We start from the raw sequence: 230686 nt of genomic DNA, 5'->3' as shown, positions 1-230686 counted from the left end.
CTCAATAGACGACAGAATGGCTGAAAAAGTCGGCATGTCAGCATTTGAATCTGAATCTCAAATGAATGACTACTTCAAAAATGATTATCCTGTTTATTACGTACGTCCAACCTCTTCTTTTGCCCAGGTGACGGTTTGGTATGACCCCACTTCTTATAATACAACGGGATACCTCATTTCAGATAGCAGCGTGTCCAAAATTGAAAATCCGGCACCGCGGCCGGCTGATGCGGTACCGCCAAATGTCACCCGCTTTTCCGAAACAAATGTTCAGGAAAAAAACGTCGATGAAGCCGATTTGATTAAAACGGACGGCTTTTACATCTATTATACGCCGCTTTTGATTTATCAGAAAAACATCACCTACGTTGAAGAATCCCGCTCTCGATATTATCAATATGAACCGTATCTTAAAACATTCAGCATCGATGCGATGCCGCCCGAATCTGCAAAAGTTCTTTCCGAGATTGACAAAGGCGGCGACATGTATTTGGTCAACGATACGCTGATTGCAATTACGGACAAAAGTATGGGGGCTTTTAATGTTTCAGACCCGGAAAATCCGGTTCAAATATGGAACCGGAATTTAGACGGAAATTATTCGGAATCACGTCTGGTTGACGGTAAATTATATTTAATTGTTCAAAAATTCAATATGAATGGTTCGGCGGATGTTAATACAACGGTAAATCCCAACGGTTCGATTTCTGCCAACAGTTCTAAAACATCAACTTCCAATCCGTTATCCAAAGACGTCAATGATTCAAAAGAGATTCCATGGTCGCCGCCGACTTATATGGGACAAAAAATAGATTATGCCAAATGTTACTATCCGGTTGAGCCTTCCGTAATGAACGCGTCCTCTAATCAGGTTTATTTCATTTCCGTCGTTAACATCGCCAACGGAAACTTCGACGATACTCTTGCTTTTGTCGGTTCAAACTCGACATTTTTGTATGCTTCCACGGATAACTTATATTTGACGAATTATTTCATTCCGGATTATTTTGCGGCAAGGGACCGATTCTTTTTGGAAAACGGTTCGGACTATTTTCCGGAACAGGTGATGAATAATTATAAAAAGGAATTAGGCGACGGGTCAACTGAAAAACATCGGGAGAGGGCGAACCGGGTTTGGGATGCTTACATCAATTCTTTAAATAAATCTCTCACCGAGTCGGAGCAAAAGGAATTATTTAAAAATTATGAAGCCGGTTTTTCTGCTTATATTGTGAATTTAATCATGACGACCGAATCGACTTCCGTTTCAAGGATCAGCTTGAAAGATTTCAGCGTCACAACCGGAACCGTTCCGGGAGCCGCCGCAAATAAGTTTTTCATGGATGAGCACGACGGAAATTTCAGGATCGCGACGACTTTGGGGACTTACTTGAGGTTGGAAGATAAAGTGAATACCGTTTACGTTTTGGATAAAAACATGAACGTTGCCGGATACACGTCTGATTTGGCACCGGGCGAAACCATCAAAAGTGCTGCTTACAAAGACGACCGCCTCTACCTGGTCACTTACAAAGAAAAAGATCCGTTCTTTGTCATCGATTTAAAAAATCCGAAAAGCCCGTCTGTTCTCGGAGAACTGAAACTTCCCGGTTTTTCCACTTATTTGTATCCGGTGGATGAAAAGTCGGTCATCGGCCTTGGGTATACGGATGACGGCAAAATGAAACTGACTCTTTTTGATGTGACGGATGTCAAAAACCCGAAGGAATCCGGAAGTTGCGTTTTTGAAACCGGAAAATCCGCGGCGCTTTCCGACTCTCATGCTTTTATGTGGGATTCGGACAGGCAATTGCTGGTGCTTCCGACTGAAAGTCATGCCTTGGTGATGGAAATTAAGAACGGAAAAATAATATTTGTGAAAGATGACATTCATGAAAACGCGACGGTCATTCGTTCGATTTACATTAACAATTACCTGTACACGTTTTCGGAAAAGGAAATTCATGTTTTGGACCAAAATCATTGGAATTTGATTCAAAAGATCGGAATCCCGCAACCAATGACGTTTACGGATCCGAAAGCATCCTGATCAATGATTGAAAATCAGATTTGCAGATTGGAAATACAGATTGAAAAGCAGACTGAAAATGAGAAAACAGATTTGCTGATTCGAACATCTTGTTCGGATCAGCGGTTTGCTTATCATTGGTTTTGATTTTTGTTTTGTCTGATTTATTCCGAAAAATTGAGTTTCTTACTCTTCCGGCGCATAATAGCATCTTTTCGGAGAGCAGACGAGTCCCTGCTTTTTCAGCGAGTCAATAATTTTACTGACTTCTTTGTTGTCTTTGCCGCTGATTTCCGCAAGTTCTCCGGGTTTGACAGGTTTTCCGATGTGTTTCATGTGGTTGAGAATAATTTCTTCGTCCGGTGTCATTTTTGAATCCTCGTTGAAATGGTTTTGTAATTACTAAAATCCATGTGGTGCTCATGTCTTATTTATATTTTATAATAAGCGATATAAAAAGTCACTCAACATTTATATATATTTTTATAAATGAATAAAACCCCGGTTTTGTTTATTTGTTTCTTCGTTTTGTTATTCGTTCTGTTCCGATTGGTTTTGAGCGGATTGGATTTCGTTTCTGTCCATTTGGTTGTGGATAATTGTGATGCATTGACTGGACAGCAGCGAAATCGGGCCGACTGATATGCTGACGGCGCCTGAATTTTTGATGAGATTTTCGTCGTCTTCAAAAACGCCTTGATTATCGCCTAAAATAAAAACGGGGTCTTCAAGTTTGAAACCGGTTTTAAAAATGTCTTCTCCGTCCTCTTTCAAATAAATCAGCATTCGGTTTTTATTTTTGAATTCCTCCAACAAGTTGGACAGGTTTCCCGTCCGAACAAAAACGCCGGGCGTTGATTGTGTCTCCGTTTCTTTCGCGTCGACAAGGAGCGCTTTTTGAATCATGGATCCGGAACTGCGTTCGTCCGGGTTTAAGGATTTCATGGTCGCGCCGCAAAAGCGGACAATTTTTTCGGGTCCGGGCTCGCCTTTGAGAATCAAATGGACATTCACATCGCGGCGCATGCCAAAGGAAATGAACAGAGATGCCGTAACGCAGCGGCACAAAACATCCATCCGGCCGGCTGAACCGGGCAAATCGTTTAAAGATATTTTTCCGCCGGTGACGGCTTTGTTTCCGATAATGACATAATCTTTCATGACCGATAAACAGCAAACAACAATATAAATCTCCTCCTTTTGATTTTAAAAGGAGGAAATCGGGAACCGCTTTTGAATATTTAACCAACACGTTGCTGTAACATGCGGCATCGCCGCTGCAATCAGCAAAAAGACAAAAAATGAAAACCTGGGCCAATATAAATATAAAAACAAAGTCAACACAAATGTTTTAAACTTTTGAGAAATTATGAATTATTCATTGACCATTTATTTTAATTTGTTTTATTTTGTTTTATTTTGTTTTATTTTTTCAAAAAAGTGAGGCTGAGAATGTTATTTGCGACAATTGATATCGGGTCCAATGCGGCCCGTTTGCTGCTGACCAATGTTGAAGTGGTGGATGAAAATGTTCTTTTTGAGCGGCTCACGCTTCTGCGCCTTCCCATTCGTTTGGGCGACGACGCGTTTATCCGCGGGAAAATCTCGGACGAGAAGGTGAAAACGCTTGTCAAAATCATGTGCGGATTTAAGGAAATCATCGACGGCTTTAATGTGATGGACACAATGGCGTGCGCGACATCCGCGCTTCGGGAAGCGAAAAACGGGGACGAGATTGTCAAAAAAATTAAAAAGGAGTCCGGTATTGATTTAAAAGTAATCGACGGTAAACGGGAAGCCAAATTGATTTACGCGAACCATATTGAGAAAAATTTTGACCCGGCCAAAAATTACCTGTATATCGATGTCGGCGGCGGCAGCACTGAAATTACGTTTGTCGGCGGCGGCGTCCGTAAATCCAAATCATTTAATGTCGGCGCGATCCGGCTCAAAGAGGGCTTGGTTCTGAAAGAAACGTGGGATGAAATGGACAAATGGCTCAACAAGAACATTCCGACGGAAAATATCATCGGAATTGGAAGCGGCGGGAATATCAGCAGTCTGTATCTGCTCGCCAAAAAAATCAACAACGATCCGCTTCAATACGATGAGCTCAAAGAACTGTGCCGGACCATCAGCCAGCACACATATGAAGAACGGATTACGGAACTTGGGCTCAAACCGGATCGTGCCGACGTGATTCTTCCGGCCTGCCGGATTTATTTGAGCATCATGAAAACCTGCAACATCCAAACCATGCATGCGCCGATCATCGGTTTGTCGGACGGAATGGTTCACGAGCTGTATCAAAAGCACAAAAAGAAATTCATGGAATAAGTTCTTCCGTTTGTTTTTTCTGTTCTTTTTTTCATCTTTTACGGCTGTTCTCACCTTTTATATATGTGTTTATCCATTTCATAATAATTTCATGATATTTTTGATGATGATTTTTAATGGAGAATAATTATGGTCGAGAAAAAAACATTGGGCGCTTTTTTAAAAGATTCTCTGTCTTCATTCGGCGGCAAACCCGGAAATACAAAAACGCAAGCCTCTAAGACGAAGACGGAAACAAAAAACGAAAATCCGCCAAAATCCGTCAAATCTGCAAAACAGACAGCTAAATCGGCAACGAAGCCGGTTTCAAAATCAGCAGCCGGTTCGGCGACCAAACCGGCAACCAAATCAACAACCAAATCAACAACCAAATCAACAACGAAATCGGCAACCAACTCAGCAACCAACTCCTCATCCAAATCAACAACGAAACCGGCGGCCAAAACATCTGCCAAACCAACCGCGAAATCTGTTTCAAAATCGTCCGCAAAACCAAAAGCAAGTTCTTCAAGTTCTGCGGCAAAACCGGCAAACTTGTCTTCTTCTAAATCGTCTGTACCGTCTAAATCCACAAAGACGAAAGTGTCTTCTCAAACAGTTTCGTCCAACTCAGCTGTCAAATCCGTTTCAAAAACCGCGTCCAAGCCGGCACCGAAATCTTCAAAGCCGGCGGCACTGCCGGCAAAAACAGCCGTTCCGGCAAAGTCCGGCGCTTCAAAACCGGCATCGACTCCTTCTTCACCTTCAGACAAAAAACCGGTCAAACTTTCAGGCAACATGTCCAAAGCCGATAACGTTCGTTTTTACATTTATCAGAATTACTTCAAGCCGGCAAAAATGAAAGGTCAAAATAAAATTTCCATTCGGGCCGGCGATATTCATTCCGAAATGGGACTCAAATCCGGCGTTCCGACGGTTTGCTCGGCCATGAAAACCCGGATCGATCAGCTTTATGATGTTGAAATTATGGATGTGAAGCCGGAATCCGGCAACTCCGTCGATTTGGTTGTCAAATATGATCTGAAAAATTTGTATATGGGCGAAACAACGGCCAAAAAAGAATCCGGCAAAAGCACTCCGGCGGCTTCCAAACAATCGGAAAGCCATTATTTGATTTTAAAGGACCTTGAGGAAAAGTTGAGACTTTTTGTTTCCGACCGCGTCGAAGCCCGGTTTGGAAAAGAGTGGTGGAAAGTCACCGACATGAGTTTTTTGGCGGACCGATGGAACGAGCGCCGGATTATGAACGACCGGACGTCCGTCGTTTCAAAAAGAAACATTCACGAACCGCTCATCAATTACGCCAGTTTCAGCGATTACCGCAGAATTATCAACAACCCGTTTGCTTGGGAAGCTTTTGAGGATTATTTCCCCGACCGCGGCTGGATTATCCAACGGCTCAAAGAACTCGACCCGATCCGAAACGCGATTATGCACCACACGGACCTTGAAGATGATGATTATGTCCGTCTCGGACTTTATTCCCGCGACATTTTGAAAGTGATCCAAAAACGGGACGTCGGCAAAACAAGCAAAAGTAAGTCTGAAAAGAAATAATTCATTGTTCAGCATCGAAATTATCAGAATTTATCAGAGGTTTTATTTTGAGTCAAATTACGGAAACTGACAAAGAAAATATCGGGCTTTTTCTCATCGCGGCCAAGGAAGCCGGCGCTTCCGACGCTTTGTTTATTGACGCGGAAGAAATCGTCGTTGATGACCGCGTCCGCCTCAAATGTTTTGTTCCGCTTTGCCGCCACTACGGCGATTTGGTGTGTCCGCCGAATGTTCCGACGCCGGACGAATTCCGTAAATATTTAAGTTGCTACCGGTTTGCCGTCATGTTGGCCACGCAGTACAATAATCCGCCAAAGCCGCCGTCTCTTGCGGAATCGGAAGATGTGTCCCGCGAAATCCGGAAGAAGTCAACGGAGTTGTCGGAAATTCTGCTCAAATTGGAAAGCTTATGCCTTCAAAAAGGATACCGTTTCGCTGCCGGGTTTACCGGCGGAAGCTGTCATTACTGCGACAAATGCGTCAAAACCGGACAGGAATGCAAGACGCCTTACAAAGCGCGGCCATCCATGGAAGCGGTCGGCGTTGATGTGGTCGGAACGCTTCAAAATGTCGGCGTGAATTTGGAGTTTCCGGTCAGCGACAAAATCAAATGGTGGGGACTTCTTTTAGTGGATTGACCAAAAAATTCACTCGCTGCGCTTTTAAATTTTCCAAGGGCGGCGAAAGCCGTCTATTTTAAAGACGGGTTTAGATTACGAATTTATTGATAAAATATTATCGGCAAGCTGTTTGGCGACGAATACAATAATGGAGGAAAATCATGTCTGATCAAGATTATGCAGGGGCATATATGGGATGGAGTGAGGAAATCGGGTTTACAATCTCTATTTTTAAGCCGGATGGAACGTCGGCTCATTTTGCCGATATGTGGCAGGAAAACTATTATTACATCACTCACGGCCGGTACAGCATAAAAGGAACAGAAATGACCACTTGGGTTTACCCGATATTTTCGCCCGGCACCGTTAATGAAGGCAAAGCATTCCTCTTCCTCGGCGAAAAAATCGTGCACGATCACAGCAAGTCTCGTCAGGAAGATTATGAGGAATACTACATCAGCGGTTATGATGTTTTTTGGGACTCTGTGGACTTTAATAATCCGGCGGTCAATGATGATGGTTCGGTTCCGCCCGGGCCGGCGTCCAAACTGAAAGAAATCGCTTTGCTGGGAAAGTCAAAAGTGGAAAGCGCCGCAAAGCCGTCAAAGAAAAATAATCCCAGGAAAACATCATCCGGGAATGAAAACGGGGAAAAGTTCGTTGATTCGCCGCCGTCTCCACCGCAGCCAAAGCCGGAACAGCCCTATATGCTGATTTGCAATCCGCCGTCGTTGCATATTTTTGTACAGCCGCCGCGCAGCGTCGAAGGTGAAAATCCTCCCGAGCCGGAAAAAAGACGTTGGCGCAGAGCACGCGAGCAGGGGGTCGTTCTTGAAGGTTTTATTGACGAGTCCAGAGATTGCGAAGAATTAACCGACCCCGCCGAATTGATTTCCGGCAAAAGTGGTACTTTAGACGATACCCGAAAACGTAATACAGTACACCTTCACTCAGTTTTCGTTTTTCAAAACCAGATGTGGGTGAACAGCTATTACGCAAACATTTATTCTTTTATCGGCATGACTCTAAAAGGCGAAGCGGTGACATTACCGGTCTTCATCAGCGCGAAACGCGGCCAAGATGTTCCGTGGCGGGATATGCTGTCCGTATTAAAATCTGTTGTTTTCGATATTGATTATTTTGTTTATAAGGACTATGACAATATTGTGGAAAAATGCTTGAAAGAAATTTACCCGAACACGGTTTACGTGTCGTCCATTTGGGATTTACCGACAGGCGCGCCGATCAAAAAGAGAGCTGAAGAACTCCACCGCATCTCGGAAAAAGAAGTCAAAGAGTTTTGGTACAGCCCGGGAAATATCGAAAATATCGGACAGCTTCAAGATATTGTTGAACTGTTTATCGAACGCTTAGACGCGTTTTTTGAAAATTATATTTATCAAAGTCCGCTTGACCAACCGGATGTGAATTCGGTTCAAAATGGCGATATAAATCGTGTTGTTGAAAAAATTCCTGCTTCCATATCGGAGCCGCCGGAAAATTCAGAAAAACCCGAAACGATAAAAGCAGAAGATACGGGATGCGCAGAAAACGCCGGTCGGGTCAATTATTGCTTTGTGTTTGAAAGGTCTTTTTGGTTGCCCGACGGTATGCGGTCGAGAGTTGCTGTTTTTAATCAGGTTTCAGAAGGGTGTGTGATCAAATCGGTGCTTGCCGCTCTGCCCGAAACGGCCGCCAATAGTGATTGGGAAGCCGCCATAAACAAAGCGGCGGTACAAATGGGAGACATAAAGTACCTTCTTTTTCAAGGATGTTCGATAAATCGTTTTTCTGTCAATATGCAAATTTTGCCGAATACCGTTTGGTGCAGCAATATTGGGGATTTTGATTACACGGAAAAGTCTCGTGAAAAAAACTGCCAAAAGCTCAATGAGCTTGACAATCATCTGTCTGCTTTTAGCCGGAGCTGCGAAAATGTACAACACTGTTTTGAAGTCTTGCGGGAACATTTAAAACTGATCGGCATTACAGAAATCGATGCGATTTAAGGAATTTCGGGGCTTGCTTTTTCAAAAAACGACCCTGTATTTTCTCTTGACTCAAAAAGAAAACGTGTCGCCATAACACGCGCGGTGCCGCTCGCCTCAAAAGATGAAAAAAGGAAGAAAGAAAAAAAGAAAAATTATTTGCCGTTTTCTTCTTTTTTATTTTTCGCCCGCTCGGCAAGTCCTAAGGCGCAGGCTTTTGCTTTTTCCATGACTTCCGTTTCGTTTATGGACAGAACCGCATAATCTTCCATCAAAACCTTTCCGTCCACAATCATTGTTTTCACATCACTGCCGGCGGCTGAATAAACAATATGGGAATACGCGTCAAAAATCGGCGTCGCGTTTGCTTTTTTGGTGTCGACGATGATGAGGTCGGCTTTGTTTCCGGGTTTTAAAACGCCTGTTTTTTTGTCGATGACTTGGGCGCCGTTTTTTGTCGCCATTTCCACAACCGATTTGGCACAAAGGGCGGTCGGATCTTTGGTGACAAGTTTTTGAAGGAGAGCCGCCGTTTTCATTTCTTCAAACATATTGAGATTGTTGTTTGACGCGCAGCCGTCCGTTCCAAGTGTTACATTGATGCCGGCGTCTAACATTTTTTGAACCGGGGCGGCGCCGGACGAAAGCTTCATGTTGCTGATTGGGTTGTGGGAAACCGTCACGCCTTTTTCGGCAAACAACTTAATGTCGCCGTCCGACATCCAAACGCAATGAGCGGCTAAAATATCCACGCCGGCGGTCAATTCATTTCCTTTTGTATTCCAAAAGTTGACGGAATCCAAATGATGAACCGAACAAACCCCATAGTTTTTCTTCATGGTATTGAGCTCGTCTTCCGTTTCCAAAACATGAATATGGACGCCGACACCATCGCGCTCAGCGGCCTTTTTGACTTTAGCGATAAATTCTTTGGAACATGTATTCGGCGCATGCGGACCGTACATGGTTGTAATCCGGCCGTTTGCTTTTCCTTGCCATTCGCGAACCAAACGCTCACCTTTTAAAAGTTCGCTGTTGCCGCGCTCTTCATCAAAGAGTTCAATCATGCCGTAAGAAAGGCAGCCTCGGATACCGGCTTTTTCAACAGCCTTTCCGGTTTCGTCCATAAAGAAATACATATCGCAAAAAGCAGTCGTTCCGGAGCGGATCATCTCCAAACAGCCCAACATTGATCCCCAATAGACGTCTTCAGCCGTCAATTCCGCTTCCGCCGGCCAAATTTCCTTTTGCAGCCAATCCGAAAGAATCATGTCGTCCGCATAACCGCGCAGAAGGGTCATTCCAAGATGCGTGTGCGTGTTCGAAAGGCCGGGCATGACAATGGACCCCTCAGCATCAATCGTTTTGTCAAAAAAGCCGGAGGGATTTCCGTCGCTGACCTTTGTAATCAAATTGTTTTCAATGACAACATATCCGTTTTGAATTTCCGGTCGAGTGTCATCCATTGTTAAAATATGCGCGTTTTTGATGAGAATCCGGGACATAAAATCATCTCCATTTTGACATTTTTGATAATTATTTCATTGTTAACGATTCGTTCTCATATAACGATTTGTTCTCAATAATTCGTATCCGATACAGCTTATATAAGTCCCATATTTTAATAATATTTCGAACGATAAAAAAGAAAACGATTTCAAAATTTTATTTGGATGTTGGAACTGGCATAAAAAAAGGCAATTTGAAAATTGCCTTTTTTCAATTCTAAATTATTTTATTTTTGCTTTGATTTTAATTTTGCTTTGATTTTAATTTTGCTTTGATTTTAATTTTAAATTCTGTCCAGTTCCAGAATTTGAAGTCCGGCAACGCCCGGAACCTTCTCATAAGCGGCTTCGACGTCTTCGGTTCCGCCTTCGCTGTCTTCAACGATGATGGTCACAATCAAAGCTTTCAAACCGAACGCAATCGGTTGCTCAATGATTTCTCCGTTAACTTTGGCTCCGGCCGGAGTGGCTTCTTTTATTTTTTGTTTCAACATGTTTAAGTCTGTTTCGACATCTTCCGGCATAATTTTAATTTTTGCTGCGACACCGCTCATATTTTTCACCTTCTTTAATTCTCTTTTGCATTTATTGCATTTTATTTTTCGATTCCGGATTTCCGGTTACGGGCCAACGAATCCGCATTTGCATTCGTACAAGTTGCCGAGAACACGGCAAGCTTGGCATCTTCCGATTTCTGCGCCGCATTTCGGGCAGGAGAAACGGACGCTTCCTTCTTCGACAAGACTGATTTGACAGGTGGTACAGTTATCGGTTTTTCTCATAAGTATTCCTCTTTTCCTTGATTTTATGATAAAAGTGAAAAACAAACATCGTTTGAATTTATATCCGTAGAATAGGACAAAATGAAATGTAGTCTGCTTACGGACAAACTCACATTTAACTTTTATGCATGAAATGACGGATTTATGAAGTCTTGAAGTGTCTTCAAAAGAATATAAATGTTTTTATCAGCACTTTCCGACAGTTTCGGGTATTTTACGAAATTCGTCATCTTCGATGAATTTGAACGTCAAATCTTGTTTTCGGCAAACCCTTCCACAATCACATTAATCTGGACCGGCGGCCGCTTCGGATCGGAAATCAGTTCTTTGATTTTGGTTTTGAATTCGACATCCTTTTCCTGAATTTGATTTTCTTTCATATATTTGAAAATATCATTTTTAGAATAGGTCTCTGCATAATAAATGGCGTCCTGCTTGACGGAAAATGTTTTTTCACCGTCGGTTGTATGGAATACGAAACTCTTTTCTTTATATCCGGACTCATCTTCTTTCGCCTGAACCTCAATCTGAATTTCCACCCGCTTCGCCAGCTTTCCGGCCAGGCAACCGACAGCGTTTCCGACGGCATAGTGTTCCGGCGCGATAATTTCGGCGTCGATACATTCGGAAAGCTCCCGGATAAAACAGCGGACAGGCGCCCCGATTAAAACAACCGGAATGTCAATTTTAAACCGCAGAAATTTTTTGCCGGAATCATTTGTATCCGTCTTTTCATATTGATTCTTTTGAGCGTCTTTGTCCAAAAAAGCGTCCAATTCTTCTCTGGAAAATGTGTCATCCATAAAGTATACGAGTTCTCTTGCCATCGTTCGGGCAAATTTCTTTTTGAGATTTTGGCACAAATCTTCTTTGGTGGTGTTCAGCAAATCCGCCATGATTTTGGCACCGAACACCGATGCTTCTTTGTCCCATTCGATATAGTCGCCCGTGACGTGAAGAATGTCGGTCGGCGTCAACCCGATCACTTGAACCAGCCGCTTGTTAACCAAATTTTCAATCATATCAAACGGAATATAATCCGATTCCCACGCCAAGTCTCCCAAAAAACGGGGCAAATCTCCGATTTTGTTATACGTTTTCATTTCCTCGGCGGACAAATTTACCGGCAAATATTTGCTTTTCATCACAAGCGTTGTCGGCTGAACAAATTCATTGAGCAATTGGTTATGGGAAACCCAGTGGTTTTTCATGGTGTCCGACAATCCCGGAAACATTTCCACGGCGCGGCAGAGTGGAATGACACGCCGTGGTCCGATTTTGATGTTTCCAAACCGTGCGTCTTGAACGGAATCAGCGCCGAACCAAATATGGCTGTCGCCGCCCATGGCGGTTGTTTCCATTTGAATGGCCCGGACTTTTGTCCGCCAGCCGCCAACCGTTGCGCCCAAATCTGAAATTTTCGGAATTTGATCCACAATCATTGACACATCCGTGCTGGTTCCGCCGACATCAATTGCGATGCAGGTGTCCTTGCCGGACAAAAAGGCGGCGCCAAGAACACTGGCTGCCGGCCCTGAAAAGATGGTTTCGACCGGTTTTTCCATGACTTCGGAAAATAAAGCGACGGCGCCGTTACACTTTAACATGGTGGTTTTGACGTCCATGCCGCGGTTTTTTGTCTCCGCCAGGATAGCGTCTAAGAAATTTTTAGCAATCGGAAGAAGTGACGCATTCAAATAAGCGGTGATGCCGCGCTCGTAAGCGCCAAGCGCATGCGCCAACTCGTGCCCGCACACGACCGGATAGCCGGTCAGTTCCATGATTTTTTTCTTCGCACGCAACTCATGTTCGGGATTTAAAATGCTGTAAAAAGCGGAAACGGCAAAAGCCGACACGCACTCTTTCATTTTAAGCACGTATTCTTCAATGGCGGCCATATCGAGTTCTTCATTTTCTTTGCCGCGGTAATTGTGTCCGCCGGTGACGACCACGCAGTTATCCTTTAAATGTTCCGGAATTTTCTGCGTTCCGATGAGAATGAGCGCAACGGTGGCCCCGTTTTTTTCAAGAATGGTATTCGTGGCAAATGTTGTTGAGACCGACAGCAGTTTGACTTGTTTTAAATGGTCCGGGTTTAATTTATCCAACACGGATGAAATGCCGCCGATCGGGTCCGGATATGTTGTGAGCGCTTTGTCGGATTCAAGAACATGTCGGCTGTCCAAATCAACGATCGCAGCATCCGTGTATGTCCCGCCGGCATCGATTCCCAAACTTAAACTTTTTTCCATTTGTATAAACCACCGATTTGTCAATCAGACCAAGTCTTTGCGGCGTGAATTCTAAAAAAGTATCGCCGCTCATCATAAAAATCACCCATACAACGTGTGGAAGGATAATAAAGTAAACTGATTGAAAAATAACAAAGAGGACTTGTTTTTTGTCCCGGCCCGAAATAAAAAAGGATTTTGTATCCGAATAAAATCAGGAAACAGGCAAAGTTGAACGGAATGGTCAACTTGTCAACGATAAAAATCGGCAATTGATGAAATAAAAACAAATTGATAAAAAATGAATAATAAAAATGATTAAAAAATAAAAAGAATTTATAAACATTGACACTGTTGTCTTAGGCATGAAAGCGTGCATTATGTGCGGCGGGACCGGAACGCGTCTTCGCCCGTTGACTTTTCGGCGCCCGAAGCCGTCCATTCCGATTTTGAACAAACCGTCTGTTCTTCATTTGATTGAACATTTGTCGAATGAAGGATTTAACGACATTATTTTAACGCTCGGTTATATGGGCGACGAAATTGAAAGAGAGTTGGGCGACGGCAGCGTTTACGGCGTTCACATTGATTATGTTTATGAAAAAACAAAACTCGGAACCGCCGGCAGCGTCAAAAACGCGCAGGAATTGATCGGCGACGAGCCATTTATCGTGCTTGGCGGCGATCACGTAATGACCCTCAACCTTCGGGAAATGTACCGCTTCCATCAACAAAACGATGCGCTTGTCACGATTGGTCTTTTGTCCATTGACGACCCGCGCGAATTCGGTATTGCCGATATGGCCATTGACAACCGGATTCTCCGTTTCTTTGAAAAACCAAAACCGGGAGAAATTTTCAGTAACCTGGCCAGCACCGGTATTTATGTATGCAGCCCGGAAATTTTTAATGAGATTCCGAAGGATCAGAAGTATGATTTCGCGAAAGATCTTTTCCCGAAACTCTTGTCAAGCAATCAGCGGATCAACGGTGTTTTGGTGCGCGGCAAATGGACGGACGTCGGAAGCGCCGTCGCCTACCGCGCCGCTCAAAAATGGATGCTGGACGACATGTCGGAAACGATTTTGGAAGGCGAATTTGAATCCAGCGGCAAAATTTTAGGACCGATCCGTGTCGGAGCGAATGTTTCCATCGGCAAGAATTCTTCCGTTGTCGGTCCGGTCATTATCGGCGAAAACACAAAGATCGGCGAACGTGTTCTTGTCGGCCCGTATTCCGTCATCGGCTCCGATTGTGTCATCGGAGACGATGTGAAGATTTTGGCGTCTTATGTTTTTGACGGAACAAGAATCGGCAGCAAAACAACGCTTTCGGGCGCGATTGTTGACAGTAACGCCGATATTGGTGCCGGCTGCAGCCTCGAAAACGGAACCATCATCGGTCCGGACGCGAAAGTCGAAGACGGCGCCACCATTCACTCCGGTGTTAAATTGTGGCCGGAAGTTGTCGTTTCAAAGGGAATGCATGTGACAGAAGATGTTTTGAATGAAAAATATGATTCGCAAGTGAACGGGTCATAAGCGTTTTATTTACTTGTTTATTTTTATTAATTCATCGTAAATTATATATTTATTAATATATTTATTAATTTATTCGTTAATTTATTTTTTAGGCTATTGGCGTTATCACCGGTGTGCTGATCTGTCGGCAAGAATATTTCCCAATCGTAATTAATCGGATTTGTCCGGTCTGCGAAAGATGACATATTTGAGTAATAATGACCTACAATTGAGTAATAATGACATATAATTGAGTAATAAAGTGTAAAGGAAGGGAATATAACGATGATTGACTATTCTGAAATTTTAAAAGCAAATTCCAGCGGCGTATTGGCAACGCAAAACGATGAAAAGGTGGACACGAGGGTTGTCCAATGCTTGTTTACCGAAGGCAGTAAGGCGTATTTTTGCACCAGCTGTGAAAAACCGATGTACGACCAACTTGTGAGAAATCCCAACGTTTCTTTTTGTGTTCATCCGCAGAATTATTCTCCCGTTTTGTCTGTCAGCGGGAAGGTGACATTTGTGGAAGACCAAGCGCTTAAAGCCCGCGTGTTGGCGGTAAGTCCGATGAGCAGAAACGTCTATAAAACGCCGGATAATCCGGTTTTCAAAGTGTTTTACATTGAAATTGAGGACGTGAAAACTTACAGTTTTGCGGACGGAACAAAACATTTCACAATATGAATGGAGGAAGCGTTATGCTGACCGTTGCACAAACGAAACAAACAAGTATCGAGTTAAAAGAGAATTACCGCATCTCTGAACTAACGCCCGAAGTTATTTGTGCGGATCTGCGTATCAATGACCGGGAACTTAACAAGGTGTTGGAAATGGTTAACCCGGACCCGACAACGGTTTGGCGGGTACGCGATTACATGGAAAGAAAAATAAAAGAACAGGGAAAAACGCCGGCGCCCTATTCCGCGCTGATTACGAATATATGGTATCGATATGACTGATTCGGCTGTTATGATCTAATGAGATTTTGTGATAAAGAAGTGAAAATATGAATACAGTTGTTATTACCGGCGCAAATTCGGGTTTGGGTTATGAATGCGCTAAAAATATTTTAATGTCCGGCGGCGAATACCATATTGTCATGGCCTGCCGCGATTCGGAAAAAGCCCGGGTTGCTCAAACCGCTTTGGTTAATGAAACGGGGGCTGACAGTAAAAACATCCATGTGATGGAACTTGATTTGTCTTCGTTGCAGTCTGTTCGGGATTTTTCAAAAGAATTCATGGCGCGTTCTTTGCCGCCCCTTTATGCGGTTGTGTGCAACGCGGGAATTGCCGGCACCCGTTCCGGAAAAACGGTGGACGGGTATGAGTTGGTTTTTGGAACAAATCACCTGGGGCATTTTTTGCTGACGAATTTATTGCTTCCGAGCTTTACGGAGAAGGGCCGCATTGCAGTTGTGAGCAGCGACATGCACAATCCGCCCGGCGGCATTTCTTATCCGGGCGCGAATGTGTTGGCAGACCCTGAAGCTGATATTGGAAACCGTTACCCGTTAAGCAAGTTGTGTAATCTTTATTTTACCTACGCGCTTTCAAGAAAGCTGGCAGATCTGAAAAAACCAATTACAGTAAACGCTTTAAATCCCGGTTTGATGCCGGAGACAAATTTAAGCGCCGGCTACAAAGGCCGGTTTACCAAGGAGTATCTTGAAAGTGTCAAGGATATGATGGGATCCCTCTCCGAGTCCTCAAAAGCGCTTGCCGCTATGGTAACTGAGCCGTACTTTGGAACGGTCACCGCAAAATATAATGATCGCGGAAGGGTGGTGCCGTCTTCCGAACTGTCTTACAATATTGAAAATCAAAATGATTTATGGGAAACCAGTGTGAGGTTGACGGGTCTCAAATCCCGGGAAACTTTCCCGGAACTTGTCAACGGAAAGTAAGTTGTTTCGGAACCGATTTTTTAGCGGGCAGCCTGCGCGCGCGTTACGACGATACATTTCCTTTTTGAGTTTAAGAAACGAAGTGGCAATTTCCGAATCAGTATAAAAAAATATAAAAAGAAAACGGATTTTCGTATTTTTATCAAATTAAATTCAGAATCCGTTATTGTTTTCGGTCGAAATAAATGCTTTTTCCGGAAACGCTGAGCGGAACCGCAAAAGCGTATTCGGCATCAATCATTTTTACGGAACAAGCCGCTGCACCCGCGGAATACATAATCCGGTTGTCAAGGCACATATCTTTTGCTTTTGAAACCGCGGAGCCGATTGCAATTCCGAGATCTACCGACTTGATGGCGCAAATCGGTCCCGAAAACGGCGGAACGGATTCCTTGTTTTTGGGCGCGCTTGTCAGTCCCGCGCATGTCCCAAAACCGCAGGCGCCGCAATTGAGTCCCGGCGGTTTCGTGTCTTTCAAACCGATAATCGTCACAAGATCCGAATTTCGGATGTTTCCGGCATCGCGCACGAAGAACATACCCAACTTTTCGGAAAGTTTTTCCATTTCATTCGCCAGCATTTCTTTTTCGGAATCATTCAAAATGTACGTGACAAGATTGTCAATTCCTTTTCCTTTCGGAGCGGTTCTTGCAGCCACCAAAATTTCCTTGGCCATTTGAAGAAGCGCGTCCTTTTCCGCGTCCACCATCATAAGAGAAAAAAAGCGGTTTTTGTATTAGATTTTTTGGGGTCAAATAAGCGGTATGGAGAAACGGTGAAGAAGATGGCAAAGAGAAAAGAAAAAGAGACCATTTGTCCCCCATTAAATGCCAATTCGAAAAATCAACTTTAATTATATTAAAATTTTTATCAAAAATACATATATAATTTAAATTATATTTTAATAATACCGGACCGAACAAATAACGATTTTATGTACGGGACAGTAATTGTGAAATTCAGATGTAAAAAGAGGAAAAATAATGCCGAAATACAACGATCCGAAAGTACCGTTCGTCCCAGACCGAACTGTATTACCGATTCACGAACCGACATACCCGCCCTGTAAAGATATGTTTGCAGATGACAACCCGACTCCGCCGCCGCCGAGATTTACCGTAAAAGCCCCGGAAAAAGCGCCAAACGTGTTGATTTTTCTAATTGATGACATGGGGTACGGCGCATCCAGTGCTTTTGGCGGTCCGATTCCGATGCCGACATCGGAACGCTTAGCTAAAACCGGACTCCGCTTTAACCGTTTCCACACAACTGCCGTTTGCGCGCCAACCCGCGCAGCTTTACTGTCCGGGTACAACCACCATTCTGTCAACATGGCCAACATTACCGAACTTGGAACCGCTTACCCCGGAAACTTATCCACCCGTCCGAAAACAGTGACACCGATGGCTCAAGTGTTACGCCTCAACGGCTATTCGACTGCGCAATTCGGAAAGTGTCATGAAACGCCGGCTTGGGAAACGACCGCTTCCGGTCCTTTTGACCACTGGCCGACATTTTCAGGGTTTGATAAATTCTACGGATTTTTGGCCGGTGAAACAAATCAATATCATCCGGCATTGAATGACGGTGTGACGTTGATTGAGCCGCCGAAGAAAGAAAACTATCACCTGACTGAGGATTTGGCCGATCAATGTATTTTGTGGATGAAAACACAAAAAGCGATGACACCGGATAAACCGTTTTTCGTTTATTTCGCGCCCGGGGCAACCCATGCGCCTCATCACGCGCCTGAAAAATACAGAGACATGTTTAAAGGACAATTTGATGACGGCTGGGATGCGATGCGCCAAAAAACTCTTGAAAAAATGATCAAAATGGGTGTCGTTCCCCCGAATACCAAACTGGCCGACAAACCGAAAGACATTGCCGACTGGGATACGCTGCCGGATGTGGAGAAAAAACTCTATGCCCGTCAAATGGAAATTTATGCCGGATTTGCCCGCCACACGGATGACCAAATCGGACGTGTTGTTGATACGGTCGAAGAGATGAAACTTTTGGAAAACACCATCATTCTTTACATCATGGGAGATAACGGCGCAAGCGGTGAAGGCCGCATGACCGGGGTGGTCAACGAAAACGCCGCCATCAACGACGCGCCGGAACCGCTTGAATTTATTCTTGAGAATCAACACCTCCTCGGTACGGATATGGCCTACAACCACTATGCGGCCGGATGGGCTGTTGCCCTTGACGCGCCGTACAAATGGGTTAAAACCGTTGCTTCTAACTTTGGCGGGAACCGAAACGCGATGATTTTCCATTATCCTGCCAAATATAAAGGAAAAGGCGAAGTGTTAAACCAATTCCATCACGTGATTGACGTGGCACCAACAATTTACGAACTTTGCGGAATTCCGATTCCGAAAATGGTCGATGGCGTCGAGCAACGGCCGATGGAAGGCGTCAGCATGAAATACGCGCTTGACAATCACAAAGCAAAAGGACAGCGTCAGACGCAATATTTCTGCATTTTCTCAAACTTCGGTGTTTATCACGACGGATGGTTTGCCGGCGTTGTCGATAAACTGTCATGGGAGGTGAAACCCTTGTACGAAAAAACCAAAGACGCTCCTTGGGAACTCTATAACCTGGAAGAGGATTTCAGCTGTGCCAATGATGTGGCCAAGAAATATCCGGAGAAACTTGAAGAATTGAAGAAAATCTTCTATGAGGAAGGATTAAAACACAATGTGTTCCCCATTGAGGGAAGAGGCGGCATTCTGTTAAACGCTGATGTTGCCGGCCGGCCAACCATTTTCGGAGACCGCCGTGAAGTAACGCTTTACGAGGGTGTCATCGGCATCAAAGAACATGCCTTTTTGGAAATGAAAAACCGTTCCTTCACCATTACGGCCGAAGTTGAAGTCGGACCCGGTCACACGGATGGCGTTATTTTCGCTCAAGGCGGGCGTTTCGCCGGATATTCATTATATATCAAAGACGGAATCCCCTGTTTCTGCTACAACTGGCTGGGCCGGGAACGTTACTACACGAAAGCGACCAAACCGTTGGTGGATGAACGCAACCAAATCCGGCTGGAATTTAAATATGACGGCGGCGGATTTGGAAAAGGCGGAAATACGACGCTGTACGTTAACAACAAAAAAGCGGCCGAAGGAAGAATTGACCGGACGGTCGGCAATCAGTTTTCGTTTGACGAATCCGCTGATGTCGGCATGCAGCGGGCAACTCCGGTCACTGAAGAATACACCGTTGAAAACAGCAAGTTCAAAGGACGTATTTATTCAGTAAACATTAAGACGGAGCCGCCAAACGTTAAGTGAAACGGAGCCAACGTTAAGTGAGAAATAATCAGCGTTAGGTGAAAAGTAATCAACGTTAGGTGAAAAGTAAACAACTTTAAGTGAAAAGTAAACAACTTTAAGTGAAAAGTAAACACCAATATAAGAAAAAGGGTACGTCATGTTGTGCCCTTTTCTTTCTTATTTCTTTCACATCATCTCATTTTTCCGTATTCGTTCTTTTTTCTTTGGTTCATTTTTAAATCGTCCTTTTGTTTCCGATAAAACGACTAGATTATATATTTCAACTCCGTTTCTCTTCCCAATGATTGACGATACCCTTAAAATTTTCAAAGAACTCACCAAAAAAGACTTTCGGATTCTCGCCGGAATCGAGCTTGGAATGCGTGATTTCGAATGGGTTCCGGTTTCCGAAATTCAGCGTTTTGCGTGTATGTCGCTTGACAAACTCAATTACCGGCTGGAATGGCTCCGCCGGAAAAAAATGGTGATCGGAACGTTGGATCCGTACGAAGGTTACAAGATTTACTTTGAAGCTTACGACGCGCTGGCGCTGCACACGTATGTTGCCCGGAAAACATTTTCCGCCATCGGCGTTGAAATCGGCGTCGGTAAAGAATCCGTTGTGATGGAAGTCTTAAAAGAGCCGGAAATGGCTGTTGCCGATCCTGAAGTTTTTATTTTGAAGCTGCACCGTGAAGGCCGGACCAGTTTTAAACAAGTCAAACGGACGCGGGAACATTTGGCCGGAAAGGAACATTTCTCCTGGATTTATGCCGCAAGGCTTGCCGCCAACCGTGAATTTAACATCATGCAAAAACTGTGGCCGGATGTTTCGATTCCAAAACCCATCGACCAAAACCGGCATACATTGGTGATGGAAGTCGCCCAAGGCAGCGAGCTTTTCAAAACAAAATTGTTGGATCCGGATTGGTTTTTGGATGAGATTCTCCGGCAAATCAAATTGGTTTACGGAAAAGGAATTATTCACAACGATTTAAGCGAATACAACATTTTCGTGTCCGAAGACGGCATCCAAATCATTGACTGGCCGCAGTATGTCACATTAGCGCACCCGCATGCGGACGAACTGCTCCGGCGCGACGTTGAAAACGTTCTCAATCACTTCTCCAAAAAATACAAAATCCGGCGCGATATCGACGAAATCATTCGGGAAATTAAAACGGAAAATTCAATTGATCTTGAAAAATTGAAAAAAGAGTTTCCGGATGATGAAGTTCGGTTGAACGCGGAAATGGACCGAGAAATTGAATCAGCCGTCAACGAACTTGAAGATTGCGGAATTGACTTTGAGAGAGAAAACTAAAAAAAAATTTAAAACTATTTTTCCTCTTCTTTTCCACACTTTTCACTTATTGTCTTCGCTTTTTCTTTTTTATTTTTTGTTTTTGTTCCTATTTTTTTGTTTCTTATCTTCAATCAAGAAGTGCATAATTTCATGACTTCGAAAGAAGTCATGAAATGCATGCATTTTCTTGGTCTATTGTTAATCCAATTTGCAACCTATTTAATTTGTTCTACCGTTACCTTTGAGAAATCAGTACTTTTCGGGAAAATCCGTCTGATAATCCCGATCGTATTTTCAACTGTTCCCTTTTCCCAACTATGGTATGGGTGGCAGAAATACGTATCAATATCCAGAATTTCTTTTAATTTCCGATGAGCTGCATTTTCAGTCCCATTATCGAAAGTGATTGTTCTTCTGAGCTCCGGCGGCAGGTCTTTCAAACATTGAATTGCTTTATCAACCATTTCCATTGCCGATTTATCCTTTAACAAATTAATCCATGTAAAGTGAGTCACCCGATCCACAATCACTTGCAAACATGCACTTGACCTTCTGGACCAAACTGTATCTATTTCTAAATCACCTGCTCTTGACCTTTCATTCACAACTTCCGGTCTTTCATCAATGGATATCCGATCAGGTATTTTCCCAACTCTGTTTTTTATTTTTAATCCTCTTTTCTTCCTCTTTCGATGCCGCTTTGGAAGATATTGGATCAAGTCAGTTCTTTCCTGATAAAGATGAAGATAAATTGTCTCATAATTGGTTTGCTTTCCGGGAAGGTCTATATTTATCCGACCGGCAATCTGTTCGGGTGACCAACCAAGTCTAATTTTATCATGGGCGTAATCCTTGATTACAGGATCCTTCAATCGTTCCTTTTTTGCAGCATTCAGTTTCCGCTGAGTACTCCGCTCGTGAGCTTTTTGGGCATTGTATTTTACTGTATTTTTGGGGGGTTGATTCCTTCTCAATTCACGCGAGACGGTAGATTGCGAGCGGCCGAGGGCCGCCGCAATCTCCGTCTGGGTTTTACCTGAGTGGGAATATATGGAAATTTGAATTCGTTCGGCCATTGTGAGATGGCAATATTTTTTATAGTTCCAAATTGTTTTTGGCATGGGTGCTTACACTTCCTTTTTGCGCAACATATAGGAAGATAAGCACCCTCATTATTTTTTCGGAAATTATGCACTTCTCCGTTGAATTCAGGTTTTTATTTTTTGTTTTTATTTTTTGTTTTTATTTTTTGTTTTTATTTTTTGTTTTTATTTTTTGTTTTTATTTTTTGTTTTTATTTTTTGTTTTTATTTTTTGTTTTTGTTTTTATTTTTATTTTTTATTTTTTGTTTTTTGTTTTTCATTCCTTTTTCACATCAATTCTCAAATTCATAAATCAATTTATATATTAATTAGAAAATATATCATTTGTGGTGAAACCATGTCCGTTCGAAATGTCAAGAAAATCATCCAAGGAAGAAATACAATTGATGGCGCCGGCGTCAAACTCGTTCGCGTCGTCGGATATCATGATGTCAAAGAGTTTGACCCGTTTCTTATGCTCGACGCGTTTGATTCGTCCGACCCGAAAGATTACGTCAAAGGATTTCCGCACCATCCGCACCGCGGCATTGAAACGGTCACGTATTTGATTTCCGGACGAATCGAACATGAGGACAGTTTGAAAAATAAAGGCGTCATCGGAAGCGGCGATTGCCAATGGATGACCGCCGGAAGCGGAATCATTCACCAAGAAATGCCAAAACCGGCCGGAAGAATGTTGGGCTGCCAGCTTTGGGTGAATTTGCCGGCCAAAGACAAAATGACAGATCCGAAATATCGGGATATTACTCAAAATATGATCCCGGAGGTTGTGGAAAACGGAACTGTCATCCGAATTTTAGCCGGAAACTATAACGGAAAAAGCGGAGCCATGCAAGCGGATTATGTGAAAATCAATTATTTAGACGTTACCATGAAACCGAACACGGCGTGGAGTTTTGAAACAAATCCGGAAAGCACTCTTTTCATTTACATTTTGGAGGGAAGTTCCAATTTTAACGGCAAAAATAAAAACCCTGTTTCCGTTTTTGAAAAGTCGGCGGTTTTGTTTGGCGGCGGGGAAATGTTTGAAACAACAGCAAGAACCGACGGCGTTCGGTTTTTACTGTTTGAAGGAAAGCCGTTGAATGAGCCGATTGTTTGGGGCGGACCGATTGTAATGAATACCGCGGAAGAACTTGAATTCGCGTTTTATGAACTCGAACACGGGACTTTTATCAAACACAAGTAAAAAGCAAGTAAAAAATAAAAAACAAAAAAACAATAAAAAACAAAATAAATAAAGCAAATAAAAAAACAAAATAAAAAACAAATAAATAAGACAAGCGCCTTGAATTACAAAAATAAAAACAAAAAACAAAAAAGGCTGCAAAATGTTTGACATCATCCAATCTATTGACCAATCCGCCATTCTGTGGATTTACAATTGGGGCGGCACTCAGTTCTTGGATTTCATTTTTGTGTTTTTATCGTATACCGGAACAATCCGCTTGGCAGCGATCATTCTTTCCATTTACTTTTTTTGGCGTCCGGAAACTCGGAAAATATCTTATGTGATTGTCGGCGCTCTTCTGCTGTCTAATTTCATCATTCTTATTTTGAAATTGGCGGTTGATCGCCCGCGTCCTTACATTTGGCTGGGCGTTTCGGATATAGAAATGCTGGTTGAAGCATCGCCGTACACGTCATTTCCATCCGGTCATTCCGCATCGGCGTTTTCAACGATGATCGTCGTGGCTTGGTATTTCCGAAAACTCATTGTTTTTGGAATGATTTTGGCAACCGTCGCCGCAGTCGCCCGCGTCTATTTACTGGTTCATTATCCGTCGGACGTGTTTGCGGGCGCAATTATCGGAATTGCTTTTTCGTTGGCGTTTATTTTGATTTTTGAACAGTTCCGGAAGGAAAGGCAGAGTAAAACGGATAAGGAAATTTGAATTTCAGACGGTTTGCATCTGCGGTTTCCAATTTACAGTTTGCATCTTCTGTTTCCATTTACAGTTTGCATTTTCTGTTTCCATTTACAGTTTGCACCTGCGTTTTCCAATTTACAGTTTGCATTTTCTGTTTCCATTTACAGTTTGCATCTTCTGTTTCCATTTACAGTTTGCATCTTCTGTTTCCAATTTACAGTTTGCATTTTCTGTTTCCATTTACAGTTTGCATCTGCGGTTTCGGTTCCCGATTTGCATCTGACGTTCATCACATCCGCAAAATACAGATGCTAACGCATCTGATTTTGCGGGGCGGTTTGCTTGGCTCGTAAAAATTTTGACCATATATTTTTAGCGACCGAAGGGAGCCGTTCGCGAAGCGAACTTTGGCAGTAAACGTTACACTGCCCGTTGAAAAATTCCGAAGCGAAGCGGAGGAATTTTTGCGTCGGAATTTGCGGGGCTGTTTTCTTAATTTTTAAAATAAAACGAACCTGTCTTTTCGTTCATTTTTTAAAAAATCGAACCTTATCTTTTACAAAAAAGAAAATGTGTCGCCGTAACGCGCGCGCATGCCGCCGGTCAAAAAAAGAAGAAAAACAGCAAAATAAAAATCCAAAAAAAAAGTTCAAGCAAAAAATTGCTTGAACTTAGATTTCTAGCTGAAAATATTACTCGAGCACTTCAAGAATGTGCGTTGTAATCACAGATTTTCCGCCGGTGCATTCGGAAAGGGTGCGGCCGCAGACAGTGCAGACGACCTTTCGGCTGGCGCTTCCGAAAATAATCTGTTCGTTTTCGCAGTCGTTGCATTTCACGCGCAAGAATCTGCTTTTCGGGCGGTTTGTATAATCCATATTTGTCACTCCTTACTCCACAAATTCGAATTTCTTGGCTCTGAAGCCCGGTCTCTGGTGCGCTTTCTTACAGACGGTGCATCTGTATTTCAAAGCGATCTTCTTGGTCGGCTTGTCGCCTCCGGGGACTTTTGAGAATTTTCCCGCGTTACCGATACCGGTTTGTCTTTTCTTTTGGCGGACGATCATGGTCAAGGAAGAAGCTTTTCCTTTCTTGACACGTTCAAGGGAATGCTCCGTATGCTTTTTGCAAAACGGGCAATAAGTGTTCATTTTCTTCGGCATTTTCATGTTATTTCACCTGCGATTCCTGACATTCACACGGGAGTAAGTTCCCATGGAAGCAATATTTGAAAGATCCGTTGCCGGAAGAGATACAATCAATCGAATCGTGAACCATTCAAAAGATGATTTTCATGAATCCACAAAGGAAAACATATCTCTGAGACGCACATCCGCAATCTAACATCAAAGTACCCGCGTAAAACGGGTCAACGATTAAACAATTAAGACTCCGGATTGCCTTCGGAACTGCCGGGAATACTGAGAGCGACACCGCGCTTAATCAGCAATTGCGCATTTGAATGCGGTAATGAAACAACATCATTCGCACGCAATTGATAAGTGCGTTTGTCTTCGCCCATGAATTCTGGTAAATCCTTCAATATTCGGACAGAAACGTATTTCTCATTTATAACATTTGCGGAAGATTCCGGTTTCGGGGACGATGCCGACGGATTCATCATTTTGGAGATGCTGCCCGAGCCGGACGCCGGCTTTTCCAAATTCGGCTTTCCGGGCTGCGCTTTTTTGTCAGCATCTTTCGCCGGACCGGCATTTCCCACGTGGGCGCCGCCGCCGTCATGATCGTCCACAATGGCTGAAATCTGTTTTTCGCGCGACTTTCCGATGGCCGATAAAACTTCCTCATAAAGAATTTTTTCATCGGCCAGCAACTTGTCATAATCCTTTTTCAAAAGGCCGGTCTTCGAATTCGTAAAAGCGGTGGATGTTGCACGCTCCACAATTTTTCCGACGCGTTTCATAAAAACGGTTTCAATATCAAAAACGATGCTGGACAATTCATCTTCAAGCATTTTGTATTCGACGGAACGGGGACGGCCGTTTTTGATCATCTCCGATTCCAATTCCCTGACAGCGGCGGCCGCGGTTTCATAGAAATCCGACGGAATCGGCTTTAAATCCCGCCCTTTTTCACGCCGCGCGATTTGTTTAATTTCTTCAATAACTTTATCAAGATCCATAATTTGCAACTCCGCGGCACATCAAATAAACGGCGGCGTATTCCGGAAGTTCCGCCGGCCCGACATCTACCGAAAACTCTTGCCCTTTGAGCTCAAACGAAAACGGACGCAAAATCCGAACTTTCGTCAATTTGTCGCCGAAAGCGAGCGCGTCCGTGAGCGGGTCGTAATCGGAAAGGTGCGACAGCGGAATTGTTTGAACTTCAAATCCGGAACTTCCGTGAAGCGACCCCGGAAAACGAATCAGACGCTTAATGTCTCCGGTCACCGGTTCGTCAACACTGGCGCCGGCGTCCACACCAAATTCGGCAACTGTCTGCTGAATAATATATTCGATAATCGTTTTAAAATCTTTCACCGGAAAATCCAACCGTCCCTTTTGCGTGATTTCATCCAGCATCGACTCATCCGACGCAACGGATGCCAACTTCTTCAACGTTGTATCACCGGCGATTTTATTCTCTCTCAAGTCTTTAAACATTTCCGTTTTGTCTTTTTTGGCTTCCGTTCGCAAGTAGTCCGCCACATGCTCAGCAATCCGCTTTCCCCATCCGGTTTCAAAACCTTCCAGAACCCATTTGGTCGGCAACTTTTTCGGGTTTCCCCGAAAATCGGACGCATTCGAACCGGCACCGGCATCGCCGGCCATGGCGATTTCCTTAAAGAAATATTTAAAATCCAAATCCCGACCGCTGATATAGTTCACAATTTCACGGCGTTCGGCGCTGTCAAGTTTTGAGATTTTGTCATCGTAAACGTGGAAGTGGTAACCGCGCCCGCCTGAAAAAACCAATTCGATTTTGTCGTCGGAGAAACCGAAATCGTCCATGAGAAACTCGGACAACTTTAAAGATTCGCGTTTGACATGGTTAAGCATATCCGAATAAGTGCGCTTTGCGCCCGGCAAATGGTCGGCGTCCAGGTCAAAAATCAAATCGGCGCCTTGCCAACATTTCTGGTCCATCCGGGGCGCTCCCGGCAATTCATAATAAGCCACTGAATAATAAACGTGAGCCGGCGCCATTCCAATCAGATATTCCGACACTTCGTTAAAAGAAGCAAATGATTTGTGGCGCTTCATGACAACTTCCGGCATCGGGTCAAAGGAAATAAATCCCCATTCACGGCTTGCGAAAGACGGCGGGAGTTTCAAATCCAAAGACTTGTAATGAGACTGAAACTTGACCTTCAGATAACGTTTGGTGAGTTCGTCCATATTGTTCTCCCGATAAAATGATTTGAATTAAATTTTCCAAAAATTTTCATGTGCCCATCTTTTTGGAAAGCCCATTTTTTTTGTATTTATTGAAGGATATTTTCTCAACAATTCTTGAAATTCTATTTTAAACTCATTTCCCTGATTGATTGAATTTAAAAGATACTGAATACAACAAATTGAAGCATATAGTTTTTTTGGATTTACAGCCGTATTTTTTATAAAAAGACGCGGGGAATTTTGCGGAAATTTAACGGCAATTGGCAGTTCTCGATCCCATAACCGCCCATAGTGAGCGCAAATATTCCGAATAATAGAGAGATTGTGAATCCATCCTTTGAGGATATCATCGTCTTTCGAATTAAAATCAAAATGAACCATAATTTTTTGCTTACTTTGATTCATGTGCAAATATTTGAATACCAAAGAAAGAGTTCCAAAACTAACAATTTCAAAACACGACCAACAAGGAGGCATATCCGGAAAATGGTATTTATTTTGATAATGAGAAATAAATTTTTCAGGGCTGCTGCAAATATCGTTTTTAAGCTGGGATAAAAACTTTGAATGAAACATCGGGTCAGAGAAATATTTTGATTCATAAAACCAATGACTATCACTATTGGTGACGGAATATTGATAAACGATCTGAGTTCGAAGAGCAATTTCTATCTTTTCAATCGCTTTAAAAATCAATAAACGCAATTCACGATCAAAATAATAAATCTCTAAAATATCTTCAAAATAAATCGGACAGATGAAAGGCTGATCCGGAAGATTATTCTCTTGAAACGGATAGGTATATCCTCTCAATCTGTAAAAATTATTGTTTAACAAAAACAATTCTGCAACGGTTTCATTTTTGAAAAGCAAATTTCTCTTTTTTAATATTCCAACCTGATCCTTGACAGATAAAGCCGGTTTATTATAGATCATATTTATACATCCATGCTGAATCATCTGATTGCGATAAATAAAGACCCGAACAACAGGATACCGGTTGGATTGAAACAATGCATATCGCTGATGGTACAACGAATTAGTTGCAAATGAACGATATTTTGACAAAAAAACGAAAATCCTGAACATGCACCAAAAAATGGTGCACGCAGGTTGGACTGATCTGCCGCACATCGTTGAGTGGTACGAACAAATACTGTTAATTCATAAGATATAATGAAACTATAAATATATTACGAAAATGTTTGCCGGAAATGAACACAATGAAAAACAGTAACTAAAAACCATCTTTTTTAAAAATCATTCTTTTAAAACCTCTAATATTTATAGATATTTTGTATTATAGCTGTCAATGAAACAAGAAATGACCAGTGCCGATGTATCCGCCATTGTCGCCGAGCTTTGCGCCGGCGAAAAATCTCTCATCGACGCTAAAATTGAAAAAATTTATCAAACCGGCGAAAATGAAATCCGGATTAATCTCTATATTCATAAAAGAGGACGGGACGATTTAATCATTGAGAGCGGAAAGCGTCTTCACCTCAGTAAATATCTTAAAGAATCCCCGAAAATTCCGCAAGGATTTCCGATGCTCCTTCGGAAATACATCATGGGCGGAAGAATTACATTTATCGAACAACATCAATTTGACCGGATTGTAAAAATCGGCGTCATCCGGGGCGGCGAGGAAACCATTTTGGTGGCCGAACTCTTTTCGCGCGGAAACATTATTCTCTTAGATAAAAATGAAAAAATTATTTTGCCGTTTAAACCCGTCACCTTCCGCGACCGGAGAATCCGCTCGGGCGAACCGTACGAACTGCCCGCTGAACAATTCAACCCGCTCAAAACCAGCGTGGAAGAAATCAAAACCGTCTGCCGAGATTCAGACAAAGACGCCATCCGAACGCTTGCCAACAACTTCAATTTAGGTGGTCTGTATTCGGAAGAAGTGTTTAAACGTTGTCCTGTGGATAAATCAAAGCCGGCAAAGGATTTGACAGACGCGGAAATCGAACAAATTTATGCGGCGGTTTTTGAAATGTTAGAACCGGTCAAAACCGGAAACTTCAAACCCGCTTTGATTTTAAAAGAATCGAAAAATGCGAAAAACGGAACGCGAACTTTGGCAAACATACCGCCGCAACAACCGGATTCTGAAGGACCGGCTTTCAAGAATCCGAAAGAAAACGCGGATTCGGAAAAGAAAGAGCAAAATATTGAACAAAAACCGGAATTTAAATTGCCGGACGGATTTGAAATCGCCGATGTCGTCGCTTTTGATTTGGTTCAATATCAAGATCAAAAAAAGATTTATTTCCCGTCCTTTTCGGAAGCGTTGGACGAAGCCTTCGGAAAAGCATCGTTGGACGCTGTTGTTGTCAAAAAAGAAGAAGTGAAACACGAAAAGAAATTGGGTATTTTTGAGCGTCGGCTGAAACAGCAAACCGAGACGATTGAAAAATTCAACCGTGAAATTGAGAAAAATACAAAAATCGCGGAGTCGATTTACGCCAATTACCAATTTGTCGAATCGCTCATTGCTGTTTTTTCATCCTCGCGGGAAAAAGGATATTCGTGGGATGAAATGATCAAAATCATCAATGCCGCGAAAAAAGAAAAGAAAAACGATGTGATCAACGCAATCATTTCCATTCAGCCGGCTGACGCGTCCGTAACGGTGGATTTAAAAGACTGTAAAGCCACCATCGATATCCGAAAAACAATTCCGCAAAACGCGAATGTCTATTACGACGCCGCGAAAAAATTCATGAAAAAGAAAGACGGCGCCGAAAAAGCCATTTTGGACACGCAGGCGGCGATTGAGAAAAAAGAGAAGGACAAAGATAAAAAACCGGCGTCTCAATATGTTCTCAAGCGGAAGAAACATTGGTACGACCGTTTCAAATGGTTCTACTCTTCCGACGGATTTTTGGTTATCGGCGGGCGCGATTCGGACACCAACGAGGAAATTTTCAAAAAATACACGGAAAAGCGGGATTTGGTTTTCCACACGCAATATCCGGGAGCGCCGCTGACGGTTATCAAAACGGAAGGAAAAGAAGTTCCGAAAAGCACGATTGAAGAGGCGGCGACTTTTGCGGTTTCCCATTCCAGCATTTGGAAATCGGGCGGCTCTTCCGGCGACTGCTATATGGTCAAAGGCGAGCAGGTGACAAAAACACCGGAAAGCGGCGAATATATCACAAAAGGATCGTTCGTTATCCGCGGCGAGCGTCAATATTTTAACAATGTGACTTTGGAACTGGCGGTCGGGATTGAACTCGGCGACGAAACGCGCGTCATCGGCGGCCCGATTCCGGCAGTTCGGGCGCGGGGAACACAGGTCATCGAAATCATCCCCGGCAAATTCAATCAAAACGATTTGTCCAAAAAGATTTACCGGCTTTACATGAATGAAATCAAAGACCAAAAATTCTTAAAGCAAATCGCGTCCCCGGACCAAATCGCCATGGTGATGCCGCCGGGAGAATCTGATATTCGAAGCGGGCCGGACGGAAAAAAGGCGACGGATGAAGCTGTCGAAGAATAAAATCAGCGGAGGGAACCCGGATGAAAGTCATGAAAAAGGAGTTGAAAGGCCGCAGCGGCGAAATCGCGCTGATGGCAGACACGCTTGAGGATTTGTGGCACCTCAAATACATTATCGACCCGAATGACGTTGTTTTTTCGCTCACCAAAAGAAAGCCGGAAGGCGCCGACGATAAGATCCGGCCGGAGAAGTTGGAAAAAGTGACCGTCCGCCTTGGAATCCGTGTGGAAAGTACAGAATTTCACAAATTCGCAAACCGCCTCCGCATCCATGGCGTCATCGTTTCCGGAATGGACATGGGTATGCATCACACCCTCAATATTGAAGAAGGAACCAGCCTGTCGATTGTTAAAGAGCAGTGGAAAAACGATCAATTGGAACGGATTGCTGAAGCCGAAGAAGCCGGAAAACGTCCGTCCGTTATCATTGTCGGAATTGAGGAAGGCGACGCCGACATCGGACTCGTCCGCCATTACGGTGTTGAACCTTATTCACATATTCGTCAATCGTCCGGAAAACGAGAAAATGGCCTTCGAGACGTTTTTTTCAAAGAAATCGCCGACCAATTGAATTTCGTCTACAAAGACGGCGCGGCGATTGTCCTTTGCGGTCCCGGTTTTACCAAAGACGATTTCCTCCTTTATTTTAAAAAAGCGTATCCGGAACTTGCTTCAAAAGCCGTGACGGAAGACAGCACCATGATCGGTATTTCCGGATTTTTGGAAGTTCTCAAAAAAGGGTCCATCGACAAAATCATGCACGAATCCCGCTTGGCCAGAGAAACAAATTATATGGACGATTTTTTAAAAGAAGTTGCCATCGATGGAAAAGCCGCTTACGGGCCGGCGGAAGTTCAAAATGCCATTAACTACGGCGCTGTTGAAACGCTTCTCGTCGCCGACGAAAAATTGCGGGAAGAGCGGGAAACCGCCGATGGGAAGACGGTGACGCCGATTGAAAATATGATGCAGGAAGCGGAACGGTCTCAAGGAAAAGTGATTATTCTCAGTACGGAATTTGAACCCGGACGAAAACTGGCGTCGTTCGGCGGCGTTGCCGCTATTTTACGGTACAAAATGGGGCAGTGACGGCGATCACAGCATAAATTACCCGTCCTGAAAGAAGCAGTCGCTGCGAAAATGAAAAACAGCTTCCTGAAAGCAAAGGGATTGTCGGAAAATGGAAAGTATCAAACAATCACGAAAGCCACCGGCACTAATCCGAATGCTGAATACAAAAGAAGATGAGTTGAACAATTCTCATTTTTATGATATTCAATATATAAAAGAAAATAATATCAGATCAGAATAAATTAAAAATTATTATAAAGATCTCGGGAATTGAGACTACAACAAAATAAAAGGAGATGTTGTATGACGATCAACGGAGATTTTTATCTGAAATTTCCACCCGTTTTAAAAAATGCGCTTCTTGAGAAGAAAGTTAAATTCGGCAACGTGAATGAAAAATATGAGCATTTTTTAGCATTCAGAGCCATAAAAAGAGAAAATGAAAGCAAGCCAATCCAACTTCAAGATTTTTGGTCCTACGCCGAAATCGGCTACAAAGGGAGGCATATCAACGAAAATGATATTTCATATTATGGATGTTCTTTGTTTACAAATAGGAGTGAATTAAAGAAAAAAATGAAAATCGATGTTGATTTACAGAATTCCTCAAATAAAATTATCCGAGGGCAGGTCAAAGATTCAAACGGACCTTGTACCGTCAACAAAAAAACCACTCATGTCGATTGGTGGTTGTTTGACGGGTGCGATCCATCATCCGATTTTGAGGTGATCTCGTGAACAAACTATATTTTATAATTCAAGAACAAAAACTCTTCTTAGAAAGAGTTCTTCTTCAAATAGATATCCCGCCGCGCCTGTTCGTCTGTAAAAATGAAGACAAGAAACTGTATTTATGCGTTTGCGTCTATTCATATCAACAGCCTTTTGAGCATTTAGTGGTTCCGACAACAACAGACATTTTATTGAGAATGTTAAGATGTGAGATCACGATGTATGAAGCATTCACAAAATCCGATATCGCTTACAAAATAAAAGAAGGGGAAGAACCAAAAAACGATACTGTGACGATGCTTCAGTCAAATGAGATCTCAGAGGACGATTTGCCGGTTAAAGACGCTTTCTTCAAATTGGATACCAAGGAGATCAAAGATTACATCCACCAGCTGGAGAAAAAACAGATTCAAAATGCCCGAATTACCGGAAATTCTCACATTTCGTACGGGATTAAACTTAAAAAACATAAAAATTTATGAATGGGCACCTCTCCTAAAAACGAATAAAATCCGCAAACAGATGCGATAACATCTGTTTAAGCGGAAGGACCGTCATGGTTTCTTTAAAAAATTCATCTTCATGAAAAAGAAACCTTCGGCACTACTTTTTCTTCTTCGCCGGCTTCAAAGAGTTCTTTCTTTTCAAAGCCGCCGATTTTAGCGACAATGTTGGTCGGAATCGTTTGAATGGTGTTGTTGTATTTGGTCACCGTGTCGTTATAGAATTGTCTCGTGTAAGCAATCTTGTTTTCGGTTTCCGTCAATTGGTTTTGAAGGTCGCGGAAATTTTCGTTCGCTTTCAGCTGCGGATAGTTTTCCGCAACGGCAAAGAGGCTTTTTAACGTGCCGGACAACATGTTGGACGCTTCCGCTTTTTCATGAGGTGTTGTCGCTTTCATGACGGCGGAGCGGGCGACGGTCACGTTTTCAAGAAGTTGCTTTTCGTGTCCGGCATAACCTTTCACGGTTTCAACGAGATTCGGAATCAAATCCGAACGCCGTTTGAGTTGAACATCGATTTGTGCCCACGCGTTTTCCACAAAGTTACGCGCTTTCACCAAATTGTTATACATCATCACAAACGCCACAATCAAGATGATGATGAGCAGCAAAAGAATGATTCCGATAATTATTCCGGCAGACATTTTTATCACTCCGATTTTATTTGTTGATTGACTGAAATTAAGAGGTTTATGAAAATTGATTTCAAATTTATCAATCTGATTAACGATTTAAGCTTTTTCATTTGATTTTAAAGATTTGGGTCCGGATTGTAATGTTAAGGTCAGCGGGCACCGCCGCCGCCACCGCCAAATCCGCCACCGATTCCACCGCCGCCAAATCCGCCCATTCCACCGCCGCCACCGCCGCTGCTTTGCGGCGTTGACGATGAGTAAGCGCGGTTCATGCCGGTATAGAATATCGGATAATAATAAATCATACCGAGACGGCTGTCCGACATCGATGCCGTCGGAACCGACAAATGCATATTTTTAAGCGCTTTGTCAGCGACGCCAAGCGCCATCGCATAGACCATGAATTGATCCCAAATGATCACGGAAGACGGCGGATACTCCTGTATTAAGGAATAATCGGTCAAATATTTCTCAAAATTTTTCCATTTCAAATAAAACATACGGCCGTCCTTGGTCCAGCGTCCCATCGACTGTTTCCAAATATGCGGATAAATGAGCAAAATAACCGCGATGATGCCGCTCACGAAACAAAGCGACGTCGTTTCAGCCGTTTGCGGATAAAGGTTTGCCGGCGCGATGATTTGGCTGATGAAAAACATCGCAATGGAGCAGACCAACAAAGCAACCCCGGCCGATCCGATAATTTTGTTTCCGGTCGAATCGAAAAGGGATGAAAAATCGGCCTTTTGAGTAATTTTTGAGTTCCAGCGGTTTAAGAAATTGTAAAACGAATCATTTGACCCGAGTTTCTTTTGAAGCTTCGTCCACTCCACTTCATCGCCGTCCATGCGGTCGCGCAAAAAGAGATAAACGTCTCGTTCAAAATCAGTCAAATAAAGGTCCGCTTGCTTTTCAATTTTCAGCAAAATTTCCTTGGTATCCGAATTTTTCCAATCTTTGCGGGTTGTTTCGTGAATGGAAAGGTAATCGTGATCAATCAAGTACATAATCGTCGACACAAAAGCGTCCATCGTCGGCTTTCCATGACCGACAACAATAGCGTTCACAACAGCCGGTTTGGTGTTCGTCGGCAAATCCCGCTCGTAAAGCGCATGATAATCTGTTTCCCGCTCCCGTCCGTATTTCAGATAAATGACAAAAGGCGCGACAATACCGGCCAAAATGACCAAAAGCTGAATCAGAATTAACAGATCGGCATAAAGGTTCTTCCGCTCATACTGTTTTTCTTCATTCAGGATTGTATTTAAACCGTCTTTGTTTTGAATCGTCACAAAATCCCCGTTCGGATTTTCCATTCTCGGATAAATGACGCGGAAATCGTACCAAGTGTATTCCGGAATACTGCTTGCGGAAACAGTGTATTGGTAGTCGGAATTCGAAATTTGGCGGCCCGACATATTCTGAGTGTAGTAGGACGGATGCGACCAATAAGAGTCTCCGCTGTAGCCGGGAATCGGAGACATCGTCGTGTTCTCAAACGTAATCATCGCGTTTAAACTCGGCAACGTTTTTTCCCAGTTGTCGCCCCAGAGCATATAGTTGAATTCGGTGACATCGTTGTAAACATTGATGCCGCCGTAATAGTCATAAGAAATGACAAAAACAACATTGGACGGATTCGGTTTCGGAAGTTTAACAATCAGTTCCTGTCCGTAAGAAACGTTGTCCACGCGAAAAGATGAATTCGGATAACCTTCGATGTATCCGGTTGCGTTTTTGATCGTAATGTTGGAATTGGTATACACCAGCCGGTAAACCTCGTTGTAATCTTCGTCCCAACTGTCAAATGTGTAATAAATGCGTTCGTTGACGTGAACAACGCCGGACTCATTGACGACAATGTTCACATCGGCACGGTCAACTGTATATGATTTGGCAGCTGCGCCCGACGCCAAAAGCATCAAACAAAGTCCGACCAACAAAGCAATTGATGCCCACCGGGCCGGATTTGAAGAAAATGTTAACTTGTTTTTTTGAAAAGTCATAATATCACAATCGAATTATCAAAAGCAGATTTTATTCGAATTTAGGTAGGAATGATTTTACTCATGCTTAATAAATCTTTTTTCGCTTAAATGACATATAATTACCTGATTAAATAACAACTCTTATTTATGAAAAGAATATATGTAAAAATATGACCAGAACGACTCAAAATAAGACTCAGGATAAAGAAAAGAAAGAAAAGAAAAAAACCGGCCGGAAATCGAAGACCGGCGAAAAAAAAGAGCCGGCGAAAACTCAAAAAATAATTCCGGCTGAATCCGACGACGATTTTTTGGAACATTTCGACCAAGAACGGCTCATGGAAAGCACGCAAATTTTTTCAGCGATTTCAAGTGATATGCGCCAACGCATGATTCAATTGATTTCGGAAGACAGCCGCCACATTTCATCCATTGCGCGCGAACTCAATATTTCAGTTCCCGTCGCGGCCAAGCACATCAAAATTTTGGAAGACGCCGGGCTTGTCGAACGAAAAATATTCGGAAAAACACACGTGCTGAGTTTGAAGAAAAACAGCTTCAATACCGCGTTTGATTCATTCGCGCCGGTCAAAAGACTGGAAGTGGAAAAAGGAACAACTTTGATGGAGGCGTTTAAAAGCGTTGCCATTGTCGAAGTCAAAAATATTGGCGGACGAAACTTTATCGTTGCGGCCGATGGCGAAGAAGGATACTTCCTGTACGAAGTCAACGGTAAATTAATTGATAAGCGGGCGGAAGAATTCGTTCTCGAAGAAGATTCCGTCATTTCCTGGAAAAGGCTTGAGCCGGTGACGAAAAAGAAATTGGTCGTTTCCGTGAAAAAAGAAGAAAAATAATCTAAAAAATAAAACAGAAGAACACAAAAAAGAAGAAAAGCAATATAAATAACAAAAAAGAAAAAAGTTGAATTGAATTCCATTTTCTTCTTCATTTTTCATAAACTTTTTTAATCATAAGAGCGGCAACCACAATTGCGGCGACGGCGCTGGCCAATATCAAAAATGTCATGCTGGAAAGTTCGGGAACGGTAAGTCCGGACCCGTTTCCGGTTGAATTATTTTCCGGCTTTGGGCCGTCCGGCAAAACCGGATCTGTCGAGTTGGTCACCTTCACGTACCAATCGTTTTTGGACTGATTGGAAACATACGGGTCATGATATTGATTCAAAGACGAAAACCCGGAGACAATTCCGGTGCTGTTGAAATAGGATTTGTCAAGCTGAAACGATAAGATCAAATAATATTCTCCATCCATCAGCCGGGAACAATAAAGATAATCTCCATCGTTCATGACAACGCTTGTGATGTATTTCGGCTCGTCGCTACCGGTATTGTGAAGTTCCACCAATATTTTGTCGCCGGAACCGGAACCGGTTAAATGAAGTTCATATCCTTCATCAAACTTTTCAATTTCGCCTTCGCGCAACAAAAAATAATTTTCCGATTGTAAGAGTTCAAGGTGCGTATATTCCCCGACATTATTTCGAACGGTGACGTTTTCTTCACCGATGCCGTCGGCTAAAACCGGCGTTGTTAAAAGAAAAAAGAAAAGTAAAAGAAAAAGAAAAAAAACCGGCATGGTCAAGAGCGGGAAACGCCGGCATGTATTATTTTGGATAGATTTGACGTGTTTGGACATAGAACTCAATTTATTTTTTAGAATAAATGCACCGCCCGGCAATGATTTCTTCGACATCGCCGTCTTCTTTCTTCAAAAGAAGAGCGCCGGATTTGGAAATTCCGACGACGCGTCCTTCGACAATCCGGTTCGGCATCGTGACTTTGACGTCTTTGCCGATGGTATCCGAAAGCGCGATGATGTCGTTTAAGATTTCACTGAACGGCTGCGTGTTAAACCGGATGTACTGCTGTTCCATCTCATGCAACAATTTTTGCAGGAAATCCACACGGTCGATACTTTTTCCGGTTTCGTCCCGAATGGTGGTGGAATTTTCCCGAAGGTCTTCCGGAATATCCCGGAGACTCATGTTGGCGTTAATTCCGACGCCGATGACAACGAACTCAATGGTGTCAATTTCGGCTTCGACTTCCGTTAAAATGCCGGAAACTTTCTTTCCGTTGATGAGAACGTCATTTGGCCACTTGATTTTGGCATCGATGCCGTAACCGCGAAGCGTATTGGTAACGCTGAGCCCGACGGTTAACGTGAGCCGGGAAGCGGCGCTGAGCGCGACTTTCGGTTTTAAGATGATGGAAAACCAAATCCCGCCTTTCGGAGACGCCCATTTTCGGCCGAGACGGCCGCGACCGCCGGTCTGCTGCTCAACCACAACAATGGTTCCTTCTTCGGCGGTCGACGCAATCTTTTTGGCGATGTCGTTGGACGACCCCGCTTCATCAAAATAATGAATATTTTTTCCAAAAAGCGTTGTGTTGAGGCCCGAAAGAATTTCTTCCGGATAAAGCAACTTCGGAACCGACTTGAGCGTATAACCTTTTTTGGGAGACGATTGAATCTCATAACCGTCTTCCCGAAGCCCTTTGATGTATTTGCAAACCATGGTTCTGGAAATACCGAGCTGGTCGCCGAGTTCTTCGCCCGAAATTGTTTTTCCCTCGGCTGCTTTAAACGCGTTAATGATTTCAGTTCTTTTGCTTTTCATCCGAAAATCCCCTGAACATTGAATTGAACAAATAAGACGGCCTGACTTTTGAATAAAATTAAATTTTCACTCAAAATGAATCTGTGTTTACATTTATATATTTATTTACCAAATAATTTCCAAAAATGATAAAAGTAAAACTGAAAAAATAAAATGAAATCTGAACCGGCCGGAAATATGAGATCAAATTTCAATATTTTTCCGAGTTTTGTGTGACGGGATTTTTGTTTTATTGTTACTTCTGATTCCTTTTCTTGGATTTTTTCATTCCGGAATCCAATTCGGCAATGTTGGAAATGTACGTGCTGACCGCCGCGGAAATGGCGGCAATGACCACTTCGTCGTTGTCAAGCGCTGATGCCAGCGTCGCCCCCTTGGCCGAATCACGAATGACAATATCGCGGACGGCTTCGACAATATTGTTGTTGTCGATGAATTTGGTGGATAAGTTTCCTTTGACAAACTCCGGGTTTTCCATGACGGCTTTGTGGAACGGAATGTTGGTTGTGACGCCGGTCACCACGTATTCGTAAAGCGCGCGTTTCATCCGGGCAATCGCTTCCTCACGGGTTTGCCCGTAAGCGCACAACTTCGAAATCATAGAATCGTAATAAGGCGAAATGGTGTAGCCGACGTGAACACCGCTGTCCACACGAATACCGGGACCGCCGGAAGAGCGGTAACGCCTGATTTTTCCGGGAGATGGGGCAAAATCATTCAGCGGGTCCTCGGCATTGAGACGGCACTCAATCGCATGACCGCGGATTTGAACGTCCTCCTGCTTGAAGTCCAAAGGTTTACCTTGCGCGATGAGAATCTGCTGTTTGACTAAATCAATGCCGGTGACAAGTTCCGTGATGCCGTGCTCCACTTGAAGGCGGGTGTTCACTTCCAGGAAATAGAAGTTGCCGTTGGAATAGATGAATTCAACCGTTCCGGCATTTTCATATCCGGCCGCTTTGGCCGCTGCAACCGCTGCTTCACCCATTCTTTTGCGCAGCTCCGGCGTCATAATCGGCGACGGCGCTTCTTCAATTAATTTTTGATGGCGGCGCTGAATGGAACACTCCCGGTCGCCCAGGTAGACGATGTGACCGTATTTGTCGGCCAAAATTTGAATTTCGATATGTCTCGGATTTAAAATATACTTCTCAATGAAAACGGCTGAGTCGCCAAATGCCGATCCGGCCAGTTTCATCGTTGTCTCAAGCGCGTCTTTGAATTCGCCTTCGTTGTTGACGACGCGCATTCCGATGCCGCCGCCGCCGGCGGAAGCTTTAATAAGAACCGGGTAACCGATTTCTTTGGCAATCGCAATGGCTTCTTTGACGTCGGTAACGGCGTCTTCCGTTCCGGGTACGGTCGGAATGCCGGCTTTTTTCGCAATCTTTCGGGATTCGATTTTACTGCCGAGTTTTTCAATCACTTTGGACGACGGGCCGATGAAAACAATGCCTTCCTCCTCGCAACGCTTCGCGAATTTGGCGTTTTCGGACAAAAATCCGTAACCGGGATGGATGGCATCGCAGCCGGTTTGCTTCGCGATTTGAATGATCTTTTCGGCGTTTAAATAACTCTGACCGGCCGGCGCCGGGCCGACCGGGCTTGCTTCGTCGGCGTACATCGCAAAAAGCGCTTTGTTGTCGGCTTCCGAATAAATGGCACCGGACTTAATGTCCAGTTCCCGGCACGCGCGCATCACACGAATTGCGATTTCCCCGCGGTTGGCCACCAATATTTTTTGGAACATTGATTTTCCCCCGGGATTATTCAATAATCATGAGCACATCGCCGTTTGCAACCGTGTCGCCTTCTGCAATGATGATTTCTTTGACGGTTCCGCTTTTCGGCGCGCCGACAGAGTTTTCCATTTTCATGGCTTCAATCACGCAAATCGAATCGCCTTCGGAAACCTTCTCGCCCACTTTTGTTTTGATGGACAAAATCATACCTTGCATGGAACTGCAAACCGCTCCCGGATGACCGGCTTTGGAACTTTTGTCGGCGGCCGGCTTTGCAGCGCCGTTTCCGTTGCCGTTCGATTTGGGAGCAGCACCCTTTTCAAATCCGACGGCTTCGACTTTGATGTCGTAGACCGTGCCGTCCACTTCGACGCGGTATTCGGTGGGAATGCCGGAATAATCATGGGAAACTGTTTCTTTGGAGCAGGGACACGCTAATTCTTCTTCGACCGCTTCTCCTTTGAGGAATTTCGGGGCGATGGCCGGATACAAGATATAAGTCAAAATATCTTCTTCGGATTTGGCGATGCCTTGAGCTTCCGCTTCTTTTTTCATCTTTTCGTATTCCGGTTTGAGCAAATCCGCCGGACGAACCGTAATCGGCCGTTCACCTTCGATAACTTTTGAGATCATTTCTTCCGAAATCGGCGCCGGGGTTTTGCCGTAATAGCCGCGCACATAATCTTTGACTTCTTTCGGAATCACTTTGTAGCGCTCGCCCATGATAACGTTTAAAACGGCTTGCGTGCCGACGATTTGGCTGGTCGGGGTCACGAGCGGCGGGTAACCGAGTTCCGCCCGGACGCGCGGCATTTCCGCAAGAACCGCGTCGTACTTGTCAAGCGCGTTTTGTTCTTTGAGCTGGGAAACCAAGTTGGAGAGCATGCCGCCCGGAATTTGGTAGAGAAGGACATTGGTGTCAATGGTTTCCGAAATCGGGTCGCAGATGGTGCTGTATTTGTCCTTGACATTTTTGAAGAATCGGGTGATTTCCTTGAACGATTCCAACTTAAAACCGGTATCGTAAGATGTTCCTTGAAGCGAGGCGACCATGGCTTCCGTCGGCGGTTGGGAACTTCCCCATCCGAACGGCGAAATCGCGGTGTCGATGATGTCAACGCCGGCTTCGATTGCCGCATAATAGGTAATCGGTGCCATTCCGGAGGTGCAGTGGGAATGCAGGCAAATCGGGATGGAAACTTCCTGCTTCATGCCGGAAACAATTGCGGACGCCGCCGCCGGAGATAAAAGTCCCGCCATGTCCTTGATACAAATGGAGTCGGACCCCATTTCTTCCAATTTTTTGGCCATTTTGATGAAGGTGTCTGTTGTGTGGACGGGGCTGATGGTGTAGCAAACCGTTCCCTGAACGTGTCCGCCCGCCTTTTTGGCGGCTTTGACAGATGATTGAATGTTTCTGAAATCGTTCACGGCATCAAAAATTCGGAAGATGTCAATGCCGTTTTCATAAGCTTTTCCGACGAAGCGCTCGACAACGTCGTCCGCATAGTGGCGGTAACCGACAAGGTTTTGCCCGCGAAGAAGCATTTGCGCCGGTGTTTTTTTCATGCGGGATTTTATTTCCCGCAGGCGTTCCCACGGGTCTTCGTTCAAGAACCGGATGCACGTATCGAATGTGGCGCCGCCCCACATCTCCAGAGAATAATAACCGACATTGTCAAGCAATTCGACGACGTCTAACATGTCGCGTGTTCTCATCCGGGTCGCGATAAGCGATTGGTGGGCGTCCCGGAGAACTGTTTCTGTAATTTTTACGGCCATAAGTTTGCCTCCTTCTTTTGATAATTGGTGAACAAGATCGTGATTAATGATAATAATGATAATAGGCTCGTTTGAAAATAATATCAAACATAATAAACGAATGAAATAATGGCGGATTTAGGGAAAAACCGCACAATCGGCCTTCATCGTTTTTAAATGATTTTAAATGAAATGAGAATAATAATCGGATATGGTTTATCAGTTTTTCCCTAATATTTGAAATTTTTTGAAAAATCCTCCAATCTTTGATCCTCCTTTCGATTCCGATTTATCTCGCCGTCGCTTCAAACGTATTTCATCATTTTTGTAGAAGATACTCTTGAAGGATAAATCTCAAAAAAAGGAAAAGACAGCATGAAAATTGAAACAAACAAAAGAATGTCAACTATAAATATATTTCCGTTAGGTTAACAATATGGGTTAATTTGAAGTGACCATCATTTCAAAAAACAAATCCGGGTTCTCAAAATTAATTTATTCGGGAAGGCATACAAATCAGTAATTATTGAACGATAATCAAAAAATTATATATATGAACAATTGGTTCTTTTTTAAAAATAAGAACCTTAAAACCAAAAGCAAGGAATGAGTTTATATGACAGATTACAAAGAAAACGCACCGGCTCAAAACAATTCCAAAAAAATTATATTTATCATATTGATTATTTTGGTTATTCTTTTAATCTTCTTTGCAATTTACTATTATTACATTCTCGGACAGCCAAATCTCACATGCATGTGCATCCAAACAAATGCAACGATTGCCGGTTAATCGTCAGATTAAGAACTTTTTTCTTTTTTATTTCTATTTTTTATTTCTATTTTTTATTTCTATTTTTTATTTCTATTTTTTATTTTTATGTTTTTTGGATTTGAAAATCTATTCAAAGTTGTATGATTCCTAATAAATCATTATCCATGAATTAGATATTTATATAATATGAATATTTCACTGTTATCGTATCATTTATATATTGGTTAAATAATAAAATCTGCCAGATAAATATATCTTAAAGATTTTCTTTTTTCGAATAACAAAATAAAAATGGGAAAATTATGGACTCAAAAACAGATATAAAATACAAACAAAAGAAATACATTCCCGTGGCAATTATTATTCTTTTACTATTGCTCGCCGTTTTTACATATGTTTACGTTCAGAACAACAAAGATGTTAACGTGATACTTCACTGCGAACACTCTAATGCGTCAACACCGATTGAATCCGGACAGGGGTCGTCCGGCCCTGTGAACTCGTCGTCGCCGGATCCTATCCATGTAACACCGGGTGGAAACGGAAGCGGAACGAATCCGCCAACTCCCGACAGACCGACAATCGCAGACATGTCACTTTTCGATTACAACCAAGATACTTCTAAAACGCTTCGTGTTGTTTTGACGATGAATAATCCGGGTATACCAATTACGAATTTATCCATTAATTATACAAATGTTAACAATGATTCAGATAATGGGACAATTGCTATTCCTTCTTTAAATATTGACAGCACGTACGGGCCTCAAGGAACTTATTTGGTTTCGATTCCGTCAACCGGATCCGGAAATCCGTTAAGCACTGTTGGTGCCCTAAATACTTATGAATATTACTTTTCAATAAACGATGATTCCGGGATTTCAAAAAGTTCTTATTACCCGTTCCAATCAGGAACCGGAAGTGTTGCAACGCCATTTATGATTCAAGGTATTGTGCAATTTGATGCTCTCCGATATTATACATCTGCAAACGGAAATAACGCCAGCGGAAAATATTTCGTTGTGATGGAAGATATTAGTTTTCCGGCCGAATGGAATAACAATACCGGAAACCTCTACAACCGTGCTTTATCCGATGGAACCGGATGGGTTCCGATTGGGGGAAATAAACTCGGAGTACCATCCGGAGCTTATTCGGACCAGTTCCGGGGAAATTTCAATGGAAATAACAAAACCTTTTCCAACTTCACAATAAGGTCGTCAAATTACAGTAATGGTTTATTTGGCCAAATTGGAGGAGTAAGCACAGATCAAAAAACCGACATTCGGAATTTGAAAATTGAGAAAATGAACGTTCAAACTTCCAATGTCACAAAGCCGTCTTACGTAGGCTCTTTGTCAGGATATGTGGAAAACTCAACCGTCACAAACGTTTCCACGGCAAATTTAACAATTGAAGGAGATTCGCGGATTGGCGGACTTATCGGGTACATAAATAACACGACGGTTAACAACTCCACCGTAAAAGGAACGATCACAACCACCAATTACAGCGTTGGCGGTGTTGTCGGAGCGGGCGTGTATTCTCTGATTACAAATTCAACTTCCGACACAAATTTGACAGCCGGACGAGTCTCTACCACAAATAACTCAAGTTGCGTCGGCGGTATTATCGGTCTGACAAACTATGTGGACATCAATAATTCAAGACATAACGGAACAATTCAAGGATATAACTATACGGGAGGCATTGTCGGTATTTGGCAAGGCGGAAACATTAAAATTGAAAATTCATCACACACCGGAGACATAAACGCCCGCGAAACCATCGGCGGCGTTGTCGGAATCGTTGCCGGAAGCGGTACGGATTATACAATTAAATCTTCAAACGCAACCGGAAACATTTCAGTCGGAGCCGCCTATAGCGAAGATGGGACCGGCGGAATTATCGGAAAAGTGAATAAAAACAACGGAACGATTGACAATTGCCATTACATCGGAACAATTACTTGTACGGAAAATAAAACATATTTCTACTACGGCATTGGCGGAATCATGGGATACAGCAAAAATGAAAATGCGACAATCTCAAATTCCAGCGCGAATGTTGAAATCAATGTATTAAAAGGAAACGGCATTGGTGGAATTGTCGGATACTCTGCATTTCGCGGACTGGAAGTTGTTAACTCGACCGCCCGCGGAAATATTACCTCCGAGGACATCGGAGCGGATGTCTCCGATTTAATCACCGCCGGCGGATTGGTTGGGATGATGAGAAACGATACGTTGATTATGAATTCATCAGCATCGGTCAATATCAAAGGTAAAACGACTTCAACAAATTCGGGTTATGGCGGTCTTGTCGGGGAATCCATCAACAGCCGGATCAGAAATTCATACGCGACCGGAAATGTTTCGGGTAATAAAGCCATTATTGGCGGTCTTGTCGGCAGTACTGCCGGCATACAAATTGACAACTGTTACGCCACCGGAAATATTACCGGCGGAACTCAAGTCGGCGGTCTTGTCGGAAATCTTGCTCCGATGGTGATCCGTGATTCTGTTGACCCGAACATCATTCTTGAAAATATTTCATCCTATTTGAATAACAGCTATGCGACCGGAAATGTCAGCGGATCAAATACAGTCGGCGGTCTTGTCGGCGGGTCCGGTTCTGCCTCGCGGATTAATAACTGTATCGCGTTAAATGCAGAGGTCAGCGGGTCCGGCGCCAGAAGAATTTACAGTTCAACCACCGGATTCCCGACAGCTATCGATATTGTTTTAACCAACAACTACGCCTACGACGGTATGACGACGAATGCCAATTTTAATGAGAAAAGTGCAACCGGGAGAGATGGCGCTGACGCCACGGCCGCTCAAGCAAAAACCCTGGCATTCTACACAGGAACATTGGACTGGAACGACGGCAGCATCGTTTGGAGAATGGGAAGCGCCGGGTACCCGATTCCGGTTTTAACCTGGCAAACGACGGAACCGACCAATCCGCCAAGTTGGGCAACAGCACCGTAAAAAATGAAAAGAAATAAAAACGAAAAGCAGTCCCGCGGTTTTTGATAAAACGCCAAAATCCCGACCGATTTTAAAATTGCAACGGCCGGCGCGCGTCAAAAACCATTCATTCTTTTAAAAACAAACAAAAAACGAAAGAGCAGAACTCAAAAAAAGAAAAAATAAAGGAAAGGTTCACTCCTTTCCTTTCGATAGTCAAACTTGATCCTTTTTTAAAGCATCATTCTCATGTCAATCGCGTAAATCGTCTTGCCGTCGTCCATGACTTTCATCGGGTTGATTTCAAACTCTTTGATTTCCGGGAAGTCGGTGACAAGTTGCGAAACACGGAGGACCGCGTCAATCAAAATGTTGATGTCAACGGGCTGCGCGCCGCGGGCGCCTTCGAAAATCTTAAACGTTTTAATCGAACGGATCAGCTTTTCGGCTTCGTCGCGGTTTAAGGGCGCGACACCAAAGGACACGTCTTTTAAGATTTCGACATAAATACCGCCGAGACCGAACATGACCAGCGGACCAAATGTCGGGTCGCGAATCATTCCGATGATGATTTCGTTGCCGCCAATCAGCATCTGCTGAATCTGAACGCCTTCAATTTTCGCATTCGGAACGTGCTTTTTCACATCAACCATCATTTTCGCGTACGCGTCTTTGACCTCGTCCTTATTCTTGAGGTTCAAACGGATTCCGCCGGCATCTGACTTGTGCGTAATGTCCGGGGACACGATTTTCATCACAACAGGGTAGCCCATTTTTTCGGCGGCTTTGACGGCGTCGTCAACCGTCGCGGCTTCTTCGTTGCCGACGAGCGGAAGACCGTAAGCTTCCAAAATATCGATGGATTCCAAACCCAAAACAAAGTCGTTGTTGTCGGTTTGTTTTTTCATCAAGGCTTTAACTTTTTCTTTGTCAACCTTAAAGGTTTCCGGCTTCTTGAACTCGGTCTTTAAAATGTCCGCATAGTCGCACAGCGCGCGCATGGTTTCAATGGCTGCTTCCGGATAGGTGTAGTTGGGAATTCCGGCCGCTTGAAGCATTTTTTCGCCGGGTTCCATCAGGGTGCCGCCAAAGAAAACACAAAGAATCGGTTTTTTGACCGACTTGAACCGGTCGATGATGAGTTGCGCCGTGTTTGTGACTTCGGTGACAGATTGCGGCGTCACAAGGAAAATGATACCGTCTACATTTTCATCTTCAAGAGCCGTGTCAAGCGCCAGAGCGTAGCGGTCGGGTTTCGCGTCGCCGAGAACATCGATCGGGTTTTTGGCGCTTGCCGCTTCCGGCAACGCGGATTTCAATTTTTGGTAATTGGCATCCTTCAACTTGGCCATTTTCATATTGTTGTTGATGACCGCGTCCGTTGCCATAATTCCGGGACCGCCGGCGTTGGTAATAATGGCGATGTTGCGTCCTTTCGGAAGCGGGCAGGCTGAAAACGCCATGCTGTAATTCATCATCTCATCTAAGGCTTTGGCCCGGATAATTCCGGATTGCTTAAAGGCGGATGTGTACGCTTGGTCGGCACCGGCAATGGATCCTGTGTGGGAAGAGACGGCGGCAGATCCGGCGTCCGTTGTTCCGGATTTGATCAAAACAATGGGTTTTTTCTTGCAGGCAACTTTGGCGGCTTCCATAAAGGCCGGGCCGTCAACAATTTCTTCCAGATAAGCCGCAATGACTTTGGTGTTCGGGTCTTCGGCGAAGTCTTCCAAACAATCTTTTTCATTAACGCCGGCTTTGTTTCCGAGGCTGACAACACGGGAGAATCCGACATTTCGGGCGTCGGCCCAGTCGAGCATAGCGGTCATGATCGCACCGGATTGGGACATGAACGCAATATCGCCGGTAATCGCCATCATTTTAGCAAACGAGCCGTTTAATTTGGCGTGGGTGTCGATAATTCCGAGACAGTTCGGGCCGACAAGTTCCATTTTATATTTCTTGCAGGCGGCAGCGATTTGCTTTTCCATTTCAGCACCGGCCGGATTGACTTCTTTGAATCCGGCGGAAATGACAACGACGCTTTTCACGCCTGATTTTCCGCAGTCTTCGATCGCTTCAAGAACAAATTTGGACGGGATACAAAAAATCGCCAAATCCACTTTGTCGGGACAAGCCGACACGGTCGGGTAGGCTTTGAGTCCCATGACTTCGGTTGCGTTCGTGTTGATTGGAACAATTTTTCCCGGGAAGAGGCCGGTTAAATTTTTTAAAACGTCGTGTCCAATCTTTCCTTTGGTATCCGATGCCCCAATAACGGCAACGGTTTTCGGTTTAAACATATTGAGCATTGATGAGTCTCCTTTTTGATAATCTGCCCGGCAATAAAAATAAAAGCGTGTTAAACGTTTTTATTTCCGTTACCATAGACGCGGAAAAAAACGAACCGCGAACCCCGATGCGGGTTAATTTATTTCTCTGATTCCGGTTTTGCTCAAAAATTTGGATTAATTATTGTAAACGGTTCATTTGAAGAAAACGGCAATGCCGTTGGTTTCGTTTTTGGTTTGATTCGTTTTTGAGTCTATCGTTTTTATTTTAGCTTCGTTTTTGGTAAAATGGTTTTATTTTCATTGACATTGAAAAACTCAATCAAATGTAATGATCGTATATGTGAATTGATCCTTTCTATATAAACATGTTTGTAGAAACCGAATTGTAAACCCGGAAAACAGGCCTAAAAATTAAAGAGACTCAATGCGATAATTTAAAAAAGATGGATTTTTTTCGGCAAAATAATAGAGTTGTAAACCGTGTGTCAAAATTATATAAATTTACAAATATTAATATAGTTAAACAGATTATGACGTTTGCTTTAAATGGGTTTTAAATATATTCAAATTCTCATCATTATGAATTAGAAGGTGAAAAAAATGACAAGTAATGTTATTGAAGCGACATCCAAGACTTGGGAGACGTCCATTACGTCCGATAAGCCCGTCATCAGCATGTTTTACATGATGAACTGTACGCACTGCCAAAGAATGAAACCGGTCTTTGAAGAGCTTGCGGACAAATACAAAAACAAAGTCACTTTTGTCCGGGTCGAAGCGATGGAAAACATCGATGTCACCAAAAAGTACGGCATCAAAGCCGCGCCGACTTTTAAATATTTCAAAGAGGGAAAACTTCTCAATGAAGCCGACCAAGCATTATCAGCGGATGAACTGAAACAAGTCGTCGCCGATTTGGCGGCCGGAAAATTGTAAGTTTTTTTACTTATTCATTTTCAGTTTTTCTTTTTTTGCAGCGGGTGGCGCCGCGCGCGTTATGGCGACACATTTTTGAAAACTTTTAAACAAAATCATTCCCTGTTTTTGGAAACTTTCGAACAAAATCAATCCTCGCTTTTGAAAATTTTTGAACAAAATCAATCCTCATCTTTGGAAACTTTCAAGCAAAATCAATCCTCATCTTTGGAAACCTTCAGGCAAACCTTCCCGATTCAATCAGACGCGTTTCGCGTCTGATTGAATTGGATTTCATGAAATGGATTGGCAAAGTAGCAACTAGATGCAAACTGTAAAAATAGCAACCCGTAGGTGCAAACTGTAAAATAGCAACCCGTAGGTGTAAACTGCAAATCTGAATATATCTGAAAATAGTATCCCGAGAAATTCAGACGCGACACGCGTCTGAATTTTCGGGGCGGTTTGCTCGAATCGGCAGTCAGCCGAACAAGCTCTTTCATTAAAAAAAACGTTATTTTTTTATTCAATGTAAATTGCCGGACGCATCGGCTCCGCGAATCTGGATTTATTTTCCGGGTCGTAGGCTGTTTTCGCGTCAATTTCTTTGGCGCTGAAAACTTGAACGTCGCATCCGGTTTCTTTTTCGATGAATGCTTTCGCTTCTTCCAAAATCTGTTTCTCATCAAGGTTCGCATTCAGATAATTGACGGCAATGTCCACGGACGAGCCTCGCACTTCACCGGCAGCTTTTTGAATATACTTTTGCGCGTCTTTGCCGCGGGTTCGAATGTCTTGGTCTTCCATACACAATTTGATGAGTTTTCCGACGTCAACGCCGCCGGCGTTCTCCATCTCAGCTGCCTTTTTGAGGACATTTGTCCGCCAGTCCGGCGTTGTGTACAAATAAATCTTCTTGGGTTCGATTTTGGCGACCCGGATGATTTCTTCAATATCAGCCAACGTCTTGACAACAATGTCTTCGGCAACTTCCGTCGCTTCGTCAATCCATTCTTCTTTTTCAACCGGATACGGCTCAAAAGCGATTGAATCGGTATGGCCGAGGCGGCTCCAAATCTCTTCGCAAATATGCGGCGTAAACGGCGCCATTAATTTGGTCCATGTCTCGACAACTTCCGTCAAACAACGTTCGCCACCGCGTTTGTGATACCATTTGATGTCGTTGTAAATCAAAAAGAAGGCGTTTTGAATCGCGTCTCTGGTGTGGATTTCTTTAAAAGCGTTATTGACATCGCGGATGTATTTTTGAATCCGGCTTTCAATCCATTTGTCGATGTGGTTTAATTCCTCATTTTCGGGAATCCGACATCCGCTTTCGATGATTTGGTTTGAAAAGGTGTAGAACCGCCCGACTTGTGTTTTCGCGGATTCAATGCCTTCTCGTTTCCAGTCGGCGTCCTGCGTTTGTTCGGCGGCGGACAAAATGTACATGCGCGTCACGTCAGCACCGTATTCATCGACAGCTTCCTTAAGCGTCAGAAGCGGTCCTTTGGATTTGCTCATCTTTTGTCCTTCTAGGGATACGAATCCGTTCACAGCAATTGCTTTCGGCCATTTGGATTCGTCAAACAGAGCGACGTGGTGGAACAAAAAGAAAAGCAAGTGGTTCGGCACCAAGTCCTTTCCGGAAGAACGGAGGTCCACCGGATACCAATAGTTGAATTCGTCCCGGATTTGGTCAACCAGCTCGGCAGAAAGATTTTCTGAGGCAACGTCTTCCGATTTTCCGATGTCGAAGAATATGTAATTGAAAAAGTCCGGCGTCAACGCATCCAACGGGAGCGTTCCATCGTTAATATATTTGGAAATCGTATAGTACGCCATATAAATCGTTGAGTCACCCAACGATTCAATCAACCACTGCGGGTCGCACGGAAGTTTTGTTCCAAGACCTTTCGTCCGAGCGCAGGCTTTGTCTTTTAACCAATCGATTTTATTTTCAAATTCGGTGCGCAACTCCGGCGGGATAATTTCCATTTGGGAGAGGCATTTGTAAACGAGGTCTTTCCATTCGGGTTTGGAGTAGTTGAGGAACCATTGTCCTTTGACCATGTTGACGACGCACATCGTACCGCACCGGCATTGCACCGGCTCGCTGAACTCGTAAAAAAGATCTCCGATGCCTTGCGCGATAAAATCTTGCGTCAGACGGTCTTTGATTTTTGAAACCGGCATCCCTTTGTATTTTCCGGTGATGTCTTTGAGCGTTCCGCCATGGAACTCGCGCCGGTAAATAATTTTGGTCGCTTCTTCAGCTTTCGGGTCTTTTTGATCGACGACGCCAAGTTCGGCAATGGCGTCGGCGGCCGGAAATTCGCCATATTCAGGAACATCAATGACTGCAATCGGGCGTATATCCCGGATGTTTTTGGTGATTTTATATTCCGATAACTCTTTGTCATACAAATCGCGAAGAGCCAACATATCGTAGGGTGCATGCGCGGGGACGCTCATCACAACGCCGCTTCCGTTGTTTCCGCGGACGAACGATGCCGGAAGAATTATAATTGTTTTGTCGGTTGACGGATTTTTAAGTTCCAGGCCGATCAAGTCTTTTGCATTGCATTTTTCAATAAATTCGACGGTCCAATCTGTGTATTTGAGTTTGTTGTAGGCTTCTTTGCTGACAACCCAAAGCTCTTCAAGTTCATTTTTTTCCACTTTGATTTTGACGTATTCAATGTCGGGATTCAGCCACAAGTTCGTAACGCCGTAAACGGTTTCGGGACGCAGGGTCGCACACGGGAAAATCAGATCTTTGTGACGGAATTTAATGAGCGTGTATTCGACAATGGTGGCTTCTTCCCCGCGCAAGATGTCATGGTCTTCTACCGGATTGTTGTCGTGCGGGCACCATTTGACGGGGTGAGAACCTTTGCTGATAAGCCCCTTTTCGTAAAGCGCTGTGTATTGCCATTCGATAAACTTTTGAAAAGCCGGGTCCATGGTGGTAAATTTGCGGCGCCAGTCGATGGAATAACCGATGATTTTCATGGCGTTTTCAGCTTCGACTTTGAAATAATCAACAATTTTTTCCGATTCATCTAGCGTCGGAAGGATTTCTTTTGGGATTTGGTGAAATTTGGTGTAGACTTCCATGGTTTGCGGGTCACGCTCGCGAACCAAATCGGCGAGGCCGACAATCGGCGTTCCGGTGACGTGAAATCCCATCGGGTAGAGGACATGGCATCCTTGCATCCGTTTGTAGCGGGCGACCACGTCGCCAATGGTAAAGGTTCGGGTGTGTCCGGCATGCAAGTTTCCGTTTAAATAAGGGAATGGGATGGTGATAAAATATTTTTCTTTACCCGGCAGCGGATCCGCTTCAAAAGTTTTATTCTTTTGCCATGTTTCCTGCCACTTCTTTTCCGTTCCCAAAATATCGTAATCGTCTTGCATGTTTTCCCTTCCTGCGTTTTCTGGTGTTGCCGTTATGTTGTGTTTTTACTTTATGAGAAAATGGCTTTTCTCAAGGCTTCTATGGTTGGTTCGACAACGACTGGCTCGATGCAAACGCTGATGACTTCTTCCGGGTCTTTAAGCAGGTGTCCGGTCGTCACACAGACGACGGTTTCGTCTTTTGAAATGACGCCCAAGTCCACTAATTTCTTAAGGCCGGCAACGGATGTTGCGCTGGCGGGCTCCACACCGATTCCTTCAAGCTGCGCCAAATCCTTTTGCGCTTGAATCAGTTCATCGTCCGTCACCGATTCAGCGGTTCCGCCGGATTCGCGAATGGCGGCTAAGGCTTTTCGGGCGTTGACCGGGTCGCCGATTCGAATGGCGGTTGCGATGGTTTCCGGGTTCTTTTCCGGGGTAATGTCGTCGGCGCCGCTTTTGATGGCTTTCACAATCGGGCTTGCGCCTTCTGTTTGAATGCCTGTCATTTTCGGGCGGCGGTTGGTGATTCCCAATGTCATGAATTCTTTGAATCCCTTGTTAATCGCGGTGATGTTTCCGGCGTTTCCGACCGGCAAGACGACGCGGTCCGGCACTTTAAATCCGAGTTGGTCAACAATTTCAAAGGCAATTGTTTTTTGTCCTTCCAACCGGTACGGGTTGATGGAGTTGAGGAGATAAATGGGCTCTTGGTCGCAAAGTTCACGGACAAGAAGGAGTGCGTCATCGAAATTTCCTTTAATCATGATGACTTTGGCGCCGTGCATAAGCGCTTGTCCGATTTTTCCGAGCGCGACTTTTCCGGCCGGGAGAAGAACAACGGACGGGATGCCGGCTTTGGCGCCGTAAATCGCAAGGGCGGCTGACGTGTTTCCGGTGGACGCGCAGGCAACTGTTTTCATGCCGAGTTCAATGGCTTTTGAGACCCCGACGGTCATGCCGCGGTCTTTAAAGGATCCGGTCGGGTTCATCCCTTCGTGTTTCACATAAAGTTCCCGAATGCCGATTTTTTTGGCGAGCCTGTCGCATTTGTAAAGCGGCGTTCCGCCTTCGCGAATGCTGACGGGTTCAATGCCGACCGGCAACAAATCTTTGTATTTCCAAACGGAGGGGGCCTCGGTTTTTAATTTGTTCATGTCCATATTCTTTTTAATTTCATTATAATCGTAGATGACATCCAAAAGTCCGTTGCATTTTTGGCAGGTGTAGATGATTTCCTTTTTGTCAAATTCGGCACCGCATTCGATGCATTTGAGGTAATATTCCATGGTTGTTGACTCCGGTTGGTTTTGTATGTAGGTTAAAATTAAATGATGATAATGAGTGTTGATTTATTATTCTATCTATATGAACAACGGGGGGTTAAAATTATTTAATGGATTATTAAGGTTGTGTCTACTATTTTGTAAAAATTTCATTTTTTGTTTTTTAGGTTTTTTGTTTTAATATTATGCGGTGTGATGCCGCGCGCGTTAAGGCGACGTATTTTTTGAATTGAGTCAAAAACGGGTCGCTTGTCGAATAATTCAGGCCATGTGTTCGTTGTTTCTTTTAAAAATCGGGCAAACCCTCCCGAATAAACAGATGCGTGTCGCATCTGTTTATTCGGATTCCTACAAATCGGATTGGTACAGTAGTGGCAGATACAATCCGAACTGTAAATGGTAGATGCAATCTGAACTGAAAACGGTAGGTGCAATCTGAACTGAAAATAGTAGGTGCAATCTGAACTGTAAACGGTAGGTGCAATCTGAACTGAAAACAGTAGGTGCAATTGGTAATCAAAAAAATCTACCGGTTTAAATAAAAAGCAGCATTGAAGATAACAATTTTTGGTTTTGTTAAATAATTTTATGCCACACCTTTCCATTTTTATAAAAATCAGAAGTCAAAACCTTTAAATATTAAGCTTAACTCTTTAGGGTCCCTTCAATTCGTTAGAATTGTGAGGCAAAAATGAATCAAATTGGATTGATTCATGATGTTTCAGGAGTTCGGTGAAAATCTTTATATATCACAAAGCTCTTTGAAGTAACTCTTGTGTTGCGCGTTAAAATCGCAATCATGAGTGTTAAAAATAAAATTACAATTATTCAATTATTAATGAGGTCCGGAGTTTTTTCCTGACTGATATGTGACCTGATGTTTCGGTAAACTCTGACGGTGTTTTTTACAATCTTAACCAAGTTTAAGGTAAACCAAAAAAACACTTTTGAAAGAGTGTATTGAAACATTAAAACCAAATGTGATGCAAGCGAATGCAATATTAGAGATTGGTAGTTTTTCCAAGTTTTTGAATTTTAGAGATAAATATTCAAAGATTTGTGTAAGCGCTTTATTCTTTGATTGTAATTCCTTGGCCATATAGATTTGAGTTTTAACTTTCCAAAATTAAAAAAAGATAAAAGTTGTGCATGCAACAGTAAAATGTTGCGCATGTAATTCCGGTTGATTCTGCCGGAGGTTACTGCTATCGGTGTTTGCCTAAGCCATGCGAGTCAAATGTTCTTCGTGAACATGGCGTAATGCTCAGTAACACGTGGATAACCTGCCCTCAGATCCGGCATAACCTCGGGAAACTGAGGATAATTCCGGATAATTCTCTTCTGCTGGAATTGCTTAGAGAGTGAAAGAATTTCGTCTGAGGATGGGTCTGCGGCCTATCAGGTTGTAGCGGGTGTAAGGTACCCGCTAGCCGACAACGGGTACGGGTTGTGAGAGCAAGAGCCCGGAGATGGATTCTGAGACATGAATCCAGGCCCTACGGGGCGCAGCAGGCGCGAAAACTTTACAATGCAGGAAACTGTGATAAGGAGACACCGAGTGCTCGCATCAAATGCGGGCTGTCCGCTTACTTAAGTCGTAAGCGTTAGCAAGGGCCGGGCAAGACCGGTGCCAGCCGCCGCGGTAATACCGGTGGCCCGAGTGGTAGCCGCTTTTATTGGGTCTAAAGGGTCCGTAGCCGGACCGGGAAGTCCGTTGGGAAATCCGGATGCTCAACATCCGGGCTGTCAGCGGATACTTCCGGTCTTGGGATCGGGGGAGGTAAGGGGTACTACAGGGGTAGGAGTGAAATCTTGTAATCCTTGTGGGACCACCTGTGGCGAAGGCGCCTTACCAAAACGAGTCCGACGGTGAGGGACGAAAGCTGGGGGCACGAACCGGATTAGATACCCGGGTAGTCCCAGCCGTAAACGATGCTCGCTAGGTGTCAGGCATGGCGTGACTATGTCTGGTGCCGAAGGGAAGCCGTGAAGCGAGCCACCTGGGAAGTACGGCCGCAAGGCTGAAACTTAAAGAAATTGGCGGGGGAGCACAACAACGGGTGGAGCCTGCGGTTTAATTGGACTCAACGCCGGAAAACTCACCAGGGGAGACAGCAATATGTAGGTCAAGCTGAAGACTTTACCTGAATCGCTGAGAGGAGGTGCATGGTCGTCGCCAGTTCGTACTGTGAAGCATCCTGTTAAGTCAGGCAACGAGCGAGACCCGTGCCCACAGTTACCAGCAATATCTTCGGATAGTTGGGGACTCTGTGGGGACCGCCGGTGCTAAACCGGAGGAAGGTGCGGGCTACGGTAGATCAGTATGCCCCGAATCCCTTGGGCTACACGCGGGCTACAATGGACGGGACAATGGGTCACTACCCCGAAAGGGGATGTTAATCTCATAAACCCGTTCTAAGTTCGGATCGAGGGTTGAAACCCACCCTCGTGAAGCTGGAATCCGTAGTAATCGCGTTTCAACATAGCGCGGTGAATACGTCCCTGCTCCTTGCACACACCGCCCGTCAAACCACCCGAGTGAGGTATGGGTGAGGGTATGGACAAAGTGCCGTATTCGAACCTGAATTTTGCAAGGGGGGTTAAGTCGTAACAAGGTAGCCGTAGGGGAATCTGCGGCTGGATCACCTCCTAAGAAAAAATCACCGTCAGATGCCGAAAAAACATCAGGTCACAAATAAAATACAAAAACAAAAACAGCAGATAACAAAAAATCTGCCAAAAAGCAGCGGGCGCAAACCCCCAAAACGGGAATAAACCCGTTTTCAACAACAGGGGCTTGTAGATCAGCTGGAAGATTGCGCCCTTCGCATGGGCGAGGCCCGGGGTTCAAATCCCCGCAAGTCCACTAACCTTGAATCAAAATCAAGGTAATTAAAATAGAAAATAAAAGTAAATTCGGTAAAAACCGTTTGATTTTCAGTTTTTCTGAAAAACGGTTAGAGGTTCGATTCCTCAAAGGATATTTCAATGCACTCCGTGAATTTTCGCGGGGGAAGGACGGATTAAACCTGAACAGCCATTCGGGTTTGTGTGAAGTCATGTAGAGGATTGAGACAAAAAACAAATTCGACGACAGTGCGGAAATTTGGATATGCTGCCAAAGCCGCATGAATTTGTTTAAACGTTTTCATAACCAACCAGAGAATATGAAAACAACTTTTGGTTATATCAGACGCTAACTGAAGAAACGGTTTGTGCTGGTATAACGCCAACAGGTGGATGGCTCGGCTCAAGGGCTGATGAAGGACGTGCCAAGCTGCGAAAAGCTCAGGGTAGGCGCAAGGAGCCGATGAACCTGAGATCTCCGAATGGGAATCTTGACGCGAAAGCGTCGATCAGTCATGATCAGGAACGCCCCGAATTGAAACATCTTAGTAGGGGCAGGAAGAGAAATCAAATGAGATGCCGTTAGTAAAGGCGATTGAACACGGCAGAGTTCAAACTGAATCCGCTTTAGGAATAAGGCGGAGATGTGGTTTATGGACGGCTATATTTTTCCGGCATTATCAAACCAAACTTGCCTGAAACGGCAGACCATAGAGTGTGATAGTCACGTCGGTGAACATAAAAGGAAAAAAGCCTGATCCGGAGTAGCGTGGGTCGGAAATCTCGCGCGAATAAGGGGAACACCAATCTCCAAAACTAAATACCTCTTGAGTCCGATAGCGAATTAGTAGGGTGACCGAACGCTGAAAAGTACCCCGAGAAGGGAGGTAAAAAGTGCCTGAAACCTGTTGGTTATGGAACGATACGGCGCGAAAGGATCTTTTTCGCGAAGGAAAAAGCCGCGAGGCTTGTGTACGAGCGAAACTGCCGGCGTCGTATCCTACGTTTTGAAGAACGGGCCAGGGAGTTTATCTTGGTGGCGAAGGCTAATTAATCGTTTAAGAAGCCAAAGCGAAAGCAACAAGTGCGCAACCGCAAGGTGAGGCACGGCGTATACAAGTGCGCGGAGTCACCGGGATAAGACCCGAAGCCGGGCGATCTAGGCGTGGACAGGTTGAAGCGTAGCGAAAGCCGCGTGGAGGACCGCAAGTGGTATTGATCTGCAAATCATTCACGTGATCCACGTCTCGGAGTGAAATGCTAATCTAGCCCGGCATCCGCTGGTTCCCTCCGAAACATGTCGCAGCATGACCTGGCTTGAGGTCGTTGGTGGAGTAGAGCACTGATTGGGGAATCCGGGGAAGAAATTCTTCGCTCCCCTGTCAAACTCCAAACCCACCCACACCAAAGACGGCCGGAGTCCGCACTGCTGGGGTAAGCTTGTAGTGCGTAAGGGAGACAACCCTGCCCATGGTTAAGGTCCCCAAGTGTCGGCTCAGTGTAAACACTAAAGGGCGTCCCAAGCCCAAAACAGCTGGAAGGTTAGCTTAGAAGCAGCTACCCTTTAAAGAGTTCGTAACAGATCACCAGTCGAGGTTTGGGGCCCCGAAAATTGACGGGGCTTAAGCCGACCACCGATACCATGGAGTACCGTATAAGGTAATCTTGTAGGAGGGCGTTGCGTTCGGGCAGAAGCAGGGCCGTGAGGTCCTGTGGACCGTGCGCAAACGAAAATCCTGGTAATAGTAGCAGCATAGTCAAGTGAAAATCTTGACCGCCGAAGGGGCCAGGTTTCCTCGGCAATGATCATCAGCCGAGGGTTAGTCGGTCCTAAGGTGCACCGTAACACGAGTGCATCGAATTGGGAAACAGGTTAATATTCCTGTACCGTTGACAAAAAATCCTGACGCTTAAGGGAAGACCGGGCGGCGCTGTCGCGCCGTTTAAGCATTGAAACGAATGGAGAGCCGTCATGGCGAGAAGTTCGAGAAGGTGTGATGACGAAAGCCGGTTGCACCCATGAGCCCGTGAAAAGGGTGTCAAACGTCCGTACCAAGATCCGACACAGGTGCCCCTAGCTGAAAAGGCTAAGGCGTGACGGAGTAATTCAGTTTAGGGAATTCGGCAAATTAGCTCCGTAACTTCGGGAGAAGGAGTGCCTGCTGTGAAGACAGCAGGTCGCAGTGACCAGGGAGCTCCAACTGTCTAATATCAACATAGGAGATCGCAAATCCGTAAGGATGAGTACGATCTCTGAATCCTGCTCAGTGCAGGTACCTCAACCTCCGGTTCAACGGAACGAAGGGCCTGTAAACAGCGGGGGTAACTATGACCCTCTTAAGGTAGCGTAGTACCTTGTCGCTTAATTGGCGACTTGCATGAATGGATCAATGAGAGCTCTACTGTCCCAAACTGGAATCCGGTGAAGCTTACTTTCATGTGCACAGTCATGAGACTTCCGGGGGGAAGTGAAGACCCCATGGAGCTTTACTGCAGCCTGTCGCTGAATTGTGATTTCGAATGTACAGTGTAGGTAGGAGGCGTCGAAGCGGGTGCGCCAGCATCCGTGGAGCCGAAAGTGGGACACTACCCTTTTGGAATTACGATTCTAACTCTCAACCGAGAGGACCCCGATAGGTGGGCAGTTTGCCTGGGGCGGGACGCCCTTGAAAAGATATCAAGGGTGCGCAATGGTTGACTCAAGTGGGTCGGAAACTCACTGAAGAGTGCAAGAGCATAAGTCAGCCTGACGTTATTCCGCACAACAAGGGATGACGAGACGAAAGTCGGTTCTAGCGAACTTTTGAGCCCGCTTGGTGCGGGCCAAAAACTACAGAAAAGTTACCCTGGGGATAATTGTGTCGTTGCCGGCAAGAGTACATATCGACCCGGCAGCTTGCTACTTCGATGTCGGTTCTTTCCATCCTGGCCGTGCAGCAGCGGCCAAGGGTGAGGTTGTTCGCCTATTAAAGGAGATCGTGAGCTGGGTTTAGACCGTCGTGAGACAGGTTGGTTACTATCTACCGGAAGTGCCCGATGTCTGAGGGTAAGTTGCTTTTAGTACGAGAGGAACAGAGCAACGGCGCCTCTGGTCTACCTGTTGTCTGACAAGGCAACGCAGGGCAGCTACGCGCAAATGAATAAGAGCTGAACGCATCTAAGCTCGAAATCAAACTCAAAAAGAGACATCAATAAGGACACTCATAAAAGATGAGGTCAATAGAAACGGGATGTAAGCATCAAGGCAACGAGGTGTTAAGTCCGCGTTCACTAATTGTCCGTTCCACCACAAACCCGTTTCTTCGGGCGATATCTGAATATAACCAAAAGAAAAAATATAAGCGAAATATAAAATATTTCCCTTAGTAAAATCTCAATCCATCCTACATGCCAAAACAAATTTAAACAAAAAATCCGTTCCTACATCCAACTTAAAGCAAAGGTCTTTGGCGGCCATAGCGGCGGGGAAACTCCTGTACCCATACCGAACACAGAAGATAAGCCAGCCGGCGTTCTTTACGGTACTGAAGTGTGCGAGCCTTCGGGAAATACTGATCGCTGCCAAAGGCCTTTCTTTATATATTCACAAACATCCAACATTTTTTATGAATTATATATCCGCTATTACTTTTTTCTGTTATTCCATTTCTTTTTGAATCTAAAAGTTCATTTTCCGTCGGACCGTGTTCCGTCTGAACCTGCGGCTTCATTTTTCTGCCTGACTGTGTTCCGTCTGAACCTGTGGCTTCATTTTTCTGTCCGACTGTACATGCGAGAGACTGCGCAGCTTCTATTTTTTAGAGCCGGTAGGCGCGCGAACGAGGGTCAGGGGCGTTTCTATCTGGCAGTTTCATGCAAGGTTGCGGGGCGGTTTCTATCTGACAGTTTCGTGCAAGAGTGTGGGGCGGTTTCTATCTGGCAGTTACATGCAAGAGTGTGGGGGGCGGTTTAAAATGAGATTTGAAAAATAAGTGAGAAATGGATTTGACTCTAACACATGTGTAACCGGTACGCAAAATCAGACGCAAAGCGTCTGATTTTGCGGAAATCACAAGTATACAGTTGGACTGGCAGCAAGCTGATGGAAAATTGGACTGGCAGCAAGCTGATGGAAAATTGGACTGGCAGCAAGCTGATGGAAGATTGGACTGGCAGCAAGCTGATGGAAGATTGGAATAGCAGCAAGCTGATGGAAGATTGGAATGGCACCAAGCTTGATAGAAAATTAGATGGCACCAAGCTTGATAGAAAATTGGAATTGAATGCTGAGAATACAACAAATTTGAATGCAGGAGCTTGCTTCTGTTAGAAAAATAGAATTTAAATTAATTTTGGCCCGCAGCTTCCGATTTTGCATTCATAAACCGTTCCGAATCTTTGAAGTGATTTTAAAATATGCTCTTCCGCTTCTCTTTCAAGCCTTTTGTTTTCACATTTTTTTGTCATCGCAAAAACAGTATTTCCAAGCATGGCTTGAGCAGCTGTCCCAAAATTTTCATCCACGGATTCGATTGCTTTTTTTGCGCCGTCGCTCAAAAGGCCGACTTTTTTTGTAAATGCCGATGATTCTTCCATAAAAGATTCAATCGTTTTTGTTTTTTGAAATCTTTCCATCGCTTCTTTTCCGGCAGCGTTGATCGCTTTAATGTGTTCCGGATTTGAAATCACTTCTTTCGTTGACAATTCGCCCAAAACCAAACAAAAAACCTTTTTTTCAGGTGCCGCGATTTTGTGAAATTTTCCAAACCGTGTTCCTCCGGGCTTTTCACGAAGAACAAGACCACCCAAAGATTCGCCGGCAACATCTCCAAGACCGCTTCCGGCCTTGACTTCGGCGACATGAGCCATTTCCACCAACTCTTCTCTCGGGAGTCCCAGGTTCAAGGATTCATTGATGGCAAAAGCCGTTCCGAGAGCGCCGGCAGCCGAAATTCCAAAGCCACTTCCCGGCGGAAAATCACTGATACCGGACATGTTAAAATGAAAAGAATGATTGTATCTTTTTTGAGCGATTATTTCCATTTCAGAAACAACCTCTCGGATCGTTTCCCCGTATTCCTTTTTTTCATTCAGGAAAACTTCCGTTTTATCGAAAACCGAAACCGTTGTCAAAAGCCCTTTATCAAGAGCAATTCCGCATCCGACAGATCCCTTTTGGTGCGGATCATCATGGTTGCAAATTTGAAAAAAACCGGTGATGTGCCCCGGACAAAAAAACGTTTTTTGTTTGAACTCTTTTCCTTCATTCATCATATTCATCGTGTTTATTGCCGTACCCATTATTTTTGTACTCATCCGCATTGTTTTTATCTTTTAAAAACGCGTCCTTTCATTTGGACCGGCTTTTTGTAACGCCCGGATTTTTGATGTGATTCTTTTTGATCTTTCATCAGTTTGTTTTCATCATCGGCATCACCGATCTCATTCGCTTTTTCACTCAATTTGTCACCCAACATCATTGAATTCATTGAGCTTGCTGCCGTAAATTTATTTGTGAAATTATCGCTTTCTGTTGTCCCTTTGCTTTCGTTATTTTGAGCAATAAATTTTAAAATTTCATCCGCAATCATTTCTTTTCGCCCCGAAATCGGAATCCATTTGATCATTAAATCTTTAAAAACCAAATAAACATCGTTGTCATCTGTCCCCATTCCTTTTTCTCTAACGTTGTTGGCGACGACAATATCCGCAATCCCCTCATTTATTTTTTGGGCGGCCGAGTCCATAAGTTCTTCAAAAGACATGGCAGTTTCCGCTTTAAAGGCAACGACCAATAAATCCGGGTCCGCCTTTTTAGCTTCTTCGATGAGCTTTTTGGTCGGATGAAGCGATAAGATCAATTCGCTTTTTCCGGATTTTATCTTTTCCTCTTTTTTATCGGTCGTGTAGTCCGAAATTGCTGCCGCGCTGATCAAAATATTTTTGTGTTTGGCTCCGGTTGATTTTTCGTCCTTGATTTTCTGAATAACCGATTTTGTCATGTCGTCGGCACTTTCAACATAAATCTCATTCAGATGCGGAAGGTCGAAATCAAGTTTGTTTCTGTGGAACAAAAAGACTTCCGCTCCTTTTTCATAAGCAGAAAGCGCCAAGGCTGTTCCCGTTTTTCCGGACGCGCGGTTTGTCAAAATCCGAATCGAATCAATGCTTTCGGCTGTCGCTCCGGATGTGATGAATATATTTGTTCCGGAAAAACCGGTCGTTGACGGTGAATTTTCTTCCAACGCCCGCTTTATGCGCCAAACAATCTCGTCATTGTTTGCAATTTTTGCAATTCCTTCTTCCATTCTCGGGCCGACAATTTCAATTCCCCACGACTTTAACGTTTTTAAATTTTCAATCACTTTCGGATGCCGGTACATAGATTCGTGCATTGCCGGAACGATCATCACTTTTTTCCCTTCACCGATCGCGGTTGTCGCAAACGTCGTGACCGGTGTGTCATCGATGCCCATCGCTATTTTGGAAATAGTATTCGCGGTCGCCGGCGCAATCAGCAAAAGGTCGCCCCGTCCTTTTGATCCGAAAAATTCGACATGTTCCACCCGCCCGGAAAGTTCTGTAATTACCGGATTTCCGGTCGCGTAATGCAACGCATTCGGATGAATAATTTGACAGGCGGCGTCTGTCGTGACCGAGAATACATCTGCTCCATATCGAATCAATTCCCGAGCAAGCGTGACGATTGAAACCGCGGCAATGCTTCCCGTAACACCAATGACAATGGTTTTTCCGGAGAGTGAGTTTCCTTTGGACTCTGAAATCCAACGAGTCGGATGCTGATTTGCCTTTGAATCCGGGTTGGTGAAATTCGGATTTGAATTTGAGTTTGAGTTTGAGCTTGCCTTTAAATCCGGAGATTGATCTTGATTTTTGTTGAAATGATTCATTTCCGTCACATTTTTTGTTCAATGCTTGATTGATATTTATGAAATTATTTGAATTTTTTTCAATAAATAACATTAATCATAAATACATTTAACCCATTCAAACCGAAAATCAATAGAATTGAACGGAATTGAAAAGATAAATCGAAATGTTCAACAAACAATCGAAATGATTCAACATATTTATCGAAAAAGACTCAAAGAATCATTTTAAATCTAAAATTCATTATCAGATCAGGAAATTTTTATGGCACGCAATCAAAAGGATTTTTATTATCACCAAGCTCAAAAAGAGGGCTACCGCTCCCGGGCTTCTTACAAATTGAAACAAATCAATGACCGGATGAATATTATCAAAAGAGGTGACACGATTGTCGATTTGGGTGCGGCGCCCGGCGGCTGGCTTCAAGTCGCCAAAGAATTATCCGGCGGACGCATTCTGGGAGTTGACCTTCAGTTCATCAAAGAAATCGATGGCGTCACCACCATTAAAGGCGATATCACCTCGGATGAAACGATTGAAAAGATTCTGGAATTTGCCGGAAAAGGGGGCGTTGATATTGTTTTGTGTGACGCCGCCCCTAACCTTTCCGGAAATTGGGCGCTGGACCACGCTCGCGGAATTATGCTGAATGACGCGGCATTTGAGTGCGCCAAAAAAATTTTAAAACCGAAAGGCACTTTTGTCGTCAAGGTTTTTCAAGGCGATTTGTTCAAAGACTTTTTCGATCGCGTGAGCGCCGAATTCGTTTATGTCAAATCCTATTCTCCGCAAGCTTCCCGTTCCACCAGCGCCGAAATCTATGTGATCGCCAAGCGGTTTTTAACGGCGCCGGTTCGAAAGAATCACTTGTGCGCCGTTGAAATTACGGGAATGGGAGAATCCGGCGACGGAATCGCCTACCTGGACGATTTTGTCATTTTTGTCAAAGACGCCGTTTTAGGTGAGATCGTCAAAGTCAAAATCGAAGACGTCAAGCCGAATTTTGCGTTTGCGAAAGTCCTCGAAAAATTGGACAAACTTCCGGAAAACCAATATCTGACGCCGAAATATGTTCCAAAAACAGATGGCAGTTTCGCCAACTTTGAATCCGAGTCGTCGGAACAACCCAAAAAACAAAAAATCCTGCGAGTCCGAGACCGAAGTTTGGACATTGACAATTATGTGCCGCCGGCAGATGAAAAGGACGTTGAGTTTGATTAATATTTAATTGAAATCACGATTTACTTTTTCTTTAATATTCATGCCAACTGTCCTGTAAAATCAGATGCAATTGCATCTGTATCTTACAGATAACCATGCAATGCAGTCTGATCGCTGATGGACTTGCTGTTCTCTATTATTACATCTTGCATCTGCTGCTTACTATTTTACGGTTTGCATCTGCTGTTTCTATTTTCAATTTGCATCTGCTGTTTCTATTTTCAATTTGCATCTGCTGTTTCTATTTTACAGTTTGCATCTGCTGTTTCTATTTTGCAGTTTGCACCTGCTGTTTCTATTTTACAGTTTGCATCTGTTTGCTACTTCACCAATCTGTCGAATTGAAATCCGAATAAACAGATGCGATACGCATCTGTTTATTCGGGATGGTTTGCTTGAATTTTAAGAAAAGTGTATGGGCGGCTTCCTTAACGTTTTCAAAAATGACTCCGTCTTTTTATTGGCTCAAAAAGAAAATGTGTCGCCATAACGCGCGCGGCGTCGCCCTCTATATAAAAACCGTAACAAGTGAACAAAAAAACAAACAAAAAAGAATGAATTGAAGTAAAATCAAATCACTTCAATTCCCTGTTTTTTACAAATCTCAAGACTCATTTCCCGAAGTTTATATTTCTGAATCTTTCCGCTTCCGGTCATCGGAAACGCGTCCAAGAAGAACACATACTTGGGAATTTTGTAACGCGCGATTTGGCCGCGGCAGAAATCTCGAACGTCTTCCGCCGTCATTTTGGCGCCGTCCTGCAAAATAATAAACGCGCCGACTTCTTCGCCGTATTTTTCGGACGGGACGCCCGCCACTTGAATATCTTGAAGGCCGGGCATCTTGTAGAGGAATTCCTCAATTTCGCGCGGATAAATATTTTCGCCGCCGCGGATAATCATATCTTTGATCCGGCCGGTGATTTTGAAATTGCCGTATTCGTCCATCACGCCCAAATCTCCGGAATGAAGGAACCCGTTTTCGTCAATCGCTTCTCGTGTGGCTTCTTCGTTTTTGTAGTAACCTTTCATCACCAAATAGCCGCGGCAACACATTTCTCCCTGAACGCCCGGCGGGCATTCGGTGTTTGTTTGCGGGTCCAAAACTTTGACTTCCGTATATTCAAACGGCCGGCCGACTGTTGTGTAGCGCACCTCCGCCGAATCGTCGATTCGGGTGTGCGTCATTCCGGGAGAAGATTCCGTAAGACCGTAAACGCTCGTGATTTGCAAATACATTTTCTCGCTCACCTGACGCATCAGCTCAATCGGACAGAGCGACCCCGCCATGATTCCGGTTCGAAGGCTCGTCAAGTCAAACATGCTAAACATCGGGTGATTCAGCTCGGCAATAAACATCGTCGGAACCCCGTAAACGGCCGTACACCGTTCTTTGTGAATCGAGGCCAACGTCAGCAACGGATCGAATTTTTCAATCATCACCTGCGTACAGCCATGCGTGAGACAATTCATGGTGGCGAGAACAACGCCGAAACAGTGGAAAAGCGGAACGCAGACGCACAATTTGTCGTCCTGCGTAAACTTCATGTGTTCACCCGTCAGGTAACCGTTGTTGGCAATATTGTGATGCGACAGCATGACGCCTTTGGGGAATCCTGTCGTCCCCGATGTGTATTGCATGTTGACGACATCATGACAGCTCACTTCCGATTTGGCTTTTTCCAACACGTCGTCCTTGATATTGCTTCCCAGCAGCAAAACTTCCGCCGTGTTGTACATGCCGCGGTGTTTCTCCTGTCCGATATAAATCACATTTTTCATGTGCGGAAACCGTTCGCTTTTGAGGTGTCCGCGCTGGCAGTTTTTCAGTTCCGGCAGCATATTGTAGGTCATTTGAACGTAGTCGCCGTCAAATGTTCCGTCAATAATGCACAGCGTGTGCATGTCGGAATTTCCAACCAGATATTCCAGTTCGTGCTGCTTGTAACTGGTATTGACGGTTACGCAAACCGCGCCGATTTTGGCGCAAGCGTACAAAAACGTCAGCCAATCCGGGACGTTGGTCGCCCAAAGTCCCACATGATATCCTTTTTTAATGCCGATCGCCAGAAGCCCTTTCGCCATGTTGTCGACGCGCTTGTTAAAATCTTTCCAGGTAAATCTCAAATCCCGGTCGGAATAGACGATATATTCCCGGTCCGGCGTTTCTTTCGCCCAATATTCAAGCCATTCGCCGAGCGTCCGGTCGGAAAGCTGAAGATGTGAACTGTTTTCCATCGGTTCTGCCAATTTTATTTCCTCCGCATTTATTGTCCGATTGTTCATTTTTTATTTTTGGTTACATCGGCGCGTACACAACGGCCAAAATTTTAGCGCCGTTTTCGTCAGCGGCACACACCAAGTGATCGACAATGGAATCATAGTAAATGCTGTCGCCTTCTTCCAGAATGTATGTTGTCTGGCCGTAAACGATTTTGACGATCCCGCCCAGCACATAAATGAACTCTTCCCCTTCGTGCGCGGACACCATCAATTCGGATTCATTAGCCGGATTGATTTCCACAATGAACGGTTCCATCGTCCGTCCGGTCTTTTGCGGGGCAAGCGCAAAGAAATTGTTATGAGATTTGGCGTGTTTTTCCGTGCTGGTGTCGGAAGTGTGAATGGTTTCATTGGCTTTGTTTTTCCGGGTGACTGCCGGTCCCAAATCGTCCGAATCATCCAAAAACGTTCCCAAACGGACGCCAAGAACGCGCGCAATTTTAATAAGCGGTGCAAGCGATGGTATATTTGTGTTTTCTTCAATCGCCGTTATTTGCATCAAATCCAAATTGCTTCGGTCAGCCAGTTCTTCCCGCGTCATTTTTTTAGATTCGCGAATTGATTTAATTTTTGTTCCGATATTTTTGTTCGCCATAATGATCATTCATTCATTTTTATCATTTCAATCAATTTAAAACGCTGCTGTTTTTATTTTCGAATTCATTCCATTAAATAATTATTCTCAGGTTCCGGCTTCCCAATCGTCTGTGTAGCACCGCTGTTTGTCGGTAAGCCGGTCGATTTCAATACTCATCGATTTTAATTTTAATGACGCGACCCATTCATCGATTTCCGCCGGAACTTTATGAACGCCGTGCGAAAGTTTGTTTTGCGCAATATATTTGACGCTAAGCGCCTGGTTCGCAAAACTCATATCCATCACTTCCGCCGGATGACCGTCGCCGGCGGCCAGATTAACCAGCCGCCCGTCCGCAAGAACATTAATTTTAATTTCATGTTTGTTGCCGCTTTTATTGCTGTTTTGTTCCCGACTTTCGGTTTGGTTTTTGTTAATCGTGTATTCCTTAATATTTTTCCGAACTGTTTTGATATCTGTTGACATCTTTTTGAGTCCTTCTAAATCAATTTCCACATTGAAGTGGCCGGCATTTGCTAAGATCGCACCGGATTTCATCTTCAAAAAATGTTCCGTTGAAATCACATCGCAGTTGCCGGTTGTCGTCACAAAAATGTCGCCGATCGCCGCCGCGTTTGCCATCGGCATCACACGGTAGCCGTCCATCCGGGCTTCCAGCGCCCGCACCGGATTAATTTCAGTTACCACCACTTCGGCGCCAAGACCCGCTGCCCGCATGGCAATTCCCCGTCCGCACCAGCCGTAGCCGCCGATAACAACGGTTTTTCCGGCGACAAGCAGATTGGTTGTCCGCATAATCCCGTCCCAGGCGGATTGTCCGGTCCCGTATCGGTTGTCGAACATGAATTTGGTTTGTGCGTCATTGACCGCCAGCACCGCCATTTCGAGTGCCCCTTCTTTTTGCATCGCCATCAGCCGGTGGATGCCGGTTGTGGTTTCCTCGCAGCCGCCAATGATTTTCGGGAGAAGATCGCGCCGCTCTTTGTGAAGTTTAAAAATCAAATCGGCGCCGTCGTCAATGGTAATGTCCGGCTCCATGTCCAGAACTTTGTCAATCGCTTCGTAATATTCGGCGTTGGTGCAATCATATTTGGCGCAGCAGGAAATATTCTCTTTACAATCCAGCGCATACGCCACATCATCTTGCGTGCTGAGCGGGTTGCAGCCCGTAATCGCCACATTTGCGCCGCCGGCTGCCAATGTTTCAACCAAAACTGCCGTTTTGGCTTCGACGTGAAGCGCCATTGCGATTCGTCGTCCTTTAAGCGGCTTTTCCGCTTCGAATTCTTTTCGGATTTGTTCCAGAACCGGCATGTGATTTTTTGCCCATTCGATTTTCAGGTTTCCGGAATCTGCAAGTTCCTTTTTTGACGCGTCCATTTTTTTTCCTCAAATAATCCGTTCTCAATAAATGTAAAGTAAGATGAATGAAAAATATTCAAATGTTTCATCATATGTATTGTGAATGGGTTTGAGATGGCATCCATAAAATATAAAATAGTCGTATGGACTCGGGGAATTACTTTCAAAAACCGGCTATACAAAATTGATTAAAACATAGAAGATATATTCATTTCAAAAAAATATAAAAATTTATAAATAGACTGCCCATCATTTTGAGATTCATTCACAAAATATTGTTTTTCAGGAGTGGGAGATCTTATGACAAATTCAAACCAAATTAATTATGACATCAAAGACGTTGCCGATTGGTTTTTGAGCAAAGAGCCGATGACGCACAAAAAACTTCAAAAGCTTTGCTATTATGCCGTTGCTTGGTATTATGCGCTTTCGGATGATTATCTCTGTTCAAATTGTACCTTTCAATCTTGGGTTCATGGTCCGGTCAACCCGATAATTTATGAGATTTATCGGGATTACGAGTGGTGTGAAATCACTTCTTCAAAATTGAAACCGGATTTTGGAAAAGTTGAAGAGTTTTTGGAGATGATCTGGGATACTTATGGTCATTTTACGGGAACGCAACTTGAAATTTTAACGCATGAGGAAGATCCTTGGAAAAATGCGCGTGGAAATCTCGGGACATTTGATCATTCCGAAGCGGTGATCTCTTTTGAAGATATGAGGTGTTATTACAAAAAAGTGTACCATCGAGGACAAAATGACTGAAAAAAGAATGAAATCTGTTCAAATTCCTCCGGCTTATATTGATCAGAGAAACGGGATCAGTCTATCGGCATTTCGGGATGTTTCGGAAAAAGTAATCTTTCAATTTAAAGATATGAATGGTTGCGGGAAGAGATCTCATAGATGTTTTTGCCGGATGGAACATCATGATTTGGAGATTTACGATTCATTCATTGAAAAGTCGTTTGGATGCGACGTTTCCAACTTTTTGAAACATTAGCAAGCAAAAGAAAGCCGGATGAAACATTTGAAACATCCCGAACTCCGAATCATTCATGTTCGCGCTAATAATAAAGCGCGCGTCCACGGATACTTTTTTGAAAATAAGTTTAATGTCGTCGCTTTTGATCCGAATCATAAGGACAATTAATCCATAAAATAGGATTTTATAAAATTCAATAGAATTACTCAATATCAATGCAGGCATCGAACATTGAGTTTTATGCCCGGAGCGGGAAAAGTACCAACTGTTCAATGCCTGTTTAAATCTTTGTTATATTATTTTTCATTTTTTACACTTGACTTGAATTATTAAAAATAAAATTAAGATAATTTGTTTGTTTTTCAAACTCATTTTTTACGTAATCATTAAATGTCCGGTTTTTTTCTTCCCAAATATAACAGCTATTATGCCAATAGAGATATCCTATATCGAGATATTTCCAACCCCGGTTGATACATTGTTGCAAAACATAATGCGGGAAAAAACATATCGTTTCTTCATCTTCTTCCATTAAAACGAACGCATAAAGACCAAGCCGACCAGTCTGGGCAATGAATGAGTATAGTTGACTTGTTGATTGACGTGTTCCATTCTTGTTTTTGCGGGATATGCTGTCAAGATCTAAATACCAATAACCGTCTATTGTTCTATATTTTACTTCAATGCCCATGTAACATAAATCGGCACAGTCAAATAAAACATCAATTACTTGATAATTGTCTACTGATACAGGAAACTTGTAAGCACGACCGGTCATATTATTTTCTTTGAGCCATTTCGTTAAAATGTCTACAATTCGTTGTTCACCGGGACTTGAATAAATGGACAAGTCCTCGGTCATTTTTTAACCACGTCCGAATTAAGAAATTCTTTTTTCCATTCGTTTAGTTCTTCTCTTATTATTTTTCTCAATTCTGCGTTTGTTTTTGGGAAATCAGAATTATTTAAACTAATGATTGGCATTGATAGGTTTTCGTATCTATTAATGAAATAAATAATTGCTTTTTGAACAATAATTGATTGGTTATTATTTGTGATTTTTGAAATATTTTTTATTTCAGATAATACAAAAACATTGAAGGTTACAGATATTGAATTTTTTGAGATTTCATCATCTTCTATCGAAGATAAAAAATCAGTATGATTAAAATTGGGATTGTTTTCACAAAATGAAATTATTCCCAAGAATTCACAAACAGAAACATATACAACATCAGAAACTGAAGCAAATTGTCCACTTTTGATTAATTTGTCTATTTTTTTAACAAGATGTTCACTAACCGATATTGATATTGAAAATTTTTTCCGGTTAGCTTGTTGGTTCATAAGGTATTATTATTTTTATTTCGTTATTATGGTTCTTGTTTATTTTGTACGCTTTTGTCTCTAATTTATGCATTTTGTACGTTATATTGAATTAATTTTAAATACTATTAGTTACTTTGTACGCTTTAAGGTGTAATAAATGACAAAACGAATTCAATTGTTACTTCCGGATAAATCGAGTGATGGAGTTGATTCACTTGTTTCTGAAGGTTATTTTAGGAATAGGCAGGATGCAATTTGTTACTTCGTAAAAATTGGTTTGGATAATTTTGGTTCCGATGAAAAACCAATAGAGGTCCTCGAATGATTTCCGAAGACGACGTCAGAGAATGTCAAACTCTCTGCGAAACCTATCAGGATGCGCTTGATTCCAATGACTTTTTGTGTTCAAGCATGGGAAACACGGCAATTAAATTCATTCAACGTGTCGCTTCCGGCGTTTATTCACAAAACGTGGGCGTTTCGAATACGCCAAGCGACGACCACAAACTCCATTTAAAAAACGCAGCCCTGAAAAATAAGACCTCGAAAAACAGTGAATTGGGTACGGTGTAAAAATGGATGTTGACTCAAATCTTCACATTATCAACAGCTTGTTTGGCGAACCTGGGAAAGTGCCGGTTCGTGATCCAAGATGTTTTGATAACATCCCTCCGTGGTTTTGGGTCAACATTCAGAAAAACGTCGAACGCTATGAAATTGAAAAATTCATACCGGGTTTGTTCAATCGTTTTTATGAAATTGTTTGTTTCAATTTCGATATGTGTAAAGAGGATATCATAAGCCTCTTTTTACAACCGCCGAAACTTACGGTTACATCAAAAATCGGAAAAATTAAGGTTTACAGTTACCGAAAATGCCTTTATTTTGCCGAAGCGCTTGTTTTGGTCAAATATGACAGCCGGTTACCTGAAACCAAAGAAGTCGCGCATTTAAAATCATGGTCATTCAACATCATGAGAATGATTGAGACACAGGATTTTAATGATCAATTTGTTCGTTTTGTTGATTCGTTTTTTTCAATCATTAAAGCCCACCCGATTTATTTCACGGATGTATACAAATGGATGACAAAAGTTTTGACTGATTTTCTGATTTCAAGAAAATATGAACGTACTGTGAAAGCGACGGAGAAAAAAGAAAGAGACCTTTTTTCGAACTACAAACGACAGGTTGTGCGGGATGAATATCTGAAATACGATTCCCGAATTTCGGTTGAATTTTTTAATGAAAATCCTGCCGAAATTGAGCCTCCGAAATTGATGCTTGATCGTGTGATGGTCTCGGTTCATTCCAAAAAGTTCATGAGTTACAGCCGTGATGTGAAAACCGTAATTGAGACAAGCACAATGGAATCCGACATTTTAACTGAAAAAATGATGCTCATGAAGCAAAAAATGATTGAGGATAATTATTCTTCAATCGAAGTTCAAAATGCTATGCCGGATGATTTGGATTCAAAATTTTCATTTATGGAAAATCGTTCAATTTTAGCCGGTTTCCCTTTGAGCGGCGTTCCGGTAAAACGCAAAGATGGAGATGGTTATGCTTATTGGTGGAAAACGGACGGTGTAACGTATCGACTAAGGTATGATCCGCCGGCCGGGGCTCCGATTTCATTGTTTATGATTGTGAACGTTCAAAGAATCGCACATAAAATGCTTGCTCAAATTTGTCCGGAATATGAAATTGCATACAAGGAAGAATTCTTAGAGGAATCAAATTTCATACCGACCACTTATGTTGATTAGTATCAACAGTTTGAAACTCAAATTCTTGATGATTTGAAAATGAAAGCGGTTGAGGTTTATGAAGACAGTTTAATTAAACGTCTTCAATTTGAGGCATCCGAGGTAATGGATGCGGACAAAACCGTTTCAATTAACCAAATTGAAATGTGTTGGAATCAGGAATTACCATATGACACAGTCCATTATCTGTCGGATAAGTTTGATTTTTTTGTTGAAAACGGGCTTGAAACAGTAACATTGCATTCTGAAACGCCATTGCTGGTTACGAAATACCATTCGGATATTGACCCGACCGAAGACAGAATGGCCCACAAAATTTACAAAAAATCAAAAAAGATATTGAGAAACGAAATTGTATTGGGTAACGAGTTAAAAACAGATTCTCCGATTTCGAATCAAACCTTATCCGATTTTTTTTTTACGGATTCGCAGACTGCAAAAAAATTTGTTTATTTCAAATTTATTTTGCAATATTTGCGAAACACCGTCGGCATTAAGGAAGAAAAATATTGGCATGGCTACAAGCGTTTTATTTCCGAGAGGCGCGGCGACGAAGAATGGAAAACGAGTTACTTACAAGCCGTTCTTGGAAAGTCCGGCATCAACAAAGCGTTTCAAGATGTTGAATTCTTTGATGTTTTCGTTGATCACCTTGAAGCTCATGGTTGTGTTCAACGCCGATTTTTCAAAGGATGGACTGACAAAAAGTATCGGGTGAATGTTGTTGAATCAAGAGAATTTGAACGCAAAGGGCGTGGAAAATACCGCCCCCAAGAAATTTCCCATCTGTTTAAAATCGTTTGCGAATACCGCAAACACCGCGAATATTTAAGAAAGGCATACCCGGACAATATTGACGCCTTAGCGGAAATCTATCATCCCTTTGATACCGGAATACAATCCGGCTTATCACAAAACAAATAAAAAATCAATAAACCAACATGAAAAGAGTGAATAAAAATGTCAGAAACAACAGAAGCATACAGCGCAAGAAAAAACAAAAAGAATGAAGAAACAAAAGAAATTGAAACACAAATTGAAGAAACACAGCCAGAAATCCCTGTCATCCAATCTGAAATTGCAATGAGTGGTTTTCCGGCCGGCACGGATGCCCGGACGCCGACAGTCAATTATGATGAGATGTTGGCGTTCAACAAAGGTGTCATGTCAAGCAAGGCGAAAGAATTGCTTGAAGCGATTAAGCCGGTTTATGGCCGGGAAAAACCGAGTAATGACACAGCTGTGTTTGAGCGGTTCGGCACGATTCAAATCGGTATTATGCCGGGATCCTTCCCAACTGGACAACTTGACAGCAAGAAAAAGGCGATTTATGAATCATCCTACATGATTCCCGGAACGTTCATGCTCAAACAGGCAACCCCTCAAGAGATTGTTACTGTTCGGCTTGGCTTTGTCGATTTGCTCCGATTGAGACATGAAATTGACGTCTTGATTGAAAAACGCAAGGCGTACATTCAATATTCGGCTGAAATTGAAAAGAACATCAACGATGCGAAAAACGCAGCGTTCGATTTGATTTAACCGAACCTGTCAGTATCCATGTGAAAACCTCCGAAAAAAAGGTGAATCTGAAAGCGCCAACTTTCAGATTCTGCACCTTTCGGAAATACCCCAGCCAAGAGGTACCAACATGAAAAAAGTGCATTTGCTCTTTATTGCATTAATTTTATTAATGCTTGTTTGTCCGGCGATTGCCGAGGAGACCGACACAACACCGCCGGTTTTGACCGTGAACATCGTTCCGGAAAACGGAACGGTCCGTATTTACGGAACGGCGACAGACGCCTCCGGAATTGACCGGGTTGAAATAAAGCTTGATGAGAACAGTTGGCGAACAGCCGACCTTTCCGGAAATAATTACACATTAACGGAAAATATAACAACAACAGGCTACCACATCTCTCAAGTCCGGGCATTTGACCGCGCCGGCAATCCGTCCACAGTGGACACAAAGACTTTTTACGCAGAAAAAAAGACAACGGCAACGTCGAATGATATTTCTTTTTATGTCCGTCTTTCATCCCTGAAACTGACAACCTTCAATATTTCCCACAATATTCGGGAAATGACATATCCGCAGGATTTCAACATTGCCTTTGATATTGTGAATGACGATTCGGTACCGCACAAAGTGCGATACACAATCGACATCAACGGCGAAGAATTTACCGAGGACGTCACGGTTTCGGCTGGACGTTCAAAGGACGTCTCCGAATGGTATCCGTCAACGGTTTTGTCGGAAGGACAAAATCGGATCCGAATTTCTGTTATGGATTGGGATTCAAAAGAAAAAATCGCCGATAAAACTTTGACATTAAATCTTTTATCGACAGCAAAGCCGGCAACGACGGCGAACAACACAACCCAAACCGAAATTCCGGATTGGTTTCGAGAAGTTGCCCAAGCAAACGGAATGATAATTCCGGAAAACACAAATCAAAGCGTTGAAGTTCAACAATTTAAAAGTCGGATTACTCAGCTTGAAGCAGAAATCCAAACTCTGAAAAATGATCAAACACCGCAACCGGAGACCGAAGTCAAAAATGAATTCCTTCAAAAATACGGGCTTTACATCCTTATTGGCGTTGTTGTCATCCTTCTTTACCTTCATCAAACCGGCAAATTTGACGGTATTTTGAAAAAGAAGGAAGATGAACCGGAAAAGCCGGCAGAGAAGCAACCGCTTGAACCGGAATAAGGTGATTTTATGAAGACGGTTTCGCTCTTCGGAAAAGAGTATCCGGTTTCACAAGTGATTGCCGGCGCAATTCTGATCTACTTTTGGGGACTCAAAGGATTACTCAAACTTCCGCTTCCGGACATTATTCCGGATTCAATGGTTTCATGGGTCACATGGGCAGCTCTCGGCTTTTTTGTCAGTTTTTCTTTTCTTCCGGACAACTCTGCAGAACTCCTGTACTTGACAGCAAAATTACGTTCCAAGAAGATCATTTGCAATTACGGTGTTTTTTCATGGGATGGGTCATCTTACCAGGTTACGGCCGGCGGGATGGAATATTCCGTTTTTTATGAAGGTGTGAATGCTTTTGGAATTGTTGAACGAGGAAACAAGGTTTTCATTTGTCCGACTGATTTGATTTCATTTGCCGGCTACAACCGCTTGATTAAAGCGGATTTGAAAGAAACCGTCTCTGTTCCGGTCGGGCTTGAAAGATTCCTTTCCGGAATTGATTATTGTTTATACGGAGTCTTGCCGAATACTGAATTTGGATATGTGTCCGCCAAAGCGGAACATATGGAAGACCTTCTTAAAACATTGTATGAGCGAAACCAAGCATTAACAGAAGCCAATGCCGGTTACATGAAAATGTTGATGGATGCCGGAACCATCAACAAAATGAACGGTTCAGAATTGGATTTTTTATTTGAAAAGGAATTGGGCGGTGATTCGTAATGTACTACCCGATTCCTCCGGGGTCGATGTCGGAAGCATCGGCAATCGAATTTTTGAAAAATCATACCAATGACGTTCTTTTATTTTGCCGGAAGCGTGCGCCTCCCGGTGTTCATGACGTCATGCTTTTGGTAAAGGATTTTTTAAAATTCGCAAAGGAAAAACCGGTTGATGCGTTTGAAATCATTTATGATTTCATTGTCCCCAATGAAATCAAAATCGGATGGATTAAAAAATATCTTTTTGCAAAACCCAGAGTAATCAACATTATCGGCGAACGTGATTCCGGTAAAAATGCCATCGTTTACTAGTTGTTTGAGTGGGGTCTTGAGAAAGGTTTGCGCCCTACGATTGTAGGAGTCAAACAGGCAGCTCATGAATGTGTAAATTTTGTTGCTGATTTGTTTGATGTTCCGCCGAAATCGTTTGTAAGTCTTGATGAATTGATGCTTTTTTACAACGCAAGAAACAGCCGGGGACAATCTACGATTGAAGATACGTCCAGCTTGGCGGTTGCCCGCCACCATGAGCGATGGGTTTGCACATCGGTTCAGGTTTCAAGCACGGGTGATTTGAATTTCATCAAAATGTGCGATTTATTGATCGTTAAAATGTTGAGTTTATTTTCACGTTCAGTTGAACGTGACTCCGTAACGGAAATGGTTCCGGAATATTTTGTCCCAAAGGACAAAAAGACGTCTTTTTTTATGTGTTCCGAATTTCGGTGCACGGTGCAACTGTGTTTATCGAAATTATGGAGTGAAAAATATTCAACGCCGTTTAAGATTTTAGATAAAAATACGAAGGAAGAGGCGATTTTGAAAATGTTTGAGGACGGGTCAAGTCCGAGTTGGATTTCAGATACAATTGTTGCGCAGTCGGTCCGATGCACCGAAGCGGAAGTTTACGAAATTTTGGAAAGAAATGGAAAAATTGAGAAAAAGAAGATGAGGCGATAAAATGTCAGAAGAAATTGTAAATTTATGTGTTCGATGTGAAAAGAAAGAAGCAGAATGGGTTTGCTTAGAATGTATGGAAGAAAAGCAATATTGTGAAGATTGTGCTGCTGTTGTCGGGTATCAATGTTCTGAATGTGAAGAAGCGTTGGAGAATTGGTAAGGTGAAAGCATGGACCGTGAACCAAAATGCAAATTTTGTAAAAATTCATGCCGGACATCTTGTCAAGGTACTCGGAATGTGCTGTTGGCGTGCGTAGCCAAAAGCAGAACGAGGGGGGAAATTGTTTACTGTGATGAATGGAAAAATCAGTCAATTAAATGTGAATTGTATAAAGAACGTCCGGAAAATAAGAGAATTAAATATTTGTCACACAAGCAGATTTTCGAAAGACTGGAAACAAAACTCACAGACATTTTCTCGGACATGTTTGACAAAAAGCCGTGGTGGGAATCATGAGTTTTGGGTTATTTTTTTGTATAAGGTGATTTGAAATGCCGAAAATTGCTTACATTGAAAAAAGGTTCAAACCGGATTCATTGGATTTGATTGAAAAAGTCAATTCAATTGTTGATGATTATGAACGTCAAGGTTATTCGCTTACTCTTCGTCAGGTGTATTATCAGCTGGTTTCAAGAGATGTAATTCCGAATAACGAACGGTCGTATAAGAATTTGGGAAATCTCATTAATGACGGACGTCTGGCCGGAATGATTGATTGGTATTCCATTGAAGACCGGACTCGGTTCCTTCGGGGAATTGTCCACGACGACGATCCGGAAGAACTCTTGCGGAGTGCTTCTTCCGGTTTCAGTCTTGACAAATGGGAAAACATGGATACCTATGTTGAATTTTGGGTTGAAAAGGATGCTTTGGTGGATATTGTCGGGAAAGCTTGCCATTCGTGGGAAGTTGATTACTTTTCATGTAGGGGCTACGTTTCACAATCTGAAATGTGGTCGGCAGCTCGTCGGTTCATTCGAAGGAATAATTCCGGAAAGAATGTTGTCATCTTTCACTTGGGCGACCATGACCCTTCCGGCATAGACATGAGCCGTGACATCGAAGACCGGTTACGTTTATTCGGCGCCGATATCACTTTTGAAAGGATTGCTTTGAATTATGGCCAAATTGAAACTTACAATCCGCCGCCGAATCCTACAAAGTTGTCCGATAGTCGGTCTACTGATTATGTTAAAAAATACGGCTATGAATGTTGGGAGCTTGACGCTTTGGAGCCGTCGGTTCTTTCGGAATTGATTTCAAACCATGTTAAAAACGTTATTGACCTTGATGCTTTTAATAATATTTCTGAAAGAGAAGGTGAAATACGAAAGCAAATGGATAGGTTTGTGGATACGTATTCTGATTTTGTGTTAAATGAAGAAGATACAGAGGAGATGAAAGTATGAAGGAATCTTGTCCAAGATGTGGATTTCTCAAAGTGTTGAATGAAATCTCTGTTTTCATGAATTGTCGGATTTGTAAAGATTGCCGGGAAGATGAGGAAGTATTACATTTCCTCGGAAATCATGCGATATTGGAGGAATGAAAAATGTCAAATGAAATTGTTTCTCCGAAAAAAACGGTTCAGTTAAATGTCCGGATTAATGAAAAGACAAATTATCGTTTAAAACAAATTGCAGAGTGCCGGGGCTGCGATGCGACCAATGCTGTTGAATATGCCATTTTTGAAACATATAGGGCATTAGTTGATGATAATTTGATTAAAGCGCCCTTTGATAATGAAATTGATGAGGATTTGGCAGTTCGTGGGACAAAGGCCTTAGTTTCGATGGTTAAGGGAAGGGGAGTCAATGGCACTTAATGCGTTTGATGGGTCTGTATAAAAATAGGAGCTCGATGAGTCCACTTACCAAACTATAATATATTATGGACTAATTGAACACTATTTATGAGTGCAATTCAAGGAAAAATAGAAAGTATCAAGAAAGACATTGAATATATAAGACTTGATGGTTCAGACAGGATGTCTAGAACATATCAGGTTGCTATCGCATATAAAGATGAATGTCCCGCAGCGTATAACGCAAATTGGGATACTGATACTATAATAAAAGCACTTGAAGTTCATATTGCTAATCTTCAAGTGAAAGAAGAAGAACAAAAGATAAGAAAAAAGGAAATGAAATTAGAAAAGGCTAAAATCAAACTCCAAATTAATACACACATCCAATCATCATCAAATTCGGAAGCTTATGTTTTTGATATGTCCAATAAATCATTTCAAAGTACGGTGAAAATAATTAATGAAATCCAAGAATGTGATTTAAGTTCAGATAATAAAAAGGAATTATTAAAATTGCTTGAAGAGATAAAAGACTCAAAAGAAAAAAATTTGAAAACGGCAGAATTGTTAGATTTTTTGTCGGGTATGTCAGCTAATGTTGTAAAGGCCGTTCTTCCATTTATTTTGGGGGTAATCTTTCCGGGAATTTTTTGAAAACGGCAAAAAATTAAAGCAGCTTTTCGGCTGCTTGTTCAAATAATGATTGGAATTGGTTTCTGTTCCGGTTACAAAAATCATATCCAATAACTATTTTTTTGAAATCTGTTTTCTCAATGCTTGAGTAATTTTCAATCATTTCAATGAAAATATCCATTTCAACAATGTGAATGTCATTGTTTTTTTGAACGACTAAAATCATATCGTTGAATTCTTTTTCTTCAATAAATCTTTCAACCCATGTCTTGAATTTCATATTTTCTACTCCTGCCTCAGCCTAAGCGACTGACTGCACCCTCAACGGGTCAGTCGCCACAAAAAAAGAGTGGAGCGAACGATTTTTGGTATTTGATTTTTTTGATGCAAATCAAAGAAACAAAATACCAAAAAAACGAATTTTTCGTTAGTAAGTGTAACGGTGTTAACATTTTTTGTAAAGCACCTGCTTTACATGAATATATATTCTTTTCAAATGTTCTTCTCTTTAAGACCTTAAAAATCGAAGAGGGTCAAAGCAAAGGAGAGAAAAGGAAAAATGGCAAATAATTCTACTTTTATGGGTTTTAAAACCACACACATTCTTATTGTTGCTGCTCTTGTTCTTGCTTGCGTTTTATTGTATTCCGGGGGCTACCTCGACAGCTTAAAAACGCAATCAATCGCGGACAATACGACACACAACGGACTCGTATTAACAACTCGTTTCGATGAAATGCTCGTTGGCAATGTACGTGTAGCCAATGCGGATTATAATTATAATGCGGAATCCGGCGTTATCGCCATTCAGGTTGACGCTGAAAAATCATCGAATGCTACACATACAAATTTCATAATTAAGTCACCGTGTGTCGAACCGGTTTACGGGTCAGAAGTTCGAAATGAAACACAGGTCGGGGTTTTGTCAGTTCCGACCGAGGATGTTCTTGTACCGGTTAGTGTTAGGTTTACTTTGTTGAATACTTACTCTGGATTTTCAAGTACGAGCGATGTTTTGTCATCCACTGTGAACGCATCATCAACTTCTTTGAAGGACGCAAATGGTGTAAAGTTCTATCCGGTTGCGATTGGTGAAAAGTCGAATTCCCCGGCAGTCTATGTAAATGACGGTCTGTATGCAAAAAACATTGTATGGACAATGGACAAAGATGAAAATGCGGTTGTGGTGTCGTTTGATCTTAATTGGACAGGCATTGACAAGATGACATCTGTCAGTGATGAGGTGACGATTCCGATTAAAATCAGCAATTCCGACAGCGACTTAACTGTGAGAATTATCAAAAACTCCGTTCTCTGATTTTTCAGAGAGCTTTTCTTTTTTTGAAAACGGGAGGAAAGGAAAATGAGGAAATTGATAATTCCGGTTTTGATAATTGCATTTTTTATTTTTTTGGCGGTTGCACCAGCAAGCGCAGCGGTACAGACACATAACGTGTCAACAACATCGCAATTGTATAACGTCAGCAAGTTGACGTTGACAACTTCCGGGTTGGACCTTGTCATTAATGTCAATGGGAATTTAACGGCGGATATCACAACACCAATTGAATTTAGGAACTGTACAGCGGTAATTAATGGAAATGGGAATCAGCTGAAGCTGAATCCCGACGGGATGCCCATGGGGGATAATGCGTCGTTGAAGATCAATAATTCAACAGTTACGTTTAATCGACTGAATTTTAACAACACGATGTCTTCCCGGAATGAATCGGGGTCATCAGAATGTGTTATATTTATGAAAAACGAACCAAACGTTACGTTTGATTCGTGTATTTTTAATAACAATACACTGAAAAATAGCAATGCTTCTGGGTATAGTCGCGGATTTATCTATTTTACACATGAAGTTCACGAAACCGGTGGTTATGTTTTGGACGATATTTTGCCGGTTGGTGAATGGAATCTGACGTTTAGGAATTGCACTATATCTAACCATACGGGTCGCTTCTTAGAAGTGAATGTTGATGATTCCGTGGATACGATAGATGATAGACATGCGAAGGTTAGTATTATTGATTCGAAGTTTCAATATTGTTTAATGTCATCGGTTGATAGGAATGGCGGACCATTCGTGGCTGTTTTTGCCGATGAACTGATTATTGAAAACATAACGGTATCGGATTGCATGTTCTCAGTAGAGGATAATGGTCCTTCAATCCGATTTTTGGATGTTTATATGGATAATCTCGGTGGCCGGGCAACAATTACGAATTGTACATTAGAAAATAATGTTTTTTCAACTGGCACGTATATGATGGTCCTAAGCCAAGGAATTACTCTTAAAAATTGCTATTTTGGAAATATTAGTGTCGTTGATGTTCTTTTTCAGACGTATCCGAATTATTACGCTTCATGGAATTTGGAAGATGAATGTTTTATTATTCAAAATACGTTTGAGAATATTTCCGGTGTACGCATATTTAAGCCGCGGACAGGAGACATCACTCATACAGTGTATCACTATTATTTTAACACGTTCGTAAATTCAAATTTTTCGAACAATCCGCAGTGGTATAATAATTCGACACAGGCAGAATTTTTGGGAAATCTGTATGTCGGTTGCTCCAATGCAGCTGATTCCGGCGGCGTGTTCACAACTTATCCGCTGGCGTTTGGTACAAATGTGTCTAAACTGAATGGCGGTAAAACGAAAACGATTGAGCTTAGAAAGGCCGATGACAATCCTGCAATGGAGAAAATATCATCTTCAAAATATATCGAATTACTAAAAACGAATCCTTCAAACGACAAAGACGCTAATTCCGCGAAGAGACTTCAAGGAAAAGCCGTTGAAGCCGGTTCTGTTGAGTCGTCTCACACGTTCATTGATGTGATAAAAGACATTATTGGTGGTGGTGGCAATAATTCAATTAACAATTCCACTGATAACAATTCAACAAGTGGTAATAATATTGGAAACTCAAGACCGTCTACTGTTCTGTATAATTTTGTTTTTGGGGACGGGTCTATTGTCAAGCGGACATCAAGCCTTCTGTATTATATTATGAATAATTGGGTAAAGGTAAATATTGTCGGCATCAGTCAATTGAGTCAGATCGGGATTAATTTGTTGAGGTTGACACCATGAGCCGGAAACGTCAAACTTCGTCAAATCCGATTACGGATTTTTTGATCGCTCGGAATGTTCCGGAGAAGCAAGCAAAAATTATTTTTTGGACAATTATCCTGTTTAGCTTGTATTTGTTTATCGGGCTTTTCTTGGGTGATTTTGTATGACCGGCGGAGAAACATCTTGGTTCAAAACAGGATTGGTTCAGTACTTTACAGCCTTTTTGTCGTCGGCCAAAAATTTTGGTCAGACGTCAGTATTTGGATTTGCGGTATTGATTCAATTGTTCTTGTTTTTGTCAGCACGTTACATATGGAACGCCGGCGTTGAACAGATGTTTCTTTATTATATGGTCATGCTTGCATTTTCGTATGCTTTGCTTGGAACCGAAAATCCGCTTAAAAAGGTAAGCACCGGAAACGGTATAATTCAATATCTGGTGGCGTTCATAGCCGGTTTGTTTGTTTTTTCGTATATTGGAAGTGGAATTGGTTCATCTGATTTTGGTGGTTTTGGCTCTCTGTCGGCGCTGATCATCTGTCAATCTTTGATGGTGGGAATGTCCGAAGAGATGTTGTTTCGGGGTGCCATTCCTCGTGCGCTTCAAGCCTCAAAGATGTCTTATTTATCATCTCGCCTGATCTCGGTCGTTTCTTTTGCCCTTTTCCACGCTTGGGCATATAACTGGAATTGGACTTCAATGATTGCATCCGCTTGTTTTGGTGCGCTAATGCAATATGTGTGGGATGCAGGTCGGATCACCAAACCAGCTGATGGAGAACAACGTGCAGGTTACCCATTGATGGCGATCGGATTTCACGCAGCTTGGAACGTTGCAGTCATTTCACCATTTATGATTCTCTTTGGGATGGTGTAAAAATGCAAAAAATAAAGCCTGAATTGAAAATTTTACTCTTCCTTGTGGCAACATTGCTTATTCTTATCGTTTTTCACGGCCAATCAATGACCGTCTTTAACTGGAGCGGCGTGAGCGGTCAGGACTACATCAACGCTTCCGTGAATGAAAACATAACGTTTAATTACAATATTATTGCCGGCAAAAACCGATCTGAAAATTATGCCAAATGGGATTATCAAGTCGGAATCTGCACAAACGGAGATTTCACGAACGACAGCGCCGTTAAATGGAACTCATACGCCGGTGTTTCAAACGGGTCATCTGTTTCCGGCTCTTTGGGTCCGGTGAAATATTCCTCTTCCGGAAAGTACAATGTTACAATTGTCCAAAAATGCAAGAACTCATCCGGATCCGATTGGAGATATTCTTACCTTCATGTTGCTGTTACGGTTGGCGGTACCGGAACCGGAAACAACACGGGAAATAACAGTTCAACCGGGAACAACTCTTCCGGCAACAACACAACGGGGAATAATTCATCCGGGAACAACAATTCAACCGGCAATAATTCCGGCCAAGGAAACGACAGCTTGAGTGGTTGGAGTTTCAGCGGTGCGATTAGTGAATTAGGCAAAGCGATGGAAGAAGTCGAAGGTTCGGTTAAATCTCTGTTCGCCGGCGAAATTTCTCTTGAAAATTTCCTGCAAAATCTTTGGGATTTAGTCAAAAAAATTCTTTCCGGAGAATTTGACTTAAAGGACCTTCTAAAACTGATTTTGATTATAGTTTTGATACTGATAGCGATTGCTGTCGTTTATTTAGTTATCAAATTATTTTTAATTCGAAAACTTTTGAGGTAACAATGTCAACAGAATTGAGTTTTAAATCTTCAAATCAAAAAAGCACGGCAATTTTATTGCTTGCGATTTTGGTTCTTGCGTTTGCTTTTGGGACAAGTATGGATTTTCTTCAAAATGACCATACGGTTTACGCAAAACCAGGTGAAACGATTTCAATCAAATGGGAAACGGTGATGGATGAAGGATATTTTGTACAGTATCAGCCAACGCCATATGAAATACGGGCACGGTATAGCTGGATTTCGGATGATGAAACGATTTCATCAAAAACTCTTGCATCGAATGAACATCTTTCCGGGACGCTGAAGGTAAAAATGCCGACAACGCCCGGAACATATACTGTCCGGATTAGCGAACATTTGCGTGTTCCGCCAAATAATACCAATTATTGGACCGGTTCCGGAAAATTCACTGTAAATGTCATTGTAACGGATGATATTCCGGCCGGCAACAACAATTCAACCGGCAACAACACAGATAACGAAATTCCGATCACGATTGAAAAAACACTTCTTAAACTCGTGGTTTGTGCTGTTGTGATTGGTTGTCTTGGAATTTTGTATTTTTATGTAAAAAGAAAGGAGAGATTGAAAAATGAGTGAGGGCGAATCACCGAAATTTGGAATTGATATTAACAGAGAATTAAAAAACGGTTTGTGCATGTTCGGGGCGGTCATGACCACCATCGGCATTTTGACTTATGTTCCGGACAAGTTGCCGGCTCCGTTTGCAATTGCCTTGGGCGTGATTATTCTTGCGCTTGCGTATCGTCTCTAACGGAGTGAATGGAAATGGCAAAGTCGATTAACTTTGATTCAAAAGAAATGTTGGTTGCTGCATACTATCTTGTTTCGATTTTGTTCATTCTCTATCAGATTTTTTATTCCAAGTGAGTTGATAACGTGATTGGTTGGCGAAAAATCATTTATTTTTTGTGGATAGCAGCTGCTTTGGTGATTTATTACAATCCGTTTCCGGAATTGACTAAATCCCTTGAATCTGAGATTTTCACATTTGGGACCTACACAATCACATCTTTTGTTTTATTTACGTCCTTAACGGTTGTGCTTTTTGCAAGCGCAATTTCATCAAGGATTGTTTCATGGGCGGACGTTTGTTCAAGATCATCATATCTGACATTTTTAACCGCCGTCATCATGGTCCTCGGCGTTTTGACTGCAATTGATATTGTCGTTGCAGTCGTCGCCAGTCGGGAACCATTCATTATCGCTTATTTCTTCAACCTGGCAAAAGTGACCTCTTCAGGTTGAGGAGATAATACCTGTCAAAAATAAAATCAAAAGGAGAAAATAAAAAATGGCATCAAAGAAATTCATGCACGACATGATTATTGCAATGAAAGCTGGAGCACCAAAAGACAAAGCGTATCAAGTTGCAAAAGATGAAGCAACTTCCCGGCGAAATTGGGCAATCAAAAACAAAAATTCAAAAAAATGAATTGAAGGGATTTATTCCCTTCTTATTTATTATTCAATATTACTTTAATAGCCAACCATTCTTAAGGTAATTATTCCAATTATTATATTTTTCTAAAATAGTTTTAATTTTTAATGATAATCTTTCAGGGTGACTTTCATATACACTTATACAATTTTTCCAGTAATAATGTTTTGTTGCCATTGCTTTTATATGGCCAACAAGATCGGAAGGGTTATTGGTTTCAAGTTCAAATGAAGATAAAAGAATTAAATTTTCTAAATTGCATTCTTCTTCGTTTTGTGCTCTCTGAATTCTTTTTTCTTTTATATTAGTTACATTGTCCATATCATAAGTCCAACATACTTTATTATTTAATTCCTCAGACATTAAGGTAATTTCTTCACTTCCAATTGTGAAATGGAATTCCTGACGTTTGATTAAACCATTCTGATTCTGAATTGGTATATTACCGTATTCTATTTTAAAATCAGTTATTGGTTGTATCTTGGAATCTATTTTAACGCATATTTTTGGATATTCTCCAAACTATTCCTAAAAAGAAGTAAATCTCTGAATAATATGTTTCCAGCGGTCGCTTTTAAAATTATTATTTAGTTCCACATAATCACTGCCTTTAATTTTCAATTAACATTATATTAAGAAATATTAATAGTTAATGATATCGTGTTCTATGGGTATACTTTGGCGATAATATTTTCTGTTTCGGTTTCCGAGCCGTCGTTGCCCAACAGAGCCCTCAGGACGACTGTCCTGAGGGGTCCCGCAAGGCGCCGTAATTGACCCCGGATGGTTGCATTTTCTGTTTCGTACTTCCTCGCCGCGCGCCCAAGCCCCACTTTATGTGGGGCGCGCGGTTTAAAAGTTGCGTGAAACGTGGTCTGACCCCATATACTTTTCGTTGCTTGCGACGAAAAGTATATGCGGTCAGACGGCTCTGCCGAACGTTTCATGCGACCCGGCCAAAGGCCGTTAATCGGGTATTGCCGGTTTGAGTCAGCGCGCCGGCGGGCAGTGCGGCAGCTGCCCGCCGGCGCCAGGACGAAGTCTCACTAAATAAATGCACATAAACTATATGCATTATATCCTAAGGATAAGATTCGCTTTCGCCCTTTTTTTGCCATTTAGGGCGAAATAGTTCATACCGCTATCGAATATTTTAGTCAATATATTTTAGAAGTTGACCATTTTCATGAATTTTTTTCATAATGTTTAGTTGTTAGATTTCTTTAAAAATATCCGATAATTCAGGGTATTTTTTCAAAAGGTATACCATTTTGTCAATGGCAAGAGTTTCGAGCTCTTGGAGCCTCTGGGAAGCCTCCAAAGTTAAAACCATTCCACATGCCGGGCAGAATTCTGAAATATCCGGAATTGTTTGTTTGCATCGAGGACATGAAAGAATATTCAATTTGATTTTTTCGGATTCGGTTTTTTTAAGGCCGTAAATGTTCAAAATTGCGTTATCAACATCTTCACCGGATAGGTGAATGTAGATTTTTGGCATTTTTGAATCACTTGTCCAGCCAAAATAAGGTTTCATTTGGGATTCGGAAAGAGTATTTGCAACATGAGTACATCGTGAATGCCGAAAAAGATGGTTATGGACACGTTTTTGAATGCCGGCCTTTTTTGCCGTTCTTTTAATCATCCGGCAAATGGCATCGTATTTTAAATGTTCAATCGGCTTTTGTAACGTTACCCATAGCGGTGCTTCCGGGTCGCCTTTCATCGGATGGATGTTAATCCATGCAATCAGGTATTGAACGGACCAAACGATTCTGATTCGTCTCATACCCGTTTTTCCGTTTTCAATTATGGATGCTCCATATTTATCAAAAACGGCATGTTTAATTTGAGGATTTCCATGTTCGCTGATTCTTGAACCGGTTTCATAAAGAACGGCAATAAATGCTCTATCTCTTGGATTTTCAGCATGGATTATCATATTTTTGATGTCTGTTTCTGTGAACATCTCTTCCGGTAATTTTGTCTTTGTGACATTCGGGTTGATTTTCACTTTTGAAATATGATCTTCTTTCTTTTGCCATGCCAAAAGCTTTCTGAGAGTGTATTTGTACGAATTTTTCGTATTTCCATTCTTTTTGTTTCTTTCGATCCAGCCAATGATTTGAATCAGATTTGTTTCGCTAAGGTTTCTGTAATCAATATTTGGGAATTGCGTAGCGATTACATTAGCCATAGTCATGTATTTCAGAATTCGGGCAACAGATAGCCCTTCTGAAAACAAATAGTCTTCAAATTCAAGTAGTGATGCTTTTAAATCATTGCTGTATTGTGCTTCTCTTATTCGATTTTCGGCTAAAATGAGGTCTCTATCGAGACGGTATATTGAGAGTGACATTGCGAACTCCTTTTATTTTTGTTGGCAATGTGAACATAAGCACGGTGTTGCTTGATTTCGTTTTTTACGTGACCTGAATAAGGTGTAGGATGCCCGGAGCGTGACTCGAACACGCGACCTCCAGATGTCTCAGGAACTGATTAAGCTCCGAAAAGACGCCATTTATTTCCCTATGAGTCTGGCGCCCCAACCGACTAGGCTATCCGGGCATTGAGGGATTATAGAAAGTCAATTGTCCTATTAAAAAGTATTGATTGAAAAAAAGGGTCATGAACTCCCTTGAACTCAAAACGGATTTTCTTTACACTTTCACCATTCGCTTTTTTCATAATTATAAAAATGTATAAATAAAGTTGCGACATGAAAGACAGAGATTGATTTTTTAAATTCATTTTATCTTTTTGAGGTGGAAAATTTGAAAATGACGGGATTTTGCGGCAGTCCGCGCCGGAAAGGAAATACAGACATACTCATGCAAACGGTTTTGGATGAAGCGTCCGAAAAAGGATTTGACACTGAAATGGTTTATTTGTCGGATGCTCACGTCGGATTTTGTAAAGCATGCGACGCTTGCCACTTGCCAAACGGAAAATGCATCATCGACGACGACATGGAGTCTTTGGTTCAAAATATGAAAGAATCGGATGTTTGGGTTTTCGGAACACCGGTTTATTGGTGGGGACCGACCGCGCAAATGAAAGTTTTCGTTGACCGCTGGTACGGATTTTATTCGGACAACCTTTTCAAGAACAAAAAAGCGATCCTCGTCGTTCCGATGGAAGACACGGACGAAAAAACAGCGTCTCACGTTGTCGGAATGTTCCAAGACTCTTTTGATTATGTCGGCGTTGAACTCTCGGACGTGATTGTCGCCGATGGCGTTCGAAACCGCGGCGACGTCAAAGAGCGGCCGGAGCTGATTCAAAAAGCAAAAGACTCCGTATCGAAAGTCGTTGTTTCAAAGAAGGCAAAAACGGCGAAAAAGTGAGTGAAAACCAAGAAATGAATTTAAATGAATGAAATTATTCTATCAGGAGGTAAGCCAATGTCGGAAATTAATCAAAGTTGTATGGACGTTATTTTCAACGAGGCGCGTACACACAAATATTTTGAAAAGGAATCGATTCCGGACGAACTTTTTGTCCGGTTGTACGATATTTTGAAGTTGGCGCCGACATTTGCCAACTGCCAATCCGGACGTTTTGTTTTCGTCAAAAGCCCGGAAGCGAAAGCCCGCTTGATTCCGCATTTAGATGAAAGCAACGTTCGAAAAGTTCAGGAAGCGGCGGCAACCGTCATCATTGCCGGCGATGTTGAGTTTTACAAAAATATGCCGAAACTTTATCCGCACGGCGATTACAAATCATTCTTTGAGAAAAGTCCGGAATTTGCGCAGCGGACAATGTATCAAAATTCCTGCTTCCAAGGCGCTTATTTGATTATTGCGGCGCGAGCGCTCGGACTGGACTGCGGGCCGATGGGCGGATTTAACAACGTGGGTGTCGATCAGGAATTTTTCCCGGACGGCAAGTGGAAATCCAATTTCCTTTGCAATTTAGGAGCCGGAATACCGAGTAAATTGCATCCGAGAGACCCGAGATTGAATTTTGACGAAGCCTGCAGAGTTATTTGAGGCCGGTATTGGCGGCGGCAACGGTACAGCTGAAACCGTGAAAATAATTGTGCGGCGCCGTCGCACGCGTTATAGCGATGAGTTTTGACGAGTTGAAAAAAAACGTCCTTTGGCTTAATAACAAAAAAGTAAAAAAATGCAAATAAAAAAATGCAACTCAGATGTATTTTTCAATTTCCTTTTTTATTTTTTCCGCCTCTTCTTTCGGATTTTTGGCGCCGTAAATGCTGCGTCCGACAATCACCCAATCAGCGCCGGCTTTAATCGTATCTGCCGCACTGCCGCCTTGGGCGCCGACACCCGGCGAAATGATTTTCATCGAATTGCCGATGACACCGCGCAATTCTTTCACACGCTCCGGACGGGTCGCCGGCGCGACGATTCCAAAGGCACCCGATTTTTTTGCCATCGCCGCGATTTCTTTGGACACGCCGTCTGTAAAGAAATGGTCGCCGCCGGGGTGGCTCATTTCGGCGACGACGAAGACCTTTTTTTTGTAGTCGTCGGCGGTTTTCACGCATTCAAAAAGGCTGTCGGGTCCCGTAAATCCCTGGACGATGACGGCGTCGCATCCGGCTTCAAAAACGTGTTCACAAATGAGACGGTCGGTGTTCGGAATGTCCGCCACTTTAAAATCGGCGATGACCGGCGCGATCCGGGACAGTTTTTCGGCGATAGAGAGTCCGGTTCCGAGAACCAGCGGATAGCCGATTTTTATGGCGTCGATGAAATCGGCAACATCTCTTGAAATTGTCAGCGCGCTTTTTTCATCGGTCACGTCAAGCGCCAGAATGACGCCGTTTTTTCGAGAAATCGATTTCGACATTGACATGTCATCACTCCACCGGGATTTGCTTTTTCGGTGTTTGTTTCGAAAGGCGCGCGCGCGTTGCGCCGACCATCAACGGAAGCGTAATTGTCGCGTCCGAATAAACTGTAACCAACCGGGATTTAGATCCGACTTTTCCCCAGGAAATGGCTTCCTCCAAAGTTGCGCCGGAAAGGCCGCCCGTTTGCGGTGTGTCCATGGTCAGCTGAATGGCGTAGTCAAAATCCCGCGGTGTTACCAGCATCGATTGGAAAATGAAATTTTTGGGAACGCCGCCGCCGATGAAAACAGCGCCGGCTTTTTCGGCTTCCCAGCAAATGTCCATAAATGCATGCATGTCGGCAATCGCGTCAATGACGAGCGGATTTGTTTCTTTGTAAAGCCACGCTTGAAGACCGATAACAGAATCCGGAAACGCCGGACAATAAATCGGAACATTCATGTCGTACGCCGCCCGAAGAATCGAATCCGGGTTCTCGATATTTTTCCCGAGATTTTTCATGAATTCGGCAATCGAAACCGGGCGGTCGGACGGCAAATCGGCAATCACGTCTTGCAGAAATCCTTCCAGTTCCTCAAAGTGTTGGTCCGGCAAAAAAACGTCGTAGATGCGGTCGATTCGTTCTTCGTGCAGCATCACGTCATTTGACCCTTCGTCACCTTTGTAATGCGGCATGTAAAGGCCTTCAAGCGCGTCATGAACCATGTTGGCGCCGGTGGTCACCAGCACATTGATGTGTCCGTCGCGGATGAGGTCGGCAATGATTTTTCGCATGCCGGCCGGGACCATGGCGCCGGCGAGCCCTAAAAATTTCACCGTCTTTTTGTCGGACAACATTTCCGTATAAATGTCCACCGCTTCCGCAATCCGGCGGGCGCCGAATGCACAGCCGGAAAGAGCGGTGACAAATTCGTCCAAGTCCATGCCGGCTTGAATGTCGGCCGGAACAACCGGCTTTGTTAATCTTTGGCAGCCTTCCGTTACATGTACCATTTTATTTCCTCTGAATTTGATTTGAAAGTAAAAGAAGTTGATATAAAAATTGAAACATTAAATTGAAATATTAAAAATTGAAGTAATGCGACGTGAAATAGACGACCTTTCTATTTACATTTATTGTCATTTGATTTTTTTGATTATACGGGTATTTATCCGGTATACATTATTTATTCATGATCCGTTGCATCTTCTGTTTACAGTGTAGTCTGCGTGACTGTTGCCGGTTCAGATCATTTATGCCAACGGATCCCAACATTTTTCAATGAAATCCATTCGATCAGATGCGAAATGCATCTGGTTGAATCGGGAAGGCTGTTTGAAAGTTTCCAAAAACGAAGATTGATTTTGTCTGAAAGTTTTCAAAAAGGGGGATTGATTTTGTTCGAATGTTTTCAAAAATATGTCGCTATAACGCGCGCGCCGTCGCCTGTCCGGAAAACCAAAAGTGGCTCAAATATTGGATACCCTTATATCTTTTTGCATCGATTCAATCTTACTTGGTGCTTTTCATGGTTCGACAAATTCTCAAAGATTATCACGTCAAAGGCGGCCGCATGGACCAACATTTTTTGGTAGATGCGCATGCATTGGACTCCATTGCTGACGCGGCCGAGCTTGAACCATCGGACGTTGTTCTTGAAATCGGCGGTGGCATCGGAAACTTAAGCGAGCGGATTGCGCCAAAAGTTTCAAAACTCATCATTATCGAACTGGACCCGAAAATGGTTGACATTCTAAAAGACCGTTTGTCCGTCTTTTCAAATGTCGAAATCATTCACCAAAACGTTATGGAAACCGATTTTGAGACACTTCTTTTTAACAAAATCGTTGCGAATCTGCCTTACTCCATCTCATCCGACATCACGCTTAAAATTCTGCAATCGGACTTTGACGCCGCTGTTCTCATGTACCAATACGAATTTGCAAAACGGCTGGTGGCGCCGGCCGGCGGAAAAGACTACGGAAGACTTTCCGTTCATACGCAATACAAATCAGACGCCTCGTTCTTGTTTAAAGTTCCCAAAGGCGCCTTTGAACCGGCACCGAAAGTTGACTCGGCGGTCATAAGATTGGTGAAAAAAGATCTCTCGAATCCCTCGGAAAATAATTCCCCGTCCTCATTTTCCGTTCAAAACGAAGACTTTTTCTTTGACGTCACGAAAGTTTTGTTTGCCCAGCGGCGGAAAAAAATTAAAAACACACTGCTTGCCGGCGCCTCTCAACTCAATTTTTCGAATTTAAAAGACGCTTTAGACAGGCTGGGGCAGCAGAGTTTTACGCCGTCCGGCCCGTCAAAACTGAGCGGGAAAAAAGTCGCCGACATTTTGGACAGGCGCGCCGAAGAACTGACGCCGGCGGAAATCGCGTCTCTGTCGGATTTGCTGTATTCAAAAAAAACAGACTTATCCGGAGCTGAAAATTTAAAAGATAAAAAAATAAAGCCGGAGCAGACGTTACGTCCGGCGCCGGAAATTTTTTCCGTGACGGTTTTTGGAGACGTTTACGAACCGGCGGAAGACACCTACTTGATGGCGCGCGCCGCTGCCGAATTCATTGCCGACGCCCGGCAAAATGAAGGCGGGAGTAATCCGTTCAACGTTTTGGAAATCGGTTGCGGAAGCGGATTCGTATCCGCGTATTTGTTGTCGGAATTTGAATCCGACCCAAATTTTCAATTGCGGGCCGTTGACATCAATCCGAATGCTGTCGAATGTGCCAAAGAGAACGGCGTTTCAGCATTTTTATCGGATTTATTTGAAATTTTTGAGGACCTGTCGGAATTGTTTGACTTGATTGTGTTCAACCCGCCGTATCTGCCGACATCGCCGGATGAAAAAGTTTCGGGATGGCTGAATTACGCTTTTGACGGCGGTTTGTCCGGACGGGAAACCATCAACCGGTTTTTAAAAGACGTGAAAAAATATTTGACGCCGGAGGGTTCATTTTTATTGTTGATTTCATCAATAACGGGATTTGAAGACGTCACAAAAGAAATGGAAAAATACGGATTTTCGGGGAAAATTATCGCCGCTGAAAAATGTTCTTTTGAGGAATTGATGATTATTTTAGGAAAAAACATTGAAAATGACTTAATCGGAAATAAAAGGGACGACTCAAAATAAAATGAGGAGCAGGAAGAGGTGGAAAAGTATGAGTGAAAAAAGAGGGAAAAGGGAATCAGAGCCTTCAAAAGTTTATTTTATGAACTTTCGGGCGCATAAGACATCACAAAGTAAAGTCCGGAAAGTGGAACAAATTTTCAAAAAAGCCGGCTTTGAATCCATATTCCAAAATCGGGATTTGACGGCTGTCAAACTGCATTTTGGCGAGCGCGGCAATGACGCGTATATCAATCCCGTTTTTGTGCGCGCGGTGATGGACTGCATTAAAGAAACAGGTGCGCTTCCATTTGCCACCGATACCAACACGCTTTACGAAGGTTACCGTAAAAACGCGGTCGAACATATCGAAACTGCCATTCTTCACGGTTTTAACTATTCCGTTCTCCAAACGCCGGTCATTATCGCAGATGGTCTTAAGGGTGACAATGAAATTGAAGTTGAGGTGAACCTGAAAAACTTCAAAACCGTCAAGATTGCCAAAGACATTGAAGATGCCGACGCCATGATCGTTTTGACGCACTTCAAAGGCCATTTAATGTCGGGATTCGGCGGCGCGATTAAAAATTTGGCGATGGGATGCGCGTCTGTTTCCGGGAAATGGGCGCAACATTCCTCGTCTCAGCCGGCTGTTGACAAAGAGCGATGTACCAAGTGCGGCGCTTGCATTCGGACCTGCCCCGCCCAATCCATTGTGATGGAGGCGGACGGTGCGCAAATTATCAAAACCACTTGCTTGAGCTGCGGCCACTGCATGATTTGTCCGCGCGACGCCGTTTACTTTGACTGGGCGGAAATGCCCGGATTTACGGACCGGATGGTGGAATACGCTTACGGCGCCGTCAAAAGTAAAAAAGGAAAAATCGGCTACATCACTTTCGTCATGAACGTAACGCCGGACTGCGATTGTACGCCCTGGAGCGACGCTGCGATTGTTCCCGACATCGGCATTTTAGCGTCCACCGATCCGATTGCACTCGATCAAGCCTGTTTTGATTTGGTCAATAAAAGCATCGGTCTTTCCGACAGCGAACTCAAATGCAATCACAAAAAGGGGGAGGACAAATTCAAAGGTGTTTGGGAAAATACAAATGGAGAACGCCAATTAGAATATGGGGAAGAACTTGGGATGGGCAGCCGGAAATATATTTTGATTGAAGAGTGAATGAAAAGATTCATACGCTCTTATTTTTTATTTTTATTTTTGAATATTCAAAAACAATCAAACGATTGCTAAATCAATATCCGGAATATTTAAACGATTCATATCGCTTATATTTACCGTTTTTTGCATTTTTTCATTTCGGAATAAAGTGGTCAACTGAATGAAAATGCTGATCTGCTCTTTTGATATTTTTAATTGAACAGACATATTTTTTAAAGATTTTTCAGATAAACTATTTTTTTGGCATTTGAAAATAACCGACGCATCAACTATTTCCAGACTGAGGGGGATGATATTTCCGTCAATTAAATCTTTTCCAAAGTCTAAGACGACATCTCCGACTTCCATTGAAAACTCATATTTTCCATCCATAATGCGAACAGACATACAATCGCATTCAATATCATATTTTATTGAATCCGGAGATAATTCAATATTTTTCATAGAAATCAAAACACCTCCCATATTTTTATACTCAAGGCAACATAACTTCAAATATTGAGGGTGTTTAAATTTTTTTCGATTTTGTTCAAATCAAAAAGGATATATTAAATCAATCAAGTTTATGATGGCTATGAATTTTCAGATACTTGACGCGGACTATAAATTAATCGGCGAAGACGAGCCGGTGATTCGCCTTTTCGGGCGAGATGAAGACGGGAAAAGTGTTTGCTGCCTGATTCCCGGGTTCGAACCGTTTTTCTACATCAAAAGCAGCGCCGCCGACCAAAATGAAACCATAAAGCTTCTTCTGGAAACTTTTTCACAAATCGTCCGGGTGGAGCCGGTCGAAAAATACGGGCCGGTCGGGTATCAAACTCAAAAATCACCCTATCTGAAAATTATCGTGAAAGCCCCGAAAAACGTCCCCGAAATCCGTGACGACGTTTTGAAATTGCCGAACGTGGTGTCGCTTTATGAAAGCGATATTCTTTTCCGCAACCGCTTTTTGGTTGACCTTGACCTGGGCGGTTTTCAATGGGTTTTTGCCGAAGAAGACACGTCGCTTGACCGCGAACATTTGACAACGGAGATTCCGGTTAAAGCCGACACGATTATTTGTACCAAAAAAGTCACGCTGCTTGACCGTATTTCAAACGCGTCTTTACGCTATCTTTCTTTTGACATTGAATGTTTACCGGACCACGGTTCTATGCCGACGCCCGACAAATCGCCGGTGATTTTGGCCAGTTTCGCGTTTGAGCCGGCATGGAACGGCAAAAAGACGCTTGTTTTGGCCGGAAAGCCCAAACCGTCGTCCGCCACCTGGCTCCCCGAGTGGGACGAGGCGCCGGAATCCGAACATGAAATTGTTTGGCTCAAAGACGAAAACGAACTTTTTGAAAAAATATTTTCAACCATTAACGATTATGACCCGGATTTCATCACCGGATACAACATTTCCGATTTCGATATTCCGTATCTTCTCCAGCGCGCCGACGTTCTCAAAAAGAAAAACGCACGCATTCGAACGGGAATTGCCCGGGACGGAAGTTCAATTTATTCCCGAAAATTCGGCCTGACCGTCAAAACAGAAGTGACCGGACGAATTGTTGCCGACGCGCTTCCGCTGGTCCGCCGGAATTTCAGTTTAAAACAGTATACGCTCAGAAACGCCGCCAAAGAACTCTTGGGACGGGAAAAATTGGATGTGGCGCCGTCGGAAATGGAAGAGCACTGGTACGATAACGGGCAAAAACTTCACAAATTTATCGATTATTCACGCCGCGACTCGGAGCTGGCGCTTGAACTGCTGCTTGACTTGAAAATTTTGGACAAATACGTAGCGCTTGCCCGAATTACCAATTCCGTCATTCAGGAAATATTAGACGGCGGGCAAACGTCGATGGTTGAGCAAGTGATGCTGAAAGAGTACGGAAAACGCGACCGTGTCATGCCGATTAAGCCGGACGATGAAGTTTATGAAGAACGGGATTCCGAAGATGAAGGACTCAAAGGCGGCGCCGTTTTGGATCCGGTCCGCGGCCTTCATGAAAATGTGATTATCCTGGACTATAAATCGCTGTACCCGACGATTATGATGGCGCATAATCTTTGTTATACGACCGTCGTTGACGAAGGCACTGACTTGAAATCGTTGGGATTGACGGATGACGATTTAGACCGGACGCCTTCCGGCGGCATTTTTGTCAAAAGCCGTGTTTTAAAAGGTGTCGTCCCATCCATTTTGGAGGATTTGCTCAACCGCCGCGTGGAAACAAAGCGGAAAATGAAGCAAACCAAAGATGAGCATGAGATTTTGGCGCTTGACGCCACGCAAATGGCGCTTAAGATTTTGCTCAACAGTTATTACGGTTACTCAGGTTACTCCCGGGCGCGCCTTTACAGCATGTCGCTTGCGAATTCTGTGACCAGCATCGGCCGGGAAAATATTCTCAATACGGAAAAAATCATTACGGAAGACATCGGAAAAATCTACCTTTTCGAAAACAAAGCTTGGCTTTTTAATGAGATTCAAACAGAGTTTAAATCCCGCGGACTTTCGACTGAATCCGATTTTGAAACCGGAACACTCTCCGATTTGGATAAATCCGTGATTTCCGGAAGCGTTCTCATTGTGATTTTATCGGTTGTCTACGGGGATACGGACAGCGTTTTCATGCACTGTGCCCCCGAATCGGGCGGGGAGTTTTCGGATGAAATCTTTTCCTTAGATGACGCCGCGCTTGTCGGTTCAAAAGCCGCGTCGATTGTAACCGCTTCGCTTCCGGCACCGATGGAACTGGAATTTGAAGCTGTCGCCCGCCGCGCCGTTTTGATTGCCAAGAAACGGTATGCACAATGGCTGTTTGAAAGATCCGGCACCGGCTGGACCGACAAAATTAAAGTGAAAGGGATGGAAACGGTGCGTCGCGACTGGTGCGAACTGACGTCCGACACCATGAACCGTGTGCTGGAACTTGTGCTTATGGAAGGTAATGTGGACGAAGCCATCAAATACGTCCGGTCGGTGACAAGCGGTCTTCGGTCCATCAATCTGAAGGAGAATCCGGATTTCATCAACAAATTGATTCTGACGAAAAATTATTCCAAAAAAACGGACAATTACAAAAACAAGCAGCCGCATCTGACGGTTGTTGAAAAAATTAAAAAGCGGACCGGTGTGTCAACGCCCATCGGCACGCGTGTTCCGTTCGTGATTACCTCCGGAAAAGGTTTGTTTGTCGAGCGGGCGGAAGATCCGGAGTACGTGCTTAAAAATAACGTGCCGTTAGATGTCGATTATTATATTAAAAAACAAATTTTACCACCGGTTGAACGCATTTTGGAAGTTTTCGGCGTGGACGCCGGATCGCTGGACAAATACATGCAAAAGGGGCTCTTTGATTTCGGCGCCCCGGACGAGCCTGAAGTCAAAGCCAAGAAAGATCCGATTGTGTCGACGCAATCGAAATCATCGGACTTCACCATTGAAGGATTTAAAGCGTCACCGTCCAAACCAAAGTCCGGGTTTTCAGACCTGTACATGAATATGGACGCCGGTCCTGAAAAATCGCCGATGGTCAAAGAAGAAGCGGCAGATGATTTTGTGCCGTTTGACAGCGGCGTTTTTGAGGAAAAACCAAAAGACAATTCGAAAATTGAACCGGATTTCCAAAATGAAACAGATTCACACATTGAATTGGAAACCGAACCTGAGCCTGAAAATAATAAAATTGACAATACAGAAATACCGATTGCGGACGAAGTTTTCCCAAAACCCATTGAACAAACCTTGCCGAAAAATGAAGAAGGAAATGAAAAGAAGACAGAAACGAGAACGACAAAAAAACCGCAAAAATCATTGTTTGATTTTTAACGTTTTGGGCGATTTCTCATCTTTTATTTTTTACATTTTTTATTTTTTACATTTATTCTGTTTTTAAGTATCTTTTTCGGTTTCAGTTCCGGTTTCTTTTTTTGTTACGTCGTTGCACGCGCGTCAAAGCGACACATTTTTGCAGACTTTTTTTAAAACGGTACCGGTTTATTTTTCAACTCGTTTTTCTGAAAGCTTGTCCGTTGGTTTTTCTCCATAATTATTCGTCCCGTTCGATCCATTTTTGAGCAACAAAACAAGTTCGAAAATCAGAGGAATAAGGGCAAAAAGAATGTGAACCGTTGAGATCAACCATAAAAATCTGAAAATCACCCAGCCACCAAATTGGTTGAAATCATGAAGGCGGCGGACAGATTGGCAGAAGAAATAAATCGTAATTGAAACCCAAAAGGCAATGTAAATCACCAAAACGATGAAAAATAAAATTCCGGCGGCATCTAACGTCAATTCGTTTCGAGGAATGAAATTCCATAATTCATCGCCGTGTTCTAAGAAAAAACGGATGAATAAGGAATTCAAAATTAGCAGCAGGACATAACCGACCCATACAAAAAAATATGGTTTTTGATTCATTCGCCCTTGAAATGTAAAATTACGGTTAAACCATGAACGCTGTTCAAACGGTATATTTTCATGCGTTTGATTTTTCGAGTTATTACTCAATAAAACGAAGACGGCAAAAATTCCAATGAAAAGGACACCGGCGCAAAAAACGTAAACAAGAAACGTTTCCATTGCAGCCACACCTGTAACAAATTGAGTTTCACCGGCATATTTCGCATTCAGGTTGTCTGTGATGTCATTTCCATTTTCGTCATACAAATAAACCATCGGAAAATTTGCGACATTGTCATCATAAATGTCTATAAAATCCGGGTCTACTATTGTTTTTTCATTAAGGGGTAAATCCTCGTCCGTTTGTTGCGGTTGTTTATATGTGTAAGAATAAATGAGCGGGTCGCAATTGATGCCGTAAACGACGATATAATCATTTCTTCCAATGTGCATCATTTCGGCATAAACCGGCATATATGATCTGTAAGTCGCTTGGCGAAATCGGAGTTTTCCGTTAAGCCCTTCCTCGTAAGCAGCCACGCCGGAAATAGTTGTGTCCTCATCCGTGAATAATATAAAGACCGCTGAATCCACACTTTCCATTTTTAAAGGACGGATATTTCCTTCTTGGAAATGTTCACCTAAATCACTTTCTAAACTGTCAAAGTCATTTGGAATTGAAAAATCAGCCGAATAAATCATAAAAGACAGGAGAAGCGCCGTCTCTAAAATCAAAGCGACAAGAATCATATTTTTATCTTTTTTTGGTATCTTTCTTTGATCGTTGCTCATTTCCTATTCCTTTTTAAGATTTATTTTTATACAAATGATATTTTTGAATATATATGAATATACCCTTCATTCTAAAAAATATAATCAATATTATAAAAAAATAAATGATACTTGTCGGAAACAAAGTGAAATTATATGATTTGAACGATATGTTGACTTTTTCAAACAGAGAAGATGCCGAATTGAGACAATGTCATTTGCTTCTTTTTTTCCAATTTATTTTCGATTCCGCATTTATCCTGCACTATTTTCAATCCGTCTGTCACCGGTTTTATGTAGTCGCCGGACAACTCATATTTTTCCGACAAAAAATTGATTTTTTCATAAATTCCGGCCTTATGCTCTTTATTCAAGTGACCGGTCTTGTATAAAATCCGCGTTTGATCGTAAAGGTGCGGAAAATCGGCCTTGATAAATTCAAAATAAGATTTCCGGGTTTGTCCGCGCAAAAAAAGCGCGGCTGCGATAATATAATCGGCGCCGATCTTTTTTGTTTCGGAAAAAATCGGCTCCAAATTTTCAATTCCGTCCGTCAGAAGCGGCATCACCGGCATCACATGGACACCAACGGTCGCCTCTGTTTTTTTGAAACGTTTTAAAAAACCAAATCGTTCCGCTGAGGTTGAACAATTCGGTTCGATGATTTTTTGAAGAGATTCGTTCGTGGTCGTAATGGTTGCGGCGATATTGACAAAGGCAACTTTTGAAAGTTCGTCAAATAAATCAAAATCCCGTAAAATAAGCGCGGACTTCGTGGAAATGTTCACCGGATTTTTGTATTTGATCATCAGCTTTAAAATGTCCGGCATGAGCGCGTATTCCTCTTCCGCTTGCTGGTAACTGTCGGAGACGCCGCCCAAATTAATGAATTCCCGCCGGCGGCCGGGACGGCTCAATTCCTTTTCAAGGCTCTCAACGATGTTGGTTTTGGCATAAATATGATTGTAATAGTTGCCGGACACAGACCTTTCATTTTTGGAATCAGAAGCATTGGAAAACTCCTCATTTTCCTGCCTTAAATATTTGTGCGAATAAAGCGCGTAACAATATTTACAGCCGTGTTCGCACCCGCGGTACACATTTAAGTCCCAATAATGCGGAAAAAGACCGCGGACCGGATGAAGGGCGGACTTGCAAGTGATCGGTTGATATTGAACAGGCGACTTGTCCATAAGTATGAATTTGTCTCTCTATTTTAAAGGATTGAGAATGCGAAGTGAAAGTGTGCAGCAAACAAGAATTACAACTTCTGCATTTTTTGCGGAGAATTATTTATATATTCTCCGCATAATATGCGGTAAATAGGGTATTTATCGGGTATTGTTCAAGAAATCAGATATATACATAGAAGCAGATTGACGGTACAATTACCGCATATTTTGCGGTGAATAAATAAAATATTCACCGCAAAAGAGGATGACGAATGACGAATTATATATATCAGCAAGAAGATTGGCCAAACTTTACGTGGGATGATAAAAATCTCATTTTTTCTTTGGGCCGGGTCCGCAATTTGCAGGGAAAACTTATCGGAAAAATGACATCATTCGGGGTTTTACAGGAAAATGAGGCGATACTTAAAACGATGACATTGGACATCATCAAGTCGTCCGAAATTGAAGGTGAAAAACTCAATCTTGAACAAGTCCGTTCATCAGTCGCCCGGCATTTGAAAATCAATATTTCGGGTATGGTTCCTTCCGGCCGGGACGTGGACGGAATGGTGGAAATGATAACGGATGCCACGCAAAATTATCAAAAACCACTGACAAAAGAACGATTATTTTCGTGGCATACCGCCCTTTTTCCGGACGGACAAAGCGGCATTCATCCAATCGCAATCGGTGATTGGAGAAAAGATGAAAACGGTCCAATGCTTGTTGTTTCCGGTCATGCCGGAAAAGAAAAAATACACTACCAAGCTCCGGAAGCATCTGCTATTCCCGCTGAAATGCACCAATTCCTTTCGTGGGTCAACCAAGAGGAAAATGGACGTGATGAAAGCCGGACAGATCCGGTCATCAAAGCCGGAGTTGCCCATTTATGGTTTGTGACGATTCACCCGTTTGACGACGGGAACGGACGAATTGCCCGGGCCATTTCGGATTTACTTCTCGCCCGCGCTGACGGATCAGCACAACGTTTTTACAGCCTGTCCGCACAAATTCAAAAAGAACGGAAAAATTACTACGCAATGCTTGAAAAAACACAGAAAGGAACAACGGACATAACCGAATGGCTTTCCTGGTTTTTGAATTGTCTGGAACGCGCTTTGATTGAAGCTGACAACATTTTGAAGAAAATCCTTCAAAAAGCCGATTTTTGGAAAACGCATGCACAAACGCCTCTGAATGAACGGCAACGGTTGATGATCAATAAACTTTTGGACGGATTTGACGGAAAACTTCAAACGTCCAAATGGGCAAAAATCACAAAGTGTTCAACGGATACAGCTCTTCGTGATATCAAAGATTTGATCGGAAAAGATATTTTAAAACAAGATCCGAAAGGCGGAAGAAGTACAAGTTATATATTGGTTGAATTTGAAAAACCTTGACCTAAAAATAAAACTCAAAGCTGAATAAAAGTTGAAAAGAAATAAAAAATGAAAAGGAAAATTGAAAAGAAATAAAAAATGAAAAGGAAAATTGAAAAGAAATAAAGAAGGAAATTGGAAAAGGATGAAAAACCTTTTTTTTCACTTTTTATTTCAAATTCCGGAAATTTGATTGACGTTATTTTCCTTTGCTCATATCCATGATTTCATATGGAATGTCTTCGGATTCCAACCGCGACATCAAATACGGCACTTCGTCTTCGACAATAACCAACGCTGACGGAAGGCCATGGTAAGCGGCCTGAATGACAGATTCGGGCGCGCCGAACATGACATGAGGTTCAATATTGAGGCGTTTTAACGCCATTAAAGCTTCCGTTCCGACGGCGGCGATATATGGTTTTGATTCGACGATCGGTTTTAACCGGTCCAGATTCGTATGGGACGATCCGCCGCGTTTGATTCTGGGGATTTTACAAATCGTGATGGATTGCGTTTCCGTGTGCATATATCCTTGAAGATCCGTGACACCGACATCGTATCCTTTTTCGCCGGCCAGAATAGCCGTTCCGAAAATACCGGTATCCCGGGTTTTGTTGGCATAAAGGAGGCCGTCACGCATTTCAATATAGACTTTATCGTCTTTTTTGATATTTTCATCGCAGATGGCAGTCCATGTGGACACGTGGCTGATGATGTCTTCCATCACCAATTGGGAATAACGGCGCAGTTCCGCCGCGTTTTCCAAAACCCATTCAACACCGTCTTTTGTGATTTTGTAACGGACACGTCCGTCCGAATGAATCAATCCGTCCGCAGTCAATTCTTTAATATATTCCGAAACCGCCTGCGGCGTGATTCCGATTTTGATCGCCACTTCTTTTTGGCGGACAGTCGGCTGACGGGCCGCAATTTCCGTCAAAACTTGAAATTTGGTCATTTCACTTTTGCTTTGAAGGATTTTCGAGCTCACGGTCAGATCTCCTCGTCTTTTTCAATCAATTTAAGCCGCTGTCCCATCACGGAGAGGCGGTCGGAACGCCGCGCGGTCGCGCAAATCAAACAAGTATTCATGTTCAGTTCCCGCGTTAATTTGCTCATGGATGTATTGCCTTCGGCGACAAGCTCCTCCAAACTCTCGATGGTGTCTTTGACTTCCTCATACGGTTTAAAAGCCAACATAATGATGTCGCTTAAATCTTCAAACGAACTCTGGAAATTGACCTGAACGTTGGTATAAGAAGTATGATATTCCTTAGACGGCGCGCTTCCGGGCTCGGGGACACGCCATTTGCTTTCAAGCAATCCGGCTTTCTTTAAATTAATTAAACTGCTGAGCGAATCGGCTTCGATCGCTTCGTCAAGTTCTTCTTTGGTCATCCATTCCGTTAAAAGTAAATCAAAAACCTTTTTATGCGTGCGTGACCCGAAAGTTCTGAGTAACGGGACCAAATAAGAAGGGTCGTTAATAATGCGCGTTCTTTCTCCCATTGCAAGACCTCATATGTGTGGTTTAAAATTGCCGATAAATTATCATCTGTTTTTGTAAAAGCGATTGTTGTAAAAACATATCAAAAACAAGTGCATAAGGTTTGTATCCAAACATGATAAAAGTTATATGCATTCATTCTGTATATTCTCATGTTTTTACCTTGAAGTCAGAAAAAATGTTTTCTTTTTCAAGCCTGACGAAATCATTAAAATTTGATTTGTAAAAGACAGAGACATAAAGTAAGGTTTGCAAAGTATTTTAAAGTTTTTAAAAAAAGAGCAAACAAAAACCTAAAAATAAAAAAGTTCAAAAATGACATGAAAAAATCAAATTTTCTTTCTCTCAAAAACCGGACAACTCCAAAAATCAATGACATCCATCATTCATATATTTTTAGAACTCAACAACAAATACAGTCAAGTCTGCGGAACAATAATTTTTTCAAAAAGCGAAAATCATGACTCAAAACCGGTGCCTCTTATGCAAGAACATGTAAATTTATCCGTTGAAATTGATGACCTTTTAAAAGACGGAAGACAGCTGTCAATCAGTGGAATTACCCGGGAATTGAAAAAAAGAGGGATTAATGAACACCGTTTGATTGTCACCGGCTACCTACGGGCAATGAACGATTTAAACCGTTTGAATGAATTTGACTTATCGCCGTCTAAGATTTATACATTGATTCCGGGAGAATACAAAAAATCTTTAGTGCCGGAAACGCCTGCTGAAGACCTGCAGGAAATCGCTTTTGAAACCGAAACGGTTGAAGACGACAACTCTTTTGACAAGACGGATTTTGGCGCTGAGAAAGAGAGGGAAACGGAGAAGATAAAATCCGAAACGGAATCCGATATTTACCGGATGGTCGGCGCCAAAATATCCCATCTGGCTTCTTTTGCCGTCCGTTTTGAAACGGCGGTTTATTTGTACACCACTCTTTTTGAAAGACCGTGTTTTGAATCGGAACTGGTGGCCACCGGACTTGATGCCCATCAAATTGCGCGTTATTTTGGCGGAAAAGAGTTGTTGGTCGTCAAAGTGAAAAACGATAAGAAATACGCCGACGAGTTTTCGGAAATCGCCAACGGAACGTCGGCTTACGAGTTGCCGGCCGAAAAAATTGATGCCGGTATTTTAATCCGTACGGTCAAAATCTTAAACGCGATTTTAAAAGATGAAGTGGATGTGTCGAAATTGGCAGCGAAAACATCGACGAAGAGTCTTCTTGATTTTTGAGTTTGTTTTTTTAATTTTTTTGCCGTTGAGTTAATATAGAAACAAACAATAAAGGGCGTGCTCGTTTAACAGCTATTCATATTAAAATATAATTATAGTTATATGAAATAGGCAATCCAAAAACATTGTATTCAAATACAGTTACCCCGCAGCAAATATTCAATAATATGAACAAAAAGGGACAAATATGAAAAACATAAAACAAGTCTTTTTACTCACTGCCATTTTGGCGGTTTTTTTCGTTCTGGCGGCAGCGCCGGCATTGGCAAATACGGCAACCGTTACAAGCATAACGGATGCCAATTCAAACTTGACAGCTTGGATAACCGGGACAGAGCCCCACATTTTGATGCTGGACGCTGACAATTGGACCGGTACCGGAACGATTACAATTCCATCGGAAATCAACAATTTAAAAATTCAAAGCAATAATGAAAGCAAGGAATTAAACGTCAGCATTGTTGCAGCTTCCCGCACAACGGTTTTGAATTTGACAATCAAAGATTTAAACCTAAATGTAACAGCTGCATCCGATCAACACGGCATTGACATCGATGGCGTTACCGGAACAACTCTTTTCCTTGAAGACAACAACACAATCCGGGGAAATTTAACCGGCGTTCACGTCGGTTACGGCAATTTTTTGACAATCACTGCAATTGAATCCGTCAAGGACACGAATCATCTGAAAATTTACGGCGGAGAGAGTAGCGCCGGGATTGGCGGAAGTTACCAAGAAGCAAGCGGAGAAGTTGTCATCAACGGTTTTGTCGTGATTGACGAGGCAATGGGCGGCAACGCTGTAATCGGTGGCGGCGGCGCAGCAATCGGTGGCGGCGGCAGCGAAAGCGGGACCGTGACGATATCAGGCCCTGTCAGAATTAAAATGGCAACGGGAGGAAATAGCGGCGGAAATGGCGGTGGTGCAGCAATCGGTGGCGGTGGCGGTGACGGAGCCGGAACCGTGACGGTATCAAACGCGGCAATAATTGAATCAGCAATAGGGGGCTGTGGTGAATATGGCGGCGGCGCAGCAATCGGTGGTGGTGGCGGTGGCGCCAACATCGCTGGCGGAGCCGGAACCGTGACGATATCAAACGCGGCAATAATTGAAGCAGCAATGGGGGGCACCGGTGACGACGGCGGTGGCGCAGCAATCGGCAGCGGTGGCTGTGGCGTCAACAGAGATGGCAAAGACGGGATCGTGACGGTATCAGACGCGACAATAATTAAAGCAACAGGTGGACCCGGTGGTGACGGGTGCGGTGCAGCAATCGGTAGCGGTGGCGGTGGCTACAGTGGCGTCAGTGGAGCCGGAATCGTGACGTTATCAAACGCAACAATAATTGAAGCAACGGGAGGTCGCGGCGGCGTTGACAGCGGTGGCGGCGCAGCAATCGGTGGCGGTGGCGGCGGCTACAATGGCGTCAGTGGAGCCGGAATCGTGATGATATCAAACGCAACAAAAATTTATACGGTAACGGGTGGAAGCGGTAACAGGAACAGTGGCGGTGGCGCAGCAATCGGCGGCGGTTCCGGCAAAGTCGGTGGAGTCGGAACCGTGACGATATCAGACGCAACAATAATTGAAACAGCAGTGGGTGGAAGCAAAGGCAGTAGCAGCAGTGGCGGCGCAGCAATCGGCGGCGGTGGCGGGGGTTATAACGATGTCGGCGGAGACGGAAATGTTACAATAAACGGTGGTACGATCGTCGTCACGCCAACTGGCAGTCATTACGCAATCGGCGGCGGACAAGGAAGGACAAACGGCAATTCAACAATTACCATTGACGGCGGAAGCATTCGAACAACTACGGGAACACTTCTCGGAGGAGCGCCAAAAAACAGCGCCGGAAATAGTGTTGAACCTTATACCATAGACTTTGGACCTCAAAACGCAAAAAAGCGCTATAACATGACAAACGCAGAAGTCACTCCACCATGCGCCTTTTCCTCGTACACGGATGAAAATGGAAGATTGTATTTGTACAAAACGCCATCCGGGTCGCCGATATTAACGGGAATAACAACACAACCGAAAAACACGGCGGCTTTTGTCGACGGATCCGCAAGCTTTACGGTAACAGCCGTCGGGAATTATCAATGGCAAAAGAATATTTCCGGAACTTGGACGAATATTACCAGCGGCGGAATTTTATCGACATACATAATCAATCCGGTGGCAATCGGAAATGCCGGCTCTTACAGAGTCGTTGTGACAGATTCAGCATCGAATACATTTAATTCAAATGAAGTCACGTTGGTGGTTTTGTCAACGCAACCGGCAAACACAGCCGCTTTTGAAGGAAAACCGGCTTCGGTTTCAGTGACGACAACACATGAAACACTTCCGGCCGGACTTTCTTACCAATGGTATTTCGAATCAACGCCGGTTGGCGTAAACTCGGCAACCTACACCATCGGTTCCATGAATAGTGGGTATTACGGAAATTATACGCTGACCGTAAGAAACTCAACCGATAATGTTTCCGTATCAGATCAGGCGCATATTAAAGTTGTGGGAAATCCGGAAAGTACGGCGGCTTTTGAAGGAAATACCGCGTCGTTTGAAACGACATTGACCGGAACGCTCCCAACCGGATTTTCCTACCAGTGGCAGAAAAATAATTCCGGATTTGCTGACATAACCGGCGAAACCGGAACCGAATTGTCATTCTCCGCCGCCGACAAAACAAATGACGCCGGAGAATATCAATTGTTAATCAAAAACGGCACAACGGTTGTTTCAACATCCGACGCCGTTTGGCTGACAGTCGTCACCCATCCGTCCGACATCACAGAATTTGAAAACCGCGACATCACATTTGCTGTCACTCAAACCCCGGAAGCGTCTGTTTCCGGAGTGACGCTGACTTACGAATGGTACAAATCTCCGGACACAACAAACCCGATTACCGGCGCGACAACTCATGAGTTGGCGATGACAAATATTTCTCCGGCGGACAGCGGTTCGTATTCTGCGAAAATCGACGGAATAACCGACCTATCCGATCCGGCGGACTTGACTCTTCTCGCTCACCCCGTCAACCAAACCATTCAGGAACACCACCTGACAACGTTTGTGGTGACGGATATTTCAGGTCTGTCTTATCAATGGCTTGTTGACAAAAACGACACGAACGGCTTTGTCGAGTTGGCCGGCGAAACCAATGCGTCCCTGAGTATCAATGCGCTTTTGAACATGAACGACTGGAAATACAAAGTCCAAGTCACCGGATCCGGAATTGATGGAACGATTGAATCGGATGTTGTTGTCCTGACGGTGACAAAGACGCCGTCAAGCGGCGGTTACGGTGACGAAAACGTGAAAGTTGTGGATGGAAACGGATTCGGACAGCAACAACCACAACAAAACGGAACGGCAACGAACGGAACAAACGGGACCGAACAACAAAATGGAACGAATGTTTCTCAAAACCAAAGCAATCCGGAACAAGAGACAGGAGGAGGTAATAATAATGGCCTTCCGTCTTGGATTTGGATTGTCGTCGTGATTATTGTTATCATAATCGGCGGCGTTGCGTATTGGTATTTCTACAAAAGAAATAAAGAGAAGGAAACATCTGACAAAAATTAAAAAAAATCTAAAAACTGTTGCCGGCAAAGGAAAGCTTTGCCGGCTTTTTTGATAATTTATGAAGAGACAAAACTTATTATGAAGAGACAAAACTTATTTTGACCGGCTTTTGTAAACCTCTTCTTATTTTTTGCAAAAAAATAACCAAAGTCCGGCAAAACGGAAGGCTAACTTTAAATAATGAAATATGTTATGCATTTTATTGTTTTTTTCAGTGTCCGAAAAAATTAAAACCGTATAAAACCAAATAAATTTAAAAATAAAAATTAAAAATATTAAAAAATGTTTTTTTGTCAATTTCATTTATTTTTTTTGCTTTTTGAAATGAAATAAGAGGTTTAAACTGTAGATGGACCAAAATGCTACGCCCATAATTGATGCGCTCAAAAAATTCCGAGATAAAGGAATTACCTCGTATGACGTTCCCGGTCACAAAAGAGGGCGCAGAGTTTGCGATTTTCAAAAACTTGTCGGAAAAGAAGTTTATTTAATGGATGTCAATTCGCCGGTCGGCCTTGACACGTTCGCTCATCCGGTCGGCGTGATTAAAGAATCATTGGAACTGGCGGCCGAGGCTTACAAATCCGATAACGCTTTTTATATTGTGAACGGAAGCAGCAGCGGCGTTCATATCATGATTATGACGGTGTGTTATGACGGCGAAAAAATTCTCATTCCGAGAAACGCCCACAAATCCGTCACCAACGCGCTCATTTTATCAGGCGCCGTTCCGGTCTTCATGGAACCTGAAATTAACCAGGGATTCGGAATCGCAAGCGGTATTACGCTTGAGACCATCAAAAGCTATGTCGAAGACAACCCGGACGCTAAAGCCTTATTTTTGGTTTATCCGACTTATTACGGGGCGTGCAGCGACTTGGAAGCAATCATTCAATTCGCGCATTCCAAAGGCATCGTCGTGATGGTGGACCAAGCGCACGGCGCACACTTCTCTTTTTCAACGTCCCTCCCCAAATCCGCCGCCGAGCTCGGCGCCGATTTGGTGGTCGCCAGCACCCATAAAACCGGCGGCTCGCTCACGCAAAGCGCCATGCTTCTTCACAATGAAGGACTTGTAAAATACCATTCCGTCAAAAAACGCGTTCTGATGTTTCACACGACCAGCCCGAGTTATTTGCTGATGGCATCCTTAGAATCCGCCCGAAAAATGCTGGCGATCGAAGGCGAGTCAATTTTTTCAGAATTGGTGGCCGAATGCAAAAAACTGAAAAAAGAATTGAACAACCTGCCGGGGCTGATGGTGCTGGATGATAGTTCCGGCGTAAAAACAATGACGTACGACCCGACAAAAATCGTCATCAATATCACAAAGTTGGGGTTGGACGGTTTTGACGTCTATGACATTATGTTTGAAAAATACGGCATTCAATTGGAGCTGGCCGAACCGACGATTGTTCTTGCGGTCATCGGCGTCGGCGACGACAAAGAAACCGTTTGGAAGCTTTATGACGCCTTTGCGGACTTGGCGGCAACCTATTACGGCAAATACGAAATGCTTGATATACCGGAAGAAACCGTACACGTCCCGCCTCAAATCATGTCCCCCAGGCAAGCTTTTTATGCCGATAAAAAATCAATGAAATTGGAAGAAGCCATCGGCGAAGTCGCGGCCGAAGCCGTTATGATTTATCCGCCCGGCATTCCGATTTGCATTCCGGGAGAATTGATCACGCCGGAGACGGTGGAGGAAATCATCTATTGCCGCGAAAACAGCGATTGCGTCCAAAAAGACAGCCGCGAAGGAGACCGCATTTTGGTGGTCGTGCGGGAAGAGTCAGAAGAGTGATTTTTTTAAAATCATAAAAACAGTTACGTGATGCTGCCCGCCCCGTCTCAAAAAAATGAAAAGGCAAAAAGAAAAGGCAAAATGAAAAGACAAAATGAAAATAATTCAGTTTATTCCCTTTTCATTTTCGGCGGCGCCGCAAAGACATAATACTTCTGCCCGCCCTTCATTTCTTCAATAATCCGGTCGATGATATGCTTTTCCGGATCTCGAAGCGGCGGAACTCTTTTTTTCAGGTCTTCGAAATTGTCAAACGGTTTTTTCTTGGTTTCGGCCAAAATATCCAGCATCAATTTTTTACCGATGCCGGGAAGTAATTCCAAACTGTTTTGGCGCATGGAAACCGGTTGAGCGTCGTTATAGAATTTGATGAAACGCGCCTCTTGCGCTTTGACAGCGTCGGCCAAAACAAGCGGAAGTTCCAATTTAGCGCCGCGGGAAAGCTCGTCATACATAATCCGGGCTTTGACGCGATCAACGTATTCCTTTTCACCGGGGCCGATATGTGTTTTGATATGAACGGGCGGAACTTTTCCTTCCACCGGAATCAATTCAAGCAAGACGAACTTATTGTCTCCCAAAGACTGAATCAGCGGCTTTTTTTGGTAAACCGGGCGCAGATCATCTTCTTTTCCGTAAGGAAGATAATCCAAAATCCAAACCCATTCTTCACGCTCACCGCTCTCTTGCTTCGGGCGGACATGCTTCTTGTGTTCAAATGAGGACGCGGATGACGCATTCTTTCGGTCGCGGGGTAATTCGTCTGTCATGATATACACTTCCTTAAGATTCCGGTTTTGCCGGATGATGATGGATTTGTTTTTCTATTTTCAATGTCGTGGGATTCAATTTATTTTTAGCTGACTCGTTTTTAACTTGATTTTAAATTAATGTTTGCAATTATTGTTTTACCGCCGCTGTACGCATACAGAACATGCCGTCGCAAACTCATGACGATTTAAAAGATGATGAATTGGTTTATTTCTCTTATATTGCAATTGTTTGTTCGACGAAAAGCTCAATCTAAATTATAAAAATACTTTATTGTAATCATAATCCACTGGATTTAGGATGACAACATTTATTATCGGCTTCATGGAATCACAACTTTTGCAATTATTACCAAATCAGATATATTTACCATATAATTCATTCAGATATAAATAAGAGACTCATAAAGTATCAAATGGGCATTCGGTTATTTTTCCGATTCAAAGCAAATAAATAAAATAATTGAATCAAAAACAAATCAAAAATAAAATAAATCAAACAAAACAAAATAAAATAAAATAAAAATAAATCAAACAAAATAAAATAAAAATAAATCAAACAAAATAAAATAAAAATAAATCAAACAAAATAAAACAAAATAAAATCAAATAAAATAAAACCGAATAAAAATAAACAAAAACCGATCAAAAACAAAAGAAAACGCCAAATCAAAGCAAAATTAAAATATCAATCAATGAGTATTAAAAGGGAATCATGACGCGAAAAATTAAACTTTCGGATTTGGAAAAAATATTGAAAAATCTTCAATCATCCGACGCAAAGAGTATTGACGCCGACACTTTGCTGTCCGAAATGGAATCGGGTAAAATCGGAACTGGTAAGAGTGACGAAGCTCTTCTGGCCGCTCAATTGTCCAAGGCTTCAAAATCACTCGGATGTGCGATGGATGATGAACTTGAGATTTTGGCACAAAGTTCTCTTCCGATGTCACGGTTTGACGTCAAACCGTTTGATTTATTTTCCCGGCCGATTCAAGAAGTGGTTTTGGGCGCGTCTCAAAAGGAAGGCGGCAGCCGTCAAAAAACCATTACGATTGGCGGTGAGCGAACGATGCCTTACTTTTTTGACGGCAAAATGCCGCATCCCAACTGTGTGACCATGGATGTTTTTGACATGCCGGTCAGCCTGGCCAAATCCGTTCGCGAAAATTACGACGACGTCATCAACGACCCGGCCGAATGGGCGAAAAAAGTTGTCCGGGATTTTGGCGCGGACATGGTGACCATTCACTTGATTTCAACCGACCCGAACATTAAAGATACGTCCGCTAAAGACGCGGCCAAAACGGTCGAAGACGTTTTGCAGGCTGTCGATGTCCCGATTGTGATCGGCGGCAGCGGCAACCCGAAAAAGGACCCGGAAGTTTTGGAAAAAGCAGCGGAAGCAGCGGAGGGAGAACGGGTGCTGATCGCGTCCGCCAACTTAAATATGGACTACCAACGCATCGGAAACGCTGCCAAAAAGTACGGGCATGTGATTTTATCTTGGACGCAGATGGACATCAACGCGCAAAAAGAACTGAACCGGAAACTGATGCGCCAATGCGGTATTTCTCCGGACAGTTTGGTCATGGATCCGACAACCGCCGCGCTTGGTTACGGTTTGGATTACGCTTATTCCAACATGGAGCGCATTCGAATGGCGGGGCTTTCGGGAGATAAAGAACTGGCGCAGCCGCTCTCGTCCGGAACCACAAACGCCTGGGGCGCGCGCGAGGCTTGGATGATTTCATCGCCGATGCCGGACGATTCAGACTGGGGAGACCGCAAATACAGGGGGCCGATTTGGGAAATAATCACCGGGCTTTCACTGGCGTTGGCCGGAAATGATTTGTTTATGATGATGCATCCCAAAGCTGTTTCCACACTCAAGCAGATGTTGAATCTGCTGTCAAACGCTCAAAATTCGGAAAGCGTAACTAAGTATGATGATGAAAGTTATGACGCGTGGATGACGGAGGTGTATGACGTATGAGAAAAGCAAAGAGCCCGCTTGATGTTTATATGTACCTTCCGCCGGATTCCGAAAAATTATTCGGAAAATCCAAGATGGCGATGGCATCCGATTTGGTCAGCCGGAAAGTCCGGCTGCCGGAAATAAAAGAAGCGTTTTTATCTCAAAATACCCCTGAGTCTGAACGGGATTTCAAAACGTTGGAAGCGCTTTTACGGCCGACGATCTCCGAAATTCAAATCGGCGCCGGCGAGCGGACCGTCACCATCGGCGGCGACGACGTGATGTTTCGGCATACGCTTTCGTTTTACAACAAAACGCCGATTGCGGTTGATGTTTGGGACACGATGACGGACGCCGCTCTTTTGGAACGTGTTGAAAAAATCCAATCCTTTCGGAAATTTTATGTCGGGCGGTTTTTGCATCCGGATATGATTGCAGTGCGCAGCGTTTCAAATGACCCGGAAACGTTTGGAAACTGCGTCCGAACAATTCTTAAAAAATGCGATCTGCCGCTGATCTTGTGTACCAAAAATCCAACCGTGATGCGTGCCGGCCTTCTGGCGGCCGCCGGTCAACATCCGCTCATATACGCCTGCGATGTGAGAAATCGAACGGAAATGGCAGAATTAGCCCTGGAATTTGATGCGCCGCTCGTGGTTTGTTCAAACGGGAATTTGGATGAATTAAAATCACTCAGCGCCGCCCTTCAAGAAGACGGTGTGACCAAATTGGTTTTGAATCCGGGCGCCGGATGCGGCGACGATGAAATCGGGCAAACGTTTTTGAATTTTATCCGAATCCGAAAAGCGGCGTTGGATGGTGATCAAGATTTAGCTTATCCGCTGATTGCGCTTCCGATTGCGTCTTGGGAGCGAATGAAAAGCAAATGTAATTCTGCAATCCATGCCGGCCAAAACGTTGTCAGCAAAACCGATTCCGTTCCGATAGAAGATACTTTTGCGGAAGCGGCTTATTTTGAAACGATGACGGCGGCTTCTCTTGTTGTCCGATACGCCGACATTCTGATTATTCACGGTCTTTTGCCGTACGAAATGCTGCCGCTTTTGCATGTAACGGAAATGATTTATACAGACCCGAGAACACCGGCGTCGGTCGAGCCGAAGATGTACAAAATCGGAAACCCGACAGCGGAATCTCCGGTTCTTTTTACGACCAACTTTGCGCTGACGTTTTATACGGTGGAAAGCGATTTATCGTCGTCAAACGTGGATTGCTACCTGCTTTCGGCCAACACGGGCGGCTTGGGCGTGGAGGCGGCGGTTGCCGGCGGGCAATTGACGGCCGGCGTCATCAAAGCCGGATTTGACCACGCGGAATTTGATTGGGACGCAACCGCCTGCAAAACACTGATTCTGCCGGGCCTTGCGGCGCGCCTTCAAAACGACATCGAAAAAGAGATGGACATATCGACGCTTGTCGGCCCGATGGATTCCGGAAGGTTGTCCAAATGGCTGGAAGAAAATTGGCCGCCGAAAAAGTAAAACTTAAATAGATTCATTTAAGTTCAAGAATTATAATTGATTAAGAATAAAAATATGCAAACCCGCAGAAAGATCTTTTTGAACAAAAAGACGCGCAAGAGGCCGTCCCATGAATTCCGATAAAAATACCAACAAATCCGGTCCAAAAAAAGCAGTTGAAAAAAAGCGGCCGGTTCCTCAAAATTTAATCTGCCCCGAATGCGGCAAAGAAACGGACGGGCTTGTCAAGAACGTCTGTCGAGATTGTTTCTCTCAAAAGTTTAATTTATTTGAACTTCCGCTCGTGCTTCACGCGCGCGTTTGTCCGCAATGCGGCGCTCACTACTACAAAAGCAAATGGTGCGATTTTGAAAATATTGAAGAAATCATCACGTTAACCGCACAGGAAAATATGCTTTTTCATGAAGATGCTCAAAATGTTTCGATTGGCATGCATCCGCACCCGCGTTCGCCTTACATTTACGATGTGCTCGTGGACATGGAAGCGGACGTGGAAGGCATTAAACTGTATAAAGACGCCAAAACGGAAATCCGAATTAAACGGGAAGCGTGCGACATGTGCAGCCGCCGCGCCGGCGGTTATTTTGAAGGTATAATTCAAGTCCGTGCCGGAAACCGGACGCCGACCAAAGAAGAAGTCCATCAATGCCTTCAAATCATCAATGACACCATGATTCACCAATTGAAAAAAGGTGATAAGCTTGCGTTTGTCACGGATTCGATGACATTTAAAGACGGCGCCGACATTTTCATCGGATCGACCAATGCGGGGCGTCATGTTTGCAAGCGCATCATTGAACTCATGGGCGGATCTGTTTCCGAATCTTATACGCTTGCGGGTGTTAAAGACGGAAAAGAAATTTTCCGGACGACATTTGCGATGCGTCTTCCCGAATTTAAGAAAGGCGACGTGATTTATATGGACGGCAAAGTCGTTGAAGTACGCAATTGCGCCAAAAGATTGACCGGCATTAATTTGTTGGATTCAGCCACTTATTTTACGGAGAGTGAAAATTTAAAAGACGCCAAATATTTGGGAAATGTGGCCGACGCGCAAAGCGCCGTTTTGGTGGATGTTGAAGAAAACGCGATTCTGGTTCTTGACCCGGTGACATATGAAACGGTGACGATTAAGAAGCCGATTTCATTTAATGCGCTTGCCGGCGCTGAAATTATGGTATTTCGAACGCCTTACGGCATTTTTGCGCTGTGAGATTTTCATTCCATCTCTAACTATAAATATTTGAAAAACAGTTAAGGAACCTGAATTCGGATTTATGAAATTTATTTTTACTGAAAAAAATGAATATATTGCAAGTATTGTAAGATGATTGAAATCATAAGAGGCTGTGATTGATTTGATTGATTTGGATGATCCTTTAATTAACGGTTATTTGAGACGTTTGATCGGCGAGGACGGGATTACGCTCATTCGGAATATGCCGGAAGGCGAAGTGACGGACGAGGAAATTTGTAATGTTTTAAACCCGCTTAAAACGCAATCGAAAGAAGCGGACGACAAAGTCAAAAAGTTAAAAGCGGAAATTAAAGCGGCCGGTGAAAACCAGACGGATGTCAAAAAGCTTGAAAAAGAGCTGAAAAAGGCTGAAAAAGAAGCCGAAAAGGCAAAAGCTGCCGCCGCGGATGAATATGAGATTACATTAAATAATGTTCGTAAGATTTTGTTCATTTTGTATGAAAACAAATTCACGGTTTGCCGGCGTGAGCGCGACGCAAACAGCGGATGGCTGACGTTCCGGTGGCAAATCAATATGGACGGCATTGATTACCAGATTGAGCGGGAGAAGAAAAAATTATACCGCAATTTGATCAAAAGAAAAGAATATGAGGATTCCAACGTCTTTTACGTTTGCCCGCAAAATTGTCTCCGCCTTGTCTTTGACGAAGCGACGGAAACGGATTTCATTTGCCCGATTTGCGGTGAGGACTTAATTTTTGAGGACAACGAATTGTTTAAGCAGTTGCTTGACAACCGCATTGCGGAATTCGGCGAGATGCCGAAGTAATTCCGCTTTATTTTAATTTTTGACTTTTCAATTTCTGATTCTTTCTCATTTTTTCCATCATTTTTATTCCGTAAAAGTCAACAGGTGGTCAAATGATCGGGCGCAACGAAGCGATTCAAATTTTAAGAGACGAAGGCTGCGATGAGAAAGTCATTCTGCACTGCGTGACTGTTTCTGACGAAGCGGTGCGTATTGCCCAAGAAAATGTTGCCGTCGGCCGGGATGTGGACATCTGCCTGGTTGAAATCGGCGCTCTGTTGCATGATTTGGGGCGGTCAAAATCGCATGATATCGACCATGCCGTGTTGGGCGTCGAGCTTGCCAAAAAACATAATTTGGACGAAGCGGTGATCAATATTATTAAAAAGCACATCGGTGCCGGATTGACTTGCGAAGAAGCGCACAATTTAGGATTGCCCGATGATGATTATATGCCAAAGACAATTGAGGAAAAAATTGTCGCGCACGCCGACAATATTGTCAAAGGCGACAAAGTCATCACGCTGAAAAAGCGTCTCAAGATTATGAAAGAAAGAGGTTTGGATAAGGAAGCGCGAAAACGCGTCAAGGAATTGGCGTACGAAGTGGATTTTAAGTACTCGGATGATTGAGGCAAGCGGTGCGCGCGTTATCGCATTCATTTTTTGAATTATGTCTGAAAAAAAATTCCTCGCTGCGCTCGGAATTTTTCAAAGGGCGGGGGGGAGTCTGTTTCCAAAAAGTTCGCTTCGCGAACGGCTCCCTTCGGTCGCAATTTTGGTTTGCCGTGTTCTGTTTTTTGGGCGAGCGGCATGCGCGCGCGTTATCGCACCCATTTTTAAATGATATCTAAAAAAATAGACCGTATTGATTTTATTTTTAAGATTTTCAAAGGGCAGTGTAACGTTTACTGCCAAAGTTCGCTTCGCGAACGGCTCCCTTCGGTCGCTGAAAACTTTGAGAACTGTCAATTTAGAGCCAAGCAAACCGCCCCGCAAAATCAAACGCTTTGCGTTTGTATTTTGCGGATTTACACAGACAGAAACATTCCGATTGCATCTGCGATTTCCAGTTCCGATTGCATCTGCTGTTTTCAGTTCCGATTGCACCTGCGATTTCCGGTTCTGATTGCATCTGCTGTTTTCAGTCCAGATTGCACCTGCTGTTTCAGGTTCCGATTGCACCTGCTGCTTACTATTTTCGATTTGCATTTGCTACTACTGTACCCAATTCATTTCATCGGAATCCGAATAAACAGATGCGATACGCATCTGTTTATTCGGGGTGGTTTGCTTGAATTTTAAGAAAAGTGTATGGGTGATTTTTTGTTCTTCTCTATAAAACTACCCGATTATTTTTTTGGCTCAAAAAGAAAATGTGTCGCCATAACGCGCGCGGCGCCCGCCACACAAACGAAACAAAAAATGAAAAAAGGAAAGCCTCATTAAATTGAAGCTTTCAATTGGTACGGATTTTCCCGCTGCGGAGAAAGAAGTCGGTCGTAGATGAATGCCGCATTTTCCGTATTTGACGTGTTGCCGGACGCTTCCGATGAGAACAAAATGGATGACAGCGAAAGCGAATCCATGTAGTAAAGAGAAGCGTTACTCACGCCGGCCAACTCTTCAGCTTTGTCAACAGCGTTGTAGAAGTTGCCAAGGTCATCGACAAGGCCGAGTTCCATTGCGGTTTGACCGGTATACGGGCGCCCGTCCGACAAATTCTTGACGTCGGAAACGGACATATTTCTTCCGTCGGCGATGTCATTGACGAAAACCTCGTATTGCTCATCAATAATGCCTTGCATGTATACTTTTTCCTGGCTTGTGTACGGACGCCAGCTGGCGCCGATGTCTTTCATTTCGCCGCTTTTGATCACTTCCACATTGATGCCTTCTTTTTCATAAGCTTCGGAATAATCGACGTGCGTGTTGATGACGCCGATGGATCCGGTCGTGGTTCCCGAGTCGGCGTAGATGTAATCCGCCTGAGCGGAAACATAATAAGCGGCGCTGGCGGCAACGTCGCCCATGGAAACAACAACCGGCTTTCCCATCTCTTGGGCGCGGTTGATTTCTTCCACAATTTCCTGGGCGCAAGCCGGACTTCCGCCGGGGCTGTTGACCCGGAGAACAATGGCTTTGACACTTTTATCATTGGCCGCCTGCCGGATGTAGCCGCAAACCGTGTCGGAGCCGGCATAACCGGAACCGTACGGCAGCTCGCCGGTCGCCATCGTTCCATGGATATTGATGACCGCGATTTTGTTTCCGGAAAATCCGGCGGTCGACGCTGTTCCTGCATAAATAACAGCCAAGAATCCGACAACAACAACCAATACGAGAATGATCAAAATCGGATTTTTCCGCCACCAGCTTTGCTTTTCAGGCGGTTTGGACACGGGCGCCGGCGGAACAGGCGCCGGCGGAACAGGCGCCGCTTTTTTGACGGCAACCGGCGTTGACACATGCGTCTGCGGGGGGTGAGATCTTGACAGGTCTGAAGATGAATCTTCCGCGTTTTTTATTTCCGACCCGTAACTGTAATACGGACGGTAGCCGGACCCGGACGGGTACGGCTTAGGTTTTTGAGTATCTTGATTCAAAAAACTCCTCCGGGAAATATTTCCGAAAAAATAATAGAACATAAATTACAACTATTTATTTAAATATTTTTATAAAAACATTTATTCTTACTAAACGTATTCTCCAAATAACCCTTCTTAAATTGAAATCTTTTGTTATAAATTTATGCCGCTCTTTCTGTCCTTTTTCATTGAGTTTCATATTCTTCCTGAAATTTCGTTTTTTGCTTCGCCACACAAAATTTTATTATTTAAGAAAAACATCATTTGTCATCTCACTATTAGACATTCAGGATGATTTCATGACACAAAACAAACCCATGATTGTGACGTGCGGCCTCCCGTACGCGAACGGAATGGCACACATCGGTCACTTGCGCACTTATATTCCGGCGGACATTTACGTCCGCTCCCAACGCAAACGAGGACGAGACGTCGTCTTTATTTGCGGCTCCGACACGCACGGAACGCCGGTGGTCGTCAACGCCGAGCAGGAAAAAATGACGCCCAAAGAACTTGTGACCATTTATCACGACCATTTTTTGAATATCTTTACGAAAATGGGCGTTCATTTCGACGCGTTCGGGACGACCGACGATGTTGAAAACCACAACCGGACAAAAGACATCGTTCAAAAATTAATGGACAACGGCTACGTTTATCCGAAAACCATTGAAATCGCTTACTGCCCATCTTGCGACCGCTTCTTACCGGACCGGTACGTTGAGGGAACTTGCCCGCACTGTTCCGCGATTGCCCGCGGCGACGAATGCGACCAAGGATGCGGAAAACCATTGGAACCGGGTGAACTCATTGCGCCCCGCTGCACAGTCTGTAAAAATCCGGCGGAATACAAAAAGCAAGAGCATTATTTTTTCAAGCTGACGGAATTTGATTCCTTCCTCAAAGAATATTTGGAAACACTTCGAGGAACCGACAACGCTGTCAATTACGCTAAAGGGTGGGTCACGCAAGGGCTGGAAGACTGGTGCATCACCCGAAATTTGGATTGGGGTGTATCTTTCCCCGGAAAAGAAGATTTGGTCGTCTACGTTTGGGTAGACGCGCCGATCGGTTACATCGCCTTTACCGAAGAGTGGGCCAAAAAAACCGGACAGCCGGATGCCTGGAAAAAATTCTGGCAAAACGCGTCCGCCAAATCCGGCGCCGTTTCCAATACGGACTCCGACATCGTTCACTTCATCGGCGGAGATATTGTCTACCACCACTGTATTTTTTGGCCGGCCATGCTCAAAGGTTCCGGCTATTCGCTTCCGACCGACGTTGTCGCGTCCGGCATGGTTAAAATCGAAGACCGTAAATTTTCAAAAAGCCGGGGTTATGTGGTTTGGGTCGGCGACGATTACTTAAAGCACGGATTTCACCCGGACCTTCTCCGCTACTACTTGTCCAGCTACACGTCCCACACCAAAGAGCTCAACTATTCCTGGAAAATGCTGCAGGAAAAAATCAATGCGGAGCTTGTCGCCGTTCTCGGGAATTTATTCTACCGGACGCTTCTTTTCGCGTATAAAAACTTCGGTGAGGTTCCGGACGGAACGGTCAACCTGGAAATTTTGGACAAAATTAGAGATATAACCACCGCTTCCGTTGCCGCTTTGGAGGAGTACGAATTCAAAAAATACACGGACACGGTGATGGAACTTGCTTCTTACGCCAACACGTACTTCCAGTCCAACGAACCGTGGGCACTCATCAAAACCGACAAAGAAAAATGCGGCAACGTCGTCTACAACTGTTTGCAGTTGGTCAAAGCGGTTGCCGTTTTGTTTGAGCCGGTCGCGCCCGCTAAAATGCAGGAAGCATGGACACAACTCGGATTTTCAGGCGAAATCTCGGAAACAGGGTATGATGAAGCGCTTGTTCCGTTGGTTCCCCGAACAAAACTGACGCAACCGGCCATTTTGTTTGAAAAATTGGAAGATGACAAAATTGCCGAAATGGAACAAATCGCCAATGACCGTGTGACGGCCGCGCTTGAAAAGGCCGGTCTTAAGCGGGAAGAAAAAACAACCGTCAAAGACGAAAAGAAAAAAGACAATAAAGCTGACAGCAAAAAAGACAATAAAACGGATGCCAAAACCGACAAAGAAAACAAAAAGGACGGGAACAAAAAAATGGACACCCATGATGCAGGAACAGAAGCCATTGTCGAAATCTCCATTGACGATTTCTTCAAAACACAAATCAAAGTCGGAAAGATTCTTTCCGCCGAAACGATTGAAAAATCAACCAAATTGTACAAAATCATGGTGGACGTCGGGGAAGAATCGCCGCGCCAAATCGTTTCCGGAATCCGCGCTTATTATGAAATCGATCAGTTGGTCGGCAAAAAAGTATGTGTTGTCATGAACTTAAAACCGGCAAAACTTTGCGGTGTTCAGTCGCAGGGAATGATTCTCGCGGCGGACGATGGCGACGGAAAAGTATCTCTGTTGACGCCGGACCAGGATTTAAAACCGGGATCTGATGTGTGCTAAATTGAAAAAAGGAACTTTGAGATTATTCAATCTTATTTCAACCGTGGAACGCGTTATCCCTCGGTTAATACAATAAATTTTTTGTTGATTAATTTTCAGAGTTTATTCCTTTTTCTGATTCAACTTTTTTGTTTTTATTTCCGGCAGATAATTTTTTTCTGATACAACCTTTTCACCGGTTTCTTTTTCAAGAGCTTCTCGGGCATTGCCGGCAATTTTTCCGCCTTGTTTTGCCGACTCTTTATTCGCTTTGAATCCGTTCGGATTTTTTGTTTTGATAATAGCTGTCGTCGAAGCTTCTCCAAGCATTGAAAAGACAAGCTCCAAATCGGTCATGTGGTCTCTTAAGTTTTGATTTTTCAGGCCCTTAATTTCCTTATGTTCTGACGGTGTCAGATCAAAGGTGGCTTTTGAAATCTCGGCTGTTAAAATCGCATAATTTCTCTTTTCTTGAACACCGTGTTTTTCCCATTCATCTGTGAGTTCTTCTCGAATCGCGATGCTTCGCATACGCTTTTCAATCCAATCTTCTGGATACCCTTTTAATTGATACAACGTACGCGCTCTTTCTACGGCCAGTTCAGGATTTTCAATTTCTTCCAGCCGTTCGGAACCGACTCGAGCCAACCAAAGCTTAAATGGTTCTGCTTTGGGGGAGGGGATGGATTGAATAATGCGCAAAAGTCCCTGGGTATCCGCGGCTTGTATTTTTCGAATTTTGCCATCGGATGCCCTCATTTCAATCAGGGTACAAATTGTACCCCAGTTGATTTTAAGTTGTTCATTTCGGCTCAGCATGCGTTTAATGTATTGTTTGACATCTGTACTCTCTGTCAATAATTCGACAACGTCTTGGACAGAGAAATACCACTTTTCTTCAATGTCATTCCAAACAACTCTCACTTGCTTATTCTCAAAAAGTTTAATGCTGCTCATGCCTTTTGCTTTGATTATATTCTTAATAAATCTTTTTAAATTGCTTTGAATAATATTGAATCTGATTAAATACTTAATAACGAATAAATATTATTGAGTAAAAAAATTCGATTCGATAATTATTTGTTTTTCAAAAACTCATCGATTTCTTTGGCCGCCTTTTTCCCGGCCCCCATCGCCGAAATGACGGTTGCCGCGCCGGTCACGACGTCGCCGCCTGCAAACACATTCGGTTTGGTGGTTTGCAGTTGATCGTTGACGACAACCGTTCCGTATTTTGTTTGGTCGACACCGCTTGCGCCCCGGTAAATCAAGGGATTCGGCGATGTTCCAATCGCGATAATCACCACGTCCGCATCAATCAAGAACTCGGAACCTTTGACCGGAACCGGACTTCTCCGCCCGGACGCGTCAGGTTCGCCCAGTTCCATTTTTATACATTCAACCGCTTTGACGTCAAACTTGCGGTTTTGCGGGGTTCCGTCACCGTAATCGCCGATAATTTTGGTCGGATTGGACAGGAAACAAAAGTCGATGCCTTCGTGTTTGGCGTGTTCGATTTCTTCCCGGCGCGCCGGAAGTTCGGTGTCGCTTCTTCGGTAAACGATGGTCACTTTGTCGGCGCCCAAGCGCAAAGCCGAACGCGCGGCGTCCATCGCGACATTGCCGCCGCCCACCACAACCACGCGCTTTCCTTTCTTAATCATCGTGTTTGAGCCTTCCTGATACGCTTTCATCAGGTTGACGCGCGTTAAAAATTCGTTCGCGGAATAAACACCGTTTAAATTTTCGCCTTCAATGCCCATGAAGTTCGGAAGGCCGGCGCCGGTTCCCAAAAAGACGGCGTCGTATTCGTCGGCGATCTCATCCAACGTTTTAATCCGGCCGACCACATAATCTGTTTTTAAAGTAACGCCCAAATCTAAAACATCGTTGATTTCATTCGCCACGATGTCTTTCGGAAGACGGAAACTTGGGATGCCGTAGGTTAAAACACCGCCCGGCAGGTGAAGCGATTCCATCATCGTTACATCGTACCCCATTTTCGCCAAATCGGCTGCCGCCGTCAGTCCGGCCGGCCCGGAACCGATAACCGCCACTTTCTTTTTGGTCGGCGCTGCTTTGCAGCCGGAAGATTTATCGGATCCGTCTCCGATTTTGCAGCTTTTGCCGGATTTTCGGACATCGTCAGCTGCATAGCGTTCCAATCGGCCGATCGCAATCGGCTCTCCCTTCTTCCCGAGAACGCATAGTTCTTCACATTGTGTTTCCTGGGGACACACCCGCCCGCAAATCGCGGGAAGCAAATTCGTCTCAAAAATCTTTTCCGCCGCCTCTTCCGTCTTGCCTTCGGCAATGAATTTGATAAACGCCGGAATATTGATGTTGACCGGACAGCCTTCCACACAACGCGGAACCCGGCATTGAATGCAGCGGGACGCCTCCGCCATCGCTTGTTCTTTGGAATAGCCGAGCGCCACCTCGTCAAAATTGTTTTTCCGAACCGTTGCCGGCTGCTCGGGCATTCCCATGCGGCCGGCTTTGTTCGGTTTTTTCGCTTCCACCATAAATTTCATCCTGTTTTAATCGTCAAACTGAAAGTAAAATAATATTGAAAGTAAATTGTAAATGTAAAAATCAATCTCAAATTTCCAATCTTTTAAAGTTTAGAACAAATGCCGCCTTCGCATTCTTCATCATATTTTTTAGAGGCTTCCGTTTCTTCTTTTTTGTAAATCATCAGCCGGTTCATCACGGTGTCAAAATCGACCAGCCGTCCGTCAAATTCGGGACCGTCAACGCACGCGAATTTCGGAACGCTGCCCACCATCACACGGCAGCCGCCGCACATGCCGGTGCCGTCCACCATCATGGAGTTGATGCTGACAATAATTTCCACATCCGGATATGCCGCCATCATGTTGGTCGCGACTTTCATCAGAATCGGCGGACCGATGACAACCACCCGTCCGATTTTGGGACCGTTGTATTCGCCGGCGCGTTCTTTGTCCAAAAGTTGCTTGACAACGTCGGTCACAAAACCGTGGTGACCTTTGGAACCATCATCAGTCGTCACATAAAATTCGTCGCTTTCTTCTTCAAATTCCTTTTCCATCATCAGAAGCCCTTTATTTCGGGCGCCGATGATTGAAATCACTCGGTTTCCGGCTTCCTTATAAGCTCGGATTTGCGGATAAATCGGCGCGATACCGACGCCGCCGCCGACTAAAATGACCGTTCCGATTTTTTTAACGTCCGCCGGCGTTCCGAGCGGACCCGTAAAATCAGCGATATTGTCGCCGGGTATCAGTTTCGTTAACTGTTTGGTTCCCTTCCCAAGCGCCTGAACCGCCATGGTGATTGTCCCGGTTTTTGAATCAAAGTCCGCGATGGTGAGCGGAATTCTTTCGCTGTCCGCAAAAGTCCGGACCATCACAAACTGGCCGGCTTTGGCAGCTTTTGCGACGTCCGGCGCGTCAATGACCATTTTAAAGACGCCGGTCGCCAACTCTTCTTTTTCTAAAATTTTAAAAGGCATTTTTCATCACGACTGAATATATAAATCCGATAAATTATAAATCCGATAAATCTGACAAATTTAAAATTATGATTTCTACTCTGTTAATTTGGTTTTTGATTTTGTTGAAATGATGGATAAAAACGTGTCTAAACTTAAGTCATGCGTTAAATAAGTTACCGATTTTTTGGTTTTTTTCGAATTTGTTTGTCGTTCTATATATATCTCATCTGTCAAAAATCGACGAAACCCTGTCCAAGCCAAAACGTATAAATACGACAAATATGTTTGTAGGTTCTACTTCAGAACAGATACAATCACCATTCGGGGCCCATAGCTCAGCCAGGAAGAGCGACTGGCTTTTAACCAGTCGGCCTAGGGTTCAAATCCCTATGGGCCCGCCATTTTTTTGACATGTTTGACACGCAAGATGGAATCCTCGCGAATTTTTTAAAAATTGATAAAAGATTTGATACAAAAATTACGCATTCGTCTTTAAAACATGTACAATAAACCATTTTTCCGGGAGGAGAACGATTTGACAAAGTTTAAACTGCTTGATCATGAATCGGTCCCGCATCATGAGATCATTGACGACGACGAGGTGGCCGAATTGCTTTTGAAATATTCCATTGAAAAAGAGCAGTTGCCCAAAATCCGTGTGGATGACCCGATCGTCAACGAAATCGGGGCTAAGTTAGGCGACGTCGTCAAAATTACCAGAAAAAGCCAAACGGCGACGGAGGCTCTGTACTACCGCCTTGTCATCGATGTCATCGAATAAACAATCACAACCAAAGCTGTCAATCAAATCCGCTCACACACCAAAAATCGCGTTTGCTTCCCTTTTTGAAACGTTCTGAAGATGTTTTTAAAAAGCAACACGTTTTTGACGCGTTTTGCGTTTTGAAAGACCGGTTTTGACTCGTTTTTGTTAAGCGATTCCATTTGATATTTTCAAAATTTTGAACTCATTCGGACACAAAATGATTGCCTTTCATAAGACAACGCCTCAGATCTACGAATCGGCAGCCGATTACGGTGCCGCGTTACAGAGAGTTGAAAAAGTTCATCAATCTTTTTTATCGAAATGCATCTTGCTCCGAAAAACAAAAAACGAACCGATTTTTACGGCATTCAAAACGCAATCTTTCAAAAAAACGCCGTCCAAATATTATTCGACACCAGGTCCGATTCGGACATCCGGGCAACTCGCGGCAAAACACACACGCACATCTGCCCCAGAACTCAGGTTATCATGATTGTAAATCCTGAACAAAATTTTCAATCAACACGATCACGTTTATCAAATCAATTGATAAAAATTAATTCAAAAAACATTTGTATCGACATTGAACAATCGTCCGAAGCTTTGAAAAAAGGCTTGGGAAGACTATCTAAAAATCAAAGAAGGTGCTAACTATTACATTAGATACGCGTACCTTGGCGAAATATTATTTCACCCAGGAGAAAATCGTCCAGCATCATATCGATTCTTTTAACAAGTTCTTAGACACGGGACTTCAAAAGATCATCGATGAGCAGAAAATTATTGAAACCGATATTGAAGGAACCTACCTCAAGCTCGGCAAAATCCGTGTGGAAACACCGGTCGTCAAAGAAGCCGACGGCGCGATTGAGCCGCTTTATCCGAATGAAGCGCGTCTGCGCAACTTGTCTTATTCCGCGCCTCTTTACCTGCAAATGACCGTGATTAAAGACGGCATTGAAAACTACGATGAGCCGACCGAGGCAAACATCGGACAACTGCCGATCATGCTCAAGTCCAAAGTTTGCAACTTAATCGGGATGAGCGACGAAGAAAAAATCAAACACGGCGAAGACCCGTTGGACTGCGGCGGATACTTTATCGTCGGCGGTACCGAGCGCGTCGTGATGACGCTTGAAGACTTGGCGCCGAACAAAATTTTGACCGAATATGGCGAGCGCTACGGCGACAAAATCGAAGTGGCAAAAGTCTTCTCCCAAAAGAAAGGATACCGCGCTTTGGTCGTTGTCGAACGCGGCCGCAAGTCTCTTTTGGAAGTGTCTTTCCCGTCCATCACCGGACGCCTCAATTTTATCACATTGATTCGCGCTCTCGGCATTGTCACCGACCAAGATATCGTGACCGCCGTTTCAAACGACCCTGAAATCGTGAAATTCATGCTTGAAAACTTGGACGAAGCGGAAGTGGACACGATGCAAGCCGCGATTGAAAAAATCGGTATCCGTGTCGCTGCCGGACAAGCCCGGGAATATCAAATCAAGCGCGCGAATTACGTTTTGGACCGCTACCTCCTTCCGCACCTGGGAGACCGGCCCGAGGACCGTATTTCAAAGGCCAACTTCTTGGCCCGAATGGCCGAATCCTGTTTTGAACTGGCGTTGGGCAAAAGAAACGAAGACGACAAAGACCACTACTCAAACAAACGGTTGAAACTGGCCGGCGACTTGATGGAAGACCTTTTCCGTGTCTCTTTTAACCGCCTGTCCCGCGACATTAAATATCAGCTGGAACGTGCCAACATGCGTAACCGCGAATTAAACGTGGCAACGATTGTCCGCGCTGACGTTCTGACTGACCGGCTCCAGCACCCGCTGGCCACCGGAAACTGGGTCGGCGGACGGACAGGAGTTTCCCAGCTGCTGGACCGCAACGACCACATTTCCACTCTATCCCACTTACGCCGTGTGATTTCTCCGCTTTCCCGCGCTCAGCCTCACTTCGAGGCCCGTGACTTGCATCCGACCCAGTGGGGACGGCTGTGCCCGTCGGAAACGCCGGAAGGACCCAACTGCGGTCTCGTGAAAAACTTTGCCGAAATGGTGGAGCTGTCAACCGGAACCGACGACGTTGAACCCATCAAGCAGATGCTTTACAGTTTGGGCGTTGAGAAATTCCAATTCATCCAGCCGGAAATTGTAGCGGTCAAATACGATGACCGTGAAAAGGAAGAATTTGAAAGCGAATTTGAAGAAAAAGCCGGCGCTAAAAAACCGGAAGACTTTACCGATGATGACCATGGTTCCGGCGGATCCCGTCCGGCCGACGACGTCGATGACTTCTTGGGCGGCATGGATTACGATGGGGGAATGGACGAATGATGAAAGCAAAGATATTTTTAGACGGCGAATTGATCGGAACGCATGAAGATCCCGAAGCGCTCGTGTCCAACATTCGAGACGCCCGGCGCGAAGGACGTTGTTCCAAACAAGTCAACGTCGCCTATTTGGAACACACCAAAGAAGTGATTATTTCAACCGACATCGGACGTGCCCGAAGACCGCTCCTGGTAATCGAAAACGGAAAGCCGCTTGTCACCAACGAACACGTGGAAAAATTAAGAAACGGCGAGTTGACCTTTGATGATTTAATCGACATGGGATTTGTCGAATACTTGGACGCCGAGGAAGAAGAAAACACCTACATCGCCCTTCGGGAACGGGATTTAACGCCCAAACATTCCCACATGGAACTGTCGCCCGACTTGATTTTGGGTATTTGTACCGGCATGATTCCGTATCCGGAACACAACGCCGCTCCGAGATGTACAATGGGCGCCGCGATGATTAAACAGTGTATCGGTGTTTCTTCCGCCAACCACAAACTTCGTCCCGACACCCGCGCCAACATTCTCCACTATCCGCAAAAAGCGATGACCTACACGCAAACGTGCGAATCCATCGGATTTGACGAACGGCCGGCCGGCCAAAACTTCGTGGTCGCTATTTTGTCTTACGAAGGCTACAACATTGAAGACGCGCTTGTGTTCAACAGAGGGTCCATTGAGCGCGGTCTCGGGCGCAGCCACTTCCTCCGAACGTTTGAAGGCGAAGAACGCCGTTATCCGGGCGGACAGGAAGACAAGTTTGAAATTCCGGACTCGGAATACCGCGGCGCCCGAAGCGCTGAAGCATATGCGGAACTCGATGAAGACGGTCTTGTGAACCCGGAAACTTACGCCGCGCCAAACGCCGTTTTAATCGGAAAAACAAGCCCGCCGAGATTTTTGGAAGAAAACGCGGGTCTTGACGCCGGATTCGGACATCAGCGCCGTGAAAGTTCGGTGACGATGCGTTCCAATGAAAAAGGTGTCGTTGACACCGTTATTCTGACAGAATCCATCAACGGAACCCGGCTTGCGAAAGTGAAAGTGCGTGACGAAAGAATCCCCGACATCGGCGACAAATTCGCGTCCCGTCACGGTCAGAAAGGGGTGATCGGCCTGAAAGTCAACATTGCCGACATGCCGTTTACGGAATCGGGCCTCACACCCGATTTGATGATTAATCCTCACGCTATCCCGTCCCGTATGACGGTCGGACACGTTCTGGAAATGATTGGCGGAAAAGTCGGTTCAATTGAAGGACGCCGGATTGACGCCACCGCTTTTGCGGCGGCCGAGGGCGGCGACAATGAGGATAAACTCCGAAAATCGTTGGCAGCTCATGGATTCGCTCACACCGGGAAAGAAATCTTTTACGACGGCGTGACCGGAAAAATGATTCCGGCCGATGTGTTCGTCGGCGTTATTTTGTACCAGAAGCTGCACCACATGGTCACTTCCAAAATGCACGCCCGGTCCCGCGGTCCGGTTCAAGTGCTCACCCGCCAGCCGACGGAAGGACGCGCCCGTGAAGGCGGTCTGCGTTTCGGAGAAATGGAGCGCGACGTTTTGGTCGGCCACGGTGCCGCCATGTGTTTGAAGGAGCGCTTATTGGAAGAGTCCGACAAGGATGAAGAATTCGTGTGCAGCAACTGCGGTATGATTGCGACGTTTGACAAACAAAGAAATCTCGCGGTCTGTCCGAACTGCGGTGCGGACACCGATATTTACCTGGTCGAAATGAGTTACTCGTTTAAGCTGTTGCTCGACGAAATTAAATCTCTCGGCGTTGCCCCGAGATTACAACTTGAGGATGCGGTATAATGATTCCGACGAAAAGAGTTTTACAGATTCCGAAAAGAATCTCCGCGATTAAATTCGGTTTGCTTTCTCCCAAAGAAATCCGGGCGATGAGCGCAACCAACGTGATTACCGCCGACACGTATGATGAGGACGGTTTTCCGATTGAGATGGGATTGATGGACACCCGCCTTGGTGTGATTGACCCGGGACTCAAATGCAAAACCTGCCACTCAAAGGCAGGCGAATGTCCGGGACACTTCGGCCACATTGAATTGGTCGTTCCGGTGATTCACGTCGGTTTTAACAAGACGATTCGAAAACTTCTCCGGTCCGTCTGCTGCAAATGCAGCCGTCTCCTCCTGGAAGAAAATAAAAAGGACGATTATTTGGCGTACCTGAAATCCTTGCAGGAAATCGGACACATGCCGGATGACTTGATCAATGAGGTTTACAAAGAAGCCAGCAAAGTCAAAGAATGTCCGTACTGCGGCGCCGAGCAAAGCGAAATCAAATTCGAAAAGCCGACCGAGTACATCGAAAACGGCGAGCGTTTGACGCCGACCGAAATCCGCGACCGCTTCGAAAACATTCCGGACGAAGACATTCGTGTGATCGGCATGGATCCTGAAAACGCCCGGCCGGAATGGATGATTCTGACTGTTCTTCCGGTTCCGCCGGTAACGGTCCGTCCGTCGATTACACTGGAGTCCGGACAGCGCAGTGAAGACGACTTGACGCACAAGTTGGTTGACATCATCCGAATCAATCAGCGATTCCAGGAAAACAGAGACGCCGGAGCTCCGCAGTTGATTATTGAGGACTTATGGGAACTGCTCCAGTACCACGTGACCACGTTCTTTGACAATTCGGTTTCCGGAATTCCGCCGGCCCGCCACAGATCCGGTCGGCCTTTAAAGACGCTTTCCCAGCGTTTGAAAGGAAAAGAAGGCCGTTTCAGAGGCAGTTTGTCCGGTAAGCGTGTCAACTTCTCCGCCCGTACGGTTATTTCGCCGGACCCGGATTTGAGCATTAACGAAGTGGGTGTTCCGCTGGCGATTGCCTTGATTTTGACCATTCCGGAACACGTAACGGAAAGAAACATTGAGTTCTTAAAAGAACACATCCGCCGCGGGCAGGACAACTATCCGGGCGCGAATTACGTGATTCGTTCCGACGGCGGCCGTATTAAGATTACGGACATCAACGCCGAAGATTTGTGCGAGAAGCTGGAGTTCGGATGGATTGTCGAACGCCATCTGCGCGACAACGACGTCGTCCTCTTTAACCGTCAGCCGTCTCTTCACAAAATGAGTATTATGGCGCACAGCGTGAAAGTTTTGGACGGAAAAACATTCCGTATGAACCCGGCGGTTTGCCCGCCGTATAACGCCGACTTTGACGGCGACGAAATGAACATGCACGTTCTTCAAACCGAAGAAGCGCGCGCCGAAGCGAAAATTTTGCTTCAGGTTCAGGAAAACATTTTGTCCCCGCGTTTCGGCGGCCCGATTGTCGGCGGTATCCACGACCACATTTCGGGAATGTTCCTCTTGACCCGAAAAGACAATCCGGTGACAAGCCGCATCAACAAAGACGATGCGCTTGACTTGCTCCGAAAAACGGATATTCGCGAACTTCCGGCGCCGGCCGGCGCGGATGAAGCCGGAAATCCGTACTGGACCGGAAAACAGATTTTCAGCCAGATTTTGCCGGACGGGCTCAATGTGTCCTTCTCCTCGGAAGTCGGAACGAAAGACGTTGAGGAAGACAAGAAAAATGACGCCTATGTCGTTATTGAAGACGGCGAACTTCTCACGGGAACCATTGACGAAATGGCGATGGGTGCCTTTAAAGGAAAGATTCTGGACACGATTATTAAAGAATACGGAACCACCCGCGGCGCTCAGTTCGTTGACGACGTGACCAAATTGGCGATTCGCGCGGTCATGAGAACAGGTCTCAGTTTCGGTATTGCCGATGAAGATATTCCGACGGAAGCCAAAGCTCAAATCACCATGGCGTTGTCAACGGCCGAGCAGTCCGTTCAGGATTTGATCCGGGCGTATGAGGCCGAAGAACTTGAACCGCTTCCGGGAAGAACATTGGATGAAACGATTGAAATGAGAATCATGCAAGAGCTTGGTAAAGCCCGTGACAAGTCCGGAAAGATTGCGGACGCGCACATGGGTCTTGAAAATCCGGCGGCGATGATGGCGCGCTCAGGCGCTCGTGGTTCTATTTTGAACATTACGCAGATGGCGGCTTGTGTCGGCCAGCAGGCGGTTCGTGGCGCCAGAATCAACAGAGGTTACCGTGAACGGACGCTTCCGCACTTTGAACGCAAAGACTTGGGTGCCCCTGCACACGGGTTCGTGAAATCCAGTTATAAGAGCGGTCTTAACCCGACTGAATATTTCTTCCACGCCATCGGCGGTCGTGAAGGATTGGTCGACACGGCCGTCCGTACGTCTCAGTCCGGTTATCTCCAGCGGCGGCTTGTGAACGCGCTTCAGGACCTTGAGGTTCAGCACGACTGGACCGTCCGGGACACGCGCGGCGTGATTGTTCAGTTTGTGTACGGTGAAGACGGTATTGACCCGACGAAAAGCGACTTCTCAAAACCGGAAGCCGTTCACCGTATCTTCCGCACGGTCACCAAAAAGGAGGTCTGAGCATGGCAAAATTATCCGCAGACAAAATGAACGGTATGGTTTGTAACCTTCCGCTTCCGAAGAATATCATTGATACGATTTTGGAGGACGCGACGGCGACGGACCCGACGGAAAAGCAGCTCTTGGACGTTATTGACCGTGTGATGAAAGGCTATCAGTTGTCCAAAATTGAGCCGTGTGACGCGGCCGGCGTCGTTGCGGCGCAGTCGATTGGAGAACCGGGTACGCAGATGACGATGAGAACGTTCCACTACGCCGGTGTGGCTGAAATTAACGTTACGCTTGGTTTGCCGCGTTTGATTGAAATCGTGGACGCCCGCAAGATTCCGAGTACGCCGACGATGACGATTTATTTGAGCAACAACCGGGATTTGGCAAACGGCGAAGTTGATTTCGCGTTTGACCGGGACAAAGCTCAAAAGGTGGCATGGAGCATTGAGGCGACTAAAATCGATCAAATCGCGTCGGTGACGACTGATTTGGCTCAAATGAAAATTGTCATCAATGTGAACGAAAAGAACATGTTGAAGCGTGAAATCAATTTCGACGACGTTGTCGCGCATTTCAGGGACAAAATTTCCGACGCGGACATTGATGAGAATGAAAATACGCTTCAGATTGACTTAACGCCCAAGGACCAGCGCTACCGCGACTTGCTTCAGTTGGCCAAGAAGATTCACGATGTCACCCTCAAGGGAATTGACGACATCAAACGTGTCGTGATTCGAAAGAGCAACGACAGCGATGAATATGTTCTTTACACCGAAGGTTCAGCTCTGAGCGACATTATCGAAATCGAAGGCGTTGATATGCGCCGGACGACGACGAACAACATCAGCGAAATTTACACGGTTTTCGGAATCGAGGCCGCAAGAAACGCGATTATTACGGAAGCGACGAACACGCTGCGTGAGCAGGGTTTGAACGTTGATATTCGTCACATTATGCTTGTCGCTGATTTGATGACGAGCGACGGTGAAGTGAAGCAAATCGGCCGTCACGGTATTTCCGGTGAGAAGGCCAGTGTTTTCGCGAGAGCCGCTTTTGAAGTGACGGTGAATCATTTGCTTGACGCCGGTATGCGCGGCAACGTCGATGATTTGGCCGGCGTGACGGAAAACGTCATCGTCGGACAGCCGATTAAGATGGGAACGGGCGACATTCGCTTGGTTTCCCGAAAACTCAGCGACGCGTCGGGTCCGCAGAAAGGAAAATCCAAGGCCGGAAAGAAGGATGAAAAAGCTGAAAAGAAGGTTGAAGTATCCAAATCCAAAAAGAAGGCTGAGGAAGAATTGATTGAAGAAATCGAGGAAGCCGCGGAGATTATCGAAGAAGAAATTGAGCTTTTGGAAGAGATTGAAGAAGAGCTTGAGGAATTCGAAGAAGAAGCCGAGGCTGAGGAACCCAAAAAGAAACGCGGGCGCCCGAAGAAAAGTTAAACCATTGTTTTGAGCCGAAGAAATAGAATTTCTTCGGTTTTTTTTGGTTTTTTTTTGGTTTTTTTTTGGTTTGGCGCAGCGGCATTCGCGCGCGTTATGGCATCCATTTTAAAATGATGTCTGGAAAATGCAGTTTTTGTCTTTTTTATTTTTTCAATGATCGCTCATCGATTTCTATTTTTGAGGCAAGCAACCCCTCCCGCAAAACCGGACGCGTTGCGTCCGTGTTTTGCGGATGTGATGAAAGTTAGATGCAACTAGAACAGCAAACAGCAGGTGCAAGCTGCAAAATAGAAACAGCAGGTGCAACCTGAAAGTGGAAACAGCAGATGCAAGCTGCAAAATAGAAACAGCAGGTGCAAGCTGCAAAATAGAAACAGCAGGTGCAAGCTGCAAAATAGAAACAGCAGGTGCAAGCTGCAAAATAGAAACAGCAGGTGCAACCTGAAAGTGGAAACAGCAGATGCAAGCTGCAAAATAGAAACAGCAGGTGCAAGCTGCAAAATAGAAACAGCAGGTGCAAGCTGCAAAATAGAAACAGCAGGTGCAAGCTGCAAAATAGAAACAGCAGATGCAATCTGAAAGTGGAAACAGCAGGTGCAGACTGAAAATAGAAAACAGCAGATGCAATCAGAAACGGACCTTCTCTCGAATATCTTTTAAAATCGCACCCTGATTTTTTAAAAATCAAAATGAAAATGTGTCGCCATAGCGCGCGCGGCCACCCGCCCGAAAACAATAATGTCAACCCTTTTTAAACTCAAATTTTCCCAAAATCGCTTTGATAAACGTCCAAACACGCGCCGACGAATCCAAATCAAGTGTCTCGTCCGGTGAATGCGCGTCGATTATATCGGGGCCGATCGAAATCATTTGCATGCCCGGATAAATCCGAACAAAGGCGCCGCATTCAAGACCGGCATGAATCGCTGAAACAATCGGTTCTTTTTGAAAAGTTTCTTGGTAGACATTTCGACACATTTTCAAAAGGGGCGCGTTTAAATCCGGCTCCCATGGCTTATAACTGCTGAAAACAGACGCATGAAAATCATATTTCTTTCCGATATTCATCAAGTCTTTCGTTTTTTCTTTGAGTTTCACTTCATTTCCGGAACGTAAATTATAAATGATTTTTATTTTTCCTTTGACGTTTCCATCTTCTTCATCGTCCGCTGCCGAAAATTCAGACCGGACAACCGCGAAATTTCCGGACAACAAGACAAGGCCGGGAATTTTATCGGACATTTCAAAAACGCCATGCGGAATACTTAAAAGAAGAGAAATAATCCGGCTCGAATTTTTGGTCGTTAAAACCGGAACATGAGACTTTTTTTCCGGTATTTCATATTTCCGAACCATCTCCGGAAAATCACATTTGACGAGGCAGATTTGTAAATCCGGCTCGTCAAAAGAACAATCATTCACAACAGCCGTTTGGAAATCGAAAACACACCGCTCGATCGTTTCAAACGGAATATCTGTCATAAAAGCGCACGACGCTTCCCGAGCGATGGCGTTGTGAACGCTTCCGCCCGTCATTTCAATCAACCGGAATTCCAGCTCGGAGCTTTCCATTTTGCCGGCAACGGATGCCAAAATTTTTGCCAAAATCACATTGGCGCTTGCACGCGGTTTATTGATATCGGTTCCGGAGTGCCCGCCCGCAAGTCCCGAAATTTGAATCGTATAAAATGAAAACTGTGCGGCGTGTTTCTCATCCATGAAATAAGGGTCAAACGACTTCTTTAAGGAGACGGAAACGCCGCCCGCGCAGCCGGCAATAATTGTCCCCTCCGTTTCGGAATCCAAATTCAGCAAATACCGCCCGGATACAAAATCCGGACTCAAATTTTGAGCACCGGTCAGACCTTCTTCTTCATCCGTCGTGAGAAGCAACTCCAGAGGCGGACGGCAGACACCGTCGCATGCGGCCGCAAGCGCGTACGCGACGCCGATTCCATTGTCAGCGCCCAACGTTGTTCCGTCAGCGGAGACAAAACGGACACCATTGACTGTTTTATAGACCAATCGGATCGGATCTCTTAAGAAATCATGCGGATGACCCGCGTTTTTTTCGCAGACCATATCCGTATGCGCTTGAAGAACAACCGTCTCCAAGTGTTCATATCCCGGAGACGCCGGAACGCTGATTATAACATTGTTGTTTTTATCCCGTTTTGTCACCAATCCCTAATTTGCGCCTGTTTTTTCCAAATAATCGGCGACCTTTTCCTCGTGTCGGGAGCATCTCGGAATTTTTGAAATTTCTTCAAAAAAAGAGATGACATTTTTAAAATCGGTGTCAAACCTCAACATGAAGTCTTGCATTTGGATTCCTTTTCCTTGAATGATTTTTATTGACCTTTCATAAAATATATCAGAAATCATAAATATTTATGCACATTCAATGATTTTTTGTATTTATGTCACTCATGTCTTTCTTTATCCTGATACTAAACATCTATTTCATAATACGTCATTCCGATTTTAATTTCCGGACAATACAACATTTGAAAAGCCAAAGTATCGACGGCCGATAATTTGGGGACAGATTCTCCGATTTGATTAATGACACTTGTATTGAGAGCAGAATGACCATAAAATCCAATCATATGAAAAATCTCATGTAAGACAACACTATTTTTAGTCTTTTGATCAACATCTGATTCAATGATGATAATGGCTCTTTTTATTTCTCCGTCTTCTGAAAAGCGTTGACAAACGCCTTTGTCAATAGTCAAATTTGTGAGATGATATTTTTGCTGAATTTCGGGCAAATCTTCTTGGGGTGCATAAATTAAAAGAACATTTTCATCTTTATTGACAATTTTTATTCCGGGGAATCCGTCAATTTTATTGAAATCTTTGATCACTTTATTTAAGACGGCAATGTCTTCTTTTGTCGGATTCCCTTCATATTTTATCCGGATCGGTACCATCCATTTTTCAACGGTTTGAACTCTGGATAATTGTACCTCATAAATAAAATTCAAACCATCTTTAAAATCGACTGAATGACCGCTGTCATTTAAATAATAAAAATCATGACCCCGCGAAAAATCCATAACATCTGTTTGTAAACAAATAACGGATATCAGTCCAATGATCACAATAATAAACCCTAAAAGGAGAAGGATTTTGTTGAAGTTTATCTTTTTTTGAAATGGCATAACTTTCATGTTCTCGTATGATTATGAATTGAAACAATGATCAAATATTCATAAAAATGGTGTTGTCAGAAAAACATATCAAAATGGACTATTTTATACAATTGAATGAGATGACATATAAAACTTTCACATTTTGTTCTTTACATAGGTGCTCCTGCTAAAAAAACGTAAAAAACTAAAATAAACATTGGTAAAAATAAAGCCCATGCGAGTCTTCGAAGACTAAGTCTGACTTTTTCAGAGGTAAAGCAGGCAAAGAAATACAATCCAAAAAGTAATAAAAAAACACCAGTCAGAGGAAGACGACCTTTAAGTATTTCTGCAATAAATAGAATTAAGAAAGAAAGAGTTGTCATCGCCATCAAGCATAAGGTAGCCTTACTGATCTTTTTCTCACCGGTTTGGAGTAGAGTTGCATATGAGTAGTACAATAAAACAAAGGAAAGCGCATAGAAAATATACCATGGAAGTAATTTCTCGCCTCCTCCATATGAACTGAACTGTCTCTGAATCTGAAACATAATTTGAACACAGCACGTTGTAAATCCTATCCCATAAAAGAAAACATACGGTTTGAAATGATATTTTTTCTTAAAAAAATAATAAAAAACAAAATTAAAAAACAAAAGTAAAAGAACACATATGACATATGGTATATTCCAATGATACGAAAATTTATGGACCAAGTCAAATACAAAAAGGCGTAAAGTGATGATCTACACAAATGATAATATACAACACTCAACAACAGAAACGATGTTTTGTTTATTCAATCCTATTGGATAAGATGGCATACAAAACTCCATGCTCTTATTTTACATAAAAGGTGTTGTTAAAAAACCATACAAATTTACAATAAACATTGGCACAAATAAAACCCACGCAAATCCCCGGACACTGAGTCTGATTTTTTCAAAAAGCAAACAAAAGAAAAGATATAAACCTAAAAGGAGCAACAAGATGCCTGCAACAGGAGGGCGAAAGTAAGCAATTTCTACAACTGATAAAATCAAAGAATAAATAAAAACAAAAATTGACAAGCGTAAAACAAACTTATGATCCTTTTTTTCATTTTGGCACAAAATTGCATAGGAATAATACACCAACACAAATGAAAGCATGTATAAAATAGACCACAAAAGCACATCAATACCTTTCCCATATGGATTGTCAAGGAGTGCCTGAATAAAAATGATGGAAATGACACAACATGAAGTAAACCCTATTCCATAAAAGAAAACATTGGCCTCAAAATTGTATTTTTTCTTTAATACATAATAAAATAAGTAGTTGAATATAATAATAAGAATGATGCATAAGATAAAAGGTATGTCACTTATTATCAATGTTGTTCGCCAAGAAGCGGGGTCCCCCCTTGATAACCTGACCAATTCCGATATAAGCATAGATATAAATGAAAATGAAATCAACATATAAGGAAATGAGAATATACAACATTCAATGATAGAAACGATGTTTCGTTTATTCAATGTTTGAGTTATATTTTGGTTTATATGAATCATCTCCTCGCTTTTTCAAAAACAACTTCGTTTTCTCCTTGAAAGTTGTTCTTATCGTAACCCTTGTTTTATTTTAGCACAAAGCGCTTTTTTCAAAATTTCGGCATCCTTCGGATTTCCTTTTTCTGTTAATTGTTCGATATAAATTGTTTTAAAATCGGCAGCGTCAGTTGAATTCTTTTGTTTGAACAGCAAAATATTTCCGATTTCCCGGCCTTCACCGATTCCGGTCACCGTTTTTAGAATCAGTTCACCGGACAAACTGTTTGGAACAATGAGAAAATTCGCTTCTTTGACCGCTTCTTCAATCAAAATCGTATAATTTTTGGAGGCAATTACTTCAAGGTCCAGCCGCTTTTGAAGGTTTTTGGCGTCGGTGAGCGTTTTATCTACCCGCGGGTCCCGTCCGAAGTCGCCTTCACGCCCGCCGGAAATAATTCCGATTTTCGGCTCAATTCGAAGCTCTTCCATTACCGAAATTCCGGCTTTGGCGCAAAACAATAAATCGTCTTCCGTTTCGTTTTCATCCGGACCGGCCGGCGCTAAAAAAAGGAGTTTTTCTCTTTCCGTCAAAAAAACGGAAAGTCTGAAAAGTTTTTCTGCTTCTGCTGTTTGTTTCATTTGCTGGTACAATTCGTTTTGACTTTTAAAATCATCAGCCGGTTTTGACAAAAGAACGACGGAACAATCCTTTGCCGGCGTATTTTTATCATTCAACGTTGGAAAAAAAGACTCAAGTTGATTCATTTTTTTAATCCTGCTTTTTCATCTATTGCGGTAAACATATTGTTTTCGTTTTTAAATACTTTCACCCTCAATGCAAAGTATTTATTAAAAGAACCGTTATATGTAAACCACTCATTATTCTGTAGATCCCACATTTTATTCAAAATCGTATATTTATATTTTTGAAACTTTCGTCAGGAGTTTTTTATGGATAAATCAGTCGAAACACCGATTGCACAAGAGTTGGCCAAACGTCAAAAATCCATCAGCGTCGCGGAGTTTTTTGAGAAAAACAGGCATATTTTGGGTTTTGATTCCGCTCCACGGGCATTGATTACAACCGTTAAAGAAGCGGTGGACAACTCGCTTGACGCCTGCGAAGAAGCCGGAATTCTTCCGGACATTTTGGTTCAAATCGAACGAGGAGAAGGCGATTATTTAATTATCATTATCGAAGACAACGGTCCCGGAATTGTCAAAGAACAAATTCCGAAGGTTTTCGCGAAATTGCTTTACGGCTCGCGTTTCCATGCGCTTAAACAAAGCCGCGGCCAGCAAGGTATCGGCATTTCAGCGGCGGTTTTGTATTCCCAAATTACGGCCGGCAAATATACCAAAATTATTTCCCGTGTGGACCATAAGTCGCCGGCGCACTATTTTGAACTGATGATCAATACCAGCACGAACGAACCCGACATTCTAAAAGACGAAGTGGTCGAATGGGTTCGTCCGCACGGCACCCGCATTGAAATTGAAATGGGCGCCTCTTATGTCAAAGGACGGAAGCAATCCGTCTACGAATATTTAAAATCAACCGCCATCATCAACCCGCACGCACGCATCCAGCTGGTTGAACCCGACGGCAATGAAATCCTTTTTGAGCGGGCAACCGATGAAATTCCGAAGCAAGCGGAGGAAGTTCTTCCGCACCCGCACGGTATTGAGCTGGGAACGCTCATCAAAATGCTTCAACACACGGAACGCCAAAAATTGGCGCCGTTTTTACGCTACTCTTTTTCTAAAATCGGCCTTCAAACGGCGGAAGAAATTTGCGACGCGGCCGGCCTTGACCGGGAAGGCGACCCGCACGAACTGACCCGAAACGACGCGATTAAGCTTTTGGATGCCTTTAAAAAAGTCAAAATCATGGCGCCGTCAACAAACAGCCTGTCACCGATCACGGAAGACTTGATTTACCGAGGGATGAAAAAAGAATACAGCGTAGACTTTATCGCCACAGCCGCCCGAAAACCGGCGATTCATTCCGGAAATCCGTTTGTGATCGAAGTCGGAATCGCTTACGGCGGAAATTTGCCCAAAGAAGATAAAATCAACTTGATGCGGTTTGCGAACCGGGTGCCGCTTCTTTACCAGCAAGGCGCTTGCGCGCTCACCCACGCCGTTGAAAACATCAAATGGAAACAGTACGGAATCGGACAGCCCGGCGGTGGACTGCCTATCGGTCCCTTTATTTTGCTGATTCACATTGCGTCGGTCAATGTGCCGTTTACGTCGGAATCCAAAGACGCTGTGGCCGACATTGAAATCATAGAAGAGGAAACCGAGCTTGCGGTCAAAGAAGTCGCCCGAAAATTAAAAACATATTTGGGAAAACAAGGCGACCTTCAAAAGCGCCGGGAAAAAGAAGTCATCATCACGAAAATTTTACCGCTTTTGGCCAAAAAAGTGTCGGCAATCGTTGAAAAAGATACGCCCGACATTCAACCGGTGGTGGCAAACATCATGGGCAACCTTTTGGTTCATAGAGTTGTTGAAAAAGGAACGGAAAGCCAGTCCGGCGTTTATTTCGTGTCCATTGCGATTCGCAATTACGGAACGACGCAAAAGAAATTTAAGCTTCATCAAATTTTGCCGGGCGAAATCAAATCGCCAAGCCCGCCGCCGACCAATATCGTCAGCCTGGGGAATAATTACGATTACATATGGGATGTGACCGTATCGCCCGCCGGATCCAAAGTTTTCCGGTTTATGCTCGACGGCGCCGACGAAAGCGATGTCCGGTACATGGAAGAAGTGATCGTCGAAGGACTTGAAGAAGATGATGTTACCGGCGCAAAAGCGGTCGGAGAATTTTAATTTCGGAGGGGAAGGCCATGGCAAATAAAAAAGAGAGCAACGCGAAAAACACAAAAAATGAAGAACCCGCTTCTGATTATGAATCCGATATCGGCGATTACGAATCCGAATTTGAATACGGGTTTGACGAGGAATACGGCGGTCAAGAAGAACGCAACGATGGTGAATCCGACAGCGAATATTTTGACGAGGACGCCGAATCGGCGGACGAAGAAATCGTGCTTTCGGAGGATGAAACTGAATTTGTGACGACAGAGAAAAAGAAGGCCGGCTCCAAAAAGCCGGCCGCAAAATCGCCGAATAATGATTCCGAACCGATGAAATCCTCTCCCAAATCAAAACCGTCTTCCAAGAAATCCAAACAAGAGGAGTCGGATGACGAAATCCGGCCGAAGTCCGCTGTCGAATCCGAACTGGAATCCAAATTGGAATCAGAATTTAATAAGATGAGAGCAGACTCAACGCCACCGACCATGGTTTTTGACAATATCGATACAAACAGCGACGCGTACAAGCAAAAAATCCGGGAGAAAAAAGTCATCAACGACACGTGGACGAAAGGAAAACTGGTTCAATTGGCGGGCGCTTTTTATGACCAATTTACGTCCGGCGTGATTCCGCACGTGCTCATGCCGTCGCGGACGAAACGGAATTTGGAATACAGCGATTCCAGCGAGGTGTGGGTCTACGGCGATATTGAAAGCGAACGTTCCGCCAAAACCGTCAAGGGCGCGCACCAGCTTTTAAAAACCGTTTACGTATCGGACTTCGTCGTGTCCGAACATCTGAAAAACAACCGCGGATCCACATTAAGAGAATTGTATTACATCTCGGAAGGCTGGGGCCCGGCCAAGTTCGGCGCTCAGACGGAAAGCGACAGGCTCATCGAAGATCTTGAAATCATCACCGGCGCCCAGCGTGAATTTTTCCACATCCGGCCGGAAGAAGACGGGGCGACGATGTACGGTCCGATTCAAATTCGAGAAGAAACAAAGCGCGGCTCGCGCGACATTCACTGCCAGCAGGACATCGGCGAAGGCGGCTACCAGATTCCGTTTAACGTGGAAAATATCGAGTTCATCCGGCATGACGCCAGCATGGTCATCGCCGTTGAAACAGGCGGTATGTACGCACGTTTGATCGAAAACGGTTTTGATGAAAAATACAACGCGATTTTGGTTCATTTGAAAGGTCAGCCGGCCCGGTCCACCCGCCGGATTATCCGCCGCATGAATATGGAACTCGGACTCCCGGTCGCCGTTTTCACGGACGGCGACCCGTGGTCGTACCGGATTTTTTCATCGATTGCGTACGGCGCAATCAAAAGCGCGCACCTGTCGGAATTCATGGCGACGCCCGACGCTAAATTTTTAGGCGTTCAGCCGTCCGATATTGTGGAATATGAACTGGCCACCGACAAATTGACGGAACAGGACATTGCGGCGCTTCGAAGCGAGCTGACCGACCCGCGTTTTGAATCCAAATATTGGAAAGAGCAGATTAATTTGCAACTTGAAATCAACAAAAAGGCCGAACAGCAGGCGTTTGCCGGAAAAGGCCTGGATTTCGTAACGGAAACGTATTTGCCGGACCGGCTCCGAGATATGGGAATTTTGTAAGAAAGATTGAACAAAATCTTTCTTCTTTTTTTTGTTTTTCGTTTTCAGCGGCGGCCTGCGTGTGTTACAGCGATGGATTCTCCTTCGATTCCAAAAAACAAGGGCCTTTTTTAAAAGATATTCGTCGTGAATATTTTAAGCACTGTTTTCATACATGCAAAATGTAAAAATGAGAATATATAAACACTCCAATGTTTTATATAATAATTTATTTATATTTATAAGACTAATGAGATATATTATAACGGCATGATTGAACCGTTGTGCCAAACCAATCAATCCGAGTGATACCATGGAAGACAAAAATATGAACAACAAGAAAACGGATCAAAAAATGGGTGACAAAATGAGCGGTTGCACCGACGAGTCGATGAAAAAGCCGAGACTGACAACAGCCGCCGGTGCGCCGGTTGTTGACAACCAGAACATTATGACGGCCGGACCGCGCGGACCGGTGCTGATTCAAGATATTTGGTTCCTTGAAAAAATGGCGAACTTTGACCGCGAAGTCATTCCGGAACGCCGCATGCACGCCAAAGGGTCCGGCGCTTTTGGTACATTTACGGTGACAAAAGACATCACAAAGTACACGCGCGCCAAAATCTTTTCCGAAATCGGCAAGAAGACGGAAATGGTCGTCCGGTTTTCAACCGTTGCGGGCGAGCGCGGCGCCGCCGACGCCGAGCGTGATATCCGTGGATTTGCCATGAAATTCTATACCGAAGAAGGCAATTGGGATTTGGTCGGCAACAACACGCCTGTTTTCTTCTTGCGCGACCCGCTAAAATTCCCGGACCTCAACCATGCCGTCAAACGCGATCCGAGAACCGGCATGAGAAGCGCCAACAACAATTGGGACTTTTGGACGCTGCTTCCGGAAGCGCTTCACCAAGTCACCATCACCATGAGCGACCGTGGAATTCCGAAATCGTTCCGCCATATGCACGGATTTGGCAGTCACGCGTACAGTATGATTAACGCCAAAAACGAGCGTGTTTGGGTGAAATTCCACTTTGTGACGCAGCAAGGCATTCAAAATTTGACCGACCAAGAGGCGGAAGCGCTTGTCGGAAAAGACCGGGAAAGCCATCAGCGCGATTTGTTTGAAAGCATTGAACGCGGCGACTTCCCGCGCTGGAAAATGTATATTCAAGTCATGACGGAAGAACAAGCCCGCAACATGCCGTACAATCCGTTTGACCTCACGAAAGTTTGGTACAAAGGCGAGTTCCCGCTGATTGAAGTCGGCGAATTTGAACTGAACAGAAATCCCGAAAACTTCTTTGCCGATATCGAACAAGCCGCTTTCAATCCGGCCAACGTTGCCCCGGGAATCGGATTTTCGCCGGACAAAATGCTTCAGGGAAGATTGTTCTCCTACGGCGACGCTCAACGTTACCGCCTCGGCGTGAATCACATGCAAATTCCGGTGAATGCCCCGAAATGCCCGGTCAACAGCTACCACCGCGACGGATATACCCGTGTGGACGGCAACTACGGACGCCGGCTGCATTATGAGCCGAACAGTTATGACGAATGGCAGGAGCAGCCGGAATTTAAAGAACCTGTTCTTTCCATTTACGGCGACGCTGACCACTGGAATTTCCGGGAAGATGACGACGATTATTACACGCAACCTGGAAAATTGTTCAATTTGATGAGTCCCGCGCAAAAACAAGTGCTTTTTGACAACACCGCCCGCGCCATTTGCGGCGCCGAAGACAAAATAAAGATTCGGCATGCTGTCAACTGCGCCCGCGCCGATATCGAATACGGAAAAGGCGTTGCGAAAGCCATGGGAATTTCTTGGGCCGATGTGGAAAAATTGATTTAAAATGACGGTGAGAAACTGAAACAATTTAAAAAATAAACAGGTGCCGGATATTCATCCGGCGTTTCTTTTTTGAATCAATTTAATAAAAGAAATAGTAAATCAGGAATGCGGACAAAATAATGAGGCAAACCAATAAAATCGCGACATAATGCATTAATTTAAATTCCATCTGATCATCCTTTTTCAATTCTAAAATTTTCTTCAATTTTAATAAACCGTTTTTAGGCTCTAATGGAATTAAATAAATATAAAAGTAATGTATAATATAAATAAAATTTATTTGTAATGGATTTTACCGTGGGATTTCTTTTGATTTTTTTCTTTTTTGCCGGCACGTTATAGCGCTGCATTTTCTGGAATTATAAATGAACGGCAAATTTAAACGAACCAAGCGAACCGTCCCGATTCAATCAGACGCGTTTCGCGTCTGATTGAATCGGATTTCATGAAATGGATTGGATATAGCGGTGGCAGATGCAATCGGAAACTGGAAACAGCAGATGCAATCGGAAACTGAAAACAGTAGGTGCAATCGGAAACTGAAAACAGCAGATGCAATCCGAATCTGAAAACAGTAGGTGCAATCCGAAACTGGAAACAGAAGATGCAATCGGAAACTGAAAACAGTAGGCGCAATCGGAAACTGAAAACAGAAGGTGCAATCCGAAACTGAAAACAGAAGGTGCAATCCGAAACTGGAAACAGAAGGTGCAATCCGAAACTGGAGACCGAAGATGCAATCGGAAACTGGAAACAGAAGGTGCAATCCGAAACTGAAAACAGCAGATGCAATCCGAAACTGGAAACAGAAGGTGCAATCTATAATAGAAAACAATAAACGCAGCCTGAAATGGATAAATCTTTTTTATAATACTCGTAAGATATTAGGTAGGTTTTTAATACAATCGGTTTGTTTGTCATTAAACAAATCAAACGAAGGAAGACAAAAATGACGGACAATAAAAATTTAAACGAAATTCCGGACGAAGACGACGCCATGTTTTCTTGCCCGAATGAAGAAAAGGAAATGACGGCAAAGGATTGGAACCGGATTGGAAAAGATTTACTTTCGGCCGGCGCTTTTGAAGAAGCGCTCATCGCTTTGGATGACGGATTGTTGCTGGATTCCGGCAATTATGATTTGCTCAAAAACAAAGCCGACGCGCTCAGCGGTCTTGGAGAAAAAGAGGAAGCGTTTTTGGTTTACGAACATGCCGCAACCTTGTATCCGGAAGACGCTAAGATGCTCAGCTTCGCCGGCTTTGCGGCACTTGAACTCGGTGATTTTGAAAAGGCAGCGTCTTATTTTGACCGCAGCATTCTTGAGGATTCCGAATTTGAAATGCCGTGGCTTGGAAAAGCGGTTGTGTTCGGCAGCGTTTTGGATTTTGAGGAGGCGGTGAAATGTTATGACGCAGCGCTTGAATTTTCCCCGGACTTTAAAGAAGCGATTTTCGGAAAAGCCGTTGCGGTTTCGGCACTCGGTCGGTATGAAGAAGCGATCGCTTTGTATGACAAAGTTCTTGAAATGAACCCGGAAGATGCTGATGTTTGGTATTATAAAGCGCTTGCTTACGACGCACTGGGCGACGGCGTGAACGCGATTCTCGGCTACGACAAAGTTTTGGAGATGCATCCCGATTTTGATGACGCTTGGAACAACAAAGGTATTTTACAAAACGCGATGGGGCAATTTGAAGACGCGCTTTATTCGTTTAACAAAGCGATTGAAATCGACGGCAATCAAGCCGATGTTTGGTTCAACCAAGGGTATACGTACGCGATGCTTGAAGATTTCAACCGCGCCGCGGAATCGTATGCAAAAGCAATAGAGATCGCGCCGGATTTTGAAAACGCGTATCTTGAAGCGGCATTTGCATACGTCCAAGCCGGCGCCATCTTTAAAGCGCTTAATGTGTACAACCAAGTTCTGGATCTTAACCCGTCGGCAGAAGCGTGGTTCGGAAAAGGCATTTGCCATATGGCGGCCGGCGACCATGAAAAGGCGGATGAGGCTTTTAAGCAGGCGATTTCCATGGATTCGCGGTATAAGGAATTGGTGGACGCGCAAAAAAATAAACAAGTTGGCGTTTGAATTCAATTGAATAAAACCAATCGTTTTCTTTTTTCGGGCGGCGGCCGCGCGCCAAAACCCGAATTCCGGTTTTATGAAAATAAAACAAGAAAAAATCAATCTGTTCAGAATTGATTAAAAATCAAAAAAAAAGAAATTCAGGCAACAATGCCTGAACTCATTCTCATAAACAGCATACGTCCCCATTCGCCGACCCAAGCCAAAAATTCAACGTAAACCGGATAGTGGTCGGACACCGCTGTTGTTTGCGATGGATTGAGACCGTAAGCGGCGCTGTAATTATAAACGCCGACATTTCCGGTCACGTACGGTTCTAAGGATTTCGTAATCACGATTCTGTCGTAGGTGTTGTTGGTTTTGGTGGTCGTGACCATGTCATTTGTAATCAGCCACACGTATTTGTCGGATTTCAAATCCGAACTGCCGCTTTCATTGAAATAGGAGCCGTCGGCGTTAAAGTCACCCATGATGACATAATTTTCCTGGCCGACGTAAATGGTTTTCGCGTATTCGACGACGCGGTCGAGTTCAGCGATTTCATTTTTGGCGTCGTCGGGTTTTGTGTGAATCAAAATAAAAAGCGCGTCAAAGTTGCCGATGTTGGACCGGAACGTCACCATATATGGTTCCCGTTCAAACGGGTCGGTGCCGTCGGGTTCGGGGTAAGTTATCGGTTCGCTGGCAACATACACTTTGTCTTTGTTGTAAATGTAGGCATATTGTTCTTTGCTGGTGGAACGTCCGAGCCGGTCGCTGACCACATAATCGTAATTGTAAGGCGTCCCGTTTTCATCCGTTCCGTTGTTGATTAAATCAACCAATTTCGGGAGAGAATCGCCGGAGGCGTCCCGGATTTCCTGAACGCCGACAATGTCGTAGTTGCGAATCGTTTTGGCGAGAACATCCATGACTTCGGGGTTAGAGGACTTTGACGCGCCGAAAATTTGAATGTTAAACGCCGCCACGTTGACGCGCGTTTTCGGGCGCAAGTCTTCGCCGCAAATGCCGCACGTCTTTGTTTCGTTCTCAAGTCCGGCAGAGGTGTTGCCGGAACCATTGCCGGAACCATTGCCGGAATTGTTGTCCGGTGTTGTGTTTGAAGCATTTTGGGAAGAGTTTGAAGAATCGTTCACATCGGTACCGTTATCAGCTAAGCTGATACATCCTGAGAACAGGGTTGTCAGGAGTAAAAAAACAAAAAGAAGCGGGAGCAAATTTTTAAGCTTCATAAACTTGAATAGTTACATGAATATATTTAATATTATTCTATAAACGAAAGATATAGAACCGATTTTTATAATATTGAGAAAAGAAACGGCAAGTGGGAAAAGACGGGCAAATGCGGCGGCAGTAAGTTTAATATGAGCCATTTTTTAAAAAATAGAGTGAAATCAATTATTTTTGTTTTTTCATGGAAATTAAACCGGAAAGTCCTGCAAAAATCAAAATGGAAATAAAAACTCCAAATTCGGGAATGGGCTTAGGTGGTTCCGGATCAGGTTCCGGATAAGTGCCCATATCAGAACATTTAAACACAATCGGGAGGTTAGAAACTCCCCGTTCTGTCGCATATTTTTCAAAGACACTTCTCATTTCATCTAAATCTTGAGATGTTACATTATTCCGGTCTTTATCATAAACAGAAACAAGGATATAACCGCCTTCAAAAGGTCCATAGCCGATAATTGCGCCTCTGTTTGGGTATAAATAATCATCAAGTCCTCCATCTCGGGAGATTGAGTCGACGATATCGCATCGCAAAATCCACCAATCATAAGCGTCCACCCCTTTTGATTTATAGGGGATTATTCCATAGACAGCAAGAACGTCGGGATCTTTTCTGAACTCGTCCATTAATTCCGGTTTTGTTGGAGGTGTATTATCAACAGTGGATTTTACCTGATTTTCCGCTAAGGTATTCGGAGATTTCAGAACATCGTCTGTTCTAAAAAGGGAGGAATCAGATTCAATTGCAAACACCGGGGTTGTAAAATTGAAAATGAAAAAAATGACAATCAAAAAAAATGCTTTTGATATGATTTTTAACATATTCTCTCCCTCAGTAATATAAAAAATATGAAATCAGAAATAAATCCAAAATCAATCGTTTTCTTCCCGCAACTGTTTTTCAAACAACTCCATAAATTCCAATCTTTCCTTTGCGATCCGCTTTGCCGTTTCCGTATTCAAACGATTCGGGATTTCCTGCGGCTTGTAACTCATATACGCGTAAAATCCTTCCACCGGATCTTTCGTGTAAACCGTTTTTTTAGATTGGCCTTTGTCGATTCCGGTCAAACTTTTGAGCATCCGAAGCGATCCCATCGAATAAATTGATCGGAAAATACCGACAGCGCCAAGCGCGTCCAACCGGTCAGCGTCCTGCAAAATCTGAGCTTCAATCTTTTCCGGTTTTTTGCCGGAACTGAACCGGTGGGACAAAATCATATCGCAAACCGCTGAAATTTCAGCGTCAGAGATGGAATCCGGATATTTTTGCTGTTCACTTTTTAGAAAGTCAAACGCCATTTCCGACCCGTAAACGGCGTGGTCGCCGCCCCGTTCGTTTTCTTTTTGCGTTCCGATGTCATGCAAAAGCGCGGCAAGCCGGATCAAAAAAATGTTTCCGCCTTCGTTCTTTTGAAGAAAAATCACGTTTTTTTCCACACGAAAAACATGGCCGATATCATGAGATGTCGATTCTTTGTCCAAGATTTGAATCATAAAATCACGCGCATGTTCAATGATTTGAAATTGCGCCGCGGACAAATCGTTCATGTTCTCACCGGTGATTAATTCCTTAATTTTTAGAATTTGGGTCAATTTAGATATATATTTGGATTTGATTTTTTGAATTATTCCATCATCAAATCGGCGCCGCGCATCATCAAATTCTTGCGCTTCTCCGCCCGTTTTTCCATTTCCTCAATTTCTTCCGGCGTCGGTTCCTTTGGCGATTCAATTCCCATGAGTTCATTTTGTTTTTCGGTCAAATGCTCTTTCATTTCTTCCAGGGCGTCCGCCAAAATCATTTTGTTGTCGTACTGCTCGACAAAATCCCAAAGTTCGCTTTCACTCAAAAGCACCAAATCCGGAACCAAATCAATCATATTTTGGATGGCGCGCGTCAAGTTATCGACGATGCTTACATGGGCCGTTTGCGCGGTTCTTGAGAGCGGATTTAAATCCACCGTCACCACCAATTTTTCCATTTCCGCGAGCGCTTTGCAGCGGTCGCCATCTTCCAGAGGGACAAAAACAACATCCGCCGAAAAAATTCCGTTCCGCTCCACTTTTGCCCGTTCATGGTCAAGATTCAAAAGCGGTTCAGCGTTTTCGCCCAAAACGCAGCTTGCGCCGTATTTTTTGAGTTCGGCGACAATCTTTGAAACACGTTCGGGCGTCCGGTGGAAAAGGTTGACTTCTAAAACGGATCCGGTCAGCTCGGCCAGTTTGACCAATTCTTTCGGAACCAGCGCCGCAGCATTCCCATTGACGGAAATCACCGGCTTTTCCGCCAAAAGCAGAAGGCAGACGGCGACCGTTTCCGCGTGATACGCGCTGGGAATTGTTTTTTCACCAAGGAGATAATCAAAAGCTTCGCCGCGTCCTTGGGCTGTCAAGCCTTGCCGGCTCGTCAGACCGCGTTCAACGCCGGAAACAATTTTTTCGCGCGCCATCAAAGATTCGTAACGGGGATGATTTTTCGGAATGTCTGTCATAAAATTTACCTTTTTTTGAGGATTATATTTTTGATGAGAAGAAATAGAATTTGTTTTTTTATTTTTTGGTAGAAAATAGATGTACGCATTAATTACTGTTTTGATGAAATGTAAAATGATCAAAAAATAGTTTTGGTCTGCACCTTCTGTTTACAGTTCCAATTGCATCTACCGTTTTCAGTTTCCGATTGCATCTACTGTTTTCAGTTTCCGATTGCATCTACTGTTTTCAGTTTCCGATTGCATCTACTGTTTTCAGTTTCCAATTGCATCTACTGTTTTCAGTTTCCAATTGCATCTGCCACCGCTATATCCAATCCATTTCATGAAATCCGATTAATCAGACGCGAAACGCGTCTGATTGAATCGGGAGGGCTTTCTTGAATTGAACAATAAGCGACTAATATTTAGTGATTCTTTTAAAAAACCGCCCCTGTTTTCTCAAGTCTAAAAGAAAATGTGTCGCCATAACGCGCGCGCATGCCGCCCATTCAAAAAAAAACAACTTTTGAATTTCATAACCATAAATTTTAATAGGTTTGATCGGAAAGATAGCTTATGGAAAATTTAATCGAAGTCCGCGACAAATTATCATCTTTATCCGTCCTTCAAGAGAAAATGGGGGAAATCGATAATCTTATTGAGGAAGATGAAAAAGAAGTGCATCGGCTTCTTCTGAAATATGAAAAAGAGAAACGCGACGTCGCTCATATTCAAAAAAAATCGCTGTCTTCTTTTGCGCGGAAAATGGCCAAAAAGTATGACGCGCATGCAGAAAAACAAATTCAAGACGAAGTCAGCGCCAAACTGAATTATGACAAAGCCGCTGCGGACTTGGAAAGTTTAAAAGCCGAGAAAAAAGACTTGATCGACCGAATTTTAGAATTGCTTCAAATATCGCAGCACTATGAAGCCGCTCTTGAAAAACGCCGGAAGTATCTCGACGGCAACCTTTCCGAACCGGACGGATTGAAATATTTGAAATTGGAATCGGACCGGGACCTGTTCGCCCGACAAAAAACAGAAATTGCGGAGGCTGTTTATGCAGCTTCTGTCGCCCGGGAAGCGGCCGAAGATGTCAAAAGGTCGCTTCAAAAAGCCGGCGATTGGGCGTTTGCCGATATGTGGATGGGGTCCGGCATCATTTCTTACATTTTTAAATATTCGCATATCAACGCCGCTGAAGATAAATTAAGCAAGCTCAACGCCAAACTGAAATTTTTGGAATTGGAACTTAAAGACGTCAACCAATTTTGCACGTTTAATTTAACAAAAATAACCGCATTTGAGCACGTCATTGATTTGTGGTTTGACAACTTTTTCACGGATTATTTTATCCGAAAACACATTCATGAAAATATCGACGAAATAAACCGATTGATTTCGTATTTGTTGAAAATAAAGGAGTTGTTAAAAAACAAAATGACGGAATTGGACGCGAGATTGGATGAAAATAAAAAAGCACAGGAGGATTTCTTGGTTTCCGTCCACATAAAATGAAATCGACTCAAAAGGACCAAATCAAATTAAAACCAACCATCACATATTAACGCAAGATAAAAAGTGTCGCTGTAATGCGCGCGGCGCCGCCCATCAAAAAATAAACAAAAAGAAAAAAACAAAAAGAAAATCAGTAGCCGAACGGATTCGGCTCTTCAAACTCTTTTTCCGGAAGCGGAATCATCTCCACTAATCTTTTGACCAAATCATCAATTCCATCACCTGTTTTTGTAGAAATGAAACCATCGACGCCGTCAACCTTTCTAAATTCGTCACGATCGGATTTGTTGCCGATGATAATTGACGGTAATGTAAATTGCGCTTGAATTTCCTTGGCGAGCTTGATCTGATCTTTGATTTCATAACCGCAGCTTTCGCTCGGGTCAATTAAAATCACAACAATGGCATCAAGCCGGCGAAGCGCCGTAATCGCCTGAAGCTCAATATCGTTTCTTTCCGACATCGGACGGTCTAAAAGCCCGGGCGTGTCGATCACTTGATACCGGATGTTATTCACAACCATGTGACCAATCAGGATTCCTTTGGTGGTGAACGGGTAGGGCGCAATTTCAGGCGTTGCGTTCGTCACATAAGAGACAAAACTGGACTTTCCGACGTTCGGGTATCCGGCAACGATAATGGTTGGCTCGTCACGGATGTCGGGCAAATCCCGAAGGATGTTGCGGGCGTCGCCGAGAAGTTTTAAATCCGGCTCAATCGAATTGATAATTGAACTGATGCGCCCGAACGCTTCCTTTCGGGTATCGCCGGGCGTCGGGTTTCCGCGGATTTTGCCGACATATTCGCGCGCCATCGTATGAATTTTGGAAGACGCCCAGTCAATCCGGGAAAGCGATTTTTTGATTTCGTCAACGCCAATTAAAATGTTTGCCAAATCATAGTAAAACGGGGACAGAGACTCAAAATTCGGAAACATCCGGGTGATGTTCGCCAAATTGTCGGTTAAAATGTTCGCGGCGGTGAGAAGCATCGCTTCGTTTGCCTCGCAGCGGGAAGTCGGCCCGTCAATTTTTTTGCCGGCCATGGTACGCGTCGAGCGCCGGAAAGCTTTGTCCAAAAGCTCTTCAGACGTCGGAATTGTTTTTATTTTTTCAAAAATCATAAATAAAACCCAGATATGAATCATTATCTAAAAATCAATAAATTTAGGAATGAATGACGTTCGAAAATTCAGGATTGATATAAAAATGGATTATAATTGAACCGATACACGGACAAATGAGATATAAGCCTTTCTTAAATCATTCGTTTTTTCAATCAACTCCTCATTTCAGCCAATCTTTTCCATGTCATTTAATCAACCTTTTCCAATTGTCATTTCAATCAATCTTTTTTAATTGTCATTTCAATCAATCTTTTTTAATTGTCATTTCAATCAATGTTTCAATGAGTTACTTCATTATTTTCCAATCAATCTGAATCAATTTTTTCAACATTTCCTCCATTTCAGCGCCCTATTTTCATCACTCATTTAATTTCCGCAAAGCACATGCCTCTTTAAGTCGTTCCGGAGTCTTCATAAAATCCGTTTCAAAGCATATCTATATAAATAATTGTGACAATTAAAGCAATTGTTAATCATTAATTTAATAAACAAAAATGTCACTTGTTCAAACTTCTTCTTTATTTTTATTCTTCAATCGGTGATAAAATGGACTTAACAACAATCCAAAAAGATATCATAGCGGCATTGATTAACATTCAACGGCAAAAAGAATCTGCGGTGAAAGGCGAGGAAATCGCAGAACTCATTCACAGAAACCCCGGCACCATTCGGAATCAAATGCAGCTTTTAAAAGCGCTCGGCCTGGTCGAAGGTGTCCCGGGTCCGAAAGGCGGTTACCGACCGACCGGCGAAGCTTACCAAGTTCTCAACATTGAAGTTATGGAAGAAGAAACAAACGTCCCCGTCTACCGAAACAACGTCATCGTCAACAATGCGACAACCGCTGAAATTTCTTTTACAACCGTCCGAAACCCGGACATTTGCAAAGGCATTATCAAAATTATCGGAAATGTCAAAAGCTTTAACGCGGGCGACAAAATCCAAGTCGGACCGACGCCTGTCAACCGTCTCACCGTCTGCGGCGAAGTTTACGGCCGCGACGACAGCAACAATCTCATTTTAATCGACATCACAGAATTAGTTTCTCTGCCGCAAAAACACGTGAAACACTACATGAAACCGCTGACGGCGGCTATCAGTTTAAATGCGGACCTTCAGGAAGCGTCCAAACATTTCATTAACAAAAACCTTCACGGCGCCGCCGTCGAAGATAAAGGAAAAATCGTCGGCGTGATCACCACCACCGATGTGACGCGCGCGGTGGCATCGTCCAAAATGGATGCCAAAGTGAAAGACGTCATGACCAAAGAACTCATTACGGTGGACGGCGAAACTCAGCTTTACGACGTCGTTAAACTGTTTTACAAATATAACATTGGACAGCTGGTTGTGACCGTGGATGGAGCTCCGAAAGGCATTTTGTCCAAAACCGATGTTTTGAATGAGTTGGCTGTTTATTAAAATTGATTGAAGTCGAAATTTGTCGTTAATTCGACAAATTTCAACTGCTGACAATTTGTCAGCAGTTGAACTGCACCTTCATTGTTCAAACGCTCTTTTAATTTTGCCCAATAATTACTTGCACTGCGTTGTGTCAGCTGATCTGTTAAAACACCGACCACATCAACGATGGAAAACAACCATTCTTCGTTTTCTTCATCCCATGCCGTTCGAATGCGCTTATCTTCAAACAATTGAATTTTATTCTCTTCCATGTCTTCACACCCACATTCGTGTAAGAATAAACTTTTCCTCTTGTTCTTCAAGGGATGTAGTTATAGTTACTTTAATTCCATTAATGAAATTTTTAACTGTAACATTACATCTCCTGAATAAATAATTACACCATTGCCTTTAAAATGGAGGTAACGCAATAAAACAAAAACAAACTGCAGCATGTCAGTCTACATTTGTGGCAATAAAAATATTACGTATGCGGGAGACGGGATTCGAACCCGCGAACCTCTACAGGACAGGGTCCTAAGCCCTGCGCCTTTGACCGGCTTGGCAACCCCCGCAAATGAAAATTAAAACAAAATAAAACATAACAAAAAAATAAAATGAGAAAGAAGAACAAACCGTTCTTTCTTTTCGATTTTTCTAAAAAACGGACACCATTTTTTATTTTCCGGTGCCCGGCGCGCGCCAAGGACGGACAGCCATTTTTCAAATTTTGATGAAATCGCCTTACTTTTTGAGCGCTTCCGGAATTTCCGTGATTTCTTTTTCCGTCAAATAGCAGGCCGGATCATCGCCCCAGACGTTGCCGGAAACCGCTTCCGCACGCACTCTGAAGTTGCCGTTGCACACGTCAACCCATTGACAGCGGGCACACTTGGGCGCGTTTTGCATCAGCAATTCCTTTCTGTTTTTGAGGCCTTTCATCAGCGGATCCGACGTATCAGTCCAAATTTCGGAAAACTTGCGTTCCCGAATGTTGCCAAACGTATGGTGGCGCCAGAATTGGTCCGCATGGACGCTGCCGTCCCAAGAAACGCAGCCGATCCCAATGCCGGTGGAATTTCCCTGATTCATTTTCAGCAGTTCGTAAACTTCAGCGGCACGCTTCGGGTTTTCTTCCAAAAGCCGGAGATAAATGTACGGCGCATCGCAGTGGTTGTCCACCGTCAGCACTTCCGCCAAATAGCCGCGGGCATGAAGCTCGGCGGTTTTTTCCATAATCAAATCAACGGCGGCGCGCGACTCTTCCGGCGTTAAATCTTCATCAACCATGTCGCTGCCGCGCCCGGAATAAACCAAATGGTAGAAACAAATCCGCGGAACGTTTTCCCGCTCCAAAAGATCGAAAACCGCCGGAATTTCGGATACATTGTTCTTGTTGATGGTAAACCGAAGCCCGACTTTAATGCCTTCTTCCCGGCAATTTTTAAGTCCTTCCATCGCTTCCAAAAAAGCGCCTTTATGACCGCGGAAAGAGTCGTTGACCTTTTCCATGCCATCTAAAGAAATACCGACGTAAGAAAGTCCGACTTCTTTAAGCTGCTTCGCTTTTTCTTTCGTAATCAGCGTTCCGTTTGTGGAAATGACAGCGCGCATTCCTTTTTCCTTGGCGTATTTGGCCAACTCCACCAAATCATCCCGAAGAAGCGGCTCGCCGCCCGAAAACAAAATCACGGGACTGCCGAAAGCCGCCAAATCGTCAATGAGCGCTTTTCCTTCTGCCGTTGTCAATTCATCAGGAGTGGCAACGGACGGGTCAATAGCATGCGCATAGCAGTGCACGCATTTTAAATTACACCGTTTTGTCATATTCCAAACGACGACCGGTTTTTTGTCGGCCGAAAACTGAAGCAAATGAGACGGGAGACGTTTTGAATCGCGGTTGTACCGAAGAGCATCAGACGGCTCCACCGTTCCGCAATATAATTTAGAAATACCAATCATAGCCGTAACCTTATAACCATTATCAATAAAAGCTTTTCCAATAAAAATAGGAAACATTCTGAATAATAAAAAATAAAAAATTTAAAGAAGAGGGCCGAAACTTTTGATCAATTTGAAATGATGATTTGAAATTAAAATCCTTTCCACTTTTCGGTTTCAAAGACATTCAAATCTTGTGAAATCGGAATCTTTCGCTCCGAGAAGGCGGTCGTGATGTATTTGTCCACCCAGCTGTGCCGTTGTTCCCGGTTCAACAACAGGTAACTCCCGCAATCATCTTTTTCAAACACTTGAACCGGACAATTGGATGAGTTGTCGTAAACCAAAGCCGCGTCGGAGATTTGAATAACTTCCGGCATCAACTTCATGGTTTTTTCATAACGGGATAAAACCTTATCTTCAGGAACGTCATGGCCGCCCATTTTGACACGCTCAGCAATGCGTTTGAGATTAATTTGGGGATCCGATGTCGTAATGTAAACAGTGGTGATGCAATAGCCGAGATCTTTGGCAGCTGAAAGGAAATTGACTTTATCTTGTGTTGAAAGAACGGTTTCAAAAGTAAAGGAAGCCTTAGCATTCAGCAATTCCAAGCGAACGGCTTCAGCTTCTTTCATCGCCTGAATATAAGCGGCAACATCTTCACGTTTATCTTTTGAGATAAAATTATCCGGACAAATGTATTTATCCGGACACATTCCCTGATTTAAAAACTGTTTGACAACGGTTGATTTTCCGGAACCGTTCGGCCCGGCAAAAACAAACATTTTAGGTTCGCCATCTGTCATATTTATAGGGCGAATTACCTTTTGTTCAAAAAAGCAATAGTGTCTTTCGTGGCCTGATCCAATGTTTCAGCAACTTCAGGATATGGAATTACTTTAAAATTTCTCATAACCATATCGATTTGTCTCAATTCTTCCGAATAGTTACAATGAGTCATTTGATTCACATCCTTTACACTTTTAAAAAACCTATCTTAAAGAACGATTGATGGTATTTAAACCTTTGGACATATATAACAAATGTTCATGAATTTGAAGAAACGGAATGAAAAAACACCATTGATCTCACTTTTAGATTTATTCATCCATCTTCTTTTTAATCGCCGAAACGAGCGCTTCAAACGTAAATTCTTCCGGAACGACATCCACAACAATGCCGTATTCTTCCAAGGTTTCAGCCGTCGGAAAACCAATCGCGCCGACCCAAGCGTCATTGACCCTATCGATCAGCTTTTCTTTTTCGCCGGCTTGCTCACCCAAATCAATGAAATTTCGAACCATCATGGAGCTGGTAAACGCAAACGCGTCTACCTCTCCGGCCAGCGCCGCTTCCACCAATTCGTCCTGCTCTTCGCCGTCGGGGGCGTTGAGTGTATAAACGTGCGTTTCATAAACATCGGCGCCGGCACCGCGCAAACCGTCGGTCAGCACGTCCGACCCGTAAAAACTTCGCGGAATATCAATCGTTTTTCCGCAAACAGAATCTCCCAATTCCTTTACCAAACCTTTTGAACTGTATTCGCCGGGAACCAACGAACTTGAAAGGCCAACCGATTCCAATTTTTTCTTGGTCGTCGGGCCAATGGCGACGATATTCGTCTTTTTTAAAGCGTCGATGAACTTTTTTTCCGATTCTTTTCCGACGTTTTTTAAAGTATATTCGATACCGTTCGCGCTTGTAAAAATGACATAGTCGGACTTGTTGGATAAAACACGGCTGACAAAACCGTCAAAAACCTCGTCTTTCATACCACAAAGCGTGACGACCGGAACGAAAAGCGGTTTAAAACCGACGGATTTCGCGGCCGCGACGGATGATTCACGGTACGTTTCGGGACGCATTATGGCAAGAACCGGATGCTCACTCATGGATTTCACCTTTTTTTAAAAATTAGACCTTTTTACCATTTAACAATTTGCTCGCCCAAAATATCGTGCAAGTTGACAACTTTCCCGATAACGGTCAACGCCGGCGCTTTCACATGACGCTCTTCGGCCAATTTGGAGATGGTGTCCAGCGTTCCGATCGTCACGCGCTGATCCGGACGGGTTCCCCGCTCAATCAAGGCGACTGGCATCTTCGGGTCCATACCGTACTTCAAAAGTTCGCCGCAGTTACGGGCAAGCATTTTTACGCCCATGAAAATGACAAGCGTTCCGTTAAATTTGGCCAACAGTTCCCAATCAAGCCCGGATTCGTCTTTGGTCGGGTCCTCGTGTCCCGTGATGAATGTTACCATGGAATTGCTGTCGCGGTGCGTAATCGGGATTCCGGCATAGGCCGGCGCGGCAACGGCGGACGTAATTCCCGGAACCACTTCAAAAGGAATGCCGGCTTTCACCAATTCTTCCGCTTCTTCGCCGCCCCGCCCGAAAACATACGGGTCGCCGCCTTTGAGACGGAGAACCGTTTTTCCTTCTTTCGCTTTTAAAACGATGACGGCGTTGATTTCATCTTGCGCAAGCGTATGGTTTCCGGCATATTTTCCGGCGTCGATTTTTTCAGTTTTTGCGGGAATCAAATCCAAAATCGCTTTTCCCGGAAGCTGGTCATAAACCACGACATCGGCTTCGTCGATTAAACGGCGCGCTTTGACGGTTAAAAGATCAGGGTCCCCCGGGCCCGAACCCGCCAGATAAACTTTTCCTGTTTTCGTCATTTTTGATAAATCCTTAAATTTTAAAATAAAATGATAGATGAAAATGATAAATGAATGAATAAAAAGTTAAGATAAAAAATTGTTGCTTTCATTTTATCTTTTTGATTATTTTTTCGGCTTGTGCCCAAGCAACCTCAAAACGGCGGACTTCTTTTCGTTTTCATCCCGGTCCCAATCAAATCCGGACACTTTTTTTGCCAAATCCGCTTCGTTTGCGTAAATATGCGCGGACGACGAGGTAAGAATGATTTCTACCAAAACGCAGCCGGCCGGTTTAATCACCAGTTCGTCAAAAGCTTTTGCAACGCCGCACAAATTTGCCCAAACGGCATCGCCGTAATCGTTGGACCGGAAAAGCAGCCGCAAAGACACCTGATTATCGTCAAGCATTCGCACCTGGTACCAGTTAAAACAAGGCGGATTGTGCGAATTCCAGTACATCGGATGGTAAATCACGCCGACATTTTGGTTGGACTGAATTTTTGTTTTTAAATTTTCCGCCAATTTGTCTTTGGAAATCACCATCTGGTCGATGTCGCCTTCCATTGTTTTAAATTTGCGCATCAGTTCAATGTACGTATATTCAAAATCGGTATCGTCAAACTTTTTGATGCCGACTTCTTCCAACGAGATCAGAAAACTGTCTTGATAGTCCGTGATTTTGTCGCCCGACCACCGGAAGTTTTCGGGTGTTTTCCCGGCCAAAATTTCCGGAATCGCCTTACCGTAAAGCTGGATCGTCGCGTAGATTTCACGCGCGCGTTTGGGTTCTGCCGCCGACCCGAACGTTATATCTTTTCCGTCTAAAACAATGTCTTCGGTAATCTTTTTGTACAAAAAATCAATGTCTTCGCCGGAATAAGTTTTCACAAAGGTCAACGATTTCGGAATCATAGCATCACTCTGAATTATTTGCCGAAACGCGGACCAAGAAAGCCGCAAAAAGGCAAAGTAAAGTTTAATTATGAAATTATCAATTAAAATCCTAAAGTGTAAACCGAAATTATGTTTTGAAATTATTTAAACTCATTGAAATTAAAGAAATCCGTGATTTTATGAAAAAAATTTATTCGGAAGGAAATTCGGAAGGAAAGACCGTTTTTTCTGAAAACAAAATATCGATATCCGGTGCAGGAAATCCTCCTCATCCAACGGCACCGCCCGGCCAAAAAGACGTGCGTCTTTATTTGTATTACGCCAACCAATGCGATCCGAAAAAATGCAGCGGCAAAAAGCTGGCGAAATTCGATTTGGTCCGCCTCTATGAAAATATCGGGCAAACGCCCAAAGGCGCGATTCTCATGGACCCGCGCGCCGAAAAAGCGATTTCCAGAGAGGATAACTTCAAAAAAGGAATCGTTGTTCTTGATTGCTCTTGGGAACATGCCGAAGAGACGTTTCCGGTTTTGGACCAAATGAATCTTCAACAGCGGGCGTTGCCCTACCTCTTGGCCGCCAATCCCATCAATTTCGGGCGCCCCTTCCGACTGAATTCCGCCGAAGCGTTTGCCGCCGCGCTTTATATTTTGGGACGAAAAGAGCAGGCTGAAAAGGTTTTGTCAAAATTCAACTGGGGACATTCCTTTTTGGAACTGAATGAAGAGCCGCTCAACGATTACGCCGCAGCGAAAAACAGCACGGAAGTTGTGGAAGCGCAAAAGCAGTATATTGATTTTGACACGGACGAATAAGTTTGATTCTTTTTGTTCGCGATGGGGCAGCGTGCGCGTTAAAGCGACACATTTCCTTTTGGATTTTAAAAAGAGAGAGGCATTTTTTTGAAAAAGGCAAGAAAACCATCCTGCAAAATCTAACGCAAAAATTCCTTCGCTCCGCTTCGGAATTTTTTCAGCAATGGAATTGAAAAGGCAATTTAAACGAACCAAGCAAACCATCCCGCAAATTCTAACGCAAAAATTCCTCCGCTTCGCTTCGGAATTTTTCAACGGGCAGTGTAACGTTTACTGCCAAAGTTCGCTTCGCGAACGGCTCCCTTCGGTCGCTGAAAACTTTGAGAACTGTCAATTTAGAGCCAAGCAAACCGCCCCGCAAAATCAAACGCTTTGCGTTTGTATTTTGCGGATTTCATGGGCAATAAGATGAGATGGGAACAGCAGATGCAAACTGAAAATAGAAACTGCAGATGCAATCAGAACCGTAACGTATCCCGTATTTATCTTTTAAAACCGCATCCTGATCTTTTAAAAATCAAAAGGAAAATGTGTCGCCATAACGCGCGCGCACGCCGCCGCAAAACAAAGAGAAAAAGAAGAGAAAAAGGAAAAGAAAAATGATTCAAACAGAATCATCTTTCTGCTGCTGAATTTGGGTAATTTATTTGAATTTGATGTCGCCTTTCTCAATCAAAGCGCCCAAGTCTTCCAGGCTTAAGCGACCGTTTTGTTTGAGTTTTTCTTTGGCGGAATCGTGGATTTTGTCGACGCGCTTTTCATCTTTTTCGGCTTGGAAGTCTTTCGCGCGCTCCAAATAAATGTCCAGCTCGCGGCGGGTGATCGCAATCGATTTCTTGAGCGGGTCGATTTTTGCGGAAATCGGTTTAATCATCGTGTAGCGTTCGGTCAAACGTTTGTGGTAACCGTCGGCCTCTTTTCGAAGCTCGTCCACTTTGCGGAACATCTCAATCATTTCCAAGTGGTATTTTTGAGATTCTTCGGAAAGCTGTTTGATTTCAGTGGAAAGCTCGTCACTTTTTTGGTACATGCCTTTGTTCGATTGATAAAAGTCCTGCATGCGGCGGTGAAGCTCGTTCGCTTCTTTGGCGGCCGCGAGGCGCGTTGAAAGATTTTGAAGCTTTTCAAAGACGTTTCTCTCATGTTCCAAATTAATGTCATTTTCCAAAAACGTTTTAAGTTCCGCGCGGTAGGCTTTGGAAAGCGTTTCAAATGTACTTTGAGAGATTTTGTTGCATTCGTCGCGGCGGGCTTTTAATTGATTAATTTCTTCGGATTTGGCCTTTGAATCCGACATTTCGGTTGTTCGGACGCCTTTGAGTTCGGAAATCTTCCGGTTGACCTCGTCTCTTTTGGTGCGGCTTTCCTGCGCGACTTTGGAAAGTTCTCGAACTTTGGCATTGAGTTCGTCACGCTTTTTCTTCAAATCGTCGCCGTCCGTCCGATGGAGTTTGAGTTCCCGGAAAATGGTTTTTAACGCTTTTTCGTCCCGGTCCAAAACATTTCGAAGCTGGTTGGATTTGTTTTTCACTTCATTTTCCGTCATTGTCGAAACCGCAACTTTCAGTTCGTTGAGGCGCATCTCCACAAGTTCTTTGTCTTCTTTTAAGACGGCCGCTTCTTGGGCTTCTTGAACCGCCATCGCGTCTTTTTCTGTAAATCCAACCGTTTCAACTTCTTCGATTGCGATTTCTTCGGAAACGGATGCTTCAGATTCGTGATTCTGTTGATAATTTTCCATGTTGACCACCGCTCTTATTTCATTCCTTTCCAATAGGCTAAAGCTTCTTGATGGCTTTCAACTCTTCTTTTCAGCCAGTCGACTCGTTTGTTTTCGCCGGCTTCCTTTTCTTTTTGGACCAACACTGATTTTTGAATCGTTAAACTTTCGGCCGCTTCTCTTCCGTCCAAATACGCTTTAAACGACACGTCGATTTTTGCCAAAAGACCGGAGACATCGCCGTCCAAGCTTTTAATGTCGCTGCAAAGTGCATCGTAAACCGCTTTTCGCTCTTCCGCCGTGTCTGACGTTTTTGAAGAAACAAGTTCTTTGATACCGTTTTCAATTTTTTCAACATCCACCGGCTTTAAATTCATTTTCTTCAGTTCTTCGTCGGCTTCGTGTCCGGCGTGATGTTTCTTTTCGTCATAAACGCCGACTTTTTCTTCGGCATTTTCAATGCTTCTTTTCAAGTCTTCAATTTCCCGGTTTAAAGAAGAGGCACCGGAGGTGAGCGCATCATATTCGCCTTGATATTCGGCAATAAAGCGCTCATGCTTTTCAACAGCTGCGGAGATGAGTTCATCTCGATTCAAAATTTTTATTTCGTCGACTTCCACAATAATCACCTATTCAGGTAATTGAATTTTTCAATATTGAGACGGAAAATTTCAAAAATTTCAAAAAAGAAAATCGAAAGCAGATAATTGTATTTTGTTATATCTTGTATTATTGAAATTTCATCGTTTGTTATCTCAAAAATGAAGTTCAAGTGAATTTATTTTTATAAACGGTTCGCTAAATGAGAACGTAATAGTTAATAAACTATTTGATAAATAAATGATAAATAAATGATAAATAAAATTACATAATGCTGTTTTTATATTGTAATTTTTATATTGAAATGTAAAGAGCGTGCGGAATATCGTCAAAGTAAATCAACGAATCCTCATCAACGAGCCCGCAATCAATGGCGCAAGCCACCGCCTTTTTTCCAATCAAATTCGCCGTTGTTGCCGACAGAAGCAAAGGAATCACTGTTTCTTCATCTGCCTCCGATCCTTGATAGAACGAAGCGTTGACATTGATTTCACAGCTTTCGTTTTTGAGCTTTTGACCGACCAACTCGCGGTCACAAACGGCAACCATGAAGTGTTTTTCGGTTTTGTAAGTTTTGACGTACATTTTATCGGCCCAGAATGATTTGGTTATTTATGGCAATTATGATGGAACCTATGATGGAACCTATGATGGAACTTGTAATTGAACTTGTAATTGAACTTGTAATTGAACTTGTAATTGAACCTGCGATGGACCCTGTGGTTGAATGATTAATGAATCAACTTCAAATGATCGACATCCGGCTCCAGTATTTCTCCCTTTTGACGCATTTTATTGAGATACACATCCAGCTCATCTTTGGAAATGTTTGATTTTTCAGCTTCGGCAAACACTTCCTTTCGCGAAGCTTTGCCGCCGGGCGTCCGGTCGGAAATGGTTCGGATAATATCCCGAATGATTCCGATTTTGTCCCGCTGGGATTTGCTGATGCCGGATGCGATAATATCGGCGTCCAACTGTCCCGTGCTCGGGTCGATGCCGACGTTTTTAAGACATTCCATTGTGATGTCGGTTGTTCGGACAGCGTCCTCCATCGTTACCCGGTTGCTGAGACGGACGCGGGCGCTGGCTTCCGCCAAGCGGACCAACGCTTCAAGCTGGCGGGCCGTTACCGGAACCGGCGTATTTTTGCCTTCGCCCTGTTTTCGAAGGCTGGTATAAAAGTCAATGAGATGCGTCCGAGCGTCGGGGTCCATCACCGGAAACACATTCCGACGCGCGTAAGCCACATATTTTCGGAGCAAATCCGGTTCGATATCGGGATTGATGGTGATCAACTGCGAATCAATCATTTCTTGCGTGATGTGAGACGCCGATATGTTGTTTTTCTGCTGAATCAATTCTCCCGCATAGTGTGTTTGAAGAATATGCCCGGCGATTTTTGAATCAAGGCGGCTTTCCGGAATATCTAAAAGAACGAAAATCAAATCGAAACGGGACAGCAAAGCGGGCGGCATATCGATTTGATCGGCCAGGCTTTCAAAACGGTTGAACCGGCCGTAGACGGGGTTTGCCGCGCCTAAAAGCGAGCATCGGGATTTGAGCGTTGCGATAATACCGGCCTTGGCGATGCTGACGGTTTGCTGTTCCATCGCTTCGTGAAGCGCGCTTTTGTCTTCATCGCGCATTTTATCCATTTCGTCAACAGCCGCAATTCCCATGTCGGCCATCACAAGCGCGCCGCCTTCAATTGTCCAACGGCCGTCGCCGAGTTCATCCCGAACCGCCGCCGCGGTAAGACCGCTTGCGGAAGCGCTCTTTCCGGATGTGAAAACGCCTCGGGGAGAGAGACGGATGATGTATCGGAGAAGCTGACTTTTCGCGACGCCGGGGTCGCCGACCAGAATGATGTGAATGTCGCCGCGAACGCGCGACCCGTCCGGAAACATTTTGACGACGCCTGAGAAAAGTTGGTACATGAGCGCTCTTTTGACGTGATCGTTTCCGTAAATGGTGGGCGCAATCGAGCTCACGATTCTTTCGTAAACTTGCGGATCTTTGCTGAGTTTGATAATTTGGTCTTCTTCTTCGGCGCTGATGTCGAGTTCGTCAAATTCTTTGTCGAGGCGCTCGATGGAGTTCGCTTCCAAAACTAAATCGTAATAGGTAGACTTACCTTCCCGAAGCGGGCGCTGGACAGACCGGAGGATTCCGTTGATAATCACACGGTCGCCCGGCGACACGAGACCGGTCATATCGTCGGTAAAATTGATTTCAATGCTTTCGGGGTTGGATCCGCCTTTGAGGCTTTCCGGGGATTCCTGAATTTGTCCTTTTTGAGAGTCGATGAATTCGGATTGTTCCGTAACCAGTTTAAACGGTCCGCGCTTCCCGCAATTCTCATTTTCGCAACCGGAATAGGGCTCGTCAAGCTTCGTTCCCGGCTGTTCGACGTAAGTTACCGTATCGCAGCGCATGCATTTGAACGCCGCTTTCGTAATCCGAGGGCGCACTTCCGTCGCGCGGCGGACCATGCCTTCGACAGCGACGAGTTTGGAGAGGTGTTTGCTTCGAAGTTCCCGGATCGGGACGCGATTTGGAATGTTAACGACGCGGACATGAACATTATCAAAACCCTTGGCCAGCGGCAAGTCAGTATCTTTAAGCGCCATTTCAAGCGCCAAAAGAACGGTTTCCGGGTCTTCGATTAAATCGGAGGCAATCGCCCGGTCATAAATTTCAAGATTATCGTAATTCACAACCAGGCTGCGCTTATCGGGATAATTGTTGGCCAATTCCAAAACTTCGTCTTGGTAATACCGCTTTAAAAAATCTTTGAGTTTTTTATGCCACTTTTCATCCGCAACAGCCATCATTTCACCAAAAATAAGAATTTTTCAAAAAATCCAAGTGAATATTAAAAATGTAAAAGAAGAAAGTTCAAACCCTTTGATAAAGCTTTTTAATTAATTTTTCAACGGATATTATTTCAAAAATACAAATGGTAATATAATAAATATAAATAATGAGGGTGTGATAAAATCCAATATTTTGAAGATTTTTGGAAGAGGAAGTTAAAAGTATTTATATGAAAAACGGCATTTCAACGGACAAGTTGAATGTTAAATTCAACACTCATTGATTTCATTTAAATTTGACATCGTTTAAATTCAATTTTTCATCGTGCCCGGTTAGTCTAGTGGTAAGGCGGTGGTCTCGAAAACCACTTCTTCATCGAAGAGCGCAAGTTCAAATCCTGCATCGGGCGCCACACTTTTTTGAACAACCCCTGCCGAAGAGTCGGAGATTTTTTGGGGCGCCGCGATTGCGCGCGCTATGGCGACACATTTTCCTTTTGATTTTTAAAAGATCAGGATGCGGTTTTAAAAGATAAATACGGGATACGTTACAGTTCTGATTGCATCTGCTGTTTCTATTTTCAGTTTGCATCTGCTGTTTCTATTTTCCGATTGCATCTATTGTTTCTATTTTGCAGTTTGCATCTATTGTTTTTATTTTGCAGTTTGTATCTGCTGTTCCCATCCCATCTTATTGCCCATGGAATCCGCAAAATACAAACGCAAAGCGTTTGATTTTGCGGGGCGGTTTGCTTGGCTCTAAATTGACAGTTCTCAAAGTTTTCAGCGACCGAAGGGAGCCGTTCGCGCAGCGAACTTTTTGGAAACAGACTCCCCCCGCCCTTTGAAAAATTCCGAAGCGAAGCGGAGGAATTTTTGCGGTAGAATTTGCGGGACGGTTTGCTTGGCTCTAAATTGGCAGCTCCCAAAGTTTTCAGCGACCGAAGGGAGCCGTTCGCGCAGCGAACTTTTTGGAAACAGACTCCCCCCGCCCTTTGAAAAATTCCGAAGCGAAGCGGAGGAATTTTTGCGGTAGAATTTGCGGGGCAGTTTGCTTGAATTGAAAAAAAGTTTGAGGTGGTTTGCTTAAAATCTTTAAAAAGGAATTATTTTTTCATTTTTTCTTATTTTTCCATTTGCCCTTGTCTGATTTTTGTTTTCCTTTCATGATTTTTTTGCACTTGGATTTCATTTTGGAAACGGACGGGAAGCTTACATTCTTTTTGTCAGAGGCTTTTTTGTTGCTGCCGTTTCTGCCGTTGGTGTTGAGACTGCTACTGTCATTGCTGCTGCTGCTGCCGTTCCCATTTTCGGTGCCGGAACTTTTGCCGTTGCCATTGTTTTTAAACTCAACATCGCCGCAAACACAAATGTTTCCGGCGTCCGACTCTTTTAACGGTGACGGCCGAAGTAAAACTTTGACCGGTTTGTTTTCCCAAACGTAATCGTTCTTCTTTTTGTCCTTTCTGTAAAAAAAGAATTCCGCCGCATCCGAATCGGCAATACAAACCGCCGCTTTGACATCCGGGCTGCTGTACGGAAGCGAGGAATAAAGCGACACAAGCGTTTTGTCAAACCAAAATTTAACACCGGTCTCCAGCGTAATATGTCCTCGAATAATGAGTTGAAGCCCGTTTTTTTTCAAAAAAGATTTGACGACATCCGGGCCGAACCGCTTGACCCGACTCCCGCGCGGGGACGGCGTAAAACCTTTCGAATCAAACGGGTCGTTCCACAAATAGGCAAACGAATCGGTTTTGGAAATCGCGCTCAGAGATTCGTTTTCGGAAAGCCCGCCGTGAACGCAAAAGATTTTTCCGAACAAAACAACCGCCACCGGCATATTTTCAAAAGCGGTGTTCGTTGCGATAAAAAGATCCGGCTCGCTTGAAACCGATGTTTTAAATTCCCCGTACGTGTTCACGTCTGTTGTTTCATGATTTCCGCGAAGCAAAACAACATTCAATGGGTTTGACAATTTCAGTTCAAAAAGCCGGTTTAAGACGCCGATTGAATCGGGACCTTTGTCGATGTAGTCGCCGAGAAACACCCACGAGTCAACGTCCTTTTCCTGTCCGAATTTCAAAAAGAAATCCAAAATATCCGAATTTCCGTGAATGTCGGTCGCGATCAACGTTTTTTTCGGGTTGAGAGACAAGACCGCCCCTTCCTGTTCCAAAACCGGCGTAACCGCCGCCAGATTTGCCCGCAGTTGATCTTTTTCTTTGTCGTTTGCCAAAGGAAACACCTATTTTCGTTTTTTGGATTTGAGTTTAAAAAATTAAAATGAATAAAGGCGCATGAAAATGAGAAAATAAAGTTAAAATGACATACGCTCTATTTCGTTATTTTATATAAGATTTCAGATGAAAATGTAAGAATTTACTCAACTGAAGTAAATTGAAATAAGAAATACGTTTTTGAAAAAAATAAAAGAGAAAGAATAATTCTTTCTCAAATTTTTGTTTTTAGAGGTAGGCTGCCGGAACAGATCGTCCGGCATGCGTGTAGACGTAATAACCGAATTCTTTTCTGAGTTTTGAGAGGTTTGGGTCCGTAATTCCGGCCGGATAAAGCTGCCATTTGGCAGTACCTGCGACAACTGCATTCGTCGTGTATGTCTCAATTGCTGAAGTTAGCGGATATATTTTTTCACTGTCAACTTTTACTTGTACCGTGGCATATGTCCGTTGATCAATATTATCAATAAAGAGTTGGAATCTTTTTTGCTCCGAGATTGAAGACCCGTAATAGTATTCCTGATAAGCAACAGAGATATTTTTACTGACGCTTTTACCGTTATTTGTCATCATCAAAGTACCGACATTGACGGCATCCATATCAGCATACATATCTTCTTGAGAGAAGACACCAAAATTTCTCTTCCCAATTCCATCTTGTACACCGGCTGCTGTTGTTGAATAGTAGCTTTGCAAATCTCCGGCCCATCCCAAAAGATCGTCTTGTTCATGAGTTGAGTAAACCGAAACATTAAAAATCCAAACAAGTTTTGAAGGAACTTTTTGGGAAACAATAGAATTCAACGGGGCAACAAAATGTATGAAATCAATAATGCTGTCTTTTGTGTATGTATCGGTGACATAGATATCAACGCCGCTTTTGAATACCGTATGAATCTTCTGAACTTCCGGCAATTGACTATTATTCATCCAATTTGTAAAGGAAGCATCGGGCTTTTCAATCATAACATCCCAGTTTCCGCCGTTATAACGAATATGGCGCATGTACCCAAGAGTGTTCATTGCTACCGTATTATTATTGCTGCTTGCGTTAAACGCCCTCGCCTGCGTTTCAATCTCCGCAATCACATTCGCCATTTTATCCGGCGAAAACACCCACACGCTGTTCACTTTACAGTAGTCCAAAGACGCAGTTTGCGGCGTTGTCGTAAAGGCGTTTCCGTAATAATTGTTGGCAAGACCGACATAAGACAACGTCAAATCTTTGAACGTTCCGCCGGTGGTCGGACCGAACAAACTCTGACATTTGACAATGTTGTTGTCGTCCGCATCTGCGATTGAAACAAGCTCGCTGATTGTGGAGTTGTTTCCGTCAAAAGTTCCGGCAAACACTTGATTTTCAGCGCCGACCGGTATCCAATTGGCGGCATCTGTGAAAGTAATATTGTTTTGCATCTTGTAATAAAGCGCGTTGTTGCCTTCTTCCATGTCTTCGCTGATTCGGGCAATGTCCGCTTGCGTTTTAATCAGAAGCGGAGAGCCGGAGTTAAGTCCGGTGTTAATCTATTGAACTTGATATGTCTCAACGGTCACGCGTCCGGCATTATCTTTGACGTAGAAACTGTAAACACCGTTTCTGTAAAACGTCAACGTTGTCGATGTCAAAGTTTCGGCGTCGCTGCCGGCATCTTCAAAGTCTTCTTGCGTGCAAGTTCCTTTGACCCACAGAGAAGCGGAAGAATTAATGCCGCTTTCCGAATCCGAAATTGTAAGCGTTAACGTTTCGGAATATCCGGGCACCGTCGTGTTTGAAAAACCGATTGTCGGATTGACGGCATCAATTTTCGCCACTTCGACAACATGCACGGCTTTGTTTCCGGTTGCGTCCTGTGCGTAAATCGTATAATTTCCGTTTTCAGTGACGTCAAACGAATATTCATCTCCGCTGTCCGCGATTAATGTCGTCGCATTCGGGAAATCAAATGTATTTTTGTCAAAATCGCCTTTGACATATTGGACAACAGCAATTTCATCATCGTCTGTCGCGTTAAATGTCACCGTTTTTTCAATTTCCCAGACGCTTGCGTTGGAAACAGAAACATCGGAAATTACCGGCGGCTCCGTATCAATATTCAAAATGTTGATTCTTTTGATTCTCTCATTTCCGATATTGTCAATCGTGTAAACGGTGTAAATATTTGTTCCGGATTCAACGTCAAAGGAATAATTACCATCGGACTCGGTCAAAACAGTTCCGCCGGTTCCGGCAAAATCATCAACGACATGATTTCCGGCCAAATATTTGACGGCCAAAATGCCGCTTTGACTGTCCATCGCTTTAAATAAAACCTTGTTCGGCGTGCTTTCTATATCTTCAAAGATTCCGGAAACCGCCGGCGCCGTTGTATCCACATTTGTCACGGAAACAATTTTGACGGCCTTGTTGCCCACACTGTCTTCCATATAAATTGTGTACTTTCCGTTTTCAGACGCCATGAATTCCTTGTCGGCTGTAATGTCGGTTGCCCCGTTCGGGAAAGTCAAAACGTCATACCTTCCTTTTTCATATTTAACAAGAGCAACACCGCTCTGTGTGTCTGAAACAGATACCGAAACGTTAACGGTTTGGTTCCAAGTTCCTGTGGCCGGATCCAATGAAACAGAGTCGAATTTTGGAGGTTTCACATCAATCTTTAAAACTTGAACCACTTTCACCGCTTTGTTGCCGGCGCCGTCTTCCGCGTAAATTGTATATCGGCCGTTTGCGAAAACGGTGAACTCCGACGTTGTGGTAATGTCGGTTGCTGTGGATACGGGGAAATCGGAAACGCTGAATTTTCCTTTCGCATACATGATTGCGGAAACGTCGCTTTGGTCATCCGTCACGGAAACGGAAATGTCAATCGTTTGATTCCAATCAGAGGCCGGATTCAATGCCACCGATTCAAACACCGGTTTTTTCTTATCCACATTGGACACTTGAACAACCGTCACTGCTTTGTTGCCGGCGCCGTCTTCCGCGTAAATTGTATACCGGCCGTTTGCGGAAACGGTGAAGTTCGCGTTATTTCCGTCAAGGGTAATTGTGTTCGGCGTACTGTCCGCCGTGAAATTGTCGGCTGTAAATCTGCCTTTTGCGTATTGAACGATGGAAACGCCGCTTTCGCTGTCCGACACCGTTACCGAAATATTCACCATCGGATTCCAATTGGTTGCCGGATCCAGCACCGCTGAGCCAAATACCGGTGCCGTTGTATCCACGTGGGCAATATTTTGAACAAAAACAACTGCGTTGCCGGCATTGTCAACGGCGCAAATCGTGTAATTTTCATTTTCGGTCACGGAAAAGTTTCCGTTTCCATCTGCATCAATAATGATTTCGGTTTCAGTCCCGTCGCTCGGAAAATCGCCTGTGGTAAATTCTCCTTTCGCGTATTTGACAGACGCAACACCGCTCTGTGAATCGGTGACTGTCATTGAAATTTCAACCGATTGCCCCCGTATGTCGGCTGCCGGATTTAAGGAAACCGAATCAATGACAGGGGTTGTATTGTCTATATTTTCAATCGTTAGAACAGATGTGTTTTTGCTTCCGCGTTCGTCTTCAACGTAGAACGTTATTTTTCCGTCGTCGCTGACATTAAACGGTACTGTGTAATCGGAATAAAGAGAAGAGTCCGTCGGAAAAGTTTCGTTGGTAAATTCGCCCATTGCCCAGCGCGTATATTGAATCGGGATTTTTGTGGTCTTTGTGACAACGGTCACTGTCTTTTCGGAGGACCAATCCGCCGGAGCGTAACTGCCTGAAACAGAAATCATGGCGGCAACCGTTCCGGAACCGCCCGGTCCCGCAATAATTGTTCCCGGTCCGGAGTTTCCGGGTTCAAATCCTTCGCCGGAAGAATTAGGCGAGGAATTCGATGGTGAACCTGACGGAGAACTTGGCGTGGAGCCGCCCGGCGGCTGAACGGAACCGTTTCCGGCCGGTTCAACCGGAGATTTATTGAAATAATCATTTCCAACCGTATAAACCGAGAGGGAAAGAATGAGTAATGCCAAAACGGCAAGACCAACCCAAAGAATGTTTTTTGTATTTTTTTGCATCATGTCAACCCATTACAGATAGAGTATAAACTATCAAATCAGTGATATAAAAATAGATTATAAATATAATATCATTTTTTAAGAATAATTTGACAATTTAACTATAAAAACCTATTGGAATGATATTTAGATAAAAAGAATACGATAGATTGCGAAAAATTTATAATAAAATCTTTGGTAAGGACTTATTATAAATTCTTAAATAGAATGAGATAAAGATAGATAAAGACTTTACAACTGTTTTAAAAAATATAAAAAATCAAGGCGCTGTAAAACTTTAAAGAGTGAAATAAAAAAATAAAATAAAATAAAATTTACGGCAGTTTTATCCCAGTTTCTGCCGCACCGCATCGTAAAAGCTGGCTTCCGAAAACTTCACGAACCGCCCCGGATATCGGGCACGTTTGATCGTGATTGTATCGTGTTCGGTCACTTTCAAATGGTGTTCATCTTCATGAACGCCGCTTCTTTCACCGGCCTCCGCTGCCCGTTCAATTTTTTCATAAATTTCATCCGACTTTTCGACCACTTTTCCGTCTGTCACGATCACGATTTCTTTCGGAACTTTTAAGCGGAGCGTGATTTCGCTGTCAAACGGAATAATCCACGGGCGGGACGATAATTTAAACGGCGCGATCGGGACGATCAAAATCGCATCGACATCCGGCGAAACAATCGGTCCGCCGGCGCTCATCGCATAGGCGGTCGATCCGGTCGGCGTCGCAAAAACAATTCCATCGGCACGGATTTCGTTTAAAAATTTTCCGTTGACCAAAACTTCATAAGTCATCATTTTAGCGGGATAAGCGGATGTTGCCACCACTTCGTTAATGGCCGTTCCCAAAAATTTGCCGTTGAGGGAAATTTCAAGGCGGGGACGCTCGTCATACATAAACCCGGAAATGGCGCGCTCAATGGCGGTAATCGCGTCTTCCGGCTCAACGTCCGCCAAAAATCCGAGATTGCCCATGTTGATGCCAAGCATCGGAATCGGATCCTTCATTTTGGACATGTTCCGAAGGATGGTTCCGTCGCCGCCGATCGAAATCACAAAATCGACGCCAAGCTCTTCCATTTGAGCAACCGTCACGCCGCGTTCTTCCATTCCGAGAAGCCGGGCCGGCGATGATGACAAGTAAACGTCCACCTGATCCGAAAATGTGCCGATGATATGATGCACCATTTCAAGCGCCGCCGAACTGTCGCAACGGGAAACGATCGCGATTTTTTTCACGTCGCCCTTGTAATAATAACGGTCGCCGCGGCACGAAATTTCCGGATAGGTGATCAGGTTGAGAATTTCCTGATGAATGATGCCGTTTGAGGCCACCAGATTCAGCGGTTTGATGTGGTTGTCGGGAATTGAAAGCGGTTTTCCGATGCCGTCGGTCACAATCCCGCCCGCTTCCCGGACAATCAGCTGTCCGGCGGCGATGTCCACCAGCCGAAGCGCCATTCGGACGTCAATGAACGCGTCAATTTTCCCGGCGGCGACGTAACACAGCTCAAGCGCCACACTTCCGAGTACCCGAAGTTTTTGAACGCGCGAACAGATTTTAGATGTGCGGTCGGTGTTTTGACGGTATCCGTAAGCGCTGATGGTCAGTTCCCGGATGGAGGACGCCGTTGACGATACAATTTTTTGGTTGTTCATAAAGGCGCCTTTTCCGGTTTCGGCGTAAAATTCGTCGCCGTTCGCCAAATTCGCGACGTAACCGAAAAAAATGTCTTTGAGATTCGGACTTGAAAACGCGATTGAAAGGCTGTAAAAGGGAATGTTTTGGATGGCGTTTGTGGTTCCGTCAAGCGGATCGACGATGACCGCAAATTCAGGGCTGTTTCCAATCACGATTCGCCCGCACTCCTCGCTGATAATGATCATGGATTTGCCGTATGATTTCAAACGCTCAACGACCGTGTCTTCCGCGACCAAGTCAATCCGTTTGGTATCTGTTCCGTCATCGCCGACAAACATGAAATCTCCGGCATCGATTGTTCCTCGAAGAGACGAAATCGCAACAACAACGTCTTTGTAAATCGTGCGGCAAAGCGAAAGAAGCTCAGAGCTCGGCACGGAACAAGAATAGGCAGCGGATTTTTTTTCACTCATAAAATGACCCGGAATAACTTTTGAAGGAGGAATTATTTTAAAATATTTGTTTATGATTTATGAATTGGATGGTTTTGATGATTATAATTGTTTTGTAAATATAAATGTGTCAGATTCGGGAAAATCCGATTATTCGGAATTGTAACCGGCCGCGGAGTAAGTCCGAGAAATGAATGCAAGAGCGACATTTTTGCAAGCGGAGCGCGCAAAAATGGCGGACTTGCGGCTTTTCCGATAATTTCAGATTTTGGTAAATCAGTCCGGAATTGAAATTGGAAACAGAAGACGCAAACTGAAAACCACAGATAGAAGATGCATTTAACAGCTGATTGCATCTGCCGTTAACTGTTTCAATTGCATCTGCTGTTAACTGTTCCGATTGCATCTGCTGTTAACTGTTCCGGTTGCATCTGCTGTTAACTGTTCCGGTTGCATCTGCTGTTAACTGTTCCGGTTGCATCTGCTGTTAACTGTTCCGATTGCATCTGCTGTTAACTGTTCCGATTGCATCTGCTGTTAACTGTTCCGGTTGCATGCGCCGCTGTATCTCACTCCATTTCATCGAAATCCGTTTAAACAGACGCGGTACGCGTCTGTTTAAACGGGATGGTTTTCTTGGTTCAAAAACAAAACTTGCCGAATGAATTTTGGGACTCAAATAAAAATACCGAACGGTTTTTGAACTCAAATGAAAACGTGCCGCTATAACGCGCGCGGCGCCGCTCACCGCAAAAATCAAAAAAGAAAAAAAATCAAAAATCAAACAAACTCTTCTGGTTCTTTGGCGGTTCGCTTTTTTCCGTCCGGTCCGCTTTTTCTTTTTTTGCCTTCTCGTCCGCTTCGGCTTTTTGCTTTTCCGCTTCCTGCTGTTTTTTCTTTTCAGCCGCGGCGGCGATTTCTTCAATCGTCATCTGACTTTTATCTTCTTTTTCTTTCTCTTTTCGCGGCCTTTTCTCTTTGAAAAATTCCGGCTCGGCACTGTGATGTTTGGCGGCAATCACACGAGATTTGTCATAAATGTTTTGAACGGTTTTCGTCGCCGATTTCGCTTGAAGCAAATAAATCAATTCATCTAAATCAAAATCAGATTCCCCGGAAAGGTTGACGGCATACTCTTCGTTTTCCATGAGGCGCATGTAATACGGGATTAATTCGTTTCGGGAAACCCGCATCGAATCCTTGTGCCGGACAGACATTTTGACAGCGATGTTGTCCCGCATCGCCCGCATCGATTTTGCTTGCCCCATCCGCTTCCATCCGGACGGCGATGAATATTTGATAAACCCGGAATATTCTCCGGAACGGACCGACATCGGGCCAACCGTCATCATGAAATTGGCATAGCGCCACAGGCGGTAATTTTGACGCAGCCGCACGCGCCCCAAATAAAGGTCGGCGCGCGACAAAACAGCGTAGCCGTTTGAAATGTCGGGATTTACTTTTTCAAAGACAGGACCTTTTTTTTCATCCGGAAACTGAAGCGGCAGGTTTTCATCAATCCACATGATCAAATCCTCCGGCGTCTCATCCAGCGTTCCGACGGCGTCTAAAGCCTCTCTTCTGTTTTTTCCTTTGAAAACCTTCACCAAAGCTTTAAAAATCGTTTCTTTGACATCGCGGCCGGAAATGACAATGTCTTCCGCCTTTAATTCGGATTTCCCTGACGCGCAAGCCTGCAAATCGTTCATGGCGCTTCGAAGGTCCCCGCCCGCGTTTTCCGCAAGTTTCAAAAGAGCGTCTTCGCCGCAAGCAATTCCCTCCGTGTCGCACGCACGTTTCAGCGCCGGAACGATGGAACGGCTTTGAATACTTGAAAAAGAGATTTCAAGACACTGGGAACGAATCGTTTGCGTTATCCCGTAAACGTCGTTCGCAATCAAAATAATCGGATGCGTCGTTTTGGCAATGACGTCGGAAATCGCTTTGCTGCCGCCTTTGTCATATGTCCCGTGAAGATTGTCCGCTTCGTCAAGAACAATGAGACGTTTGCTCGACCCTTTGTCGTCGCTCTCCTTTTTTTCGTGCGAAAAAAGCGTTTTCATCCGGGAGGCGGAACCGGCCACCTTGTCAATCACTTCCGCCGTCCGCTGATCTCCGGCGTTGAGTTCAATCATTTCCCAACCCATTTCACGCGCCAGCGCATGAGCGGATGTTGTCTTCCCGACGCCGGCAGGTCCGTATAAGATAACAGCGCGTTTTTCCGGCATTTTTGCGGCCCACTCGTCCGCCCACAAGCGAAGCTCGTGAAGGGCTTTTTTGTTGCCGATGATTTCTTTAAACGTTTTTGGGCGGTATTTTTCCGCCCAATCGGAAAATTGGTCCGGCTGATCCATGATTATCAAAGATATAGAAAAATGAAATCAAACAATTTATAAACCGATTCCCATCGCTTTGTTTGTCTTTTCGATGGATTTCAAATTATCCATTTCCAGCTTCATCATAGAGCGAATCGCGTCGACATTTTCAGGAACCACGTCCGATTCCTGGTGAATCGCCTGGAAGAAATAAAGTTCGCCATCGTCGATTGAAACCGAATCCTTAAAGACGCAGCTTTCCCACATGTCATTTCGGCTTCGTCCCAAATCGCGACCAAATTCAATGATTTCGGCTGTTGAGGAGATGCCGCCGTCAATCAATTTTATCCTCGGACGGGATTGGAACAACTTTTTAACATCGTCCGCCGTGCAGTCTTTTTTAAGTTTGATGTTGAGAACGTGCAAATGCATAAAAGTCGTCGGCGCTTTAATAGCGGCAGACGTGATGTTAATATGCGGCATAATGGTTTTCACATCCGGGCCGTGGTGGGACGGCAATTTGACCGGATCCAAAACCAAGGCGTCGATCGGACCGGTTTTGATGTCTCCCGGGTCTCCCGCGCGCCGGACAATCGTGACGCGGACTTTTTCGACGCCGTATTTTTGATCAAGCGGAAAAATCGCACGGCAAAGACCGGTTGTGTTACAAGAAACGACGCGAACAAAATCAGCGCCGTAGGCTTGGTCATAGTTGGCTTCCGCGTTAAAAGAAATCGGACAAACGTCTTTACTTTCGCCGCCTTGCCAGATGGCTTTGACGCCCGCTTTTTCGTAAAGCGCCTTATTGGTGACGCCGATTTTTCCGGGCGTACAATCCACAACAATATCCGCTTTTTCAATCATTTCCTCAATGGTTCCGGCCACTTTAAGACCCGCTTTTGCGAAAGCTTCCTTGCTTGTTTCCGGAACATAAATGTCATATCCTTTTAAAGCAGCCACCTGCGCTTCAAAATTCGGTTTGGTTTTGGAAATGCCGATGACTTCCATATCGTCTTGTAAAGCGACGGCGTCTGCGACGCGTTTTCCGATGGTTCCGTATCCGTTGACTGCGACTTTAACTTTTGCCATTTCATTTCCTCTCGAACTTGATTATTCCGCTATAAAACTAAAAATGATTAAAATGAGTATAAATCAGAAAGATTATAAATTGTCTGTCAGAAAACGAGAAAATTATTTGAAATTTCCCCCTGTTTCTGCTTTCTATTGAAAGTATTTTAAATATTATGATGATTTAATGTCTGAATTTATCCCGTTGACCATTTTTGCAACCGACATGCCCATCGCAAGTCCCAGAGATTCCGCAACCGCTTCACATTTCGTTCGAAGTAAAAAGGCAATCGGACCCAAATTCTCATCGGATAAACTTTCATAATTGGCCATCCCCTTACTGATTATCAACGATGCTTCTTTCATGGCGGCAACCGTATTTTTCGGTGCTTCCCGGATGGAAATCCCGACCGTATCTGTTCCGGTCGTCATGATTTCATCGGCAAAGTCTTCCAACTCCAATTCTTCCGCTTCTTTAAGCGTAACGTCCGTCAAAATCGGTTTTCCACGGACCACAAGAATCAACTTTGTTTTTTGGCCGGCAGCATTCATATTTTTTTGGATTTTTTGAATGATTCTCAAGACTTCACGGTCAAAAACAATCTCTCCGCAATTATCAATCAAATAAACCACATTGGGAAGCCGTTTCAACATATCCTCCGTATCGTCAGTCGCCAGGCCTTTCTTGAAATGGTTTTCAAATTCTTTTTTGAAATCGTCATCTGAAGCGTCATGTCCCATCACGCCGAAATCAAAATAATTGCCGATTACCGCCGCCAAAACGGCATTTTTAAAAATGGTTTCAAGCGGGTACGGACTATTTTCAAGAGTGTAAGCTTCTCCGGAAGGAGCGGTTCCGTAAATCAATTTCAAAACCGACGGCAAAATTTCAAGTGCTGTTTCGTTGTTGATTTTTTTGATGTTCCGGTACGGGTCGCTGTCGTTCAGAACTTCGTAGCATTTCCGGTGAACAGCGGTTGCCACATCTGTTGATGTTCGTCCGCCCCGATATTCCCGGCTCATGACACTCAAGCATTCTTTCATGACCTTTTCGACCAGACCAGGATCATCGGTTGACAGATTGCATTGGTAATGAACGCGGGATAAAAGACAGTACGGGCAACGCGGACTTATTTTCATGAAATTCCTCAAGTGACATAAAAAGAAACGATAAAAAATCTAAAATCAAAAGTGAATGAAATGAAAAAGAGAAGGGATTATTAAATGATTTCTGTTCATATGATTATGTATTGTCGGAATAATATAATTTGGAAAACTATAGGATTCAAAACAATATAAAAAGTGATAAATACTTTTGGAATCAGGCATGTATTACTTCATTGGATGAGTTTTTTTAAAGAAAAATAATATGAAAAGAGGTCAATATGAGTGAAAATATACAATTGGCGAGTGGAAAGATGCCATCGGAGAGCGGAAATTTTCAATTTGATATTTTGGATGTTGCGGATTGGTTTTTAAACAAATGTCCGATACAGCACAAAAGACTTCAAAAATTATGTTATTACGCAGTGGCTTGGCATTATGCTTTATTGGACACACCCTTGTGCAAAAGGGATGAATTTCAAGCTTGGGTCCACGGACCGGTCAACCCGATTATATATGCGAAATATAAAAATTACGTTTGGACGCCGATTCCTCAACTTTTTGAAAAGAAAAACTTCCAAGAATCCGAAGAGGTTTTTGAACGGGTATAGGATACTTATAAAGAGCTTTCCGGATATGATTTAGAATTTCTAACACATGAAGAAGATCCTTGGATCAACGCGCGCAAAGGCCTTGAAGAATATGAGTTGTCTGAAAACGTCATTTCAACGGATGACATGAAATCATATTATAGAAAAGTGTATGAAGAGGCTCAAAATGACTAAAAGCAAAAAGATTAAAATATTCAACCCAACCGTTCCATCAAAAGCGATGAATGGTATTTTTGAAATAAAAATTCTTTTAAAAATTATTCACTAACGGATCTTTCCATTGAATTATTTATGAACTTCAACTTTGAGCACCTCGGAAATTGTACGAACAAAAAAGCGCATCATTGTTTTTGTGAAATGGATATTCAATCTCTTAAAATTGAGCCATTTTTTACATCGTGCGCATCATTGCCGACGAGACGAATTTCTGACCCGTTTTGAAAATCAAAACAGTAACCTGAAGTTTCGCAAAGACCCGTCCGTTCAAATCAAACACGTTTATGTTGACAAAAGATTTCGACTTCATGGTTTTAAAGAAAATAACACATTCAATGGGATTGCCCTTGACCCCACGCATGAAGACGGAAAAGATTAATATAATATCTTTTCCTATTCCAAAAACCATTTTGGGCCTATAGGGTAGCGGATATCCTGACGGACTTCGAAACAAAAAATTGTGAAGACATCCGTCGACTTGCGTTCGAATCGCAATAGGCCCGCTTCATTCACTGCTTTTAAGTCAATTTCGTTTTATTTTTTTGTTTTTTGTTTTATTTTTTTGTTTTGTTATTTGTTTTGTTATTTTGTTTGTTATTTGTTTTGTTATTTTGTTTTGTTATTTGTTTTGTTATTTTGTTTTGTTATTTTGTTTTGTTATTTTGTTTTGTTATTTTGTTTTGTTATTTTCATCGAATACGTTCCGGTTTTTGTTTGTCGTTCTCAATACTTTTTGTTCTTCATATAATATATTAATTTTAAAATTTATATATTATGAACCGATATATAAAATGAAAAACGATTTGTTCGGGATATTTCAAGTCATCCGAATAAATAAACTTGTTACAGATTCGAGAGCTGACGATATGAAATCCATAAACATATTTATTTGCGGCTTGATTCTGGCAGCCGGCCTTCTCGGGAGCGGCTGCCTCTCAAGTACACCGCAATCCAATGAAACGATGATGATGTTGCCGTTTGGTTCGGAACAGGAAATGCAAGCCTATTTTGAAACCGTCTATCAGCCGGATTATTCAAGCCGTGCCGGAATATCGCTCGCGGGCGATTCCATATCGCCGCCAATGCCGCCGGCAGACAACACATCTCCAACACCATCTCCAATGCCGGCTCCGGATCCTTCCGAATCTTCAACAACACCCCAATCGCCTTCAACGCCGGACCGGGTCTCGGAAACGAATGTTCAGGTCGCCGGCGTCGATGAAGCTGATCTTGTTAAAACGGATGGCAACACAATTTATTACACGCCTCAAAACTATTATGTTTACAACCTGACTTCCGTCAATAATTCATACGGCGGCATGTATTACACGTATGATACGCATCCGTCCACCTTTGCGATTGACGCTTTGCCGCCGGAAACATCGGCTCTTCTTTCCAACATCGGAAGAACCGGTGAACTTTATCTGACCAACAACAACACAACATTGGTGGCGGTTGACTTTACGGATATTTCCGCTTACAACGTTTCGGACCCGGCCAACCCGCAATTGATTTGGTATAAAGATTTGGAAGGCAATTACGTGGATTCCCGCATGGTTGACGGAAAACTTTACCTTGTCGCCCAAAATTACAGCACGGTCTATCCGGTTGCCTACATGGGAACTGAGCTTTCGTACCGGGATTACTACCGTCCGGTCGGACCGGCCATTTCCCGTCCGGTAACCGATACAACATTTTTCGTTTCGGAAATTAATGTGAGCAGCGGGAACTTCGACAAGACAATGGCTTTGGTCGGCTCACAATATTCCACGGTTGTTTATGCCTCTTTGGACAACATGTATTTGACCAACTACTATTATCCGGATGAGACGGCCATTTCCATGAAATTCATTGAAGAGCATGGTTCCGAATATTTCCCGAAAAACGTGATGGATAAAATTAACCGTATTATCACAAACTCGGATTTGAGCGAGAATATCAAATATCAGGCCGTCACGGAAACGATTTATGATTACATGAACACGTTGTCGTCCGAAGACCGGAATAATCTTTACAACAGCTACGACAAAGCCTATTCGGCTTACTTGGCCGACGCCATCAAAAACAGTGAAACAACTTTGATTTCAAAAATCAATTTGACGAACTTTGACGTGACGACCGGCACCGTTCCGGGTCTGATTAACGATCCGTTTTCGATGGACGAATTTGAAGGCAACCTTCGGGTGGCGACAACCGTCGGTAACTACTGGCGGCTTTCGGATGACCGTTCCAGCGGTGTTTATGTTTTAAATGATAAAATGAACACAATCGGAAACCTCAGCGGTTTGGCCCCGGGAGAGCGGATTTACAGCGCCCGGTTTGTGGACGACCGTCTTTACATGGTCACCTACAAGCAAGTCGATCCGTTCTTTGTGGTGGATGTGAGTAACCCGACAAAGCCGGCTGTTCTCGGTGAACTCAAGCTTCCGGGATATTCGACTTATCTTCAGCCGCTGAACGATACGTTGATTTTGGGACTCGGCTACACGGATAACGGTCAGATGAAACTGTCTCTCTTTGATGTCACAAATGTGAGCGCTCCGATGGAACTTTCCGGTTATGTATTTACGAATACGTACGGGTCAGCCGCCCTTTACGACCACCACGCGTTCTTGTGGGATCCTGATTACAGTGTGATGGTGCTTCCGACGTATGAGCATGCTTACATCATGGAAATTAAGAACAACACCATTTCCATGAAAAAAGACGATGTCCATAAAGAAGCCACGGTCGTCCGGTCCATTTACATCAACAACTACCTGTATACGTTCTCAAACAAGGAAGTGCACATTTTGGATCAGAACACGTGGGACCTTTTGAAAGTGATTTCAATCCCGCAGCCGACCTACCCGTCCGGCGGACCTTATCCGCCATATCCGACACCGTATCCGATTCCGGTTGATTGAGCAACTCGCCAAAAACTCACTCGGAATTGAACACCGCCGAGTCAGGCGGTGTTTTTATTTTTAATTTAAGTTTTTAAAGGGTAATCGCTTGCGATTTGTGCAATACATATTCTAATTTTTATTATTGTATAATTTTATTTTTATTAAACGTATTAATCATATATTTTTATGTTTTCATTCTCAAAATATACTTCCCAATTACGAATATTATTATATACGTCTTTGCTGCTTGAACAACCCAATAGAGAATCAAAGATATTTTAAAATCCTCTATTTTTTTAAAAATTGTGATTTTTTTAAGTGGATTTTTTGATTCGTCCTTGATTTTTTTAAAATTCAAAGAGGAAGGTTTCATCATGGGTTATAAAAATAGTATGAAAAGAATCAGTATCAGTCTTCTTATTGTTATGATTTTAATGGCAACTTTCATTATGCCGGCTGCGGCAGATGATGCTGCAATCGACGGCTCATGGAAAGACCCGGTTCAGGTGACTACAACAGATCGGGTTATTTTATTGAACACATCAAGTAAAATTACTTTTGACGTCAATATTCCATCCGGATTTACAGGAACCAATGTTTTGAACATTTCTTTAAAAAATAATAATACATCCGAACCCGACTCCGGATTCAGTTTTTCGGATTATACAGCAAAAAACGGTATTCCATCTGTTTTGTCCGGAACAATTACAAATGTTGATTCGAGTTCAGATTACATTGAATATACGTTTCAAAATGTGGAAGGGATATCATTTGATGTAAGTGTCTTTGCAGGTTCGACGGCTTACTCGGGTGAAAAAGCAGATATTATGGCGACATTGTACCAAGACAGCACAGAAGTTTCAAATTTAATGGCCGCTGTGGTTTGTCAATATCCTCAGTTGACCACGACTGGTACAATTAATCTGATTAATCCCATTCTTTTACCATCCGGAAAAAACGGCGATACGTCGGTTCGCGCACAATATGTTTATTCAGGTTTAACGGGGGCAGCCTATAATTCCACAACCGGATTTAAACTTAATTTTTCAACAGTAAATATTACCGTAGATGGGGTCACAAAAACCTATGAAAACTGGATGTTAGATCCTACAACTTCTCCTGTGATTTTTTATCTGGATGAAACAAATATGACAAGTGTCACCCCGCTGACAGAAATAAATTTAACCGCTCCTCAAACTCAATCCTTCATCATTTGGATCTCTGAGGATTTTCAAAAAAACGGTTCCAATGTTCCGGAAATTGACTTTACATCTCTTTCTGTTACCTCTTCCGTTCAAATGAACGGCCGCGGCTCATGGATGGACCTAAACACCAGTTCAATCGGTTACACCGACGGTTCATATGTCTCACATACAATTGATTCCAAATTCACAGCTGTGGATGGGCAATTCACAAGAGCAACTTTTTATAAGGCGGTTTCCACGGGCGATTATCTCCTCAACAATTCCAAACAATACAGCAGCTCCAGCAACTCTCTTCACCCTCTTTATTATCAAGAACTATTCCGAATCGGATTTGAAGGCAGTGTCCTGTCCGGCGAAGATATCACAATGGAAATTGAGGTCCCGGACAATGTGACAATTACACATATCCGGCTTCCGAAAAACGGTGATGATACACAATATTCAAGCATTAAGATAACAGATCCTGTCGGAAATGAGTACCTCTTTGATCAACCGAGTTTATCATCGGATCAAATCAATTTATCTTCAGAAGGGTTGATTTTTGGACCGGGGGACGATGTCACATTGGAAATTATCGGTTTGCTTAAAATGAGACCTGTTTCGAGTGGTCATCAGTCCTATTCCTTTGACCATTTGATTCACTTTGTCGGTATTACGGATTCCATTTCCGGAAATCAGAAATTTAGTTATTCAATGAGAGGAGATAACACAGGCACTCTTTCCGATATTGCGGGCATCACTCTCCAAGCCGTTGATGGATACAATGTGACTCCTTACATACATGATTTCAGCGTAAGCGGGACTCTTGAACCCGGTAAATCATTAAAACTTACAAGTAAGTTTGACGCTTCTTCCTATCCTTATTATTCTGCGTTACGCACGAACCCACTGAATCCGGTCGCTACCAGCGTATATCCAAATCCGGTTGCTTATTTCAGCATTCCTCCGGGATTGGCGGTGAAAAATGTATCTCTTTATTCCGGAAATACTCTCGGCTCGTCTGTATTTGATAAAGATGGAAATCAGATCACCTTTGAAACAAAAACATATCCGAATGCCGGAGTTTATAAAAACGACACAGACCCGTCAAAAGGTGGTCAGCTGGTTGAAGTAAAATTGAAGAAGACCGTCGACGAATCGGAAAGATTCTGGTTGCAATTTAATCCTTCTCATTACACCGTCCAGTTTGATTTGGAAGTGCCGGATGATTATGATGAGATGTCAATTACCTTTAAAGATACCAGTGTCTTGTGGACAACATGGGACCCCGATGCAACAGAATCAGGAACCGGTGGCTCAGGTGGCCGGAACTCAAAATTGGAAGATTGCCATATCAGCGGAACATCAGCGACGGTTTCACAAGGGTCTCATTTCAGTTACTCTCGAACATTGAGTACAACATTGCCAAATGTCCTTGTAACCGGTGTCAGTACAAATACTTCCGGCGGATATGTCTCTTACCGTCCGGGTGTTTCGGACTCTTATCCAAGGCTTATGCCCGGCAACAATTCGGATTTCAAACTGTATGCCATTAATTACGGTACCACTTCTTATTCTGACTCCAAAGTTTATTTCATCTTGCCGAAAAGCAATGGGTGGAAGCCGGTTATCAATGGCCCGTTAACCGTTGTTCCTTCTTCCGGATTGAATGATGACGATTATTCGGTCTTCTATACAACAGATAAAGTCACAGACAGTGCTTTAAATGACAATGGAGACTTCACGGCTGATTATACTTGGACGGAAATTACATTTGATATAGATAAAAAATCAGAAACGGATCTGTCTGACCTTAACAAAATGACAGCGGTCAAAGTTGTATTTAATACAATGGACAACCGAGACAGTTTGAGGCTTTATTTGCCGTTTGAGGTTCCAAATGTCCCCGAAATCAATGCCAGTAATAATTTGGCAATCGGTCAAACCCTCTACCGGTTCAATCAGACTTTCAAAAGCAACAGCGGTTTCACCGGCGCTGTTCAGCTCATGGGTTCAGATGGTCCGATTATTCTGGGACACAACACGTCCGCAGATTCCCCAACAGCACTTGGAACATCAACAACGGTAAAGACCGGCGATCCGATTCCGGACTGGTGGACAATTTACACCTACGATGACTTTACGAAAGGAATCAATCTTTCGAAAGTGGACATCATTTTTACACCGGATTCGGGACCCGCCTCAAAAACAAGCATCACCGAATTTACAAATGAAGAGTATATCAAAAAGATCTCAGGCGCAGATGACCCGAACTTTGCTCCCGGAAATAAAGTGACGATTCCGGAGGCCAGCCGCATTCCCGTCAATTCAGGAACTCAGGGAACCTACCTCATCACTTACTACACCAAACCGGATGAAGACGGTCAAGTCGGAATCGCAACCCGGACAATTATTATTCGGGAAAGCAATCCCGCCATTGAATTTGATGAGATTTCAGAGACAGTGCTTTGGAATACCAATGTTCCTTCCGGCTCTTCATGGGATGAATACTTCCACCGGAATGTGACCGGGGAGGGTGGAGTTTCTCTTGACCAGAACAACTTTACGTACGAATCTTGCAGCGGAAAGAGTACAACTTTTGATATCAACACTCCGGGATCTTATATTCTGACTTACCGCTACACGGATGGTACAAATACCGCTTATGTTGACGTCAACGTTGTTGTCAAATATAACGGAACCTTATCCGGAAACGTGACGGCAAACGGCAAAAATGTTTCAGGACAGGAAGTGACCATAAACGATGACGGTCCAAGCAGCGGCGGTTCTAATACAACAACCTTAACCGGAGCTTATTCCTATCCGTTAGAGGCTTTTGTCAATCCGGAAGAAGTCAGTTATACCGTTTCAGTCGGTACTCCTCCGGCCGGCTTAAAAGTTCCGACGCTTCTGATTTCTCCTCAAAGCGGAATTGCCAAAGCTCCAAAAGCAAGCTATACGGCGGACTTTGACTTGGAGCCGGTGGGTTTCAATGTGTCGTTTGTCGACGCATCCGGCTGGGTCGAGTCGGTGACACTTTACAATTCCGCCGGACAAAAACAGATGACAATCAACACAAGTGATAACAGCGGCAAAAACGATTATTTGTTTGAAAAAGCGTCCGGAGACGGTTGGTTTGAGGGCGATGACTATTACTTTGTTCTCAAAGTCCAGCCGGGATTCAAGCCGGATGGCAGTGCATTCAACCAAAAAGAAGGTCCATCGTTGGAATGGAAGACCGGCAACTACACTCTTGGAAATGAAGATATTTCCGTGAGCGGTGGAACTGGTATCGGCGCATCATACGCCAGCGGTGTTATTTGGAATGACAAAAACAAAGACAGTATCTTTGACCGTGAAAATGAATCTTTGGTTTCCAATGTGACGGTGAGTTTGCTGGACAACGATAATGTTTCCGTTTCCGAGACAAAAACAGATGCCAATGGATATTACTACCTCCATATCAGCGATGTCGGCAATTATTATGTTCAAGTGAAACCACCGGCCGGTTTGAACCGCGCCTCGGCTTTCCATGACGACCAAAAAATCAACGGTAGCGACAATTACAAATCGTATTTGTTGGAAGTTACGGCAGTCAGCGGAACAAGCGCGGATCAGTTTAGTGGTGTTCTTGGAGGATTCTACTATGAACATACTTCCGGCGGACGTGTCGGAACAGCAACCATCACCGGTCTGTTGGACGCGGTGAGAGGCAACGATAGCGGCAACAATGGAAATGATTCAGAAGGAGAAGGTCTTTCCTTGGATACCGGCAACCAAACCGGTGATTCGGAAAATAACGGTAATACGACTGACCCGGGAACCAAAAGAGGCTGGGGCGGAGATGATTATTCCTTTATCGGATTACTCATCATGCTGTCTGCCATCATTTTGGGATTGAGGCAGTTGTTTACGATTTACGGCATCAGGTCCGGTAAAGTGGCTGACCCGAAGAAGCTCATGAAGTTCCACATTTTGGCAGTCATCATGGCGATTTTTGTTGTCATTGCTTTCTTCTACTTCTACAACTGGCATTTCGGAAAAATCATTTACAGATCGCCCGATATTATTTTGGCGGCATTCTTCATCATTGAAATTCTTTTGACTGCCAAAGCCTACAGAAAAAATGAGCAAAAACAAAGACAAAGAGAATAATAAAAAATTCAATAAAAAATAACAGCGGATTTGCTGTTATTTTTATTTTTTATTTTTTGCATGCCATAGCGCATGTTATTGCAACACATTTTTTGGAATTTGTAAACAAATGTTTTTATTTTTATTGAAATGAATAAACAAATGTTTTTATTTTTATTGAAATGAATAAACAAATGTTTTTATCTTTCTTAAAAATCGCAGGCAAAATACTTTTGTCATTATAAAAAGAAAAAAAGTTGAAAACGATGGAAGTCCCTCCTTTTCAACCGAGTTTTTTAATTTAAATTTTATGATTCATATTCAAAGTGCATCTTTGACTTTTCCGAAAAAACCTTTGTCTTTTTTACTTTTTCCTTTAACACCAACGGACGGCAGTCCCGACACTTTGGCGTATTGTTCCAAAAGGTCCCGCTGTTCTTTGGTCAGCTTTTTGGGGATTTCCAAATTAACGGTCACAAATTGGTCGCCGGTCGTTTTGCTGTTGATATGCGGAAAACCTTTGCCTTTCAGGCGGAAAGTGCTTCCGGTTTGCGTTCCTTCCGGAACCGTCATCGTCACATCGCCGCCCATTGTCTTCACCGTGATTTCGGCGCCGAGAGACGCTTGAACAAAACTGATGTTCACGTTTGTATAAACATCATCGCCTTCACGCTTGAAATACGGGTCCGGGTCCACGCGGACGACGACATACAAATCGCCCGGCGGCGCGCCCACATCACCCGCGTTTCCTTCTCCCGAATAGCGGATACGCATTCCTGTGTCGGCGCCCGGCGGAATTGTGACGGAAAGCTTCTTGACAGTCTTGACTTTTCCCTTGCCGGCGCATTTCGGACAAGGAGATTCGATTTTTTGTCCCGTGCCGCCGCAAGTCGGACAAGCCGATTGAGTCAGCATATTTCCAAAAGGCGTGCGCATTGTTTTGGAAACAACGCCTGAACCGCGGCATTCCGGACAGGTTTTCGGGACGGTTCCCGGTTTTGCGCCGGAGCCGGAACAGGTGTCACAAGTGGCTGTTTTCGGAATGTCGATTGAAATCGTTTTTCCGGCGTAAGCTTCGGCAAACGACATCCGGATATCGTATTGCAAATCACCGCCCCGTTGAGGACCGCGGCGTTTGGAACCGCCGAATCCGGCACCGAAAATGTTTCCGAAAATGTCGCCGAAGATGTCACCGAAATCGCTGAAATCGGCGCCTCTGAAAATGTCTTCCGTTGAATACCGGCTGTCAAATCCGGAATGGCCAAACTTGTCATAGGTCGCGCGTTTCTCCGAGTCGGACAAAACGGCATAAGCTTCCGAGATTTCTTTGAATTTTTCTTCCGCTTCGGGTGAATCGTTCCGGTCCGGATGGAATTCCATCGCCAGTTTCCGGTATTTCTTTTTAATTTCATCTTCGGACGCGTCCTTAGATACGCCGAGGATTTCATAATAATCTTTTTTCGTTGCCATAATGATCAGAGTGAAAAATGAATCGGAATATAGAATGTCAGAATTAGAATGTCGGAATGTGGAATATTATAAAAATCTAAATGGTCGATGCGGGATGATGATAAGAATAAAGGAGAATATAAAACATCTGATAAAACATTTTTGATAAAAAAAGGAACATACATTTCAGCTCAAGCCGTCTTTAAGCATAGCTGTCATGGATGTTCCTTCTTTTGAGTTTTTTTATGGATTTTTAAGATTCGGTATGATTTTTTTTGTTTATTTGTTATGTTTGTTGAATTGGGTTTTGGGTCTGTTATGTGACGTGAAGTGATTAAATTATGTGAAAATTATGTGAAAATTATGTGAAAATTATGTGAAAATTATGTGAAATCCGTTTTTCCGTTTTTGTGTGGTTTATTTGCTTTGGGGTTTTAGTGTTTACAGGGGTCTTCAGGCTTGAAGTGCCGGAAAGAAAACGGATGAGGAAATTGAGAAACTTCCATCCGTTCAATCCGTATCATTGAAATGCTTTTCTTGCGGTTGCTTTGTCTTGCCGTTACTTTTTATCTTCGTATTCAGCATCCATAACATGGTCATCCGATTTGTCGGCATTTTGCTGTTGTTGAGCGTTTTCGGAAGCTTTTCTGTAAATCGCTTCGGAAATCGGGTAAACAGCGTTTTCGAGAGCTTCTGTTTTGCTCTTGATCATATCCATATCGGTTCCGCTCAGAGCAGACCTAAGCGCGGCGACAGCCGACTCAACGGCTTTCTTTTGGTCGTCCGTTACTTCAACAACATCGGAGGCTTGTGAAACGGCCTTTTCGGCGGCGTTGATCAAAGATTCAGCGTTGTTGCGGGTCTCGATTTCTTCTCTCTTTTTGCGGTCTTCGTCGGCGTGAAGCTCGGCGTCTTTGACCATGCGGTTGATTTCGTCTTCGGAAAGTCCTCCCGGTTTTTGGATGGTGATGGACTGTTTCTTTCCGGTTCCGAGATCCTTGGCGCCGACATGGAGAATTCCGTTGGCGTCAATGTCAAATGTCACTTCAATCTGGGGGATGCCGCGGGGTGCCGGCGGAATACCGTCCAGGATGAATCGTCCAAGCGTTTTGTTGCCGGAAGCCACACTGCGTTCTCCTTGGAGGACATGGATTTCAACGGACGTCTGGTTATCGCCGGCCGTTGAGAAGACTTGGCTCTTTTTGGTCGGAATGGTTGTGTTTCTCTCAATGAGCGGTGTGGATACGCCGCCGAGGGTTTCGATACCGAGGGTAAGCGGAATCACGTCAAGGAGCAAGACGTCTTTGATTTCCCCGGACAAGACACCGGCTTGAATGGCGGCGCCGATGGCGACGGCTTCGTCAGGGTTAATGTTCTTGTACGGTTTTTTGCCGGTGAATTTATCCACCAAGTCAACGACGGCCGGCATTCTTGTGGAACCGCCGACGAGGATCACTTTGTCGATTTTATCCATGGATAATTTGGAATCGTTTAAGGCTTGCTTCATGGAAACGAGTGTTTTTTCAAGCAAGTCGGCCGTCATTTTCTCAAACTGGGCGCGTGTCAAGTCAATATCCATGTGGAGCTGGTCGCCGTCGGGCCCGAGCGCGATGAACGGTAAGTTGATGTTGGTGCTGGTCACGCCGGAAAGTTCGATTTTCGCTTTTTCGGCGGCATCTTTCAAGCGCTGAAGAGCGGCCAAGTCTTTGGATAAGTCGATGCCGTTGGATTTTTTAAATTCGGCAGCGAGGTGGTCGACGATTCTGTTGTCAAAGTCGTCGCCGCCAAGACGGGTGTCGCCGCTTGTCGCTAAAACTTCAAAAACGCCGTCGCCAAGTTCAAGAATTGAAACGTCGAAGGTTCCGCCGCCCAAGTCGTAAACGAAGATTTTCTGGTCTTTGGATCCTTCTTCTTTGTCCAATCCGTAGGCCAAAGCGGCAGCCGTCGGTTCGTTGATGATACGAAGGACTTCAAGTCCGGCGATGGTTCCGGCGTCTTTAGTGGCTTGGCGTTGTGCATCATTAAAGTAAGCCGGAACGGTGATGACGGCTTGGGTGATTTTTTCACCGAGGTAGGCTTCAGCATCGTTTTTCAATTTTTGAAGAATCATAGAGGAAATCTCTTGCGGCGTGTAGGGTTTACCGCCGAGAGTCACTCTGTAATTCGCGTCGCCCATGTGTCTTTTGATGGATTGGACGGTGTTTTGGGAATTGGAAACCGCCTGACGCTTTGCGATTTGCCCGACAAGCCTTTCGCCTTTTTTGGAAAAGCCGACGACGGAGGGGGTTGTTCTGCCGCCTTCAGCGTTTGGAAGAACTGTGGGTTCGCCCCCTTCCATAATCGCCATACAAGAGTTGGTTGTACCAAGGTCAATACCTAATATTTTTGCCATATTTATTTCACCTGTGTTTGATTTTAATTTGTATGTGGTTTATTTGGTTTATAATGTAATTTATTTGGTTTATAATGTAATTTATTTGGTTTATAATGTAATTTATTTGGTTTATAATGTAATTTATTTGGTTTAATTTGTTGATGTGATTTGTTTAGTTTTAATTTTTTAATGCGGTTTATTTAGAGTTTTATTTAGATTTAATTTGTATTTATGGAATAATAAATCGTTTTTTAATGATTTTTTAATTATTGAAATAAACAAATTGAGTAAATGAGTAAACAATAAATTGAAATGTGAAGTTTATGAATTATGAGTTTATGAGTTCGCCACTTTTTATTTTTAAATCGTTCGAGGACATTTTTGGCAATTGGGGCTCATATTTCGGCGGTTTTCGGGGTTTAATTTGAGGTTCATATTTTGGAGATTGAACCGTTTGCCGGGCGGTGGACTGAGTGTTTTGTCGAAATGTCAAATTTTGGGTTGGGGGTTGGATGCTATTCATTTTTAGATCGAGTTTGTTTGTTTTTTATTTTTGTTTATTTTTGTTGTTTTTTTGCTTTAAATTTAAATGTTATTGGCAACCGACACCGATGCCGGTCGGATTACCTTTGAGTGAAGAGTGTATCCGGGGGTAAAGACATTGACAATTGTTCCGTCCGGGAAATCGTTTGTATCGACTTGGATGACGGAATCATGCAAATGCGGGTCGAACTCGGTACCCGGTTCGGCCGGTATTTTAGCAACGCCGTAAGATTCTAAGATGGACATGAATTGCCGGTGCGTATTTTTCAAACCTTCCAGCAGGGACGCATCATGAATTTTACCGGTTTTTTCGGTGGACAAGATCCCTCTTTCAAAGTTATCGGCCACTTCAATTAAATCTTTGACAATCGGTTCAAGCGCAAACTTTCGGGATTCTTCCATTTGCTTCGCGCTTCTTTTTCGATAATTTTCAAAGTCTGCCGCCATCATGAGGTACTTATTTGTTAAATCATCCACTCTTTGTTTTAAAGCGGCATTTTCTTCCGAAAGCATTGATTTCGCATCATTCTGTCCGCTCTTTTTGTCGGTCTTGCGGCCTTTTGCGTGATGATCTGCCTTTCCGGTGCCGCCGCATTCGCAGCATGCCTCAAGATCATCATCCGCTTCCGTCTCAAATTCTTCTTCCGACGGAACTTCAGAATAACACGTTTTGTCTTCTTTTTTGTATGCCATGTTTTTACAGCCTCTCCAATTCTTAGAGTTAAACAAAATTCCAATGGAATTCTTCATATTTAAACATTTCTCTTATTTTTAGTTTTTTTAAAATATAAAATAATCAATTGAACTATTCACCATAAGTTAGTATCTATTCTTCAACAAAACTCATCGAAAATCCGGAACTCATGAATCCTAAATAAACACTAATAAATATAAATTCATAAATAAAAATCTATTTGATAAATTTGTCGGTTAACTCAAAAATGAATGAAAAAAGGGTCAAGCCTGAAGAAAATAAAAGAAATGAAGATGCAAGTAAACGAAAAAAATAAAAAAGGAATGTTGGTTTCGTTCCAATTTGGGTCAAAACGCAACCATTCAGTAATTTTCAGCGTATTTAAGTAATAAAACCGAAATGATTAAACAAACGGCAAATACAATAATGAATTTCTCCCAGCCGATTCCGGTGACATCGCCATGGTAAGCCATCAAACAGAAATTGATGAGCGCCGTCAAAACGATTGTCAAGAACAATGAAAAAATGAAGCCGATACCGAGCGCCGATTTTTTATTGGCGAGCCTTGAGTCGAAGAATTCATAACCGATCACGAAAAGGACAGCGAAAATAAGCAAAATGACAGCAATCGGAATCGGGATATTGCGCGTCACGAGCATCCCGTAAAGTCCATACAGTGTAAAAACCATGAAAAAGGCCATGACCAAAGATAAAGCGAAAGTTTTCACGTAATTGTTTTTGAGAGACGATAAATTAAAATAACTTTTTTGACGGGAATGATTGGAATATCTCTTAGCTGCGATAGATGACACCACCTTTGAATTGGAAATTGGAACCGAAAATAAAACTGTGAGAATTGAAAAGGTCAACTTATAAATTAAACTCAAATTTACTTGTGGCAAAGCAAACCGTATACGAAGTTTACATATATAAATAATAAATACCCTGACGAGTAACTATATTTTCCATATATAAGTATTTCACGGATATAAAGATTACAGGCCACTGAGAATTTCAAAAAGATCAGTCGTCAGGAATTGAATAATAGATTTGAATTAAATTTTCAAGTGAACCATTTTTCTATAATTCAGTTTGTATCTGCCGTTTTCTATTTTCTGATTGCATCTGCTGTTTCTATTTTGCAACTTGCACCTGGTGTTTTCTATTTTCCGACTGCATCTGCAACCACTATACCCAATTCATTCCATGGAAGTCCGTTTAATCAGACGCTATTGCGTCTGATTAAACGGGATGGTTTGCTTGAAATCAAAAAGAGCAACGAATTTAAAATCGAAATTGAAATCAAAAAGAGCAACGAATTTAAAATCGAAATTGAAATCAAAAAGAGCAACGAATTTAAAATCGAAATTGAAATCAAAAAGAGCAACGAATTTAAAATCGAAATTGAAAACAAAAACTGAGGCATCTGATTTTAAAAATAAAATCAAAAAGAACCCCAGTTTTTTTCGACACTTAGAAAAATGTGTCGCCATAACGCACGGCTGCCCGCCCTTCTAATCAACCTTCAAAAACCGTTTCCATGAATATATAAACGTTGGATTCATTTATGTCTAAAACAGTTCAGTTTTTCAGGTGATTTTTTGATACAAATTCCATCCCTTTCGTTTGATTCCGTGGCAAACGCCGTTTTTTTAATTCTTCAGGAGGCGGAGACAATTCTTCCCGACGACGTCATTCTTTCAATTCGAAACGCTGCCGAAAACGAATCAAATCCGGTTGCGAAAACGCAACTGAATTCCATTCTGAAAAACATTGATCTCGCCGCCAAAAAAGGCATCCCGATTTGCCAGGATACCGGTATTTTTATCTTTTTTGTCGAAATCGGACGCGGCCTTTGCCTTGACTTTGACATTGAAGGCGCGATTCGAAACGGCTGCGTTCGGGCAACCCGCGAAATTCCGCTCCGGCCAAATGTTGTTGACCCGCTGACCCGCCACAACACCGGAAATAATATCGGAAACGGGCTTCCGGAAATCAATTATTCATTTGTTCCCGGAAAAACGCTCACAATTACCGTTGCACCAAAAGGCGCCGGTTCCGAAAACATGAGCGCAATCCGCATGTTTAACCCGACGGAAGTCGGAAAAATCAAAGAATTCGTCGCCAAAACCGTTCTGGACGCCGGCGGAAAACCATGCCCGCCTGTTGTAATTGGCGTTGGCATCGGCGGATCTTTTAATCAGGCGGCAAAACTCGCTAAAGAAGCCTTGCTTTTGCCGATGGATTGTGGAGAAATCTGCACGGAAACCCGCGAACCGGCCGAAATGGAAGCCGACATCTTGCAGGCCGTCAATTCTCTCGGCATCGGCTGCATGGGACTTGGCGGCGATACGACCGCTCTTTCCGTTCACATCAAAAAAGCGTCCTGCCACACCGCCTCCCTTCCGGTCGCCGTCAACATCCAGTGTTGGGCGAACCGTCACGCGACAGCGGTCTACGACGGAGGGAAATAAATGCCGGACCGCCACGTTCAGACGCATTATCTCAAAACACCGCTGTCAGCGGAAGATATCCTGAAAATAAAAGCCGGCGACACAGTTTATTTGACCGGGACGATTCTGACCGCCCGCGACGAAGCCCATGCCCGAATGATTGAATTCGACGAAAAAAACCATCCGCTCCCGTTTGATTTAGAAGGCGCCGTCATTTACCATTGCGGGCCGGTGATGGAAAAAAAAGAGAACGACATTTGGAAAGTCGTGGCGGCCGGACCGACGACAAGCGATCGGATGACGAAAATGACGCCCAAAGTTTTATCGGCGCACAACGTCTGCGCCCTCATCGGAAAAGGCGGCATGGAGAACATTGCCAAAACACTGGACGGAAAGTGCGTTTATTTGTCGTACACCGGCGGTTGTGCGGCTTTGGCGGTTGATATGATTGAAAAAGTCGAAACGGTTTATTGGGACGATTTGGGAATGCCGGAGGCCGTTTGGGTTTTGTCGGTGACAGAATTCGGACCGTTGATTGCCGGTGTTGATGCGTATGGGAATGATTTGTTTAGAGATGTGAAGGAAAAGGCGAAGAAAGAGTTTTTGGAGATTTCAAAATCGGTTTGAAACAAAAACATTATAATAAAACCCTATGATTAAATATAGAGTAAAAGTGAGTGAAATTTTTCAAAAATGAATTTAAAAAACAACAAATAAAAAAATGAACCGTTATGTCCGAAAATAACATTGTGATGCACATCGATATGGACAGTTTCTACGCGTCTGTTGAAATCCGTGACCGTCCCGACTTAAAAGAGAAACCCGTTGCGGTTTGCTCAAAAACGTATTCCTTGGAAAAAGACGCGCCGCGCGGCGTCATCAGTGCAGCGTCGTATCCGGCGCGCAAATTCGGACTTCATTCGGCCATGTCGCTCTCCGAAGCCATGAAATTGTGTCCGGACGTCATTCTTTTGCCTATGAACCGCGACCTTTACAAACAAGTGTCGGACAACATCATTAAAATCATCGGCAAATACATGAAAACGGTTCAGCAAGTCAGCATCGACGAAGCTTACGCTCTTTTTCCCGACTCGGTCAAAACATATGACGATGCCAAGAGGCTGGCCGAAACCGTCAAAAATGAAATTTTTGCGGCCGAACGCATTACCTGTTCCGTCGGCATCGCGCCGAACAAATCAACCGCTAAAATCGCGTCCGGATTCCAAAAACCAAACGGCATGACCGTCGTTTTGCCGGAAAATCAACTTTCATTTTTGTCACCGCTTTCAATCACGAAAATTCCGGGCGTCGGCCAAAAAACAAACGAATTCTTCGACCTTTACAACATCAAAACCATCGGCGATTTGGCCAAAACCGACAAACGCCTTTTGTTTGAAAAACTTGGAAAAACCGGTCTGTTTTTCTCCGACATCGCAAACGGCGTTGACAATGCGCCGGTGATTGAAACGGCCGACGTCAAATCCATCAGCCGGTTTTATTCCTTAAGCCCATTTACAGCCGATTCAAAAGCTCTTTCGCTTGGCTGCGACGCTGTCTGCGAAGAAGTGCACAAACTTCTCACCGACAAAAAAATGTTTTACAAAACCGTCACCGTCAGCTTGCGTTTTTACGATTTTTCAACGGCGTCCAAATCCAAAAGTCACAGCGTTCATGTGTCGGATATCAACATACTCAAACGCTACGCGCAGGAAATGCTTTTGGAACTGATCGACGCTAATGCACAGCACAAAAAATCCCGCCAAATCAGCGTCGGGGTGTCCAAATTAAAAAAGACCGACGCGAATCAAATGCAGTTGTCGGATTTCTTTTGAAATTGGGATTTAATTGGTAAAATGAGGATGAGATGAGATGAATGAAGATGTTCGGCAAATGATTCAATCTTTTATTTCAGAAGGGGATGAGATTGTTGCCCAACGAACCAAAAGGAGACAAGATGGGACATATTACATATCCGGCGGAAGTTATCGAATCTGGCTTGAAAAAACATCCCGTTTCCTGCATGTTTATTTTCCGGACGACAAAATTACGAAAGAATTTATTGAACTCAGAAACGGTCCCAAATACCAAGATAAAACAACATATGAAAAGCTGAAAGGAAAACTTTTAGCGTTAATGGATTTTCCATCACCGGTTCAAAAAAATAATTTTGAAATCACAAAAACCCTTCAAAATTTTGATAAATTCGCAACTCAGATGAGTGGTTACAGGAAACAAAAATATGAATTTAATGACGAATACGACACTCAAAATGCAATCCACGCCATTTTAAAACTGTTTTACAAAGACATTCGGGCGGAAGATTATGTTCCCGAATGTGCCGGCGGAAAATCCAGAGTTGATTTTTACATTCCGGAAATTGAAACGCTCCTTGAAGTGAAATTCATTCGTCCGAATTTAAGAGATTATGACGTCGGTGGCCAGTTGCTGACAGATATCGGTCGTTATGAAAAGCATAATGGTTGCCGGAATCTGATTCTATTCATCTTTGATCCCTCTCGATTATTGAAAAATCCTCACGGATTGGCGAAAGATTTGGAAGAAAAATCAAAAGATGGCATGAATCTGAAAGTGATTATTTCTCCGATTGAATGAATTATGAAAAAATGAAATAAAAAATCATTTTTTCGATTTCTTTGCGATCGGTTTTGTTTCGGAAACTTTTCCTTCATTTTCTTCCGATTCTTTTGCTTTTTTCTTCTCTTTCGCTTCCGCTTTTTTTTTCTCTTTCTGCTCCGCCACCCATTTTTCCTTCTCGTCCGCCCGTGTATCTTCTCCGCGCATTTTCCGTTCCAAATCGCGAATCGTATCCCGGAGCTGAATCGCGCGCTCAAAGTCCAGCATTTCGGCGGCCAAATTCATTTCCGCTTCATATTCGATGATCAAATTCGGAATTTCAGCTTTCGGAATGTGTTTCACATCGCTGATGTCGGCCACTTTTTCTCGAATCGGTTTTTTAATGGTTTGCGGCACAATGCCGTGTTCTTGGTTAAACGCCAATTGAATATTCCGGCGGCGCTCGGTCTCTTCCATGGCTCTTTTAATGGAGCCGGTCACGTTGTCGGCGTAAAGAACGACTTTGGAATTGGAATTGCGGGCGGCACGGCCGATGATTTGGATTAAACTTCGGGCGTCGCGCAAAAATCCTTCTTTGTCGGCGTCCAAAATTCCAATAAAACCGACTTCGGGAATATCCAGTCCTTCCCGGAGAAGGTTGATGCCGACGAGAACGTCAAAGTTGCCGAGCCGCAAGTTTCGGATAATTTCGGTCCGCTCAATCGTTTTGATGTCGGAGTGCAAATACCGGGTTTTGATGCCGGCTTGCGCCAAATATTCGGTGAGTTCTTCCGCCAAACGTTTGGTGAGCGTTGTCACGAGCGCGCGGTCGCCGTTGGCAATCACCCGTTGAATTTCCCGAATGATGTCGTCCACTTGTCCTTTGATCGGGCGGACTTCGACAACCGGATCGACGAGGCCGGTCGGGCGGATCACCTGTTCAACCACTTGCGCCGACTGTTCAAGTTCATAATCGCCGGGCGTTGCCGAAACGAAAATCGTATTTTTCATATATTTTTCAAATTCCTCAAACCGGAGCGGGCGGTTGTCGTAAGCGCTTGGGAGGCGGAATCCGTAATCAATTAAAGATTTTTTCCGGGCATGGTCGCCGTTGTACATGCCATGGATTTGCGGCAGCGTCTGATGGCTTTCGTCAATCACCATTAAAAAGTCGTCCGGGAAATAATCAATCAAACAATATGGCGGCTGCCCCGGTTTTCGGTTGTCAAAGTGCATGGAATAATTTTCAATTCCTTTACAGCTGCCGGTTTCCCGAATCATTTCCATGTCAAAAAGCGTTTTTTGTTTGAGGCGGTGCGCTTCCAGCATATCGAGTTCCGGAAGGCGGTCTTCGAGTTCCTCCAAAATCGCTTCAATGGCGCGTTCCTGTTCGGATTCCGGAATCACATAGTGCCGGGCCGGATAAATGGTAAAAGAATCCATGTCGAACTTTTTGACATTGTTCAGCATATCAATTTCCGAAATCCGGTCAATTTCATTTCCGAACAACTCAATCCGAATAACATCTTTGTAGTAACCGGGGATGACGTCGATTGTGTCTCCTTTAACACGGAAGCGTCCGGGTGCCAGATCAAGGTCGTTTCGTTCAAACTGAATGTCCACCAATTTTGAAATGATTTCAGCCCGGTTTACTTTGTCACCGACCGCCACTTCAAATCCCATATTTTCAAAGTTTTCCGGGTTTCCGAGACCGTAAATGCAGGAGACGGAAGCGACGACAATGACATCGCGGCGGGAGACGAGAGAAGCCGTTGTTTCAAGGCGCATCTGCTCGATTTGAGGATTGATTTGAGCGTCTTTTTCAATGTATTGGTCTTTGGCCGGGATATATGATTCCGGCTGATAATAATCATAATAAGAAACGAAGTATTCGACGCGGTTGTTTGGAAAAAACTCTTTGAATTCGTTGTAAAGCTGCGCCGCCAATGTTTTGTTGTGCGCGATGACAAGGGTCGGGCGGTTGATATTTTTAATAACATTTGCGACCGTAAATGTTTTTCCGGAACCGGTCACGCCGAGAAGCGTTTGGAACTGTTTGCTGTCGTTAATCCCTGCGGTGAGTTTGGCAATCGCATCCGGCTGCGAACCTTTCGGCGTCATGTCGCCGGCCAATTCAAACGGCGGAGAATCGCGACGGCGGGTTTTAATTTTAAGATCTCGTTTGTCATCCGGTGATGTCATAAAATGTCTTCCGATTCGTTTTTATTTTTAAATTATTTTTTATTTTAACTGATTTGGGAATGTTTCATTACTTGAGCTTATATTTGAATGTGCTTATTTATTATATTTTTAGGTATCCGGTAATTCAATTTAAGTTATCATCTTCACTGTTAAACATATTATTCATTTTATTTTATTAATGTGATATTAGAATAAGCATAAATAGGGGAAACACTTTTTGTAAACCACTTTTTATTCGGAGGTAAATCATGGAACAATACACTCAAAAAAATCAAAATATTTCCGGTTTTTCCGTTGATTTTGGAAACAAATTCTTATCTAAAGTTTATATGTGGATGATTTTGGCGCTCTTTTTGACGGCGATTGCATCCTACGCTATTCTCAGCACACCGTCCCTTCAATTGTTTTTCTTGGGAAATGTCTGGCTTGTCTGGCTTTTGATGATTGTTCAATTGGTGTTCGTCGTCATTTTAAGCAGTAAAATCGAGTCCATGTCCACATCAACTGCTGCCGTTGTTTTTATTATATATTCCGTCCTTGTCGGCATTACGATTACGCCGGTTTTATTTTACTATTCGCAATCGACCATCTTCATGGCGTTTGGCGTTTCCGCCGGCATGTTTGCCGCGATGAGTGCCGTCGGTTACTTCATCAAAAAGGATCTCAGCGCAATGGGCAGATTCTTGTTTATGGCGCTTGTCGGTCTCTTGATCGCGATGATTGTGAATATGTTCATTTCCATTTGGTGGCCGGGAACGGCTTGGGGCATTAGTTTTGCGCTCAGCTGCCTTGCTGTCCTCATCTTTGCCGGCCTGACCGCTTACGATACGCAGAAAATTAAGAAAATCGGGGAGGCAATCGCTCATGAACCGTCCCGCGGGCAAAATATCGCCATCATCTGCGCGCTGACGCTTTACCTGGATTTCATTAACTTGTTCCTCAATATGCTCAGAATCATGGGCCGGAACAGCTGAATTGAAACGATAAACGGGAATGCCCGGTTCCGGCGGACTTTTCCTTTTCTATCCTTTTTCTTTTTTCTCTTTTCTTTTTTTAAGCGGCGATTGTTTAAAGCAAAGAACCTTGGAGGGACAGCTTATTGGTGTTTTAAAAACATTTGCGGGTATGGCAAACTTTAAGAATAATCCGACACTTTAGGTTTCATTCAGTTGTTTCTTTGTTCATTCCGCGGAGGTAGCCGAGTGGCCAAAGGCGATAGGTTCAGGGCCTATTCGTGCAGACGTTCGTGGGTTCAAATCCCATCCTCCGCACTTTGTTTCTTTTTTATTTTGAACGGGTTTGAGGATTGTTTTTGATGAAACAAAAAATCAGAAACGAACTGCGTCTCAAAAGAGAAAAAATGAGCCGAGCCGATGTTTTGGCGAAAAGCAAACACATCACAGAGACTCTCTTTCATTCCGATTTGTTTCACAAAGCGGATGCTGTCTTCGCTTACGCCGATGTTCAAAATGAGGTTCATATGATGCCGTTTCTTCAAGATTGTTTAGAGCGGGGAAAATCGGTCGCGCTTCCAAAAACGGTCGGCAGTGAAATGATTTTTTATAAAATATCCGATTTAAACAGTCTCCGGAAAGGAAATTTCGGAATTATGGAACCGGACGCAACAACAACCAATTCGATTTTTCCGAATGAAAAATCTCTGATCATCGTTCCCGGAATTGGATTTGACCGCCTCGGCAATCGGCTGGGATACGGCGCAGGGTTTTATGACAAATATTTGTCCAAAAATCTGTATATGCACGCGGTCGGTATTTGTTTTGAAGATCAGTTGGTTGATAAAATTCCAGCGGAAAATCTGGATATTTCCATGGATTCTGTTTTGACGGAAAAAGAATGGATTTTTTTTAAAAAATAATTTCTAATCTTTTTTAATTATTTTTATTTTTTTATTTTAATTATTTTTTATTTTTTATCTTAATTATTTTTATTTTACTTTTCATTTGTTTTTATAGAATATATGAGAATTCTAAAAAGTATATAGGGAATTAAAAAAATATAGACTAATTTTGGAAAAATAGTTTTTTTAAATAAATATAATATATTGTCCTGAAATCTGATTTTTATTTCTTTTTTTATATTCTTGATTCTTTTTTCTCTTTCTTTTTTCTTCATTTTCTTTCTTTTTTATGTCAGGGCACAAATGATAAGTTTTCTCTCTTTTTTTGATGGATTCAATACTTCATAGATTACCCGTATATTCTTATTTCTTTAAGTGTTTCACTGGCAAAATTAGGTTTGAATCCGGATTTGATAGACGCTGTTTTTCAAAATCTATCGGATTGTTTCTACTGGACATTTTTAAATAAAATATTTGTATTTTTAGAAGAAGATATAATTATATTATTAATTTTATTTTATTAAATCTTGATCTTGAAACTGTCTGATTGTCACTTATTTGTCCAAAATATATATATACTATAATTTGTTTATATACATCCTACATAATGGTAAATGATTAGCAAATCTTATTTCATCTAACCTTTGATAAAATAAGACGCTTGAATTTGCTTGACCCAACGCATGACTAATTTCAAATAATCCCAAATAATTTTGGTCATACTAAAAACGCCACACAATAACACTTACGCCACCCTATCAAATGTTATCACTGGCTGATTTCATGGTACTCGCCATTGATTTAGCATTTAAAAACGACTTTGATATCTATTGTTTTTAACCAACGTTCACACAAACTTTCACCCAATTCAAAGAGGTTAAACATGCAGTCTATCGTTCAACAAGCATTAAAATACGCAGAGCAAGAGAAAGAATCCATGGTCAGTTCCGATGGCGACGACTTTGAAGAATTCGGACAACCCCGGATTGTCATCGTCGGATGCGGCGGTGCCGGCAACAACACCATCAAGCGTCTTTACAACATGGGCGTCGAAAACGCCGAAACCATTTGTATCAACACTGACAAACAAGACTTGGACAGAACCCGCGCCGACAAAAAGATTTTGATCGGAAAGACATTAACCCGCGGCCTTGGTGCCGGCGGATATCCGGAAATCGGCCGCAAAGCCGCCGAACTTGCTCGCGGAACCCTTGAATCTGTTTTAAAAGACGCTGACCTCGTTTTCGTGACAGCCGGTATGGGCGGCGGAACCGGTACCGGTGTGGCTCCGGTCGTTGCCGAAGTGGCCAAAGAACAGGGTGCTATCGTTATCGGAATGGTTTCCAGTCCCTTTAAAGTGGAAGGATCCCGCTCCCAAAAAGCCCAAGAAGGTATCGAAGCTTTGAGAAAAGCCGCCGACACCGTCGTTATTTTGGACAACCAAAGACTTCTCGCTCACGTCCCGAACTTGCCGATTGACCAGGCTTTGTCCGTGATGGACCAATTGATTGCCGAAACCGTGAAAGGCATTACCGAAACCATCACCGAATACTCTTTGATCAACCTTGACTATGCCGACATTCGCGCAACAATGGGCTGCGGCGGCATTGCTGTTATGCTCGTCGGCGAATCCAAGAACCAAAACAAGAGTCAGGAAGTCGTCAAAGCCGCTTTGAACCACCCGCTCCTTGACGTGGACTACCGCGGCGCAACCGGATGTTTAATCCACATCACCGGCGGTCCGGACTTAAGCCTCCAAGAAGCCATGGACATCGGCGAACAATTGACGTATGAAATCTCAGGTGAAGCCAAAGTCACCATCGGCGCCCGCATTAAAGATGAATATGAAGGACGGGTCCGTGTGATGGCCATCATGACCGGCGTTCAGCAAAAAATCGGCGGAAAGTCTATGGACAACATGACCGCGAACACTTCCTATACCGCCAAAAGAGAAGCCAACGCATCAACATCAACTTCCAAAAACAACATCATTGATTTCATTTAATCGGGTTGTTGTTTTTCATTTCACTTCCTGTTCAAGAGAAGCTTGAATGCTTCTCTTTTTTATAATTTCTGATTTTTTTTGTCGGACATTTCTTCTGTTCTCCTTTTCTTTTTATTTTCACAGCGGTCTTACGCGCGCGTTATCGCACTCACTTTTTATAAACTCGTCAAAACATCCGCTTTTCCTTCGGAATCAATTTTTATATTCGTTTTTCTTATATGAAGAAAAAAAGAAAGAGGCAATTTATGAAAATACTCATCGTCACCGGGCAATTGGCTTTTGAAAACGTTCAAAAAGCCGCGACCGGGTTTGACGCGGATGTTTTAAGAATTGAAACCCCGGTCGCGTCTTTGATAACCCCTCAAAAACTTATTGCCGGGTTTTTGTCCTCTTCGTTTGCTTCCAAAAAGTATGATGCGGCTCTCATTTCAGGTTTTTCAAAATTTGATTTTAAAAGGGCCGAATCAGAGTTGAAAATTCCGATTTATTTGGGACCGAAACACGCGGCGGATTTGGAATCTGTTCTCAAAAGTGCTGAAAACGCGGGATTTTCATTTTCAAAAACCGTGCCGGCTTGTGAGTTTATTCAATCACAAAAACAAGCGAAAACCGAAAAATTGTTGCTTGAATATGAACAAAAATCAATGCCGGCTCTTCGAATCGGATCTTTGGCAATCGGCGGCTGTTCCAAAATGAAAGTGCTCGGCGAAATCGCAAATGTTGAAGACCTTTCCCGGCCGCAGCTGAAAGAAACGATTTTGAGTTATATTTCAAATGGCGCCGATATTGTCGATCTCGGGTTTTCGCCGGAAGCGGCAGAAGATACCGTTCAGCAACTCGTCTCATTCTCAAAGACCGTGTCTGCTGTTCCGGTCAGTGTTGATTCCGGCCAGTTCTCTCAAATAATTGCCGGAATTTCCGCCGGAGCCGATATGGTTTTAAGTTTAAATTCAGAAATGATCCATCGATTGAATCTGTTCTTTCAATCCGGTCCCAATGAAAACAGGCGGATTGATTTCGAATCGTTTTGTCAAAAGATCAAAAAGACAACTTTTGTCGTGATTCCGGATTTTGTTTTTGATGAAACCAATTTTGACAGCGAACCGGATTTTCCATCGGAAATGAAGGGGTCTTTCTCGAAATTGAATGCACGAAAAATTCAAAGCCTTGAAGAAAACATTCGAAAAGCAAAAGCGATCGGGCTTGAAAAATTAATTGCCGACTTGATTCTCTCTCCGCCCAATCATCATTTACTCGAATCGGCGGCGTCTTATTTCGAATTTCACCGCAAAAATCCGCACATTCCGATTCTTTTCGGCGTTGGTAACGTCACCGAGTTAATTGATGCCGATTCTCCGGGCGCAAACGCGCTTTTATCGGTGATTGCTTCCGAATGCGGTGCTTCCATCTTGTTTACACCGGAAGCCAGCGCCAAAACAAAAGGGTCCGTTTCCGAATTAAAAAAAGCGGCTGATATGGTTCTGGCTTCAAAAATCCGCTCGTCCGCTCCCAAAGACTTGGGAATTGATTTGCTGTATCTGAAAGAAAAAAGACGGCGTCCCGGTATGGATTTGGATTTCATCTCCGCTCATCCGGATTTAACCGGCTCCGGGTTTTCAAAATCGAATCTGAATGCGTCAAGTTTTGTTTTAACCGGAACTCTCCATCCCGATTTTATTCCGGGGACAAAATGGGGGTGGAAAAATGATCCGGCCGGCAACTTTTTCATCGGGCTTGTCAAAGTTTCCGAATTATCAGCCTTTGTCCGCAGCATAAATGTCGGTTCGGAATCGGAAAGACAAGCCGGAACGCAAATTGAAACCCAAATTGAAATCCAATTTGAAAAACTCAAGAACATTCAAACGCCCAACCGCGAAGTGATCGTTGCCGTTCACCCGAAAAAGATTATTATCGGTACCGATTCCGCGTTTATGATGGAAAAAATCATTCAGGAGAACTTAATCACGGAACTCAGCCATGCCGCTTATTTGGGACGTGAACTTCAAAAAGCGGAAATTGCGATGAACCTCGGCCGGAGCTATGCGCAGGATGACGCTTGGTGACGAAAACACACGCTTGGAAGACCGTTGCCAAGAGTCAGACAGCTTTTTTATGATATTAATTTCAACTGTCCGGTTTGGGGAAAGTCTATTAATATTTTGTCGGATGTTTTAATTTAAATCTCATTTTTATCCGGTGATTTTCATGAAACTCAATCAGCAAGACAAAATTAAAATCTTCGCCGTTTTGGCGGAGAAGTATTTCAACGAAAACGGTTGGAAATACTATAAAGTGGCGGACAATGTTGAAAAAATTCAAAAAATCTGCGACGACATCAACCGCCAGCATGCGGCGTATCCGAGCATTACCCGCGACTGGTATGTTCAAAACGGTGGTGCCAAAGGCATTCACTTATGCGATACGTGGGATGAACTCAAAACCGTTTGCGACTTTTTGAAAATCGGCGCTGTTTGGTTTGATTTTTTCGTTGACACCGGCGAAATCAAAGCCTTTTGCATTTTAAGCGCGACCAAAGAACTGGCGCCCGAACGCATCGACATCATTTTAAAAGCGCAGGCCGCCGGCATCCGAACATTGGTCTTCCTCGCGGACGTGCCAAACGAAATCGACGCCAATGTTCTTCAAATTAAGAAAAGCGAATGTTAAGACATTTTCCTTTTCTTTTTATACTTTTTTCTTTTGATATGATTCTCTTTATTGTTGTTTTCACATTGTTTCCGGATGTTGTTTTTTGGGGTCTTATTTTATCTTTTCCGTCACTTTAATTTCATTATAATAATTCTTTTGACATCATCTCTTTTTTTCTGTTCAAATCTGTTATTTTTATCTCAATTTTCTCCAATTTGTTATTTACTATTCAGTCAAATTATTTTATTCTTTAAATATAATTTGTTATAACGATTTAATTTATATATTTGTTCTATACTCATATACCTTTAAATTAATTATAATCTATTGTATAATATTATCTGCTGTCTAAACTTCGTTACAGATGAGTTATTTGGCAGATTCATGATTCCTCAAACAATAAGGGGAGAATGATTTGAAAACACAAAAAAATATAATCAGAATGATCGGGTTAATAACGATTTTAACACTTATGCTTGCCTTGGCCGCTCCGGCCGCGGCGGCATACAACAGCACCGTTACCCAAAAATGGGATTCGGGCACAACAGGCATTCAAACAATTTCACCGAACACCGGAAACGTCGTTTCTTTTAAAGTGAACGTTTCGGATGCGGATGGCGCCGGCAATTATATTTTGAACATCACGCTCAAAAATAACAACACGTCGGATCCGACGACCGGTTTTAAGTTTTCCGATTATACCGGAAAATCCAGGATCCCGACGGGAATGGAAGATATTATTACAAGCGTTACCATGAGTGGTAATACGATTACTTACACGCTGACAAATCCGACCGTCGTCACGTTGGATGTTCTGGTTTGGGCCGACGTCATGAAAGTTTACAACAACGAAGAAGTCGTCGTGGACGCGACGTTGTACAAAAAAGGCGTGTCTCCGGCACCAAATGTTCAGGTGGCCGACACCGTCACCGCAAAGGCGATTTGCAAGTATCCGGTTATGCACTGTAATGGTGATTTCGAATTGACGAATCCGACAATTATGCCGTCCAACGCAAGTACAATCGATCTCAACTACTTGTTTTATACGGAGTCAGACTGGACAACTTTCAGAGCTCAAGGGTTGTTGGTCAACAATTTGGGTTACACCTTGAACTTTTCAAATGTCACCATTACGGCGGACGGTGTTACAAAAACATATTCTCAGTGGCTTTCAGGCGGCAGTTCTCCGGTGGTATTCCGATACAAAAACGGAACTTCGGCCAATGATATGAGTTTGACTTTCGCGGCGTCTGATCTTTCGATTTTGACTTGGCAATCCCGGATGCCGTTTCAAATTGTGACTACAGATGATTTCAAATACAACGGAACAACATCTCCTTCCATCAATTTTGCAAATTTGACCGTGGATGCCAAAGTTAAAATAAACGGACGTGGCCCGCAAGAGGATCTTTATTTCCATCCGGCGGACGTATCTAACAAAACGGGAAGTTTGTTTAATTACAGCGGTACAACGACAAGCGCAACGTCAACCGCTGAAAAAGATTCCGTGACAAGAATTCGATTTATAGGCCCCATCTCCCAAATATCGTCCTCTGTGATTGCGAATTCCGAACAATATACATCCGGTACCCGTGCTCATCTTTATTATCAGGAATTGTTCAGAATCGGATTTACGGGAAGCATCCGCGACGGAGAAGATGTTAATGTTACTGTTGCGATTCCGAACGGGGTGACTGTCACTCATTTACGATTGCCGTCCAGCGACAACCGGGAAACGCAATATACAAGCATTACCGTTTCAGACCCGTACAGCCATTCAATAACATATGATAATTCCTCAAGAACAGTGAATCTTTCGGCGGACGGGCTTGAATTCCATCCGGGAGACGATGTCAATTTGACAATTACCGGTCTCTTGAAAATGAAACCGGCGCCGGGAGCATCCTATTCCTATACGTCTGAATGTTTGATTCATTTCGTCGGAACGACCAATTCATCCGTCGCCGACAACACAAACTTGCCGTTTTCCGGAACTGTCAAGAGATTATCGAATGCAATAACTGTTCCGGCTGTTAATTTTAGTGAAGTGGCGAAGGACAAATATTACGTGACGCCGTATATTACGTCAACGAGCACAATGTTGTACAACAGCATTACTGCCGTTAACGTCGGCGATTCATTTTATTTATTTGAAACTTTCAGACCGTCGCCTTATCCGTATTATTCCGCCCACCGAACGTCGGTGTCAGATCCGGATGGTACGTCGGTATATTCCAATCCGGTGTTTTACTTCAGCGTCCCGCCTCAATTTACCATTAAAAGCGCTGCATTTACTTACGCCAACGGAACAGCCGCCAAAGATTCAAACGGCAACGCCCTGAGCGTCAACCAGACAATATACGACAATGCCGGTTTGTACAAAGATATGACTTATAACGAGCAGCATGGAAAAGTTGTCGAAGTTAAAATAAAGTCGGCCGGAACGGCGCCGGACGAAAACTTCTGGTTGAATTATGCCAACTACTTGGTTAAGTTGGAATTGGAAGTTCCGGCGGACTATGATGGCGCCGGCAAAGTGACGTTTGCACCCCAGACGGTCTTGGTCACAACATGGGACAGCCAAGCGGTTGATTCGGCAACGGGCGGTTCCGGCGGTAGCAATAAAGATTTAGCGGCTGCCAATATCACCGGTATTCCGGGACTTCATGCGGTAAACGGAGCTTACAGCGGTTACTTGACGAACCGCGACCTCAGCATTTTGATTCCGAATACCGTTTCCGTTTACGTCAGCACAAATACACCCGGCGGTTATTTGTCCTACAACCCGTCTAATCCGCAGTCCTTCCCGGAACTTAAAGCCGGAAGTTCAAACGAAGACTTTAAGTTGTATATCAACAACCGCGGCGGAGAAAACTTCTCCGACGTCAAAGCCTATTACATCTTGCCGAAGAATACCGGTTGGAAATCCACTCTAAACCAGCCGCCTCAACTTGATTTGGTCAAGACAAACGCCGCAACGTACAAAGTTTATTACACAACGGACGCCGTCGAGTCTGAAACAATCCAAAACAACGGAAACTTGGCGGGAACTTATAACTGGACCCTTATCACCTTTGATTCGACTCCCGGAACCGGAACCGGAAAAGCAACAAATATTGATGACGCGAACTTGACCAACATCACCGCGATTAAATGTGAGTTTTCCGCATTGAAGAACGGAGAACATTTGACCCTTCACTTGCCGTTTAAGCTTCCGAAAGTCGGCGGCGCCGTTGCCTATGATCAAACAGCCATCGGTCAGACGTTATATTATTTCAACGCCAGCTTTAAAAGCAGCAACGCCTTTACGGGCGCCGTTAAATTGGTCAAGTCCGACTTTCCGGCTTTGATGGGGAACAGTTCCGGAACGCCAATCGCGCTTGAAATTTCAAACAGCACCGCTTATCAAACCGGAACAATTCCGAACTGGTGGGATGTTTACACGTACGACGACTTCACGGAAAACATCAGTTTGACGAAAGTCTCCGTTAAGTTCGTTCCGACCGTCGGAAATCCGATCACACACCCTCCGATCACAACAGGTTTTACAAATACCTCTTACACGCCGACAGGTCCGGACCACGTCGATGGTTATTTGACAACGGTTTCTGCCCTTGACAGAAGCATCGTCAACACATCGACGCCGGGAACGTACACCATTACGTACACGTCCTCCGAAGATGACGACAGCCAAGCCAAAGTTGCGAACCGGACCATCGTGATTACAAAAGACATCGGCACGCTGACGTTAACCGGCGGCTCAACGGACATCTTCTGGAAATCCGATATTCCAAGCGGCTCTCCAACGTGGAACGATTACTTTAAGACATTTGTCAGCGGAACCGATTTCGGAAATCCGATCAGTCAAACAGATATAATGTTTAAAGAATATACGGGCGCAGCTTTTAACATCAGCGAACCCGGGAATTATGTTCTGGTGTACAGGTACACGGACAGCGCGCTCAACGAAATCAACGCGTCGGTGAACGTCGCCGTCAAATACAGAGGAAACATTTCGGGAACCGTCACCGGGAACGGCCAAAATGTGACAAGCTGGCCGGTTGCTGTTAACAGCGGTTCTGCCACCACCAACAGCTCCGGAAAGTATACCTATTTGCTGGAAGCAAACACCACGAATCCGCTCAATGTTCCTTATTCCGTCAATTTGACGACGGCGCCGGCCGGTTTAAAAGCGCCGACCGCTGTGACCGGAACTGCCAGCATCACCAACGAAAATCCGGTGGTTAACTTTACGCTCACTCCGGTGACGATTAACGCGACTTTTACAGACCCATCGACGTGGATTGACTCGGTTTCGCTTTACTCTTCCGACGGAACGCTTGTTCAGAAAATGAATACGTCCGAAAACGGCGGCCATGATTACTTCTTGTTTGAGAAGGCATCCGGGCAGGGCTGGTTTGAAGCCGGCGATTACTACTTGGAAGTCGCGGTGAAACCCGGATACAAGACGGATATCGGAAACGATTTTAACGTCTTCGCAAGTTCAGTCTTGAAATGGCAGACCACCAATTTCACTCTCGGAAACGACGACATCGTCAAAGCCGGCGGTAACGCCGTCGATGCGCCGGTTATTTCCGGAACTGTTTGGAACGACGCGAACCAGGACAGCGTCAAAGACGTCGATGAAGCCGGCATTTCCGGCGCCGCTGTGAATTTGCTGGACAGTTCGAGCACCGTTCTTGAAACCGCAACGACCGATACGGACGGCTACTACTACTTTGTGGAATCTCCGGTTTCGACCATGAGCGGTTCTTACCATGTTCAAGTGAACTTGCCGAGCGAATTTAATACAGCGTCCGCTTTTCAGTTTGACCAAAAAATCAACGCAAGCAACAATTATTCGTCTGATTTGATTGACATTCAGACGTCCGATTTCCAATTCACGGATATTCACGCCGGCTTCTATCATAAGTCCGGCGGAAACAATTCCGGCGGAATCGGAAACGCAACCATTGTGCCGATGACCGAGCCGATGAAAGGGGAAAACAAGACGGAAGAGCCGAGAAACGAATCTCCGGGCTTTGAAGAACAACCGACTCCGGAACCGACGAACGGAAAAGTCTTCTCTCTCTTCGGATTGATTTTGATGGTTCTGTCAGTCCTTTTGGCTTTGCCGCAACTGTATGATATTTACAGAATCAAAGGCAAAGGTGAAGAAAGCAAAGACGGAAATGAAACGCCGAAAAGCGCCACCTTCCAAATCCTGGCCGTCGTCTTGGCGGTCATGGCGGTGATTGTGTTCTTCCTTCTCTACCGCATCAGCGGCGAGATGGTTTACTACGGCACGGCTGATTTGGTCTTGACGGTTATCTTCCTGGCGGAATTGGCCGTGACAGTGAAAGCCTACGGAAAGAAAATTTTCAAATCAAACACGTAAAGACATAAGTTTGAGACGATTAAACAACCGCCTCTTTGGCAGCGATTCTTTCGCTGCCTTTTTATTTTTATAATATCTGTTTTAAATATTTTTTGAATCAACTAAATATAGAACCTTTTACATCACTTATACTCTTATGAGTCAGAATATTTCTTCAAACTCTTCCCGGTCCCCGGACTCAAACCCGCCGGCTCCGTTTTCTTCCTCCAAGGAGATTACCGGGAGTGTTTCTTTTATTTCGGCCGCAAAGGACAGCGGTGTCCGTTATGTCTTTGGCGTTCCGGGATTTCCGATTACGGATTTGATGAACGCGATTTTTGACGACCCGGATTTTTCGGACAAGTCGGGATGGTTCGCCAATGAAAAAATCGCTTTTGAATGGGCTCTCGGCGCGTCTTTTACCGGCCACCGATCTCTTGTGATTGTGAAACATGTCGGTTTGAATATTTTATTGGACCCGCTCATGACGGCGATGACGCATACCATCGGCGCGGGACTTGTTATTGTGGTCGGTGATGACCCGGGCGTTTCCGGCTCTCAAAACGGCCAGGATTCCCGGTATTTCGGAGGTCTTACGGGGACAGCGGTGTATGACTGCGGCAACCCGAAAGACATTTATGAGCAAATTTGCCGGGGATTTGGGCTGTCGGAAAAAATCAAGGCGCCGGTGATTGTCCGGGTGACCGCCGACGCGCTCAACCAAAAGATGATGGAAACACTGGCGTACAGGCATAAAGGAGATTGTGTTTGTCCCATCAGTTCAGACGGCGTTCCTCAATCATACTTGTCGCCGCTTTATGACCGATCGGTTTGGAACTTGAAAATGAAGGGAAAACACCAGCGTTTCCACCTGTTCAACGATCCGGTTCTGATGGGCGAAGCGGAGCGGTATTGCGTCAGTGATTCGGTTCTTGACAATGCCGCAGGCCGCAGAAAGATGCTCCGGCCGGGGTATGAAAATAAATTTTTGGAGGGAAAATCCTCCGCGCGTGTTTCTCCCGCCGCCGGTCAAATCGGCGTCATCGCTTCAGGATGGTGTTTCTCTTCCGCGTTTTTGACGTTTGAGCTTCGCAAAGATATTGTTCTCATGAAAGTGGGATATGTTTCTCCGCTTCCGATTCAAAAGATCAAGAATTTCCTGAAAGAATTTTCACGGGTTTTGGTGATTGAAGAGTCGGAACCGGTTATTGAAGATCAAATCCGCATTTTTGGAAACGTTTACGGGAAGCGCACCGGTCACTTGCCGTTTGGAAAAATAGAGCGGGAAGACATGCTCTTTGCGGTTGAAAATATTCATCAAGATACGGTCTCAAAAGATGTTGTTTTAGCCGCCCGTCCGCAAGCCGGCGGGTCCGGTAAAAAAGAGTTTTGCCGGGAAAGCATTTATCCCGGCTTTTTTGAAATGCTTGCCGAAATCCGGGAAAAAACAAATTTGCCGGTCACCGGCGATATCGGCTGTTCCATGTACGGCGCCGCTCCGCCTCATTCCGTTATTGACGTCGCCGTTTCGCTCGGTTCGTCCATCGGGATCGCCTCCGGAATCACGGCGGCCGTTCAAAAGAAAACGATCGTGGTCGTTGGTGATTTTGCCTTGTCGCATTCCGGAATATTGAGCCTGTACGAGGCGTTGAACCGGGATGTTCCGCTTTTGGTTTATGTCATGAAAAACAACGTGGCGGCGATGACCGGCGGACAGGCTGCGCCGGACTCGGAAGGCTGCGTCCGTTTACTGGCGGGAAAATCCGAGAAATCAAAGGTTCATTTTTTTGTTTGGGAAAATGGAAAAGATCCCAAGTTCTTTGAAGAATTGAAGAAAATAAGTCTGGAAGAACTGAAAAGAGACGGGCTTTCCGTCATCATCATTGACATAAAGGATTAATTTTTTTAGAAGAAGCCGTGATCAAAAAGAAAAGAAAACAGGAAATTATTCCTGTTTACGGTTTTGTTTTAAAAAATGTCGCCGGGTTCAAAGTAGTTGGCTTCGTGTCCGCAGGACGGGCAGTTGGCCGGCGGTTGCTTTCCGTAGTGGACGTAGCCGCATTTTAAACATTTCCAGGTAATCGGCTCATCCCGGCTGTAAAGCGTTCCGGCGTTTAACCGGTCCAAAAGGATTTGGTAACGTTCGCGGTGATGTTCTTCGACTTTGGCGATTTGGCGGAAAAGCCGGGCAACGTCTTTGAATCCTTCTTCATCGGCGGCTTTGGCAAAGTCCGGGTACATGGTGCATGTTTCGTATTGTTCACCGTCAATGGCCGCTTTTAAGTTTTCTTTGGTCGTTCCGATTCCGTTTAATTTTTTGAATTCATCTTTTGCGTGCTGCATTTCGTTTAAAGCCGTTTCTTCAAAGATCTTCGCCACATAATGGTAACCTTCTTCTCGGGCGACTTTCGCGAAATAGTCGTATTTGTTCCGGGCTTGGCTTTCGCCGGCAAACGCCGCTTTTAAGTTTTCTTCTGTTCTTGACATAATTTTTTCCCTCTCTTTTATTTTTTTTGTTTTTTAATGAGCACTATCCGTTTGATAGCTTAAAAGATTGTATGGATGAATGCGCACTTTGCATAAATTAAATGCATTGGCAGCGTCATTGCAATATTTTTCCTCTCTTCAACTTAAGAAACGTTGGGATTTAAAATCAATAATCGGATTGATTTTGAGAAGTGAAACTGGAGTGAATGTTTGCGTTTTTCCCGCCGGATGAGTCAGTTTTTGTTTCTTAAGTTGACCGATCGGATTCTTGTGAATCAGTTGGCTTCGTCGACGCTTGCGACCGTATAAGCCATGTCGTCAACTCCGATTTTTTGAATGCAGTGCGTGCATCGGCCCTGGAAAATTAAGTTCGCCGATTCAATTTCAAAATTCGGGACAATAGCGTTTTCGGTAATGTAGTTGGAAAATATCCGTATCGAATATATCAAACACGGTTTTACAAAACCGGCAGTATGCGTGGTGGTGAAAACTCGTGTCAGCGTCATAGTGCGCTTCGTTTCCCACTTCAAATTTTAATATTTCATTGTTTTCCGCCATCATATTCAAATTGCGGTAGACGGTTGACAAACTGATGGTTGGGATTTCTTTAGAAACTTCCGCGTAAACTGTTTCAGCTGTCGGGTGAGATTTCGTACCGGACAAATATTCCAGTATTTTCATCTTTTGGACAGTATTTCTTTTGATCATGATAAAACCTTGAAAATAAAACCTTGAGAAACCAAAAATTATAACATTTTTAAAAACCGTTTTTATTGGTAAATTGTTATTTTACAATTGTTTTTAATTCCGTTTTTGATACGTTTTATTTTTCGTTTTTGAATTAATTTATTTATTTTTTAATCAATCTATTCATTTCTCTAATTAAATATTAATTATTGAATCGAATTATTTATTGAATTGAATTCAATTTTAACTTAATTTTTATACCATTTTTATCCGTTTTGGCACGTGGTCAGTTACTTATTAACACTCTGTTTGCGTCATATTTATTACTACAAATTTTGTGCTAGTAACAACAAGTCTTATTAAGAGTTCTTTCTATTTAACTTTAGTCATCTTAATATTTTTAAGTAAAAATTATTAATTGATAAAAATTCCTATTATATCTTATTATTTTACTCACATCTTTTATACGGATATGTTCGGGAATTTTTAAATATATCTCACGGGATGTACATATTATGTTGACGTTCATCGGTTTGGGTCTTTTTGATGAAAAAGACATTTCTTTAAAAGGATTGGAGGCCGTTTTGGCGGCGGATTTAATTTATGTGGAATTTTATACGTCCCGCTTGATGGGAACCACTCTTGAAAGAATGGAATCGCTTTATAAAAAGCCGGTTCATCTTCTTTTACGTGAAGACGTCGAACAAAACCCGGATTGGATGCTTGCCGCCAAAGATCAGAATGTTGTTTTTTTAACCGGCGGCGATACGATGGCATCGACAACCCATGTCGATCTTCGTATCCGGGCACATGATTTGGGGATTGAAACGCGGCTCATTCACGGCGCATCCATCATTTCCGCCGTCTACGGTCTTTCCGGCCTTCAAAATTACCGTTTCGGAAAATCGGTCAGTATTCCGTTTCCTTATACAAGCGCTCGCGGAAACCGCGTGGTTACGGAAACACCGTACGACACTCTCTTGAAAAATAAAAAAGACGGCCTTCACACGCTTGTTTTTTTAGACATTCATCCGCAGAACGGTTACATGAAAGTTTCCGAGGCGCTTCAGTTGCTTTTGGAAGTTGAAAACAAACGTCAAGAAGGTGTTATGAGTGACCAAATCGCAGTCGGGATTGCCAGAGCCGGATCCGACGACGTTTGCGTGAAAGCGGACTTCGCAAAAAATTATGAACACTTTGACCTTGGCGGGCCGCTTCAAATTTTGGTCCTTCCCGGAAATTTGCACTTTTTAGAAGCGGAAGCCCTTGTCAAGTTGGCCGGCGCACCAAAGTCCATTCTGAAAACGGATCCGTAACCCAAATATTCAATAAATAATTCTCAAAATAATATCCAAAATAATATCCAAAATAATATCTAAAAAATATCTAAAAAATATCAAAATAATATCAAAATAATATCCAAAATAATATCTCCAAAAATATCTTAAAATATATCTTAAGATAATTTCACAATTAAAACATCTACAATTCTAAAAATTATGACAGTGCGGTTCGAAAATAAGAAACAATTTTAAAGAAGCAAATTCTATTCTAAGAAATCTTCTCATTGGAACGGGTAAAAGGAGTAAAAAGATGCCGGCAGACTTACATGAAAAAACAATTCGGTATGAGCGCCTTTTATCGGCCGCCCTTTTAAAAGCGGTTCCGTCTCCGATTGAATCCTCTCACATGATGAATGTCGCCAAAGATTTCAAAAGGATGGCCGATTCTTATCACAAAGACGGCCTTCATTTTATGGACCAAAATGATTATGTCAACGCTTTGGCTTCTTTCAGTTACGGTCATGCCTGGCTGGACGCCGGCGCCAAGTTAGGTGTTTTTAACGTCGACGACGACGTGCTTTTCACCATTTAATTCCATTCATTTATTTTCATCCAAAGTTCATACGATCAAAAAGAAAAAAGGAGTTTTGAGTCATGCCGAATTACAATGTTTATCTTGAAGGTGCTTGGTTGGTCAAAGATGTCGCGACCGGCGAAGACGCCATCGGAATCGCGCTTGCTGAAGCCGGAAAACGGTTGAATCCGAAATTGGATTATGTCGATGTTGAAGTCGGAACCATGAGCTGCGCCGCCTGCGGTGAAGATTTCATGAGCGCGTACCTGGTTGCGGACACGGCGATTGTCGGTTTGCTTTTCCAAATGAAAGTTTACGAAGCCGAAACGGAAGAACACGCGTCCCGGATCGCAAAATCCGTTATCGGAAAGGCGCTTCGAGATGTTCCGCTCAAAGTCATTGAAGTGGATGAATTCTGATTTTTGATTTCATCCGTTTCCTTTCCGGATTGGTCTGCCGTTTCACCGTGCGGATTTGCTTCCTTTTGCCTTTTGTTTTATTTTGTTTTATTTTATTTTCATTTTTTTCAGATTCAGGTGTTCTTATGGTCAAAACAATATCCGTCACCGGTCACACATCGCTTGATTATTTGATTTGGGTGGATAAAATTGTGGATAAAAATCAATCGTCTCCGATTACCCGGTGCGAAACCCATTTCGGTGGCGGTGCCGCGAATGTGTCGGCCGTGATGGCTAAGCTCGGCGGTTCTGTCCGGTTGGTTTCTCCGGTCGGCGATGATTTTGTCTCCTCGGAATATGAAAAACATTTGTCGGATTTAGGTGTTGATTTATCCGGTGTCTGGCGGATGGGAAATGAGCATTTGTCCAAAGCATTCGTCATCACAGACCGCCTTTTGAATCAATCCACTTACTTTTATTGGGGCGCCGCCGGAAAACTTCGGGAGATGGAGCCTCCGAAAGTTGATTTTGTTCATATGGTTACCGCAGATTGTTTTTTTAACGCGAAAATGTCAAAAGCCGCCGAGTTCGTCTCTTTTGACCCCGGCCAGGACTTGGTCACTTATCAAAAAGAGCCTCTTCAAACGATTTTAAAAAATACGAACCTTCTTTTTACCAACCGGCATGAAATCAAAATGGTGTCGGACATTTCCGGTTATTCCTTTGAGGAGCTTCTGAAAATGATCGACGTTATTGTTGTCACTTACGATAAGGAAGGCAGCGTTCTTTATTCCGGCGGGAATGTTATTTGCGTCGGCGACGACATCCGAATCGGTGACTGTACGGAAAAAATAAAAACCCCAATTCCTTGCGTTTTGGCGGAATCGGTCGATCCGACCGGGGCGGGCGACGCCTATAAAGCCGGGTTTTTGGTGGCGTTTACGAAAGGTTATCCGCTTGACGTTTGCTGTAAAATCGGAGCGGTAACGGCTTCTTTTGTCGTGGAAAAAGTCGGCTGCCAAACCAATCTGCCGGACTGGAAAACCATGACTGAAAGATACGTTTTACATTTCCCGGCATCCGATTTGAATTTATAATTCCGTTTGTCTTTAAAATCCTTTTTTGATGAGGTTTTCATGAAAGTCGCGGCATTGGTTTCGGGCGGGAAAGATTCCGTTTTCGCCATCCAAAAAATGATGGCGGACGGGTACGATGTCGTTTGTATGGCATGCCTGGTTCCGAAAAATCCGGAATCTTACATGTTTCACGCCATAAATACGAGACTGGTGGCGGACATTTCCGAAGCTTGCGGCCTTCCTCTTTTGTACCAAGAAACAAGCGGCGTCAAGGAAGAAGAACTTGCTGACATGAGGTCGGCTCTTTTTGAATTGAAGTCCCGTTACGGCGTTTCCGGCGTTTGTACCGGCGCGATTGAATCCGTTTATCAAAAAAGCCGGGTCGAACGTGTTTGCCAAGAACTCGGCCTTGAAACATTTTCCCCGCTTTGGAAAAACGATCCCGAATGGTTGCTTTCTGAAATGATCGACATCGGAATGGAAATTATTTTTGTAACGGTTGCAGCCGACGGATTTGATGAACATTGGCTCGGACGGCGGCTGGACCACGCGGCGCTTTCCGATTTATTGTGTCTTCACCGTCAAAGTTATGTTCATGTTGCCGGCGAAGGCGGCGAATTTGAAACCGCCGTTTTGGATGCGCCTTTTTTTAAAAAGCGGATCGTTCCCGTCAAAACAAGGTCCCGATGGATGAAAAACCGGGGATATTTTGATATTTTGGAAACGCAATTGGTGGATAAAGATTGACATAAAGGCAATTTGACGCCGTTAAACGAAGACAAATAAAGACAAATAAATTGATTTTATGAGGGAAATAAATGCCGAATCAATCCGAACCGTCCAAATCCAGGCTCAAGAAGGCGATGTTTTTCGAACCGCTTTCGGATAATAAAGTTAAATGTAATCTTTGCGCGCGCCGCTGTTTTATTTTGCCCGAAAAATTCGGGTTTTGCCGTGTCCGGAAAAACATCGGCGGAACACTCTATACGCTCAATTACGGCATTGTTTCGTCAAAGGCCATTGACCCGGTTGAGAAAAAACCGGTCTTTCATTTTTTGCCGGGAACGTCCACCTATTCAATGGGAACGCTCGGCTGCAATTTCAAGTGCCGCCATTGCCAAAATTGGCGGATTTCCCAAATATTGTTCGATGATGCCGCATCCGGCCGAAACAATCCGGATTTTGATTTCGGATCTGATTTTGAATCGGGTTCGGATTCGGATTTTAATTCGGGATGTCCAAACGCATCGAAAAACCCGGAGTCGGACACCGGTCTTTTTTGTTTTGATCCGGGAATGTATGATGAAAAAGTGACGCCGGAAGAAGTGATTTACCGGGCTTTGTTTTTGGAGACGAAAAGCATTTCCTTTACCTACAACGAGCCGACGATTTGGTACGAATTCATTTATGATACCGCCGTTTTAGCCAAAAAAAGCGGCCTTTATGTGATTTTGGTGACGAACGGTTATATGACGCCGGAGGCTCTTGAAGCGCTTTCGCCTTTTATTGATGTTTACCGTGTGGATATAAAGGCCTTTTCCAACCGTTTTTATTCGGAAGTGGCCGGCACGCACTTGGAACCTGTTTTGTCGTCCGTTCAAAAAGCCAAAGAACGGGGTCTTTTTGTTGAAACGGTCACTCTTTTGATTCCGGGATTAAACGACAGCCCCGGCGAATTAAAATAGATGGCCGATTGGATTTCTCAAAATTTAGGAAATGAAACACCGGTTCATTTAAACGCGTTTCATCCGGATTTTCAGTTGACCGGCGTTTCATTTACGCCGCTTTCAGCGCTTGAAGGTGCCCGGAATATTTTTAAGGCGGCCGGCATGGAATACGTTTACATCGGAAATACGGAGTCCAAATATAAACACACGTATTGTCCGGAGTGCAACACGATGTTGATTAACCGCAGTTTCTCGCTGGCGGATTTTGTCAATTTGGAACGAAAAGACGGCAAATTTTTCTGTTCCAATTGCGGCAAAGAAATTGCTTTGTTCTATCCGTTTGACGATTTTTGATTTCGAAGATATGCAACTGTTTTCTTGATTTTTTAAAAAATGATTGGCGATTTTTGTTTGATCTTTCAAAATCCATCTCCCGATTCTTTGAATCCAAAAGAGAATGTGCCGCCTTAGCGCGCGCGGTGCCGCTCGCCGCAAAAAAGAACCAATAAAACAGAACGGAAAAAGCGACCGGAGGGAGCCGTCGCGAAGCGAACTTACGGAGACAGACTCCCCCCGCCCTTTGAAAAATTCCGAGCGCAGCGAGGATTTTTTTTTAGACAAGCTTTTGTCCGGCTTCTTTTCCGGAGGTGCAGTTGAACACTTCCGTGATTTTAATCCGAACGATTTGTTTCATGGGAAGCCCCGGTTTCATAGCGGCGACGCGTCCGGTCATTTCCGAATAGATGTTTCCTTTGTCAGTCATTTCCACAACTTCGCCTTTCATTTGGAAGCAGCCGGCTGTTTCCGGGCTCCAAACATAAATGGCGACATGCGGGTTTTCTTTCATATTGGCTATTGTCTTTAAGAAAAAGTTGTTCATCACATGGATGTAATCGTCCTTTTCATCTTTGTCGTTGATTTCGGCGATTCCAATCGGGATGACGTTTGGAATTCCGCTTTTAGATGCGGTTGCCAGCGGAAGGACGCGGACTTTTTTGATGTTTTCTTTCATTTCTGCCGTTAATTTGACCATACATTAACCTCCTTAAATTAAAAAATCTCGAATCAAAAAATAAACGATTCGTTCAATCGTTGCCTTAAATATATTTCATTCAGTCTTATAAAGATTCCTTTGTCTCATTCTTTTTTTCTCATTTCTTTTCTTTTTTCGCCGTTCATCATCATTGTCTATTTATAGAAAGCGTTTTGTTTTGGAATTATGAGACTTGACAGTTATTTGGTGGAAATGGGTTTTTTTAAGTCCCGCGGGCGCGCAAAGAGCGCGATTGAGGGCGGGAATGTCAAACTGAACGGCAGCGTCTGTACGAAAGCGTCCAAAAACATCACAACGGAAGATAAAGTGGATGTGGAAGAAGGACTCGATATGCCCAAGGGCTACTTTAAATTAAAAGCCATCCAAGAGCTCGCCGGCATTTTAAAACCCGACGATTTTGTTTTGGATTTGGGATCCAGCGCCGGCGGGTTTATGCTGTGCGCGCTTGAATTCATCGGCCCAAACGGACACATTCAAGGCATTGAGTTTTCCAAAGATTTCCGAACGGAGCTTGGTAAAATTGCTTTTGAACACAAAAACGCGGAAATTATGTTTGCCGATGTTTTTACCGTTCCGATTGAAAAAATCGCGACCGACAAAAATTCCAAAAATAAAAAATTCGATGTGCTGCTCTCCGACATGACGCTTGAACCCAAAGATTCCCTTTTGGCGCTGTCCCGCATGTGCGCGCTTTTAAAAGACGGCGGCCTTTTGCTCCAAGTGATTAAAATCCCGAAAAACCGGTCCAAAAAATCCATCCTGAAAAAGATCGAATCGTTCGGATTTACGGTCTCGGACGTTTTGGAACCCCAAACCCAAGAAGTTTATATTGTCGCTCAAAAAACCGGCGTCTGCTTAAAGACGGCGGCCGTTGACGCGGAAGATTTCGATGCTGAATTTGAGGCGTTTTCCGAAGATGAATTTGAGAACGAAATCGAATTTGAAGACGACATTGATACAAGCCCGGATTTTATCGACATTACGGATATGGACCTGGATGACGAAAAATAAAAACGTTGTTTTTTCTTTTCGCTTCTATATCTACCTTTTTTGGTAAATGGAATAGTTTCATTCCGCTTAGAGAGACTTTAAATGGCTGAAATGTTAAAACGAAGATGAATGTAAAAAGCGATAAAAATAGATCAGAAGCAGAATTATTATCTGTAAATTTTTAAAGGGATTTGAATGGCTGAAAAAGGAAAAAAGAAGACAACGGATGTTGAAATTGAACCGGAGTTTTTCTGCCCGGTCAATGAGCTTGCCGTTTCCGAAAAAATCAAGGACTTTTACATCCGTTCCGGCATCACGTCTCTTTATCCGCCTCAATCAAAAGCCGTTTTCGCGGGTCTTTTGGACAACAAAAACGTTATGATTTCAATCCCGACCGCTTCCGGAAAGACGCTTCTTGCCGAATTGGCGATGCTCAAAAGCATCGAAAGCGGCGGCAAAGCGTTGTACATTGTTCCGCTCCGGGCACTCGCTTCCGAAAAATTCCGGCGCTTTTCCGGCTTTTCAGAACTGGACGTCAAGACCGGTATTTCCACCGGCGATTTGGACGCCGCCGATGAATATTTGGGCGCCAACGACATTATTGTTGCCACCTCTGAAAAAGTAGACTCGCTCATCCGAAACGAAACTCGGTGGCTGCAACATATTTCCGTTGTCATTTTGGATGAAGTGCATCTGATTAATTCGCCCGACCGCGGCCCGACGCTTGAAATTATCATCACAAAGCTGCGGCGCATGAATCCCGATATGCAAATGATTGCCTTGTCGGCCACCATTCAAAACTCGGAAGAAGTTGCTGAATGGCTCAACGCTTCTCATGTTGTGAGCGGCTGGCGTCCGACGAAGCTTTATGAGGGCGTTTATTATGACGGCGTCTATAAAGCGAAAGTTCAAAAACCGGCGTTTGATCTTAAAAAAATCGCCAAAAAGCCCAAAACGGTCAAAAAATCGGAAAAAGAAGCCGGCAAGGAGAAACCGGAAGAAAATACTCATTCCGGGTTTGATTCCGAAAATGGTCTTGAAAAAGAAATCAAACAAATCTATATTGGTAAAGTTCCCGAAGCGGCCGTCTCCCTTGTCGCCGACACTATTTCCGGTGGCGGACAATGCCTTGTTTTTGAAAGCAGCCGGAAAAACGCCGTCGGATTTGCCAAAAAAGCGGCATCCGTTATTTTTTCGCTCTTGAATCCGGCCGAAAAAGAAACGCTTTCCAAAATTGCAACGGAAATTTTGGAAGGAAGCGACACGGACGTTGCGGTTGTTTTGGCGAATTGCGTTCTTCACGGGGCGGCGTTTCACCATGCGGGGCTTTCCGCCGAGCAGCGGGAAATTGTGGAAACCTCTTTTTTGGCCGGCAAAATCAAAATGATTTCATCCACGCCAACATTGGCGGCCGGTCTCAATTTGCCGGCGCGGCGGGTCATTATTCGCAGTTGGCGGCGGTATGATTCCGACAGCGGCATGCAGCCGATTCCGGTGATGGAATATAAACAAATGGCGGGGCGCGCCGGCCGGCCGCACTTGGATCCGTACGGTGAATCCGTGTTGATTGCCGCAAAAGAAGATGATGTGGAGATGCTGACCGAAAAATTCATTGAGGCGCCGCCTGAAAACATTGAGTCAAAACTCGGTGCGGAAAACATGATTCGGACGCACGTTTTATCGACGATTGCGAACGGATTTGCGAATACGCGGGAGGAACTGCTGGAATTTTTCAAGGGAACATTTTTCGCGCATCAGCGGGGATTGATGAGCACGATTGCGCTCAGTACCATCATTGACAAATGCCTCGACTTTTTAATTGAAAACGAGATGAGTCAGGAAAAAAGAAAGAACATCAACGGCTCCGAAAGTTCCTCTTCTTCTTCTTCCTCTTCGGATTTGGGTCCCCAATCTCCGTTTCAAACCGCTGATAAATTGAGCAAATCATACACCAATTTAGGCGGACGCTCGGATGCCGTTTTGGCGCCGACAACGCTTGGGACTTTGGTTTCAAAATTATACATTGATCCGCTGTCGGCAACGACGCTTTTGGACGGGATTTTAAAATCAAAGTCTTGCGGCAAAGAACCGTCTGTCATCGGTCTTTTACATCTGGTTTGCAAAGCGCCGGACATGAAACTGCTTTACATGAAATCAAGCGATTACGAATGGGTTCAAGAATTTATCGCCGACAACACCGAACATTTCATTTCCGTTCCCAAAACCACAAATCCGGCCGAATATGAATGGTTTATGGGAGAAGTCAAGACGGCCGTTTTGCTTTACCGTTGGATTTCGGAAGTATCGGAAAATGATATTTCAAAAGAGTTTGATGTCGGCGAAGGCGATATCCGAAATTTTTCAGAAACCGCAAGCTGGATGGCCAATGCGGCTTCCCGCCTGTGCCAGCTGTGCGGATTTAAAGAGGAAGTGGTTTCGTTGTCCGACTTGGAACTGCGCTTGCAGTACGGTGCCTCGGTGGATTTGTTGTCGCTTTTGAAAATCCGGGGAATCGGCCGCATCCGCGCTCGAAAACTTTACAACGCCGGCTTTAAGTCAAAAGACCGGCTCCAAAAATCCGATTATGTAACGGTGGCCGGGCTGGTCGGTCCGAAGGTGGCGGAACAAATTTACAAGGAAATCGGAATGACGCCGGACCCCGAAGCGTTAAAAAGTCAAAAAAGCCGGAAAGGACGGTCAAAATCACTCCAAAGCGAGGGTTTGCCGGCCAAAATCATGGACACGGATTTGGGAAGAACTGTTCCGGCATCGGCATCGGAATCTGAAAAATTCAAAACGGAAACGGAAGCAAAAGAGCCTAAAAGAACACAACGTCGGTTCGATGAGTTTTTTTGACGGCTGATTTTGTTATAAAAAGTTTTTATTACCTGATTGCCTTTTAATTCATATAATTATCAAATAATAAAATAAATAATTAATAAATATTTAATAAATAATTTGATAATTATTTAACATTTTCAGTTATTCTACTCAGACCGTTTTTGGAATATTTTATAATCAAATTCAGAAAGAATGAAAGAAGATCGGAAGGAATCATATGGTACTCATTCAGGTGGCTTTAGATATCATAGAATTGGACCGCGCGCTTTTAATTGCCAAGGAAGCCGTTTTAGGCGGCGCGGATTGGATTGAAGCCGGAACGCCGCTCATTAAAAGCGAAGGCATGAACGCAATTCGAAAGCTTCGGGAGGCATTTCCCCAAAAGACAATTTTGGCGGATATGAAAACGATGGATGCGGGCGCTATTGAAGTAGAAATGGCGGCGAAGTCCGGTGCCGATGTGGTTGCCATTTTGGCGCGAGCGGACGATGTCGTTATTTCGGAAGCGCTCCGGTCCGCCAAAAAATACGGCGTCCGGTTGATGGTGGATTTGATTTCGATTGATGAACCGGAAGCTCGAGCGCAAGAACTTGTGGCGCTTGGTGTTGATTTAATCAATGTTCACGTCGGAATCGACCGGCAAATGACCGGTAAATCGCCGCTGGAAATGCTTTCCAAAATCAGCCGGGAAATTGACGCGGAAATTGCGGTTGCGGGCGGCCTTAAACCGGAAACCGCGCAGGAGGCGGTGGCGATGGGCGCCGATATTGTAATTGTCGGGTCGTACATCATCCACTCCGATAACGTCGCGCAGTCCGCCAAAAATATCCGCCATGCGGTGGACAGTCTCTGCTCTGCTTCCGGCCTTGGTTCCGATTCAGGTGTTTCTTTCAGTCAAAAATCGCAGGAAGAGGAAATTTTTGACATTTTCCGGCGGGTCTCCTCTCCCAATATTTCCGACGCCATGCACCGGAAAGGCGCCATGTGCGGTATTTCCACCCTGTTTCCCGGGCGAAAAATTGTCGGGCGGGCCGTGACAGTTCGGACGCTTGGCGGCGATTGGGCAAAACCGGTCGAAGCCATAGATTTGTGCGGGAAAAACGATGTCATCGTCATCTTTAACAGCGACCGAAATATGGCCATGTGGGGCGGGCTCGCCACAAAAACGGCAGCCAACCGCGGTGTTGCGGGACTTGTCGTCGACGGTGCTGTCCGGGACATGGATGAAATTAAAAAGCTTTCACTTCCGATTTTTGCCGCCAACGTTGTTCCGAATGCCGGCGACCCAAAGGGGTTGGGTGAAATTAATTGTGAAATCACTTGCGGCGGACAAATTGTCAATCCGCGGGATTTCATTGTGGCTGATGACAGCGGTGTTGTGGTCGTTCCGAAAGAAAAAGCTTATGAGATTGCGCGCCGCGCCGAAGAGGTTTGGAAGAAAGAACAACGTATTTTGGATGAAATCGATAAAGGACAGTCCATGTCTTCCGTCTTGGAACTTTTGAAGTGGGAAAAGCAAAAGTGATGAATTTAAAGAGTGAAATGAGCGAACGATAAATTATTTAAAACCGGATAAATTACAGAATAGCATGAAAACAAAAATGCTTCCGCTCTTAATGACGCCCGGACCGACTCAGGTTCGGGAAAATGTCCGGCTCGCCTGTTCGGCGGAAATGACAAACCCGGATTTAGACCCGGATTTTTTTGATTTTTATAAGAACACGTGCAGCCGTTTGGCACGGTTTTTGCACACCAAAAACCAAGTATTGATTTTAAGCGGCGAAGGAATGCTGGGGCTTGACGGTGTTTGTGTTTCATTGGCCGAGCCCGGCGACCGTGTTTTAGTCATTGAGAACGGAATTTTCGGGGAAGGATTTGCCGACTTGGTCAAGCTTTACGGCGCAGAACCCATTTTCTTTCACGGCGCCCGTGACCGGGGCGTTGATGCTGCGGAACTTGAATCCTTTTTAAAAACGGACGCGAATTTTAAATTCGCGACGATTGTTCATTGCGACACGCCGTCCGGTGTCTTAAATGATTTGAAGACACTTTGTCCGGTTCTGAAATCTTACGGAATATTGACGGTTGTTGACGCGGTTTCATCGATGGTCGGGGAAGACATTTTCGTTGATGATTGGCAGATTGACATTTGTATCGGCGCCTCTCAAAAAGGTTTTTCAGCGCCGCCCGGTCTCACCTTTTTGAGTCTTGGTCCGGACGCCTGGTCCGCGATGGAAAACCGGAAAACGCCGATCGCTTCTTTTTACGGCAACCTTTTGATTTGGAAAAATTATTATGAGGACTTTTGGTTTCCGTATTCTCCGCCGTCCAACAGTATTTACGCGCTTTCGGTCGCGCTTTCAAACGTTGAAAACGAGCCGGACATCTTCGGCCGGCATGCCGGATTGGCAAAGGCGACACGCGCCGCTGTTTTAAAATCCGGCCTTTCCCTTCATTTGAAAAGTAATTACTGCAACACGGTGACGGCGATTGACGCGCCCGCCGGAATCGACGGTGATGAATTGGTCCAACAAATCCTTTTGGACGACAACATCTTAATCGGCGGCTGCTTCGGTTATTTGAAAGGAAAAGTGATTCGGATCGGGCATATGGGTGAAAACGCCCAAGCGGAAAATGTCGCAAAGGCGCTGGCTGCCGTTCAAAAAGCTTTGGAAAAAAAAGGCGTTTCCTTAAAGGCCGATTTGAAAGATGTTTTTTGGGAAGAATATGAAAAAGAGAAATGAGTTTTGGATTACTCCAAAACCACAATTTTATTTTTCGGATATGACGCCGTGTATTTGACCGTCATCGTTTTTGATTTTCCGGCGTCAAGCGTCATATTCCATTTCAATTTTCCGGTATCTTTGTCATATTCGGCACCGGAAATATTAACGGGTTCAATGGTGATGCTTTTGTTCACGGAAACCGGCAGCTGGTCTGAAATTTCAATGTCAATGGCTTGTCCCTTAACGTTTCGAGCTGTCAGCGTCCATTCTTTGGTGACTTTGGTATTGCTTCCGATAAGGCTCTTTTCCGTCATGTCTTTTCCTTTGACGCGGGTCACAATGACGCCCGGATCGCGTCCGAGAGACAATGAAATGCGTTCGCCGGCGCGCCGCGGGTCGATGTACGATTTTCCGACATATTTTCCTTCAAAGAAAATGTTGGCGGCGCCTTCCAGAAGGTTTAAGTCCGTCCAATCTGTCACGGACGCCACTAAAAAGACGTCTTTTTCAAGTTTTCGAATGCTGTAATATTTAAATTCCGCTTTCAGTTGGTGGGATTTGATGTCCACCGGCTTTTGGTTGTAAGAAGACGGAATCGAATAAAGAGCGGGGAGGGCGTACTCCACACCGGTCAGATTGTTTGAGGAGACTGTTTGCGGTATGACGTATTTTGCGTCTTCCATTTCTCTAAAATCTTCTTTCACGCATATTTCCTCACTTATACATTCCAAAGCGTTAAATGATTGGTATTCCGCCATTTTCCTCTGTTTGCTCAACATAAAAGCCGGAGAAGATGCTGCTTGCGGCACAGGCTGCTCAAAATCAACATACAAAGGCATCAGTTCCGGCAGATTTCCGGACAAAGACGGATTTCCGGTAGACAGCGTCAATTTCACATCTTCCCAATCTTCTCCGGTCTGCTGGCGGACGAATGCTTTGAAATTGAGGGTGACAGGATTTTCCACATCTTTGGCGCGGATGTCATAATACGGCGTCCAGCCGGCGTTGTTGAGGAAATATGACAGTTCGATATCGGTCTCCACATCTTTTGGCGCATAAACTTCCACACTGATTTCCGATTCTCTTTTTGAAGAATAGCCCCGCCCGACTTCGTTGTCAATTTGATGAATCTGTTCGTGCAGTTCTTCAATGTGAAGGGATAAATTTATTTTTTCATTTTCAATTTCAGTCAACTTCGATTTGAAAAAGTCAAGCGTTTCTTTCAGTTCGCCGGCTTTAAGCCCGCCTTTTCCCGCCACTTTTCGGTTGCGTTCAAGTAATATGCGTTCCTCCGCGCAAACGGCAAGCTGTCCCTCTTTTTGAAGGACCGATATTTCCATTTCTCTTTTCTTTTTCAAAAGTTCCGCTACCCGTCCGGAATCCGGTGCGTCCGTTATGTATTTGACTTGATGGGAAACAGATGTTACTTGACAATCGCCGGTGGTTGACGCGGTTAAGCTTTCGGCGTAAAGGTCCGCCGAAATGCCGGAAAATGTAATTTTGTTAAGACCGGATGCCAGTTTTAAAGAAGCGGCGCGTGTCAGTTGCGCTCCGTTTAAAAAGACTGTGACGTCCGTTATTTTTCCCCGGACACTTTCATGCTCATAAATTTTGGATTCGGAAGGTTCAATCATTTTGCTTCTCCATTTTTTATTTTCATTATTCTTTTTAATTTTTGAACATTTTATGATTTTTTAAAAATAAATCAAGAAGCAAA

Annotated in this window: 182 protein-coding genes, 7 tRNA genes, 3 rRNA genes and 4 pseudogenes; 111 read left to right on the top strand and 85 right to left on the bottom strand. The window is 43.8% G+C overall.

Annotation, left to right across the window (positions count from 1 at the left end; translation table 11 throughout):
* Positions 1-16: 16 nt before the first annotated feature.
* Positions 17-2050 (top strand): beta-propeller domain-containing protein, encoded by a 2034-nt coding sequence (locus tag MsAc7_RS03805; protein ID WP_338103260.1) that lies wholly within the window; start codon positions 17-19, stop codon positions 2048-2050.
* 165 nt (positions 2051-2215) lie between these two features.
* Here the strand turns inward: MsAc7_RS03805 and MsAc7_RS03800 are convergent, their stop codons facing one another.
* Together MsAc7_RS03800 and trmY are read right to left on the bottom strand one after the other, a co-directional pair.
* Positions 2216-2398 carry a MarR family transcriptional regulator gene (locus MsAc7_RS03800; RefSeq protein WP_338103259.1) on the bottom strand — a complete coding sequence of 61 codons (183 nt, stop codon included), beginning with the start codon at positions 2396-2398 and terminating at the stop codon, positions 2216-2218.
* Between the two features lie 162 nt (positions 2399-2560).
* Positions 2561-3190 (bottom strand): tRNA (pseudouridine(54)-N(1))-methyltransferase TrmY, encoded by a 630-nt coding sequence (trmY, locus tag MsAc7_RS03795; RefSeq protein WP_338103258.1) that lies wholly within the window; start codon positions 3188-3190, stop codon positions 2561-2563.
* 291 nt (positions 3191-3481) lie between these two features.
* Between trmY and MsAc7_RS03790 the strand changes: the two genes are divergently transcribed.
* On the top strand, positions 3482-4366 hold the full coding sequence (locus MsAc7_RS03790) for a Ppx/GppA phosphatase family protein (protein ID WP_338103257.1): 885 nt from the start codon (positions 3482-3484) through the stop codon (positions 4364-4366).
* A 113-nt stretch (positions 4367-4479) separates the two neighbouring features.
* Here the strand turns inward: MsAc7_RS03790 and MsAc7_RS03785 are convergent, their stop codons facing one another.
* Complete coding sequence (locus MsAc7_RS03785; RefSeq protein WP_338103256.1) at positions 4480-4938, bottom strand: hypothetical protein; 459 nt, start codon at positions 4936-4938, stop codon at positions 4480-4482.
* A gap of 18 nt (positions 4939-4956) precedes the next feature.
* Positions 4957-5151 (bottom strand): hypothetical protein, encoded by a 195-nt coding sequence (locus tag MsAc7_RS03780; protein ID WP_338103255.1) that lies wholly within the window; start codon positions 5149-5151, stop codon positions 4957-4959.
* Between MsAc7_RS03780 and MsAc7_RS03775 the strand changes: the two genes are divergently transcribed.
* The 3 genes from MsAc7_RS03775 (at position 5144) to MsAc7_RS03765 (ending at position 8552) form a co-directional block, all read left to right on the top strand.
* On the top strand, positions 5144-5923 hold the full coding sequence (locus MsAc7_RS03775) for a Swt1 family HEPN domain-containing protein (RefSeq protein WP_338103254.1): 780 nt from the start codon (positions 5144-5146) through the stop codon (positions 5921-5923). The genes MsAc7_RS03780 and MsAc7_RS03775 overlap by 8 nt on opposite strands.
* A 47-nt stretch (positions 5924-5970) precedes the next feature.
* Positions 5971-6561, top strand: coding sequence for a DUF2284 domain-containing protein (locus tag MsAc7_RS03770; protein ID WP_338103253.1), 591 nt, complete (start codon positions 5971-5973; stop codon positions 6559-6561).
* Between the two features lie 143 nt (positions 6562-6704).
* Positions 6705-8552 (top strand): hypothetical protein, encoded by a 1848-nt coding sequence (locus tag MsAc7_RS03765; RefSeq protein ID WP_338103252.1) that lies wholly within the window; start codon positions 6705-6707, stop codon positions 8550-8552.
* Between the two features lie 134 nt (positions 8553-8686).
* Here MsAc7_RS03765 and MsAc7_RS03760 read toward each other — a convergent pair whose 3' ends face one another.
* The 4 genes from MsAc7_RS03760 to MsAc7_RS03745 all read right to left on the bottom strand — a co-directional run bounded on the left by MsAc7_RS03760 (position 8687) and on the right by MsAc7_RS03745 (position 13073).
* Positions 8687-10036 (bottom strand): amidohydrolase family protein, encoded by a 1350-nt coding sequence (locus MsAc7_RS03760; RefSeq protein ID WP_338103251.1) that lies wholly within the window; start codon positions 10034-10036, stop codon positions 8687-8689.
* Positions 10037-10323: 287 nt separating this feature from the next.
* Positions 10324-10593: an elongation factor 1-beta gene (locus MsAc7_RS03755; protein WP_338103250.1), complete on the bottom strand. Its 270-nt coding sequence runs from the start codon at positions 10591-10593 to the stop codon at positions 10324-10326.
* A gap of 66 nt (positions 10594-10659) precedes the next feature.
* Positions 10660-10821, bottom strand: a complete 162-nt coding sequence (locus tag MsAc7_RS03750; RefSeq protein WP_338103249.1) for a zinc finger domain-containing protein — start codon at positions 10819-10821, stop codon at positions 10660-10662.
* A 248-nt stretch (positions 10822-11069) separates the two neighbouring features.
* The gene (locus tag MsAc7_RS03745; RefSeq protein WP_338103248.1) at positions 11070-13073 is read right to left on the bottom strand and encodes a hydantoinase/oxoprolinase N-terminal domain-containing protein; all 2004 of its coding nucleotides are present in this window, start codon (positions 13071-13073) and stop codon (positions 11070-11072) included.
* 344 nt (positions 13074-13417) lie between these two features.
* Here MsAc7_RS03745 and MsAc7_RS03740 point away from each other — a divergent pair, with 344 nt between their 5' ends.
* The 4 genes from MsAc7_RS03740 (at position 13418) to MsAc7_RS03725 (ending at position 16481) form a co-directional block, all read left to right on the top strand.
* Complete coding sequence (locus MsAc7_RS03740; RefSeq protein WP_338103247.1) at positions 13418-14593, top strand: sugar phosphate nucleotidyltransferase; 1176 nt, start codon at positions 13418-13420, stop codon at positions 14591-14593.
* Positions 14594-14857: 264 nt separating this feature from the next.
* Complete coding sequence (locus MsAc7_RS03735; RefSeq protein WP_338103246.1) at positions 14858-15259, top strand: pyridoxamine 5'-phosphate oxidase family protein; 402 nt, start codon at positions 14858-14860, stop codon at positions 15257-15259.
* A gap of 14 nt (positions 15260-15273) precedes the next feature.
* Entirely contained in the window at positions 15274-15534 is a 261-nt protein-coding gene (locus MsAc7_RS03730) for a DUF2316 family protein (RefSeq protein ID WP_338103245.1), read from the top strand.
* 47 nt (positions 15535-15581) lie between these two features.
* The gene (locus tag MsAc7_RS03725) at positions 15582-16481 is read left to right on the top strand and encodes an SDR family NAD(P)-dependent oxidoreductase (RefSeq protein WP_338103244.1); all 900 of its coding nucleotides are present in this window, start codon (positions 15582-15584) and stop codon (positions 16479-16481) included.
* Between the two features lie 163 nt (positions 16482-16644).
* Here the strand turns inward: MsAc7_RS03725 and MsAc7_RS03720 are convergent, their stop codons facing one another.
* Positions 16645-17193, bottom strand: coding sequence for a ferredoxin domain-containing protein (locus MsAc7_RS03720; protein WP_338103243.1), 549 nt, complete (start codon positions 17191-17193; stop codon positions 16645-16647).
* Between the two features lie 271 nt (positions 17194-17464).
* Here MsAc7_RS03720 and MsAc7_RS03715 point away from each other — a divergent pair, with 271 nt between their 5' ends.
* Positions 17465-19789: an arylsulfatase gene (locus MsAc7_RS03715; RefSeq protein ID WP_338103242.1), complete on the top strand. Its 2325-nt coding sequence runs from the start codon at positions 17465-17467 to the stop codon at positions 19787-19789.
* A gap of 283 nt (positions 19790-20072) precedes the next feature.
* Complete coding sequence (locus MsAc7_RS03710) at positions 20073-21095, top strand: serine/threonine-protein kinase RIO2 (protein WP_338103241.1); 1023 nt, start codon at positions 20073-20075, stop codon at positions 21093-21095.
* A 197-nt stretch (positions 21096-21292) separates the two neighbouring features.
* Here MsAc7_RS03710 and MsAc7_RS03705 read toward each other — a convergent pair whose 3' ends face one another.
* Positions 21293-22198 carry an IS30 family transposase gene (locus MsAc7_RS03705; protein ID WP_338103240.1) on the bottom strand — a complete coding sequence of 302 codons (906 nt, stop codon included), beginning with the start codon at positions 22196-22198 and terminating at the stop codon, positions 21293-21295.
* A gap of 320 nt (positions 22199-22518) precedes the next feature.
* Between MsAc7_RS03705 and MsAc7_RS03700 the strand changes: the two genes are divergently transcribed.
* Together MsAc7_RS03700 and MsAc7_RS03695 are read left to right on the top strand one after the other, a co-directional pair.
* Entirely contained in the window at positions 22519-23370 is an 852-nt protein-coding gene (locus MsAc7_RS03700; protein WP_338103239.1) for a pirin family protein, read from the top strand.
* 142 nt (positions 23371-23512) lie between these two features.
* Positions 23513-24076 (top strand): phosphatase PAP2 family protein, encoded by a 564-nt coding sequence (locus MsAc7_RS03695; RefSeq protein WP_338103238.1) that lies wholly within the window; start codon positions 23513-23515, stop codon positions 24074-24076.
* Between the two features lie 668 nt (positions 24077-24744).
* On the opposite strand, the gene MsAc7_RS03690 is transcribed toward MsAc7_RS03695, so the two are convergent.
* Entirely contained in the window at positions 24745-24930 is a 186-nt protein-coding gene (locus MsAc7_RS03690) for a 30S ribosomal protein S27e (protein ID WP_338103237.1), read from the bottom strand.
* A gap of 12 nt (positions 24931-24942) precedes the next feature.
* Entirely contained in the window at positions 24943-25221 is a 279-nt protein-coding gene (locus MsAc7_RS03685) for a 50S ribosomal protein L44e (RefSeq protein WP_338103236.1), read from the bottom strand.
* 46 nt (positions 25222-25267) lie between these two features.
* Between MsAc7_RS03685 and MsAc7_RS03680 the strand changes: the two genes are divergently transcribed.
* Complete coding sequence (locus tag MsAc7_RS03680; protein WP_338103235.1) at positions 25268-25396, top strand: hypothetical protein; 129 nt, start codon at positions 25268-25270, stop codon at positions 25394-25396.
* Positions 25397-25436: 40 nt separating this feature from the next.
* Here the strand turns inward: MsAc7_RS03680 and MsAc7_RS03675 are convergent, their stop codons facing one another.
* From MsAc7_RS03675 to MsAc7_RS03665, 3 genes are read right to left on the bottom strand one after another with little or no spacing between them, the layout of a single operon-like run.
* On the bottom strand, positions 25437-26195 hold the full coding sequence (locus MsAc7_RS03675; protein WP_338103234.1) for a DNA replication complex subunit Gins51: 759 nt from the start codon (positions 26193-26195) through the stop codon (positions 25437-25439).
* A complete protein-coding gene (gene priS / locus MsAc7_RS03670) occupies positions 26185-27411 on the bottom strand; it encodes a DNA primase catalytic subunit PriS (protein WP_338103233.1) in 1227 nt (408 codons plus the stop codon). The genes MsAc7_RS03675 and priS overlap by 11 nt, the downstream gene beginning before the upstream one ends.
* 27 nt (positions 27412-27438) lie before the next feature.
* Positions 27439-28347: an Abi family protein gene (locus tag MsAc7_RS03665; protein WP_338103232.1), complete on the bottom strand. Its 909-nt coding sequence runs from the start codon at positions 28345-28347 to the stop codon at positions 27439-27441.
* 376 nt (positions 28348-28723) lie between these two features.
* On the opposite strand from MsAc7_RS03665, the gene rqcH reads away from it, so the two are divergent.
* The 4 genes from rqcH to MsAc7_RS08960 all read left to right on the top strand — a co-directional run bounded on the left by rqcH (position 28724) and on the right by MsAc7_RS08960 (position 33209).
* Complete coding sequence (rqcH, locus tag MsAc7_RS03660) at positions 28724-30925, top strand: ribosome rescue protein RqcH (RefSeq protein ID WP_338103231.1); 2202 nt, start codon at positions 28724-28726, stop codon at positions 30923-30925.
* Positions 30926-30945: 20 nt separating this feature from the next.
* On the top strand, positions 30946-32013 hold the full coding sequence (locus tag MsAc7_RS03655; protein WP_338103230.1) for an mRNA surveillance protein pelota: 1068 nt from the start codon (positions 30946-30948) through the stop codon (positions 32011-32013).
* 285 nt (positions 32014-32298) lie between these two features.
* Complete coding sequence (locus MsAc7_RS03650; protein WP_338103229.1) at positions 32299-32733, top strand: hypothetical protein; 435 nt, start codon at positions 32299-32301, stop codon at positions 32731-32733.
* Between the two features lie 212 nt (positions 32734-32945).
* A complete protein-coding gene (locus MsAc7_RS08960; protein WP_420847460.1) occupies positions 32946-33209 on the top strand; it encodes a hypothetical protein in 264 nt (87 codons plus the stop codon).
* A 98-nt stretch (positions 33210-33307) separates the two neighbouring features.
* On the opposite strand, the gene MsAc7_RS03640 is transcribed toward MsAc7_RS08960, so the two are convergent.
* On the bottom strand, positions 33308-33874 hold the full coding sequence (locus MsAc7_RS03640; RefSeq protein ID WP_338103227.1) for a LemA family protein: 567 nt from the start codon (positions 33872-33874) through the stop codon (positions 33308-33310).
* A gap of 140 nt (positions 33875-34014) precedes the next feature.
* Positions 34015-35871, bottom strand: a complete 1857-nt coding sequence (locus MsAc7_RS03635; RefSeq protein WP_338103226.1) for a DUF2207 domain-containing protein — start codon at positions 35869-35871, stop codon at positions 34015-34017.
* Between the two features lie 152 nt (positions 35872-36023).
* Between MsAc7_RS03635 and MsAc7_RS03630 the strand changes: the two genes are divergently transcribed.
* A complete protein-coding gene (locus tag MsAc7_RS03630) occupies positions 36024-36710 on the top strand; it encodes a helix-turn-helix domain-containing protein (RefSeq protein WP_338103225.1) in 687 nt (228 codons plus the stop codon).
* Between the two features lie 91 nt (positions 36711-36801).
* Here MsAc7_RS03630 and MsAc7_RS03625 read toward each other — a convergent pair whose 3' ends face one another.
* The 4 genes from MsAc7_RS03625 to oadA all read right to left on the bottom strand — a co-directional run bounded on the left by MsAc7_RS03625 (position 36802) and on the right by oadA (position 42021).
* Positions 36802-37512, bottom strand: a complete 711-nt coding sequence (locus MsAc7_RS03625) for a hypothetical protein (RefSeq protein ID WP_338103224.1) — start codon at positions 37510-37512, stop codon at positions 36802-36804.
* A gap of 10 nt (positions 37513-37522) precedes the next feature.
* Complete coding sequence (locus tag MsAc7_RS03620) at positions 37523-38497, bottom strand: biotin--[acetyl-CoA-carboxylase] ligase (protein WP_338103223.1); 975 nt, start codon at positions 38495-38497, stop codon at positions 37523-37525.
* Positions 38498-38732: 235 nt separating this feature from the next.
* A complete protein-coding gene (locus tag MsAc7_RS03615) occupies positions 38733-40247 on the bottom strand; it encodes an acetyl-CoA carboxylase biotin carboxylase subunit (protein ID WP_338103222.1) in 1515 nt (504 codons plus the stop codon).
* Positions 40248-40263: 16 nt separating this feature from the next.
* Positions 40264-42021: a sodium-extruding oxaloacetate decarboxylase subunit alpha gene (oadA, locus tag MsAc7_RS03610; protein WP_338103221.1), complete on the bottom strand. Its 1758-nt coding sequence runs from the start codon at positions 42019-42021 to the stop codon at positions 40264-40266.
* A 595-nt stretch (positions 42022-42616) separates the two neighbouring features.
* Here oadA and MsAc7_RS03605 point away from each other — a divergent pair.
* Both MsAc7_RS03605 and MsAc7_RS03600 read left to right on the top strand, forming a co-directional pair.
* Positions 42617-42793 (top strand): hypothetical protein, encoded by a 177-nt coding sequence (locus tag MsAc7_RS03605; protein WP_338103220.1) that lies wholly within the window; start codon positions 42617-42619, stop codon positions 42791-42793.
* A 284-nt stretch (positions 42794-43077) separates the two neighbouring features.
* Positions 43078-45768 (top strand): GLUG motif-containing protein, encoded by a 2691-nt coding sequence (locus tag MsAc7_RS03600; RefSeq protein WP_338103219.1) that lies wholly within the window; start codon positions 43078-43080, stop codon positions 45766-45768.
* Positions 45769-45980: 212 nt separating this feature from the next.
* Here MsAc7_RS03600 and acs read toward each other — a convergent pair whose 3' ends face one another.
* The gene (gene acs / locus MsAc7_RS03595; RefSeq protein WP_338103218.1) at positions 45981-48059 is read right to left on the bottom strand and encodes an acetate--CoA ligase alpha subunit; all 2079 of its coding nucleotides are present in this window, start codon (positions 48057-48059) and stop codon (positions 45981-45983) included.
* 582 nt (positions 48060-48641) lie between these two features.
* Here acs and MsAc7_RS03590 point away from each other — a divergent pair.
* Positions 48642-48977: a thioredoxin family protein gene (locus MsAc7_RS03590; RefSeq protein WP_338103217.1), complete on the top strand. Its 336-nt coding sequence runs from the start codon at positions 48642-48644 to the stop codon at positions 48975-48977.
* A gap of 501 nt (positions 48978-49478) precedes the next feature.
* Here MsAc7_RS03590 and leuS read toward each other — a convergent pair.
* Complete coding sequence (gene leuS, locus MsAc7_RS03585; protein ID WP_338103216.1) at positions 49479-52376, bottom strand: leucine--tRNA ligase; 2898 nt, start codon at positions 52374-52376, stop codon at positions 49479-49481.
* 50 nt (positions 52377-52426) lie between these two features.
* Positions 52427-53644 (bottom strand): threonine synthase, encoded by a 1218-nt coding sequence (gene thrC / locus MsAc7_RS03580; RefSeq protein ID WP_338103215.1) that lies wholly within the window; start codon positions 53642-53644, stop codon positions 52427-52429.
* A 1173-nt stretch (positions 53645-54817) separates the two neighbouring features.
* Between thrC and MsAc7_RS03575 the strand changes: the two genes are divergently transcribed.
* The 5 genes from MsAc7_RS03575 (at position 54818) to MsAc7_RS03555 (ending at position 60797) form a co-directional block, all read left to right on the top strand.
* Positions 54818-56292 (top strand): 16S ribosomal RNA (locus MsAc7_RS03575).
* Positions 56293-56434: 142 nt separating this feature from the next.
* Positions 56435-56507 (top strand) — tRNA-Ala (locus MsAc7_RS03570).
* A 348-nt stretch (positions 56508-56855) separates the two neighbouring features.
* Positions 56856-59782: ribosomal RNA gene (locus MsAc7_RS03565) — 23S ribosomal RNA — on the top strand.
* 151 nt (positions 59783-59933) lie between these two features.
* Positions 59934-60055 (top strand): 5S ribosomal RNA (gene rrf / locus MsAc7_RS03560).
* The 16S, 23S and 5S rRNA genes sit together here with 1 tRNA gene alongside, the layout of an rRNA operon.
* A gap of 514 nt (positions 60056-60569) precedes the next feature.
* Positions 60570-60797, top strand: coding sequence for a hypothetical protein (locus tag MsAc7_RS03555; protein ID WP_338103214.1), 228 nt, complete (start codon positions 60570-60572; stop codon positions 60795-60797).
* 11 nt (positions 60798-60808) lie between these two features.
* Here the strand turns inward: MsAc7_RS03555 and MsAc7_RS03550 are convergent, their stop codons facing one another.
* On the bottom strand, positions 60809-61768 hold the full coding sequence (locus MsAc7_RS03550; RefSeq protein WP_338103213.1) for a pantoate kinase: 960 nt from the start codon (positions 61766-61768) through the stop codon (positions 60809-60811).
* A 26-nt stretch (positions 61769-61794) separates the two neighbouring features.
* The gene (gene coaBC / locus MsAc7_RS03545) at positions 61795-63378 is read right to left on the bottom strand and encodes a bifunctional phosphopantothenoylcysteine decarboxylase/phosphopantothenate--cysteine ligase CoaBC (RefSeq protein ID WP_338103212.1); all 1584 of its coding nucleotides are present in this window, start codon (positions 63376-63378) and stop codon (positions 61795-61797) included.
* 244 nt (positions 63379-63622) lie between these two features.
* Between coaBC and MsAc7_RS03540 the strand changes: the two are divergent.
* Positions 63623-64396 (top strand): annotated as a pseudogene (locus MsAc7_RS03540) (23S rRNA (uridine(2552)-2'-O)-methyltransferase); the annotation flags it as partial.
* A 753-nt stretch (positions 64397-65149) separates the two neighbouring features.
* Here the strand turns inward: MsAc7_RS03540 and MsAc7_RS03535 are convergent.
* The 3 genes from MsAc7_RS03535 to MsAc7_RS03525 form a co-directional block, all read right to left on the bottom strand.
* The gene (locus MsAc7_RS03535; protein ID WP_338103461.1) at positions 65150-66817 is read right to left on the bottom strand and encodes an AMP-binding protein; all 1668 of its coding nucleotides are present in this window, start codon (positions 66815-66817) and stop codon (positions 65150-65152) included.
* Positions 66818-66878: 61 nt separating this feature from the next.
* Positions 66879-67457: a helix-turn-helix domain-containing protein gene (locus tag MsAc7_RS03530; RefSeq protein ID WP_338103211.1), complete on the bottom strand. Its 579-nt coding sequence runs from the start codon at positions 67455-67457 to the stop codon at positions 66879-66881.
* A gap of 87 nt (positions 67458-67544) precedes the next feature.
* Entirely contained in the window at positions 67545-68840 is a 1296-nt protein-coding gene (locus tag MsAc7_RS03525; protein WP_338103210.1) for an adenosylhomocysteinase, read from the bottom strand.
* A gap of 282 nt (positions 68841-69122) precedes the next feature.
* Between MsAc7_RS03525 and MsAc7_RS03520 the strand changes: the two genes are divergently transcribed.
* Positions 69123-69590: a Panacea domain-containing protein gene (locus MsAc7_RS03520; protein WP_338103209.1), complete on the top strand. Its 468-nt coding sequence runs from the start codon at positions 69123-69125 to the stop codon at positions 69588-69590.
* 530 nt (positions 69591-70120) lie between these two features.
* Here the strand turns inward: MsAc7_RS03520 and MsAc7_RS03515 are convergent.
* Together MsAc7_RS03515 and MsAc7_RS03510 are read right to left on the bottom strand one after the other, a co-directional pair.
* Positions 70121-70672, bottom strand: coding sequence for a hypothetical protein (locus MsAc7_RS03515; RefSeq protein WP_338103208.1), 552 nt, complete (start codon positions 70670-70672; stop codon positions 70121-70123).
* On the bottom strand, positions 70669-71157 hold the full coding sequence (locus MsAc7_RS03510; RefSeq protein ID WP_338103207.1) for a hypothetical protein: 489 nt from the start codon (positions 71155-71157) through the stop codon (positions 70669-70671). The genes MsAc7_RS03515 and MsAc7_RS03510 overlap by 4 nt, the downstream gene beginning before the upstream one ends.
* A 139-nt stretch (positions 71158-71296) precedes the next feature.
* Between MsAc7_RS03510 and MsAc7_RS03505 the strand changes: the two genes are divergently transcribed.
* The 13 genes from MsAc7_RS03505 to MsAc7_RS03445 all read left to right on the top strand — a co-directional run bounded on the left by MsAc7_RS03505 (position 71297) and on the right by MsAc7_RS03445 (position 79765).
* Positions 71297-71464, top strand: coding sequence for a hypothetical protein (locus MsAc7_RS03505; RefSeq protein WP_338103206.1), 168 nt, complete (start codon positions 71297-71299; stop codon positions 71462-71464).
* Positions 71461-71712 (top strand): hypothetical protein, encoded by a 252-nt coding sequence (locus MsAc7_RS03500; protein ID WP_338103205.1) that lies wholly within the window; start codon positions 71461-71463, stop codon positions 71710-71712. The genes MsAc7_RS03505 and MsAc7_RS03500 overlap by 4 nt, the downstream gene beginning before the upstream one ends.
* 2 nt (positions 71713-71714) lie before the next feature.
* Positions 71715-72908, top strand: coding sequence for a hypothetical protein (locus MsAc7_RS03495; protein WP_338103204.1), 1194 nt, complete (start codon positions 71715-71717; stop codon positions 72906-72908).
* A 39-nt stretch (positions 72909-72947) separates the two neighbouring features.
* On the top strand, positions 72948-73832 hold the full coding sequence (locus MsAc7_RS03490; protein WP_338103203.1) for a hypothetical protein: 885 nt from the start codon (positions 72948-72950) through the stop codon (positions 73830-73832).
* Between the two features lie 36 nt (positions 73833-73868).
* The gene (locus MsAc7_RS03485; RefSeq protein ID WP_338103202.1) at positions 73869-74450 is read left to right on the top strand and encodes a hypothetical protein; all 582 of its coding nucleotides are present in this window, start codon (positions 73869-73871) and stop codon (positions 74448-74450) included.
* A 109-nt stretch (positions 74451-74559) separates the two neighbouring features.
* Positions 74560-75627 carry an Ig-like domain-containing protein gene (locus MsAc7_RS03480; protein WP_338103201.1) on the top strand — a complete coding sequence of 356 codons (1068 nt, stop codon included), beginning with the start codon at positions 74560-74562 and terminating at the stop codon, positions 75625-75627.
* 9 nt (positions 75628-75636) lie between these two features.
* Positions 75637-76344 carry a hypothetical protein gene (locus MsAc7_RS03475; RefSeq protein ID WP_338103200.1) on the top strand — a complete coding sequence of 236 codons (708 nt, stop codon included), beginning with the start codon at positions 75637-75639 and terminating at the stop codon, positions 76342-76344.
* Entirely contained in the window at positions 76344-76655 is a 312-nt protein-coding gene (locus MsAc7_RS03470; protein WP_338103199.1) for a hypothetical protein, read from the top strand. The genes MsAc7_RS03475 and MsAc7_RS03470 overlap by 1 nt, the downstream gene beginning before the upstream one ends.
* Positions 76656-77303, top strand: a complete 648-nt coding sequence (locus MsAc7_RS03465) for a hypothetical protein (RefSeq protein WP_338103198.1) — start codon at positions 76656-76658, stop codon at positions 77301-77303.
* A 1-nt stretch (position 77304) separates the two neighbouring features.
* Positions 77305-77463 carry a hypothetical protein gene (locus MsAc7_RS03460; protein ID WP_338103197.1) on the top strand — a complete coding sequence of 53 codons (159 nt, stop codon included), beginning with the start codon at positions 77305-77307 and terminating at the stop codon, positions 77461-77463.
* A gap of 332 nt (positions 77464-77795) precedes the next feature.
* Positions 77796-78713, top strand: a complete 918-nt coding sequence (locus MsAc7_RS03455; protein ID WP_338103196.1) for a hypothetical protein — start codon at positions 77796-77798, stop codon at positions 78711-78713.
* A 143-nt stretch (positions 78714-78856) separates the two neighbouring features.
* Positions 78857-79129, top strand: coding sequence for a hypothetical protein (locus MsAc7_RS03450; RefSeq protein WP_338103195.1), 273 nt, complete (start codon positions 78857-78859; stop codon positions 79127-79129).
* Positions 79130-79216: 87 nt separating this feature from the next.
* A complete protein-coding gene (locus tag MsAc7_RS03445) occupies positions 79217-79765 on the top strand; it encodes a hypothetical protein (RefSeq protein ID WP_338103194.1) in 549 nt (182 codons plus the stop codon).
* 13 nt (positions 79766-79778) lie between these two features.
* On the opposite strand, the gene MsAc7_RS03440 is transcribed toward MsAc7_RS03445, so the two are convergent.
* Positions 79779-80024: a hypothetical protein gene (locus MsAc7_RS03440; RefSeq protein WP_338103193.1), complete on the bottom strand. Its 246-nt coding sequence runs from the start codon at positions 80022-80024 to the stop codon at positions 79779-79781.
* 279 nt (positions 80025-80303) lie between these two features.
* Between MsAc7_RS03440 and MsAc7_RS03435 the strand changes: the two genes are divergently transcribed.
* The 8 genes from MsAc7_RS03435 (at position 80304) to MsAc7_RS03400 (ending at position 86012) form a co-directional block, all read left to right on the top strand.
* Positions 80304-81062 carry a hypothetical protein gene (locus tag MsAc7_RS03435; protein WP_338103192.1) on the top strand — a complete coding sequence of 253 codons (759 nt, stop codon included), beginning with the start codon at positions 80304-80306 and terminating at the stop codon, positions 81060-81062.
* A gap of 45 nt (positions 81063-81107) precedes the next feature.
* Positions 81108-82853: a hypothetical protein gene (locus MsAc7_RS03430; RefSeq protein ID WP_338103191.1), complete on the top strand. Its 1746-nt coding sequence runs from the start codon at positions 81108-81110 to the stop codon at positions 82851-82853.
* Positions 82854-82998: 145 nt separating this feature from the next.
* Positions 82999-83712 (top strand): CPBP family intramembrane glutamic endopeptidase, encoded by a 714-nt coding sequence (locus tag MsAc7_RS03425; protein ID WP_338103190.1) that lies wholly within the window; start codon positions 82999-83001, stop codon positions 83710-83712.
* A 2-nt stretch (positions 83713-83714) separates the two neighbouring features.
* Entirely contained in the window at positions 83715-84554 is an 840-nt protein-coding gene (locus MsAc7_RS03420) for a hypothetical protein (protein ID WP_338103189.1), read from the top strand.
* Positions 84555-84556: 2 nt separating this feature from the next.
* Complete coding sequence (locus MsAc7_RS03415; RefSeq protein ID WP_338103188.1) at positions 84557-85156, top strand: hypothetical protein; 600 nt, start codon at positions 84557-84559, stop codon at positions 85154-85156.
* Positions 85149-85331: a hypothetical protein gene (locus tag MsAc7_RS03410; protein ID WP_338103187.1), complete on the top strand. Its 183-nt coding sequence runs from the start codon at positions 85149-85151 to the stop codon at positions 85329-85331. Before MsAc7_RS03415 ends, MsAc7_RS03410 begins: the two co-directional genes overlap by 8 nt.
* Positions 85332-85456: 125 nt before the next feature.
* A complete protein-coding gene (locus MsAc7_RS03405) occupies positions 85457-85825 on the top strand; it encodes a hypothetical protein (RefSeq protein ID WP_338103185.1) in 369 nt (122 codons plus the stop codon).
* Between the two features lie 46 nt (positions 85826-85871).
* A complete protein-coding gene (locus MsAc7_RS03400) occupies positions 85872-86012 on the top strand; it encodes a hypothetical protein (protein ID WP_338103184.1) in 141 nt (46 codons plus the stop codon).
* A gap of 39 nt (positions 86013-86051) precedes the next feature.
* Here MsAc7_RS03400 and MsAc7_RS03395 read toward each other — a convergent pair whose 3' ends face one another.
* From MsAc7_RS03395 to MsAc7_RS03385, 3 genes are all read right to left on the bottom strand, one after another.
* Positions 86052-86381 (bottom strand): hypothetical protein, encoded by a 330-nt coding sequence (locus MsAc7_RS03395; protein ID WP_338103183.1) that lies wholly within the window; start codon positions 86379-86381, stop codon positions 86052-86054.
* An 850-nt stretch (positions 86382-87231) separates the two neighbouring features.
* On the bottom strand, positions 87232-88377 hold the full coding sequence (locus MsAc7_RS03390; RefSeq protein ID WP_338103182.1) for a tyrosine-type recombinase/integrase: 1146 nt from the start codon (positions 88375-88377) through the stop codon (positions 87232-87234).
* 90 nt (positions 88378-88467) lie between these two features.
* Positions 88468-88586, bottom strand: a tRNA-Met gene (locus MsAc7_RS03385).
* Between the two features lie 212 nt (positions 88587-88798).
* Here MsAc7_RS03385 and MsAc7_RS03380 point away from each other — a divergent pair.
* Positions 88799-89365: a flavodoxin family protein gene (locus tag MsAc7_RS03380; RefSeq protein WP_338103460.1), complete on the top strand. Its 567-nt coding sequence runs from the start codon at positions 88799-88801 to the stop codon at positions 89363-89365.
* A 57-nt stretch (positions 89366-89422) separates the two neighbouring features.
* A complete protein-coding gene (locus MsAc7_RS03375; RefSeq protein WP_338103181.1) occupies positions 89423-90010 on the top strand; it encodes a malonic semialdehyde reductase in 588 nt (195 codons plus the stop codon).
* Between the two features lie 157 nt (positions 90011-90167).
* Here the strand turns inward: MsAc7_RS03375 and pyrF are convergent, their stop codons facing one another.
* On the bottom strand, positions 90168-90824 hold the full coding sequence (gene pyrF, locus MsAc7_RS03370; protein WP_420847466.1) for an orotidine-5'-phosphate decarboxylase: 657 nt from the start codon (positions 90822-90824) through the stop codon (positions 90168-90170).
* 22 nt (positions 90825-90846) lie between these two features.
* Positions 90847-91833, bottom strand: a complete 987-nt coding sequence (locus tag MsAc7_RS03365) for a deoxyhypusine synthase (protein WP_338103180.1) — start codon at positions 91831-91833, stop codon at positions 90847-90849.
* A gap of 392 nt (positions 91834-92225) precedes the next feature.
* Between MsAc7_RS03365 and rsmA the strand changes: the two genes are divergently transcribed.
* Positions 92226-93962: a 16S rRNA (adenine(1518)-N(6)/adenine(1519)-N(6))-dimethyltransferase RsmA gene (gene rsmA, locus MsAc7_RS03360; protein ID WP_338103179.1), complete on the top strand. Its 1737-nt coding sequence runs from the start codon at positions 92226-92228 to the stop codon at positions 93960-93962.
* Positions 93963-93990: 28 nt separating this feature from the next.
* Positions 93991-95124: a DUF362 domain-containing protein gene (locus tag MsAc7_RS03355; protein WP_338103178.1), complete on the top strand. Its 1134-nt coding sequence runs from the start codon at positions 93991-93993 to the stop codon at positions 95122-95124.
* Between the two features lie 57 nt (positions 95125-95181).
* On the opposite strand, the gene MsAc7_RS03350 is transcribed toward MsAc7_RS03355, so the two are convergent.
* A complete protein-coding gene (locus tag MsAc7_RS03350; protein WP_338103177.1) occupies positions 95182-95568 on the bottom strand; it encodes a hypothetical protein in 387 nt (128 codons plus the stop codon).
* A gap of 130 nt (positions 95569-95698) precedes the next feature.
* On the opposite strand from MsAc7_RS03350, the gene MsAc7_RS03345 reads away from it, so the two are divergent.
* Entirely contained in the window at positions 95699-98944 is a 3246-nt protein-coding gene (locus MsAc7_RS03345; protein ID WP_338103176.1) for a DNA-directed DNA polymerase, read from the top strand.
* 168 nt (positions 98945-99112) lie between these two features.
* On the opposite strand, the gene MsAc7_RS03340 is transcribed toward MsAc7_RS03345, so the two are convergent.
* Both MsAc7_RS03340 and MsAc7_RS03335 read right to left on the bottom strand, forming a co-directional pair.
* The gene (locus MsAc7_RS03340; RefSeq protein ID WP_338103175.1) at positions 99113-100312 is read right to left on the bottom strand and encodes a DUF805 domain-containing protein; all 1200 of its coding nucleotides are present in this window, start codon (positions 100310-100312) and stop codon (positions 99113-99115) included.
* 161 nt (positions 100313-100473) lie between these two features.
* A complete protein-coding gene (locus MsAc7_RS03335) occupies positions 100474-101484 on the bottom strand; it encodes an SPL family radical SAM protein (RefSeq protein ID WP_338103174.1) in 1011 nt (336 codons plus the stop codon).
* A gap of 251 nt (positions 101485-101735) precedes the next feature.
* Between MsAc7_RS03335 and MsAc7_RS03330 the strand changes: the two genes are divergently transcribed.
* A complete protein-coding gene (locus MsAc7_RS03330) occupies positions 101736-102869 on the top strand; it encodes a Fic family protein (RefSeq protein ID WP_338103173.1) in 1134 nt (377 codons plus the stop codon).
* Between the two features lie 178 nt (positions 102870-103047).
* Here MsAc7_RS03330 and MsAc7_RS03325 read toward each other — a convergent pair whose 3' ends face one another.
* Positions 103048-103809: a DUF7839 domain-containing protein gene (locus tag MsAc7_RS03325; RefSeq protein ID WP_420847465.1), complete on the bottom strand. Its 762-nt coding sequence runs from the start codon at positions 103807-103809 to the stop codon at positions 103048-103050.
* A gap of 35 nt (positions 103810-103844) precedes the next feature.
* Entirely contained in the window at positions 103845-104360 is a 516-nt protein-coding gene (locus MsAc7_RS03320) for an ArsR family transcriptional regulator (protein WP_338103171.1), read from the bottom strand.
* Between the two features lie 481 nt (positions 104361-104841).
* Here MsAc7_RS03320 and MsAc7_RS03315 point away from each other — a divergent pair, with 481 nt between their 5' ends.
* The 3 genes from MsAc7_RS03315 (at position 104842) to MsAc7_RS03305 (ending at position 111005) form a co-directional block, all read left to right on the top strand.
* Positions 104842-105600 carry a hypothetical protein gene (locus MsAc7_RS03315; RefSeq protein ID WP_338103170.1) on the top strand — a complete coding sequence of 253 codons (759 nt, stop codon included), beginning with the start codon at positions 104842-104844 and terminating at the stop codon, positions 105598-105600.
* 187 nt (positions 105601-105787) lie between these two features.
* Entirely contained in the window at positions 105788-109198 is a 3411-nt protein-coding gene (locus MsAc7_RS03310; RefSeq protein WP_338103169.1) for a hypothetical protein, read from the top strand.
* Between the two features lie 349 nt (positions 109199-109547).
* A complete protein-coding gene (locus MsAc7_RS03305; RefSeq protein WP_338103168.1) occupies positions 109548-111005 on the top strand; it encodes an aminotransferase class I/II-fold pyridoxal phosphate-dependent enzyme in 1458 nt (485 codons plus the stop codon).
* A 110-nt stretch (positions 111006-111115) separates the two neighbouring features.
* On the opposite strand, the gene MsAc7_RS03300 is transcribed toward MsAc7_RS03305, so the two are convergent.
* Positions 111116-111775, bottom strand: coding sequence for a DUF655 domain-containing protein (locus MsAc7_RS03300; RefSeq protein ID WP_338103167.1), 660 nt, complete (start codon positions 111773-111775; stop codon positions 111116-111118).
* A 715-nt stretch (positions 111776-112490) separates the two neighbouring features.
* Between MsAc7_RS03300 and cdhD the strand changes: the two genes are divergently transcribed.
* From cdhD to MsAc7_RS03270, 6 genes and pseudogenes are all read left to right on the top strand, one after another.
* A complete protein-coding gene (gene cdhD / locus MsAc7_RS03295; RefSeq protein ID WP_338103166.1) occupies positions 112491-113771 on the top strand; it encodes a CO dehydrogenase/acetyl-CoA synthase subunit delta in 1281 nt (426 codons plus the stop codon).
* Positions 113768-115255 (top strand): acetyl-CoA decarbonylase/synthase complex subunit gamma, encoded by a 1488-nt coding sequence (gene acsC, locus MsAc7_RS03290; protein ID WP_338103165.1) that lies wholly within the window; start codon positions 113768-113770, stop codon positions 115253-115255. Before cdhD ends, acsC begins: the two co-directional genes overlap by 4 nt.
* A 109-nt stretch (positions 115256-115364) precedes the next feature.
* Positions 115365-116468: a 60S ribosomal export protein NMD3 gene (locus MsAc7_RS03285; RefSeq protein WP_338103164.1), complete on the top strand. Its 1104-nt coding sequence runs from the start codon at positions 115365-115367 to the stop codon at positions 116466-116468.
* A gap of 145 nt (positions 116469-116613) precedes the next feature.
* Positions 116614-116727 (top strand): annotated as a pseudogene (locus MsAc7_RS03280) (transcription factor); the annotation flags it as partial.
* 72 nt (positions 116728-116799) lie between these two features.
* The gene (locus MsAc7_RS03275; RefSeq protein WP_420847464.1) at positions 116800-117282 is read left to right on the top strand and encodes a transcription factor; all 483 of its coding nucleotides are present in this window, start codon (positions 116800-116802) and stop codon (positions 117280-117282) included.
* Positions 117283-117374: 92 nt separating this feature from the next.
* The gene (locus tag MsAc7_RS03270) at positions 117375-117893 is read left to right on the top strand and encodes an HDIG domain-containing metalloprotein (protein ID WP_338103163.1); all 519 of its coding nucleotides are present in this window, start codon (positions 117375-117377) and stop codon (positions 117891-117893) included.
* 78 nt (positions 117894-117971) lie between these two features.
* Here MsAc7_RS03270 and MsAc7_RS03265 read toward each other — a convergent pair whose 3' ends face one another.
* Together MsAc7_RS03265 and sppA are read right to left on the bottom strand one after the other, a co-directional pair.
* Positions 117972-118472: a hypothetical protein gene (locus MsAc7_RS03265; RefSeq protein ID WP_338103162.1), complete on the bottom strand. Its 501-nt coding sequence runs from the start codon at positions 118470-118472 to the stop codon at positions 117972-117974.
* Positions 118473-118705: 233 nt separating this feature from the next.
* Entirely contained in the window at positions 118706-119866 is a 1161-nt protein-coding gene (gene sppA, locus MsAc7_RS03260; protein WP_338103161.1) for a signal peptide peptidase SppA, read from the bottom strand.
* Positions 119867-120147: 281 nt separating this feature from the next.
* On the opposite strand from sppA, the gene metG reads away from it, so the two are divergent.
* On the top strand, positions 120148-122346 hold the full coding sequence (gene metG, locus MsAc7_RS03255; protein ID WP_338103160.1) for a methionine--tRNA ligase: 2199 nt from the start codon (positions 120148-120150) through the stop codon (positions 122344-122346).
* A gap of 102 nt (positions 122347-122448) precedes the next feature.
* Here the strand turns inward: metG and MsAc7_RS03250 are convergent, their stop codons facing one another.
* From MsAc7_RS03250 to MsAc7_RS03240, 3 genes are all read right to left on the bottom strand, one after another.
* On the bottom strand, positions 122449-123282 hold the full coding sequence (locus MsAc7_RS03250) for a BRO-N domain-containing protein (RefSeq protein WP_338103159.1): 834 nt from the start codon (positions 123280-123282) through the stop codon (positions 122449-122451).
* Positions 123283-123401: 119 nt separating this feature from the next.
* Positions 123402-124850, bottom strand: coding sequence for an NADPH-dependent glutamate synthase (gene gltA, locus MsAc7_RS03245; protein WP_338103158.1), 1449 nt, complete (start codon positions 124848-124850; stop codon positions 123402-123404).
* 92 nt (positions 124851-124942) lie between these two features.
* Positions 124943-125821: a sulfide/dihydroorotate dehydrogenase-like FAD/NAD-binding protein gene (locus MsAc7_RS03240; protein ID WP_338103157.1), complete on the bottom strand. Its 879-nt coding sequence runs from the start codon at positions 125819-125821 to the stop codon at positions 124943-124945.
* A gap of 306 nt (positions 125822-126127) precedes the next feature.
* On the opposite strand from MsAc7_RS03240, the gene MsAc7_RS03235 reads away from it, so the two are divergent.
* The 9 genes from MsAc7_RS03235 (at position 126128) to MsAc7_RS03195 (ending at position 135406) form a co-directional block, all read left to right on the top strand.
* Positions 126128-126204 (top strand) — tRNA-Lys (locus tag MsAc7_RS03235).
* A gap of 134 nt (positions 126205-126338) precedes the next feature.
* A complete protein-coding gene (locus MsAc7_RS03230; RefSeq protein ID WP_338103156.1) occupies positions 126339-126584 on the top strand; it encodes a DNA-directed RNA polymerase subunit H in 246 nt (81 codons plus the stop codon).
* Between the two features lie 202 nt (positions 126585-126786).
* Positions 126787-127062: a hypothetical protein gene (locus MsAc7_RS03225; RefSeq protein WP_338103155.1), complete on the top strand. Its 276-nt coding sequence runs from the start codon at positions 126787-126789 to the stop codon at positions 127060-127062.
* A 181-nt stretch (positions 127063-127243) separates the two neighbouring features.
* The gene (locus tag MsAc7_RS03220) at positions 127244-128908 is read left to right on the top strand and encodes a DNA-directed RNA polymerase subunit B'' (protein ID WP_338103154.1); all 1665 of its coding nucleotides are present in this window, start codon (positions 127244-127246) and stop codon (positions 128906-128908) included.
* Complete coding sequence (gene rpoB / locus MsAc7_RS03215; protein ID WP_338103153.1) at positions 128905-130734, top strand: DNA-directed RNA polymerase subunit B; 1830 nt, start codon at positions 128905-128907, stop codon at positions 130732-130734. Before MsAc7_RS03220 ends, rpoB begins: the two co-directional genes overlap by 4 nt.
* On the top strand, positions 130734-133385 hold the full coding sequence (locus MsAc7_RS03210; protein ID WP_338103152.1) for a DNA-directed RNA polymerase subunit A': 2652 nt from the start codon (positions 130734-130736) through the stop codon (positions 133383-133385). The genes rpoB and MsAc7_RS03210 overlap by 1 nt, the downstream gene beginning before the upstream one ends.
* Before the next feature lie 2 nt (positions 133386-133387).
* The gene (gene rpoA2, locus MsAc7_RS03205; protein ID WP_338103151.1) at positions 133388-134824 is read left to right on the top strand and encodes a DNA-directed RNA polymerase subunit A''; all 1437 of its coding nucleotides are present in this window, start codon (positions 133388-133390) and stop codon (positions 134822-134824) included.
* Positions 134825-135140: 316 nt separating this feature from the next.
* Positions 135141-135272, top strand: a complete 132-nt coding sequence (locus MsAc7_RS03200) for a hypothetical protein (protein ID WP_338103150.1) — start codon at positions 135141-135143, stop codon at positions 135270-135272.
* Positions 135273-135274: 2 nt separating this feature from the next.
* Positions 135275-135406 (top strand): hypothetical protein, encoded by a 132-nt coding sequence (locus MsAc7_RS03195; protein ID WP_338103149.1) that lies wholly within the window; start codon positions 135275-135277, stop codon positions 135404-135406.
* A gap of 162 nt (positions 135407-135568) precedes the next feature.
* Here the strand turns inward: MsAc7_RS03195 and pepD are convergent, their stop codons facing one another.
* The 5 genes from pepD to MsAc7_RS03170 all read right to left on the bottom strand — a co-directional run bounded on the left by pepD (position 135569) and on the right by MsAc7_RS03170 (position 140261).
* Positions 135569-137008: a beta-Ala-His dipeptidase gene (gene pepD / locus MsAc7_RS03190; RefSeq protein WP_338103458.1), complete on the bottom strand. Its 1440-nt coding sequence runs from the start codon at positions 137006-137008 to the stop codon at positions 135569-135571.
* Between the two features lie 269 nt (positions 137009-137277).
* Positions 137278-137889, bottom strand: coding sequence for a DUF2927 domain-containing protein (locus MsAc7_RS03185; RefSeq protein ID WP_338103148.1), 612 nt, complete (start codon positions 137887-137889; stop codon positions 137278-137280).
* Positions 137890-138134: 245 nt separating this feature from the next.
* Positions 138135-138515: a hypothetical protein gene (locus MsAc7_RS03180; protein WP_338103147.1), complete on the bottom strand. Its 381-nt coding sequence runs from the start codon at positions 138513-138515 to the stop codon at positions 138135-138137.
* A gap of 294 nt (positions 138516-138809) precedes the next feature.
* Positions 138810-139517, bottom strand: coding sequence for a hypothetical protein (locus tag MsAc7_RS03175; protein ID WP_338103146.1), 708 nt, complete (start codon positions 139515-139517; stop codon positions 138810-138812).
* A 48-nt stretch (positions 139518-139565) separates the two neighbouring features.
* Positions 139566-140261 (bottom strand): hypothetical protein, encoded by a 696-nt coding sequence (locus tag MsAc7_RS03170; RefSeq protein WP_338103145.1) that lies wholly within the window; start codon positions 140259-140261, stop codon positions 139566-139568.
* 186 nt (positions 140262-140447) lie between these two features.
* Here MsAc7_RS03170 and MsAc7_RS03165 point away from each other — a divergent pair, with 186 nt between their 5' ends.
* From MsAc7_RS03165 to MsAc7_RS03150, 4 genes are all read left to right on the top strand, one after another.
* Entirely contained in the window at positions 140448-142337 is a 1890-nt protein-coding gene (locus MsAc7_RS03165; protein ID WP_338103144.1) for a DNA topoisomerase VI subunit B, read from the top strand.
* Positions 142338-142810: 473 nt separating this feature from the next.
* Positions 142811-143956 carry a DNA topoisomerase IV subunit A gene (locus tag MsAc7_RS03160; protein WP_338103457.1) on the top strand — a complete coding sequence of 382 codons (1146 nt, stop codon included), beginning with the start codon at positions 142811-142813 and terminating at the stop codon, positions 143954-143956.
* Between the two features lie 292 nt (positions 143957-144248).
* Positions 144249-145790 carry a catalase gene (locus tag MsAc7_RS03155; protein WP_338103143.1) on the top strand — a complete coding sequence of 514 codons (1542 nt, stop codon included), beginning with the start codon at positions 144249-144251 and terminating at the stop codon, positions 145788-145790.
* 949 nt (positions 145791-146739) lie between these two features.
* Complete coding sequence (locus MsAc7_RS03150) at positions 146740-147885, top strand: tetratricopeptide repeat protein (protein ID WP_338103141.1); 1146 nt, start codon at positions 146740-146742, stop codon at positions 147883-147885.
* A gap of 137 nt (positions 147886-148022) precedes the next feature.
* On the opposite strand, the gene MsAc7_RS03145 is transcribed toward MsAc7_RS03150, so the two are convergent.
* The 4 genes and pseudogenes from MsAc7_RS03145 to MsAc7_RS03130 form a co-directional block, all read right to left on the bottom strand.
* Positions 148023-149114 (bottom strand): endonuclease/exonuclease/phosphatase family protein, encoded by a 1092-nt coding sequence (locus tag MsAc7_RS03145; protein WP_338103140.1) that lies wholly within the window; start codon positions 149112-149114, stop codon positions 148023-148025.
* Between the two features lie 166 nt (positions 149115-149280).
* Positions 149281-149865 (bottom strand): hypothetical protein, encoded by a 585-nt coding sequence (locus MsAc7_RS03140; RefSeq protein ID WP_338103139.1) that lies wholly within the window; start codon positions 149863-149865, stop codon positions 149281-149283.
* Between the two features lie 120 nt (positions 149866-149985).
* On the bottom strand, positions 149986-150663 hold the full coding sequence (locus tag MsAc7_RS03135) for an HD domain-containing protein (protein ID WP_338103138.1): 678 nt from the start codon (positions 150661-150663) through the stop codon (positions 149986-149988).
* A 194-nt stretch (positions 150664-150857) separates the two neighbouring features.
* Positions 150858-151607: pseudogene (locus tag MsAc7_RS03130) on the bottom strand (4-phosphopantoate--beta-alanine ligase); the annotation flags it as partial.
* A 558-nt stretch (positions 151608-152165) separates the two neighbouring features.
* Between MsAc7_RS03130 and MsAc7_RS03125 the strand changes: the two are divergent.
* Positions 152166-153107, top strand: a complete 942-nt coding sequence (locus MsAc7_RS03125) for a hypothetical protein (protein WP_338103137.1) — start codon at positions 152166-152168, stop codon at positions 153105-153107.
* 130 nt (positions 153108-153237) lie between these two features.
* On the opposite strand, the gene MsAc7_RS03120 is transcribed toward MsAc7_RS03125, so the two are convergent.
* On the bottom strand, positions 153238-154230 hold the full coding sequence (locus MsAc7_RS03120; RefSeq protein WP_338103135.1) for an NOG1 family protein: 993 nt from the start codon (positions 154228-154230) through the stop codon (positions 153238-153240).
* 549 nt (positions 154231-154779) lie between these two features.
* On the opposite strand from MsAc7_RS03120, the gene MsAc7_RS03115 reads away from it, so the two are divergent.
* Positions 154780-155655: a CBS domain-containing protein gene (locus tag MsAc7_RS03115; RefSeq protein ID WP_338103134.1), complete on the top strand. Its 876-nt coding sequence runs from the start codon at positions 154780-154782 to the stop codon at positions 155653-155655.
* On the opposite strand, the gene MsAc7_RS03110 is transcribed toward MsAc7_RS03115, so the two are convergent.
* From MsAc7_RS03110 to MsAc7_RS03080, 7 genes are all read right to left on the bottom strand, one after another.
* Positions 155652-155909: a BRO-N domain-containing protein gene (locus tag MsAc7_RS03110; RefSeq protein WP_338103133.1), complete on the bottom strand. Its 258-nt coding sequence runs from the start codon at positions 155907-155909 to the stop codon at positions 155652-155654. The genes MsAc7_RS03115 and MsAc7_RS03110 overlap by 4 nt on opposite strands.
* A 219-nt stretch (positions 155910-156128) precedes the next feature.
* Positions 156129-156212, bottom strand: a tRNA-Leu gene (locus MsAc7_RS03105).
* A gap of 169 nt (positions 156213-156381) precedes the next feature.
* Complete coding sequence (gene ahbC / locus MsAc7_RS03100) at positions 156382-157599, bottom strand: 12,18-didecarboxysiroheme deacetylase (RefSeq protein ID WP_338103132.1); 1218 nt, start codon at positions 157597-157599, stop codon at positions 156382-156384.
* Positions 157600-157730: 131 nt separating this feature from the next.
* Positions 157731-158387: an ATPase gene (locus MsAc7_RS03095; RefSeq protein WP_338103131.1), complete on the bottom strand. Its 657-nt coding sequence runs from the start codon at positions 158385-158387 to the stop codon at positions 157731-157733.
* A 294-nt stretch (positions 158388-158681) separates the two neighbouring features.
* A complete protein-coding gene (locus tag MsAc7_RS03090; RefSeq protein ID WP_338103130.1) occupies positions 158682-159473 on the bottom strand; it encodes a uroporphyrinogen-III synthase in 792 nt (263 codons plus the stop codon).
* 32 nt (positions 159474-159505) lie between these two features.
* The gene (gene cobA / locus MsAc7_RS03085) at positions 159506-160264 is read right to left on the bottom strand and encodes a uroporphyrinogen-III C-methyltransferase (protein ID WP_338103129.1); all 759 of its coding nucleotides are present in this window, start codon (positions 160262-160264) and stop codon (positions 159506-159508) included.
* A 105-nt stretch (positions 160265-160369) separates the two neighbouring features.
* Positions 160370-161158 (bottom strand): thymidylate synthase, encoded by a 789-nt coding sequence (locus MsAc7_RS03080; RefSeq protein WP_338103127.1) that lies wholly within the window; start codon positions 161156-161158, stop codon positions 160370-160372.
* Positions 161159-161319: 161 nt separating this feature from the next.
* Here MsAc7_RS03080 and MsAc7_RS03075 point away from each other — a divergent pair, with 161 nt between their 5' ends.
* A complete protein-coding gene (locus MsAc7_RS03075; protein ID WP_338103126.1) occupies positions 161320-161955 on the top strand; it encodes a DUF367 family protein in 636 nt (211 codons plus the stop codon).
* 643 nt (positions 161956-162598) lie between these two features.
* Here the strand turns inward: MsAc7_RS03075 and MsAc7_RS03070 are convergent.
* From MsAc7_RS03070 to MsAc7_RS03055, 4 genes are all read right to left on the bottom strand, one after another.
* Entirely contained in the window at positions 162599-163696 is a 1098-nt protein-coding gene (locus tag MsAc7_RS03070; protein ID WP_338103125.1) for a coiled-coil protein, read from the bottom strand.
* A gap of 14 nt (positions 163697-163710) precedes the next feature.
* A complete protein-coding gene (locus MsAc7_RS03065) occupies positions 163711-164295 on the bottom strand; it encodes a hypothetical protein (protein WP_338103124.1) in 585 nt (194 codons plus the stop codon).
* Between the two features lie 274 nt (positions 164296-164569).
* The gene (locus MsAc7_RS03060) at positions 164570-164860 is read right to left on the bottom strand and encodes a DUF424 domain-containing protein (protein WP_338103123.1); all 291 of its coding nucleotides are present in this window, start codon (positions 164858-164860) and stop codon (positions 164570-164572) included.
* Positions 164861-165006: 146 nt separating this feature from the next.
* The gene (locus MsAc7_RS03055) at positions 165007-167109 is read right to left on the bottom strand and encodes a minichromosome maintenance protein MCM (RefSeq protein WP_338103456.1); all 2103 of its coding nucleotides are present in this window, start codon (positions 167107-167109) and stop codon (positions 165007-165009) included.
* 312 nt (positions 167110-167421) lie between these two features.
* Between MsAc7_RS03055 and MsAc7_RS03050 the strand changes: the two genes are divergently transcribed.
* Positions 167422-167507, top strand: a tRNA-Ser gene (locus MsAc7_RS03050).
* 701 nt (positions 167508-168208) lie between these two features.
* Here MsAc7_RS03050 and MsAc7_RS03045 read toward each other — a convergent pair.
* From MsAc7_RS03045 to MsAc7_RS03015, 7 genes are all read right to left on the bottom strand, one after another.
* Entirely contained in the window at positions 168209-169333 is a 1125-nt protein-coding gene (locus MsAc7_RS03045) for a metallophosphoesterase family protein (protein WP_338103122.1), read from the bottom strand.
* A gap of 229 nt (positions 169334-169562) precedes the next feature.
* Positions 169563-170783, bottom strand: a complete 1221-nt coding sequence (locus tag MsAc7_RS03040) for a hypothetical protein (RefSeq protein WP_338103121.1) — start codon at positions 170781-170783, stop codon at positions 169563-169565.
* A gap of 75 nt (positions 170784-170858) precedes the next feature.
* On the bottom strand, positions 170859-173402 hold the full coding sequence (locus tag MsAc7_RS03035) for a hypothetical protein (protein WP_338103120.1): 2544 nt from the start codon (positions 173400-173402) through the stop codon (positions 170859-170861).
* Positions 173403-173724: 322 nt separating this feature from the next.
* A complete protein-coding gene (locus MsAc7_RS03030; RefSeq protein ID WP_338103119.1) occupies positions 173725-175509 on the bottom strand; it encodes a bifunctional fructose-bisphosphatase/inositol-phosphate phosphatase in 1785 nt (594 codons plus the stop codon).
* A 752-nt stretch (positions 175510-176261) separates the two neighbouring features.
* Complete coding sequence (locus MsAc7_RS03025) at positions 176262-177842, bottom strand: replication factor C large subunit (RefSeq protein WP_338103118.1); 1581 nt, start codon at positions 177840-177842, stop codon at positions 176262-176264.
* A 36-nt stretch (positions 177843-177878) separates the two neighbouring features.
* A complete protein-coding gene (locus MsAc7_RS03020) occupies positions 177879-178892 on the bottom strand; it encodes a type II glyceraldehyde-3-phosphate dehydrogenase (RefSeq protein WP_338103117.1) in 1014 nt (337 codons plus the stop codon).
* Between the two features lie 153 nt (positions 178893-179045).
* On the bottom strand, positions 179046-180011 hold the full coding sequence (locus MsAc7_RS03015) for a damage-control phosphatase ARMT1 family protein (protein ID WP_338103116.1): 966 nt from the start codon (positions 180009-180011) through the stop codon (positions 179046-179048).
* A gap of 245 nt (positions 180012-180256) precedes the next feature.
* Between MsAc7_RS03015 and MsAc7_RS03010 the strand changes: the two genes are divergently transcribed.
* The 4 genes from MsAc7_RS03010 to MsAc7_RS02995 all read left to right on the top strand — a co-directional run bounded on the left by MsAc7_RS03010 (position 180257) and on the right by MsAc7_RS02995 (position 189029).
* Positions 180257-180586, top strand: coding sequence for a Panacea domain-containing protein (locus MsAc7_RS03010; RefSeq protein ID WP_338103115.1), 330 nt, complete (start codon positions 180257-180259; stop codon positions 180584-180586).
* 628 nt (positions 180587-181214) lie between these two features.
* Positions 181215-181305 (top strand) — tRNA-Arg (locus MsAc7_RS03005).
* A 363-nt stretch (positions 181306-181668) separates the two neighbouring features.
* Positions 181669-183708, top strand: a complete 2040-nt coding sequence (locus MsAc7_RS03000) for a beta-propeller domain-containing protein (RefSeq protein WP_338103114.1) — start codon at positions 181669-181671, stop codon at positions 183706-183708.
* 356 nt (positions 183709-184064) lie between these two features.
* Positions 184065-189029: an SdrD B-like domain-containing protein gene (locus MsAc7_RS02995; RefSeq protein WP_338103113.1), complete on the top strand. Its 4965-nt coding sequence runs from the start codon at positions 184065-184067 to the stop codon at positions 189027-189029.
* 300 nt (positions 189030-189329) lie between these two features.
* Here MsAc7_RS02995 and dnaJ read toward each other — a convergent pair whose 3' ends face one another.
* From dnaJ to MsAc7_RS02975, 4 genes are all read right to left on the bottom strand, one after another.
* Positions 189330-190478, bottom strand: a complete 1149-nt coding sequence (gene dnaJ / locus MsAc7_RS02990; protein ID WP_338103112.1) for a molecular chaperone DnaJ — start codon at positions 190476-190478, stop codon at positions 189330-189332.
* 538 nt (positions 190479-191016) lie between these two features.
* Positions 191017-192849, bottom strand: a complete 1833-nt coding sequence (gene dnaK / locus MsAc7_RS02985; RefSeq protein WP_338103111.1) for a molecular chaperone DnaK — start codon at positions 192847-192849, stop codon at positions 191017-191019.
* A gap of 567 nt (positions 192850-193416) precedes the next feature.
* Positions 193417-194067 carry a nucleotide exchange factor GrpE gene (locus tag MsAc7_RS02980; protein ID WP_338103110.1) on the bottom strand — a complete coding sequence of 217 codons (651 nt, stop codon included), beginning with the start codon at positions 194065-194067 and terminating at the stop codon, positions 193417-193419.
* 363 nt (positions 194068-194430) lie between these two features.
* Positions 194431-194757 carry a hypothetical protein gene (locus MsAc7_RS02975; RefSeq protein ID WP_338103109.1) on the bottom strand — a complete coding sequence of 109 codons (327 nt, stop codon included), beginning with the start codon at positions 194755-194757 and terminating at the stop codon, positions 194431-194433.
* 450 nt (positions 194758-195207) lie between these two features.
* Between MsAc7_RS02975 and MsAc7_RS02970 the strand changes: the two genes are divergently transcribed.
* From MsAc7_RS02970 to MsAc7_RS02950, 5 genes are all read left to right on the top strand, one after another.
* Positions 195208-195489, top strand: coding sequence for a hypothetical protein (locus tag MsAc7_RS02970; protein ID WP_338103108.1), 282 nt, complete (start codon positions 195208-195210; stop codon positions 195487-195489).
* A gap of 189 nt (positions 195490-195678) precedes the next feature.
* Positions 195679-196542: a fumarate hydratase gene (locus MsAc7_RS02965; RefSeq protein ID WP_338103455.1), complete on the top strand. Its 864-nt coding sequence runs from the start codon at positions 195679-195681 to the stop codon at positions 196540-196542.
* The gene (locus tag MsAc7_RS02960; RefSeq protein ID WP_338103107.1) at positions 196543-197148 is read left to right on the top strand and encodes a FumA C-terminus/TtdB family hydratase beta subunit; all 606 of its coding nucleotides are present in this window, start codon (positions 196543-196545) and stop codon (positions 197146-197148) included.
* Between the two features lie 104 nt (positions 197149-197252).
* Positions 197253-198353: a DNA polymerase IV gene (dinB, locus tag MsAc7_RS02955; protein ID WP_338103106.1), complete on the top strand. Its 1101-nt coding sequence runs from the start codon at positions 197253-197255 to the stop codon at positions 198351-198353.
* Between the two features lie 37 nt (positions 198354-198390).
* Positions 198391-199134 carry a PD-(D/E)XK nuclease domain-containing protein gene (locus MsAc7_RS02950; RefSeq protein ID WP_338103105.1) on the top strand — a complete coding sequence of 248 codons (744 nt, stop codon included), beginning with the start codon at positions 198391-198393 and terminating at the stop codon, positions 199132-199134.
* A 183-nt stretch (positions 199135-199317) separates the two neighbouring features.
* Here MsAc7_RS02950 and uvrB read toward each other — a convergent pair.
* Positions 199318-201297, bottom strand: a pseudogene (gene uvrB, locus MsAc7_RS02945) (excinuclease ABC subunit UvrB); the annotation flags it as partial.
* Positions 201298-201545: 248 nt separating this feature from the next.
* Between uvrB and MsAc7_RS02940 the strand changes: the two are divergent.
* The 8 genes from MsAc7_RS02940 (at position 201546) to MsAc7_RS02905 (ending at position 215086) form a co-directional block, all read left to right on the top strand.
* Positions 201546-202271 carry a Bax inhibitor-1/YccA family protein gene (locus MsAc7_RS02940; protein WP_338103104.1) on the top strand — a complete coding sequence of 242 codons (726 nt, stop codon included), beginning with the start codon at positions 201546-201548 and terminating at the stop codon, positions 202269-202271.
* Positions 202272-202485: 214 nt separating this feature from the next.
* A tRNA-Leu gene (locus MsAc7_RS02935) sits at positions 202486-202568 on the top strand.
* A 44-nt stretch (positions 202569-202612) separates the two neighbouring features.
* Positions 202613-203173 carry a 5-formyltetrahydrofolate cyclo-ligase gene (locus tag MsAc7_RS02930; protein WP_338103103.1) on the top strand — a complete coding sequence of 187 codons (561 nt, stop codon included), beginning with the start codon at positions 202613-202615 and terminating at the stop codon, positions 203171-203173.
* An 865-nt stretch (positions 203174-204038) separates the two neighbouring features.
* The gene (gene ftsZ, locus MsAc7_RS02925) at positions 204039-205160 is read left to right on the top strand and encodes a cell division protein FtsZ (protein ID WP_338103102.1); all 1122 of its coding nucleotides are present in this window, start codon (positions 204039-204041) and stop codon (positions 205158-205160) included.
* Between the two features lie 245 nt (positions 205161-205405).
* Positions 205406-207223 carry a dihydropteroate synthase-like protein gene (locus tag MsAc7_RS02920; RefSeq protein ID WP_338103101.1) on the top strand — a complete coding sequence of 606 codons (1818 nt, stop codon included), beginning with the start codon at positions 205406-205408 and terminating at the stop codon, positions 207221-207223.
* A 142-nt stretch (positions 207224-207365) separates the two neighbouring features.
* Entirely contained in the window at positions 207366-207827 is a 462-nt protein-coding gene (locus tag MsAc7_RS02915) for a hypothetical protein (RefSeq protein WP_338103100.1), read from the top strand.
* A gap of 424 nt (positions 207828-208251) precedes the next feature.
* A complete protein-coding gene (locus tag MsAc7_RS02910) occupies positions 208252-213207 on the top strand; it encodes an SdrD B-like domain-containing protein (protein ID WP_338103099.1) in 4956 nt (1651 codons plus the stop codon).
* Between the two features lie 136 nt (positions 213208-213343).
* Positions 213344-215086, top strand: a complete 1743-nt coding sequence (locus MsAc7_RS02905) for a thiamine pyrophosphate-dependent enzyme (RefSeq protein WP_338103098.1) — start codon at positions 213344-213346, stop codon at positions 215084-215086.
* A gap of 68 nt (positions 215087-215154) precedes the next feature.
* Here MsAc7_RS02905 and rbr read toward each other — a convergent pair whose 3' ends face one another.
* Together rbr and MsAc7_RS02895 are read right to left on the bottom strand one after the other, a co-directional pair.
* Complete coding sequence (rbr, locus tag MsAc7_RS02900; RefSeq protein ID WP_338103097.1) at positions 215155-215673, bottom strand: rubrerythrin; 519 nt, start codon at positions 215671-215673, stop codon at positions 215155-215157.
* Between the two features lie 384 nt (positions 215674-216057).
* The gene (locus MsAc7_RS02895; RefSeq protein ID WP_338103096.1) at positions 216058-216381 is read right to left on the bottom strand and encodes a Fur family transcriptional regulator; all 324 of its coding nucleotides are present in this window, start codon (positions 216379-216381) and stop codon (positions 216058-216060) included.
* Positions 216382-216875: 494 nt separating this feature from the next.
* Between MsAc7_RS02895 and dph5 the strand changes: the two genes are divergently transcribed.
* From dph5 to MsAc7_RS02860, 7 genes are all read left to right on the top strand, one after another.
* Positions 216876-217676: a diphthine synthase gene (gene dph5 / locus MsAc7_RS02890; RefSeq protein WP_338103095.1), complete on the top strand. Its 801-nt coding sequence runs from the start codon at positions 216876-216878 to the stop codon at positions 217674-217676.
* Positions 217677-217953: 277 nt separating this feature from the next.
* Entirely contained in the window at positions 217954-218235 is a 282-nt protein-coding gene (locus tag MsAc7_RS02885; protein WP_338103094.1) for a DUF357 domain-containing protein, read from the top strand.
* A gap of 62 nt (positions 218236-218297) precedes the next feature.
* A complete protein-coding gene (locus MsAc7_RS02880; protein ID WP_338103093.1) occupies positions 218298-218636 on the top strand; it encodes a DUF555 domain-containing protein in 339 nt (112 codons plus the stop codon).
* Between the two features lie 125 nt (positions 218637-218761).
* The gene (locus MsAc7_RS02875) at positions 218762-219712 is read left to right on the top strand and encodes a carbohydrate kinase family protein (RefSeq protein WP_338103092.1); all 951 of its coding nucleotides are present in this window, start codon (positions 218762-218764) and stop codon (positions 219710-219712) included.
* Between the two features lie 39 nt (positions 219713-219751).
* Complete coding sequence (locus tag MsAc7_RS02870) at positions 219752-220438, top strand: diphthine--ammonia ligase (RefSeq protein WP_338103091.1); 687 nt, start codon at positions 219752-219754, stop codon at positions 220436-220438.
* A 71-nt stretch (positions 220439-220509) separates the two neighbouring features.
* Positions 220510-221376, top strand: a complete 867-nt coding sequence (locus MsAc7_RS02865) for a radical SAM protein (RefSeq protein ID WP_338103090.1) — start codon at positions 220510-220512, stop codon at positions 221374-221376.
* Positions 221377-221712: a hypothetical protein gene (locus MsAc7_RS02860; RefSeq protein ID WP_338103089.1), complete on the top strand. Its 336-nt coding sequence runs from the start codon at positions 221377-221379 to the stop codon at positions 221710-221712. It abuts the gene before it with no gap.
* Positions 221713-221971: 259 nt separating this feature from the next.
* Here MsAc7_RS02860 and MsAc7_RS02855 read toward each other — a convergent pair whose 3' ends face one another.
* Positions 221972-222391: a pyridoxamine 5'-phosphate oxidase family protein gene (locus MsAc7_RS02855; protein WP_338103088.1), complete on the bottom strand. Its 420-nt coding sequence runs from the start codon at positions 222389-222391 to the stop codon at positions 221972-221974.
* Between the two features lie 186 nt (positions 222392-222577).
* On the opposite strand from MsAc7_RS02855, the gene MsAc7_RS02850 reads away from it, so the two are divergent.
* The 4 genes from MsAc7_RS02850 (at position 222578) to MsAc7_RS02835 (ending at position 228987) form a co-directional block, all read left to right on the top strand.
* Positions 222578-223423 carry a S4 domain-containing protein gene (locus MsAc7_RS02850; protein ID WP_338103087.1) on the top strand — a complete coding sequence of 282 codons (846 nt, stop codon included), beginning with the start codon at positions 222578-222580 and terminating at the stop codon, positions 223421-223423.
* A gap of 174 nt (positions 223424-223597) precedes the next feature.
* Entirely contained in the window at positions 223598-226258 is a 2661-nt protein-coding gene (locus MsAc7_RS02845; protein ID WP_338103086.1) for a DEAD/DEAH box helicase, read from the top strand.
* Positions 226259-226460: 202 nt separating this feature from the next.
* Complete coding sequence (gene hxlA, locus MsAc7_RS02840; RefSeq protein ID WP_338103085.1) at positions 226461-227768, top strand: 3-hexulose-6-phosphate synthase; 1308 nt, start codon at positions 226461-226463, stop codon at positions 227766-227768.
* A 64-nt stretch (positions 227769-227832) separates the two neighbouring features.
* The gene (locus tag MsAc7_RS02835) at positions 227833-228987 is read left to right on the top strand and encodes a pyridoxal-phosphate-dependent aminotransferase family protein (protein ID WP_338103084.1); all 1155 of its coding nucleotides are present in this window, start codon (positions 227833-227835) and stop codon (positions 228985-228987) included.
* Between the two features lie 8 nt (positions 228988-228995).
* Here MsAc7_RS02835 and MsAc7_RS02830 read toward each other — a convergent pair whose 3' ends face one another.
* The gene (locus MsAc7_RS02830) at positions 228996-230603 is read right to left on the bottom strand and encodes a DUF4139 domain-containing protein (protein ID WP_338103083.1); all 1608 of its coding nucleotides are present in this window, start codon (positions 230601-230603) and stop codon (positions 228996-228998) included.
* Positions 230604-230686 lie beyond the last annotated feature (83 nt).

It is taken from the genome of Methanolapillus millepedarum, from assembly GCF_032594115.1.
GTDB lineage: Archaea > Halobacteriota > Methanosarcinia > Methanosarcinales > Methanosarcinaceae > Methanolapillus > Methanolapillus millepedarum.
Note: the sequence above shows the minus strand (reverse complement) of the source record. Positions and strands in the feature narration are given on the sequence as shown.

Bases quoted from the DNA above. Each gene is read 5' to 3' on its own strand.
- MsAc7_RS03805 (WP_338103260.1), top strand. From the start codon at position 17: ATGGCTGAAAAAGTCGGCATGTCAGCATTTGAATCTGAATCTCAAATG.
- MsAc7_RS03800 (WP_338103259.1), bottom strand. From the start codon at position 2,398: ATGACACCGGACGAAGAAATTATTCTCAACCACATGAAACACATCGGA.
- trmY (WP_338103258.1), bottom strand. From the start codon at position 3,190: ATGAAAGATTATGTCATTATCGGAAACAAAGCCGTCACCGGCGGAAAA.
- MsAc7_RS03790 (WP_338103257.1), top strand. From the start codon at position 3,482: ATGTTATTTGCGACAATTGATATCGGGTCCAATGCGGCCCGTTTGCTG.
- MsAc7_RS03775 (WP_338103254.1), top strand. From the start codon at position 5,144: ATGTCCAAAGCCGATAACGTTCGTTTTTACATTTATCAGAATTACTTC.
- MsAc7_RS03765 (WP_338103252.1), top strand. From the start codon at position 6,705: ATGTCTGATCAAGATTATGCAGGGGCATATATGGGATGGAGTGAGGAA.
- MsAc7_RS03760 (WP_338103251.1), bottom strand. From the start codon at position 10,036: ATGTCCCGGATTCTCATCAAAAACGCGCATATTTTAACAATGGATGAC.
- MsAc7_RS03755 (WP_338103250.1), bottom strand. From the start codon at position 10,593: ATGAGCGGTGTCGCAGCAAAAATTAAAATTATGCCGGAAGATGTCGAA.
- MsAc7_RS03750 (WP_338103249.1), bottom strand. From the start codon at position 10,821: ATGAGAAAAACCGATAACTGTACCACCTGTCAAATCAGTCTTGTCGAA.
- MsAc7_RS03745 (WP_338103248.1), bottom strand. From the start codon at position 13,073: ATGGAAAAAAGTTTAAGTTTGGGAATCGATGCCGGCGGGACATACACG.
- MsAc7_RS03740 (WP_338103247.1), top strand. From the start codon at position 13,418: ATGAAAGCGTGCATTATGTGCGGCGGGACCGGAACGCGTCTTCGCCCG.
- MsAc7_RS03735 (WP_338103246.1), top strand. From the start codon at position 14,858: ATGATTGACTATTCTGAAATTTTAAAAGCAAATTCCAGCGGCGTATTG.
- MsAc7_RS03730 (WP_338103245.1), top strand. From the start codon at position 15,274: ATGCTGACCGTTGCACAAACGAAACAAACAAGTATCGAGTTAAAAGAG.
- MsAc7_RS03725 (WP_338103244.1), top strand. From the start codon at position 15,582: ATGAATACAGTTGTTATTACCGGCGCAAATTCGGGTTTGGGTTATGAA.
- MsAc7_RS03720 (WP_338103243.1), bottom strand. From the start codon at position 17,193: ATGATGGTGGACGCGGAAAAGGACGCGCTTCTTCAAATGGCCAAGGAA.
- MsAc7_RS03715 (WP_338103242.1), top strand. From the start codon at position 17,465: ATGCCGAAATACAACGATCCGAAAGTACCGTTCGTCCCAGACCGAACT.
- MsAc7_RS03710 (WP_338103241.1), top strand. From the start codon at position 20,073: ATGATTGACGATACCCTTAAAATTTTCAAAGAACTCACCAAAAAAGAC.
- MsAc7_RS03705 (WP_338103240.1), bottom strand. From the start codon at position 22,198: ATGCCAAAAACAATTTGGAACTATAAAAAATATTGCCATCTCACAATG.
- MsAc7_RS03700 (WP_338103239.1), top strand. From the start codon at position 22,519: ATGTCCGTTCGAAATGTCAAGAAAATCATCCAAGGAAGAAATACAATT.
- MsAc7_RS03695 (WP_338103238.1), top strand. From the start codon at position 23,513: ATGTTTGACATCATCCAATCTATTGACCAATCCGCCATTCTGTGGATT.
- MsAc7_RS03690 (WP_338103237.1), bottom strand. From the start codon at position 24,930: ATGGATTATACAAACCGCCCGAAAAGCAGATTCTTGCGCGTGAAATGC.
- MsAc7_RS03685 (WP_338103236.1), bottom strand. From the start codon at position 25,221: ATGAAAATGCCGAAGAAAATGAACACTTATTGCCCGTTTTGCAAAAAG.
- MsAc7_RS03680 (WP_338103235.1), top strand. From the start codon at position 25,268: ATGGAAGCAATATTTGAAAGATCCGTTGCCGGAAGAGATACAATCAAT.
- MsAc7_RS03675 (WP_338103234.1), bottom strand. From the start codon at position 26,195: ATGGATCTTGATAAAGTTATTGAAGAAATTAAACAAATCGCGCGGCGT.
- priS (WP_338103233.1), bottom strand. From the start codon at position 27,411: ATGGACGAACTCACCAAACGTTATCTGAAGGTCAAGTTTCAGTCTCAT.
- MsAc7_RS03665 (WP_338103232.1), bottom strand. From the start codon at position 28,347: ATGATCTATAATAAACCGGCTTTATCTGTCAAGGATCAGGTTGGAATA.
- rqcH (WP_338103231.1), top strand. From the start codon at position 28,724: ATGAAACAAGAAATGACCAGTGCCGATGTATCCGCCATTGTCGCCGAG.
- MsAc7_RS03655 (WP_338103230.1), top strand. From the start codon at position 30,946: ATGAAAGTCATGAAAAAGGAGTTGAAAGGCCGCAGCGGCGAAATCGCG.
- MsAc7_RS03650 (WP_338103229.1), top strand. From the start codon at position 32,299: ATGACGATCAACGGAGATTTTTATCTGAAATTTCCACCCGTTTTAAAA.
- MsAc7_RS08960 (WP_420847460.1), top strand. From the start codon at position 32,946: ATGTATGAAGCATTCACAAAATCCGATATCGCTTACAAAATAAAAGAA.
- MsAc7_RS03640 (WP_338103227.1), bottom strand. From the start codon at position 33,874: ATGTCTGCCGGAATAATTATCGGAATCATTCTTTTGCTGCTCATCATC.
- MsAc7_RS03635 (WP_338103226.1), bottom strand. From the start codon at position 35,871: ATGACTTTTCAAAAAAACAAGTTAACATTTTCTTCAAATCCGGCCCGG.
- MsAc7_RS03630 (WP_338103225.1), top strand. From the start codon at position 36,024: ATGACCAGAACGACTCAAAATAAGACTCAGGATAAAGAAAAGAAAGAA.
- MsAc7_RS03625 (WP_338103224.1), bottom strand. From the start codon at position 37,512: ATGTCCAAACACGTCAAATCTATCCAAAATAATACATGCCGGCGTTTC.
- MsAc7_RS03620 (WP_338103223.1), bottom strand. From the start codon at position 38,497: ATGAAAAGCAAAAGAACTGAAATCATTAACGCGTTTAAAGCAGCCGAG.
- MsAc7_RS03615 (WP_338103222.1), bottom strand. From the start codon at position 40,247: ATGTTCCAAAAAATATTGGTGGCCAACCGCGGGGAAATCGCAATTCGT.
- oadA (WP_338103221.1), bottom strand. From the start codon at position 42,021: ATGGCCGTAAAAATTACAGAAACAGTTCTCCGGGACGCCCACCAATCG.
- MsAc7_RS03605 (WP_338103220.1), top strand. From the start codon at position 42,617: ATGACAGATTACAAAGAAAACGCACCGGCTCAAAACAATTCCAAAAAA.
- MsAc7_RS03600 (WP_338103219.1), top strand. From the start codon at position 43,078: ATGGACTCAAAAACAGATATAAAATACAAACAAAAGAAATACATTCCC.
- acs (WP_338103218.1), bottom strand. From the start codon at position 48,059: ATGCTCAATATGTTTAAACCGAAAACCGTTGCCGTTATTGGGGCATCG.
- MsAc7_RS03590 (WP_338103217.1), top strand. From the start codon at position 48,642: ATGACAAGTAATGTTATTGAAGCGACATCCAAGACTTGGGAGACGTCC.
- leuS (WP_338103216.1), bottom strand. From the start codon at position 52,376: ATGCAAGACGATTACGATATTTTGGGAACGGAAAAGAAGTGGCAGGAA.
- thrC (WP_338103215.1), bottom strand. From the start codon at position 53,644: ATGGAATATTACCTCAAATGCATCGAATGCGGTGCCGAATTTGACAAA.
- MsAc7_RS03555 (WP_338103214.1), top strand. From the start codon at position 60,570: ATGGAAAATTGGACTGGCAGCAAGCTGATGGAAAATTGGACTGGCAGC.
- MsAc7_RS03550 (WP_338103213.1), bottom strand. From the start codon at position 61,768: ATGGGTACGGCAATAAACACGATGAATATGATGAATGAAGGAAAAGAG.
- coaBC (WP_338103212.1), bottom strand. From the start codon at position 63,378: ATGAATCATTTCAACAAAAATCAAGATCAATCTCCGGATTTAAAGGCA.
- MsAc7_RS03535 (WP_338103461.1), bottom strand. From the start codon at position 66,817: ATGGAAAACAGTTCACATCTTCAGCTTTCCGACCGGACGCTCGGCGAA.
- MsAc7_RS03530 (WP_338103211.1), bottom strand. From the start codon at position 67,457: ATGGCGAACAAAAATATCGGAACAAAAATTAAATCAATTCGCGAATCT.
- MsAc7_RS03525 (WP_338103210.1), bottom strand. From the start codon at position 68,840: ATGGACGCGTCAAAAAAGGAACTTGCAGATTCCGGAAACCTGAAAATC.
- MsAc7_RS03520 (WP_338103209.1), top strand. From the start codon at position 69,123: ATGACAAATTCAAACCAAATTAATTATGACATCAAAGACGTTGCCGAT.
- MsAc7_RS03515 (WP_338103208.1), bottom strand. From the start codon at position 70,672: ATGACCGAGGACTTGTCCATTTATTCAAGTCCCGGTGAACAACGAATT.
- MsAc7_RS03510 (WP_338103207.1), bottom strand. From the start codon at position 71,157: ATGAACCAACAAGCTAACCGGAAAAAATTTTCAATATCAATATCGGTT.
- MsAc7_RS03505 (WP_338103206.1), top strand. From the start codon at position 71,297: ATGACAAAACGAATTCAATTGTTACTTCCGGATAAATCGAGTGATGGA.
- MsAc7_RS03500 (WP_338103205.1), top strand. From the start codon at position 71,461: ATGATTTCCGAAGACGACGTCAGAGAATGTCAAACTCTCTGCGAAACC.
- MsAc7_RS03495 (WP_338103204.1), top strand. From the start codon at position 71,715: ATGGATGTTGACTCAAATCTTCACATTATCAACAGCTTGTTTGGCGAA.
- MsAc7_RS03490 (WP_338103203.1), top strand. From the start codon at position 72,948: ATGAAAGCGGTTGAGGTTTATGAAGACAGTTTAATTAAACGTCTTCAA.
- MsAc7_RS03485 (WP_338103202.1), top strand. From the start codon at position 73,869: ATGTCAGAAACAACAGAAGCATACAGCGCAAGAAAAAACAAAAAGAAT.
- MsAc7_RS03480 (WP_338103201.1), top strand. From the start codon at position 74,560: ATGAAAAAAGTGCATTTGCTCTTTATTGCATTAATTTTATTAATGCTT.
- MsAc7_RS03475 (WP_338103200.1), top strand. From the start codon at position 75,637: ATGAAGACGGTTTCGCTCTTCGGAAAAGAGTATCCGGTTTCACAAGTG.
- MsAc7_RS03470 (WP_338103199.1), top strand. From the start codon at position 76,344: ATGTACTACCCGATTCCTCCGGGGTCGATGTCGGAAGCATCGGCAATC.
- MsAc7_RS03460 (WP_338103197.1), top strand. From the start codon at position 77,305: ATGTCAGAAGAAATTGTAAATTTATGTGTTCGATGTGAAAAGAAAGAA.
- MsAc7_RS03455 (WP_338103196.1), top strand. From the start codon at position 77,796: ATGCCGAAAATTGCTTACATTGAAAAAAGGTTCAAACCGGATTCATTG.
- MsAc7_RS03450 (WP_338103195.1), top strand. From the start codon at position 78,857: ATGTCAAATGAAATTGTTTCTCCGAAAAAAACGGTTCAGTTAAATGTC.
- MsAc7_RS03445 (WP_338103194.1), top strand. From the start codon at position 79,217: ATGAGTGCAATTCAAGGAAAAATAGAAAGTATCAAGAAAGACATTGAA.
- MsAc7_RS03440 (WP_338103193.1), bottom strand. From the start codon at position 80,024: ATGAAATTCAAGACATGGGTTGAAAGATTTATTGAAGAAAAAGAATTC.
- MsAc7_RS03435 (WP_338103192.1), top strand. From the start codon at position 80,304: ATGGCAAATAATTCTACTTTTATGGGTTTTAAAACCACACACATTCTT.
- MsAc7_RS03430 (WP_338103191.1), top strand. From the start codon at position 81,108: ATGAGGAAATTGATAATTCCGGTTTTGATAATTGCATTTTTTATTTTT.
- MsAc7_RS03425 (WP_338103190.1), top strand. From the start codon at position 82,999: ATGACCGGCGGAGAAACATCTTGGTTCAAAACAGGATTGGTTCAGTAC.
- MsAc7_RS03420 (WP_338103189.1), top strand. From the start codon at position 83,715: ATGCAAAAAATAAAGCCTGAATTGAAAATTTTACTCTTCCTTGTGGCA.
- MsAc7_RS03415 (WP_338103188.1), top strand. From the start codon at position 84,557: ATGTCAACAGAATTGAGTTTTAAATCTTCAAATCAAAAAAGCACGGCA.
- MsAc7_RS03410 (WP_338103187.1), top strand. From the start codon at position 85,149: ATGAGTGAGGGCGAATCACCGAAATTTGGAATTGATATTAACAGAGAA.
- MsAc7_RS03400 (WP_338103184.1), top strand. From the start codon at position 85,872: ATGGCATCAAAGAAATTCATGCACGACATGATTATTGCAATGAAAGCT.
- MsAc7_RS03395 (WP_338103183.1), bottom strand. From the start codon at position 86,381: ATGTCTGAGGAATTAAATAATAAAGTATGTTGGACTTATGATATGGAC.
- MsAc7_RS03390 (WP_338103182.1), bottom strand. From the start codon at position 88,377: ATGTCACTCTCAATATACCGTCTCGATAGAGACCTCATTTTAGCCGAA.
- MsAc7_RS03380 (WP_338103460.1), top strand. From the start codon at position 88,799: ATGACGGGATTTTGCGGCAGTCCGCGCCGGAAAGGAAATACAGACATA.
- MsAc7_RS03375 (WP_338103181.1), top strand. From the start codon at position 89,423: ATGTCGGAAATTAATCAAAGTTGTATGGACGTTATTTTCAACGAGGCG.
- MsAc7_RS03365 (WP_338103180.1), bottom strand. From the start codon at position 91,833: ATGGTACATGTAACGGAAGGCTGCCAAAGATTAACAAAGCCGGTTGTT.
- rsmA (WP_338103179.1), top strand. From the start codon at position 92,226: ATGTTTTCAAAAATATGTCGCTATAACGCGCGCGCCGTCGCCTGTCCG.
- MsAc7_RS03355 (WP_338103178.1), top strand. From the start codon at position 93,991: ATGAGTGAAAAAAGAGGGAAAAGGGAATCAGAGCCTTCAAAAGTTTAT.
- MsAc7_RS03350 (WP_338103177.1), bottom strand. From the start codon at position 95,568: ATGAAAAATATTGAATTATCTCCGGATTCAATAAAATATGATATTGAA.
- MsAc7_RS03345 (WP_338103176.1), top strand. From the start codon at position 95,699: ATGAATTTTCAGATACTTGACGCGGACTATAAATTAATCGGCGAAGAC.
- MsAc7_RS03340 (WP_338103175.1), bottom strand. From the start codon at position 100,312: ATGAGCAACGATCAAAGAAAGATACCAAAAAAAGATAAAAATATGATT.
- MsAc7_RS03335 (WP_338103174.1), bottom strand. From the start codon at position 101,484: ATGGACAAGTCGCCTGTTCAATATCAACCGATCACTTGCAAGTCCGCC.
- MsAc7_RS03330 (WP_338103173.1), top strand. From the start codon at position 101,736: ATGACGAATTATATATATCAGCAAGAAGATTGGCCAAACTTTACGTGG.
- MsAc7_RS03325 (WP_420847465.1), bottom strand. From the start codon at position 103,809: ATGACCAAATTTCAAGTTTTGACGGAAATTGCGGCCCGTCAGCCGACT.
- MsAc7_RS03320 (WP_338103171.1), bottom strand. From the start codon at position 104,360: ATGGGAGAAAGAACGCGCATTATTAACGACCCTTCTTATTTGGTCCCG.
- MsAc7_RS03315 (WP_338103170.1), top strand. From the start codon at position 104,842: ATGCAAGAACATGTAAATTTATCCGTTGAAATTGATGACCTTTTAAAA.
- MsAc7_RS03310 (WP_338103169.1), top strand. From the start codon at position 105,788: ATGAAAAACATAAAACAAGTCTTTTTACTCACTGCCATTTTGGCGGTT.
- MsAc7_RS03305 (WP_338103168.1), top strand. From the start codon at position 109,548: ATGGACCAAAATGCTACGCCCATAATTGATGCGCTCAAAAAATTCCGA.
- MsAc7_RS03300 (WP_338103167.1), bottom strand. From the start codon at position 111,775: ATGACAGACGAATTACCCCGCGACCGAAAGAATGCGTCATCCGCGTCC.
- cdhD (WP_338103166.1), top strand. From the start codon at position 112,491: ATGACGCGAAAAATTAAACTTTCGGATTTGGAAAAAATATTGAAAAAT.
- acsC (WP_338103165.1), top strand. From the start codon at position 113,768: ATGAGAAAAGCAAAGAGCCCGCTTGATGTTTATATGTACCTTCCGCCG.
- MsAc7_RS03285 (WP_338103164.1), top strand. From the start codon at position 115,365: ATGAATTCCGATAAAAATACCAACAAATCCGGTCCAAAAAAAGCAGTT.
- MsAc7_RS03270 (WP_338103163.1), top strand. From the start codon at position 117,375: ATGATCGGGCGCAACGAAGCGATTCAAATTTTAAGAGACGAAGGCTGC.
- MsAc7_RS03265 (WP_338103162.1), bottom strand. From the start codon at position 118,472: ATGCAAATCGAAAATAGTAAGCAGCAGGTGCAATCGGAACCTGAAACA.
- metG (WP_338103160.1), top strand. From the start codon at position 120,148: ATGACACAAAACAAACCCATGATTGTGACGTGCGGCCTCCCGTACGCG.
- MsAc7_RS03250 (WP_338103159.1), bottom strand. From the start codon at position 123,282: ATGAGCAGCATTAAACTTTTTGAGAATAAGCAAGTGAGAGTTGTTTGG.
- gltA (WP_338103158.1), bottom strand. From the start codon at position 124,850: ATGGTGGAAGCGAAAAAACCGAACAAAGCCGGCCGCATGGGAATGCCC.
- MsAc7_RS03240 (WP_338103157.1), bottom strand. From the start codon at position 125,821: ATGCCTTTTAAAATTTTAGAAAAAGAAGAGTTGGCGACCGGCGTCTTT.
- MsAc7_RS03225 (WP_338103155.1), top strand. From the start codon at position 126,787: ATGATTGCCTTTCATAAGACAACGCCTCAGATCTACGAATCGGCAGCC.
- rpoB (WP_338103153.1), top strand. From the start codon at position 128,905: ATGATGAAAGCAAAGATATTTTTAGACGGCGAATTGATCGGAACGCAT.
- MsAc7_RS03210 (WP_338103152.1), top strand. From the start codon at position 130,734: ATGATTCCGACGAAAAGAGTTTTACAGATTCCGAAAAGAATCTCCGCG.
- rpoA2 (WP_338103151.1), top strand. From the start codon at position 133,388: ATGGCAAAATTATCCGCAGACAAAATGAACGGTATGGTTTGTAACCTT.
- MsAc7_RS03185 (WP_338103148.1), bottom strand. From the start codon at position 137,889: ATGGATTTTTCGCGGGGTCATGATTTTTATTATTTAAATGACAGCGGT.
- MsAc7_RS03180 (WP_338103147.1), bottom strand. From the start codon at position 138,515: ATGTTTCAGATTCAGAGACAGTTCAGTTCATATGGAGGAGGCGAGAAA.
- MsAc7_RS03175 (WP_338103146.1), bottom strand. From the start codon at position 139,517: ATGATTCATATAAACCAAAATATAACTCAAACATTGAATAAACGAAAC.
- MsAc7_RS03170 (WP_338103145.1), bottom strand. From the start codon at position 140,261: ATGAATCAACTTGAGTCTTTTTTTCCAACGTTGAATGATAAAAATACG.
- MsAc7_RS03165 (WP_338103144.1), top strand. From the start codon at position 140,448: ATGGATAAATCAGTCGAAACACCGATTGCACAAGAGTTGGCCAAACGT.
- MsAc7_RS03160 (WP_338103457.1), top strand. From the start codon at position 142,811: ATGGTTTTTGACAATATCGATACAAACAGCGACGCGTACAAGCAAAAA.
- MsAc7_RS03155 (WP_338103143.1), top strand. From the start codon at position 144,249: ATGGAAGACAAAAATATGAACAACAAGAAAACGGATCAAAAAATGGGT.
- MsAc7_RS03150 (WP_338103141.1), top strand. From the start codon at position 146,740: ATGACGGACAATAAAAATTTAAACGAAATTCCGGACGAAGACGACGCC.
- MsAc7_RS03145 (WP_338103140.1), bottom strand. From the start codon at position 149,114: ATGAAGCTTAAAAATTTGCTCCCGCTTCTTTTTGTTTTTTTACTCCTG.
- MsAc7_RS03135 (WP_338103138.1), bottom strand. From the start codon at position 150,663: ATGAACGATTTGTCCGCGGCGCAATTTCAAATCATTGAACATGCGCGT.
- MsAc7_RS03125 (WP_338103137.1), top strand. From the start codon at position 152,166: ATGGAAAATTTAATCGAAGTCCGCGACAAATTATCATCTTTATCCGTC.
- MsAc7_RS03120 (WP_338103135.1), bottom strand. From the start codon at position 154,230: ATGATTTTTGAAAAAATAAAAACAATTCCGACGTCTGAAGAGCTTTTG.
- MsAc7_RS03115 (WP_338103134.1), top strand. From the start codon at position 154,780: ATGGACTTAACAACAATCCAAAAAGATATCATAGCGGCATTGATTAAC.
- MsAc7_RS03110 (WP_338103133.1), bottom strand. From the start codon at position 155,909: ATGGAAGAGAATAAAATTCAATTGTTTGAAGATAAGCGCATTCGAACG.
- ahbC (WP_338103132.1), bottom strand. From the start codon at position 157,599: ATGATTGGTATTTCTAAATTATATTGCGGAACGGTGGAGCCGTCTGAT.
- MsAc7_RS03095 (WP_338103131.1), bottom strand. From the start codon at position 158,387: ATGACAGATGGCGAACCTAAAATGTTTGTTTTTGCCGGGCCGAACGGT.
- MsAc7_RS03090 (WP_338103130.1), bottom strand. From the start codon at position 159,473: ATGAGTGAGCATCCGGTTCTTGCCATAATGCGTCCCGAAACGTACCGT.
- cobA (WP_338103129.1), bottom strand. From the start codon at position 160,264: ATGACGAAAACAGGAAAAGTTTATCTGGCGGGTTCGGGCCCGGGGGAC.
- MsAc7_RS03080 (WP_338103127.1), bottom strand. From the start codon at position 161,158: ATGATTCCGAAATCGTTGACCTTTGTGAAAACTTATTCCGGCGAAGAC.
- MsAc7_RS03075 (WP_338103126.1), top strand. From the start codon at position 161,320: ATGAAAAAAATTTATTCGGAAGGAAATTCGGAAGGAAAGACCGTTTTT.
- MsAc7_RS03070 (WP_338103125.1), bottom strand. From the start codon at position 163,696: ATGGAAAATTATCAACAGAATCACGAATCTGAAGCATCCGTTTCCGAA.
- MsAc7_RS03060 (WP_338103123.1), bottom strand. From the start codon at position 164,860: ATGTACGTCAAAACTTACAAAACCGAAAAACACTTCATGGTTGCCGTT.
- MsAc7_RS03055 (WP_338103456.1), bottom strand. From the start codon at position 167,109: ATGGCTGTTGCGGATGAAAAGTGGCATAAAAAACTCAAAGATTTTTTA.
- MsAc7_RS03040 (WP_338103121.1), bottom strand. From the start codon at position 170,783: ATGGAAGAAGGCAACAACGCGCTTTATTACAAGATGCAAAACAATATT.
- MsAc7_RS03035 (WP_338103120.1), bottom strand. From the start codon at position 173,402: ATGATGCAAAAAAATACAAAAAACATTCTTTGGGTTGGTCTTGCCGTT.
- MsAc7_RS03030 (WP_338103119.1), bottom strand. From the start codon at position 175,509: ATGAGTGAAAAAAAATCCGCTGCCTATTCTTGTTCCGTGCCGAGCTCT.
- MsAc7_RS03025 (WP_338103118.1), bottom strand. From the start codon at position 177,842: ATGGATCAGCCGGACCAATTTTCCGATTGGGCGGAAAAATACCGCCCA.
- MsAc7_RS03020 (WP_338103117.1), bottom strand. From the start codon at position 178,892: ATGGCAAAAGTTAAAGTCGCAGTCAACGGATACGGAACCATCGGAAAA.
- MsAc7_RS03015 (WP_338103116.1), bottom strand. From the start codon at position 180,011: ATGAAAATAAGTCCGCGTTGCCCGTACTGTCTTTTATCCCGCGTTCAT.
- MsAc7_RS03010 (WP_338103115.1), top strand. From the start codon at position 180,257: ATGAGTGAAAATATACAATTGGCGAGTGGAAAGATGCCATCGGAGAGC.
- MsAc7_RS03000 (WP_338103114.1), top strand. From the start codon at position 181,669: ATGAAATCCATAAACATATTTATTTGCGGCTTGATTCTGGCAGCCGGC.
- MsAc7_RS02995 (WP_338103113.1), top strand. From the start codon at position 184,065: ATGGGTTATAAAAATAGTATGAAAAGAATCAGTATCAGTCTTCTTATT.
- dnaJ (WP_338103112.1), bottom strand. From the start codon at position 190,478: ATGGCAACGAAAAAAGATTATTATGAAATCCTCGGCGTATCTAAGGAC.
- dnaK (WP_338103111.1), bottom strand. From the start codon at position 192,849: ATGGCAAAAATATTAGGTATTGACCTTGGTACAACCAACTCTTGTATG.
- MsAc7_RS02980 (WP_338103110.1), bottom strand. From the start codon at position 194,067: ATGGCATACAAAAAAGAAGACAAAACGTGTTATTCTGAAGTTCCGTCG.
- MsAc7_RS02975 (WP_338103109.1), bottom strand. From the start codon at position 194,757: ATGGTTTTTACACTGTATGGACTTTACGGGATGCTCGTGACGCGCAAT.
- MsAc7_RS02960 (WP_338103107.1), top strand. From the start codon at position 196,543: ATGCCGGACCGCCACGTTCAGACGCATTATCTCAAAACACCGCTGTCA.
- dinB (WP_338103106.1), top strand. From the start codon at position 197,253: ATGTCCGAAAATAACATTGTGATGCACATCGATATGGACAGTTTCTAC.
- MsAc7_RS02950 (WP_338103105.1), top strand. From the start codon at position 198,391: ATGAATGAAGATGTTCGGCAAATGATTCAATCTTTTATTTCAGAAGGG.
- MsAc7_RS02940 (WP_338103104.1), top strand. From the start codon at position 201,546: ATGGAACAATACACTCAAAAAAATCAAAATATTTCCGGTTTTTCCGTT.
- MsAc7_RS02930 (WP_338103103.1), top strand. From the start codon at position 202,613: ATGAAACAAAAAATCAGAAACGAACTGCGTCTCAAAAGAGAAAAAATG.
- ftsZ (WP_338103102.1), top strand. From the start codon at position 204,039: ATGCAGTCTATCGTTCAACAAGCATTAAAATACGCAGAGCAAGAGAAA.
- MsAc7_RS02920 (WP_338103101.1), top strand. From the start codon at position 205,406: ATGAAAATACTCATCGTCACCGGGCAATTGGCTTTTGAAAACGTTCAA.
- MsAc7_RS02915 (WP_338103100.1), top strand. From the start codon at position 207,366: ATGAAACTCAATCAGCAAGACAAAATTAAAATCTTCGCCGTTTTGGCG.
- MsAc7_RS02910 (WP_338103099.1), top strand. From the start codon at position 208,252: ATGATCGGGTTAATAACGATTTTAACACTTATGCTTGCCTTGGCCGCT.
- MsAc7_RS02905 (WP_338103098.1), top strand. From the start codon at position 213,344: ATGAGTCAGAATATTTCTTCAAACTCTTCCCGGTCCCCGGACTCAAAC.
- rbr (WP_338103097.1), bottom strand. From the start codon at position 215,673: ATGTCAAGAACAGAAGAAAACTTAAAAGCGGCGTTTGCCGGCGAAAGC.
- MsAc7_RS02895 (WP_338103096.1), bottom strand. From the start codon at position 216,381: ATGATCAAAAGAAATACTGTCCAAAAGATGAAAATACTGGAATATTTG.
- dph5 (WP_338103095.1), top strand. From the start codon at position 216,876: ATGTTGACGTTCATCGGTTTGGGTCTTTTTGATGAAAAAGACATTTCT.
- MsAc7_RS02885 (WP_338103094.1), top strand. From the start codon at position 217,954: ATGCCGGCAGACTTACATGAAAAAACAATTCGGTATGAGCGCCTTTTA.
- MsAc7_RS02880 (WP_338103093.1), top strand. From the start codon at position 218,298: ATGCCGAATTACAATGTTTATCTTGAAGGTGCTTGGTTGGTCAAAGAT.
- MsAc7_RS02875 (WP_338103092.1), top strand. From the start codon at position 218,762: ATGGTCAAAACAATATCCGTCACCGGTCACACATCGCTTGATTATTTG.
- MsAc7_RS02870 (WP_338103091.1), top strand. From the start codon at position 219,752: ATGAAAGTCGCGGCATTGGTTTCGGGCGGGAAAGATTCCGTTTTCGCC.
- MsAc7_RS02865 (WP_338103090.1), top strand. From the start codon at position 220,510: ATGCCGAATCAATCCGAACCGTCCAAATCCAGGCTCAAGAAGGCGATG.
- MsAc7_RS02860 (WP_338103089.1), top strand. From the start codon at position 221,377: ATGGCCGATTGGATTTCTCAAAATTTAGGAAATGAAACACCGGTTCAT.
- MsAc7_RS02855 (WP_338103088.1), bottom strand. From the start codon at position 222,391: ATGGTCAAATTAACGGCAGAAATGAAAGAAAACATCAAAAAAGTCCGC.
- MsAc7_RS02850 (WP_338103087.1), top strand. From the start codon at position 222,578: ATGAGACTTGACAGTTATTTGGTGGAAATGGGTTTTTTTAAGTCCCGC.
- MsAc7_RS02845 (WP_338103086.1), top strand. From the start codon at position 223,598: ATGGCTGAAAAAGGAAAAAAGAAGACAACGGATGTTGAAATTGAACCG.
- hxlA (WP_338103085.1), top strand. From the start codon at position 226,461: ATGGTACTCATTCAGGTGGCTTTAGATATCATAGAATTGGACCGCGCG.
- MsAc7_RS02835 (WP_338103084.1), top strand. From the start codon at position 227,833: ATGAAAACAAAAATGCTTCCGCTCTTAATGACGCCCGGACCGACTCAG.
- MsAc7_RS02830 (WP_338103083.1), bottom strand. From the start codon at position 230,603: ATGATTGAACCTTCCGAATCCAAAATTTATGAGCATGAAAGTGTCCGG.